Below are 230,686 nucleotides of genomic sequence, written 5' to 3'. Positions count from 1 at the left end.
TGACCACGATACCAGCGATGATCGCACGGATCGGAGTTGATGTCATCTGATTCAAGATGCTGCGTAAACTATCCCCAGCAGATTTTTGCAGGCCGTCTCCCATAAATTTCAAACCGAACAGGAATATACCTAATCCACCAGCGAACATGAATATCATTTGTTGTACGTCCACACGTAACCCTCCATTTTAATTTTCATAAGATTTTGAAATGCTGAGACAACTACCTGAATAAAGCAGTTCTTACTTAGCCAACCTCAGACACTCTGCTTCCATAATAAATGTAATAGATGAAGAATTGAATGGTTTTTTCGTTTATGAGAATATTTTAATGTCACTTACCCTTTAAAAATTCATTTTTCATATTAAAACGAAAGCGTTTCAGAAATAACTATCTTTGATAATAGTTTAATCGCGAATAAACTCATTTAAAACATGTAACAACATTCGTTTTCCGCCCCTTTTCAACCAGATTAATTCGCTTTCATTTAATGTTATCTTTTTCACCATCTTTTCCATAGCACCATCATATATTTACTTGTTGTTCACACTTCCGTAACAAATTAACCCACTCTTAATCTTTTCTTTACATTCGACCCATAGAAACAGAAAAAAGCAGAGACATGCTCTGCTTTCAGGCGTATTGGAAATCCTTCAGAAACTGGACCATGTGAAGTGTGCCTTCTTCAAAGTCTTTCAGCCGCACCGATTCATTCGGTCCGTGAGCTTTTGATTCAGCATATCCACAGCCGCTGCTGGCTACAGGTACGTTCAAGTATTCGCCGAAATAAGCCATCGGCCCAGATCCGGGATTTGTCGGTGATAGAACGACCTTAGAAGGGCCACCGTAAACTTTTTCAGCCGCTGTTTTGACCGTCTGCACAAAGGGACTTTCAAGATCAGAACGGAAAGCCTTCAGTCCTTTAAGTAAAATAAGCTCGACATCCTGAAACCCTTCTTTATCCAGATGTCTGCGTAGAACACGTTCGATATTTTTCGGATCCTGCCCCGGAACAAGACGGCAGTCTAGTTTTGCAGACGCCTTTCTGGGTAGTACAGTTTTAGTCCCTTCTTCTGTATATCCTGAAAGTAGACCACTGATCGTCATGGTAGGATAAAATGCCAGGGCTTCTTCCGTGGACCAGTCCAGATCCTTTGTAATGAAGGGATGCTTCAATCCATATATGCGGGTCATTTCTTTACTATTGACCTTGCCTTCTGCAACAACTTCCCGGGCATAATCTGACGGATGTTCTATATTATCATAAAAGCCGTCCACCAGGACATGATTGTCTTTGTCCCGAAGGCTGGCCAATGCATGCGTCAGACGCCAGGCAGCATTATCGATCACAGCTCCAAGGGATGAATGGATATCGACCTCGGCGCTTTCAACGATCAGATCGAAGTAGGCCATGCCTTTGACACCTGTCTGGATCACAAAGTTTTCTTCCTCATCTTTTCCGCCGAATTCCCAGATACAGCCGTCACTCGTGAACAAGTCAGCATATTTTTTGATATACTTATTAAGATTGGGACTTCCATTTTCCTCTTCCCCTTCGACCAGGAATTTCACATTGCATGGAAGCCCAGCCTCTGAATCCATCAGTGCCTGGATCGCATATAAACGGACGACAAAATTCGCTTTATTATCTGAAACCCCTCGACAATATAGGATCCCGTCTCTGACTGTCGGTTCAAACGGTTCACTTTTCCATTCATCTAGGGGGTCTTCCGGCTGAACGTCATAATGATTATAGAAAAGAACTGTCTTGTCAGCATTCCCTTTCTTGCCTGCAGGGAAATAGCCGTAAACAACGGGATTCCCACCGCAGTCATCTAAGACTTGCGTCTCCCCGCCTGTTTTTTCGATCATCTGTTTTACATACTCAACAGTCGGCAGAATGTTGCGGTTTTGAGTAGAGACGGAAGCCAACCGCAGATAATCAAAGAATTCCTCGTTTCTGTCTTTTATAATAGCTTTCACTGCTTCATCGGTTGTAGTCGTAGTCATTGGCATGATTTCTCCTCCTATGTAGATTAATAGACAGGGAAGAGATGATTCAGCTTTCACCTATCTTCTCATCCCTGTCTCTGATACTTCATATCTTTTGATACTCTAGGCATATTGTCTGGCCTTTTTCAGCAATTTCTCTCTTTTCTTTCGGTACAGAGGTATTTCATCTTCATGACAGTAGATAAAATGCTCCGGTGCGATCTCATGCAAAGCCACTTTGTCTAAATTATCATAATGATGATAGGCCGGATCGTATTCTGTTCGTACACGATGCCTTTCCGATTCAGGGTCGGGGGTAGGAATAGCAGATAAGAGCGATTCTGTGTACGGGTGTAGAGGTGCTTCATATAATTCCCCGGCATTTGATACCTCCAGGACCCGCCCGTTGTTCATTACACCGATGCGGTCACTGATATACTTGACCATGGACAAGTCATGGGCAATGAACAGGTATGTCAGATTGTTCTGTTCCTTGAGTTCTTTCAATAGATTGACCACCTGTGCCTGAATCGAGACGTCCAGTGCACTGATCGCTTCGTCAGCAATGATAAAATCAGGCTGAACAGCAAGTGCTCTGGCTATCCCGACACGTTGGCATTGACCACCGGAGAATTCTCTCGGATAACGGTTTGCAAACTGTTTATTCAGTCCGACAGATTCGAGTAGTTCATACACTTTTTCTGTTCGCTTGCTGCTGTCTGTTTCAAGACCATGGACTTTGAGTGCCCCGCCGATAATCTCTTTTACGGTAAGCCTTGGATTCAGTGAAGCATATGGGTCCTGAAAAATCATCTGCATAGATTTTCTGAACTTCAGCAAGTCTTTACGCCGTTTGATCTGCGATATGTCTTCGCCTTTGTAAAAGATCTGACCGCCGGTGATATCTCCCAGCTTGATCAGGGCACGTCCCGTTGTTGATTTTCCGCTGCCGGATTCTCCCACCAGACCAAAGGTTTCCCCTTCGTAGATAGAAAAGCTGACATCCTTGACGGCGCGTACTTCAGACTTTTTCCCTTCATTGAAATACTGCTTGTATGACCTGATTTCTACAATGGGTTTCTTCTCTTTCGGTTCAGCCGCCATTTATGCCACCTCCTGTGCTGTTAGCGTACATCTTTACTGAGAATAATGCCTCGTATTTTTCTTTTCGCCGGACCACTTCTAAAGGCGGTGTGACATCCGGTGCATCCGGATGGAGCAGCCACGTTTTCGCATAATGTGTATCGGTCACCTTGAATACTTCCGGCTCCTGCTGGAAATCAATGGCCAGAGCATAATCATTTCTTGCTGCAAACGCGTCACCGACCGGCGGATGCAGTAGATTAGGCGGTGAGCCAGGAATCGTATAAAGATTCTTCTGATCCACATCTAATGTCGGCATCGAGGCCAATAGTCCCCAAGTATAAGGATGCATCGGATTATAAAAGATCTCATCTGCTGTTCCGATTTCTACGATCTGACCGGCATACATAACAGCTACCCGGTCTGCCATTTGAGCTACAACACCCAAATCATGAGTGATGAAGATAATGGATGTGTCGAGTTCATCTTTCAGCTTGTTCATCAAATCAAGGATTTGTGCCTGAATGGTCACGTCCAGTGCCGTCGTGGGTTCATCGGCAATAAGGATTTTAGGTTCACAAGCCAGAGCGATCGCGATCATGACCCGCTGTCTCATCCCACCTGAAAACTGATGCGGATAATTCTTGTATGATTTTTTCGGGTGGTGTATGCCGACAAGGTCCATCAACTCCAGAGCTTTTTCCTTTGCTTCTTCTTTACTGACATTTTTATGTGCGATGATCGGTTCCGCGATCTGTTTGCCCACCGTCATCGTTGGGTTCAAGGATGTCATTGGATCCTGGAATATCATGGCGATATCATTTCCACGGATCCCCTGCATGTCTTTTTCTGACAGCTTTAATAAATCCTGACCTTCAAAAAGGACTTCCCCTCGTTCGATCAGCGTGTTCTTTTCAGGCAGCAGACGATTGATTGCTTTCGTTGAAACAGATTTGCCGCTTCCTGATTCGCCTACGATAGCCAGAGTCTCACCTTTTTTCAACATGAATTCAACACCTCTGACGGCTTTGACGACACCCTCGAATGTCTGGAAAGAAATTGCCAAGTCTTTGACTTCAAGTACTGTTGTTTCTTCCATGCCTTTCACCTCCAACTTTCTTATCTTCTTCGTCATTGAAGTCTCTGACACGGCAATGCCGCTGCTTACCGTGCCGGACTTCTATATTCCAGCTTTATTATTCAGGATCAATGGTCCATTCATTCACGTCGTACAAGGACCCTGCCCAGTACTCATTGATGCCACCATTCAATGATGTTGATTGAACACTGAACTGAGAATCGGAGTACAAAGGAACGACAAACATTTGCTCCTGCATATATTTCTGCAAGTCAGAATAGACGTCATAACGAGCATCAAATTCTGTTTCTGTCATGCCTTGTTCGATCAGTTCATCCATGGTCGGATCTGATACAGCCATGTTATTTGAAGCGGCTCCCGTTTGAAGATATGATGCTATGTTCGGATCGGCTGTATGTCCCCAGCCCATAAGACCTATATCATAATCCAGATCTTGAGCCATGGATAACCAGGTCGGGAAATCATAGTTGGACTGGTTGACTGTCAGCCCGATTTCTTCCAGCCACTGTTCGATCAGGTTTCCTGACTGTTCACGAACGGCATTACCTGTAGGCACGACCAATTCGATCGGTGTGTCAAAGTCGAATCCGGCATCTTCCAGAAGTTCTTTCGCCAGCTCCGGATCGTATTCCAGTGGCTCCAAGTCTGTATCTTTATATGGGCTGGCGGAAGAATAGGTCGAAGATAAGACTTCCCCATGTCCACCCAACAGATTTTCTACGATCGTTTCTCTATCGATCGCATGAGCAAAAGCTCGTCTGACTTGTGGATCAGTATATTTCTCGTTATTTATGATCATATACTGGGAGTTGAACGAAGGATGTTCTTCGACGACAACATCTTCCAGCTCTTCCAGCATACCGATATCCTGAACAGGAATCATACCAATCCCGCCACCGGCAGTCATATGCAGGTTCCCCGCCTGGAATTCAGTGATCAGAGATGTTCCGTTCATGATTTGTGCGTATATGGTCTTGATTTCTGGTTCACCACGGTAATAGTCAGGATTTGATTCCAGATGCACGTAGTTGTTATTATCGTATTCAACAAATTGATAAGCACCACTAAAGACAGACGGCATGGTTGCCGCTTCTGAGTTCGGCAGTTCTGAAAGTTCAATATCTTCAAAGACATGTTTAGGTGCAACAAGTACGTTCAGACCTAAGAACTCGGAAATATAATTCAAGTCGACTGGGTCTTTTGTCGTGATGGTCAGTGTTTTTTCATCTACGACTTCAAGTCCTGACAGTTCTTCCAGCCCCTCTTCTCTGACACCGGAAGCATCTGTTCCTTCGATCATCGCGACACTCGTTCCCAATGTCGTTTCAACTGCCGGATCAGCAATGGTGTTCAAGGTAAAGGCTACGTCTTCAGCCGTGACAGGGGTGCCGTCACTCCAGTTGGCATCCGCATTCACGGTAACCGTGAAGACTTGATTATCTTCAGTAGTCATTTCTGCCAGACCCGGTTCAAAACTGTCCGCTGTCGGCATGAAGAGCAAACTGTCGTAAAAGAATCGCTGAACCCATGTTGCGGCGACGCCAGGTCTGTAAAACGGATTGAAACTGTCCGGTGCATTTGTCAAACCGACCATCAATGTCGACGTATCGCCTTCTGATACGTCCGGCGTTGTTCCGGTTTCTTCTCCATCGGCTTGAGCCCCCTGTTCCATATCTGGAACATCATCACTGCCACATGCAGCAAGCAGTGCGGCTGATGCGACTAATAGTGTGGTGTATTTTGAACGTTTTTTCCAATGTGACATGTTGATCTCTCCTTATCTTATGAATCGATAGATTTAATCCCCTGAAATAGTCTTTCTCAAATGACATGTTTAATTTTTTGTTTCCCCTTCAATCGCTTCTCTCAAGCCTTCTCCAATAAAATTGATGGACAAGACTGCAATGAAAATCAATATACCAGCAGGTACCCATCTCCAGGGTTGCGCAGTCAGTACTCGCAGTGACTGAGCTTCGGACAAGATGTTACCCCAGCTGGGACGCGGTTTCTGCACTCCGACACCCAGAAAACTCAGTGATGCTTCAGTCAGTATTGCGGTTGCGATCCCGAAGGTTGCATTGACTAGAATAGGTGAAATGACATTGGGCAAAATGTGTTTAAACAAAATGCCTGGTGTCGAATAGCCAGTTGCTACAGCTGCGTGGACAAAATCCTGTTCTTTAAGGGTCAGCACCTGCCCTCTGACGAGCCTTGCAAGCGCCGGCCAGCTCAGCACCCCCAGTACGGCCGTTACCACCCATATTCCCGAGCCTAAAAGAGAAACCAGCGTCAGGATGACCATAAAGAATGGAAATGACATGACTGCTTCTGTGACTCGCATGATGAAACTGTCTACCACGCCACCGAAATATCCTGACACGAGTCCAAGTGTTGTCCCGATCACGACATAAATGGCAACTGAGCCTAAACCGACGATCATGGATACCTGGGTACCGTGTATCAGCCTCGACAGGACATCCCGGCCGATATCATCGGTACCTAAATAGAAATTATCATAAGGCGCAGCCTGAAACTGACCTGTGATAGCATCTCTTGGATGCGGCGAGAGTTGTGTGGCAAATACAGCAATTAGCAATAGGAGTATGAACACCCCTAAACTCACGACTGCCACTTTATTCTTGAAAAAACGCTTGGCGATCGTTTTGACATAGCTGTCGCTTTCATCTGTAATACCTTCTGCAGCATTATCTGGATAAGTCAGCCGTTCACGGGCATCCACTAAATGAAAAAGTACTTCTGCATTTTTATTTCCTACATTCTGAGCCATTTAACCTTCTCCTTCCTTAGTCATATTTGATTCGCGGATCAACAACAGCGTACATCACGTCAACGAATATATTGGCTAACAACACCACAAAAGCGGATAAGATCGTGATTGCCATAAGAATCGGCAGATCACGCTGCTGAATGGCTGTAATGGTCAGGCGACCGAGTCCCGGCCACTGAAAAATCTGTTCCGTTACGATCGCTCCGCCAACGAGACGCGGCAGATCTGTGCCGACAATCGTGATGACGGGAATCAACGCATTCCTGATTCCGTGTTTTGTCAGAATTACTTTCTGTGCGAGTCCTTTAGCTGTTGCGGTACGGATGTAGTTTTCTCCATAAACTTGAATCATCGTCGCCCGCATGTACCGGGTCATATTTGCAATGTAAAAGGCTGACAGCACGATCACCGGTAAGACTAAGTGACGTAGAACACTGAATATGCTTCCGTCAACCCCCAGTTCCTGCATACCTCCTGTCGGGAACCAGTTCAGCTGAACGGCAAAGATATAAATGAGCCCGAGGCCAAGAAAGAAGTTCGGTATCGAAACGCCGACAAAGGCACTGCCGGTCAAAAACGTGTCGACCCATGTTCCCTGTTTACGTGCACTGATTATCCCTAATGGAATGGCTACGATGTATGAAAATAAAAGTGTTGTCCCCATCAGAACGATCGTAGGTCCCAGTCTGGAAATAATGATCGGCAGGACAGGATAGCGTGTAGAAAATGAGATCCCCAAATCTCCCGTAACTGCTCGTCCCAGCCATCTAATGTACTGCACCGGATACGGCTGATCCAATCCCAAAGCCCTTCTTGTTGCTTCAACCTGCTGCACTGTCGCATCGGGTGTGATATAAAGATCTGTCGGTTCACCCGGAGCCAAGTTGATCATTATAAAAGCTCCAATCGTAATCATCAGCAGGACTGGAACGGCCGTCAGAAACCTCTTCCCCACATACTTTTTCATTTTCTCCCCTTCTTTCCTTTTTAAAAAACTTGTTTAGTGTGTCAAGTACTGGTCAATAATAGTTAAAAAGACCTCCCCAGATCTCAATAACGCCTGTTCATCGATTTCGAATTTTGGATGATGATGTGGATAAGCCACTTCATTTTCAGGTGGCTTAGCGCCGACACGGAGGAAGGCGCCCGGTTTATCCAGTAAAAAGTAGGCAAAGTCTTCTCCCCCCATTTGTCCTTCCACTTCTTCTACTTCATCTTTCGGAAAGACAGACAGAAATGCCTCTTTCACTTTCTCCACTTCTTCCGGCGTGTTCTGAATAGACGGATATCCTTGTGTATAGTCGATCTCGACCGTCGCATCGTATGCCGCCGCGATCTGACTGCTCATTGATTTCAGTTTGGCTTCGATCATCTGCTGCACGTCCTGATGCATGGTTCGGACGGTGCCGAAAATCTCAGCTGAATCGGCGATGATATTGTAGGCTTCTCCACCTGACTGAAAGCCGGCAAATGTGAGTACTGCCGGTTTGACTGGATCAGTGAGACGACTGACGATCTGCTGCAGTCCCGAGACGATTTGAGTGCCCACTGTTAAAGCATCATGTGTATCATGCGGGGCTGCCCCATGCCCCCCCTTTCCTTGAACTTTCAATGTAAAGGTGTCGGAATTCGCTGAACCGAAGCCGTAGTTGTAATACACCTGGTTCAGTGGCTGTTCAGCTCCTAAATGGATGCCAAAAACATAATCCACATCCTCCAGCGCGCCATCTTCCACCATCGACTTTGCTCCACCCGGAAGGACTTCTTCGGCATGCTGATGCAGCAAAACGACCGTGCCGTGCAGTTCATGCTGGTTATTCATCAGTACTTTTGCCACACTGAGCAGAGAAGCAGTATGACCGTCATGTCCACAGGCATGCATGAAACCTTCGTATTTAGATCTAAATACACTGTCCACTTCTTCCGTTACTCTCAGCGCATCAAAGTCTGCTCGCAGAGCCACTGTCGGTCCGGGATGCTTTCCTTTGATTTTTGCCACGATACCATATCCGTTACCAACATGCGTTCGAATATCTTCTATACCCATTGCTTTCAACAGGTTCACAATATATTTTGCTGTCTCCACTTCTTCAAATGACGGTTCGGGATGTTCGTGCAGATGTCTTCGCCACTTTACTGTTTCCTCAAAATTGTCAGTCAGTTCCTGTCTCCATTTGTCTAAAGTCATGTGTCACCCTTCTTTCGTTTTTAGTCTACAACTGCGGCTTTGTATGCTTCTTCTGTCTCCGATCCCTCACCATTCATTAAGTAGTGGCCGATGATATCCATGAAACATTGGCCACCGACAAGCATGGCCCGTTCATCAAAATCAAATTTTGGATGGTGATGCGGATAGATGATGCCTTTTTCTTTGTTTCCTGAATGAACGAAAAAGAACGATCCGGGTTTTTCCTGCAGGAAGTAGGCGAAATCTTCACCACCCATCCTCATTGAGGTAGAATCGATTTTCAACTCTTTCCTGTTGCTTTCGAATAATGATTTGATGAGTGCCGTTTCTTTTTCATGATTGAAAAGTGCCGGGTAACCGCGAGTATAGTTAACTTCACATGCAGCACCATGGGCATCGCAGATATGCCGGGTCATCGTGCTGATTTTTTCTTCGATCAAGTTTCTCAATTCAGGATCGAATGTTCTGACGGTTCCTTTGATCACTGCTTTGTCTGCAATAACATTGTGAGCACCATCGCCTGCTTTCAAAGTCGAGACCGTCAGTACCCCGGCTTTTTTAGGGTCCTTGTTCCGGCTGATGATAGACTGCAGCTGGTTGACCACGTATGAGGCAACCACGACAGAATCGACTGTTGCACTCGGGTAGGCGGCATGTCCTCCCTTGCCCTGAATGGTTATGTCAAAGAAGTCTGCCGCGGCCATCGCATATCCTGAACAGTAAGACACTGTTCCGAATTCAAGCGGTGATCTTAAGTGAAGGCCGTAAACTGCATCGACATCATCCAATACACCAGCTTCGACCATGGATTTCCCTCCTCCAGGCAGCACTTCTTCCGCATGCTGGAAAATAAATTTCACAGATCCCGACAGCTCATCTTCATGCGCCTTCATGACTTTAGCTACACTCAGCAAGGTGGCTGTGTGTCCATCGTGGCCACAGGCATGCATGACTCCTTCATTTTTTGATGCGAAGGGCAGCCCCGTCTCTTCCTCAATACGCAAGGCGTCAAAGTCAGCCCGGAAAGCAATGGTTGAACCAAGATTTTTTCCTCTTAAGTATGTAACGATTCCTCCACCGCCCACATTTTCTTCGATTTCCGTATATCCGAATGATCTTAATTTCTCGACGATAAATTTTCTCGTATCCCACTCCTCAAAGGAGGGTTCCGGATTCTCGTGCAAGTGTCTGCGCCACTGAACCGTATAGGGAAAACATTCTTTCAGTTCTTCTTCTATCGTATTTATTGACATGTCATCCACTCCTAAATGAGATTAAATAATAAAATGAGAGTTTTCTAATAATGCTAAGTTTTTTTAAAGTCTAAAGATTTCAAGCATTAAAGTCAACGATATAGTCACTTTTATTATCATCGTTTTCTCATCAAATTCTATTTTATAACTCATTTTGTTTGACCTGTTAAACAACGAAGCGTTTTCATTATATTGTGACATAAATGTGACAACCAGCCGCCTGTTACCTGAATCCATACTGTTTCTGTTCAATATGTTAGAATAAATGCCTCTAATCGAACAGTTAGTGACCAAGGTGTGAACGCTTCGTTGCATGTTTATGACACTTCATCCTGTCACATTTACTTTGGTCTGAAGAAGTCCTATACTTAGATACATCAAAATAACTTGCTCCCTCTTTCAATCGAGAAGATCGCAGTAAGTAGAGGTGATTCTATGACAGAAACAATCGAGAAAGATTTAAATGATTTACGACAGTACGCAAAATCCATCGGCTTGACACCTGAAGAGTATGCATTGAGTCTTCACGAGAAAAATCAGGCTATCAAATCAGTCTTTCTGGAAAATGGCTCTGACTTTAAATCTTTTGTTAGTGAATTTCATGAGGTTTTGGATGGAATGACCCGTTACAAAGAGACCGATGCGAAGAAAAGCTCTTGTGAACATAACCGGCTTATTCAACAAGTAACCGAACTTCTGTATTCAACAAGTCAGGATCCCAAGTTACTTGCCCAGCTGTTTCAGCATTATCCACAAGGAATCGAAGGAAAACTTGAAGAACTGAACAGACCAACGTCATAAATAAAATAGCCTGATCCGATAAACAGTCGGATCAGGCTATTTTATTGTATATGCCGCTGGCTAGCGATGCCGGTAAACGAAACACTTTTTCCTAGGACAAGAGTCGCAGCACCTGATAGAACAGTCCCAAACAAGCGGTTATATAGAGAAGTTTCTCGCTTACCTTCCCCGTTCTATAATAGATCATCTTAAAGCCGAACTGTATACGTCTGTTATAAACAGGCTGAAGCCAGGCCACTCCGGCTTTTGAAAAGGAATCTTCAATCAAGTGTGCCATGTATCCGACGATGAGCCAGTCAGCCCATACCAGAGGCAGTTGAAAGGACGTCAACAGAAATCGGATAGCGAACAGGAAAAAGATAACGCCCGCAAGTGAATGAGCCAGCCCTCTGTGACCGAAGATCGTCCCCACACTATCACTTAATCCTCGTGTCCGGTTACCGATAAAGGATTTAGGATGGTCGATATCCGGCAGGACCGAACCGATTCCTACGGCGATAATATTACCAAGAGATAAAGAGCCAGTCGATACCAAAAAAGGTAAAGTCACCGCATAAGTCACGGCTATATGAGTGTTGTAAAGCATGTTTTTCTCCTTAGTGATCATCTATGATTATTTATTGTTACTGCAGGTCAAACGTAAGGAGTTGCAGTAATAATTGCAGCAACTCCTTACGTTTAAGGCTTATCTTAAGAAGTTGACAAAATATACGCTGCAACTCCTTGTATTTTAGCTTTATCTTAAGAAGTGAAGATAAAATCAGCGTCGACTTCTTAAGATACGGTAAAGAGGCAGGGCGCCCTGCCTCTTTTCTTCTATATAAGATCAGTCGATCAGTTTAAAGTGTTTCATTCCTTCGATCAAACCACCGTCTGTATTAGACGAAGTCACGTAATCCGCAATTGCCTTCACGTCATCTTTACCATTAGCCATTGCTACACTGTGATCAACACGTTCCAGCATCTCCTTGTCATTGGATCCGTCGCCAAAGGCATAGAGTGGCACGTCTTCCATATCTATGGACTTGAGGAGAGCATCGATGCCTGTCGCTTTCGAGTGGCCTTTAATAATGGTGTCGATGCTGTAGGGCGTGTTCCGATAAAAGGATAACTCCGGGAAAGCGTCAAAATACGGCTGGTCCAGTGAAGGATCGTCATTGATGACCAGCATCATCAGAATGTCTTCCTTTTCATCCAGTCCTCCGTCGATCTTCGGCGGGTTTTCATGGATGAAATTATAGGCATTCTTTAAAGTCTCATTGTAGCGAGTAGCTCTGATCTTATCTGAAGTATAAAGTGAGAGCGGCATATCCTGCTCATGCGTCATTTGCTTCAGTCGGTCGACCAGTGTCTGCGGGATGACATTACGGTAGACTTCTTCCCCTTCAAATTGGATATACTGGCCATTCAGTGTGATGAAAGAGTCGATCACCGTCTCCTCCAGTACGTGCTGAATCTCTATCGGGCTGCGTCCTGTTGCAATGAACGGAACGGCTCCTTTTTCTTTGAGTTGGACCAGCGCCTCTTTCACATCTTCATCCACTAAAGATTCTTCGTTCAATAATGTCCCATCTAAATCAAAAAATACTAATGCGGTTGGTTTCAATTGTATACCCCTTTTATTCAAGATTAATTAATTTACTTATATTGCTGCTGATACGTCGATTCCCCGCTCTTTTAAGGCGTTATGAATCTTTCCTGCAAACTGGACAGCTTTTGGGTTATCGCCATGCACACAAATGGTATCGGGCTTTATGGCGATCCATTCTCCCGTCACTGCCTTTACTCGTCCTTCTTCCACCATCTGTAACACGCGGTCGACGGCCAGCTCTTCATCCAGTATGAGTGCATCCGGATGGCTTCTGGGGACCAGTGTGCCGTCTTCTTCGTAATTCCTGTCGGCAAACACTTCCTGCGCGTATGAAAGTCCGGCATCCTGGGCGGCTTTGATCAGCTGGCTGTTTGCCAGTCCATACAGAATCAGACGAGGATCGACTTCTCTGATCCCTTCACAGATACCTCTTGCTAGATTATAGTCTCCTGCAGCCATGTTGTAAAGCGCGCCATGAGGCTTCACGTGATGCAGGATACCCGTTTTACTGAAACTTTGCAGGGCACCTATCTGGTATTTGACGTAGTTTTTAGCCTCAGCTTCTGTCACAGCCATGTTGCGGCGACCGAAGCCCATCAAGTCAGGCAGTCCGGGATGTGCGCCCAGAGCAACCTGCTGCTTTTCCGCTGCCTCTACTGTCGCTGCCATCACCATGGGATCCGCTGCATGGAATCCGCAGGCGATATTGGCCGAGGTGATATACGGCAGGATGTCTTTATCCATCCCCATCGTAAATGGACCAAAACTTTCTCCGAGATCGCAATTAAGATCGATTTTTCGCATGTCTTTCACTCCTTTCGTTCTCTCTAATCACTCTTCACTTTCCAGTTCCATGATCGGCTGGCCATATTCGACCATCTGCCCGTCGTTTACTTGAAAAGAGCGAACGATTCCACTTTTATCCGCTGTAACATCATAAGATAGATTCAGTGCCTCGACCCTGCCGACTGTCTGACCAGCCGTGACCCTGTCCCCTTCTTTTACAAAAGGAGTTTCTTTATTTTCTGGACTGGTATAAAACAGGCCGACTAAGGGAGATGAGATAGTTAATGTTTCAAGCGGCACCAAAGTGGGTTCTGGTCTCGTTTTTCTCTCAGAGACATTTCGGCCGACCTCTTTCAACTGAGGGTTCTGTTTAACGAGCCTGATTTTTATCTGTTCATCTTCATATGAAAAGTAATTCAATGAAGAGGCATCGACCGTTTCGATCAGTTCACTGACCCTGTCAGCAGACCAGTCACCATCTTCCTGGTTATCTTTTCCGTCGGTGGCTGCAGAAGTATTCTCTGTTGTTTCTTTCTGTTTCTTAAAGTTCGTTTCCACTCTTTTTAAAAATCGCTCCTGTTTTTTCAGCAGGTGTTGTGCCTTCTTCAAAGTGATCGGCTCAAACTGGATGCTTTTCCCCGGATAGCATTGAACTAGTCTTGGAATATCTACCGTACAGACCGTCCCGATCACCGGATACCCGCCCGTTGTCTGCCTGTCCGCCAGCAGCACGATCGGCTGCCCATTTGGAGGGACCTGTACATCCCCCAGCACTGTTGCTTCTGAGATAACTGCTTCCTGACTTATAGTCTCTATCTTTGGCCCATCCAGACGGTAACCCATCCGATCCGACCGGGACGAAACCGTGTATTCTTTTTCAAAAAATCCGGCCGCCGCTTTTTCAGAGAACAGCTCTATCTTGGAAGCCGGAATCACACGGAGATGAATGTTATCCTCCGTATCTTGATTGACCCAGTCCGGCAAAAAATCGCGAGTGCGCTTGTTGAGCGACGGATCCGGTTTTCTAAAGGCTATAGAATCTCCTGTTTCTAAGGTACGTCCGTGAAAGCCGCCGAGACTATATCGTGTACTTGTCGATCGGCTGTTCATGACTTCCGGTATATCCAGTCCACCGGCAAAGGCAATATAGGCCAGCGTTCCCCCTTTGAGTGACCCGGTCGTCAGCTCGTCCCCCGCGTCGATCTTCAGTGTCTGGTACATCTTGACCGGCTTTCCATTGATTTTCGGACGACATTCAGCGCCAGTCAAAGCTATCGTGTTAGACTGGGTAAAAAGAAAGGAACTGCCTGTGACCATCATTTCCAGACCGGCTTCGTCCCGTTCATTACCAACCAGGATGTTGGCCAGTCTCAAAGACGTCAGGTCCATGGCTCCCGAAGCAGAAAATCCATAGCGCTGGAAGCCATTCCTACCTGAATCCTGAACCGTTGTATGCATACCGCTATTCGTTATCCTTATCCCCAAAGCTATCCTCCTCTACTATATGATATAAATCTTCAGCATTTGTGTTTTGACTGCTCATTTCTTCATACTCGTTTAAAGAGATGGGCCGGAAGCGGATATAGTCTCCAGCTTCATACAGGATCGGGGACTCCCGGTCAGCATCAAACAGTTTGACCGGTGTCGAGCCGATGATCCGCCACCCTCCAGGAGAAGCCATAGGATACATGCCGGTCTGATCTCCGGCAATCCCTACTGCTCCGGCCGGAATATTCAAGAGCGGCGATGCAAGTCGAGGCATACTAATTATCGGGTTCATCTCTCCCAAATAAGCAAAGCCCGGAAGAAAACCCAGCATATAAATCAAATAGTCAGGTTCACTGTGAAGCTGGATCACTTCCTCAACAGACAGCCCGGCGTGTTCGGCGACAGCTTGTAAATCTGGTCCAAGTGTTTCGTCATAGCAGACCGGGATCTCAATGATCCGCTTTCTAAGCCTGCTGGTCTCATCCAAGTCAGCCAGCAGTGGCTGAATATCTAAAAGGAGCGTGTGATAATCTGTCTGAAGCGTATCATAAAGCACAGTCAGAGTTCGGAAGGCAGGAATGGTTTCTGTGATCCCGGTGATTTTCTTTCGGGAGATCCGGTCACTAAGTTGTTTGACTCTTTGATTGATTTTTCTGTCGATTTTGTTTTCAAAGAGAACCTTCAGTGCCTGGTCTCCGGCCGGTACGATTTCGGGCTGTGACATCTAATCTTCCTTTCCGCCGATCTGTCTTTTTCTTGATCACTTTCATTATACCGTTTCTTTTCTTACATTTTAACTTTAAATTATCTATTCAACAGCGTCATCTGGATATTCAACGAAATTCTTTAGTGTACATATAAACTTCACTGACAACGTCGAATCTGGCATTACGTCCTTAGTTCAATCTGCTCCATTCCGCCGATCTAAATAAAGCCTTTTCATTTTGGTGGCTGCGAGCTTTCATAACTTTTAAAGAGTGGTATAATTAAACAAACACTATAGAAAGAAGGAGTTAACATGGAAGGATTCAATCTCAGCTCAATGATACAGGGTTCTCTCGGTAACCACTCAGAAAAGTCTCCTGAAGAACTGACAAAGGAATACTCAGACTATCTCTTTGATGGAGAGAAGATCATGATGGGGTATCGTCTTATCCGCGACGACCTCGTCTTTACGACGCTGCGTATCCTCTTTATCGACAAACAGGGAGCAACAGGGAAGAAAGTTTCATTCAAATCCATCTACATCGATTCCATCATCAATGTGGAAATGGAAACGGCCGGCACGGGTTTCGATGATAGTGAAATAACTGTTACTTATCTGGAGAATGCTTATCAGAAGTCCAATAATGAGCGTTTAGCTGAACAGACCTTTGAATTTCCGAAGAAAACAGACATTGCCTCGCTATATAGAACCCTTGGGAATGTCAGCGTAAAAAACCGTGAACGCATCAATAATTGATCCCCTAACGTGATGCTTTCATATCAAAAGCTGATACTTACAGTAAGCAGTCCCTTTAAACTGAACGCCCTTCATGTAACGCGGCGTTACGTTTGAGGTGGCTGCTTTGTTCTGAATTTCTGTATTGGCGGATCCCTTTAACCCGTATTCATTCTCAGAAGTCGCCAATTCATATGTTTTGACAGATACTCAGTTTTATGTGAAATTGAGGTCAGACAAAATGAAGGAGCAAGATCAATGACACCAGCAGACAACAACCGTGGTAATTATTTTGAAAAAAGAGCAGGAACTGACGATGCACGCTACCATGTGGTGACCGGCGAAGATGCTCGTTGGGAAGTCAAAAAAGAAGGCGAACGGGAAGCGATTTTTGAAACGGATGACAAAGATGAAGCGATAGAAGAGGCCAATAAAAGAGCCGAAGAAGCTGAATCCAAAGTAATCGTACACGGTCAAGACGGTCAGATCGAAGACCAGATCGAATTTGACCAGTAAAAACTGAAAAACAAAAAGAAGAGAACCGCCATTAAATTGGCGGTTCTCTTCTTTTTGTTAGTGTATGGAGTTGAGGGGAGTCGAACCCCTGTCCAGACATATCGACACTCGAGTATCTACGTTCATAGTTCTACTATTTGAAAGTTCGCTCGACATCAGCCGTAAAACAGGCATCATGCTTCGCTAGTCTGATGATCTCTTCTTAGTCTTGCAGACGGAAAGACTAAGCGTATCCCACTTATTATAGGACCCGATACCGAGCACATGGGCGATGCCGGTCGGATCACGCTAAGCTGTTATTACGCAGCTAAAGCGTAGTTGTTGTTATTGTTGTTTGCAGTTATATTTAACTGTGACGTTGGTACGCAGTCTCGTCACCTGCGGAACGCAACCCAAGCTCAATCTATGCCTGTCGAATCCGTAACAACCCCGACATATTAGATAGAGTCTGGCTTGACTCTGTAGTTATTATAGCACATTTTTCTGAAAAAGAAAAGTACGTTCGCTTATTTTTAGTAAGTATCTGTCGTTTTTGTGTTGTCCCGTGCTTATATCATTAAACTCTTTCAATCGCAAAAAAACAAGAAACAGACTATTCTTTACTGGTGCTCAATTCATAGAACAGTCTGTTCATCATTTTTTATCTGGCAACGCCTAAGAGGTCTTCCTTGGCATGGATCAGATCAGTTATCTGCTGGCAGTATGGAGCTTTCAGTCCAACTTTTCTAGATTCTTCAGCCACCAGTCCATTTAGAAAATCGATCTCTGTCGGTCGTTTATTCGACAGGTCCTGATGCATGGAAGGATAATGGGAACCCAGTTTTCTTGACACGTTATAAATGTATTCCAATGTTTCTTCCAGGTCGAAGTGAATTCCCTTTACTTTTGCCAGGGCAGCAAATTCGGAAACGATCCCTTTCAGCAGTGACTGATGCGTCGACGTTGAAAAGATCTCATTGATATTAGCATCCATTAGAGCACATAAGGCATTCATCGTGCCATTCACACATGCTTTTCTCCATGTGGTGAACTGGACATCCTTACTGTAATGCCCATTTAAATGACTCTCATTCAAAATAGCGACAACTTTTTCAGCTTTATCTTTGCTTTCTGGTGCGATATTCTGAATTTCTACCGGGCCGTCACCGTACAACGTGGTCTGGCCAGGTCCATTCAGGCTGGCAGTCCAGACTGTCGTTCCCATGATGATATTCTCTCTCGGTACATACTTCTCTATCGTATTTTCATGACCTAAGCCGTTCAGCAGACAGACGACGATCGTATCTTCAGACAGTGTATGTCCAATGTCCTCAAGCATTTGCTTTAAACCCATTGCTTTAGTGAATACAAAGACGAGGTCAAACTGATCAGTGGCTTCACTCGGCTTCATCATAGGAATGTTTACGCGTTCTGTCTGATGATTGACGGTTACCGTCAGACCATTTTTGTTGACTGCTGCTATATGCTCATCCCAGTAATCCAGGAGTGTGACCTCATATCCGTTTTTCTTCATCTGGAAACCAAAGCCGCTCCCCAAAGCACCTGATCCCGCGATTGCTATTTTCATATCTCATATCCCCTTTTATGCCGCTTCCTGCTTTTATTCGTGTGCAGCTTCATTCAATTAGGATTTATGCTGCACTTCAGTTCTACTGCATTTACTATTCATTCATTTCAGTTGTTAAATTGACTGAATAATTATATCATATATCGTTAAGCGTTTCAGAAATTTTCATGAAATTTTCAAATCCTAAGTTGAATATTAAAAAAACTCCTACATCTTCCCCTTTTCTAATAAATAGAAAAAGGAGTGATATAAGAGTTCAGTAGGTATTTAGTTGTTTTATTCGGCATCTCTAAAATGAGAGACATCATTGTATTTTTCGATATGGAACAGACCATCCTCATATTTGGCAACAGATACGCTGGCATTTAATAGACTCTGTCTGTCATCAAGATCCGGAATAAGGTTCTGCAGGATATAGCGGATCGTTCCGCCGTGTGCCACAAGCAGGATTTTTTCACCCGTATCCCGGTGACGATCGATCAGTTTCAAAAGACCTTTTTCAACACGCGACCAGAACATCATGAAGTCTTCCGCGTGCTTTTCTGGATCGATGGCTCTAAAGGCATCCATGCGTTCAGGTACGTCTGTGTTTCTGAACATTTCCTTCTGTGTCTCATAGCCTAGATAATCACTTACTTTATCGTAAGCTTCAGAACCATACATACCTTCCATCGATCCAAAGAAAACTTCTCTGAATTCCGGCATCTGGATCATATTCATCGTTTCGATCTGGCCGTTTTCTTCCAGGATAATTTGAGCTGTTTCCTGTGTTCGGGACAGATCGCTCGTATAGACAGCATTGAATTTCACTTCTTTCAATCCACGGCCGCAGCGTCTGACATCTTCTTTCCCGTGATCCGTCAGTGGTGCATTACACCATCCCTGCATTCGCCCATAATAGTTCAAATAAGTTTCTCCATGACGGACAAAATATATCGTGACACCCTTGTTAGCCATACTTTTCCTCTCCTTCACTCATCTTCTTCTTTTATTCTAACAAATTACGGAGGTTTTAGCGATAATATAGCCAGGCTAAAACGTATTCAGTTTTTTTATAGGCTATACAGAAAAACGGTATGAGCTACAGCCCATACCGTTTTTTCATTTTAATAGTTTTCTTTTACAGCCCGTCTTAACTGACGGTCCTGGTCGCGTCGCTTGATCGTTTCTCGCTTGTCATACTGTTTCTTCCCTTTGGCCAGGCCTATCAATACCTTAGCAAAGCCATTTTTGATGTAGACTTTCAATGGGATCAGCGTGACACCGCCCTGTTTCACTTCTCCGACAAGTTTGTCGATCTGCTTTTTCTTCATGAGCAGTTTTCGTGTTCGCACTGGATCATGATTGAATTGATTTCCCTTGTCGAAGGGAGCAATATGCACATTATATAACCAAATTTCGCCATCACGAATGCCCGCATAGCCATCTTTGAGGTTGATGCGACCGGCGCGGATCGACTTGATCTCGGTCCCCTGCAGAACAATTCCGGCCTCTACGGTATCAAGGATGGAATACTCATACCGTGCTTTTCTATTCTGGGCAATCAGCTTACCTTCTCCTTTTGGCATATAACTCCTCCTCTTCTATTTTATTTTTTTGGTTTTTTGGTCTTGCGGCGGCCTCGGTGACCTTTTGCTCCTTTTTTGCCATCAGGTCCTTTTTTGCCGTCGTCTTTCTTTGATTTTCCTTTTCTGAAGCGTTTCTTCTTGTCGCCTTTGCCATCTTTGCGTGACTTGCGCGCTTTTCTTTCTTTTTTGTCTTTCTCACGTTTGGCTTTCGCTTCTTCGTCTTCAACTAATTCAAAGTCGATCTCGTAGCTTTCCTTGTCTGCTTTCGTCACAAGGACTTCCACCGACTGTCCGATACGGAAGGTATTCCCGGTACGCTGACCGATGAGCAGCAGTTCTCTTTCGTTGAACTCATAGTAATCATCGTTCATGTTTGAAATATGCACAAGTCCTTCGACTGAATTCGGCAGTTGAACGAACAGACCAAAGCCTGTCACAGAAGTAATGACCCCTTCGAATTTTTCACCGATTTTAGTGGACATGTATTCTGCTTTTTTCATTTCATCTGTTTCACGTTCCGCATCCACTGCCCGGCGTTCGGTCATGGAACTGCGTTCGGCGATTTCCGGCAGTTTGGCATTCCAGCGGCTTTTCGCTTTCTGACCTTTGCCCACTTCATCATAATAGTGGATCAGGCGATGCAGGATCAAGTCCGGATAACGTCTGATCGGTGAAGTAAAGTGAGAGTAATACTCCGCAGCTAAACCATAGTGACCGATCGGTACGACATCGTATTTTGCCTGCTGCATGGATCGTAATAGGAGCATGCTGATGACGCCTTCTTCCGGTGTACCGTCTACTTTATCCAGGATATCCTGGAGTTTCTTGGGACTGATCGAATCTTTCAAGGCTTTGACATTGATGCCAAAGCCACTGACGAACTCGATGAACCGCTGCATTTTTCCTTCATCCGGTTTATCATGGACACGGTATAAAATCGGCAGGTCCTGTTTGGCATAATGTTCAGAAACCGTTTCGTTGGCTGACAGCATGAATGACTCGATCAGACGCTCGCCCACTCCACGTTCACGCAGCAGGATATCCACTGGAAAACCAGTCGGGTCGACCTGGATTTTTGCTTCGCGTGTATCAAAGTCGATGGATCCGCGTCTCACTCGTTTCTCTTCAAGGATATTGTGCAGTGTTTCCATCTCTTTGAGCATTGGAACGATTTCTTTGTATTCTTCTTTACGTTCCTGATCATCTTCTTCAAGTATGTCATTCACGGCCTGATACGTCATACGGTAATGGTTGTTGATCACACTTGGTGAGATGGTATAGTCCACGACTTCACCGGACTGATCGATTTCCATCTCACAGCTCAGTGTCAGTCGGTCGACATCCGGATGCAGCGAGCAGATACCGTTGGACAGGCGCTGCGGTAGCATTGGGATCACGCGGTCCGTCAGATACACACTTGTGCCGCGTTCGAAGGCTTCGTCGTCCATCGGGCTGTTTTCAGTCACGTAATGGCTAACATCGGCAATATGGACGCCCAGATAGTAGTTTCCGTTCTCCAGTCGTTTCACCTGGATCGCATCATCCAAGTCTTTGGCATCTGCACCATCTATCGTGATAATGACTTCTTCACGCAAGTCTTTACGTCCTTTGAGGTCATCGTCACTGATCGTATCCGGTACTTCTTCCGCTTCATCTGTGACAGCTTTTGGAAATTCACTTGGAATATCGTATTTGTGAACGACCGTCAGAATCTCGATGCCGGGCTCGTCTTTATGACCAAGCGTTTTAGTCACGATTCCTCTTAAATGATTGGTTTCACCCTCGTGGGCAAAGTCCGTGACTTCAACTTGAACAATACTGCCGTCAACAGGGCGGAGACCTTTTGTTTCGATCTCAACGATGAGATCCGGCATTTTCTGATTTTTAGGTTTCACGTAACCGTAGAGGTCTTTTTCTTTCACTTCTTCATCATTATAGGGATGAAATTCTCCAAAGACGTGTTCGGTCCCGCGTTCGACGATTTCAATGACTTCCCCGGCCGGTCCTTTGTCTTTATGCGGCAAGGCTTCCTGCGTGACTTTGACTTTTACGATGTCTCCGTTCAAGGCAGATTTCGTGGCATTTGGCGGGATAAAGATATCCTGTTCATACTCTTCGATCGTGACAAAGCCGAATCCGCGGTCAGTCCCGCTGAAACGCCCGGTCATGGCCGTTGAACCTTCTTTTAATTTAAATTTACCACTCTGTAAAAGCACGACTTTGTCTTCTCTTTCCAGCTCAGCGATCGCTTTTACCAGTTTCTTGAAGTCCTTGGCACCGGAACGGTTCAGCCCTTCGCTGATTTCATTCACTTCCAGCGCTTCTTCGTTCTGTTCTTTCATAAATGAGATGATATTCTTTTTCAGTTCTTTCCGTTCCTGTTCTTCTTTTAAATCCTTGTCTTTCTCTTTACTCATTTGTCTCCTCCATTCCAGTCAAGTGTCGATAAGAACGTCAGGACATGTGTCTGCAGCTCTTTTCCTACTTTTCCTGTTGTAATAACATGCTCGCCATCCTCATACAGCTTGATGGATACCTCAGCCTGTTCTAATGATTCTCTAAATATACGTGCGGTATCCGGTTCGATCAGTTCATCTTTTTCACCTTGTCCGATAAAGACTTTCTTATTAAGAGACGGATACTTTTCTTCCATAGTTGAGACATGTTCTTTCAAGTCTGCAAACATTGCCTTTAACTCGACTTCGGCTTTAGTCATCAGTCCGGCCAGCTCTTCACGGTCATAGCCTTCTTCCCGTTTAACATTCTTGTACCATGGAAGGAAACTGTCGGTGACGTGGTTATCGTATTTCGTTACGACCGGTGCAGAGAACGTCCCCCCACCGATAACGGCTTCTTCATTCAGCAATAAATGCGTAGCTACGACGCCTCCCAGTGACAAGCCAAAGACCGCGATTTGGTCGTACCCCTTACTTTTCAAAAAGGCGACGGCTTCTTCTCCGTCTTTCGTCCAGTCCTCGATCGAATAATCGAAAAGATCGTCCAGATCTCCCGTCCCGTGTCCAGATAAAACCGGGGCGTACACTGTATAATTGGCTCGTTCCAGCGCTCTTGCTAAACTCAGTACATCTTTGGGTGTACTCGTAAAGGCGTGAAACAACAGAACGGCCCGTTTTCCACTTTCATAAAATAATGATTGATTATTCATAAAAAAATCCTCCTTCAGACTCTCTTCCATTTTACCTTAAATTGTGACAATTTTATACCGAAACACAAGTTAAGGTATAAATCCCTTTACCAGAATCATTCAGAAAGAAAGCTGTTCTTGTCTGTGATTTCATTGGTTCGATCTTCGACTAGCTCATGAATAGTATTTATTTGAATCAACCGATACTGGACCGTTATTGGCAGACCCACTCCGATTTTCGTTTCAGCTTGCTGATGTAGCGTGGTTATCGGCAGACCCACGGCCATTTCCGTTTCAGCTTACCGATGTAGCGCCGTTATCGGCAGACCCACTCCGATTTTCATTTCAGCTTACCGATGCAGCGCCGTTATCGGCAGACCCACTCCGATTTTCATTTCAGCTTACCGATGCAGCGCCGTTATCGGCAGACCCACTCCGATTTTCATTTCAGCTTGCCGATATAGCGCCGTTATCGGCAGACTCACGGCCATTTCCGTTTCAGCTTGCTGATGTAGCTTCTTCATCGACGTACTCACCACCATTCTCGTTTGAGTGATGCCATTGTTGCCTTCATTCGACGTGCTCACCACCAGATCCGTTTGAGCAATGCCATTGTTGCCTTCATTCGACGTACTCACCGTCATACTCGTTTGAGCAATGCTATTGTGGCCTTCATTAGACGTACTCAACGTCATTCTCGTTTGAGCAATGCCAATGATGACTACATTCGACGTACCCACCGTCATATCCTTTTGAGTGATGCCAATGATGACTACATTCGACGTACCCACCGTCATACCCTTTTGAGTGATGCCAATGTTGCCCACATTCAGCCTGCTCGGATAAAATAGCTGGCCGAGCGATACCAATGGCGTCCATATTCTATCTATTCGTTGAGATGCACCGTTGAGCAGTTCTGATGTTGAGTCTATTTGATTTACTCTTATCAAAACACCGGTGAATGTGCCGAATCCCCACATGCAACGATTCCTGATAAATAAAAAAGTACTCCTGTTTTCTTCACTTCAGAAGCTTTCGCTCGTGTAAGTTAAAGATAACAAGAGTACTGTCTAATTATTTATTGACTAAAATAACTGGCTTAAAGTGAATGCTAAACCGAAAAAGAGTATGAGACTCACTACGGTCGTTTTGATCAGCACGGCTTCAAATCCGCGTGCTTTCTGTTTGCCGAAAAGCTGACTGGCACCGCCCATGAAAGCATTGGATGCACTTTGTGTTTTTGTAGGCTGCATAGCGATAACGATGATGATGAATACTGATAGAATAAGCATGATTGTAAGCAATATATCGTACATAAAAACGTAACCTCCTTCTGACAATTCTCCTACGTTATAATATAGCACAAGTAGCAATGGTTTTCCACCCATTATTCAGTTATTTCAAAGGGTATAATGATATTGAAGGCCTGGCCTTCCTGATGCTCTTCTTCTTCTTCAAGGAAAGTCACTCGTGTGGACAAGCGATAAGTGCCTTCGTCAATATTACCTGACTCCATAGACAGCCAGAATACAAACTCAGCAGTTTCCCCTGGAAATACTTGAACAGTCCGTTCTATTCGTTCGATCGCATTATTATCAAGTGATTTCCATTCATCTTCTACCCACTTTTGAACAAAATAAAATTCACTCACTTCGATCGGCTGTTCTGAGAGATTCTCCACAAGGTAAAACATTTCATCCATTTCTTCATTTGAATAAGTCTCGCGCTCAAAAGAACTCACTATCTGACTTTCAATTTCGTGATTTTGTTCCACGTGAATATCGTCTGGCAAGGTAACTGCTGTATTGATCCGGGCCGTTTGGCATCCTGATAACAGTAGTCCGATCAGAAACAGGCTGAAGAAAAGCAAGATATTATGAAACGATTTTCTATTCATACTGTTCTCCTTCCTTCAAATTTAGTTGTTCAACCAGAAAACAGCTCCTATAGTGTACTCTTCTTCCTGATCATCTCTTTCATTTAAGAGAGCATAGTCCAGAGTTATCCTATATCTTCCACTGGCTAAAGGCTGGTCAAAATGATCAGTAAAAAGAGAATATGTAAGGTTTTCTTCTCTTTGTAACGAATACGGGTAATTTTTTACGTAGTAATCGATCGTGTCTATCTCCTGCCACCCATCATCATAATATTCAACCTTCAAACTAAAATCGGTATTCAGCTCTCTAAACGTACCATTCATTAGCTGAAGTTTGGGAATGCCCAGATCAAGATCGGTTTTATTGAACCGATTAGTATCTGTAAATGAAAAAATAATGGTCTCTTCAACCACATCTTCATCGGAAATCATATTATGAGGAACAGGCTCCTCGGACATAGCGCTGCAGCCTGACAGCAGCATGACAGTCATGAAGAACAGAATCTGTCTAATCATATCAACACCCCTTTTCCAGAATGATTAACACGGATAATTTTTCTTACACTATTCGGTTATGTATACTAAAAGTTTATCATAATTGAAAGCGCATTAATATGCTTTCTTTACGATAATCCCCTTCACATACTATTGACTTGTTTATTAAATATAAAAGAACAGGCCACCTACTAGACAGTAGGATAGCCTGTTCCTATGAAAGGATCATAAAAATTACTTTTCTTTATTGTAGCGCTTCGCTTAATTTGTATTTTATTCGGCTTGCACCTGAATATAAACCGATCAGGATAATAAAGATCTCTAGACGTCCGAGTATCATTCCGAACATTTGGACAATCAATGTTCCGCCATCCGTATCTGGTCCCGTCAAGCCAATAGAAAGACCGACCGTTCCTAAGGATGAAGCAAACTCAAACATGGATTGCGTCAAGGTTGCTCCGGATGTCCAAGTAATGAGTAAACCGCCAGTCAATAAAATCATGAGATAAAAGGCGATAAAGCCGACAGTGTCTGAAATCAGATCCTGATCGATGACTCTTTTCCCCTGGGCTGAATTATAGTATGAACTATTGATCCGCCGTTGAGAGGAAACACGCTTATGAATATTGAAACCTAGAACTCGGATCATTAGATAGACCCTAGTTAATTTGATACCCCCCGCAGTGGATCCTAATCCACCACCGATAGACATGAGGATGATCATGATCCCTATACTTGCCGCCGGCCATGCTTCATAACCCATGGTTGAAAATCCAGAAGTCGACAATGCTGAAATCACATTAAATAGTGAGTGTCTAAAACTCTCCCCCATCCCCATATAAAGGTTATAAGATAAAGAAACTGTAATAACTGGTATGAAAATCAGTAAGAGTATCGAAAAGAAACGCAGTTCACTGACTTTTATGATTTGACTGAACTTCCTCTTAGTAAGCAGTAATAACACAGCGAAGTTTGTCGTTCCAATTATCATCAGTAAAATAGTGAAGGCTTCGATGCTTGCGCTTTGATACGCCCCTATACTGTCAGGCTCAGTTGAAAAGCCACCCGTCGAGAGCGCCGACATGGTGTGCAGCAGACTGTCTAAAACCGGCATACCAAGAAGTATATAGACACTCGTTCCTATGACTAAGAAGACACTGTACATATTGAAAATAACCTGAGCTGTTTTTTTGATGTTAGGCATCAAACGGTCCGGGTGTCCTTCAGCATTATAAAGACTCATGGAATCTTTTCCCTGAATGATCATGATCATCATCAGGATAAATCCGACCCCGCCGCAGAACTGCATGAAACTTCTGAAAAACAGGAATATAGATGGCGTAACGGTGACATCCATAACCGAAAGCCCGGTTGTCGTCCATCCACTTACCGATTCATATAAGCCTTGCAGGACAGCTAACTGACCAGATAACACAAAGGGAACAGCGCCGATTAAAAACCCGTAAAACCACGCAAATAAGACAGTCAGACTGCCATCTGTCGACGTATACTGGAACTTGATTTCGTCATTCGATCGGCGAAATACATATCCGATGATCCACCCTAAAACTATGGAAACACCGGCTGGAAACAGGAATGCATTTATATACTGAAAATCACTAGGGTAAAATGGGATCACGATAATCGGCACCGTTATGAGTAGTCCGATGAGTATCATCAGTTTACCTATATTGTTTAGATCTTTAAATTTAGTTTCCATATTATAAATCCCCTGTCAATTGCTGTACAGCTTTTTCCTGTTCCGCAGATGATATGAGAATGAGCTCATCCCCTGCTTCGATACGCGTGTCACCTCGCGGAACAAGTCCTACACCATTCCGGATGATCGTGCCGATGATCACTTCTCTCGGCAAATCGATTTCCCAAAGTTTCTTGCCCACTGTTCGGGCATGCTGAGGGATCGGAACTTCTGAAATGCTGATCTGTCCTTTAGCCACCGGTATCACAGTGGTGATCGCATCCAGCAGGGCCTGCTGTTCAATGATATTCGTAATCGCCTGTATCGCCGATACAACAGAATCAACGCCCATTTTATAAAAGAAATCGATCTTTTTAGGATCATCGATAAGTGAGACAACTTTTTCAACCATAAATTTTTTCTTGCATAATTCGCTGATCACTAAGTTGATCGCATCTTTCTGTGTCAGGGCAATAGCGATATCCACTGTGTCGATACGGGCCTCTTCAAGTATATAAGGCTTTGTCCCATCTCCGAATATCACATTCAACTTATTGATTTCCGATAATTTCTGGCAGTCCTGATAATTACTGTTGACTGCCGTGACCTGATACCCTTTTTTTATCAGCGAATGACTTAGAGAAAGTGTTTTATTGAACCCGCCAATTAACATGATATGCTTTTTCATAAATTTACCTCTCCTCACTGTCTTTTTCCTGAAGAATCCGGTTGATTTCATTTACCGACAATACCGCTGGATATATGAGATCGATCTCAAACCCTTCATAGACGGTCCTTCTGTCCGGGTCGTAAAGTCTTGATATGACTTTCTCTCTGTCGAACAATTCTTTTGCCATCTGAGAAATCATGATATTAATGTTGTCATCATTTGTAACCACTATGACAACTCCGGCTTTTTCAATTTGCGCTTCTTTTAATACATTGATTGACGTGGCATCGCCAGTAACCGTCAAGCCGCCAAAAGAAGGGGACAGTTTTCTGAAAGAAGACTTATCACTATCCACGACAATGACATTTTTTCCCTGATCAGAGAGTTCATTGGCCAGACTGGCTCCCAGTCGTCCTGATCCTACTATTAACGTATGTGCTTCATCTTTATTAAATATTCCCATTTCATTACCTCCCGACTTTATTTAGCAGTCTTTTTCTGAAAATGCTGGTCGCGTATCTCTGTTACTCATGTCACCGTAACGATTCAAGTTACAGCGTGCCGGCTTAAAGCTCGGCTCTAACGCGATCGCTGCTCTATAATGATTCATCGCTGCATGTTTGTCTCCATATTTTTCCAGTATTATTCCATATAGATTATGGGGATGCGGGGCATGAGGATAATCACCTATGGCTTTCACAATCATCTTTTCACACTGGGCATAGTCTTCCTCCAGATATATTCTTTCAATCTCATCATTCAGTTTCTCCAGAGTTTGTCTTTGACTCTTAGATATCAATTCACTCACTACTTCCACCACCTTGATTCATTTAATTTATATATTTATCTTAACTGCTGTGGTGTGAGGATGGTGTGAGCATATGTGTATGTCCGTTAATTTTGTGTGAGCATTTGTGAGGATGGTGTGAGCAAAAAAACACGTGAGATAAGGACAACCTTATCTCACGTGTTCTTTTCTCTTATTGACCTTCTACAAGTCTATATCCCACACCAATTTCAGTGATGATATATTCTGGCTGAGCGGGCGTTTCTTCGATTTTTCGTCTTAAGCCAGCCATGAGTGTACGTAGGGCTTGTGTGTCATTTCCATATGCGGTACCCCATACTTCTTTAATAATAAATTTTGTCGTCAGGACTTTCCCCATGTTTCTAAAAAACAGGGCCAGTAACTTGTATTCCATCGGAGTCGTATGGACCACTTTCCCTTTCAGGGATACAAGACGCTTGTCATAGTCGATTTCCAGATCTCCTACACGGGCTTTCGTCTGGATAGCACTGGAACTCGTTTTATAGTAATGCCTAAAGGCCACACGGATCCTTGCCATCAGTTCTGTGGCTGAAAAAGGTTTGGTCAGGTAGTCGTCCGCTCCTAAATCCAGTGCATTAGCCTTCTCTTTATCCTGATCTCTGGCCGACACAACAATAATAGGAACATCCGACCATTCTCTTACCTTTTTGATCACATCCAGGCCATCAAAATCCGGCAATCCCAAATCCAGTATGACCAAGTCGACCTGTTCAGAAACAATTGTATTCAAAGCGGTTTGTGCTGTCCCCACTGAAAGATAATTGAAGTTCTCATTATGCAGAGTGTAGCATAAGAAATTTCTGATTTGCGGATCATCTTCAACCACTAAAATCATCTCATTGAATGTACTCATTTTTCATCCTCCAAAGGAAGTGTAAAGATAAATTCTGCTCCTTTTCTATCTTTCCTGTTCTGTGCTTTTATTTCTCCACCGTGAGCCTTAACGATCGTTTCACAGATCGACAAACCTAAACCAATACGGTTTCTGGCATCTGCGTGTTTATTTCCGGAAGTGTAGAAAGGTTCAAAAATATTCTTTAAATCTTCATCATCGATACCCTCTCCGTTATCTTTTATTTTAACGGTCATCGTTTGACCCATTGTATCGAATTCCACACTAATATCGATCTCTTTTACATTAGGAGAATGTTTAACAGCATTTTCCAGTAGATTTATAAAGACCTGCATAATGAGTTTGGCATCCATTGGAACCAAAGTCAATTCATCCGGCATCGTTACTTGTATGCTGATATCCTCTATACGTTTTCTTATCTGGCGGATCGATTGATCGATGATTTCTTCTACTGCTTCTTTTTCTTTTTTTAAAGCTAGCTTCCCATTCTGCAGACGTGTCAGACTTAAGACATTTTCCACCAGCGAGTGTAACCAGATCGAATCTTTATTAATGGCTTTGATCATATCGATTCGGGGATCGATCGAATCCGTCATCTCAACGAGCATTTCGGACGTTGCCATGATTCCAGATAAGGGAGTCCGCAGATCGTGAGAAATACTTCGCAGTAAATTCCCCCGATATCGTTCCTGTGTTGTTTCCTCATGAGACTTCAGCCTTTGATACTGAAGATAGACACGATCCATAGCCAAGGCTGTATTTTCGATCATTGAATGCAAAATTCTCGTTTGTGTCTCATTCAATGCTTCCGCCTTTTCGACTGGAATCCTTATTATCCCTAAAATATTCTCCTGACCATAGATTGGCCAGTCATAAAACATTTCATTGACAACATAACCCATACGAATACCTTCGACCTGATGCTGCAGTTCCTCTGCGTCATCTACTTTTACCTGTACTTGTTTATCATGTTCCGACTGCTGAATGTAAAAGTCTTCCGGTTTGCCATTTTCATCAAAACATAAACAGCCCGCTTTACAGTTTAATGCATCACTTAGCATACTGCTGGAGATACTGGCGATTTGATGAATATCAAGGGCATCAGTTAACCGACTAGTCAGGTTGTATAAGGCTTTTGTCTCTGCTTCTTTTTCCTGCGCTCTGATCGTATTCTTTTTAGCACGCGTCGTGATAGCACTTGTAGTTATAGCTGTGGTCGTCATGATAATGAAAGTTATGATATAACCCGGGTTATCTACAGCGAATGTGTAATACGGTTCTGTAAACAGATAGTTGAATGACAACGTCCCCATGACACTAGCAGCGATCCCATAGCCGTATCCCGTTGTAAAACGTGAAATCAGCAGTACAGCAAGCAAGTAGACGATAACAATATTTGTTTCCGGGAATCCCACCTGGTCAAATATATAGCCAATACCAGATGCCAGCGACAGAAAGAGTACTACTACTATCAGTGAAAAAAGACTATCGTACACTTTCCAGTTTTTCAATATCTCAGTCTCCTTTTTTCTTGTTGATTTTTTAATGGCGATGATTATAGAATAGAGCTTTCAACTAATCATTCTAAAGAAAATAAAGTGAAAAAGAAAGCCGCATAAGAAATAAAGTATGACCCTTTCAGGATAAGGCATATGTAAATAAACAGCCACAATACAAGAAGTATTGTGGCTGCTCAGTTTAAACATCAATCGGTATTACTTGTTAGCTAAGTTATAGAAAGCTTGCATGCCTTCGTAAACAGCCAAGTCGCCTAATTGGTGTTCGATTCTTAGTAACTGGTTGTATTTAGCGATACGGTCTGTACGGCTCAATGAACCTGTTTTGATTTGTCCGGCATTTGTTGCAACAGCGATGTCAGAGATCGTTGAATCTTCTGTTTCACCAGAACGGTGAGATACAACGGCTGTATAGCCAGCTTTTTTAGCCATTTCGATCGCATTAAATGTTTCTGTCAATGTACCGATCTGGTTGACTTTGATCAGAATAGAGTTGCTGTTACCTTCTTTAATACCACGGTTAAGCATCTCAGTGTTTGTAACGAACAAGTCGTCTCCAACTAATTGAACTCTGTCGCCTAAACGATCTGTCAATAGTTTGAATCCGTCCCAGTCGTTTTCGTCCATACCGTCTTCGATAGATAAGATTGGGTATTTGTTTACCAATTCTTCAAGGTAATCTACTTGCTGTTCAGCGTTACGTTTCACGCCGTTTTCGCCTTCGAATTTAGCGTAGTTATAAACGCCGTCTTCGTAGAATTCAGAAGCAGCACAGTCGAATCCAAGATAAACATCTTTACCAGGTTCGAGACCAACTTTTTTGATGGCTTCAAGAATTGTTTCTACGCCGTCTTCAGTTCCTTTGAACTTAGGAGCGAATCCACCTTCGTCACCAACTGACGTTTCAAGTCCGCGGTCTTTCAAGATTGCTTTAAGTGCGTGGAAGATTTCAGCACCCCAGCGTAGAGCTTCTTTGAATGTTGGTGCGCCAACTGGCAAGATCATGAACTCTTGGAATGCGATAGGTGCATCTGAGTGTGATCCACCATTAACGATGTTCATCATTGGTGTTGGCAATACTTTCGTGTTTGTTCCGCCAAGGTAACGGTATAATGGAAGATCAAGGTAGTCTGCAGCTGCACGTGCAACAGCAATAGATACGCCTAAGATTGCGTTTGCGCCTAATTTACCTTTGTTTGGTGTACCGTCCAAGTCGATCAAGGCTTTGTCGATACCCATTTGGTCGCGAACGTCCATACCGATGATAGCGTCAGCAATCGTGTTGTTCACATTGTCAACGGCTTTAGTTACGCCTTTACCTAAATAACGGTCTTTGTCGCCGTCACGTAGTTCTACGGCTTCGTGTTCACCAGTAGAAGCGCCTGAAGGAACCATACCGCGCCCGAAAGCACCTGATTCTGTATAAACTTCAACTTCGATCGTTGGGTTACCACGTGAGTCTAAAACTTCGCGTGCAATTACGTCTGTAATAAATGGCATTGATAATTCTCTCCTTTGTTTGTCCTGCACCCGACTCAACGCCGGGCATCAGGTGGTGTAATTTTATTTTACTTGTTCTTTTTTCAAAAAACAATTTAAAATCGTTAAATTAGTCTTTCTGAATCAAGCTTTCGCCTGTCATTTCTTCAGGTTTCTCAATGCCCAGAAGATCGAGCATTGTCGGCGCTACGTCAGCAAGTTTACCATCGCCTCGCAGAGTGACACCTTTTTTCGTCACGATAACAGGAACAGGCACCGTTGTGTGGGCTGTGTGTGGATCGCCTTCAGGTGTCAGTTCAGTATCAGCATTGCCGTGGTCGGCAAAGATGATCGCAGATCCGCCTTTTTCATGAATCAGATCAACAAAGCGGCCCAAGTTTTCATCGACAGCTTCGATCGCTTTGATCGTTGGTTCAAGCATACCCGAGTGTCCGACCATATCCGGGTTAGCGTAGTTCAAGATGATCGCATCATGTTTGTCGTTTTTAACGTCTTCAAGCAAGGCATCTGTGACTTCATACGCACTCATTTCCGGTTTCAAGTCATAAGTCTCTACTTGAGGTGACGGAATAAGGATACGGTTTTCTCCAGGGAATTCGTCGTTCGTTCCACCGTTCATGAAGAACGTTACGTGTGGATATTTTTCTGTTTCAGCGATACGCAGTTGTGTCTTATCGTTATCTGCTAAAACTTGACCCAGCACGTTTTTCAGGAAGACTGGCGGGAACATGACTTCTGCATCCATCTCAGCTGTATACTGAGTGAATGTGACGAACTTGACGTTTTCAGGTCTGTCGCCTCTGTCGAATTCATCAAAGTCGTCTTCGGTCAATGCACGAGACAACTCGATCGCACGGTCCGGACGGAAGTTGAAGAATAAAACAGCATCGTTGTCACTAACAGTCGCAACGGGTTTACCGTCTTTTTCGATCACGACAGGTTCAACGAACTCATCCATTTTCTCATTGTCATAGCTGTCTTTCATAGCTTGAACAGGATCTGTCGCTTTGTTGCCTTCGCCATGGAAGATCGCATCGTAAGCTTTTTTGATACGTGGCCAGCGGTTGTCTCGGTCCATTGCATAGAAACGACCGGAAATCGTTGCGATTTCTCCAACGCCAAGGTCTTTAACGATATCCTGCAATTCTTCGATGAAACGGACACCTGAATCAGGAGCCACGTCACGGCCATCAGTAAAGGCGTGGATATAAACTTTATCTACCCCTTTATCTTTGGCAGCTTCAACTAAAGCAGTCAGATGACGCTGGTGACTGTGCACGCCGCCGTCTGATACAAGACCAAACAAATGCAGAGCAGAATCATTGTCTTTCACATGAGCGATCGCATTGTTCAATGCTTCATTGGATTCGAATTCATTGTCTTCGATCGCTTTGTCGATACGTGTGATGCTCTGATAAACCACGCGTCCGGCACCGATGTTGGTATGACCGACTTCTGAGTTACCCATTTGACCTTCAGGCAATCCGACAGCTAAGCCGGAAGCCAGCATGGTGTTATGCGGGTATTCATTCCAGTAACGGTCGAAGTTCGGCTTGTTTGCTTGAGCTACGGCATTACCGTATTCTTCTTCACGCCATCCGAATCCGTCCAGAATGATGATTGCTACGGGTGCTTTACTCATTTATTCAGCCGCCTCCAGTAATTGTAAGAACGAGTCTGCTTCAAGGCTTGCTCCGCCGACTAAAGCGCCGTCGATGTCTGGCTGTGACATCAATTCTTTGATGTTTGCCGGTTTAACTGATCCGCCATATTGCATACGGACAGCATCAGCCACATCTTGAGAATATAATTTTGCAACTGTCTGACGAACAACTGAGATCGTGTTGTTGGCATCTTCAGCTGTTGCTGTTTTACCAGTACCGATCGCCCAGATAGGTTCGTAAGCGATGACTAGAGATTTCACTTGGTCTGCTGATAACCCTTCTAAAGCAGCTTTTACTTGTCCAGCTACTAAGTCGTTGGTTTGGCCAGCTTCTTTTTGTTCAAGTGTTTCTCCCACACAGATGATCGGCAGCATACCGTTTCTAAAGATAGCATGTGCTTTTTTGTTGACCATTTCATCTGTTTCGTGGAAGATTTCACGACGTTCAGAGTGTCCAATAATCACGTATTCGACACCTATGCCTGCGAGTGCTTTGGGACTGTTCTCTCCTGTAAAGGCACCTTCGTCTTCATAGAAGCTGTTTTGTGCTGCGATTTTTAATTCTGAATCTGCAGTCAAGTCAACTAAGCTTTGAAGATAGATACTTGGTGCACCGATAACAGCGTCGACTTTATCGTTAGAAGGAATTTTCCCTTTAACATCGTCGATAAACTGAGCGGCTTCCACGGAGGTTTTATTCATTTTCCAGTTTCCTGCAATAATAGGTTTACGCATTCTTTTATCCCTCTTTCGTAGTTTGTTCCCTTATTTTGTTGATAGTCAATTGTCTGAGGATCCAGCTGTTCCGGATCCTCGAATCAATTGGATTAATTATTTAATGAAACCACAGTCGCTTTGCTCCTCTGGTACTGTGATTCTACGCATTAAAATGCTAGTATCACAGCAATTTTCCACAGGAATCAAACCGGGCTTGTTTTGCTTTTCTTAATTATTTATCTGAAATAGCTGCGATTCCTGGAAGTTCTTTACCTTCAAGGTATTCCAGTGATGCGCCGCCACCTGTTGAGATGTGGCTGAAGTCATCTTCAAAGCCTAACTGCTGGGCTGCTGTAGCTGAGTCGCCACCACCGATGATCGTTGTTGCTTCATCTAAGTTAGCTAAAGCTTCACAGACCTTGATCGTGCCTTGAGCAAAGTTCTCCATCTCGAATACGCCCATAGGACCGTTCCAGACGACAGTTTTTGCGCCTTTCAGTTCTTTCTCGAAAAGCTCAACAGTTTTCGGTCCGATATCCAGACCCATTTTACCTTCAGGGATGTTGTCACCGACTACTTCAGTTGGCACATCATTTGAAAATTCTGAAGCCACGACTGAATCAACAGGTAAAACAAGCTTGTCGCCGGCTTTTTCCATCAATTCCTTAGCCAAGTCCACTTTGTCTTCTTCTAATAAAGAGTTACCAATATCTTTACCTAAGGCTTTATAGAAGGTATAAGTCATTCCGCCACCGACAAGGACTTTGTCAGCTTTAGAGATCAGGTTTTCGATAACACCGATTTTGTCTGAAACTTTTGCTCCGCCTAAGATAGCAACGAAGGGACGTTTTGGTTCGTCGACTGCGCCACCGATGAAGTTGATTTCTTTTTCAACTAAGAATCCAGCAGCTGATTCAACGTTTGAAGCGATCCCTACGTTTGAAGCGTGTGAACGGTGAGCTGTACCGAAGGCATCATTGATGAATACATCGCCAAGGCTTGCCCAGTATTTACCTAGTTCAGGGTCGTTTTTGCTTTCTTTCTTACCGTCAACATCTTCGAAACGTGTGTTTTCAAACATCATGATTTCGCCGTCGTTCAAGTTGTTTACGGCAGTTTCAAGTTCTTCACCGCGTGTTTCAGCAACGAATGTCACATCTTTGCCTAGTAATTCGCTTAAACGTTCAGAAACAGGTTTCATTGACAAGCCCGCTTTATCTTCTTCCGTTTTTACGCGTCCCAAGTGAGAAAAGACGATTGCTTTTCCGCCTTGGTCCAGAACATATTCCAATGTTGGTAAAGCTGCCTGAATACGGTTATCGTTAGTGATCTTACCGTCTTTCATCGGTACGTTGAAGTCTGCACGGACTAATACTTTTTTGCCTTTAAGATCGAGGTCTTTTACAGTTTTCTTTGCCATTAGTCGAATCATTCCTTTCGAATGTGGAAGTAACTTAAAATAAAATTTTTAGATTTTCACAAAAAAAGGGGGAAGCGCGATCCCCTCTATTTGATTGAACATGTTCGATCGACTGCTTGCGCATTAATCTTTCTGTTCTCTTAAATAGTAGAGTAGTAGCTCCCCCGCTTTATTTATTTCTGTTTGGTTAGTTGTTTTAGAACCTTATTTTCGCTGGTTATTATTTGTTAGCGAAGAATTCTAATGTGCGAACCATGTTACCAGTAAATCCGTACTCATTGTCATACCAAGCGACAGTCTTAACTAACTGACCGTTTGCGCCTTCTTGGATCGTAGTTTGAGTAGCATCGAAGATTGATCCAGCAGGCACACCGATGATGTCTGAAGAAACGATTTCGTCTTCATTGTAAAGGTATGCGTCTGAAGATGCTTTCTTCATTGCTTCGTTGACTTCGTCAACCGTTACTTTTTTATTCAAGACAGAATATAATTCTACCATTGATCCAGTGATTGTTGGTACACGTACAGCTGTACCATCAACTTTACCGTCAACTGCAGGGATTACTTTACCTACGGCTTTGGCAGCACCAGTTGAAGCTGGGATTGCGTTTGCTGCGCCGGCACGGCTCTTACGTCCGCCTGGTGAGTCTTGTAAGCTCTGAGTTGAAGTATAAGCGTGGATCGTGCTCATTAATCCGTGATCCAGACCAAATTCATTGTTTAATACGTTGACCATAGGTGCTAAGCAGTTTGTCGTACATGAAGCAGCTGAAACGATCGTGTCGTCTGCACTGATTTCTTCATGGTTAACACCGAATACGATCGTTTTAAGGTCGCCTTTGGCTGGAGCTGAGATAAGAACACGTTTAGCTCCTGCATCCAAGTGAGCTTGAGAAGCTTCTTTAGATACGTAGAATCCTGTTGATTCAAGAACGATGTCGATACCTAAGTCGCCCCATGGAAGGTTGCGTGCATCTTTTTCAGAGTAAGCTTTGATTTCATTACCTTTGATTACTAATGAATCACCTTTAGCTTTTACATCACCTTGGAAAGTACCTTGTGCTGTATCGTATTTGAATAGATAAGCTAAGTCTTCATTACTTGTCAAGTCGTTGACTGCAACGACTTCTAAATCTGAATCACTTTCTAAAATACGGCGTAATGCTAAACGTCCAATACGTCCAAAACCATTGATTGCAACTTTTACTGACATAATATGATTTCCTCCTATGAAAATCTAAATTTTATTATTTTAAAGGGTTTCCCCCATTTAAAATCTCATTTGCGGCTGCTTCATCCGTCACTAACCATGTGTGCGGAGGAGCAGTTTTCATATGTGCTGCGATCGCTCGGGCTTTCTTCTTACCACCGGCAACGGCAACAACATGTGGAATACTCGGTAACTTTGAGGACTGCAGGCCGATACGGGACAGTTTATAAACGATCTCGCCTTCCTGATTGATGAACTCGCCAAATGCTTCCGCTACTGCTTCAGATTTTCTGAGTTCATTTAATGTTTCTTCGTTCATTCCTCTACGTTCTGCCATTTCCATGGCGTTACCTATACTGTACAAAACAACAGATGCATTTTCAACTAATTCGAGTGTCTCTTTGATTTCAGGTTCTTCAAGCAGCAGCGAATACGTTTCACTTCTGACATGTTCCGGTGCATACAACGCACGACTTTTTCCGCCAGTTCGCTTTGCCATGTTTTCGGCAATGACATTGGCTTGAATATCTACAGATTCACCGAGGCCGCCTCTAGCCGGGACAAACATCAGCTCACGGTTCAAACCGATCTGCTGGCCCATTGCTTCTGCGACACCGACCATCGTCGTACCACCCATGACAGCGATCGTACTTTCGCCTTCAGGCAGAAGGAAATCCAGCACTTCTGTTGTGGCACGGGCCATGTCACTTGCACTCGACAGATCTGCATCAGCATTTCCGATCACGATCGTGCAGTGATGAATACCCAATTTGTTCGCCAGTTTTGCTTCTTTCTCCTGCGACTGAACATGCTGTCCCATAAGTTTGTCCAATTGATGAAACACTGTAATACCGGTCGGCGTACATTCCATCCCCTGAGATGAAGATTTGATCAGGCCCTGACTTCGCAGGACTTCAACTTCTTTTCTCAAGACCCGTTCAGTAAATCCCAGCCGATTCGCTAATGCACGACGGCCAATGGGACCCACTTTCTGGATCTGATTCAAGATGTAATAGCGCTGTTTCAATATGTGCAGTGTTCCGGGTGCAACTTTTTCGATTACCGACAGCATACGTGCACGAACACCTTCCCCTGAATCACTTATTAAACTCGAACGTGATGCTCTTTCTTGTCTTGCTACATTCAAAGTATAACAGCAAGCGGGTCGGATTTCAACCCATCAAACTAAAATGACGGGACTTTTTCCGTCCTGTCCAACGTTGAAGTCTACGCCTTATAGGCTAGTTCCGTTTTGATCAGTTTATCAAGTTCCTCTTCGGAAATATTCTCATCAAAAATATGATCATTAAGGACGATCGTGGGTACTAAGGTAATATTGGCTTGTTCTGTTTCTTCTATTATACTCTCGGCATGTTCCCGGTCAGTCTGTTCCGCGGCATGTCTCTTTTCTTTTGCATACTCAGCGATAGCGTCTTCGGGCAGGCTCCCCCATTCGTCTAAATGAGCAAAGTAATAGGTGATATCTTCTTTAGCCTGTTCCGGGTTACTGTGGTCTAAAAAGCGATGAAGGACATTTCCTTTCTTCAAACCAGGTGTATCCTTATCAAAGTGTTTAACGATGCGCTGCACTTTGTTTTCTTTGACGTACTTATCTAATAGAGGAAGAGAATCTTCCCACCACTCTTTGGAATACGGACACCTTAGATTGATAAATTCGACGATTTTTACAGGTGCTTTATCATCCCCAATAAGCAGACCTCCTTTTGTCGTCACGTTTTTACTGTTTATTGCTGATGTGTCCAATCCCTTAACGACCTCCTTTCACTAATTCTTCACTTTCTTAAGTATACTCCTGATAAAAATGGATGACCAGTCAAACGATTTATAAAGACTTTCATAGGCTTACTTTTGGTGTATAAAAAAGACCTGCTCAAAATGAGCAGGTCTTATTTATACATCGATTATTTAGTTAAGTCTGCAGATGTATCCATGATCTCATCCACTAAGCCATATTCTTTCGCTTCATCGGCCGTCATGAAGAAGTCACGGTCTGTGTCGCGTTCGATAACGTCCATCGTCTGACCTGTACGTTCGACCAGGATCTTGTTCAAGCGGTCTCTAGTTCTCAGGATATGCTTGGCGGCGATTTCGATTTCCGTTGCCTGACCTTGAGCACCGCCTAATGGCTGGTGAATCATGATCTCAGAGTTCGGCAAGGCAAAACGTTTACCTTTCACACCGGCTGCAAGCAGGAAACTTCCCATAGAAGCAGCAAGTCCGATAGCGATCGTCTGAACGTCTGCTTTAATGAAGTTCATTGTATCAAAAATAGCCAGTCCTGCTGTGACACTTCCACCTGGAGAGTTGATGTAAAGGTAAATATCTTTCTCAGGATCTTGGGCATCCAGGAATAACAACTGGGCAATGACTGAGTTAGCCACTTGATCGTCGATCGGTCCGCCGAGCATGATGATGCGGTCTTTTAACAGACGTGAATAAATGTCATACGCACGTTCACCACGTGGGGATTGTTCAATAACTGTAGGTACTAAATTCATGTAACTTCCTCCTTAAAATACGTTCTAAATAAGTGTAGCATAAATGGTATTTTTAATGAATCTAAATCGATTATAACCCATTGGTCAAACAAGGTCAAACGATTGCGGCCTGGATTTCCTATTTTCCTGCTTAGGACTCACACCGCTTATAAAAATTCATCCCACCAGTTCTCCCAAAACAACTTCTACGACCTCTTTTTCTTTCCGTTCGATCAGATACTGTCTGATGTGAGGAGTGATGTTCAAGCGCTGGAGTTGGATATCATCGCCATCCGTCTTTCCCATACCGACAGTATTCAGGACACGGTGATACGCTTCTCCGAGCAGCTGTTTCGTGTCAGTCGTCCATTGAGCGACTGTCTGGTTTTCTTTTGCCTTCGTTTCAATGAACGTTGACGTTTCATTTTTACTTAGATGCCAGTCCAGTACTAGAAATTTATCCCACACCACTTCCCGCATCCATTCAAAAAGCAGCCGGTCTTTCTTCAGCAGGGCGTAAAACAGGATAGCTTTACTCGTATCCGTATCAGTCACCAAAAACTGATTGAACAAATATACATCCATTTCTTCCAGACGCTTTTGGATCTCATTAAAAAAACGCACTGTCCGGTCCTGACTATTCAGCTGAAAACGATTTTCTTCAAGCAGAATCTTCAGGATAGTCTCGTATGTTTTCCCCTCATGCAGAAGCTCAGCTACGATTCGAGTTTCTTCATATAAAAACCCTCGAGTATTTAAGATCGTCAGATAAGTATTTTCTGTCATGATTTCTCCCCTTCCTGTTACATCTTATAGTTTCAGTATAGCATTTATTGCTCGGCGGGACATACAGCCTGTTCTCTCTTTTTTGACATTGAAAAAACAGCTCCAGAAACTTAACATCCAGAGAGCTGTTTTCAAGTGATTAATAGAAGCTGTCGGATAAAGGTTTCATTTAGAAATAGTCGTAAAGTTCAGGCACCCCTTTTGGAAGAATATCCTGCAGGGCCTGCGCCGTTTCCTTTGATGCAGCAAGTGATCCTTCAAACTGTAATTCATCAGCTGTTTTGAACTGCATGAACAGCTGCGTCCATGTCTGTATACTGCCTTTGAGGTGTCGGGATTCATTTCCCGGTTGCTCTTCGATCGTGACACTTACTTCGTGTTCAGAAACAGAAAGTTTGAACACGTTGTTGTTCCACTCTGCTGTGACATCCCTGACTTCGATCCAGAACTCCTGCTGCTGAGATGCTTGGAATGGGCACTGTTTCAGGAAGTCTTCCATATCCACGATGCGAGCCATCATGTGAGACATCATTGTCTGCTTCAAGTCTGCTTCACTGAACAAGTGGGTCAGATGCTGATCCGACCGCCCAGTATAGGTGAAGCTTTCAAAACTCGACGAATGGGTACTGACAAAATCCCACAAACTCCTTTCGGCTGTGCCTGAGAGAGCCATCAGTTCATGTATCTTAAAGGTATTCTGATCCTGTCCTGTAAACTCAAACACGAGATAGCCTTTTGGACTGTCTTGATCATCACGGTATAACGCCACCTTTTTCTTGTCCGACGGCAGGAACTTTTTCTCCCATAACCAGTCCGTTCGTCTGACCGGACCGACAGATTGGGCCACTTTCTGCTGATAGATGGACTGGATCGTTTGTTTCTGGTCTTCATAGCGTACTCGTTCTACGCGGTTCTCCGGCGCTTCAAAAGGACCGAAATCTTCTGGCATGATCTGATACTGTCGTTGTTCGAATGCTACTTTATAGCCGAATTTCCGGTAAAATCGGTAGGAAAACGGAGCGAGATAAGAAAGCACGTATCCCTGGTCTCTCATTTCTTCAAGCGCCTTTTCCAGCAGCTGACGGATCGTTCCCTGGCCCCTGACTTCCGGATAGCTGCTCACGTTTCCTATCCCTCCCATTTTCAATATACGGCCATGATAATACATTTCAAATGGAAAAACGATCACTGAACTGGTCAGTTTTTCTTCAGAAAAAGCGCCATAAGCGATGCCGTTAGCAAAGCAGTCTTCGACCCACTTCTTGGTCTCCTCATTATCTTCCAAGCGAAAAGCGTAAACATTTAAATCGTGTATTTCCTGATTATGATCATTTGTCAGTTCCCTGATTTCCATCTAAGGTCCACCCTTCCACGTTGAGTCCTTACTCAATATTATACGCTTTTTTATCCTGTTTTTTCATTCAATGTGCATAAAAAAGCTGCTGACCGATCGTTTCCAGTCAGCAGCCCATGCGTTGTTATTAATCGTTACTTAGATCTTCGCCATTCGTCTCAATGACTTTTTTGTACCAGTGGAAGGATTTCTTCGGTGTACGTTCCAGCGTACCGTTTCCTTCGTTGTCGCGGTCGACATAGATATAGCCGTAACGTTTTTTCATTTCGCCCGTTCCGGCACTGACTAAATCGATACAGCCCCATGACGTATAGCCCATCAAGTCGACACCATCCAGCTCGACAGCATTTTTCATTTCTTCGATGTGCTGAGCCAGATAATCGATACGGTAGTCGTCTTCGACATAGCCGTTTTCGTCCGGCTTATCGATCGCACCTAAGCCATTCTCGACAATAAAGAGAGGTTTCTGATAACGGTCATAGATATCGTTCATCGTGATGCGCAGGCCTAAAGGATCGATCTGCCAGCCCCATTCGCTCGCTTCCAGATAAGGATTCTTGATCGAAGCAAAAATATTTCCTTCTGTCTGTTCGTTCACTTTCGGATCACCTGAAGCGACACGTGAAGAATAATAGGAGAATGAAATAAAGTCGACAGTATGTTCTTTCAGCAGTTCCTTGTCCCCATCTTCAAACGGGATCTCCACACCTTCGCGTTCCAGTTCCTTCAAGGCATAAGCCGGGTATTCCCCGCGTGACTGGACATCGATGAAGAAGTAGTTTTCACGGTCAGCCTGCTGAGCAGCCAAAACGTCTCTTGGGTGGGGCGTGTTCGGATAGTACTTGCCCGCAGCCAGCATACAGCCGACCTGATTTTCAGGATCCACTTCATGCGCGATCTTCGTGGCCAAAGCGCTGGCTAAAAGTTCGTGATGCGCTGCTTGATATTTTACCTGCTTCTGGTTTTCCCCTTCTTCAAAGGCAAGTCCTGCACCCATGAACGGTGCATGCAGGATCATGTTGATCTCGTTGAAGGTCAGCCAGTATTTGACCAGGCCTTTGTAGCGGGTAAAGAGCGTGCGCGTCAGGTTTTCATAAAAGTCCACCATCTTGCGGCTGCGCCAGCCGCCGTATTCTTTGATCAGATGCATCGGGCAGTCAAAGTGCGTGATCGTGACTAAAGGTTCGATCCCGTGTTTATGACATTCTTTGAATAAGTCTTCGTAGAATTTAAGTCCGGCTTCATTCGGTTCTTTTTCGTCGCCTTTAGGGAAAATGCGTGTCCAGGCAATCGATAGGCGGTATGTTTTGAAGCCCATTTCGCCAAATAACGCGATGTCTTCTTTATAGCGGTTGTAGTGATCGATCGCTTCTTTAGCCGGATAGAAATGCTCATCGTCAAAGTCGAAGTCTTTCTGTTGACCCGTGATGATCGGACCGCGGTCTTCCCCAATCGGCACGACATCCACGTTCGCCAGTCCGCGTCCGTCCTGATCATATCCGCCTTCAAGCTGATTGGCCGCAGTTGCGCCGCCCCATAAAAAGTCTTCTCTAAATCCCATAGTTCTTCCTCCTGATTCTTTCTTTACGATCTCTATATTTTTAAGTACCCTTTCAGTCTATAGCGTGAAATCCATTACACACAAGCTGATAAGCAGAAATATTTTTATTAAAGTCGGTCGTGTGTTCTCTATAAAAAATGCCAGCCACTATAGGCCGGCATTTTCCATTCGAGTCAGCTAGGCGTTACTCAAGTCCTCACCATTGGTCTCGATGACTTTTTTGTACCAGTCAAAGGATTTCTTTGGAGTACGATCGAGCGTGCCGTTACCATAGTTGTCCCGGTCGACATAGATGAAGCCATATCGTTTTTTCATCTCGCCTGTCCCTGCACTGACCAAGTCGATGCAGCCCCAGGTGGTATATCCCATCAGGTCCACTCCGTCAAGCTCGACGGCGTCTTTCATCGCTTCTATGTGTGACGCCAGATAGTCGATACGATAGTCATCTTCCACATAGCCGTTTTCATCCGGATGGTCCACGGCACCCAAACCGTTTTCCACGATAAAGAGCGGTTTCTGATAGCGGTCATAGATATCGTTCATGGTAATGCGCAGGCCTAGTGGATCGATCTGCCAGCCCCATTCACTTGCTTTAAGATAAGGATTTTTAACAGAACGAATGACGTTCCCTTCTGCCTGATCTTTACTTTCAGGGTCTCCCGACGCTACACGACTAGAATAATAAGAGAAGGAGATGAAGTCGACCGTATGCTCTTTCAGCAGTTCTCTGTCTCCCTCTTCAAACGGGATCTTGATCCCTTCACGTTCAAGTTCTTTCATGGCATAGGCCGGGTATTCGCCGCGGGACTGAACGTCGATAAAGAAATAATTCCGTCGGTCCGCCTGCTGGGCAGCGAGGACATCTTGTGGATTCGGCGTGTTGGGGTAGTATTTACCTGCGGCCAGCATGCAGCCGACTTGGTTTTCCGGATCCACTTCATGCGCGATCTTCGTGGCCAAGGCACTGGCTATGAGTTCATGATGCGCTGCCTGATAGATGACCTGCTTTTTGTTTTCAACTTCTTCAAACACTAAACCGGCACCCATGAACGGCGCATGCAAAATGACGTTTATTTCATTGAACGTCAGCCAGTACTTCACTAAGCCTTTATAACGAGTGAATAGCGTACGGGTCAGTTTTTCATAAAAATCAATCGTCTTGCGGTTGCGCCAGCCACCGTATTCCTTGATCAGATGGATCGGGCAGTCAAAGTGCGTGATCGTCACTAAGGGTTCGATGCCGTACTTGTGACATTCCTGGAACAAGTCTTCGTAAAATTTGAGACCGGCTTCGTTCGGTTCCTCTTCGTCACCTTTTGGAAAAATACGTGACCAGGCGATGGACAGACGGTAGGTTTTAAAGCCCATCTCACCGAACAGGGCAATGTCTTCTTTGTAACGGTGGTAATGGTCGATCCCCTCTTTGGCCGGATAAAAATGCTCATCGTCAAAGTCAAAATGCTTCCTGTCACCATTTCTTATTGGCCCGCGGTCTTCACCGATCGGGATGACATCTACATTAGCCAGTCCCCGGCCATCTTCATCATAACCGCCTTCCAGCTGGTTGGCCGCTGTCGCGCCACCCCATAAAAAGTCTTTTCTTAGTCCCATTCGTTCTCCTCCTGTATCAAGGTTTATCTTGTTTTCTATTCTACTTCTTAGTTTAGAGAGTGAAATCCATTACATACAAGCGTTTTCTAAAAAAAGTCACTTTTTGTTAACTAGTCTAATCCCTTTCAATATGGTAAAGTGACTGAGACTATGTATACAGGAAAGAGGAAATAACATGACACACTACGATGTCCTTGTGATCGGTGGCGGGACGAGCGGAATGATGGCTGCAATTTCTGCAGCAGAACATGGCGCCACTGTTGGACTCATTGAAAAGAACAAGTTTGTCGGGCGAAAACTTCTGGTCACAGGAAACGGCCGCTGTAATGTGACCAACAACCGTGACAAAGAAGAAATCATTGCACACATCCCCGGCAACGGCCGCTTTTTATACAGTGCTTTTTACCAGTACGACAACTACGACATTATGAATTTCTTCCGTTCCCGCGGCATTGCTTTGAAAGAAGAGGACCACGGGCGAATGTTCCCGACGACAGATAAATCACGGACGATCGTGAATGCCTTGAAACAGATCATTGAAGATGTGGGCATCGATCTGCACGTCAACGCCCCCGTTGATACAGTCTTGTACGATGAGGAGAAAGTAACAGGCGTACGACTGAAAGACGGCCGCGAATTTAGAGCGACGTCCGTTATTCTGTCTACCGGCGGACGTGCCATGCCAAAAACCGGCTCGACCGGCGATGGGTACAAGTGGGCCAAAAAAGCCGGCCACACCATCAAAGAACTGTATCCGACGGAAGTTCCTATTACTTCCCAGGAACCGTTCATTGAAGAACGCGTCCTGCAGGGCCTGTCTTTACGCGATATCAATTTGAGTGTGCTGAATAAGAAAAACAAATCGGTCGTGACTCACCGCATGGACATGATCTTCACTCACTTAGGCATCTCAGGACCGGCCGTTTTGCGCTGTTCGATGTTCGTCCTTCAGACCATGAAACGCGACAAGACGGATGCAGCCACAATGACGATCGACTCGCTGCCGGATATGACAGAAGGCGAACTGAAACAGAAGATGGCTCAGCTGAAAAAGAACGACGGCGACAAGAGCATCAAAAACGTACTGAAACAGTTTGGTCCGGAGCGTTACATCCTGTTTGGGCTGGAACGGCAGTCGATCGACAGCGACAAAGCTTTTAAGACCCTGACACCTAAAGAAGTGGAAGCAATCATCACGTTTTTGAAAGACTTCCGTTTCGACGTCCACGGCTCTCTGCCGATCGAAAAGGCCTTTGTGACAGGCGGCGGCGTGCATACCAAAGAAGTGAATCCGAAGACGCTGGAAAGCAAGAAGAAAAACAATCTGTATTTCACAGGAGAGATCCTTGACTATAACGGCTATACCGGCGGCTATAACATCACCGGCGCCTTCATTACCGGTCGTGTGGCCGGTATGCACGCCGCAGAATCAGCTTTGGCTTTGAAATAGGTATATTATAATTGGAAGGACTGATCGATCATGGAGCACAAGCTCAGAAAATCAGCATCAGATAAATCTATTCACGGTGTCTGCGGAGGTATTGCTGAATTCTTCGGGATATCCTCATTCGCCGTCAGACTCCTTTTTATCTTCTTACCCGCCAATATTATCATCTACGTCATTCTTGCTAATTCGATGGCTGAAAGTCCCCGGTCGCTATGATTGGATCATTAAAAGACGAAACCCCTTGCCAGCTAGTAGCCGGCAAGGGGTTTTTCATAAGAGATTCAATGAGGAGAATCTGGCTGTGCCAGATTTTTCTTTATAAATCTTTAGACTGAATAGAGTTCAGATAATAGAATCACTTTTGAACTTCACTTAATTAGGATAACGTTGAATTCAGCTCTTTTTAAAACAGATGAACTGCACTAAATGTCAAATTCGTTCAGTTCAGCTCCTCATATTACTCCTGAACTTCACTTAAAGCCATTTTACTTCAGTTCACCTCTTCTTTTGTGAACTCAACTGTATTTAACAGCTATATTGTTCAAGTTCAGTCTCAAAACCCTTCATTCACTCAGTCCACTGGAAGATCCAGGCTGTTTTTCAGCTGGTCTATCTGCTTTTTCACCGCTTCGGGTGCCGGACCGCCTTCAATATTTCGTTTGGTCACGCAATTTTTTAGATCGATCGCTTCGTAGATATCTTCTTCAAACAGCTCATGCAGGGACTGATAGGTTTCCAGAGATACTTCTTCCAGTGTCTGATCCGTTTCTATACAGGTCTGCACCAGCATTCCGATCACATTATACGCTTCACGGAACGGGACCCCTTTTTTGGTCAGGTAGTCTGCGCAGTCGGTGGCATTGATGAATCCTTTTGACGCTGCTTCACGCATGCGGCCCGTCTGAGCTTCCATTGTATCGATCATCGGGATCATGGCGGAAAGGGCCAGTTTCACTGTACTGATGCTGTCGAACAGAGCTTCTTTATCCTCCTGCATGTCTTTGTTATAGGCCAGTGGAATACCTTTCATCATCGTTAACAGCGTCTGAAGGTTGCCGTATGCACGTCCGGTCTTACCGCGTACCAGCTCGGCAACGTCAGGATTTTTCTTCTGCGGCATGATGGATGAACCGGTCGCAAAGGCGTCATCCAGCTCCACAAACTTGAATTCCTGAGAACACCAGGTGATCACTTCTTCAGACAGGCGGGACAAATGCATCATCACCATACTCAAGGCATAAGCGGCATCGATCACGAAGTCCCGGTCCGACACGCCATCCAGACTGTTTGCTGTAACGGATCCAAAGCCCAGCTGTTCGGCTACATACTGGCGGTCCAATGGATAGGTCGTCCCCGCCAACGCCCCGTTCCCCAGCGGCATGGCATCGGTATGCTCGACGACTTCTTCCAGACGCTTGATGTCTCTTTTGATCATCTGGGCATAGGCCATTAAATGATGCGCAAAAGTCACTGGCTGGGCGATCTGCATGTGTGTATAGCCTGGCATGATCGTGTAGAGATGCTGTTCGGTCTTCTTCGTCAAAACGGCTTCAAACTCAAGCAGCTGCTGGCTGATCTCTGTGATCTTTTTTTTGACATACAGTCTCAAGTCCAGCGCCACCTGGTCGTTTCGGCTTCTGCCCGTATGCAGTCTTTTTCCAGCTTCACCTATGCGTTCAGTGAGTTCAGATTCCACAAACATATGGATGTCCTCTGCCGTGGGATCGAATAAGAGAGCGCCAGTTTTCAGATCCATCAGAATGCTCTCCAGCCCCTCCACTATCAGCGAAGCATCTTCAGTAGAAATGATCGCCTGCTTACCCAGCATTCGGGCATGTGCCTGGCTGCCTTGGATGTCTTCTTCGAACAGGACATAGTCAAAGCTGATCGACGAGTTGAACACATCCACCTCTCTCGCGCTACCGCCGCTTAAACGCCCTTGCCAAACTTTATTAGATTCCGTCATGTCCCAGACCTCCCGATACGTCCCTTACTTTTTCATCAACTTTGTCTTCTTCTAATCTATTTCGCTGTTTTACCCTCACGCTTTCACTCCTGCTCGTTTGATCAGATAGGAAATCTCTGCCTGTTTACCAAACTGGACTTTCTGCTTCATTTCAGCATGGATCACACTCGACAAGCCATACAGGTTGATAAACCCGGCCGCATCATTCTGATCATAGACATCGTCTTCATCAAAGGTCGCAAACGCTTCTGAATATAAACTATAGGGAGACTCTACACTCGAAACGACCATATTGCCTTTATACAATTTCAGTTTCACTGTGCCGGTGACTGTTTTCTGCGTTTCATCCACGAATGAATCCAGAGCCTGTTTCAAAGGTGTAAAATACTGACCGTTATAAATCAGGTTCGCGTACTTCTGGGCCAGCTCCTGCTTGTACTGGAGGGTCTCTTTATCCAGCGTGATCATCTCCAGCTGTTCATGGGCAAAGTAAAGCAGCGTACCGCCCGGTGTTTCATAGACACCGCGACTCTTCATGCCGACCAGACGATTTTCGATCATATCCAGGATCCCGATGGCATTGGATCCGCCGATGGTGTTCAGTGCTTTGATCAGTGAGACGCCATCCATTTCTTTTCCATTCAGTGCGACCGGAATGCCTTCATCAAAGGTGATACTGACATAAGTCGGCTGGTCCGGTGCTTGTTCAGGCGAGACACTCATTTCCAGGATCGCATCATACTTCGGTTCATTCAGCGGATTCTCCAGATCCAGTCCTTCATGAGAAAGATGCCACAGGTTTTTGTCCTTTGAATAATTGGTTTCACGCGTGATCTTCAATGGGATCTCATGCGCTTCTGCATACGCGATCGCTTCTTCACGGGAAGTGATGTCCCAGGTTCTCCAGGGAGCAATGATATCCATCTCGGGCGCCAGTGCCTTGATGCCCATTTCAAAACGGACCTGATCGTTTCCTTTGCCCGTACAGCCGTGACAGATGGCATCGGCCCCTTCCTGCTTGGCAATGTCGACAAGGGCTTTTGCGATGATCGGACGCGCGGTGGCAGTTCCTAATAGATATTTATTCTCATAAACGGCGCCGGCTTTCAATGTCGGGAAGATGGAATCATAAACGAATGCTTCTTCGATCTCCGCCAGATAAAATTTTGATGCACCAGTTTTCAATGCTTTTTCTTCTAATCCATCGAGCTCGTCGTCCTGTCCAACATTTGCAGTCACGGCAATGACTTCACAGCCATAGTTCTCTTTCAGCCAGTGGATGATGACCGATGTGTCCAGTCCTCCGGAATAAGCCAGTACGATTTTGTTGTATGTTTTTTCAGTCATAAGTCATTCCCCTTTTTTTATATTAGTCAGCTCTATTTATTAATTTGGGTATAAAAAAAACGCCTTCTGTGTTTTACACAGAGACGATCAGATCGCGGTACCACTCTATTTGCAGACTTATTATTGTTGTTATGGAAAAATCAACGGCTGTCTGCCAGCTCATAGCCTTAACGCTGCATACGGCTTTTCTACTTAAGTCGCTGACCTGTTGAATCAGAGTGATCCGTTGATCTTTCAGGGTCAGTTTTTTAAAAAGGTGACTTACTTCGAAAAGCATCTTACAAGCTCGTTTCAATGACCGTTCATGTCAGCCTTCCACTCTGTGCTGACTCGCTGTGATGAAGAAAATCATTTACTCTCTTGTTCTTTGATGTTAGAAGTAGTCTATAACACACGTAATTCAATGTCAACACTAATATTCTATTTTTCGTATATTATTTTAAAAATTGACAAATTCGGTTTGATTAATGCATCTTTTATACATTAATTATACTTATTTTGTATATTTAAAAAAAACAAAAGTTGAAAGCGGTTATCCTCTTGTTGCTCGATCCTTACTTGTATTTGTTGAAGATGAGAATCTGGCTGTGCCAGATTTTCCTTTTAATGTTTACAAGACCTTTGTTCTAGTACCTCTACACTATCATTGACATGAGTTAACAGAAGGGCTGTTTTGTTCTATCAACTTTTTTGATCTTTAGGTCTGGGTTATCAAAAGATCACTCATTTTCTTATAACTCAAAATTTTTAACAGGCTCAGTCACTAGAAGAACAGTCTTCTTTTAGCAGCTCCTTTGTTTATTCCAACTGAGTTATTAAAACATGCCCAACCTTTTAGCAACTGCAGCTCATAATAGAAAAGAGTTTATAAAAGATGACCTGTTTTCTGTTAACTCCCGCCATATTTTGACATCGAGTTAATAAAACTTCCCGCTTCTTTTATAAACTCGAATAGTGCTGCGTTAAGCAGTTACTATAACTCAGAAAACCTTATTTAAAAATTCAGTTTGATTCTTTCGAGTTAACCCAATCAGGATAGATGTGTTCCAACATAAGAAGCAGAAAATGCTCATCACAACGCTGTGATGAGCATTCCTGACTTTTTATAAATTTTAGCCTTTATTTAACTCATTTGTCAGTTCAATAATACGGTCGACAGACTCGTCAAGATACTTGATGGTATCGGTCAGAGGCTGATCGGTCGTGATATCGACACCGGCGACTTTGGTTGCTTCAGCAGGCACTTTCTGTCCGCCTAAAGCCAGGAAGTCTAGCCAGCCGTCCACGCTTTCTTCCCCGCTCTTGATTTTCAGGAAGGCTTGGGTCGCGATCGTCAGACCAGCTGAGTAGGTATATGGGTAAAGTCCCATGTAGTAATGGATCTGACGCATCCACGTCAGTTCTGCGCCGGGTTCCAGTTCAACAGAGTCTCCCCAGAATTCTTCCAGTACATTACGTTTCAATTCGCTCAACTTGTTGGCATCGAAACTCTTGCCTGCATCGATCAGACGGTACACTTCACGCTGATAAGCAGCTTCTAAAAGATGCGTCACAAAGTTGTGGAAGTAGGTTTTTGAGATCATCTTAGATAAAACATTGCGTTCCATACGCGGATCGTCTGCCTTGTCTTTCAGATAATCAGTCAGCAGCAGCTCATTGAATGTCGACGGTCCTTCGATCAGATAGAGTGACGGACGGGCACTTGTCAGCGGGTTGTTTTCATTAGACAAGATCCCCTGACCGGCATGGCCAAATTCATGGAACAGTGTATAGGCATCTGTCAGCTGACCTGTATAAGAAACCATGACATATGGGTGCTTGCCGTAAGTCGTTGAGCAGAAGGCGCCGGAACGCTTGCCGTGGTTCTGGGCAAAGTCGACCCAGCGTTCAGGATAGGCACGCAGGATCATGTTGACGTAGTCTTCACCTAATGGCGCCATGGCTTCTTTGACCAAGTCCTTGGATTCTTCGATGCTGACCGGGGTCGTATAGTCCGGATCAAGATCCACTTTCAGGTCGGCATACGTCATTTTCTCCAGACCGTGGACGTCTTTAAGGTGTGTGATATACTTACGCATCACTGGTGCAAAGTCTTTCATGATCATGTCGATCTGACGGTGATACAAGTCCTGCGTGACTTCCTGGTCTTCTAAAAGATAGTCGAAAATCGAATCATAGCCGCGCATCGTAGCCAAAGTCTTTTCACTTTGAAGTGCTGTATAATAACCGGTAGCTACGACATTCTTATACTGGCCCAGGACTTTGCTGAATTTGTCATAGGCTGCACGACGGATTTTTGGATCATCCGAGTACATGTAAACTTCTTCATACAAAACGAAGCTGAGGGGATACTCCTTACCGTCCACTTCAAAGGTACCGTAGTCCGCATCGGCCGAGCGCGCCTGTTCGAAAATTTCTGACGGCGCATCAAAGACAGGTGACAGCTGAGCCAGAGCTTCTTCTACTTTTGGATCAAGTTTGGCTAATTTAGACTTTTTGATTTTTCTGATATAGGCTTCATAAACAGGTTCGATCTCAACGACAGCATTCAACGTTCCTTCATCCAAGTCCTCGATTTGAGACTGGAAGAAACTCAATTTTGCACTGGCACCGGCCAGTACGTTCGATGTATGACGCGCCTGCTGCTGGGCTTCACTGTCTGTGATATCCACTGATACCGGCAGACGTCCGTATTGTCCCAAATGAGAGGCTATCGCAATGATTTCTTCATACTCTTTAATAGCCTGTACGACCGTAGTGATATCGGTCAGATTCCCATCATATTTCGTTGAGAATGCGTCTACTTCTTTAGGTAATGCTTCAAGTGCTTCTTCAAAAGCTGCCTGATCTGGAAAAATGTCACTTAAGTCCCACTTCAGTTCTTCAGCGATTTCTGAACGCTTTTTCATTTCTTCTGACATACGTTTCTCCCCTTAACCTTGACATTGATTTATGACGTTGTGTCATATTTACAGCAAAAAAAATTTGCTCTTGTGGTTATTATAGCATGATTTTTCGTGTTATGTGAGAGCATTTTAATATTTATTTCGTTAAACACGTGTTATTTTATCATCGAATTATAATTATAAACAGTTATAAAAGCCTGCTGAACTTAATATCAATGTTCAGCAGGCTTTCAACAGTCATTAATCAGTACCCGGCTTCATAATCCACGACATTTTTCGAAGGGGCATCCCCTTCAACAAACGTTTTCAGGTTCTCCATGAATATCGGGAACACACTGGCAGCATAATCTTCCAGTCCACCGGCGATATGTGGTGTCAGCAGAACATCCTCCCGTTTGTAAATAGGGTGATTTTCCGGCAGCGGTTCTTCATGAATGACATCCAACGCCGCATACTGGATCCACTTTTCATCCAGAGCTTTCAGCAAGTCTTTCGTGACTACAGTCTGACCGCGCCCGACGTTTACAAAAATGGCAGAACTTTTCATGGCTCTGAATTTCCCTAAATCAAACAGATCCTCCGTCTCTTCCGTGAGCGGCAAGATATTGATCACAAAATCAGCTTCCGGCAAGACATCATCCAGCTTATCCTGCGTCACCAGTTCATCCATAAAGTCGACTGGATTCCCACTTCTGTTCACACCGATCGTTTTCATCCCGAAAGCCTGGGCTACTTTACCTGTCTGGGTACCGATGGCTCCAGAACCCACGATAAGCATGGTTTTCCCACTCAGTTCAAGCAGATTTGAGGCCGGATCCCATTTTCTCTGACGCTGTTTGATCAGTGAATGACCGATTTTTCGCGTGTGGTTTAAAATCATACCAAAAATCGATTCTGTGATGCCTTTGTCATGGATCCCGCTGGCATTAGTCAAAGTGATACCTAGTTCGCTCAGCCTTTTCAGATCAACATAGTCGACACCGGCAGACATCAGCTGAACCCATTTGAGTTCGTTTTCCGGATCCTTCAACAGCTGAACCGTTTCATCTTTATCCCAGCCGTATATCGCTTTGACTTCAGAAATATCATCAGTCTCGCTCAACGCTTCAATGATTTCATACGAAGGGGCTGCCTTTTTGACTTGACTGAGCTGTTCATCGCTCAGCTTGATATAACTTAGTAACTTGTCAGACACTCACGATCTCTCCTTTGTATTTGTTTTTATCTTATATTCAGACTATTCTTCAATGGTATTATAATCACCAGTGATAACGTCCAGTTTCTGCATCTCATCTGTCGAGACATTATATCGGTACATGCCGATCAGATTGGAAAACGTGACACCGTCCTGTTCGACTGATTCACGGGCCTCCACCTGGACCCAGTTATCTTCAGTATAATTGACAAAGTAGAAGTAGTTTTCTTCGTCGATCTCCGCGCGCTCAATGACTTGTTCAAAGGCATAGTTTTCAGCCTCTGCCCGAGTCATGTTGCTTTCTGGCATAGACTCTTCCCCAGCTGTTTCTCCTTGGGCGGGTTCATTTTTTTCTGCATCCCGTTCAGTCAGCCAGGCTTCAATTTCTTCGTCAGTGGCTTCAGACAGGTCCTTGCCGGTCGCGGCTTTATATTCTTCGCTCAAAAGTGCAGACTGGCGCTCTTCTTTAAAGGCAGAGTCCGCTTGTGACTCAGCCGTTTCACTGGCCTCTTCCGCCTGCTGCTGACTGATTTCTTCTTTCAGATCTTCAGCTTCAGCTTCGAGCAGTTCTTTATCTGATAAGTCCTTCTGAAGCAGTCTTGAAAGTGTTCCTGACGCCGCATCCAGATTACCACCGTAGTACTCCTCTTTGGCCTGTTCCAGTAAAGCATAATCCGGATCCGATGGTTCTCCTTCAGTGGGAATAGCTTCATCGTCATTGATTCCGCTTGTTGCGCTGTCAGTGGTCGAACCATTTTCATCAGAGGTTTCTTCAGTCGGTGTTTCCGTTCCTGTATCCTCCGTGGTATCCTGGCAGGCTGCCAAACCAAGGCTCAAAGCAATCATGGGCAAAATCAGTCGTTTGTTTTTCATTGTCATTTCCTCCCTGTCATTTATTTTTCCAGTTCGTGATAAGCGGCATAAACCTCACGTTTGGGCATATCCCTAAGTAGTGCTACTTCCTTGATTGCTTTTTTACTGGGCAGTGACTCATTTTCCATGACAAATGCCACATGCTCTTTCAACGTCCAGTTTTCCCACACTTTAACTTCTTCCGTTTCCGCATGTTCATTCCCTTCGACGATGATGACAAATTCACCACGGATGTTTTCCTCACTTAACCATTCGTAGACCTCATCCATCGTGCCGCGGATAAATTCTTCAAAGCGTTTCGTGACCTCCCGTGCCAGAACAAGTTTCCTTTCAGCACCAAAGACACCAGCCATGGCTTCAACAACTTGCTTGATACGATGAGGCGATTCATAAAAGACGAGGGTCTCTTTTCGTTTATTCAGTTCTTCCAGTTCAGCTGTCAGGTCTTTCTTCTTTCTTGGTAAAAAGCCTAGAAAGTAGAATGGCTGAGGGGATAAACCTGAAGCGATCAGTGCTGTCAGTGCGGCATTAGGTCCCGGCAAGGGTACAACAGAGATACCTGCGTCCACGGCGGCTTTCACCAAATCTACTCCGGGGTCACTGATGGACGGCATGCCTGCATCACTCACCTGAGCAATCGACTGCCCGTCTAGGAGTTTTTCAATCAGCTGCGGTGTACGCTCTTTTGAATTGTGTTCATGAAAACTCGTCTGTGTAGTTTCTACCTCAAAGTGATTCAGGAGCTTCTGCGTGTTCCGCGTATCTTCTGAGGCGATCAGGTCGACCTCATTTAAAATATTGACGGCCCGAAACGTCATGTCCTCCAGATTGCCTATGGGAGTCGGCACTAAGTAGAGTGTTCCTTTATCCTGTTGTTCAAAACTTTTCTGCGTCTCGATCATGTTTGCCTGTCACCTCTCTCACGACACACACCGTCTGATTTTTCAAAGGCATCTTCACACCTTGTTCTTTCAGATATCTGTTTTTCTGGGTGCGTGCCTGTTTTTTGAATGCCGCTTCTGCTTTGGTTGCTTCACTGCGTGTCTCATACGCTTCTGCGTAAATCATCTTTAGCGGTCGACGTCTTTTAGGCCGGGTATACTTGGCCCCAACACCGTCGTTGTGTTCTTTCAGTCTTCGGGAAAGGTCTGTCGTATACCCGCCGTAAAGTGTCCCGTCCTTACAATGTAAAACGTAAAAGTAACTTGTCTTTGCTTCACTCATTGCCGTAGATCATCCTTCTCACTTCCGGGTAATAATTTCCGTTCTCGTCGAATACATACAGCGGCGGCAAGATTTTCAGTCCTGATTCTTTACCCTGTTTGATGCCTTCGATCAGCAGCATATTCGCTTCCCTATCCGGTTTCGGATAGACGAAGCGTATGCGTTTTGGTGCCAGTCGGGCTGCCCGCATCTCATCCATGATTTCTAAGAACCGTTCTGGCCTGTGCACGAAATAGGCTTTTCCTTTTGTTTTCAGAAGGCCCGCAGAAACGGTCATCAGTTCTTTCAACGTCAGATGCAGTTCATGTCTCGCGATGGCCAGATGGGCGTTAGGGTTTTTTCGACTCTCTTCTGTCACCGTGAAATAAGGCGGGTTACAGGTCAGGACATCCACTGAATCTTTTTTGATGTGTTCGGTCGCATGATTCACGTCTGAGTGAATCATTTCCACTTGATCTTCTAAGTCGTTGAGCTTGATACTTCGCTCCGCCATATCGACCAGACGCTCCTGCAGCTCCATGGCCACGACTTTGCTATTCGTCTTCTGGCTCAGCATTAGAGCCACTGCCCCATTGCCTGAACATAAATCGACAACTCTGGCCCGATCATGCTTCGGTACTTTAGCAAAATCACCCAGTAATACAGCATCCAGTGAGAATGAAAACACTGAGGGGCTCTGAATGATTTCCAGATCATACTGCATCAGCTGATCGATGCGTTCGTCTTCCTTTAATTGAATCTCCATTATAATACCTTGCTTCCTTTATGATCATTTCATTAAGTATACCAAAAATCCTTGTCAGTTTTATCGTGATATGTAAATTAAAAAGACGGTAGAATTGACAAAAGCCACTCACAAGTGAGCGGCTTTCTATAATTAAAAATAAATACTTCTAAAGTGAATCTTCATTATTCCCATTCATATGAATATGACTAAGTTTCTCATTTATACAACACGATCCCTACCTCTATCGTGTTCTTACAACTCCATAGTTGCGCCAGTGTGAATAAATTTCTTTAAAACGTGTTTATATTATACTTCATATTTACTTTCAACGTAATTACAAGTATACCATTTTCTGGGAGATAAGCAAATGGGACGCTCCAGTCTGAATCCGAGCGGAACGAAGTCGTTTTGCTATACTATACAATATTTACATAATATTGCCCGATGGTGCTTGCTGAGTCTGTGCCTGTTCGGTCGTTACACTAACATTCTTCTCCCTAACTACCGAACTTGGCATTATTCGGCAGTTTGAATGAACCTTTTTATACCTAACTGTCGAACGTGCTACTTGTTCGGTAAGTACATTGGATTATCTTCATGCTACCTGTCGAACTTGGCTCTCTTCGGTAAGTACGCCCAACTCCTTTTATCCTAGTTACCGAACAGAGACTCTCTTCGACAATTAGGTGAGATTTCTCTGAGCGTACTTGTCGAACTTGGCTATATTCGACAAGTACGTGTAACCTATCTATCCCTAATTACCGAACCAACGGTCAGCAGACTGTTTTAAGGAACTTATCGGTTCTGCTAGTCGACTTTCCCTTTACAAGACAGTCATCACTAAAAAAAAGACTTCAAGAAGGCGACTGAATTGAAGTCTACCTTCTTGAAGTCTCTGGTCATTTATACTCCCCGTTTTTCCAGAGGATGACTTCCCCGGAGGCTAAAGACTTTTTCACATCAATGATCCGCTGGTTGGCACTCCCTCTAAAGGCCAGGTTTAGATCCATCTTGTCCTGTTCGAACCGTCCGTCAACAAGGACATCGATGACAGAAAGCAAGGCTTTCTTGTCGTCCGTCCCCGCCATCAGTTCTTCCCAGGTATAGCCTGTCCAGGACCAGATATCTTTGGTATCATCAAAAGAATCTCTGATTTTCTTACATAAAGGAACCGTCACGCCGGTATTCAGAAACGGTTCACCGCCCAGCAGGGTCAGGCCCTGGCAGTAGTCGGCTTTCAAGTCCTCTAAAATCTGTTCTTCCAGAGCTTTAGAATATGGCCTTCCATAAGAAAAGTTTTGAGCGGCTTTATTGTAACAGCCTTTGCAGGCAAAGGGGCAGCCGCTGACATATAAACTGCACCTGACCCCTTCGCCGTCCACAAAATTATAGGGTTTATAATCCGCAACATAGTTTTTACTGAAACGGTCTGACGTCCACGTGATCGGATCAGCTGGCATCTAAACCAGATCCCTTCATATGTTTCGTACGAGACGAGATCTCTTTATGACGTCCGTCGACCATCGGCCGTTTCTGAGGATTGCCCAGATACCCGCAGGTCCTCTTGACCACATCACAGGTTTCAGCATTGGTATTGCCGCATTGTGGACATTTGAAGCCATTTTCTGTCGGTCTGAATTCTCCTTCAAAGCCACATTCATAACAGTGATCGATCGGAGTGTTCGTACCAAGATAACCAATGCGATCATAAGCGTAATCCCAGACAGCTTCCAGAGCTTTGGGATTCGTCTGCAGTTTAGGGTATTCACAGTAGTGGATGAAGCCGCCCCCCGTATACTGAGCATAGTCTTTCTCGAAGTCGATCTTTTCAAAAGGCGTCGGGTTTTTCCGTACATCATAATGGAAGCTGTTCGTGTAGTATCCTTTGTCCGTTATATCGGAGACATCACCGAATTTTTCAAGATCCAGCTGGCAGAAACGGTCTGTCAGACTTTCGCTTGGTGTTGAGTAGACACTGACATGCAGACCGCTTTCCTGACCCCATTCATCTGCGTGGTTCTTCAATTTTTTCATGATGTCCAGCGTAAATACTTTCGCTTCTTCATTATCTTCCCACTCATGACCATAAAAAACAGTAGCTGCTTCATAGAGCCCGATATATCCCAATGAGACCGTCGCGCGTTTATTCAAAAACAGCTCTGACACCTCATCTTCTTTGGTCAACCGCTCCCCGAATGCCCCGTGCATGTATAAAATAGGGGCGTTTGCGGGTTCAGCTTCCATCACGCGGTTCGCCTTGAACAACAAGGCATCTTTCAAGACGGAAAGACGTTCTGTCAGTAAGGCATTGAACCGGTCGATGTCACCCTTGGATTCCATCGCTATACGCGGGATATTTAATGTTACGACCCCAAGATTCATGCGTCCCACAGAGACATCTTCGCCTTGCTCATTCTTCCATCCCTGCAGGAAGGAGCGACAGCCCATTGGCGTCTTGAAGCTGCCTGTGATCTCCACGATCTTATCGTAGCTCAGGATATCGGGATACATACGTTTAGTGGAACATTCTAGCGCCAGCTGCTTGATATCATAGTTTGGATCGTCCGCATTCAGATTCAGGTCTTTTTTCAAAGTGAAAATCAGTTTAGGGAAAATGGCTGTCCGTTTTTCTTTACCCAGTCCCTTGATACGAACCGTCAGTATCGCTTTTTGGATTTCTCGTTCGATCCAGCTTTTACCCAGTCCGAACCCTAAACTGGTGAACGGTGTCTGTCCCTGACTGGTATAAAGCGTATTGATTTCATATTCCAGACTCTGCATGGCATCATAGATATCTTTTTTCGTCTTTTCAACAGCGAAAGCTTGCTGCTTATCCTGACCTTCGATCCACTCCCTGGCTGTGTTTAAATGTTTTTCAAAGTTCAATTCGGCATAAGGAGCCAGCACCTCATCCACCCGGTCGAAGCTGCATCCACCGTACTGACTTGAAGCCACATTTGCAATGATTTGAGCAGTTTGAGCGGTAGCCGTCTGGATGGACCGCGGTGAATCGACTTCCGCATTACCGATTTGAAAGCCGTTCTCAAACATATTTTCAAAGTCGATCAGACAGCAGTTGCTCATGGGAGAATAAGGGGTATAATCCAGATCATGGTAATGGATATCCCCTTTTTCATGGGCATTTGCGACATGCGAAGGCAGCAGTTTCAGTCCAAGGGCTTTGCCGACGATCCCTGCCGTCAGATCACGCTGTGTGTTAAAGACTTTACTGTCCTTATTGGCATTTTCATTGACAATGGCTTTGTCCTGTTTCAGTAAACTGTCGATCATGGCATTTACATCACGCCTGTTCTCACGCTTTTTTTCTTTGTCTTCTCTTCGTTGAATATACCCTTCGACAAGGTCCAGAAAACCGTGCTGCTTGAGAACGTCCAGCACGACAAAATCGATTGCTTTCGTATCGATATCCGATTCATCATTGCTGAGAATGATCTTTTCGACTTCCAAAGAGATCCCTTTCAAGTCACTAAACGAAAAATCCAGATCCAGCTGCTGCACAGCCTGAAACAAGGCTTCTGTGATTTTCCTCCGGTCGTACGTCTGTACTCTGCCGTCTCGTTTTTTTACGACTGATATATTATATTCTTTTGTTGTTCCTTCCTTTGCCATATCTACGTTCTGCATGTGGCTTTCCTCCTCTGATTTACACTCGCTTATTCAATCATTCACAAATATATCTAAAAAAATATATGTACGTTTTCAAATCAGTTTCAAGCGTTTCCCCTTTAGAGAAACGCCTGTAAACGTCATTGATGCTGCTTAACTCATCCACTTCTCGTAGTCGCTGTCTTCCATGGATTCGACCATACCCACTAAATAACCATTCCCGACTTGGGAGAAGAAATCGTGATTGCTGGTCCCTGTCGAGATCCCATTCATGATGATCGGGTCGACGTCTTGTGCCGTATCAGGGAACAAGGGATCAAAACCGAGGTTCTGCAGCGCTTTGTTGGCATTGTATCTTAAAAAGATACCCACACTATCCGTCCAGCCGATGTCATCATACAAATGACCCGTATACTCTATTTCATTTTCGTAGAGTCTGAACAGTAAGTCATAGGCCCAGTTCTTCAGCTCTTCCTGCTCTGTTTCATCCAGCTGATTATAGCCCACTTGAAACTTGTATCCGATATAGGTACCATGGACCGATTCATCACGAAGGATCAGCTTGATGATCTCCGCGACATTCGTCAGCTTGCTGTTACCGAGATAATAAAGCGGAGCATAGAAACCTGAATAAAACAGGAACGACTCAAGCAGGACACTTGCTACTTTCTTCTGCAGATCCGTCCCTTCCTGATAGATATCGTTAATGATCTGCGCTTTTTTCTGAAGCATCGGATTGGTATGCGTCCATTCAAAAATTTCATCTATTTCAGCTTGTGTATTCAACGTACTGAAAATGGCACTGTAACTTTTGGCATGCATGGATTCCATGAATTCGATATTGTTATAGACGGCTTCTTCATGCTGAGTCCGGCTGCTTTTCTTGAGGGCCTCGATCCCGTCCTGTGACTGCAGTGTATCCAGGAGCGTCAATCCCCCAAACACTTTGGCGATCATTTCCCGTTCGTTTAACGGCAACGTGTTCCAGTCACTCAAGTCATTGGAAAGCGGGATCCGGGTATCCGTCCAGAACTGTTCCACCAGCTTTTCCCAGGTCAGTTTATCGATCATATCATCGATCCGATTCCAGTTGATGGCTTTATATGCTTCTGCTGTCATATTTGATTCTCCTTTATTCAGGAAAAGACCTGATGCGGCCTCTTCTATTTTCCTACCAGATATTTCTCCTGTTAAATCGTACAACTTTCACAGGCGTTGGCTCCGATTTCTTCTTCGTCATCGGTAAAGGTTCGCACGTAATAGATCGACTTCACACCTTTTTTATGGGCATAGTGTCTCAGAATAGTCAGATCCCGGGTCGTCTGTTTATTGGTGCGCCCTTCTTTCCATTCATACAAGCCTTCTGGAATCGCCGAACGCATAAAGAGTGTCAGGCTCATCCCCTGATCCACATGTTTTTGAGCCGCTGCATACACATCGATGACTTTACGCATATCCATATCATAGGCACTGGTGTAATAAGGCATCGTTTCATTGGATAAGTAGGGGGCCGGGTAATAGGTCTTCCCAGTCAGTTTTTCCTGACGTTCCTCCACTAAGCGCGTGATCGGATGCAGGCTGGCAGAAGTCTCATTCACATAACTGATGGATCCTGTCGGCGCTACAGCCAGACGGTTCTGATGATAGAGACCGTATTTTTGAACATCAATTTTCAGCTGTTCCCAGTCTGCTTTAGACGGAACAGCAATACCACGATCATTGAACAGGTGCTCGACTTTTTCGTGTTCGAAGGTAAAGGATTTTTCAGTATACTTGTCGAAGTACTTCCCTGAGGCATAATCCGATTTTTCAAAGTTATGGAACACTTCTTGCCGTTCTCTAGCCATTTCATTACTGGCTTTCAATGTGTAGTAATTCAGCAGCATGAAGTAGACATCCGTGAATTCGATCGATTCCGGCGAACCATAATGCATTTGATTCAACGCAAAAAACGTGTGCATCCCCATAGCGCCCAAACCGATCGTATGGTACTTGTCATTCCCGTTTTTCACAGTCGGCACCGCATCGATACTCGAATGGTCAGTCACATAGGTGAGCGCCCGGACCATCGTATTGATCGACTGTTCAAAGTCAGGCGTATTCATCAAGTTGACGACATTCGTTGAGCCTAAGTTGCAGCTGATGTCGGTCCCCATCACTTCATATTCCTGATTATCTTTAATTATGGAAGGTTCCTGGATCTGCAGGATCTCGCTGCATAAATTGCTCATCGTTATCGTGCCATGTACCGGATTTTCCCGGTTCGCTGTGTCGATATTGATGATATAAGGATAGCCGGATTCCTGCTGAAGTTTGGAGATTTCATTTTCGAGTTCACGTGCATTGATTTTCGTTTTTCTTATTTCCGGGTCAGCGACCAGCTTGTCGTATTCTTCAGAAATATCCACATATGAAAATGGCTTGCCGTAGAGGCGTTCGACATCGTAGGGGCTGAAAAGATACATTTCTTTATTTTCAGCAGCCAGTTCATAAAACTTGTCCGGTACCACAAGACCTAAAGACAGCGTTTTGACACGTACTTTTTCATCTGCATTTTCTTTTTTGGTTGATAAGAAACGCAGGATATCCGGATGGAAGACGTTCAAATAGACCGCTCCAGCCCCGTTACGCTGTCCAAGCTGATTGGAATAGCTGAAACTGTCTTCTAAAAGTTTCATGACAGGCAAGACCCCACTTGAAGCATTCTCGATGTGCTTGATCGGATCCCCCGCTGCTCTCAGATTCGTCAGGTTCACTCCGACACCTCCACCGATGCGTGACAGCTGAAGTGCCGAGTTGATCGTGCGGCCGATACTGTTCATATCATCCATCGTCTGGATCAGAAAACAGGACACAAATTCGCCCCGTCGCTTACGTCCGGCGTTCAAAAATGTCGGTGTGGCCGGCTGATAACGCTGGTTGATGATCTCCTCAGCAATATGACTGGCCAGCCCCTCATCACCATCTGCCAGATACAAGGCATTGAAGGCGATCCGGTCCTCAAAGCGTTCCAGATACTGCTTGCCGTCGTTGGTTTTCAGCGCGTACTGTGTGTAAAACTTATATGCGCCCATGAACGAGCGGAAACGGAATTGCTTGGCATACAACTCTTCAAACAACCGATCGAGAAACGCTTCTGAATACTTTTCAATAAATTCCCTCTCGATAAAGTCATGAGTCATTAAGTAAGTCAGTTTTGCTTTGACACTATCGAAAGGGACAGTGTTTGGATCGATATGTTCTTTGAAGAAAGCCTGGACTGCTTCCTGATCTTTATGCAAAGGTATCTGATTATCTACAGGCCGGTTGATTTCATTGTTGAGTCTAAAATAAGTTACTTCTTTTGACTTTTCATTTCGTGTGCTGGTCGATACCAAGGTCATTCACCACTTTCTTTAATTTCAAAACGTCTTCATCATTCCCCTGAAATTCGAATCGATGGAGTAAGGGCACGTTATAGTCCTGTGCGATATCTTTGGCCGTGAAGACGTACAGTTGACCAAAGTTTATATTTCCTCCCCCCGCGACTCCTTTTAACCATTGACTATTCTCTCCGGTCTCAAGAAAGTCGTCCCATATTTCAGTGACTTCTTTGTCATAAGTAGGCGTTACTATGATAAAAGGTTCATTCATTTTAACAAACGGATCTGCCGGATTTAATTCCAGTACATCCATTCTCAGCTTCTCTACAAACTTACGTGTCTGACCAGTCAGTGTAAAAAAGACCACTTTCATATTGCTAAGCCAATCTGTTCAGTATATCGGGTCTGAAACCATTAAAAGCTTCAATGCCTTCTGCTATGACAACTGGCAGCGAGCTGAACCCCATTTTTTTCACTTCATCAATAGCTTCACCATTCTGTTCCACATCTTTTTCTTCAAAGGGTATTCCCTTATTCTCCAGATATTTTTTTGTAAATTGACATTGCATACAATTCGGTTTTGAATAAACGATCACTGATGATTCTTGCATTATAATTACCTCCATTATCCATGTTCTGAGACAACAAGATGTCACGGTTTTTCAGTAAGTTTCCGTCTGATCCATCTCCCTGTTCGATAACCTTATTTTACATCAGTCATTTTCAAAATCAAGGGGAACACACTACATATGCCAAAATAATGTATAACACATACAACATATAGTGTTTTGGGTACAGAAAAAACCTTCCTCACACTGCAGTTATACTGCATCAAGGAAGGGTTCTAATTAAATTTTTTCGAATAGTTGATATACATTTATCTTCGTTCACCGTAGATGACTTCCAGACAAAATGCACAGGGCTCATCGCCATCTCTTCTTGAGCCATAAAATAAATTACAGACATGAAAGCCGTCTTCATATATTTTTTCAAGATTCAAGCGAGACTTTGTCATACCAGAATCAGTCATTTGTTTCTCGATCGACTGCTGTTTTATTATTTCTGCTAAGCGATCTCTGAGATGTTGGTTTTCCATTCGCAGCACATTGTTTTCTTCGGTTAAGTGAGATAATTCTTCTTTGATATTCTTGATTGTACTTAACGTGGCTTCTGCTTGGGACTCCAGCTCAGAAAACGTATCATGCAATTCTTTTTTATCCATTTTTCACCACTTCTTTACTCTTCTTAGCTTATTTGTTAGTGATGCATGGACCGAAGAAATGTCCTCTTACATCTTTACCTAGCATACCATGATTACCATAAAAAAGCCAAATGTACACAATATCTTATTAAATTTCTACAGAGATCTTTTCATAGCTGCCAGCATTTTTAGAGCAGACATTTCAAATACGCCCTGTGCGGCAACATTACTGTCCAGATATTTTTTTCCTGTCAGAATGATGTCCATCAGGTCGGCAAGTGTCACTGCACTTAATCGATCAGCTTCTTCCTGGATCCTAGTCTGATACTTCAGATAACCGACAGCATAGTCTTTTGAAAGCTGAGTATTCAGTATATCCTGTAAAATGACCAGAAAGAGATCCAGGACCCGATGATATTCTGCTTTTTCCTTAACCAGAGGCATGATATCCGTGTGAACATAAATGAAGGCCTGATCATCTTTTTTAGAAAAGGCTACATACCATTTCCACACAGCCTCTATTAAAGCAGTAAGATTTTCATTTTCCGACAGTTCAAGGGCCTGTTCTGTATCACTGGTCAACTGACTCAGTACAGACGCCCGTTCCTTAGACAAACCGGCTTCTTCCAGAGCCTGCATCCGGTGTTCTTTTGACAGCTGAGGGAAATGGATCAGCTGGACACGGGATAGTATCGTTGGCAGCAGCTGATGCTTTGCGGTCGTCATTAATATGACGACGATATCACCATCCGGCTCTTCCAGAAACTTCAACAGACTGTTGGCCGCCTGAGTCGTCATCTTTTCGACATCTTTCACCATCACCAGTTTCTTTCTGCCTTCCATCCCGCTTCTGGTAAATTCCTGCTTTAATCCTCTAACCTGGCCGATTTTGATCGACAAGCCCTCCGGCTCCAACTCGATGACATCGGGATGCTGGTGAGAAGCGATCCGCTGACACGTATGACATTCTCCGCAGGGGCCATCAGAAAAGTTCTGACAGAACAAACTCTGAGCTATCCATAACGCCGTCTCTTTTTTACCTGTGCCTGTCTTGCCGTCAAATAAATAGGCATGCTGCAGGTTATCTTTTTTAATTAACTGAAGAAACAGCCGCTGAATGCTCGGCTGTTTGATTGTTGTGGTAGACATTGCTCGTCTCCCTTGCGTTTAGAATTGTAAAAATTGATCGATCGGTAAAACAAAAATCGTGGCACCGCCAACTTCAACATTTACTGGATATGTCAGATCCGATTCCAGCGTGAAGTCGTAAGACGGTGGGCTCATCATGGTTTGACTGCGCGTTGAACAGTTTTCTTTGATCAGTTCAAGCGTCTCATCAACCTTTCTGTCCTCGACACCCATTAAGAATGTAGTGTTCCCTGCTCTCAAGAATCCGCCTGTAGAAGATAATTTCGTTGCCCGGATACCATTTTCAACAAACTCATCCGCCAGACGCTTACTATCCTGATTCTGTACGATTGCTACGACTAATTTCATCTTACTTCATCCTCTCTTATGAACCGCTCTATCATGCTTAGATTTTCAGATTCTTGCCTTAACGATTTTCCATACATCCTCAAATACTTTTTCTTCAGACTGACTCGCATCTACCGTGACAAAACGATTGGGTTCTGCCTCGATCAAAGCCAGATAACCTTTTCTCACTTCTTCATGAAAGGCCACTTCTTCCAGCTCAAGGCGGTCTTGCGTGCGGTTGGAATTTTTATCTTTTATTCGATTAAGCCCAACTTCTGCATCCACGTCTAAATAGATCGTCAGATCTGGTCTCAATCCTTCGATGGCAAATTCATTTATTGCCTTGACTTCTTTGATCCCGATCCCTCTAGCCTGACCCTGGTAGGCGATAGAACTGTCTACAAATCGGTCACATAGTACGATATCTCCTCTTTGTAGTGCAGGATTGATTTTTTCCACAACATGCTGACGTCGCCCGGCTGCCAGCAAAAGGGCTTCAGTTCGGTCATCCATGTTCGTATGTATCGGATCCAGCAAGATAGCTCTTATTCTTTCAGCTATTTCGCTGCCTCCCGGCTCTCTTGTAACGACTAAAGGTCTGGTGGTGGTCTGCTTTATTGCTTCGACTAACCGTTTTACAACACTCGATTTTCCTGCACCATCCGGTCCTTCGATCGTGATAAATAATCCACTCACAAAACTTCCTCCATCTATAACTCGATTCTACCTTCATTATACGTTAGATAGTACAGTGTTGTCTATTCTAAAAAAGAGTTCCATCCATGGATACTAAATAGTGAACGTATTAGTCACTATTTTTCTAAAAGCTTAGGTAGCCTCAAGCATTGAACTTTCATAAAAAAATCAGCTCCATTTTTCCATAATGATTGCGCGACTATATATCTATATCCTGTCCAATTCAATTCATTGTATAGAATAGATCATCACGCTGTGACAAAATAAGACTTTTGGATATCATCGCTTTTCATCTAAAGATAACCGACAAAAAACGACTGTATCAGACAGCCGTTTTTTGTCGAACGTTATACCTTTTTTTAGTCTTATCCCTCTGATTTAATAACGATTTTCCCCACGGCATGATGCGTTTCACTCAATTCATGAGCTTTGTATATTCCTTTTTCACTCAAGGGAAAGGTCGAACCGATCACGGATCTTAGATTCCCTTGCTCCATCAAATCGGCAAGTTCTTTTAGCTGCTCTCCATTCGGTGTCAGCCAAATATTATTAAATGTGACATCGGCTTTCTCAATCCACTCTTCTTCTGCTTCTGCAACTATGGAAACAATTCTGCCTGTATGAGGTTTCACAACTTTAAAACTGTCTTTCAGAACTTCACCGCCGATTGTATCAAAAACCATATCTACGCTGTTTAACAGCTCGCTGAATTCTTCCTTTCGATAATCAATGAACTGATCGACACCTAAGTCCATCAGTAACTCTTTGTTTTTACCGCTTGCTGTAGAGATAACAAAGGCGCCTTTATTTTTTGCCAGCTGGACAGCATATGTGCCGACGCCACCGGCCCCTGCGTGAATGAGGATTTTTTCTCCAGCTGCCAATTTACCATAATCAAATAGAGCCTGAAAAGCAGTCAGTCCCGCTAAAGGAACAGCAGCAGCTTCCTCAAACGAAACATTTTCAGGAATAGGAGCAAGCAAATGATCGTCCACCGCAGTATACTCAGCATATGTGCCGAATCGAGTGGTTTCAGGTCGTGCAAACACCCGATCACCAGTTTTCCAGCCAGTAACTTTACTGCCAATCTCATATACTTCGCCTGCAACATCCCAACCTAAAATAATCGGGAAGTCCCAAGGAAGCATTTGCTTGAGGTAACCTTCTCTTAACTTCCAATCAATAGGGTTGATCGAGGTGGCTTTGACTTTTACCACAACTTGATGTTCCTTCGGTGTAGGCATCGGTACTTCTGCTTCTTTCAATTTTTCTTTTCCACCATATTCTTCGATAATAATAGCTTTCATTTGCTTCTCCTCCATATTCATACTGAGAATGTCATAACTTCTTACAAATAATAAGTGTACCCAAAATCAAAAGAGAAAGCTAATTTTATGTGTTATCAGTATATAAGGATCATTTCCCTATACTCTTTCTCCTGCCCATGGTCGTTTTTCACTCTAGCTGAATATCATGTTTTCACTCTTTACTCCAGATAGAAAGCGGCGGTCATATTGTCTTTCAGAATTAACTTCTAATATTCAGGAGTGACGATCGAAACCAACCTTTTTATTTTTCCAGCCTTTAATAAAATATGATCAGGCTGTCAACAAAAAGCAGCGATTCATCGTCTGTTTTTTATGCATTACTTATTTGATGACCAATACACTAAATTGTTTACAAAAAAACAGGCCGATAGTTTTTACACTATCGGCCTGAATTCCTGTTTATTTATTAGTTAGAAAATTTCTTTTTGTACACTGTCATTGCTGCACCAACAGCAGTTGAGAATGCGCCTAACAATAAATACAGATAAGTGTTTGTAGCAGTTTCAGGTAACTCTTCCCCGTCCTGGTCTTTGTCTTGATCGTCTTCGGCATCTTCACCGTCTTGACCATCCTGACCATCTTGACCGTCTTGACCATCTTGACCGTCTTCACCGTCTTCACCGTCTTGACCATCCTGGCCGTCTTGACCGTCTTGACCATCCTGGCCGTCTTGACCGTCTTGACCATCCTGGCCGTCTTGACCGTCTTGACCGTCTTGACCGTCTTCACCGTCTTGGCCTGGTAATTCTTCGCCCATAAGATCAATGATTCTACCTTCGATTTCAGGGTTTACGATACCACCAAGGTACTGGTCTTCAACCATATAGTCGATCAACTGCTGCCAGTCTTCTTCACCGATATCTCTGACGCGGCCTTCTTCAAATGCCTGAGCAAATGTTTCATAGCCATCGCCGCCCTGACCGGTAAAGCCGTTTGTCGTTACGAGATACATTTCATCCATAGCGATTTCTGTCAGCTCACCATCTTGATCGATATACATTTCTACAATGCGGTCACCTGGTTCTCGTGTGCTGTCATAGTAGAATTTCATGCCAGATACATGCAGGAAGCCACCGTTTTCTTCAGGTGCCTGACGAACACTGTGTTCCATGATCTCTTTGATTTCCTGACCAGAAAGTTCAGCTACAACTGGGTTATTACCAAATGGTAATACTGTCAGGACTTCACCGACTGTGATCGGTCCCTGATCGATACCGGCACGGATGCCGCCACCGTTCTGGAAGGCAATCACTGTTTCAGGGAATTTCTCCTGAGCTTTAGCAAGCATGGCATCAGTGATCAGGTTACCTAAACGTGTTTCGTCTGCACGAACACTCATTTCATCGCCTTCACCAAATCTTGGATTTTCTAACGCTTCAACAGCAACTGCGCCTGTTTCTTCGTTAGCGATCTCATCGACTCGTTCTTTGTACTCTGACAAAACGTTGAGTGCTTCTTCATCAGCTTCATATTCGCCAATATCCAGTAATTGTCCCATTTGTGAAAGAACAATACCATTTTCATCGAATTCAACTGTCAGTGTACCCAGATTATTTGCATACTGGCCGCCCTGAACGATAACTGTCGGTTCTTTTTCGTTACCTTCGTCATCGTGAGTGACTACAAACGGTTCGTCGATTTCAGAATGTGAGTGACCACCGACGATAATATCAATGCCGTCAACTTCCATAGCTACTCTCATATCATTGCCGACTTCTGGAGCTGTGTCGAAGCCTAAGTGGTTGACTGCCATGATTTTATTGATCCCTGCATCTTCGAATGCCTGAACGGCTTCTTCAGCTGCTTTAATGAAATCTGTAAAGTCAACTTGCATTGGGCTCGAAATATTTTCAGTGTCTTCTGTTGTTACACCAAAGATACCGACTTTTTCCCCATTTATTTCTTGAACGATGCTGCTGTATATCAAGCCATCTTCCGGATCATCTACAACGGATTCATTAGTTTCGAGCTCATTCATAAACGGATCTTGAGAGAAGTCGATGTTTGTTCCCAAGAATGGGAAGTTTGCTTCTTTTACAAATTCCGAAAGTGACTCATGACCATTTTCTTCAGCGCCCAAGTCAAATTCGTGGTTACCGAAAGTCATCACATCGATATCCATTAAGTTGAGTAAGGCAAGATCTGCTAGTCCTTTATACTCATTAAAGTATAAGGTTCCCGAGAAGACATCTCCCGCATGTACTAGCATAGAATCTGGATTCTCACCACGGAATGCGTCGATCGCAGAAATCATGTAAGGATAGTTTTCTACACGACCGTGTGTGTCATTCATGTGCATGACTGAGAATTCAAATGTGTCATCCACGTCAGGTAATTCTGCCCCTTCATTCAGGTCATTGATTCTACCTTCTATTTCAGGATCAACGACGCCACCAAGGTATTCGTCTTCAACCATGTAGTCGATGAGCTGCTGCCAGTCTTCTTCACCGATATCTCTGACGCGGCCTTCTTCAAATGCCTGAGCAAATGTTTCAAAACCATCGCCGCCCTGACCGGTAAAACCGTTTGTCGTTACAAGATACATTACATCCATGGCGATTTCTGTCAGTTCGCCATCTTTGTCGATGTACATTTCTACGATACGGTCTCCAGCATCTCTTGCACTGTCAAAGTAGAATTCCATACCAGATACTTGCAGGAATCCACCATTTTCTTCAGGTGCCTGACGAACGCTGTATTCCATAATATCCTTGATTTCCTGTCCAGATAGCTCTGCGATCACAGGGTTATTAGCGAATGGAAGAACTGTCAGGACTTCACCAACTGTAATTGGTCCTTCATTGATACCGGCACGGATGCCGCCACCGTTTTGAACAGCAATCACTGCTTCTGGGAATTTCTCCTGAGCTTTTGCAAGCATGGCGTCGGTAATCAAGTTACCTAAACGCGTTTCGTCTGCTCGAACACTCATTTCATCGCCTTCACCATGTCTTGGATTTACTAATTCTGAAACAGCAACAGCGCCTGTTTTTTCGTTAGCAATTTCATCAACGCGGTCTTTATATTTCGCCAAAGCAACAAGTGCGTCTTCATCAGCTGGATATTCTCCTGTGTCTAACAATGCACCGGATTGAGCAATAACTTTTCCATCAGCATCAAATTCAACATTCAATGTGCCTAAGTTCCCGGCATACTGCCCACCTTGAACGATGACTGTCGGTTCTTTTTCATTACCTTCATCATCGTGAGTAACAACATACGGTTCATCGAGTTCTGAATGTGAGTGACCACCGACAATAACGTCGATACCGTCCACTTCCATGGCTACTCTCATATCGTTTCCGACTTCTGGTGCTGTGTCGAAGCCTAAGTGGTTGACTGCCATGATTTTATTAATGCCAGCATGTTCGAAAGACTGAACTGCAGCTTCAGCAGCATTTACGAAATCCGAGAATGAAACATCCCTAGGGCTTGAAATATTCTCAGTATCTTGAGTTACTAATCCAAAAATCCCAATTTTTTCGCCATTTATCTCTTTAACAATCGTTTCATAGATTTTACCATCTTCAGGATTTCCTTCTAACAGTTCATCTAGTTCAAAAGGTGCCATATATTTGTCTTCTGAGAAATCAACGTTTGTACCTAAGAATGGGAAGTTGGCTTTCTCTACAAATTCAGCTAATGACTGATGACCATTTTCTTCATCACCCAAGTCAAATTCATGGTTACCGAATGTCATGACGTCAATATCCATCATGCTTAACAGTGCTAAGTCTGCCAGGCCTTTAAATTCATTGAAGTATAAGGTTCCTGAAAACACATCACCGGCATGAACAAGCATGGAGTCAGGGTTTTCCCCACGGAATTCTTCAATAGCTGTGAGCATGTTCGGATAATTTTCTACTCGGCCGTGCGTGTCATTCATATGCATGACTGAGAAGTCAAAGGTTTCACGTAAGTCGATTTGAGCGAGGACTGGTTCATGGTCACTTGCTCGACTGTGCATGTCAGTGAAATCAGCATTGACATGGATCATATCAATTTCAGCTGTATCAGCAATATTATTTGACACCAGGATATGATCTAACACTTGTGAATTACCCTGATAAACGTAGCTGTAACGGTCACTTGCAGGTACTTTATTAGTCAGGTTAGTTAATGCATCCCCTGCGAGTATTTCCAGGGGTTCTGAGAATTCGAAGTCATTCATGTCACCGAGAACAACCACATTTTCATCTGGATTCTCTGCCAGTATTTCGTCTACAAACGAGTTGACTGACTGTGCTAACTGATTACGTTCGATTCTGCTGTCAAATTGTGGTGGCTGAACTTGACCATAATATGGATCATCACCGCGTTTAGAGTTCAAATGATTGGCAATAACAACAACACTCTCACCATTGAACTCAAATTCTGCAGCTAGAGGTTTTCTTGTCCCTTCAAAGTCTGATGGGTTGACACGACCTGGGTTGAGTGTTAATTCACCATCAACATAATCAACAGCTTCAGTTGCTCCACCTTTATCTTTTTCGATCAATGAAACGCGGTCTGGATTATATAAGAACCCTACACGTATATTCCCACCAGGAGCTCCGCCATCTGCATTGTATTCAGGATCGATGTTTGCATACGCGTATGTTGGTCCGCCTGCAGCTGAAATTTCATCAATTAAGCGCTGGTAACTTGCATCTGCTACTGAAGAGTTTGAAGCCTCTTCACCATCATCATCCTGTACTTCTACGATACCGATGATATCTGGTTCATTCATATCATTGACGAATGTGCTGGCAATTCTCTGAGCTTTTATATCTGAGGTTTCCTCAATATTTGCCGAGAAGTTCTCCACATTATAGGTAGCCACAGTTAACTTGGAGTCATTTTTAACAATGGATGTTGCTGAAGATGCCGCTTCGACTGAAACGTGAGCAGCTTTCATGTCTGCTAAATCTGAATAGATCTTGTAATTGCCAAATCCGTAGTTAACAACACCATCGATCGATTCAGTAAATTTGTCCCCAGTTTTAACGGCAAAATTTTCTGCATCATCATTTGGGTGAAGTTTGAACGGAATCAGTCTGGAATCCGGTCCGTCTTCAGACAGACGAAGCCCGCCATTGACAGTTGTATTTGAAGGTGTGTAGTCTTCTGTGGCAACAAATAAATCCCCGTATGCCTGCGGAGCAACAGCTCTTGAAGGCTGTACTTCTACACGCATACCTTCAATACTTTCCCAATAATCTAAAGAGTAGGCATCTGGATCAAAAACGTCTAGTGTTGTTCCGCCTTTGATTTCTCCAGGAATTTCACTTGAAGAAACTGTGATTGGAGTCGGAAGATCAACGTTGCTTTTTGTAACTGTGATAATTCCGCCTTTATCGTCAAGAGCATTGATTTGAGTGACCGGCAGATCAGTTTCTGATTTATCACCGTAACCATCTATCTGGTATTCAGAAACCCGACCTGTAACTTCAGCCAGATCGCCGACTTTTACTCCACTGTCATTTCGTCCTGTATAAACAACGATACCTTCAGATGTGTTGTCATTGCCATCTGTCATATCATCCGGTGTCTGCATATGGAAATAGTATGCATTGTTAAGTTCATATACATAAGTGACGACACCTTTTACGTTGTAAACATTTTCTCCATCCATTGGAGAATAATGTGCTTCGCCTTGAATCTCATGTATTTTATTTCCTTCAGTAATATCTACAACAGTGTAAGTGAATTCAGATAATTCGCTTTTTCTGTCGTCCACTACTGCAATTGCTTTAATAGTTTGATCGTTTTCTAAAGTGATCGGTTCTGTATATACAGTACTTGATTCAGTTGGTTCAGAACCGTCTGTGGTGTAATAGATTGTTACACCAGACGTGCGAGAGGACAGGGTGATCTCTGTATCCATTGGAACGTTTCCTGAATCATGGCTGGCAGTTACAGGAATAACAATGTTTGAGTCTTCTATGACATCGTTAATGTCTCGAGGTATCAGCTGAACAGCATTATAATAAGAGACAATTCCGGTGATAGACTCATAAATCGTCCCAACTGTTAAACCAAGATTGCCATTTTCATCTCTGATTGTGAATTCCGTTCCCGATTTATCCTTCGCAGTATAGTTCTTTCCATCTTCTGCTGTTATTTCGATATTTTCCATAATCGCTAATTCAGACTGATGGTCTTTAAGTTCAACGCCATCTAAAGGTACTGGTTTAGGAACTTCTGACCCTTCTACTTTATCCGCGACAGTTGGGTTTTTAATTTGTAGTAACCCATTAAACTCATCAAGGGCACCTTCAACAGTTATCTCATCGCCCAATTCGACATCTAATGAATCACCTGGGAATAATGCAATCGCACCTGTCTCGTCCTGAATTTGAACGGTACTGCTTAATTTTGCGGTCACTATACCTTTTGTTTTTACTTGCTCTTCTAGATTCTGTGCACGTGCGTCTTCAATCGTCAGAAGATCCAGCTCTACTGGTGGTGCAGGTTCAGGGATTTCATCAGGATTCAGAAGTTCTATATCTGCGACATTTTTAATTCCATTTGTCGAAAAATATTCTATTAGACTTCCAGAAACTACAACCTCCGCTTTCCCTTTCAGCTCTGGCCTGGATGCTAGTCCGAACTCATCACGAAGAGGAGAACCACTATCTAATTTCACCCTTATCCAATTTACCGGATCAATCTCGTCAGGGCTGTCCGCTAAAACAATATTAGAGTCAGACTGACTGCCATCCTCTGACAATTGATTTGCACTTGATGCATGACCGATTATATATCCTCTTACGACGGCTTCATTCTGATCACTGCCGCGTAACAAAGCATCTGCTACTGAAATCGTCGCATCAGTTTCAGCTGCCATTAGCAAAACTGATCCTGACTCAGCTGAAGATTCTTCGCCTGATTCCACTACTGGATCAGCGGCAGCCTCTTTGGATTCATCTGCTGTTCCTTCTGCAGTTTCATCCACTTTGCCTGCGTCTGGATCGACAACTTCAGTTGTTTTAGATTCTGTTTCCGTCTCAGCATACGCCGTTAACGGTGCAGCCGTTTGGGCAAACGAACTTAACAGGAGCATTGTTGCCAGGGAAAAACTATATTTCTTTCGCCAATTGTTGTGCATTCAATTCTCTCCTTATCAATATGTTTTACTCTATTTATTTAATATGTAGCTGTGTTTCAGAGAATATCCCCCCTTAGATGTGTATTGACATAATAAATGTTTAGAGTTTGTAAAAGTAATAAAAGAAACCTATGCAAGAGCCCTAAAAGATATCAGAGCACATCGGGAATCTTTGTTAGCGATTACATGAGTTGGTTTATATTTTAAATTAATATAACTTCCGGTTATAATCGCTCGTATCTAATAGTTTAATCTACAGAAATAACAATGTTAACGCTTTCATTTAAAAAATAGTGTTATCCTATCCAAAACCCTATACTTTGGGCATCTTTTACTAAAATAAATTTCTCAAACGACTATTAACTGTAAACAAAAAAAGCCGAATATAATGGTCGGCTTTTTTAAAAAACAATATTCAGTTTTAAATATTTCCATTTATCTTTCTGATTCGAGCTTCTTTGAACAGATAATAATAGGTTGCTTTCTGAAGTTTATAGTGAGCCTGCCACTCGGGCTGGTCGTCAACAGCCATCCCTTTTATTTTCTCGTAAGATTCAAACTGGTTTCTCTGTCTGCTTATCAGTTCCACTAATTTTTCATCATAGGAACGCTTTAATTTACTTGTTCTTTTAAATAATGGCATCATGCACCTACATCTCTCTTCGACCTTCTACTGCTTTTAGCAGTGTGACTTCATCTGCATATTCGATATCACTGCCGACAGATAGCCCGTGAGCCAGACGGGTAACTTTGATGCCGGCAGGTTTGATCAGACGGGATAGATACATTGCTGTCGCTTCCCCTTCGGCCGTAGCATTCGTCGCAATGATCACTTCTTTTACTTCGTCTTTCTGCAGTCGTTTGATCAGAACGGGAATATTGATATCTTCCGGACCTGTGCCTTCGACTGGAGACAGCACACCATGCAGAACATGATAAAGTCCTTTGAAATCCTGCATTTTTTCCATGGCAATGACATCTTTCGGATGCTCCACAACTAAAATGACAGACTGATCACGATTTTTATCTTCACAGATATCACACGGGTCGTTCTGCGTCATATTCCCGCAGATCGAACAATACTGCAAATCCCGCTTCACACTGATCAAGGACTTTGCGAATCGTGTGACATCTTCTTCCTGCATATTGACCGTATAAAAAGCCAGGCGAGCAGCGGTTTTTTCGCCGATCCCCGGTAGTTTCATGTAACTCTCCATTAATTGTGCAATCGGTTCTGGATAATGCATAACCGTTTCCTTTCTAAAAGAAAGCCTCAATCTCAGTTGAGGCTTTCACTCTTTTACTTATTCTTACATTCCAGGTATACCCAGACCTTTAGAATATTTCCCCATTACTTTTTCTGTTTCAGCATCGATTTTTCCTAGGGCATCATTGACAGCCAGCAAAACCAGATCTTCAATGATTTCTGCATCTTCCGGATCAACGATTTCTTCTTTGATCGATACTTTTTTACATTTCTTGTCACCGGTGAATGTGACGGTTACTAGATCGTCATTGGCAGTGCCCGTAAATTCTCTTTCATTCAAGGCTGCCTGATTCTGTTCCATTTCTTTCTGCATCTTCTGCATTTTTTTCATCATACCCTGCATATTTCCCATTCCACGCATATTTCATCATCCTTTTCATAATTTAGTCGTTTATGGTTACATTTTCTTTTCCGAAGAGATTCACTGCCTCACTTACGACAGCTTCCATTTCTTCGGACTCTTGCGTTACTTCTTCTTTCTCCTGTTCGTCGGTGTTTCCTTCCTGGCTGCCGCTCTTCATCTGATCGATGTAGGCTTGACGGACTTCCAGCCATTTGGCAGAAGGGACTGTCGCCATATCGGCACGGTGACCGATAACTTTTTCCAGATAATCTCCGACCGCATCGATCAGGAAGGTATCACTGGCAGCTCTTTCACATAGAATATCATAATCAAAGGTGACGACCAAACCGTTGGGACTTGCGGCCACTGGTTTAGACGTATTCATGATCGCTTTCTGACTGGTCGACAAAGCATTGATCAGGTCCGGCCAGACATCTTTCAGTTTCGCCAGATCCCCCCGCGTGGCATGTTCCAGGATACCAAATACTTGATGTGTGTTGACTTTGAACGCCGTCTGTCCTGATTTTTTCCGGGTCGGCTGACGTTTCGGTGCAGCTGCGCCGTTATTATCTGAGCTGGTCTTCTGCATCTGTTCGATAGCTTTCTGCATCTGGTTCAGCTTGTTTTTTAGTGAACGGATCTCCTGACTGTCACTGGTGTCTTTCTGCACAGTCGCTTGAGGTGCTGAAACGGTCGCTGCCTGAGGCGTAGCCTGTGCAAGACGCACGGTCGCGACTTCAAGATACACTTCTGCATGTGTCGATGTCCGCATTTCCAGTTGAGTCTGATTCATGATACGGATGACATCATAGATTTTTTCCGGATGTGCTCCTGCGATCAATTCTTTAAATGAATCATCCACTTTACTCATCTTGAGGAGCGTATCATCCTCGGTTTTCTGATAAATAAGAATATCCCGGGAAAACAGAATGACATCCTCAACTAGACGGTTAGCGTCTTTCCCCTCCTGCATCATCTGATGAAGAAGACCAAGACCTTTTTCGGTGTCGTGATTCAATGCCGCAGTTAAATAATCGATCATCAGCTCCTGAGTGATACTGCCGGTGATCCGAAGCGTGTCATCCAGAGTGACTCGGCCATCTGAGAACGAAATGACTTGATCTAAGATACTCAAGGCATCACGCATACCGCCTTCGGCAGCTTTGGCAATGCTCATCAAGGCATCCGGATCAAATTCAACTTGTTTTTCGTTCAGGATATAGGTCATCCGCTTGATGATATCCTGAGGTGAAATCCGTCTGAAGTCAAAACGCTGTGTCCGGGAAATGATCGTCAGCGGTATTTTATGTGGTTCAGTCGTTGCCAGAATGAAGACGACATTCATCGGCGGTTCTTCCAGTGTTTTGAGCAGCGCATTGAAGGCCCCCATCGAGAGCATATGCACTTCATCGATGATATAGACCTTATACTCAGCCTCTGTCGGTGCATAGTTCGCTTTCTCTCTGATGTCACGGATCTCATCCACACCGTTGTTACTTGCTGCATCGATTTCTATGATGTCCCCAAGTTTGCCCTGAGTGATCGACTGACACAAATCACACTCATTACACGGTTCCCCATCTACAGCATTCGGACAATTCATTGCTTTGGCAAAAATTTTAGCAGCACTTGTTTTTCCTGTTCCTCTAGGCCCGGAAAACAAGTATGCATGGCTGGTATTCCCATGACTTAATGCATTCCTTAAGGTTCTGGTTACAGCTTCCTGGCCCGCAACATCCTCAAATCGCTGGGGTCTCCAGACACGATATAACGCTTGATAGCTCATGTTTCCCCTCTTTTCTCACAAAATCGGTCTCTCTACTATTATAGGTGAATTCCTGTCTAATTCAAAAACTTTTTATGAATTTTCTAGCCAGTGAATAAACATAAACAATTTTTTAAAACCCGGTCTCTATGCTGTGCTGATACAGGATTTAAGTATTCAGTCACCAATCCTTCAGCTGATGGGAAAGACCAATTCGGCAGTATCAACTTACATAAATACACGTTCTTTTATTTTCCCGTTTAAATCTGTTAAAATAACTTTAACTTGCCAGTGATTCGATTAAACTACATAAATGTCAATTTCTTTGGACGAAGGAGAAACTATGCCATGAAAAATCATGAAGAAACAAGCCGGTTCCAGATCATTGACTGGCTGCTGCGCGTACTTAAGGGTATGCTCATCGGTTCAGGAGCGATCCTTCCGGGAGTCAGCGGTGGGGCTCTGGCAGCTGTATTTGGTCTGTACGAGCCGCTCATCTTATTCATTTCAGATATCGCGAATGAATTTATAAAATGGATCCGCTACTTTTTGCCGGTCGGTATCGGTGCACTTTTAGGCGTCTTCGTCTTATCCTATCCGCTGGACTTTGGGCTGCAGTACTACCCGGTCCATGTCCTTTGGGCCTTTATCGGCGCTATTCTTGGCACGCTGCCTACTTTGTATAGGGAAGCGGGGAAAAATGGACGAAAACCTTGTCACATCGCTTTAGCTGTTCTTACGGCTGTCATCATGTTTGTCCTTTTGTTATGGGCAAACGAGAACCTGGACTTACAAGTGGAGCAGAATATTCTGACCTGGTTATGGTCTGGGGCTATCTTTGCATCTGGTTTTATCATTCCAGGCCTCAGCCCGTCAAACTTTCTTATCTACTTGAACCTCTATCAGCCTTTGACGGAAGCTATCCGACTGCTTAATTTTTCAATCCTGATTCCAGTCGCTATCGGAGCAGTCATCTGCGTGTTTCTCTTTGCAAAAGCTATCAGATACTTGTTAAGTATTGCCTATGCAACCGTGTTTCACTTTGTATTCGGTGTCGTCGTCGCTTCTACAGCGATCATCGCTCCCTCGATCGAGATGTATGCTGATCTGACTGCTCTTGACTATGGCCTTGTCATTCTGCTTTTTCTTGCTGGACTGGCCCTTGGGTTATGGATGGGACGTCTGGAAAACACTTATAAGACAGAATAAGACCAGCAAGTTAAGTTCCGAGCCGATCCAGCACTAGCAGTATAATTGAAAATCCCTATGTCGATATATGTCGATGTGGGGATTTTCGCTTGAAAACAAGATGACTTACTTTAAGAAGTCTTTAGTTTTTATCCTACTCACTTGAAAAGGTAAACTGTTGGCTTCTAAATAAAACAGTAAAAAAAAGATGCCCTTATAATAAGGAGCATCTCTATCTATGAATAGGTTTAAAGTATTCATGGCTATGTATTCACATAACACATGGCGGAGCGATACTTAGTGCTGCTTCCTTCCGGACCTGACACGGTTCATATGCCCGCCATTGTCATGTGGCCTCTCGGCACTTATTATAATAGCACAAGTAGATATTTTTTTCCAGTATAAATTTAAAAAGGTATGTGTAAAGTTAATCTCGGAAATTTATTCTAGAAATCTGAAACACTGTTTTTATTTTTTCTCTTTCTCAATTGCTTGATCGCTCTTTGAGCTCCCAATACGATTGAGAAAGAGGGTTTTAACTAAACATTTTTTGCAATTGTCCTATAGGACTTGATGAAGAGCTGTAATTAGCTATACTCCCAATTTTTACACCGATTGATGGTTTTGTCTTGCTTTTCTTCAAAGCTGCTCGTACAGCGCCTTTGAACTCCGGTTGGAGTTCCGTTAATAGTTCGGGAATCTTTTCGGTTAGCGCTCGGAGAAACGTTCCATTCTTTCGTGCAGAAATGATCGCTGCGACATTTCCAGCACCTTGAGCTGAAAACCCTCGGCCTTGTCGTTTCATGCGATAACTATAAGGGCGATGATTACTCTCACATACACCTAGTCCTCCGTTTACAGGTAGGTTTCTCATTTTTAAGGGTTTAAGACTGTCCCAATTTCTATATAGGTAGGCTTTTAATTTTGAAAGTTCTTCTTTATATTCCGTTGCTTTTTCATCGTTGCCTTTGATACGACTCTCAGTCGTCGCTATAATCGCTTCAACCAGATCCAGATTGTATATACGCACAGCTTTCCTCATTTTTTCTTCCATTTTTTTATCAAAATACATCCGTTGTTTGATTTTTTCATTGACATGATAGGCATCTCTAAAATGCTCATGACGCTGGCATTTTCCGATAATCCGATAGAATTTATCTTTATCGTAACCACTACCTCCATCACTGTTAGAGATGACAATCGTTTCCCGTAAGTCATAGATTGATTCCAGCCATAGACTTGCGCGTTTAAATGCTTCTGAACTCGATATAGTGCTCTCGAACATTCTCGAATTAATTAAAACGGGCCTTTTCTGTTTGCCTTTATACTCAACACCTTCATGGAACTGAACACGATGAATTTCAGGACGTTTCTTTTCTTTACCTTTAGTGAGCATTAAACCATCACCTTCGATAAACAGTACTGGCGTCTTAGTCTTGTCCTTTTGAGCCGTTTCGTCTTGAAGAGGGGCCGTATCCGTCCATTCTTGGATAGTTGTACCTATTTTTTGAGTCATCTTATGTATAGTCGTATGGCTCAATGAAAACGGCGTAAGCAGATCAATCGCTTCTTCGGCTTTGCGATAAGTTCCATCAGAAGCTATTTGAGCTGCTTTCATTTCGACAAGAGGAGAATGGCGTTTACGTGGCTCTAGGCCGACAGCTTGATCAAAAGGAATGACACTTTTTTCGCCTTCTTTTCGCATACGATGTCTTGCAATCTCTACAGGACCAACGGTCATGTGAAGTGTACGTTTAGGTACACTATCAATTTCATATCCCTGCTCTTTATATTTCGGAAGCAGTTCTAAATCAATCTGTTTAAAGGCTGCGTTAAGCAATTGTTGATTCACCTGTTGTAAAAGTCTCTCCAGGGCTAATTCTCCTTCTAATAATGTGGAAGAATCCTTTATCGTTTCGATGATTTCTGTTATAATTTCATTCATAAGAAGACCTCTTTCTCTAGCGTTGTCGTTATCTCTAGATTAAGGGTCTTCTTTCTTTTTGTCTAGGTCGGATTTTCCCTCTTCCGACATTTATTTTACACATAGTTTAAAAAGAGCAGCTGACACCGTTGATGGCGCGGATGACTCGTGAGCTGCTTTTGGAAGCAAGTACTGGGATAATAAGAAAAACTGATAACAGTATGAAGGTCGTCGTTAGTCCCGATTCAGGCAGTAAATAGGTGATCCCCTGAAGGATCAGAAAATACAGAAGATAAAACCCGATACTGAAAGCCGGACACATAAATCGTTTCATCAAAGTCACTCCTTAGTCAAGATATAGTTTACCATCCCGGTTATCGCTTTGCCAGTTTAATTATGGTCCAGACTATTCTCATCAGCTTACTGGACGATGAGCCTAAAAAAAACGTATGAACAGAGTCAATAGACGACCTTATTCCTGCGGTTTTTCAGTTTAGCCTTATCCTTTGATCAGATATCAGCCAATATAATCGATATTTTCGAGGATCATACCGCTTTTGGGAACGGTAGGGATATTCACCATACTGAACCCGATATCCTGATTTGGAACAGTATATGAGACGTTGTTAATTAAATAATCCGCAACAACTTCCATGGCCCGAACGGTATTGAATTCACCCGGACAGCGGTGTCCAGTATAATAATCGCCGCCACCATGAGCTAGCAGTTTCATCTGAATCTCATCGGTCGGACTTGAATGCCAGTCACTGAAGCGTTCCGGTCTGAATTCTTCAAGTTCATTTATCTGGTAATATCATGTGAAATACTCCTCTTCATAGTTAAGTTATCATTTTTATGATATTTCATTTTCGTCAGTTTACTACTGCCGTTACCGACCGGCTTTATTGTGGTTTGTCAAACTTCTTATTGTCGTAAAAAATTCTCGTTATTTCCCATTTCCATCTTTCCGTCTTCTTTTTCCTCTTACTTTGCAGCGCTACAATAATGAACCAGGATCCATACAGGAGGAACATTGAAACTGAAAAGTTCAATCCGTTTAAAATAGTATCTGATAAATTTATATTTTTCGTCACTACAGAAAATATTAATGGTACGGCAATGTAAGTCACAACAAAACTAGACAGCATTAAGTACAAACTATCTTTTAAAAAACCATTTAATGAATAGTCATACTTTGAATCCATCAAGCCAAAAATAATCAGTTCTATTAGAATAAAAGCAACAACTATAAATGACATAAAAATATAGTTGAAGTCCGCTGATAAAAGCAGCATCAAGATTGCCAAAGACGGTATAGTGTACATAACTTTATATCTTTGCATTTTCTCCTGCTCACTTAGCTCATTTAATTTTAATATTTCTCTCACCTCATTCTCATTATACACAGAATATATTATTTTTTCTAGTATATATCTTAAATAAGGTGAGCACTTTCATAATAACCAATCACAACTGATAGAGTCAATTATATGTACTTTCTTTTTTAATCAATATCACTTTGACTGCATTAGGCGTGTTAGTCTAAATGGATATACAAAAACACCCTGAAGCATGCTATTACACACTTCAGGATGTTTCTAAAAAAATTCATGATTTTATTGTCTTGTTAGAAAATAATCAGGCAGAATGATTCAATTTTTTTGCCTTTTTATTACTCTGCATGATACTCCATGAACGTTTGATCGTTCCCAGTAAGTTGGTATCAGAATAGATCAGTACATTAGAACGATAGAACGCCAGAGCAATAAATGATATCACGATGGCAAATCCAACAGTCCCGATGATCGACATCCAGACACCAAAGGTCGATACCGTTTCCGCTGCTATCCTGAACGGCATGACAAAAGGCGTAAAGAGTGGAATATACGAAAAGACGGCAACGAACATGTTATCCGGAGCAGTAAAGGCGAATATCCCGACATAAAACCCTGTCAGCGCCAGAAAGACGATAGGCGTCACTGCCTTGTTCACATCTTCCATTTTGGTAGCCAGGGAGCCAAAGAACGCTGCCAGCACCACATACATAAGCACACCCACAATAAAGAAAATGAGTGTATACCCCATCAGTTCCTGGAATATAGCAGCCACATCTACGCCTCCGATCAGATCCTGAACGATCTGGGCATCTTTAAAGTATAACCATGCGCCGAATCCCACCACAGCATAAATGGCTATTTGAGTAAGTAGAATCAGCATGACACCAGTTAATTTACCGAAGAAGTGATTCGTCGCACTCGCGCTGGACAAAATGATCTCCATAATTCGTGTACCTTTTTCACTGGCAACCTCTTCAGCAATAATACCGGCATAAGTCATGATAAAGATCATGATGGCTATACTGACGAAATAGGCGCCACCCTGCTGGATCATACGGTCAGAAAATTCCTCTTGGGTCAAGGTTCCTTCTTCAACATTGACGAACTGTTCGTCGATCATGACAGGTTCTGATAACGCCATAACTTCTTCCGGTGCCAGTTCGAGCTGATCAGCTCTCACCATCGTCTGATAATTCGATAAAGCTTCCTGAATGATCGGTAACAGCTCAGACATGTCATCCGTATAAACAAGTTGTGCATCGATCGTTCCATTTTCAACTTCCGCTACAAGGTAGCCGCTAATCGATTCATCGAGTAATGCTTCTTCAGCCTCAGTTTCCGTCCCGATTTCTTTCTCGATCTCAAAGCCCCATTCTTCATTTGAAAAAATCTGATTAATGCTTTCGTTTTCAGTTAATACAGCAATCGATACATCCGGGGCCTGTTGCTCTTCCTGAGAAAAGTAATACGTCAGTCCCGCAATGAAGGCAAAGACAAGTAAAGGCGACAGTACCATAACCGCAAATCCGAATGATTTCACGTTCTTTTTATAAACTTCCTTTGTAATGACCCAGTATTTACTCATTCTTTTCACCCGCCAATCGTTTAAAGATCTCTTCCAGTGTCGGAGGCTGCTGACTGAATGTTGGGATATAGCCATTCTTAGTTGCTGCATCGAAGATGGCTTTACCATCTTCCGTTTCAGTCAGATAAGCCACGTCAATACCGTCATTTGTTTTTTCGACCCGTTGTACACCAGGAAACTGGCGCAGTTCTTCAGGCGTTAAGTCGGATTCTAAGAAAAGTTTTGTCCGTCCGAACTGCTGACGGATGTCTCGAACAGTTCCATTCAGGACCGGTTTGCCGTCTTTCAACATGATGAGACTGTTACACAGTTCTTCCACATTATTCATATTGTGACTTGAAAAGATAATACTTGCTCCATTAGCCTGGGCCTCTCGGATACCATCTTCCAGCAGTTCAGCATTGACTGGATCCAGCCCACTGAACGGTTCATCTAGAATGATCAGTTCCGGCTGGTGAATCAATGTCGATATCAACTGCACTTTCTGCTGATTCCCTTTAGACAGCGTCTTGACTTTATCCGTCTTTTTACCTTTGACCTCGAATTTTTCCAGCCAATGATCGATCAGCGGTTTGATTTCACTTTTTTTCTTCCCGCGCAGCTGAGCAAAGTAGAGTAGCTGGTTTTCAACTGAAACTTTCGGATATAAGCCACGTTCTTCAGGCAGATAACCTATTTTATTAAATGTCTTTGTTGTCAGATATCGTTCGTTCCAGAGCACATGCCCTCTATCCGGGGTCAATAAATTCAAGATGATACGAAACGTTGTTGTCTTACCAGCACCATTCTGACCGATCAGTCCCATGATCTCACCGGGCTTGATCGTAAAATTCAAGTCATCCACTGCAGTAAGCGATCCAAACGTTTTCGTCAGATCTTTAACTTCTAGCATGTTCTTCCTTCTTTCTATGTTTTTATGTATTGTTCTCCAGCATCCAGAATAAAACATGAGAACAGTTATATTGTATAATAATTCATGTATATTTGCATCCTACTAAAGTACTATTTATCACTTTTTAGTCACATTTTCAGTGACTAAACAAGACCAACTATCGGATGGAGCCTAAAGTTCACCTTCAGCTCATTCTCTTATAATAGATCCATCCAGAGTAAATACCAGGTATCACTATCCAGGAAAGAATACCGTATTTCACCACTTCGATCAGTTCAATATTTAGAAAGTAAGCGATGATCATAATCAGGATGATTGGAAATGTTATATAGCCGAGCCATTTGTGCGCAGCTTTCCATGTTTCCTCATCACGTACTGTCCAAGGCAGACGGAGCCCCATATACCGGTTAAACGGCAGTTTTGGTGCAGTGTTTCCAATGATTCCCATGATCGCCAGTGTTGCGATAAAGGCCAGACCATTTTCGTTTTCCATAATCAGTGAGCCGGCATCGGGGTACCAGATCAGAAATAAGAATACTCCAGTAAAAAACATTATAAATAGCCGATTCAAACGTCTCATCGTTTTCACTTTCGGATTAGATGCGGATAACTGAGCGATCTTAGGTGTGTAAATATCCATTATCCCCAGCCCCAATATGATTCCTATACCGATCGATATAAGGCGCCATTCACTTCCTTCTACAAATAGACCTAGACCTATGATCACTGTTGCAATGATAGTGAGCGGCCAGATAACTGCTGGTTTTTTCATTCTTCATTCTCCTTTTCAAAAAGATTCATAAATCCACTTAATGTTTCCTGCAGCACTGTTAGATTGATGGAATAAATACGGTACAGTCCTTTTTTCTCGGCACTCACTAATTCAGCTTCTTTTAAAATATCCAGATGTTTTGAAATAGCCGGTTTAGATATGTCGAATCGCTCAGCTATCTCTCCTGCCGTCATGTCTCTGTCCCGCAGGAGAGCAAGGATTTTTCTTCTCGTCGGATCACTCAACGCTTTGAATACGCTGCTCATTTTAAACCCTGCTCTCTTTAACTATTTAACCGTTTAGTTAAATATAATATAGTCCAAACCCTAACTTTTGTCAACACAAAAGAGAGGATGAACAGATTCATCCTCTCTTCCGGCAAGATAGTGGTGAATCCAACAAAATCCACTTAAAAAGTTGTCTCAGAAGTAATTTAGCGACCAATTCAGGCTGCGATTCTCCAGAAAGTGGTCGCAATAGTCGTTTAGTGACAAGTTTATGCTGCAAGTCTCCAGGAAGTGGTCGCAATAGCCGTTTAGTGACAAGTTTATGCTGCGATTCTCCAGGAAGTGGTCGTAATAGCCGTTTAGTGACAAGTTTATGCATGCAAGTCTCCAGAAAGGGGTCGTAATAGCCGTTTAGTGACAAGTTTATGCATGCAAGTCTCCAGAAAGTGGTCCCAATAGCCGTTTAATGACTTGTTAGCATTAAAACTTTCATGGGAATGATTGCGATATAACACAATTACTAAGTACAGTACTTCTCTTGCTGCATAAAATTTTTAAAAGGAGCGAGGTTGGAAAAAAGTCCCAGCCTTGCTCCTTTTACTATTCGCATAAAGATTTAACCTTCAATAATTTTCACATAAAAGGTCCGTTGTCTGGGACCGTCAAATTCTGAAAAGTAGACGCTCTGCCAGGTACCAAAGATAATTTCCCCCTCATGAATGATCAGGGATTCACTGGCACCGACAAGCGACGATTTCATATGACCATCGGAATTCCCTTCCATGTGGACAAAATAATCGTGATTCGGAAATGTATCATCCAGCGCACGTTTCAAGTCCTTTTTCACATCCGGATCTGCATTTTCATTGATCGTTATACCAGCCGTCGTGTGCGGACAGTAAACGAGCATCATGCCTTCTTTGACGCCGCTCTCTTCAAGGGCTTCGTTCAGATAGGAATCCAGTTCTTTGAATTCCTGTTTATCTTGAGTAGATAGAGAGAACTTCTTTAAATAAGTCATTTATCTTCCTCCTTTATCTTCTTGATTTAATCATAACGAATCCGATGATTTTATCCAAAGAGAAAGAATCGATTCATCTTCAATCTACTTTTACGATCCATCCTTCGGGCGCTTTTACATCACCGAATTGTATCCCTACTAATTCATTATATAACTTCATCGTTACGGGACCGACTTCCTCTTCCGAATAAAACACGTGGAAATCATTACCCACTTGCAGTCCGCCTATGGGAGCAATAACAGCTGCTGTGCCACAAGCGCCGGCCTCTTTAAAACGATCGAGTTCATCGATATAGACGTCTCCTTCTTTAACCGTCAGACCTAAGCGGTTTTCAGCCACCCACATTAGTGACCGTTTGGTGATGCTGTTAAGGATCGAAGGCGATTTAGGCGTAATGAATTCGTCATCGTGCGTGATTCCAAAGAAATTTGCGGCACCGACTTCTTCGATTTTTGTCTGGGTTGCAGGGTCCAGATAGACGGCATCACTGTAGTGACGTTCTTTCGCTTCTTTACCCGGCAAGAGGCTGGCCGCATAGTTCCCGCCAACTTTTGAAGCACCGGTACCTCTGGGTGCGGCACGGTCATATGAACTAACTAAAAAGTTAGAGGGTTTTAACCCGCCTTTAAAGTAGGCACCGACTGGTAAGACAAAGATCGAAAAGATGTATTCCTCTGCCGGTTTGACACCGATATTATCTCCAACACCGATCACAAACGGGCGAATGTACAAAGAACTGCCCGATCCGTATGGAGGGACCCACTCTTCATTTGCTTTGACCACTTTTTTTACAGCCTCAACGAACGCCTCTTCCGAATAACTAGGCATGAGCAGGCGCTCACAGCTCTGTCTCATTCTTCTGGCATTTTCGTAGGGTCTGAAAAGATTGATCGATCCGTCTTTTGCCCGATAAGCTTTCATGCCTTCAAAACACTGCTGTCCGTAGTGCAGCGCCGTAGACCCTTCTGAAATGTGAAGCGTATTGTCTGTCGTTAAAGAGCCTTCGTCCCATTGACCGTTTTTATAGTGTGATAAGAAGCGGTAATCTGTTTTAATATAAGAGAAACCTAAGTTCTCCCAGTCGATCTGTTTTATTCCTTTTTCGTTCTGCATAAATGAATCCCCATTCTTTCCCCAAATTTTCTTACGTTTTCCATTATACCAAAAATGAATGCAGATGTTTATCTTCAACTAAATTTAAACTATTCATCCAAGGTATGATAAACTGGAACAAATAAATCAAAAAGGATGATCACGTATGAAGATAGGATTTATCGGCTTTGGCAATATGGCCCGGGCGATTGCAAAAGGTTTGATAGACAATGAAGTACTGAAAGAAGACGATCTCTTTTTCTCCACCCGTTCAGAGGAAAGTCGTCTGGCCATTGAAAAAGAGTGGCACATAAACGGTATGGCTTCAAATCAGGCAGTCGTCGACCAGTCAGACGTTATTCTGCTGGCGGTCAAACCTCATCAGGTAGACCAGGTCCTGAGTGAACTGACTTTTCCTGCCGGCCTGCTGCTGTTATCCGTCGTTGCCGGTTATTCAAGCGATCAGTTGAATCAGTATATCCCCGCTGACCAGTGCATCCGAACGATGCCTAATCTGAATGCACAAGTTAATGCATCAATGACAGCATTGGTTGAAAACAAACAGGTCACTGAAGAAGATATGGCTAAAGCCAAAATCATCTTTAATGCGGTCGGAGAAGTTATGATGGTTCCGGAAGACCAGTTAGGTATCTTCATTGCTTTAGCCGGCAGTTCCCCTGCACTTGTTTTTCTGTTCATCGACACACTGGCGCGTGCGGCAGTCAAATACGGCATGCCAAAGGACAAAGCCACTGAGATCGCTGCTCAGGCAGTCCTGGGAAGTGGAAAAACAGTCAAGGAAGCCTCGGACTCACCGTGGAACCTGATCGATCATGTTTCTTCTCCGGGTGGCATCACTGTTGAGGCGGTATTGAGTTTACTGGAATCTGACTTCTCTTCTTCACTGATCACAGCAGTCGATAAAATGATCGAAAAAAATGAAGAGATGACAAAAAAGAACGCAGAATAGTAATAGAGACCCTGTATCAAAGGCAAGAGGCTTTGATACAGGGTCCCGTTTATTTTTCCAGTTTATTTTTCTTCTTTCTCACTCTTAAATCTTTGAAGAACGTCGTCAGAAGTGAACGGCATTCCTCTTCCATAACCCCAGCGTGTACTTCGCACTGATGATTGAGCCGTTCGTCTTCAAGAACCTGCATCAGAGTCCTGACTGCACCGCCCTTGGGATCGCTCGGGCCATAGTAGATACTTTTCAGCCGTGCCAGAACGATTGCCCCACTGCACATGACACAAGGTTCCAGTGTGACAAAGAGATGGCAGTCTTCAAGTCGCCAGTTGCCAAGTGTTTCGTTAGCCTCTTGTATAGCAATCATCTCTGCATGCGTCGTCGCATTCTGCGATGTTTCTCGCTGGTTATGTCCCCGGCCGATGATTTCACCGTCTTTGACAACGACGGCCCCGATAGGTACTTCATCGATCGCTCTGGCTTTTTCAGCCTCTTTGATTGCCTCATTCATCCATTTATGGATGTCTTTCTCAGTAAATTCAGACATGTCTTTCCGCTCCATTTTCATTCTTACTTCTACATAGGTCAGTTTCTAAATCGTATAAACAGTGGTAGAATAAGGATAGCATAATTAAGGAGGAAATACATTGGATTTTTCCAAGTTAAAAAAACTCTACCCTGAATCAACTTTAAGTAAACATCCTTTCATGGAAGAAGATACGCTCCGAATCCCCTATAAAAATCAATGGATCCATATACCAAAGAAATCGTTAGACGATAAAGAAATCAGCATACTTAATCTTTTAAAAGAGGAGATCCAGCCTGACACGTTTCCTGCATCCCAGTCTAAGTGGTTCAATTTTATGGAGGGAAACCGGGAATATCCCCCTCAGACCACTCATCCTGTCCGTCTGATTCAGCTTGTGCTAGAAAAAATGGATGATCAGTTCGATTATTCCATTTGGATCGATTCCATCACGCATCTTTTTGAACCCGTACTGGATGTCTTTTTTGTCACTCAAGATGCTTGCTACATCATTCAGGATAATACGTCTCAAACGCTTACCCAGGAAGAGATCTACGGCATGCTGAAAACACTCGAGGACGATTTTTCCATTCGTACCAATGCCTATATCGGACAGTTCTGGTCACCGGACAATTCTCTGAAAGCAATTCTCAAAGAAGAACAGCGTATATTCCAGGAAGAAGTGTCTCATCTGCACGACCGGATCTGTTCTCTCTCCGATGTTGCCTTGAGATATTTTACAAAAGGAGCTTTGTCGCGCAGTACTCTGATGCAGGAGTTAAAAAAACAGCTTGATGAGCAGCCAGACTGGAAAGAACTGATCCTAGCCTTATGGACAAGTCAGGGGAATATCAGTGTAGCCGCCAAGCAGTTGTTCATTCACAGAAACACCCTGCAGTACCGTATGGACCGCTTCTATGAAACAACCGGCTTATCGTTAAGAAATATGAATGATCTACTTTTATGTTATTTACTGGTGTTATGATCAACGCAAAAAAGAGACTCTACAGAGTCTCTTTTTTTGTTATCTTTTAAGTTTTCTCATGACTTTTTTTGACTCTCTTTTTTTGTCATGCATGAAATCTTTAAGATCATCCGTCATTTCTGAGAATTTCCCTTCCAGGTCGTTGACTTTGTCGACCGTTCCAAGAAGGTTACTGATTTCATCATCAGATAATTTATTCACGACGCTTTTTGCCTTATGATTACCATGGAATTTACTTCCAACATAATGTTTGGCTTTCTGACGGTTGACTGCTGATTTCGTCTTTGTTTTAGCCGAATCTGACGTAAACAAGAGCGTGATCAAGCCAACTAAAAATGCTACACCTACTCCGATTAAAATATTTTTCTGATTGTCGTCCAACTGATGATCCTGATGCATAGTATCTCCGTCCTTTCATCTTTTGAATATATTCATCTTATCAAACATTCCTGCAGAATACTAAAGATAACGATTATACAGAGGATAATACTAAAAAACGGATGGGCAGTGACAGTGTATGTCGACTGCTCACCCGTTCAGACTATCTAAGGTCAGCTTTTATCCATTGGCGGCGTTGTATACATGACTTTAGGCGGTATCTCGAGTTTTGGTTTCCCGCCCATAGCCGTTGCTTTATCTTCATATTTAAATGCTTCGCCATCTGCCGCTTTCTTGCCGTCAACGATTTCTTTACTATCCTGGCCTTCTGAGAAATTATACAGGACATGTCCCTGGCCTTCGACTTCATACTCTTTCGGTACCTGTCCCGGAACAACGATCCCTTCTTTTTCTTCCAGTTCTTTGATGGCTTCGATCCACTGCAGCTGATGCTGGGTGTCTCGAGCTAGCAGGAAGCCTAACAGATCACGGATGCCTTTGTCGTCTGTCATTTCATAAAGACGTGCGACCTGCAGTCGACCTTGAGATTCAGCCGTCACATTCATACGCATATCAGCCAGTAGGTTGCCGCTTGAAGCAATGTAACTGGATGTCCAGGCATTTCCATTAGAATCCTTGGGTGCAGCTCCCAGTCCGTTAACAATGGCATGCTGCGGATTCATTCCACCCATGATCGCTGCGATCGCCGGATCCGAGTTGACCGCTTCTTCCTGTGCCGATGTTGGTGCACCGTCAAGTAAATGGGCCACCATGGTCGCCAGCATCTCAACGTGCCCGATTTCCTCAGTCGCTGTGTCCAGTAAGAGATCCTTGTACTTTTCGTTGCCTCTGGCATTCCATCCCTGGAACAAGTACATGTTCATGACGGTCATTTCTCCCCACTGACCACCTATGATTTCCTGTATCCTTCTGGCCATCACTGCATCCGGTTTGTCGGGTTTTGCATGGTACTGCAGTTCTTTCTTGTGTAAAAACATAGACTAACACATTCCTTTCTGTTTATTTTAACTACAAGAATAAATTACCACCAGTAAATGCTATATACAAATCATATGATTCTGTATTCGCGTTAAGATAATAACAAAAAGAATCCTCCAACCAGAATATTGATACTGGTTGAAGGACTCCTTTACTCTCTTATTCGTTAAACTAAGCTTATTTATTGGTAGTCAGTTTCTTTTTGCTGTTATTTTTTGCATCCCGCGTTTTTAAAGTGATTTCTCCTTTAGTTGCTCCAAGAGTCACTTTGTCACCAAGACTGATTTCACCTGCAAGCAGTGCCTCACTCAAACGGTCTTCGAATTTATTCTGAATGGCTCGTTTAAGCGGTCTGGCTCCGTACTCCGGATCAAAACCTTCATCGGCAATAACATCCATGGCAGCCCTGGTGATTTTCAACTCGATACCAAGTTCTTGCATACGTGTAACGATGTTTTTCGTCAGTAACTGAACGATTTCTCTCAATTCCTCTTTCTTCAGAGACTGGAAGACGATCGTATCATCGACACGGTTCAGGAATTCCGGACGGAAAGTATTTTTCAATTCTTCACGAATACGTTTCTCCATAGCATCGTGGTCGAAGCGTTTGTCTATCGCACCAAAGCCGACAGATTTTTCATCTCTCAAGGCTGTCGCGCCCAGATTTGAAGTCATGATGAGGATCGTATTTTTGAAGTCGACTTTTCGACCTTTCCCATCTGTCAGCAAACCATCATCCAATACTTGAAGCAGGATATTGAAGACATCCGGATGGGCTTTTTCCACTTCATCAAGCAGGATGACCGAGTAAGGTTTTTGGCGGATCTTTTCCGTTAACTGACCACCTTCATCATAACCCACATACCCTGGTGGTGAACCGACCAGACGACTGGTACTGTATTTTTCCATGTACTCAGACATATCGACTCGGATAAGCGCTTCTTCGCTTCCGAACATCGCTTCTGCCAGAGCTTTAGCCAGTTCCGTTTTACCTACACCTGTAGGTCCGAGGAACATGAATGAACCAATAGGCCGATTAGGATCTTTTAAGCCGCTGCGCGCCCTTCTGATCGCTTTAGACACGGCAACGACCGCTTCCTCCTGTCCTACTACACGCTGGTGAAGAACTTTTTCAAGTTTCAGCAAACGTTCGCTTTCTTTCTGTTCCATTTGATTGACAGGGATACCGGTCCACTGGGATACGACTTCCGCAATATCAGAAGCAGTAACTTCCAGTCGGTCTCCATCGTTCTTTTCACCTTGTTTGATGATTTTTTCCAGTTTTTTACGCTGACGCATTTCTTTTTCTCTGATCAAAGCAGCGCGTTCAAAATTCTGCGACTGAATAGCCTCTTCTTTGCGCTTGATCAAATCTTCAAGCATTTCAGTTGCTTTAGATAAAGGAGTCGGAGAATCGCTCTTGTCCATCCTTACTTTTGAGGCAGACTCATCCATTAAATCGATAGCTTTATCCGGTAATTGTCTTGAAGTAATATAACGTACGGAATAATGAACGGCTGCACGAATGGCATCGTCCGTGATCGATACCCCGTGATGATCTTCGTAACGGTCTCTCAACCCGAAAAGGATCTCTTCTGCTTCCATCTCAGTTGGTGGATCGACGTGAATAGAGGCAAAGCGTCTTTCCAGTGCCGCATCTTTTTCAATGTGTTTCTGATATTCATCTAAGGTCGTAGCACCAATCGTCTGAAGTTCGCCTCTTGCGAGCGCCGGTTTCAGAATATTGGAAGCATCGATCGCTCCTTCTGCACCACCTGCTCCAATCAAAGTATGCAGCTCATCGATAAACAGGATGACATTACCATCATGATAGATCTCATCGATGATCTTTTTCATCCGTTCTTCAAATTCACCCCGGTATTTAGTCCCGGCAACTAAAGACCCCATATCTAATGTCATCAGTCGTTTATCCGTCAGCACCGGTGGTACTTCTCCTGAAATGATTTTCTGAGCTAACCCTTCTGCAATAGCTGTTTTACCTACCCCCGGTTCACCTACGAGTACAGGATTATTTTTTGTACGACGACTCAAGATCTGAATGATACGTCGCACTTCTTTATTTCTCCCCACGATCGGATCCAGACGATCTTCACGAGCCTGCTGTGTCAAATCACGTGCCAGTGAATCCAGTGTGGGTGTTCCGCTCTGTTCATCTTGATTCGCCTTCACATTCCGTCTACTGTTCATTTTGCTTCGTGAACTTTTCTGCTGTGCCCCTAACTTTTTCAGTACAAGCTGTCTGGCTTTTGCAAGATTGACATCAAGATTATTCAAAATTTTTGCAGATAGAATATCTTCATCTCTCAATAACCCCAGCAGTAAGTGCTCAGTTCCAACAAGCGGACGCTTCATTCGTCTAGCTTCATCTGTCGCATATTTGATGATTTGTCTTGCTCTTGGGGAATAAGGAAGGATCGCATGTTTAGGGACTTGTTCCGTCGTTCCATAGCTTGCAAAATGTTCAATTTCTTCTTTGACATCCTGTTCAGTTATATCCAATTCTCTCAGAGTCATACCTGCTATGCCTTCATTTTCTATGACTAAACCTAAGAGAAGATGTTCTGTCCCAACTGTACGGTGGCGGAAGGATTTGGCTTCCTCTTGGGCTATAAGCAGGGCTTTTTTTGCTTTATCTGTAAATAGTTCATTCATATTTCTTAGTCCGCCTTTCTTTTATTCGGCTCTTCGTAACATAGATTGGCTAACATCGAACGAAGCAAATTTGCCCGAACCCGATTATCTGTTACGCGATCACCCGTATAAAGTGACTTATCCATTGCCACTATCATTAGTTTTGCTTCACGCTTGCTAATTATTTTTTCATCATAAAGTTTTTGAACGACCGACTTCGCGTCTCTTTCAGATATGTTGTTCCCTATGATTTCGATCATGGTATTCAACATATCTAATTCGTCCAGTACTTGAACTTTAATAATACGAATATAGCCACCTCCGCCACGTTTACTTTCAACAAGGTAACCTTTTTGAATAGTAAAACGGGTGTTAATGACATAATTGATCTGGGACGGGACACAATCGAAAAGTTCAGCGATCTCACTTCGTCGGATCTCAACTTGCTCTTTCTGCTTCAATACCTTTTTCAGATAAGCTTCAATGATATCTGTCATATTTTTATTTTCCATTATGATCAATAAAGAGATTTACTCACGACACAAACATACTGCTGAACAGTTTGTTGCATCTACTCTTCGGGTTCCCTCCTTTTCACATGTTTCTGATTAGGAACGTTATTTGTTTGACTATTTTTGACTAATAATAATTATACCAATAAACAGATAGAATTAAAAGTGAGAAGCTGAGGAAGTAACCGTATCTTTATACAGAAAAAAGTGATCTTAGAAGTTACCTAAGATCACTTTTCATATATTATTTGAACGCGCCCTAAAGGACTTGAACCCTCAACCGCCTGATCCGAAGTCAGGTGCTCTATCCAATTGAGCTAAGGACGCATTGTGACAGAATAGATTGACTGCAAAAAAATGAGCCGTGCTGGGCTCGAACCAGCGACCCTCTGATTAAAAGTCAGATGCTCTACCAACTGAGCTAACGGCTCTAAAAACAAAATGGAGGTTAACGGGCTCGAACCGCTGACCCTCTGCTTGTAAGGCAGATGCTCTCCCAACTGAGCTAAACCTCCGATGATTTTTTAAAATAAAAAAAGAGCTGCACGGCAACGTCCTGCTTTCACAAAGGGAAACCCTTCACTATCCTCGGCGCTGGGAAGCTTAACGGCTGTGTTCGGAATGGGAACAGGTGGGTCCTTCCCGCCATCGTCACCGCACAGTGACTCTTCTTTTTATTTTTTTGAGAACTCTGTTCTCTCAAAACTAGACAGTTGATTTTACGTACACATAACGTTTTTCTACAACACCGCATCTTACCCTTAAGCCACCTTTGGTGGTTAAGTCCTCGACCGATTAGTACTGGTCCGCTCCACATATCACTATGCTTCCACTTCCAGCCTATCTACCTGATCATCTTTCAGGGGTCTTACTTCCTTAAAGGAATGGGAGATCTCATCTTGAAGGGGGCTTCACGCTTAGATGCTTTCAGCGTTTATCCCGTCCACACATAGCTACCCAGCGATGCCAATGGCTTGACAACTGGTACACCAGCGGTGTGTCCATCCCGGTCCTCTCGTACTAAGGATAGCTCTTCTCAAATCTCCAACGCCCGCGACGGATAGGGACCGAACTGTCTCACGACGTTCTGAACCCAGCTCGCGTACCGCTTTAATGGGCGAACAGCCCAACCCTTGGGACCGACTACAGCCCCAGGATGCGATGAGCCGACATCGAGGTGCCAAACCTCCCCGTCGATGTGAACTCTTGGGGGAGATAAGCCTGTTATCCCCAGGGTAGCTTTTATCCGTTGAGCGATGGCCCTTCCATATGGTACCACCGGATCACTAAGCCCGACTTTCGTCCCTGCTCGACTTGTAGGTCTCGCAGTCAAGCTCCCTTCTGCCTTTACACTCTACGAATGATTTCCAACCATTCTGAGGGAACCTTTGGGCGCCTCCGTTACATTTTGGGAGGCGACCGCCCCAGTCAAACTGCCCATCTGACACTGTCTCCCGACCGGTTAACGGTCGTGGGTTAGAGTGGCCATACAGCGAGGGTAGTATCCCACCAACGCCTCCACCAAGACTGGCGTCCTGGCTTCATAGGCTCCTACCTATCCTGTACAAGCTGTACAGACACTCAATATCAAACTACAGTAAAGCTCCATGGGGTCTTTCCGTCCTGTCGCGGGTAACCTGCATTTTCACAGGTACTATAATTTCACCGAGTCTCTCGTTGAGACAGTGCCCAAATCGTTACACCTTTCGTGCGGGTCGGAACTTACCCGACAAGGAATTTCGCTACCTTAGGACCGTTATAGTTACGGCCGCCGTTTACTGGGGCTTCAATTCAGAGCTTCGCCGAAGCTAACCCTTCCTCTTAACCTTCCAGCACCGGGCAGGTGTCAGCCCCTATACATCTTCTTACGAATTAGCAGAGACCTGTGTTTTTGGTAAACAGTCGCTTGGGCCTATTCACTGCGGCTGACCAATTGGTCAGCACCCCTTCTCCCGAAGTTACGGGGTCATTTTGCCGAGTTCCTTAACGAGAGTTCTCTCGATCACCTTAGGATTCTCTCCTCGACTACCTGTGTCGGTTTGCGGTACGGGCAGCCTACTTCTCACTAGAAGCTTTTCTCGGCAGTGTGACATCGGATACTTCGGTACTTAATTTCCCTCCCCATCACAACTTGTCCTTAAGAGAAAAAGCATTTGACTCTTTCTCAGACTTGTTGCTTGGACACGCTATTCCAGCAGCGTGCACATCTTAGCCTCCTGCGTCCCTCCATTGCTCAAACAAAGCAGACTGGTACAGGAATATCAACCTGTTGTCCATCGCCTACGCCTTTCGGCCTCAGCTTAGGTCCCGACTAACCCTGGGCGGACGAGCCTTCCCCAGGAAACCTTAGTCATTCGGTGGACGGGATTCTCACCCGTCTTTCGCTACTCATACCGGCATTCTCACTTCTAAGCGCTCCACAAGTCCTCACGATCTTGCTTCAACGCCCTTAGAACGCTCTCCTACCATAGAACCATTGGTTCTATCCGTGGCTTCGGTATCTTGTTTAGCCCCGGTACATTTTCGGCGCAGGGCCACTCGACTAGTGAGCTATTACGCACTCTTTAAATGATGGCTGCTTCTAAGCCAACATCCTAGTTGTCTAAGCAGCCCCACATCCTTTTCCACTTAACAAGAATTTGGGGACCTTAGCCGACGGTCTGGGCTGTTTCCCTTTCCACTACGGATCTTATCACTCGCAGTGTGACTCCCGGATCTACATCTGTGGCATTCGGAGTTTATCAGGATTCGGTAACCCGATAAGGGCCCCTAGTCCAAACAGTCGCTCTACCTCCACGATGCATATTATCCGAGGCTAGCCCTAAAGCTATTTCGGAGAGAACCAGCTATCTCCAAGTTCGATTGGAATTTCTCCGCTACCCACACCTCATCCCAGCATTTTTCAACATACTTGGGTTCGGGCCTCCAGTGCATTTCACTGCACCTTCACCCTGGACATGGGTAGGTCACTTGGTTTCGGGTCGACGACGGCATACTCTACGCCCTATTCAGACTCGCTTTCGCTGCGGCTCCACCTCTTCGGTTTAACCTTGCATGACATCGTCACTCGCCGGTCCATTCTACAAAAGGTACGCCATCACCCATTAACGGGCTCTGACTACTTGTAAGCACACGGTTTCAGGTGCTGTTTCACTCCCCTTCCGGGGTTCTTTTCACCTTTCCCTCACGGTACTGGTTCACTATCGGTCACTAGGGAGTATTTAGGCTTGGGAGATGGTCCTCCCGGATTCCGACGGAATTTCTCGTGTTCCGCCGTACTCAGGATCCCGGCTAGGCAAGGTTGAATGTCGCATACGGGGCTTTCACCCTGTCTCGCATAACTTTCCAGTTATTTCTGCTATTCTCGCTTGTCCATGTCGCCAGTCCTACAACCCCAGAAGGCAAGCCTTCTGGTTTGGCCTCTTCCCGTTTCGCTCGCCGCTACTCAGGGAATCGCATTTTGCTTTCTCTTCCTGCAGGTACTGAGATGTTTCAGTTCCCCACGTCTACCTTATCCATAGCTATGTATTCACTATGGATATATCACTTGATGAAAAGTGATGGGTTCCCCCATTCGGAAATCTCCGGATCAAAGCTTACTTACAGCTCCCCGAAGCATATCGGTGTTCGTCCCGTCCTTCATCGGCTCCTAGTGCCAAGGCATCCACCGTGCGCCCTTATTCACTTAACCTGACGGTTAAGGGTAATTATAGCGATGAGAGTTTCGTCTTAAAACAAAACTGTTCTCAATTTCTATTTCTCGGTGTTGTTTCTTAACATTTGTGTTTGTTATAAAATCAACTATCTAGTTTTCAAAGAACAAAGCGCAACTCTAAAAAAGAATTGCAAATGGAGCCTAGCGGGATCGAACCGCTGACCTCCTGCGTGCAAAGCAGGCGCTCTCCCAGCTGAGCTAAGGCCCCATCATATTAAAATGAGAGAACAAAAAAATCTCTCAAAACTAAACAAAGTAAAAGCAACCTGTGCAAGGTTCCGTTTGCCCTAATGGCAATATCCTTAGAAAGGAGGTGATCCAGCCGCACCTTCCGATACGGCTACCTTGTTACGACTTCACCCCAATCATCCATCCCACCTTCGGCGGCTGGCTCCCAATAAAGGGTTACCCTACCGACTTCGGGTGTTACAAACTCTCGTGGTGTGACGGGCGGTGTGTACAAGACCCGGGAACGTATTCACCGCGACGTTCTGATTCGCGATTACTAGCGATTCCAGCTTCATGCAGGCGAGTTGCAGCCTGCAATCCGAACTGAGAATGGCTTTAGGAGATTAGCTAAACCTCGCGGTCTCGCAACTCGTTGTACCATCCATTGTAGCACGTGTGTAGCCCAGATCATAAGGGGCATGATGATTTGACGTCATCCCCGCCTTCCTCCGGTTTATCACCGGCAGTCTCGCTAGAGTGCCCAACTGAATGCTGGCAACTAACAATAAGGGTTGCGCTCGTTACGGGACTTAACCCAACATCTCACGACACGAGCTGACGACAACCATGCACCACCTGTCACTCTGTCCCCGAAGGGAAAGCCCAGTTTCCTGGGTGGTCAGAGGATGTCAAGATCTGGTAAGGTTCTTCGCGTTGCTTCGAATTAAACCACATGCTCCACCGCTTGTGCGGGTCCCCGTCAATTCCTTTGAGTTTCAGCCTTGCGGCCGTACTCCCCAGGCGGAGTGCTTAATGCGTTAGCTCCAGCACTGAAGGGCGGAAACCCTCCAACACTTAGCACTCATCGTTTACGGCGTGGACTACCAGGGTATCTAATCCTGTTCGCTCCCCACGCTTTCGAGCCTCAGCGTCAATTACAGACCAGAAAGTCGCCTTCGCCACTGGTGTTCCTCCATATATCTACGCATTTCACCGCTACACATGGAATTCCACTTTCCTCTTCTGCATTCAAGTCTTCCAGTTTCCAATGACCATCCACGGTTGAGCCGTGGGCTTTCACATCAGACTTAAAAGACCGCCTGCGCTCGCTTTACGCCCAATAAATCCGGACAACGCTTGTCACCTACGTATTACCGCGGCTGCTGGCACGTAGTTAGCCGTGACTTTCTGGTTAGATACCGTCAAGGAGGTGCCAGTTACTACACCTCTTGTTCTTCTCTAACAACAGAGCTTTACGATCCGAAGACCTTCTTCACTCACGCGGCATTGCTCCATCAGGCTTTCGCCCATTGTGGAAGATTCCCTACTGCTGCCTCCCGTAGGAGTCTGGGCCGTGTCTCAGTCCCAGTGTGGCCGATCACCCTCTCAGGTCGGCTACGTATCACTGCCTTGGTAAGCCATTACCTTACCAACTAGCTAATACGCCGCGGGGCCATCCATAAGCGATAGCCGAAGCCATCTTTAATGATCTAAGCATGCGCTATGATCACCTATGCGGTATTAGCACCCGTTTCCGGATGTTATCCCCCTCTTATGGGCAGGTTCCCCACGTGTTACTCACCCGTTCGCCACTCTTCCGCACTCTGCAAGCAGAGTGCTTCATCGTTCGACTTGCATGTATTAGGCATGCCGCCAGCGTTCGTCCTGAGCCAGGATCAAACTCTCATTTTGGTAGTTTGAAATAGCTCAATTTAAATAGTGTGAGTTAAACATGTTAACTCGTTTGTGTTGTCCTGATCCGATAAATCGGATCGAAGACCCCTGCACATTTGGTTGTTTTACTTTGTTCAGTTTTCAAAGATCTCATTCGTTCAGACGTTGACGACGTTTCGTGTCAACTCATATAATATTACAGGCTTTTGTTTTCGTTGTCAAGAACTTTTTAAAATTATTTTAGAAAACATTTCAAAGTTGTAAGCGTTCCCTTTACCTCTACGACAACTACTTAAGTATATCTGGTCGAGAGCAAAATGTCAACAATAAATTTATAAAACCTCGCTGCTGAAATTCAATCGTTGTTTTGCAGCAACGAGATTAATAATAACAGGTATTCTGATTTTCGTCAAGGATTTCCAGAAACTTTTCTCACTTTTTTTCTTTTCTGATAATAATAAGGATCATCCGCCTTTTTCAGGCGTAAAATAAAGATGACGCTTTGAATACTAGGAATAGATCCCTGATTCAAAGCGTCCCTGTATTTTTTAATGTTATCTACATAAAGGTTACTTATTATCCTCTTTATCTGGGGCTTTTTCAGAAGTGCTCTCATGGTTTTCTTCGAATCGATCCTTTTCTTTATGCCTTTTCAGTTTAGCTATTTCAATGGTCCGTTTTAGCTGAGTGCTTCTGACTTTTTCACCACTTACGGCTACTTCGATCGGTTTGACTTCATACTCCCCTGCCACATCACCATAGTATTTATTGTATCGCTTCTTAAACTGCTGGAAGACGTAGACGACAAGCACCTTCAAGATAGCATATATCGGCACACCGAATATCAGTCCGAATAAACCTAACAAGTCACCTGCTACCAGCAAGACAATGATGATCGTTAACGGGTGGACGTTGAGCTGTTTTCCCATGACGTTCGGTTCGATAAAGTTACCGTCTATAAACTGTACCGCCATCCAGACGAGTACGAGCTGGGCAACCATCCACCATGAATCGATCAAGGCAATAACGAGCGCAGGTATAAACGCCAGTGTCGGACCAACGTATGGAATAATAGATGTGAATCCGGCTATTATCGCCAGGACACCATTATATTCCAGACCTATTATAGAGAAACCTATGAACATCATTATCCCGATCGATGTTGCAATGATCAGCTGACCTTTTACATACGCACCAACTTGTGTGTTTACTTCAGAGGATACGCGAATAAGGTCTTCTCTCCATTTGGGAGGTGTAACAGATAAAAAGGCACGGAAAAAGCGCTGTTCATCTTTAAGCAGGAAAAACAGAATAATTGGAAAGGTAACCAGTGTCACGACGACGTTAGTCAACCCAGATACAAAACTCGACAAACCACTGAAGCCGTTCGAAAGATACTGGTTGATGTTATCAGGTATTCCGGTAACAAAGCTTTCCCCTTCTTGAATAAATGATTCGATTTCACCTCCAAAGGGAAGATCATCTACCCAACTCGTCACTGAGGCGGTCAGCGAATCTATGAAACTCGGAAATTCTTCAATGAACATGGTCAGCTGATCCCGAAGCAAGGGATACAGCAGGATGATGCCCAGCGTCAATAGCCCGATGATCAGCAGGAATAGAATAGTCACACCCACTATTCTCTTCACACCCCGTTTCTCCAGAAAGTCTATAAATGGATTGAACAGATAATACATTAACAGGGCGATGACAAAGGGCATCAGGATATTCGAAACAAGCACGAGTATTGGCGTGAATATATAACTGACTTGATTGAATAAAAAGAAAGCAATACCTATAAGTATGATAACGACCAAACTGAAAATCAGGTCACTTGCTCCCAGAAAATTTATCCACCTGGTTTTTTTCATTTTTTCTCCTTCTTTCTGCATCTTACTTTTCTTACTCTCTATATTATAGGACATTCACGCTAAATACGAGAAAAAACAATCACAGAGACACGTCCTAAAAAAAGAGAGATGCTCATCGCATCTCTCTTGGTCACTTTTAAAATTTTATTTAATTGTTGTCGGTATTTTTCATTGTCGGGAACAGCAGAACGTCTCTGATCGTGTGAGCATCTGTCAGAAGCATCACTAAACGGTCGATACCGATACCCAGCCCTCCAGTCGGCGGCATACCATATTCGAGAGCTTCAATGAAATCTTCGTCGATTTCCTGAGCTTCCTCATTACCCTGAGCTTTTTCTTTCATTTGCGCTTCAAATCGTTCGCGCTGATCGATCGGATCATTCAACTCGCTGAATGCATTCGCATATTCGTGCTTGGCAATGAACAGCTCAAAACGATCTGTAAAGCGTCCATCTTCTTCGTTCTTCTTGGCCAGCGGAGAAATCTCCAGAGGATGGCCATAGACAAATGTCGGCTGGACTAACTTGTCTTCCACAAACGTTTCAAAGAATTCGTTGACTACGTGTCCAAAGGTTGCATAATCATCGATCTCGACGTTATGGTCCTGGGCCAGCTGACGGGCTTCCTCATCCGTATAGTGTTTATAAAAGTCGATACCTGTTTCTTCTTTGATCAGATCGACCATATGGCGACGTGCCCATTTTCCACCAAGCTGAATGGTTTCTTCACCATAAGAGATCTCGGTTTCTCCCAACACTTTCTCTGCTACAGTCTGGATCAATACTTCTGTCAAATCCATAACATCTTCCATATCGTGGAAAGCTGTATAGAGTTCCATCATCGTGAATTCAGGATTGTGTGTGGTGTCGATCCCTTCATTACGGAAAACCCGACCGATTTCATAGACCTTTTCCATACCACCGACGATCAGTCGTTTCAAATGAAGCTCGATTGCGATACGCAGATAAAGCTCCATGTCCAGGGCATTATGATGGGTAACGAATGGTCTGGCTGCTGCTCCCCCTGCAATATTGTGCAGAAGTGGTGTCTCCACTTCGAGATAACCTAAGCCGTTCAAGTGATTTCTGATCTCCTGAATGATTTGACTGCGTTTGGTGAAACGCTCGAAACTATCCTCATTGGCTATCAAATCAAGGTAACGCTGACGATATTTCTGTTCAACGTTCGTCAATCCGTGATATTTATCTGGCAAGGGACGCAGAGCTTTAGATAGATAAGTCAGCTTTTCAGCCCTTACAGTCACTTCGCCCGTATTGGTTTTCATGACTGTTCCTTCGATACCGAAAAAGTCACCAAGGTCTGCCTGCTTGAAGCTTTCATATTGCTCGTCGCCGACAGCATCTTTTCGTACGTAAATCTGTATCAAACCATTTTTATCTTTCAGATGCGCGAAACCGGCTTTCCCTTTGCCGCGCTTGGTCATCAGACGACCCGCAACAGAAACGTTTATCTCTTCATCGTGCAGTTCATCCTTGGATTTCTCTTCATACCTTTCATGTAATTCAGAAGAATAATGCGTGCGTACATAGCGGGAACCAAAAGGATCGATCCCCCGCTCTTTCAAGTCATTCATTTTTTCACGACGTACAACTAACTGGTCTGTTAAGTTTTCATGTGTACCATTTTCTTGAGACACTACAGTCACTCCATTCCTCACTCTTTTATTCACTCTTATATTTAGATCCTCAGTAAAGTCGACACTTCACTATTAATGCGCTGAATTTAAATCCATTCATACTGGATTATCGTACCATAACTCTTGATTCTCATAAAGAAAAATGTGCAAAAAGGCTACGGCTGTTCCGTTTCTTCCTTCAAGGCATTCAGTTCTTCTTCGTCAAAATGGTAAGTGGTCCGGCAGAAATGACATACCGCATCCGCACCATGATCTTCGTCGATCATTTCCTGTATCTCTTTTTCCCCCAAGGAAACGATCGCATCTTTGAACCGTTCTTTTGAACAGTTGCATTTAAAGGATACCGGCATCGTTTCCAGGATGCGAGCTGAGCCATCTTTCACTAATCGGTCCAGGATCTGTTCCGGCGTTTCTCCTTCATCCATCAATTTGGAAATCAAAGGCAGCTCCGCAATTGCTTCTTCTACTTTTCCGATCGTTTCCTCTGAAGCATTGGGGAGGACTTGGATCATGAATCCACCAGCTGCTTTAACCGTCTCATCCGGGTTGACGAGTACGGATAAGCCGATAGCCGAAGGGACCTGTTCACTGTTCGCCATGTAATAGGTGAAATCTTCCCCCAGTTCTCCGCTGACTAATGGGACCTGTCCCACGAAAGGTCGTTTCATATTCAAATCTTTACTGACTGTAAGCATGCCTTCTGTTCCCACAGCCCCTCTGACATCGATTTTTCCGTGTTCGTTGAGAGGCAGACTGACCTCAGGATGTTTGATATATCCTTTAGTCTCCCCTTTACCGTTACTGTCTACGAGTATATAACCGACTGGACCATTTCCTTCAATACGTACAGTCAATGTTTCTTCTCCTTTAAGCGTGGCACCGAGCAGCGTCGTTCCTACCATGGCACGACCGAGAGCCGCTGTCGCAGCACTCCAGGTCTGATGATTTTCCTGGGCTGTCTTGACCATATCCGTTGTATCCACGACATACACACGGATCTGATCATTGTAGCCTAATGCTTTTAATAATTTATCTGACATAAGTCACATTCCTTTATATATATTAGTTTTCATCCGTTTACATGGAAAGAAGAGGATGCGATAAAATCGCCATCCTCTTCTTTGCTTGTTACGCTTTTGGTTCGTCGTCTGATTTATCTTTTTTCTGACTGTCTGAACTTTCAGCATCTGACTCTTCGGATGACTGATCGTCCTGATTCTCTTCAAAACGCTTCTCACGTTCACGTTCTTTTTTCTCACGTGCCGCTTTGATTTCTTCAAACGTTTTCCCGATTTCTTCGTCTTCAGGATCTCTTTCCGCCTCTTCTTTTTCAGAAGGGAATTCTGACGGAGCAGAAACGTCTTTCGAAGGCATTTCACCTTGTTCAAATAATGATTTGATTTGTTTTTCATCCAGCGTTTCTACTTCAAGCAGTTTCTGAGCGATCAGATCATGTGCATCTTTATGTTCTTCAAGAATGCGTCGCGCTTCAGTATGTGCTTCATTCAGAATACGCAGAACTTCCTGGTCGATCTGATAAGCAAACTGTTCAGAGTAAGCCTTAGACTGAGAATAATCTCTGCCAAGGAATACCTGGCCGCCGCCTTCATACTGGACCGGTCCGAGCAAGTCACTCATGCCGTATTCAGTAACCATGCTTCTGGCGATCTGAGTTGCCTGCTGGAAGTCATTCGATGCACCGCTTGACTGAGAATCGAAAATGATTTCTTCAGCCACACGTCCACCCAAGAGTCCAACGATCTGTTCGAACAATTCTTTCTTGGTCATTAAGAAGCGATCTTCTTTAGGGAGCATGATGGCATATCCGCCGGCTCTGCCTCGAGGAACGATCGTTACTTTATGAACGATTCGTGCATCACTTAATACAAGACCAACGATCGTATGCCCCGCTTCATGATAGGCAACCATTGAACGTTCAACTTTAGAGATGACACGGTCTTTCTTCGCAGGACCTGCAATGACACGGTCATGTGCTTCATCGATATCGAGCGCTTCGATCTGCTTGCTGTCACGTCTGGCTGCAACTAATGCAGCTTCGTTCAGCAGATTTTCCAGGTCAGCCCCGGAAAAGCCTGGCGTCTGTCTGGCGATGATTTTCAAATCGACATCTGGAGCAATAGGTTTATTCTTGGCATGTACTTTAAGGATCGCTTCACGTCCTTTGACATCCGGTCTGCCGACCATGATACGTCTGTCAAAACGTCCTGGACGTAAGAGAGCTGGGTCAAGAACGTCCTGACGGTTTGTTGCCGCAATGACGATGACACCTTCGTTACCTGTAAATCCATCCATCTCAACAAGGAGCTGGTTCAGGGTCTGTTCACGTTCATCGTGTCCGCCACCCATACCGGCACCACGCTGACGTCCAACAGCATCGATCTCATCGATAAAGATGATAGCCGGAGCTGTTTTCTTCGCATTTTCAAATAAGTCTCTGACACGGCTTGCCCCGACACCTACGAACATCTCGACGAACTCAGAACCTGAGATCGAGAAGAACGGTACACCGGCTTCACCGGCAACAGCTTTGGCAAGTAATGTTTTACCTGTTCCTGGAGGTCCCTCTAAAAGTACGCCTGCAGGGATACGTGCACCCAGGTTGGCAAAACGTCTAGGGTCTTTCAGGAACTCAACGATTTCTACTAATTCTTCTTTTTCTTCATCTGCACCAGCAACATCAGAAAAACGTACCTTACTCGTTTTGGCGTCAGTTTCTTTTGCTTTGGACTTGCCGAAGTTCATCACACCACGGCCTCCGCCGCCGCCTCCGCCACCTTGTCCTGCTTGACCCATCATGAAATAAATGAATCCGACAAACAGTAAGAGCGGAAGGAATGAAAAGAGTAAGCTAGTCCAGATACCAGTCGTCGGTTCTTCAACAGATACGATTTCGACATCATTGTCTCTAGCAAGCTGATACATTTCGTCAACGATCGTATCGTTTCTCAAGATATACGTGGTAAATGTCGAAGCATCTTCCTGCTCCAGACTACCAAAAAAGTTGACATCCTGGTCCTGCTCTATTTCTATTTCTTGTCCTTCGCGTAATTGACCTGTGATTTCATAGACACCCGCTGTGGGCTGCACTTGAAATTCTTCTATACGATCTTCTTCTAAAAATTCTATAAATTCAGTCGAACTTACACTCTCTGAAGCTTGATCTTGTCCGCCACTCGTCGCCCAACTTGCAATACCGATAACCGCAAGAAACACGATGACGTAGAAGAGGCCACTTTTGAAAAATCCTTTCTTCATGTCATCCTCCATCTATCACTTGTATTTTTATTATTTAAGCATAAGCTTAATTAATAGTCTTATATATGTTAACACACTTGACCATTTTTGACTATGAATTTTGTTTGACGATTGTACATTATTGCAGTGAAAACAGCCAGATGGCATCATCGCTCTTTAGGCCTACTGATATATTTCAGGTTTGAGGACACCGATATACGGCAGGTTACGATAATTCTCTATATAATCCAGACCATAGCCCACAACAAATTCATGCGGCACTTCAAAGCCGACCCAATCTGCCTGTATATCGATTTTTCGACCACTCGGTTTATCCAGGATCGTCACGATTTTGACTGAAGCCGCTTTGCGGTACTTGAACATGTCTTTAAGATACGCCAGTGTCCCACCGGTATCGATGATATCTTCGACGAACAGCACGTGGCGGCCTTCTACGTTCGTATCCAGATCCTTAAGTATTTTGACTTCTCCGGATGATACCGTTTCATTGCCGTAGCTGGAAACGTCCATAAAATCGATTTCCAGATAAATATCCATCTCTTTGATAAGGTCAGCCATGAATGGCAAGCCGCCTTTCAGTACACCGACGAGCAGCGGGTTCTTTCCTTCATATTCCTTTGAAAGTATGGCACCTAGTTCTTTGACTTTTGCCTGTATTTCCTCTTCAGTGATCAGAATTTTCTCCATATCCTTTTTCATGTTTACCGTCTCCTTTGACTATTCGATTCCTGCTGCAGTATTTTTCTGGTATATAAGTACGTAGATTATTGTATCAGTTAATGGGTTGAGTGACAACGGCGATTCTTTATAACCAGCGAGCCAGACGATTTGCCCACGGCTGTCAGTGATCAGCCAGGCTTCGTCGCGTTTTTTTCGGGGGACTTTCTGGTCAATAAAAACATCTTTTATTTTTTTGGACCCATCGAGTCCTTTCACTTTCATCTTGTCTCCGGGCTCTCGGTGGCGGACCACCAGTGGCCATTCGATTCCTTTTTCAGCCAGATAAATGATCTGACCTTTCATTCCAACCATCTTCCGGAACGTTTCATAGGTAAACCAGCCTATTTTTTCCGTTTCATTCAGCACTTTCCACTGACCGAGCTCCAGCACTTCTGAGACAGCATCACTAGCGTTTGTTTCCTCACTATTTACTGCTTCTTCGATTATACACTTATCGTATTCTTTCTGTGCTGTCAGACGCCCCGGGAGCTCCAGATACGTATTGGGCCCGCCTGCCTCGAACCAGTCAAGCAGCAGGTCTACATGCTGCTGACTGATGGCATATATTTGCTCAGTCCGCCATTTCTTAAAAGCTCTGCGTAAAACGATTTTCTGGAATCCATGTTCCTGAGTGAGAAAGGAGGAGAGGTTCAGTTGCATGCGCGTGGGCGAGAGACTGAATGAACGAGCGAGCTCTGCTTCGATCAGCGGCTCCACGACTTTAAGCAGGTCATTCATATCGCTTGAAAAATCGTAGATATGCTTTTCCAGTGCGGGATTCTCCAGTTTCAATTCGGGAATGATGTGATGCCTGAAACGGTTTCGTGTATAGAGACTCGACTGATTGCTCTCGTCTTCTCTCCAGGAAACAGCATTTTCTCTCGCATAATTTAAGATCCTGTCTTTTGAATAGGGCAACAGTAGTCGCAGAACCATACGACCATCTGCCGGTCTTTCGTTAGAAATGCCGGTCAGTTCATCCAGCGAACTCCCGCGAACGAGCCGCATCAGGACTGTTTCGACCTGGTCGTCACGATGATGTGCCGTCAGGATGAACCGACTGTCCACTTTTTCCGCCACTTCACTGAAAAATCGGTAACGGATATTTCTCGCTGCCTGTTCGATCCCCGCTGCAGGATGGTCCATTTCATTCCAGGTATATGTATGCACCGGAACAGCATATGCCTTCATCCACTTCTTTATGAACTGTTCTTCCGCATCCGATTCTGGTCTCAGCTGATGATTGACATGGGCGACATGGATGTCCGGCCTGCAGTCATCCGGCAGCTGGTTCAGCAGAGCAAACAGGACCATGGAATCGACGCCACCGGAAACACCTACAACAATACTTTCACCGGCGCGCCAGTAACTTTTTGACTGTATCTGATTCAAGAAATCTTCAGCTAGATCCACTGCCTCACATCCCCTCTTTTAATAAAGCGTGTTATCTCATGATAAGTAAAAAGGATTCAGGGATGCCCCTAAACCCTTTATTCTATCTGATATTAATGTCCAATTAACCTTTTCGACCACCGCGGCCGCCACGTTTATTTTCAGTATGGCGTTTTAAAGATGTCAAACGATCTTCACTGTCTTTCAAAAATGAATTCATCAGTGAATCGAAATCATCTTTTTTCGCTGCCGGACGTTTGTTTGAAGAACTTGGACGTCCTCTGTTTGATGATGGTCTTGGCTTGGAAGCCTCAGCTGCAGGTTTCTCTTGAGCCTTACGGATAGATAACCCGATTTTTCCATCGTCGGCGATAGATAAGACTTTGACTGTAACGGTTTGACCGACTTCTAATTCTTCGTTGATGTTCTCAACGTAACTATCTGAGACTTCACTAATGTGCACTAAACCTGTTTTGTTGTTGCCCAGATCGATAAATGCACCAAAATTAGCAATACCCGTAACTTTTCCTTCTACTTTGCTTCCAACTTCAATTGACATGTTTTCTATGTTGCCTCCTAAATAATTTGAGTTAATTATAGCATGTTAAAAATAAAGAATAAAGGATTAATGAAATCTTTGTGAATTTTTTTCGATTAATGTTCGTGATCCAGCCACTTATTCTTCATTCCCTGTTTCTTCTTCTTCAAAACCGGCTGCTTCTTCTTCCGTCACCTCGGTATGATCCGGGTTTCTGTCATCAGGAAAACTGAACACTATTTCATTATCTTTGGTCAAGTAATACTCACTGCGGGCCAGCTTGGCAACATATTCTTCATCTTCCAGGAGACCGATATAATACTCCAGTTCTTCCTGACGCAGATCCAGGGACTCCAGTTCTTCCTGAGCCTGTACCTTCTGATCCTCCAGCTTCTGCAGCGTGTAATAATTCCTGACCAGTCCGCTCCCGACCAGCAGAATAAGCATGATGCCTGCAGCCACGATCAGCTGCATCCGTCTTTTTAATTTTCTTTTGTATTTGAATTCTCTGATACTTTCGAGCGTTTTATGTTGTATGTATGGATTCTCCATGCGTGTAACACTCTGTTTCTTTTTATCCATATCATATCCCCCTCGGTTCCATTCTCTTACTCAAATCTGATTGACTAAAGTATAGCAATAAACCCAACCAATGAAAAGAACCAGCCGTAAATAAAAAACAGAATAATGGACATCCGACTCATTTTGTTCGCAGGTCGTCAGATATCCATTATTCTGATTGTCAGCCACTCTTTTTTGATCAAGCAGCTCTGTTTCCTTTAATCCTTTTACTTTTTACTCATACGACTGCTTAAAGGTCTCTTCTATGACGGTGTATAAGTTCTTTGCCTCATCTTTTTTCGTCGTATCCCTGATATCATCCACAGATACTATCATTGTTTTATTGCCGAAATGGATCGTCAGCTCATCGCCGACAGCCACCTGACTGGATGATTTGGCTGTTTTCCCGTTGATTTGGATACGGTCTTTGTCTGCGATCTCTTTAGCTACTGAACGTCTCTTGATGATGCGTGATACTTTAAGAAATTTATCGAGTCTCATCGTTTTCCCTCTTTTCTTCCGCTTTTATTTTCTGCCATAAGGCATCCACCTCTTCAGGTGTTTCAGCCTTTACGCCATCGAACACATGCGGATGACGGCGTCTGATTTTTCTGTTCACTGTTTCAAGTACATCTTCAAAGGTAAAACGGCCTTCTTTTTCAGCGATACTGGACTGATATAACAGCTGGACTAAAACATCTCCAAGTTCTTCCATCCAGTTCTCGCTGTCATCTTTTTCGATAGCCTCGACCAGTTCCTGCGTTTCTTCTTTCAGGTAACGGATCAGCGACCGAGCCGACTGTTCTTTGATCCACACATCACCCTGGTCGGTATCAGTGACTCTATCGATATAATACTGAAGCGTCGAAAGAGATGTGACCTGTTCATCCAACTCAAGCGGCGGGATATACAAAGACCTCAAGTTGTAGACCCCTTCAAAGCGATCGATTTCGTATAAAGGCATCCAACTGATGTTTTCCTGGCTGCTTCCGGCTGCATCAATGACCGCAACCTTATGATCATCCGGATACTTTTCCATCAGCGTCAGTTTCACGTCCCCGGCCATCAAGGCGTTGAACACCTGCATGACGATGACGTGCTGACCCGTATTCAGCGTGTCCTGATTCAGATCAAAGGAATCCAGCAGCTGAAAGCCTTCGACCGGGTCGACCTGAACAGACTGGAAGAGGTCGTCGATAAAACTTTTTCCTCCGACGATGTTGACCTCCGAGTACTTGTCCAATAGATCTTTTACTGTTTTTTCAGCGACCATCGGATGACCGGGCACCGCATAAAGGATCTCTTCCTCCTCTGCCAGCGAGATGAGTTCATCTACGATGGCTGCGTATACTTTCTCGAAATCCTTGCCCATCTCTTCATAAAGATAATCAAAGGACTTGAACGTTATGCCTTCTGCTTTTAATTCCTTTACTGCCGGATGGTCTTCTGTTCTCAAATAGACACGTGGTGCTTTTCTGATTTTTTTCTCTATTTTAATCGGCATCTGGTCCTTGTCTCCCGGACCGAGCCCTACGACATGTATGGTATGCATCATTTCCTCCTGTCCCACCGAACGTTCACTCATTTATTCTTCTGATACGTTCGACTCATCTGCCGAAGCCTGATCCTCGTTCTGCTTTTCCTTTTCCATGCGGTATTCTGCACAGTTTTTTGAAAATAGAACCAGAGCATCCAGCCATTCATTGTCATTCATGCGTCTCGTAAGTTTAAAGTCGATGGCTAGTTTCTCTTCTGACTGCATGTCTGTTTTCATCGGGATATCTTTTAGCGCCTTGAACACTTCAGGGAGCGGGTATTTTCGTGTCCCTTCAGCCGAAAAGGTCACAGAGACTGTGGCATTCTCTCGTTTGATCGTTTCGATCAGAGCTGTTTCACTGTACATTTTGAGCAGTCCGACTGAAAGCAGATCTGCTACCGACTGAGGATACTCGCCGAAGCGGTCGATCAGTTCATCCTGCAGTTCGACATAGTCTTCTTCAGAGGAGAACTGACGGATCCGCTTGTAAAGCTCGATTTTCTGCCGTTCATCTTCCACATATGAGCCTGGAAGATACGCATCAAGAGACAGATCCATTTCGACATGGGTCTTGGCTTGCGTCTTATCTCCGCGTTTTCTGGCTACTGCTTCAGACAGCATCTGTGAGTACAGATCGAAACCGACACTATCGATGAAGCCATGCTGCTGCTGGCCTAACAGATTCCCTGCACCGCGGATCGCCAGATCACGCATGGCGATCTTGAAGCCGGATCCCAGTTCGGTGAAATCTTTGATCGCCTGCAGACGCTTTTCACTTACTTCCGTCAGCACTTTGTTCGGCTGATGCATGAAGTAGGCATAGGCGATGCGGCTGCTTCGTCCGACCCGTCCGCGTAACTGATACAACTGTGACAGACCCATCCGGTCCGCGTCTTCAACGATCAGTGTATTGACATTCGGTATATCTACGCCGGTTTCAATGATCGTCGTGGTCACCAGCAGGTCGAATTCCCCCTGGATGAACTGATAAAGAACGTTCTCCAGCTGGTTCTCGCTCATCTGACCATGCGCATAAGCGATACGCGCTTCAGGCACGAGCTGCTGCAGTTCATCTGCCCGCTGTTCGATCGTGCTGACGCGGTTGTGCAGATAAAACACCTGACCGCCTCGGGCCAGTTCCCGCTGAATCGATTCCTGAACGACCGGACCGTTCATCTCCATGACATAAGTCTGTACCGGATAACGGTTGGCCGGCGGCGTTTCGATGACAGACAGATCCCTGACTCCAAGCATCGACATATGCAGCGTACGCGGTATAGGTGTCGCGGTAAGCGTCAGGACATCCACTTCGTTTTTCAGCTGTTTCAGCCGTTCTTTGTGTTTCACACCAAAGCGCTGTTCCTCATCAACGATTAGAAGACCCAGATCCTGAAATTCGATATCCTTGGATAAAACCCTGTGGGTCCCAACGACGATATCGACTTGTCCTTTTCTTAATCTGTTCACCGTTTCTTTGATTTGCTTCCCTGTTCTGAAACGGCTCAAAAGTCCGATCTCGACAGGGAAATCCACGAACCGTTCGATCATGGTCTCATAATGCTGCTGAGCAAGGACGGTCGTGGGGACCAGAAAGGCGACCTGTTTGCCGTCTTGTACGGCTTTGAATGCTGCACGCATCGCTACCTCTGTTTTTCCGTATCCCACATCGCCAACAAGCAGACGGTCCATCGGTTTCTTTTTCTCCATATCAATTTTCACTTCATGGATAGAGCGCAGCTGATCATCCGTTTCCGTATAAGGAAACGCATCATCAAATTCCTGCTGGTAGGCATCGTCTTGTGAAAAGCCGTAGCCCACCTTACTTTCTCTGGCGGCATAGAGCTCGATCAGATCATCGGCAATATCCTCAACTTGAGCGGCTACGCGGTTTTTCGTCTTCGCCCAGGCCGTTCCCCCAAGTTTGTTCAGTTTCGGTGTCTTCCCTTCAGAAGATACATATTTCTGAAGCAGATTGAGCTGGGTCACCGGAATAAACAGTTTAGAGGTATCACTGTATACAACAGACAAGTAATCCTGATGTATGCCGTTTATCTCCATCGTTTCCATACCCATGAACTGACCTATCCCGTGATTGACATGAACCACGTAGTCGCCTTTTTCAAGTTCCGAATAACTTTTCAGCCGTTCAGCATTGCTGATATTCTGGCGTCTGGGCTTTTTCTTGGGGATCCGGTTGAACAGTTCTTTTTCAGTCAAAACAGCCAGTCTCTGCTGAGGCAGTTCAAAGCCGGTCTGGACACTTGACGTGATGACCTGTACCCTCTCAGCTTCGATCGTCCCGTCTTTGGACAGCACACTTTTGATCTCGAAGTTCAGCAGTGTCTGATGGACTTTTTCGGCCCGTTCTTCACTGTCCGTCATGACCACAACAGTATAGTTCTGTTTCTTCCAGCGTTCCATCTCTGTTTTTACGAGCGGCATCTGTCCAAAGAACTTCTGCATCGTGCGGTACTGGAATGCATGGATCGCGTTCAGCTTCAGTCCTTTCATGCCTTTTTGAAACAGTGCGAAATGTATCTGCGGCTGGTAAGCGTGTTTCAGTGATTCTCTAAAAGGAACAGAAAACGCCTGATCATACAGGATCGTACCGCTGGACAACTGACTGGTCACCCACTCGGCTTCTTCTTCATCCAGACGTGCTTCGTTTTCGAGGATCCGCGGATATTCATCCATGACTAAAACCGCATCGCCAGAAGCATAGTCGATGACCGTTGCCTTATCCGTGTACAAGAGGTCCGTATATTTTGCCAGTTCTTCAATATAAGACTCTTCTCTGATCGCATCCATGACCGGCGTCACACTCTGTGTCAGCTGTTCTTTCCGGTCCTCTTCTTTCATCTTCTTCATTGACTGTGTGAAGGCTTTGTCAAAACGCTTGAGTATCTCTTCTTTCTCATCGACGGGAAGCAGCGCATCTGAAGCCGGGATGACCGTTACCTGATCGACATTGTGGCTCGACCGCTGTGTATCTGCATCAAAATAACGCAGGGAATCCACTTCGACATCGAATAATTCCATGCGTACGGGCTGTTCTTCAGTCAGCGGGTAGACATCGACGATGCCCCCGCGAATACTGTATTCGCCAGGGGCCGCCACCTTCTGTTCTCTCCGGTAGCCCATTTCAGTCAGCTTCAATGTGATGTCATCCAGTTCCACTTCATCGCCTAATGAAAAAGTCAGTTCGGCGTCTTTGAACACTTTAGGGTCCGGCAGAATCTTGCGTGCTCCGGCAAGCGGGACCACAACGATTCCCGGTTCTCCTTTTAAAAGAAAATCCAGCGCCTTGACACGGTCAGCCCGTGCTTCCGGTGAGGCGATCGCCATTTCAGCGTGGATCATATCATCGACCGAGAATAGAAAAAGCTGTTCGTCAGGAACCAGCCCAGTCAGATCAGCAATCATCTGATTAGCATGATAGAGATTCTGAGTGACGACAACGATCGGTTTCTTTTTTTCTTCCAGCATCGCCTGAAGCAGCAGCGTTCGGGCAGAGCCCGCAAGCCCCGTGACCAGCTGGTGACTCTGATCCGTCAGTGTACTGAATACCTCCTGCACCGAAGGCTTGTTACTTAAAAATGTGTGTAAGTGTGACACGCTGTTCAACTCCTTTTTCTACTCAATTGAACTGAGTCATAGTATCCATATAGGTATGGCCTTCAGCCCAGTAAATGGCTGCATCGGCTGCTTTCTTGACCGAGAACAGCATATCCTCGTGATCCGATTTATGGAAAGGACTCAAGACATGAGAAACGACCGACTGATTTTCAAAGGGACGTCCGACTCCGATACGCAGGCGATTGAATTTTTTTGTCCCCGTATGATCGATCATACTCTTGATGCCATTGTGACCGCCGGCTCCGCCTTTTTGTCTCAATCTTATTTTTCCTGTCGGCAGATCCATATCATCATAGATGACGACCATGTCTTCTTCCGTTAAATCATAATAATCAAGCCACTGTCTCACTGCACGTCCCGAATCATTCATATAGGTTTGTGGTTTGATCAAGGTGACTTTTTCCGAACCGATCATACCTTCTGCATAGACCGATTCAAAATTTGACCGGTTGAACGCCCAGCCTTTCTGATAAGCAATCTCATCCAGTGTGATAAACCCTATATTGTGTTTCGTTTTTGCATATTTTCCCCCGGGATTGCCTAAGCCAATAATTAATTTCATTGTGTTCTCCTTATCGTTTCACTCATCTATAAGGTAAACGGATCCGTTTGCCTTATGATTTTCTTGTCTTTTAAATTAATCCTGAACATACAAAAAAGCTGAACGGTTACGTCCAGTCTTTATTGTTATTCTACTATTATATCATATCTTTGATCTCGAACCCACTTGGTAGAGACTAGGTTTTTTTGATAAATTTATTCTGACACGACGGACAGGTGACACGTACTTTTTTTCTGCCGCGCGGAATCCTTATCTTCTGTTTGCAGCTGGGACATTTAGTGATTTTGAAAGCCTTCCTCTGGATCCAGCGGTTTCTGTATTTTCTGTAACGGGATAAAACAGACTGTTTCCACTTCATATACTGTTGAAGTTCTTTACGCCGGTTGCCTTTTTCTTTGGACAGCACACGCAGTCCTCCAAAAGCGATCGAGGCTAAGGCCAGCATGTTCAGCAGGAACCCTCCAGTGAAATTACTGAATATACTCAGTACCAGTCCGACAAGAATCAGCATTTTTGATAGTTCATCATATCCATATCGGCCTTTCATGTAAAACATCAATTTACTTATCCATTGCATCTCATTCATTCCTTCAATAAAATTCTTTGATTTCACGGTTCACACAACAGTATACAGGATAAATCTTAAGAAACAATGAATATAAAGAACAAAGGGCATTGAAAAACATATAACCGGCATAATGTGCCCCTGTTAAATCCATCTCCTGCTGCAGAATCATCAGCTTCTATATAAGACACAAAAGAGGCCGAAAAAAACTCGGCCTCTTTTCACTACATTTTTACTCTGCTTGGGCAGCAGGAATAATGACGTCTTCGTATCTGACTAATTCTTCTGCGTCAGCTTCGTCCCCGACTTCCCATAAATCCTCTCCCGAAACACCTATCTGAAACGTTTGTTCAGCATCTTCAGCACTGACAGTAAAGGTGAATTCTCCTTCTGTCACTTCCGGTTTTTCAAAGACTACACCGTCTTCTATAACAAAAGCGAAAACTTCTTCCACCTCTTCACTAGCTGTGGCTGTCCCGTTAATTGTCGCTTCGCCGTCTGTCGGTGTAAAGATATATCCATCTTCAGACCATGAACCGCCGGTCAGTTCCATCTCGACAGGTGATGTATAATCAAGATCGCTTCCGATATCATCGATAATGTCATGGGCACTTTCTTCTGTTTCTTCCGCTCCTTCTTCGACGACATCTTCCGTTTCTTCTGCTACATCTTCAACAGATTGCTCGACATCTTCCGCTTCATCTGTCTCGCACCCAGCTAAAGCAAAAGCAGAAACCGCTAATAAACTCACTATTTTTTTGTAATCCATTTTGAAACATTCCTCCTATGTTCTTTCGCCCAAATTATTAAACGATTATAATAAATTGAACATTTTTTCATTCGTGGATATCATACCATATAAAAAAGTAGTGCACAATAATTTGAACGCGGTGTGACAACATTTGGAAACCTGTACGTATATCTGCGATTCAGTGATTCAAAAGCTTGACTATCTCTTCATACACTTATATCATTATTACATTGCGCTCATTTTCAATAAGGAACTTTGAGGAATGGATCAAGATCATCCGACTATACCACTACGATAATAACCGAATGTTTAATTCTGTTGACTTTACATTTAAATACCGTTATTATAGTATTGCTAATCAAAAAGACCCATCAGACAATCATTGTTCCAGGTCTATACCAATAAAAATTTAACCGACTCTCTGAAAGGTGGAAAAATCAATGTGTGGAATTGTAGGATATATTGGAAGAAAAGATGCTAAAGACATATTATTACATGGTTTAGAAAAGCTGGAATACCGAGGTTACGATTCAGCTGGTATTTATGTACAGAATAAAGCGCACGAAGGATATTTATTTAAAGAAAAAGGCAGAATTGCTGCACTTCGTGAAAAAGTAGATGCTTCAGTGGAGGCAACGGCTGGTATCGGTCATACACGCTGGGCTACTCACGGCGCCCCAAGTGTACGTAATGCTCATCCGCACCAGTCTTTCAGTGAACGCTTCACTATTGTGCATAATGGCGTTATTGAAAACTATCAGGAAGTTAAAGATGCGTACTTAGGAGATATCGACCTGAAGAGTGATACGGATACAGAAATCATTGTTCAGCTTATTGCCTGGTTCGTGGAAGAAGAAGATCTTGCACCCATCGATGCATTTAAAAAAGCTATCGTTGCTTTAGAAGGATCTTACGCGATCGCCTTGATGGACAGCGAAAATCCTGATGTTATATTTGCAGCTAAAAACAAAAGTCCGCTATTGCTCGGTAAAGGTGACGGCTTCAATGTTATCTGCAGCGACGCTATGGCGATGATCAAAGAAACCGATCAGTTTGTTGAACTGATGGATAAAGAAGTCGCAACAGTCACCCGCGAGTCTCTCGTCATCGAAAACTATTCCGGTGATATCATCGACCGCAATGCCTACACAGCTGAAATCGATTCAGATGATCTGGAAAAAGGGACTTACCCTTATTACATGCTGAAAGAAATCGATGAACAGCCAGCTGTCATGCGTAAATTATTACTGAAATATCAGGATGAAAACGGCAAACTGACCGTGGATCAGGAGATCGTTGATACTATGCTGGAGTCTGACCGCATCTACATCATTGCGGCGGGTACAAGTTACCATGCCGGTCTGGTCGGTAAACAGCTTATCGAGTCCATGACTCACATTCCGACTGAAGTTCATGTATCCAGTGAATTCGGTTATCACACACCACTCCTTTCGGAAAAACCGTTCTTTATCTTTATTTCTCAAAGTGGTGAAACAGCAGACAGCCGTCAGGTACTTGTTAAGACAAACGCTTTGGGGCATCCATCACTGACTGTAACTAATGTTTCCGGCTCGACCCTGTCTCGCGAATCCAATTTCACGCTGCTCTTGAATGCCGGACCTGAAATAGCTGTCGCTTCCACTAAAGCCTACACAGCCCAGATTGCTGTATTAGCTATCCTCAGCGAAGTGGTCGGCATAAGTAAAGGCCTTATAAAAAAAGGGACCATGCTGCATGATATCGGTATCGTCGCCAATGCCATGCAGGCTATCGTCGATGATAAAGAGAAAATCGAAGAACTTGCCGCTGATTACTTGAGCATTTCCCGAAACGCCTTCTATATCGGACGTGGTATGGATTATCATGTCGCATTGGAAGCGGCCCTGAAGCTGAAAGAAATTTCCTACATTCAGACAGAAGGTTTTGCTGCCGGCGAACTGAAGCATGGTACGATCGCTTTGATCGAAGAAGGTACGCCAGTTATCGCGCTGGTGACGGAAAAAGGTGTGGCTGGTCACACCAGAGGAAACTTGCAGGAAACACAGGCACGCGGAGCCCATACGATGGTCATTTCAATGGACGGCTTGAACCGCCCAGGTGATCAGATCGTGATCCCGCATGTCAATCCGTTACTCTCTGCTCTAGTCAGCGTTATCCCGACTCAACTGCTTTCTTATTACTGCAGTCTGCACCGCGGAAATGACGTGGATAAACCACGTAATCTGGCTAAATCAGTTACTGTAGAATAAAGAATAGAACACGCATAAACGCTGCCTTCACTTCTGTGGGAGGCAGCGTTTTTAATTTAAGCTGAACGCAGGGCTGACTGACTCATGGAAAGATCATCGTCAGTCCTGCTCCCTTCCTCATATCCTGATTTTTCTGACAAAAAAACATGCGCCGATTTGCGCATGTTTTTCTTTTTTTATATTCAGCTGTTTTTCCAGTCACTGTGCATACGGTCCATCATATCTGAGACACGTGTACCAATTTCTTTATAGGCTTCTGTTTCCAGATTGGCCAGCGAGACACGCACGGTCCACTTACTCGATCCGAACGCCTCGGCTTTCAAGAGCATCAGCTGTTCTTCCTCAGCCAGTTTAGCGACGATATCGGTCATCGTCCATGTCTCCTGAACGAAAGATCTAAAGGCACGTCCGTAACGTTTCTCCAGCCACCAGTCAAAGTCGATCTCACAATAATAAGCTGTATTCAGACTTTTATAAGGGATAGACATCTCGAGCGACTCATATAAAAGCTCGCCTCTTGTCTGACAGATGTCCATGACTTCCTGCTTGTATTCATCTTCTTCATCCAGCAGGGCATAAAGACTGAACAGGGTCATCATGACCTGCTGCGGTGCAGATAAGCCGGCTGCATGATTCAGAGCGACTGAGCGGCTGTCGGCGACTAGACGGTCGATGAACGATATTTCCCGTGGCTCTGAAGTCAGCGTACCGTAACGCTCATCCAAAGCTTCTTTTTTAGACTCAGGGAGTTCGCGCAGACGTTCATCAAAGATGTTGTCCTTAGCCAGCGCGATCGTCCCTACGCGCCATCCGGTAGCACCGAAGTATTTGGAATACGAGTAAATACAAGCTGTATTATATGGGATAGCTGTGAATAAGGATGTGAAATCCTTTAAAAACGTCCCATAAACATCATCGGAAAGGATCATCAAGTTCGGGTTGTCTTTTTTCACGATGTCCTGCAGCTGCTCGATCGAATCATTGTAAATGGCATTCGCTGTCGGGTTACTTGGGTTGACGACGAAAACCGCTTTGATCTCATCGTTTCTCAAACGATCCAGTTCCGATTCTGAGAACTGATAACTTCTCTGTCCATTGATCTCCATTAGTTCTGAACGGATATATTCAACATCAAAGCCGTATTCCGGAAGCTCCGGGATCTCCATATATGGGGCAAAAGTCGGTATCATCAACGCTATTTTATCATGGCGTTCAAGCAAGTGGTTATTTACCAGTGACTTGAAGGTATAGACGATTCCGGCTGTCCCGCCTTCGACCGCAAAAATGTCAAACGGTACAGTGGCTGAATTAAAGAGTTCATGGTGCAGATACTGTTTGATCGGCTGTTCGCATGCGGTCAGTACACGTTCCGGATAAGGATAATTGTCTCCTATGGTATAATCCAGCATGTGTGTCAGCCATTGTTCTCTTGGCATGCCTAATAAGTGTGACCCATTTTCCCAAATATCCTGTAAAAGCTCTGCTCCCGGAGAATCCTTCTGATCGATAAAGGCTTCAAACCGTTCAGCCTGTCCAGTTTTCCCCTTGATCATTGTTCCAATGGACTGCTTTTCTTTACGCATTGTTTCTCTGGTCGCAAATTCCCCTAACAGGAAGTAAGCTTCGCGGGGAATCGGTGCTGTCCAGTTCGGATTACCTCTTCCGGCATTCAGCCATTCTTTATTAGTTTCCTGATGTGTCATTCGGCTTTCAAGATATAGATTTAATTCAAAGGGGCTCAGACTTTCTAGGTTTTGCTTCAAGGTTCCACTCCTATAAGATTTTGTGTTTGTCAGGTATTGGTTTACTATCATGATCTATGATCGTAAGTGAGTATAACAAACACTTTTCAGAAAACATAGTTCAGCGCCTCGTCCTTATCAGAGTTTTAGAGTATTCTCATTTGTTTGTAAAAAAGAGACGTTAATATCTAAAGACTTCTTTCACGAGCATCCGTCTCATCCTATGCATTATCTGCAGCTCTTACTTCTTTCCATTCTCCATGCATCCGGTCCATCATGTTTACGATACGCCGGCCAACTTCTGCGTAGGCCTCTGTATCCAGATTAGCCAGCGACACTCTGACAGACCACGTACTTGATCCGAACGCATCAGCTTTCAAGAGCATCAGCCGCTCTTCCTGAACGAGTTTGGCGATCAGGTCGGTCATGGTGTGATGTTCAACAATATAGGTCTTAAAGGAAGTGCTGTACCTATCTTTGAGCCATAAAGCAAAATCGATTTCACTGTAATAGGCCGTGTCAAGCTCTTTGAGGGGGAGTGTCAGATCCAGAGCATCATAGAGAAGTTTCTGTCTTTCATAACACATCTCCATCACCTTCTTTTTATACTCGTCTTCCTTATCGACAAGCGAATACAAGCTGAAAAGGGTCATCATCACTTGCTGCGGTGCAGAGAGTCCGGCCACATGATTCAAAGCCACAGACCGGCTGTCTGCAACCAGACGGTCGATGAACAAGAGATCCCGCGGGCTGGATGAAATGGGCCCATAACGTTTGTCAAGCTCTTCTTTCTTGGCTTGAGGCAGCTCGCTCAGACGCTTGTCAAAAATATTTTCTTCAGATAAAGCCAGGGTTCCGACGCGCCATCCCGTTGCCCCGAAGTATTTGGAATAGGAGTAGATACAGGCCGTGTTAAAGGGCAGCGACGTAAACAATGAAGTAAAATCATCCAGAAACGTGCCGTAAACATCATCCGTCAGGATCATGAGATTTGGATTATCCCTCTGTACGATATCTTTCAGCTGTTCGATCGTTTTATCATAAATCGCATTGGCGGTCGGATTACTCGGATTGACAACAAAGACGGCTTTGATGTCATCATTTCTCAGACGATCCAGTTCTGCCTCTGAAAACTGATAGCTTGCTTTCCCGTCGATTTCCATCAGTTCGGATTTGATGTATTCCGTTTCGAATCCATATTCCGGCAGTTCAGGAATCTCAAGATACGGTGCAAAGGTCGGGATCATCAGAGCGATCGTGTCCTTGGGTTCAAGCAAATGATTATTCACTAGAGACTCGAAGAGATAGACAATACCTGCCGTTCCGCCTTCTACAGCAAACACATCAAAAGGAACAGGTCTGGCTCCAAACAGTTCATGATGCATGTAGTGCTTGACCGGCTGCTCACATGCTGTGAGTATGCGGACTGGATAGGGATAATTGTCACCGATCATGTAATCAAGGATATAGGTCAGCCACTTTTCTTTTTTCATTCCCAGCAGGTGTTCGCCGTTATCCCACACGTCTTTCAAAAAGGAGGATCCTTTAGATGTTTTCTGGTCCAGAAAATCCTGGAACCGGTCGACTCTGCCCTTTTTGTCCTTTATTTTACTGCCGATAATATCGTCTTCCTGATCCAGTGTTTCATTTGTAGCAAATTCTCCCAGCAAGTAATAAGCCGCTCTCGGTACGGAAGCAGTCCAGTTGGGATTCCCTCTACCGGCATTCAACCATTCTTTTGATTCATCCTCATCATTTACACTCTTTTTAAGATAAACATTCAACTCAAACGGATTCAGGCTCTCAATATCAGCTCTCACTCTTTTCACTCCCATATCGAATCGGTCATATTTTTCCAGTTTATAAAAGTATATCAAAGCCAGTTGTCATTGTCCTGACAGAAGCATTTTTATCAGGATCCAGTAAAAAAGAGACCGGGATAAATCCCAGCCTCAGTCCTATCTATTAGTTATATTTTTTGAACCAGGATTTGATTTCTTCCATCCGGTCGAGACGAAGATGCGGCAGTCCGGCACGTGACAAGCCATGGCTGGATTTTGGATAAAGCACCATTTTTGTATCCACCCCTTGTTTCTTCATTGCCGTATACATTTGCTCACCCTGTTCCTGCGGGCAGCGCAGATCTTCTTCCCCGTGGATGACCAGCAGCGGGGTCTTGATGTTGGTTGCATAAGCCAGCGGAGACATCTTCCACAGATCCTGGGCCTGCTTCACCTCTTTTTTAAGCTGGAATTCAACAAAGAAGGCACCCACATCACTGGTTCCATAGAAACTGAGCCAGTTGGAGATACAGCGCTGTGTCACGCCTGCTTTGAACCGGTCAGTATGGCCGACGATCCAGTTAGTCATAAATCCGCCGTAACTTCCCCCAGCCACAAAGACCCGTTCCTGATCTATTTCTGGATGATCATTCAGGATATGATCTGTCCCAAGCATCAAGTCTTCATAGTCCTTGTTTCCGTAGTCACCCAAAATGGAAGCGACAAATTCCTGACCGTACCCATTCCCGCCTCGGGGATTCAGCATGATCACCCCATAGCCTTCACTAGCAAGCTGCTGCATTTCATGGAAAAATGTTTCTCCGTAGCATACTTGTGGTCCGCCATGAATATAGAGGATCGCCGGATGGTCCTTCTTGTTGTCAGTGGGCGACACGTACCATCCTTGGATGTCCCAGTCGTCGGCTCCTTTATACCAGAACTCCTCGATTTCAGCATAGGCATGTTTTTGTGAGAAAGTCTTGTTCGGATCATAGACGATTTCGAGCCGACCACTGTTTATGTCCAATACAGCAAGAACACTCGGTGTATTAAGATCAGAATAGGTGACGACAAATTTATTATTTTCAATAAGCGCCCCATCAGTCAGATGGATCTTTTTACCGAAGACCCGTTCGTTGTTTCCTTCCGTATCTCCTTTGTAAAGCTGCAGTTTACCTTCTTCCGTAACCGGGTAAACAAACGTATCATCCGTCAGCCACACCAGTGGAAAACCGTTCGTTTTCTGCTGGAAGTCACCGATAACGACATCGCCGACATATTTGTCTTCTGCTGACAGTTCCTTGAAGGTACGCTCCTTCCGGTTCCAGCCAAATACCTTGTTCAAGGTAACGAAAGCATGAGAAAAATCATTTCCTGTAAACAAGAAAACATTTTCGGTTTCATTGACAGCTTCAAATGAGAAACTTCCTTTTGGGATATCTTTGGTGATCAGTTGTGATTCTTCCTTAGCTATGTCATATTCATAGACACTAGCTCCGTAGACCCATTCGTTATCCGGATCAAGCTTATCGACAAAGAGCAGAAAACTTTCGTCTTTTGAGACATACTGAAGTCTGAATGGACGGTCCTTCTCCAAGATGACTGAATCCTTTTTAGATGCGACATCCAGTTTTTTCACCTGATAGGTTTTTTCGATATCAGTGATACCCTGGCCATCCATTTTATACTGAAGTTTAGTAATGGGTTTAGGTTTGAATTTTTTGGATTCTGCCTCATCTGTCTTATCTTCTTCCTCTTCTTCTTTAAAAGAAGTCTGATAATAGACCGAAGCGCCATTGCTCGTCCATTCATACGTGCTGACTCCCTCTTTTTCATCTGTTATCGGCGTCGCTCCTCCGCCTTCCAGAGGCATAATGAACACTTGAGGTTTTTTTCCTTCTCCAGCAGATAGGAAACTCAGCCATTTTTCATTCGGACTGATTTCCAGTTGAGAAGGGTTCAGCTCTTCACTTACCCACTGCACTCGCTCGCGGGTCTTTTGTTGAAGACTCCAAGCCGAAGTCAGATAGCTGTTCTTTTCTTTATCTGTCCGCGTTTCCAGATAAAATAACCGGTCCCCGTGTACGAGAGGCTGCGAGACATTTTTAAGATCAAATAAACTTTCACTTGTTATCGGTTTCAATTGCACATCTCCATTCATTGATTAATAAAACGTTAGAAACACGTTATCATTTTCTCATTTATCAGCGTTTCCGTCAATAAACAATCCCTTAAAATATGTTCATTTCCAAGGGATTTCACCCCGGAAATGACATCAGTTATGTTATACTTAACTAAGAACGAGTAGAAAGGATGAATGTTATGGAACAAAAAGAAAAACGTCAGAAAATCATACTGATCGGAGACGGAGCTGTCGGCTCCAGCTATGCTTTTGCCCTGATAAACCAGAATATCGGACAGGAACTGGGTATCATCGACGTGAATAGAGAAAAAGCCGAAGGGGATGTCATGGACTTAAACAGTGCTTTGGCTTTCACTGCGCCCAAGAAAATCTATGTCGCTGATTATGAAGACTGCCATGATGCAGACCTGGTTGTCTTTACAGCAGGCGCTTCGCAGAAACCCGGCGAAACACGACTCGATTTAACTGAAAAAAACCTGCGCATCACTAAATCAGTGGTAGAGAACGTGATGAAAAGCGGTTTTGACGGTGTCTTTTTAGTTGCGACAAATCCCGTAGACATATTGACCTATGCCGTTTATAAGTTATCTGGTTTGCCTTCGAACAAGGTTATCGGTTCGGGTACATCCCTGGACAGCGCCCGCTTCCGTCATGCCGTTGCTAACTTGCTTGATGTGGATGTTCGAAACGTTCACGGTTACATTATTGGTGAACACGGCGATACCGAATTCCCCGTCTGGTCCCATGCCAACGTTGCCGGATTACAGATCAACGAATGGGTGTCCAACAACCCGATGACCGACGAGAAGGCGCTGGTCGACATTTTCTTCTCCGTTCGTGATGCGGCTTACGACATCATCCAGAAGAAAGGTGCCACGTTCTATGGTATCGGCGCTTCACTTGCACGTATCACCCGCGCCATCTTGAATAACGAACAGGCTGTTCTGCCTCTGTCTGTTTATCTGGAAGGTGAGTATGGCCAGAACGATATCTATATCGGTTCTCCAGCGATCATCAACAGCAATGGACTTAAAAAAATAGTAGAGATCCCATTAAATGATTCTGAAAAAGAGAAAATGAGACATTCTGTCAACACCATCCGAACACACTTGAAAGAAGTCCTGGACAAAAACCCGGATCTGGGATTCACTATTGATTAAACTTATGCACCTTTACGAAAAAAGCAGCAAGTCCCCAGGGACTTGCTGCTTTTTCATTATATTGTTCTACATTGGAATAATGATGTCACTATCTTCTTGATGGATCTCTTCTCCATCAGGCGACTCTGCATGGATTTCAATGATCAGCTGATGTGGAAGGACGACTGCTGTTTCTCCCGGCTTGCTTATCCAGCCTCTTCTTACTCCCAGCTGGTCCGGACTGTTATCTTCTTTGTTCCGGATACGCGTCCCATCCACTTCAATGATATTATATTGTCCTTCAGCGGGTTCCAGTGTAAATTCTTCATGCGGAGTATCTTCACTTAACTCCACTCTGTATACTTCTTCGCCGGATATTTTTACCGTGGCGATGATCTGTGCATCTTCGTCAACCTGACTCAGCTGTATACCGTATACTACATGAGGTATAAATGATCCCAATAGAAGGATGACGATAATCACGACATCCAGCGGTTTCATATTTCTTAAATGATATTTAAGTTTATCGATCATCCTTCTACCTTCCTCCTCGAAGAAAAGATTCCCGAAGACAAAACACATAAGAATAAAGGGGGACACGACGTACGTGTCTAAACAGGGACATCTTTATACTTTATTCGTCGTCTTTGAGATAGCCTTTGAATTGTTTTTCAAATAATGGAGACACAGAACGGTTTTCATGGATGCGTTTGATCGCATGACCCATCAATTCGCCTACACTGACCTGTACGACTTTATCGATCTTTTTCTCTTCCGGCAGCATGATTGAATCCGTCACGATCATTTTCTTGATCGGAGAAGCTTCTATACGTTCGATCGCAGGTCCTGAGAATACAGGATGTGTTCCGCAGGCATAGACATCTTTAGCGCCTTTTTCGATCAGGGCATCCGCAGCCAAAGTGATCGTACCGGCTGTGTCGATCAGGTCATCGATCAGAACGGCTGTTTTTCCTTCTACATTACCGACAATATTCATGACTTGAGCAACGTTCGCTTTTGGACGTCGTTTATCAATGATCGCGATCGGAGACTTAAGGAATTCAGCCATTTTACGGGCACGTGTCACCCCTCCATGATCGGGTGATACTACGACAGTGTTTTCCCCGCCTAAGCCCTTATCCAGGAACCAGTTGGCGAGTAATGAAGCACCTAGCAGATGATCCACTGGAATATCAAAGAACCCCTGGATCTGTGACGCATGCAGGTCAAGCGTGAGCATCCGGTCGGCACCAGCCATCGTGATCATGTTAGCAACCAGTTTAGCAGTGATCGGCTCTCTTGAACGGGCTTTTCTATCCTGTCTGGCATAGCCGTAATACGGCATAACGATGTTGATCGTTTTGGCGCTCGCACGTTTCAGCGCGTCGATCATAATCAGGACTTCCATTAGATTATCATTCGTCGGTGCTGACGTTGACTGGACTACATATACGTGGTCTCCTCGAATACTTTCATCAATGTTGATGCGAATTTCTCCATCACTAAATTTCGTTACAGAAACTTCTCCCAGCTCCACACCGATATCTTGTGCGATTTTCTCAGCAAGGGGCTTATTCGAACTCAATGCAAAGATTTTTAACTTTGGATCAGAATATTGTTCAGACATGTCGGCCTCCATCATTTTTATTCTTTTATTTACCTACTATCAGTTTATGCCTAAGTGCAGAATAAATCAACCACAGAACTCGTTTTAAGCCCTCTCTTAGAGAGAATTTTAATCTTTATGCGGTATTTTTTTGAAGTAGTCTGCCTTGTTGATTTGACGGGCGCGTGCAATCGCTAAAGACTCAGCCGGTACGTTATCCGTAATCGTTGATCCGGCAGCAATATACGTATTCGCTTCAACATCTACGGGCGCGATCAGATTCGTATTGCATCCGATGAAGGAATTATCTCCGACGTTGATATGATGTTTCTCTTTGCCGTCATAGTTGACAAAGACCGTTCCGCATCCCAGGTTGATGTTCTGACCTAAAGTGGCATCGCCGACGTAAGTCAGATGACCCACTTTGGACTGCTTGCCGATGGTCGACTTTTTGATTTCAACATAGTTCCCGATATGCGCGCCTTCTTTAATAAGTGATTGAGGTCTCAAGTGACTGTTCGGACCGATATCACTATTGTTTTCCATAACTGAGTCTTCGATATGTGAACTTGTTATTTTCACATTTGAATGAATGGTACTATTTTCTATGATGGAATGGGCTCCGATCATGCAGTCTTCCCCGATTACTGTCTCACCTTTCAAGTATACGCCAGGTTCGATCACTGTATCCTGACCGATTTTTACGTCACTTTCGATATACGTTTGAGCAGGATCGACCATGGTCACGCCGTTTCTCATATGTTTTTCGTTGAGGCGCTGTTTCATCAGACGATTAGCTTCAGCCAGTGCCACGCGGTCATTGACACCCAGTGCTTCTTCCTTGACCGGCAGTTGGTAACCAGAAATAAGTTCTTGCTGGTTTTTCAATATTTCCATAACGTCCGGCAGGTAAAATTCTCCCTGAGCATTATCGTTGTCTACTTTCTTCAACGCTTGAAATAAAGCCTGGTTGTCGAAGCAATAAGTGCCTGTATTGATTTCTTTTACAGCCTGTTCTTCTTCTGAGGCATCTTTCTGTTCGATGATCTTGGAAACAGACCCGTCTTCCATACGGATCACTCGGCCGTACCCGAACGGATCATCGGCATGGGCAGTCAGAACTGTTGCTTTTGCTCCGGCTTTTTCATGATGGCTCATGAGCCCTTCCAGCGTTTCTTTCGTCAGTAATGGGGTGTCTCCGCAGATGACGACCGTTGTTCCTTCTTCATTCCCGAGGATCGGCTCTGCCTGCTGAACCGCATGGGCTGTACCCAGCTGTTCCTCCTGAAGGACATACTTGCTTTTATCACCTAAGTAATCCTGTACGGTTTCTGCTCCGACACCGGTCACTGTAACAATATTATCGATATCAGCTTCTAATGCCTGGTCGACGACATGGCCCACCATCGGCTTACCCATAACAGGATGCATCACTTTGTATAACTTTGATTTCATTCGTGTCCCTTGTCCGGCAGCAAGGACAACTGCAAATCGTTTTGTCATTATTTTTTTCTCCTAACTGAATGTCTTGCGGTCAGCATTAGACCACTTACCTTTTTCAATACCCATTAGTTAAATATATTTAAAATTCTTCTTTCATCATACTGTATGACCCCACCGTTTTCAAGATATATAAGGTCTATTGTTTGAGCTGAACGCTCGCCTTTCCTATAATGAATATAATAAAGGCTTACATTTTGCTTATAGAGAACTAGACCATTTAAAAAAATTCAAGGAGGCCAAACATGAATAATTTGGATCAGCGTGTTATCGGCAGTTATGAAGATGAAAAGGAAACGAAACGAGTGATTCGTCATTTAATGGATCAGGGGTACAGAAAAGACCAGCTGACGATCTACACCAACGAAGAGAAGCATCATCTTTTCTCAGAGGTTGAAAATGTACAAGTAGCTCAACCTGAGCCTGATGCACATGAAAATATCGATACACCTGAAGAAGATAAAAACTTCTGGGAATCGATCCGTGATGCCTTTCATGTCAGAGAAGACCATGAATTTGAAGATGCAAGCTATAAATCAGAGAATGATCTGCTCCACCCCTATCGAGATGACTTGAAAAATGGCCGCTATATCGTAGCTGTTGATGATTCCACTAGACGTCCCGGGGATAGTGAAACAGCTTCGGATAAAGAAGTCACCTCTGCTCCGAATCCTCAAATGGAAACGTTAGGTACAACAGCCGGTTTCCCCAATGAGGGTTCTGTTCAGGGTATGGGCGACGGCGGACAGCCACCTGTCGAACCACATTCTGAAGACGGCACGCCACCGGAGCTGGAAGATACCGCTGCTGCTGCCGATGAAAGAGAAGCAACAGAAGATCGACTCAGACAGGAGAGACGTGAAAATCGTCCGAAAAAATAAAAATTAAAATCAGTGATGTGGAAAGACTCGATTTACCCGGTTCTTTCCACATTTTTTCTTTGGTGGTGCTGAGTTTGTGACAGATCGGGATGCGCATAAGGGGGTATGGTGATACGTCAGCTAACTCACAGCTCTTTCCCTCTCAGTTTGCCGATGTTGACTACATATCAGCATACTCGCTGCTTTTTCCTCTGGAGTTTGCCGATATACGTGCTATGTCAGCTAACTCACAGCTCTTTTCCTCTAAGTTTGCCGATGTTGCCTACATATCGGCGTACTCCACGCATTTTTCTGGGGAGCTTGCCGAAGTGGCCGAGTAGAATACGTTCTGCCTGCTTCTTGTATAGACTCCCAGAAGGCTCCCTCTTGACTATCGTTTTCAGCGAAAAAATGACCTTAGTTGTCTTTAATAGCCACGACAGTCGAAAAAGGTTGAGACAGCTGTCTCAACCTTTCCTTATTAATGCAGCACTTTATTCTATTGAAGACAAAAAGTTTCCGGCAGAAACTTCAATCGTACGATCTTCTGTATTGACGTTATCCACTTTCAGGAGTGCCGTATAATCTTTGACGGACCTTTCGCCTCTAAAAATGTTTTCCGCGATGACAGTCGCTCCGACTACTTCTGAATTAAACTCTTCGATCAGACTTATCATACCGTTGATCGTCCCGCCACCTTTAAGAAAGTCGTCTACGATGACAACTTTTGATCCCATATCCAGGCTGCGTCTGGACAGCTCCATTTTTTCTACGCGGTCAAATGAAGACCCCGAAACATAATTGATACTTACGGTAGACCCTTCCGTTACTTTCGAATCCCGTCTCACGATCACAAACGGCACATTAAGATAAAATGCAACGGACTGGGCGATAGGTACGCCTTTGGTCGCTACAGTCATCACACTGTTGACTTCCGTATCCATATACTGAGAGGCAATCGCTCGACCGATTCGTCGCAGCCATTTCGGGTCACCCATCATATCTGACAGATAGACATAACCACCAGGCAAAAGGCGTTTGGAATGATTCAGTTCTTCGATCAGATCATTTACGAAGGCTTCGATATCTTTCTTGTTCATTTTCGGGATATACTTCACACCACCGGCAGCCCCGGGAACAGTTTCCAGGAATCCTATGCCTCTTTCAGCAAAAGTATGTTTGACGATCGTCAAGTCTTCACTGATACTGGATTTTGCAGATTCATACTTCTTTGAAAATAATGTCAAAGGAATCAGGGTATGCGGATGCTCCAGCAGATAATGAGTCATGTCGATCAGTCGCTCACTTCGTTTCGTTTTCAATTATAAACACCTCTTTTTTTGTGTAGCTCTTATCACTGTGTTACTTATTCTACCGTTTTTATTCGTTAATTAATAGTCATTCTTCTTATTTCATCTGATATTGTTCGTATTTAGCTGTAAATCTTACTGGATATTCCGAATCCATCTCACTGGTGGTCACACCGCTCGGGCAGGCAATAAATTTTATTGGCATAGCAATAAGCTGATATTCAGTTCATTCACGGAAACGCTTGACTGAGTAATCCTAATGCTGCCTTCATTCGACGCACTCACGGACAAAACTGCTTGAGTAATGCTAATGTTTCCTTCATTCGGCGTACCCACGGACAAAATGGTCTTCAGTACTGCCAATGAGGCGTGCATTCGGCGTACCCACGGACAATACTCCTTGAGCACTGCTAATGTTGCCTTCATTCGGCGTACCCACGGACAATACTCCTTGAGTACTGCTAATGTTGCCTTCATTCGACGCACTCACGGACAAAACTCCTTCAGTACTGCCAATGAGGCGTGCATTCGACGTACTGACGGACACAACTGCTTGAGTACTGCCTTTGTCGCTCTCATTCGACGTACCCACGGACAAAACTGCTTGAGCACTGCTAATGTAGCAATCATTCGACGTACCCACGGTAAAAGTCACTTCAGTAATGCTAATGTTGCCCTCATTCGACGTACCCACAGACAAAAATGCTTGAGTAATGCTAATGACGTTCTCATTCGACGCACTCACGTACAAAACCGCTTGAGTACTGTTAATAGTTGAACTAAAGTAAAAACAGGATAACTAGATCAAATAAGGTCTGGATCAGGCTGCAGCCTGATCCCACCTATCTGAAAGACCTTAGAATGAACAGATGACTGATTTCAGTAATTCATATCAGATAAAAAGTCTGCGCTTTATTCGCGCAGACTTTTCCTTATTTTGTTTCGATTTCAACAAGCAGATCATTGGTTTGTATCGTGTCGCCTTCTTTGACAAAGAGACGCTCGACTTTCCCGGCGATACCGGAACGGATCGTCGTTTCCATTTTCATGGCTTCTGTTATGACGATCGGATCACCTTTATCAACCTTATCACCACGATTGACCAGTACTTGAAGTACAGAACCGGGCATGGTAGCGCCGACGTGACCTTTGTTTGTCGGCTCAGCTTTTTTACGGACCGCTTTCGTATTCGTCACGTTTTTATCTTTGACTTCGATCTGCCTTCCCTGTCCGTTAAGCTCGAAATACAGGACACGGTTTCCTTCCAGATCGGGATCGCCGATTTGATTCAGTTTAATGATCAGTGTTTTCCCTTTTTCCAGGGTCACTACCACCTGTTCACCCATTCGCATGCCGTAGAAGAATGTCGGCGTATCGAATTTGGTGACTTCACCGTACATATTGTAGAAGAATGTATAGTCCAGGAAGACCTGCGGATACATGATATAGCCCATAACTTCTTCTTCCGTCGGTTCACGGTCCAGGTGTTCGCTTAATTCTTTTCTCACTTCATTAAAATCAAGCGGTTCTTTATATTCGCCAGGTCTTTTTTCTAAAGGTTTATCCCCATTCAGAACCAGTTTCTGAAGTTTCTCAGGGAAGCCGCCTTCGGGCTGACCCAGTTCACCTTTGAAGAAACGCACGACTGATGTCGGGAAGTCCAGGTCCTCACCTTTTTCATAGACCTCTTCTTCCGTCAGTTCATTCTGGATCATATAAAGAGCCATATCACCAACGACTTTAGAAGAGGGCGTGACTTTTACGATATCTCCAAACATGCGGTTGACCACAGCATACATTTCTTTGATATCATCCCACTGATCTTCAAGACCAACCCCCTTGGCCTGCTGTTTCAGGTTTGTGTACTGGCCGCCAGGCATCTGGTGCGTGTAGACTTCCGTTGAAGCCGCCGGCATACCTTCTTCAAAATCAGCATAGTACTTACGTATATCTTCCCAGTAGTGATTCAACTGTTCCACATTCTTGATGTTGTATTTGGGCGCATGCGTGGTGCCTTCCAGCGCATAGTATAGACTTCCCATACTTGGCTGACTGGTTTTTCCACTCAAGGCACTTTGAGCCACATCTACGATATCCACACCAGCCCGGATCGCTGCACCGTAAGTGTAAATACCATTCCCACTGGTGTCATGCATATGGAGGTGAATAGGGATAGAAACAGTTTCTTTCAATTCCCCGATCAGGCGGTAAGCGGCATGCGGTTTAAGCAAGCCGGCCATATCTTTGATCGCCAGGATGTGTGCGCCTGTTGCTTCAAGCTCTTTCGCCATGCGTTTGTAGTAGTTCATCGTGTATTTTGTCTGAGACGGGTCAAGAAGATCCCCCGTATAGCAGATCGTTGCTTCGGCTATCTTGTTGTTGTCTCTGACATACTGGATGCTTTTCTCCATTTGCGGGATCCAGTTCAAGCTATCGAAGATACGGAACACATCGATCCCATTTTCTGCAGCCAGTCGGATGAATTCTTCCAGCACGTTGTCCGGATAATTGTCATAACCGACGGCATTGGATCCGCGGAACAGCATCTGAAAGAGTGTATTCGGCATTTTCTCCCGCAGCTTTCTCAAACGTATCCATGGGTCTTCAGTCAGGAAGCGGTAGGCCACATCGAAAGTGGCACCTCCCCACATCTCTACAGAGAATAGTTCAGGGATGGCTTTCTCCGTTTCTTCCGCGATCGCCAGCATGTCATGTGTACGCATACGGGTGGCCAGAAGACTCTGATGTGCATCACGCAGAGTCGTATCTGTCAGAAGGACTGAATCCTGTGCTTTGACCCATTCCGATACTTTTTCCGGTCCTTCTTTATCCAGGATATGTTTGGGATAAACCAGCTCTTTTGAAGGCTGGATGATTTTTTTAGGCATCCTCGGTTCTTTAAATGCGCGTTTCTCTATTTTACCTATGCCTGGGAATCCGTTGACCGTCACGTTGCCGATATATTTCAGGGTCTTGTTGCCACGGTCTCTGATTTTAGGGTATTCAAACAGTTCCGGTGTCTCATCGATGAAACGGGTCGTCACTTTCCCACTTCGGAAAGTCGGATGTTTCAGAACATTGATAAGAAACGGAATATTCGTTACAACACCACGGATGCGGAATTCGATCAGGGCACGGGTCATTTTCTGTACCGCTTGTTTATAATCCAGGCCTTCTGTCGACAGTTTGACAAGGAGCGAGTCAAAGAACGGCGTGACTACAGAACCCTGAAAACCGTTTCCGGCGTCCAGACGTATACCGAATCCCCCCGGCGAGCGGTAGGTATTGATTTTTCCTGTATCCGGCAGGAAACCGTTGGCCGGATCTTCAGTGGTGATGCGGCACTGGATAGCTGCGCCTTTCAGTTTAATGTCTTCCTGTTTAGGTATCCCGATATCTTTATGCAGATCCTGGCCTTGTGCGATCAGGATCTGAGTCTGAACGATATCTATGCCTGTCACCATTTCAGTGATGGTATGCTCGACCTGCACACGGGGATTGACTTCAATAAAGTAGAATGCGTCATTTTCCAGCAGGAATTCTACCGTTCCGGCATTCACATAACCGACATGTTCCATCAGCTTAACAGCTGTCTGACACAGTTCTTCTCTTAATGCGGGATCCAAGTCCACACATGGGGCAACTTCAACGACTTTCTGATGGCGTCTCTGGACCGAACAGTCTCTTTCAAACAAGTGGATAATGTTGCCGTGACTGTCACCAAAGATCTGCACTTCGATGTGTTTCGGATTAGCGATATATTTTTCGATATAGATATCATCCTGACCAAAGGCCGCTTTTGCTTCACTTTTGGCTCTTTCAAATCCTTCAGCTGCTTCGACTTCATTGTTTGCAACACGCATGCCGCGTCCGCCGCCGCCCATTGCCGCTTTCATCATGATCGGGTAACCATATGTTTCTCCAAATGAAAGGACAGCTTTCACGTCATCGACAGGTCCGTCAGTTCCTGGAACAGTCGGGATACCGGCTTCCTTTGCTACAGTTTTCGCTTTGATTTTGTCTCCGAATATGTCTAAATGATGTGTGTCCGGACCGATAAAGGTCAGACCTTCTGCTTCGCATCGCTCAGCAAATTCCAGATTCTCAGAAAGAAAGCCGTAACCCGGATGAATCGCATCCGCTCCTGCCTCCTTGGCCACTTGAATGATGCTTTCACTGTCCAGATATGCTTCGATCGGTTTTTTACCTTTGCCTACGAGATAAGCTTCATCAGCTTTGAAACGGTGTACGCTTGCTTCATCTTCCAGTGCATAGATGCCCACTGTATCGATATTCAGTTCAGCCAGTGCTCTGAAGATGCGGATAGCTATTTCACCTCTATTGGCGACTAATACTTTTTTCATCCAATTTTCACCTCGTCCTTATTTATATGAATATTCTATCATCATTTTCTAAGCTTACACCTTATTTTACCAGAGTTTCAGCCTAAATAAAAAAGAATTTAAAAAGAATGCTTATCCGCACTCTTTTTTCACCCTTTATTTTCTTTCAATTTATACACTGACTCTGTTTCTCCCGTCATTCTTGGACTTGTAGAGAAGCACATCAGCCATTTCGATCATATCTGACAGATGGTTGATCGTTTCCGGATAAACCGTCACGCCTAGTGATACGGTTACTGGGATACTGACTAAATTATGGGTAATGAAATGATGCTGTTCCACTTTCATTCTTATAGACTCAGCTAGTCTAACAGCCTCCGCTTTATCACTCTTTGGTAGAACGACAGCAAATTCTTCTCCACCTTTTCTAAAGGCTATTCCTCTTTTTCCAATGACCTCTTCCAGAATGTGTCCAAGCTCTACCAGTACATAATCGCCAGCAGAATGACCATAGGCATCGTTGGTCTGTTTAAAATGATCGATATCAAGGAGAATGAGGGCACAGGATTCCTGATTTACTTGCGCATCCTGCGAGACTTTTCCCCAGAAATCTTCAAAGCGTCTGACATTGCTCAAACCCGTTAGAAAATCCGTCGAAGATTCGATCTGATACTTATTAAAAAGGTATTCTGAATTCCTGATGTAATTGACAAGATAAACAGCGGACATCCCGGCTAATGTTGAGATCCCCCAGAACAGCAGTATAAGATGCGCCAGATTTATTCCATCAGTCAGGTAAATAAGAAAAACTGTCACAACACTATTGGAATACAGGGTGAAGAACAGCCCTTTTTTCAACATGCTTTCTTCATTTTTTAAAATTTGGTCCAAAACGATATAACCTGCTAAGAGCACCATTGCCATATGGATTGCATAAACAGCCGATCGCCCTGTACCGATCTGAAACCGGCTTAAAGCAATAATGAGACTGCTGATCAGAGCTGGCCGTTTCCCCACAAAGAGTACCAGCAGCATGATCGGCACATACCTGAAATCTAAAATCGTATTTGAAGTGACACGAATAGAAAAAGACATCAGGAGGTAGCCCATCAGCCCACCGCATAGTCCATCAATCGTTAGCGACAGCCCTGGTATGGAAGATTTTTTGTGACTTTTCCACCTGACCTGCATGTAGATAAAAATCAGCGAAATAACGATTGAAAAATTGATAAATAAATCCCGACCCATCTGATACCCCTTCTCATTCATAAAATCCTATTTAAGTGTGTTGTTTGATTGTGTGGAATTTTTTTTTACATTATTAAACATAATAAGAGTGTATCATGTTAGTGGCCTGGAGACAAAATGGCCTTTACTCTGCTTATGTCATTCTGTTCCTTTTTACACGATGTTTTTTCCCTTCTTCCCTATTATGGCCAGTAAAGGTGATCACTCATCAGCTTTCACGCTCATTCGTGTTTTTAGAACAAAAAAGGCCGGGAACCATCCCCAGCCTTTCATCTCAATTATCTGATTCAACAACCCTTTATTTAAATACAGCAAGTAATGAAAAAATACTGATATAAATCAGCGTGATGGTGGCACCCGGCGGGGTTCCCAGATAATAAGACCCTACCAGTCCCATTATCATACCGATCAATGCTACTCCGATACCGATGAAGATGACACCGTTGAAGCTCTTGCTCAACCTTATGGAAATAGCTGCCGGCAGAATAAGTATCGCGGAGACAAGCAGCGCCCCTACGATCGGCATGATCAAAGCGATCGTTACACCCGTAAGGATATTGAACATCACCGACATGAACTGGATCGGAAGGCCGGATGTATAAGCCGTTTCTTCGTCAAAAGTCAGCGTGTACATCGGCTTTCTAAACACACTGTATAATACGATGATAATAAGGGTGAGAATAAGCAGCATCCAGACCTGCTGGACGGATATGGTCACAATGGAACCAAAGAGAAACTGCTGGATACTGACGGTTGCTCCGCTGTCGTTCAGACCCATGAGTACCAGTGCGACAGCCATCCCTCCAGACATCAGGATCGCGATCGATATTTCGGAATACGTCCGGTAAACTTTTCTTAAATATTCCAGGATCCCGGCGACGATCACGACGACCAGGATATTCATCCAGGTAGGGTCATAACCCAGGAGCAGCCCTAAGGCGACCCCTGCCAGCGATACATGGGAAAGAGTATCCGCCATCAGCGACTGACGCCTGAGGATGAGGAACAACCCCAGCATAGGTGCGATCAGTGAAATGAGGATGGATGCTTGGAACGCTCTTTGCATGAATCCATAGAGAAACATCTCCACGGCGATCCCTCCTTCCTGATCAGCTCGATATGTTTGTTGGCATAATGCCGGATCTCTTCATGATCGTGGGTCACCATCAGAATGCCCTTGTCATGATATTCGCTGGCGTGCTGAAGAAGTTTGTAGAATTCTTCTCTGGAGTTGACATCCATACCGGTCGTCGGCTCGTCCAGAATAAACAGATCAGGATCCATGGCAAAGACACGCGCAATGGATATGCGCTGTTTCTGTCCGCCGGAGAGTTCACCGATTTTTTTGTTCCGCATCTCCCACATGCCTACGGATTCCAGTGACTTCCGCACATGTTCTTTATCTTCTTTATCTAGCTTTTTAAACCATTTCCCTCTAGGATAACGGCCGGAATTGACAAGTTCCAATACTGTACTTGGAAAACCGGCATTAAAAGAAGCCACTTGCTGGGGTATATAGCCGACGACCAGCTTTTTACCTTCTGTATTCTTTTGAGATACAGTCACTGATCCTTTTGTCGGCTTCAACAAACCGAGAATGTTGCGCAGCAATGTTGATTTCGCTGCCCCATTCTCACCCGTCAGCATGGCAAAGTCACCGGCATTGACTTCAAAGCAAATATTTTCAAGTACTGGTTCATCTTCATAGTGAAAGGCCAAGTCTTCCACTTTTATATACTGCATACGATTCCCTGCTTTCATTTTTAACTCCCGCTTAAACGATCGGGAATTACTGGATACTCATTTCCAGCGCTTCCAGATTCCTTCTCATCGCTTCGATATAACCCTGACCATCATCTTCTACAGCTGCCGGTAAAAATTCCAGACTATATAATTCAGCGACTTCGGCTCCCGTTTCATTGGCAACTGTTTCTGCGATCGCTGAGTTGGCACCTTCCTGAAAGTAGATCACAGGAATGTCGTACTCTTCAACGAGCTGATTGATTTCAGCGATCCTTGAAGGACTGACCTCGACCTCGGTCGACAATCCCCCAACGGCCATTTGCTCTAAATCATAACGGCGTGCTAAATAACCAAATGCCTCATGCTGGGTGACGAAACGTCGTTGTCCAGCATCACTGAATGCTGCTTCAAATTCGTCATGTAGTTCCTGCAGTTCGCTCTGATAGGCTTCTGCATTGGCTGTATAGTCCTCTGAATGTTCTGAGTCTATTTCAGCAAAGGTATCCTTGACTGTTTCGACCTGTTCCTGAACTAAGACAGGGTCCAGCCAGACATGCGGATCGACCCCATGACTTTGTGCTTCTTCCTCTTCATGCTCATCCTCTTCAGAAGCATCGTCAAGAGTTTCCTGCACGACTTCACCAGCCTGCTCTACTACTATCAGCTCGTCATTATCCAGCGACTCCAGCATGGTCGGCACCCATGTTTCCATTTCGTCACTGCTATAGATGAACACGTCGGCATCATTGATCATCGCCATGTCTCTGGCACTCGGTTCATAGTGATGCACATCGGTTCCGCCGGTGATCATCATTTCGATATCGGCATGATCTCCAGCAACCTGGTCTGTGAATTCATAGACCGGATAAAACGTAGTGACAACAGACAACTTTTCCTCTTCTGGTGAAACGGTATCTGTTTCCTCATTCGTCTCCTGCGACTCAGGTGCGCAAGCGGCAAGTGCCGATAGAGAAATAAGTGAGATAAGTATTTTATTTAAATTTTTCATTCGTAATATCCTCCATAAACACAAATCGTAATCATTACGATTTAAAGAATATCATTTTTCTCTGTCTATTGTCAAGCAAATTTTTTTCCTTATAATGTTCGAACCAGATAAACCTCTTTACAGAAGCCTTTCAATCCATTGACGATTCGCTGAGCCTTTTTCATATTCTGAGTCAGGCCATAAACCGTCGGACCAGTCCCGCTCATCAGTGCTGTGTCTGCACCAAATTTCAGCATCTTATCTTTGACTTCGATGATCAATGGGTTCTGTTTCACGGCCTGAACTTCCAGGGCATTCCCGGCATAACGAACAGCATCCTTAAAGGAATGGTTTTCTATTGCTTCACGCATCGCCTGGATCTCATATGATAAAAGCTGACTGATATCCAGATCTTTAAAAACTGTCCAGCTGGAGATCCCTTTTGGTGGTTTGACAAGGATCACCCATGCTTTAGGAAACGGTTGGATAGGTTCGACGATTTCCCCTCTACCGGACACGAAAGCTGTCTGATTATAGACACAGAACGGCACATCCGAACCGATCTGTTCTCCCAGCCGAGCGAGTTCATCAAGAGAAAGTTCCAGATTCCATAAACGGTTCAGTCCTCTCAGCGTCGCCGCCGCATCGCTGCTTCCCCCACCCAGTCCAGCTGCGATGGGTATGTTTTTTTCTATATAGATATCCGCTCCCTGAGTTACTTGATACGTATCTTTAAGCAGCTGTGCTGTTTTGTAAACGATGTTCCGTTCATCTAAAGGCATGAACGAGCTGTTCGAGTCCAAGGAAATCTCCCTGTCAAGCAAACTGAACGTCAGCCGGTCCGCCAGATCGATAGGTGTCATCAGCATTTCCATTTCATGAAAGCCGTCCTCTCTTTTTCTGAGTACATTCAGGCAGAGATTGATTTTAGCCGGTGCTTTTTCGTATAGAGACAAGAACGTTCCTCCTCTCATTTTTTGATTATCTATTTCCTATTGTAAATGAGTTTATCCTTTAATGAAAAAGAAAGGACCGTTCCACAGGATGAAAATATTTTCGAGCATAAAAAAAGTAGCATAATTTAAAATAAATTACACTACCGGATCTGTAAATTCTGTTTAGTTCAGTACAAGTTCGACTTCTTCAGAGAACTCGACCTCCACAGCATGTGTCAATACATCTGTATAGTTATAAGAAACTCGTTCCACTGCATTTTCTTCCTGATCAAGTTCTACGACGAAAACTGAAGGATACGTTTCTGTTAAAATACCTTTGCGTTCTGTCGTCTTTTTTCTTCCAGCCTGGGCAATCAATTTGATTTCTCTTCCTATTTGACTGTCCAAGGTTTTCTTAATGCTCGCTAAAGTAGTTGGCATATTTCGACTCACCTCACAAAGTAGTATATTCATTATACCACTAAAAACCGAAAATTAAAAGCTTTCAGGCGGATAAAGATAGGATTTTCTGTGAAGATTAAAATATAATGAGGCGGTTATCCCTTTTAAATCAAATATAAACCCAGCTATCATGAAGCCTTTTTAATAAACGACATTATCAACAGCGTTTAACGTTCGTGTTTTACGCATCTGATTTGTTATCAGCCTCACACCGGATCTAAACAGCCGTATCTTCTCTGGACAAGCCGGCTTTACTGAATGCATTGGACATGCGTCCGAATTCTTCGATAGACAGAGTTTCTCCCCGTCTTTTCGGATCGATACCGGCAGAAGCCAATGCCTCAGACATTGTTTCTTTAACCGTCTGGTCTTTGCCGAAAGCTACCTGCAGGTTGTTCCATAAAGTCTTTCTGCGCTGGACGAAAGCCGCGCGGGTAAGGGTGAAAAACAGTTCCTCGTCTTTGACGTCTATGCCTTCCGTTTCTTTTCTGCTCAGTCTGATGATAGCTGAATCCACATTCGGCTGCGGCATAAAGACCGTCTTGGGCACCGTAAAGGCTACTTCTGCATCCATATAATACTGTACGGCGATGGATAAAGACCCGTAGGCTTTTGTGCTTGGCTGAGCGGACAAACGACTGGCGACTTCTTTCTGCATCATCAGCACCATGCGGTCGATAGGCAGCTGTGATTCCAGGAACCTCAAGATGATGGGGGTGGTGATGTAGTAAGGCAGATTGGCCACCACCACGATCTCTTCTGCATCCTTTAGATGTGACGCATAAAAAGCCTCCAGGTCCACATTCAAGATGTCTTCGTGAATGATCTCGATGTTGTCATAAGGAGATAAGGTATCCGCAAGAACGGGCAGCAGACGGTCGTCGATCTCAAAGGCGATCACTTTTCCCGCCTGTTTGGCCAGCTGCTCCGTCAAGGCGCCGATCCCGGGACCGACTTCGATCACAGTTGTGCGTTCGGAAACTTCTCCCGCCTCCACGATATTTCTCAAAATATTGGTGTCGATGATAAAATTCTGTCCCAGACTTTTCTTTGCGGAAAGTCCGTATGTCTGCAGTATTTCTTTGGTGCGATTGGGTGTTGCGATATCTTTATGCGTCATTGTCTGCTTGTTCCTTTCGTATCTTCGCTAATGCCTCTTTTACATCGTCCTCTGAAAAGCCGAACATGGTCAGACGTTTCTTCAGCTGTTTTCCGTTTGTATAGCCGATGCGCAGTTCTTCACCGAGCGCTTCCCGCAATGCCCGCGCTTTATCCGAGCCGATCAGTCCCTCTCTGATCAGGAAAGACTGACTCACAGTCTCTTTTGCATCGATACGTTCTTCAACGACCTGATCCAAGGCTTCGCGGATGTCCTCCACCGATGCATGTTCGATGCCAAGACTTGCTTTCACCGACTTCCTGTGACGGCCCTGGTCCTTTGTAATAAAGGCATGCTTCACGCCGGGGACGTGCATCGAAATGATTTTACGGATCTTCTCGCCCGGCCCGTCCGGATCAGTGAAGACGATGACACCCCGGGTTTCCTGGGCTAAAGCGATCTGTTCAATGATTTCCTGACTGATCGCAGATCCCCGTGTTTCGATCGTGTCAGCGTCGACCGCTAGAGCCAGACGCTTCGTGTCGTCTTTCCCTTCCACCACGATAATTTCTTTGATCTTTTCCATTACTATCTCACCTTATTCTTCCAGTCTGAATAGACGCATAGCATTTTGGGTCGTCTGCTGAGCTACTGCCTCAAATTTCAGCCCGCGCTGTCTGGCGATCTCTTCGGCTACGTACTTGACATAGGCCGGCTCATTCCGCTTGCCCCGATTAGGCATCGGAGCCAGATAAGGGGCATCGGTTTCCACGAGCAGCTTTTCAAAGGGAACAGCCTTCGCCACTTCTTTCACTTCGGGCGCATTTTTAAACGTAACGACCCCGCTGAGTGAAATGTGCATGCCGATATCCAGGAATTTTTCCATCCAGTAGGTATCCAGATTGAAGCTGTGCATGATTCCGCCAGTATCTCCGGCATGTTCTTCTTTGAGTATTTTATAGGTATCTTCTGTCGCATCCCGGTTATGGATAGAAACCGGCAGGCTCAATTCTTTCGCCACTCGGATCTGACGTCTGAAGGCATCATGCTGGACAGGCTTTGGGGCTGTGTCCCAGTAATAATCCAGACCCATTTCACCCATGGCAACGATTTTATCCCCTGTCAGCTGTTCCATCAGCTGATTCTCGACCGCGTCTGTATAGGTCGCCGCTTCAGTCGGGTGCCAGCCGATGATGGAATAGACGCCCTCGTAAGTTCGGCTCAATTCCAGGGATTTTCTGATCGTTTCTGTATCAAAGCCGACCACCGCCATGCGGGTCACCTGATTCTCCCTGGCCCGTTCGATGGCTTCTTTTTCTTCACCTTTAAACCGGTCGACATTTATATGTGTGTGTGTATCAAAAAGCATGATTTCTCTCCTTTGTTTGTCTCACTCGTCTCCTTCAGAATACACTATAAACAGAAAAATTCCAACAAAGTCAAAAGACGCATCTTCTCTCTTTGCTGGAATTCCTGATTACGTTATAGTTGCGTTAAGCCACGATGGACCCATTCGGCATATGAGCCGGCGCTTCGATCACAGTTAAATTACCCTCTGTATCTTCAGCAGACAGGATCATGCCCTGGCTGATCTCGCCGCGCATTTTTCTCGGTTTCAAGTTGGCTACGATGACGACTTTCTTCCCGACCAGTTCCTGTGGATCAGGATAAAAGGCTGCGATCCCTGACAAGATCTGGCGGTGGCCGCCTTCATCTCCGGCATCCAGTCTGAATTTCAGCAGTTTATCTGCCTTTTCAACTTTATCAGCCGCAACGATTTCCGCTACTTTCAGCTCCATGCGGTCAAAGACGTCGTACTTGATTTCTTTGTCTTTCACCGATGTCAATGTCGTTTCTTCGGGATCGAATGCTTCCATATCTTCTGACTCTCCTTCATCTGTAGAGGTCGGGCTCATCCAGCTTTGGATGACTCCCGCTTCTTCTTCCACATCTAAACGCGGGAAGATCGGTGTGCCTTTTTTAACGACCGTATTTGCTTCTTCATGTTTCATAAATGACACATTATCAAAAGCGACATCCGCTTCTGAGAACCCGAGCTGTTCGGCCACGGCTTTCGACGTATGCAGCAGGATAGGCTGAAGCAGCACGGCCGTGATACGCAGGCTTTCAGACAGGTGGGCCATGACACTGGCTAATTCCTCCCGCTTCGTTTCATCTTTGGCCAGTACCCATGGCTCTGTTTCATCAATGTACTTATTGGAACGTGAAATGAGCTTCCAGACCGACTGCAAAGCAGAACTGAACTGCATCTCTGACATGTTGACTTCGTATTCATCAACTGTTTCCAGAGCCTGCAGACGTAGAGCCTCATCAAAAGACGTGACATCTCCTTCATAAGCCGGGATCACGCCGTCAAAGTATTTATTGATCATGGCAACTGTACGATTGACCAGATTCCCCAGATCATTGGCTAAATCATAGTTGATCCGTGAGATGAAATCTTCCGGAGTGAACACGCCGTCACTGCCGAAGGTCACTTCGCGCATCAGGTAATAGCGGACCGCATCCACGCCGTAGCGTTCCACAAGTTTTTCAGGATAGACGACATTGCCTTTGGACTTGGACATTTTACCGTCTTTCATCAAGAGCCACCCGTGTCCGAAGACTTGTTTAGGCAAAGGCAGATCGAGTGCCATCAAGAGGATCGGCCAGTAGATCGTATGGAAACGGACGATCTCTTTACCGACCATGTGCACGTCAGCCGGCCAGTATTTTCTGAACGTTTCCGGCTGCTCGTCAAAGCCGCCCAGATCCGGATCATAACCTAGTGCTGTGATATAGTTCGTCAGGGCATCGATCCAGACATAAACGACGTGTCTTGGATTGGAAGGCACTTCAACGCCCCAGTCAAAGGTCGTACGTGACACAGCCAGATCTTCAAGACCCGGTTTAATGAAGTTATTGATCATTTCCTTTTTGCGAGATTCAGGCTGGATGAACTGAGGATGCGCGTCATAATATTCCAGCAGACGGTCGGCATACTTGCTCATTTTGAAGAAGTAAGACTCTTCTTTCACCCATTCGACTTTGTGCCCGCTTGGAGCTACTCCGCCGGTCACATTGCCGTCTTTGTCTTTAAAGACTTCAGCCAGCTGTGTTTCCGTGAAAAACTCTTCATCTGAGACTGAATACCAGCCGGCATAATCGCCTAGATAGATATCGCCCTGGGCCAGGAGTTTTTCAAAGATCTTAGCGACCACTTCTTTATGCTTGGGACGAGTGGTACGGATGAAATCATCATTCGAAATTTCCAGAGTCTGCCATAGAGACTGGATGCTTTCTGCCATCGCATCGACATATTCCTGAGGCGTCTGGTTCAGTTCTTTTGCCTTTGTTTCGATTTTCTGACCGTGCTCATCTGTCCCTGTGAGATAAAAGGTATCGAAGCCTTTCAAACGTTTGTAGCGAGCCAAAACATCGCAGGCAATGGTAGTATAGGCATTACCGATGTGCAGCTGGCCGCTCGGGTAGTAGATGGGAGTTGTAATATAAAATGACTTTCTTTCAGACAACTTAATGTCCTCCTTTGATTTACTTTAGTTTGAACTTTTATTCGCTGTGCATTAAACATTTCTTAACTAGTATAGCACAGGAAACACTGCTGAAAAAGAACGGAATAAAGGGGTCTCAGATCAGCCCGAAATGCTTCAGCGCTTTTTCGATCCCGTCTTTATCCACATCGTCCGTCACATAATCGGCGATCTCTTTGACGTTGTCCCAGCTGTTCCCCATGGCGATACTGGTTTCTACATATCCCAGCATTTCCAGATCATTGGGGCTGTCTCCGATGGCGTAAGTATCTTTCAGGTCCACGCCGACATGATTCAGATAATGTTCGATCCCCGTCGCTTTGGAGATCCCTTTACTGATGACATCCACGGTATAATGATTGGACCTGGCAAAATTCAGCATACCGAAGGCTTCTCTGTACTGTTCTTCTTCCTCCTGCGAGGTTTCAATAATGACCTGATAGATGGGTTTTCCTTCATAATCTTCCGGTTTGGGCGGCTTTTTGATCAGACGGCTGAAGAACGACAGCTGAATGGAGCCGGGGACCAGTTTCACAAGCCCCTTGAGCAGCGTCAGGACTGAACTCCTTTTAGCCAGCGAGACGATGGAATTACTGAAAATATCTTTAGCTCCGCACAAAATGATGCCGTCATTCTTATCCACTGCCCGGTCGATGAGCTGATCGACCGTTTCTTGTTCGATCGGGTTATGATAGACGACTTCGCCTTCGTGGACCACGAGTTGACCATTCATGGCGATATAGCTGTCGATACCGAGTTCACGGCGGACTTCTTCGATGAGAAGGGGGGCACGACCTGTCGAAATGACAGGCATTACGTTATTTTCTTTTAATTTCTGGATGGCACGTTTGGTCGACTGTGGTATATTGTTATACTTGGTCACCAGCGTTCCATCTATATCAAGAAAAACTATTTTTGTCATATGCTAGGCTCACTTCCTTTAAAACTTCAATTCCATTGTATCATGTCTAATCATGCGGACCTATAAGAATACAGAAAAAGAAGGCAGATACTGAGAAGTCCTTCGACTGTCGTTCTGCCTTCTTCTCTATTCTATTGTTTAGTTGTGATGCTAATCGACTTCGTCGGGATTGGCCCAGACGATTTCACTGATGGCATCGATGATGTCCTCACCCAAGTCCAAGGCAAGCAGTGCACTGATGACTCGCGCGCTTGATTTGCCTCTAATGATCGTATTGTAGATTTTTTCTTTCTGACTCGCCGGAAGCTGTGCGCGATCAAGGAATCGGAACAGCTCACCATGCATATCATTCTGTTTCAGCTTCACTTCTTTTAAATGAACGGTATAAGTGGAATCTATCGGCTGTTTAGGTATGACGACGTTCGTCACTTTACCTTTGCGGAACACTTCAACATCGACCTGTTCATCATTCACATAGACTTCCGGCATCTTCTGACACGCAAAACCGATCAATGATAAAGTGAACTGACGCTCAGCCGGCAGGATATCCTGATTGCCTTCAGGCGCATTGATCTGGAATATCGACCATTCGCCCTCTTCCTCTTTCCAGATCAGAGACATTTTCGTGGTCACTTCCTCCAGACCTTTCCCTAATCCGTCATCTTCATATAAAGAGAAGCTGCCATTGTCCCCGGCATACACTTTCACTTCCATATGTTCGGGGTTATTTGTGTGATTACTGTAGCTCTGGTCAAGTGGAACGATCCCTCCGGCTTTCACAAAGACCGGATAAGCAGACAGTGAACGGTACATGTCTATCATACGATCGCCTTCATACGCCCGGTTGATGAAGAAATCATACCAACGTCCTTCTGGAAGCCACACTTTCACTTTACCTAAGCGCAAGTCGTCCCTTAAAGGCTGCGTTACAGGCGCAACGATCATCTGGGTCCCGAAATAATACTGATTCGGCACTTCATACGCTTCTTCCTTCCATGGGTAATGGTAATACATCGGTCGTATCAACGGAAAATCATCGAAGTGATTGATCACATTCATCGTATACAGATAAGGGACCAGGCGATGTCTCAGCTGCAGGAATTCCGTCACGATTTTTTCTGCATTGTTACCGTAGCGCCAAGGTTCTTTTCCGCTGAACTCGCCGTCTTGACTGTGCAGCCGGTTGATCGGAGAAAAGACGCCGAACTGGACCCAGCGGACAAAGAGCTCATTGTCTTTCTTTCCACCGTAATGTCCGCCGATATCATGACTCCACCAGCCATAGCCGACATTGGATGCCGTCGCTGTGAAATAAGGCTGGAAATTAAGTGAATCCCATGTCGCAGCCGTATCTCCGGAAAAGCCGATCGGATAGCGGTGTGAACCTAAGCCGGCATATCTTGAGAACACGAGCGGACGGCTCTCGCCTCTGCCGTTATCAAGGAAGTGGTAGTGATTGAGCATCCATAGTGGATCCAGTCCTTCCACTTTTGTGACACTCCCCTGCTGCCAGTCGATCCACCAAAAGTCGACCCCGATCTCTTCATGCGGGTGATGCAGATATTTAAAATAGGCATCTAAAAATTCATGATTGGCGATATCAAAATTGATGGGTTTTTTCTCTTCGATATCAACGCCCAATTCCTTAGCCATCGGTTCATACATCTCTTCATAAGGCTGTACCCCGTTCGCCGGGTGAAGGTTCAGCGTCGTACGCAGCCCATGGTCGTCAAGCCAATCAAGGAATGCCCTGGGATCAGGGAACAGATCCGTGTCCCAGGTGTACCCTGTCCAGCCGGAGCCGTATTCAGGCGGAACGTCTGTGAGATGCCAGTCCATATCGATAACGGCGACTGAAAAAGGAATATCCCTTGTTTCAAATTCTTTGATCAGACGCTTGTATCCTTCTTGAGAATACGGATAATAACGGCTCCACCAGTTCCCTAAAGCGTATCTAGGCAACATAGGCGTTTTGCCTGTCAGATGATGGTAGTCTTTCAGGGTTCCCAGATAATCCCGGCCATAACCGAAGAAGTACATATCGGTGATCCCTTTGGGTCTTTTTTCCACCCAGCCGTCATCTGTCAGCCGCATGGATTTACTGTCGTCAAAGACCGAGTACCCGTTCTTGTTCATAAGCCCTTCTTCAAGTTCAATAGCTCCATCCGCAAAGTCGAGCGTCCGAGCCGTGCCTTTCAGTGTGTCCGGACGGTCACCGAAATACCAAGTACTGTGGTAAAGACTATAGTTCCCGATGGCTTCTATTCTAAGATTGTTTTTAGTAAAGCCGCCTTCTTCCTTATGAAAGATGAGGTGAGCTTTGGCGGTGATGATCTCGATATATTCATCATTTTCTTTTTTATTAAATTCTGGTGTATGGAAATTACGATTTAAAACCGTTTGAGTCGCACGGTCTTCAAATTCACCATGCTTATCATACTCTATACGAAAAAGCGCAGAGGTTAAGACTGTAAACCGGTAATTCTTCCAGATAACCTGAGATTCAACTGGAGCTTCTGGCTCCCTATCTAAATTAAACACTTCTTTTCTTCTCTTAACCAAGTGTCTTCATCCTTTCTCATTCACTCTTACTTATATTTTAGCATACACCAAATATATCTCCACTTAAAAACAATTCAAAAGGTTAATAAACTAACGGAAACGTTTTGGGCTCCTCGTCCACTTGCCAGGTGGTTATAGACGGTTGACTTATACCCTCTAATCCCTTATACTAACTGAGATAAATACTTTCAGCGATGAACAGGCGCAGTAGTTTTTCTGGTTTTTGTAAGAGAGCGGATGGCTGGTGAAAATCCGTATGATCAGATAAAACGAAGTACACCTCGGAGCTTTTCTCTTTTGAGCGCGACCCGGCGTTATGGGGATGAGTGAAGTCATTTTTTTATTGACTTTGATCTGGGTGGTACCACGGCATTGTTCGTCCCGGCAAAAAGCACACACTTTTTGCGGGGCTTTTTTTATTGCATACAATCATGAAAAGGGAGAATACGTGAATATGAATATACTAGACGAACTGGAATGGCGCGGAGCCATCAACCAGCAGACAGACGAAGAAGGTCTGCGCGAACTGACCAACGAGAAAGATATCGCCTTATACTGCGGGATCGACCCATCAGGTGACAGCATGCATGTGGGACACTTGATACCCTTCATGATCCTGAAACGATTCCAACTGGCGGGACATAGACCCGTTATCCTGATCGGCGGCGGAACAGGATCGATCGGAGACCCCAGCGGACGTAATTCCGAACGTGTCCTCCAGACCATGGACCAGATCGAGATGAACGCTAACAAACTGAGCAGTCAGATGCGCCAGCTGTTTGAGGCTGGTTCAGAACACTCCGGGATCAAACTCGTCAATAACTATGACTGGCTGAAAGAACTCTCTTTCCTGGATTTCCTCCGTGACTTCGGCAAGGAATTCAATATCAATACGATGCTGGCGAAAGACGTGGTGTCAAGCCGTTTAGATACTGGCATCTCCTTTACTGAATTCAGCTATCAGATCATCCAGTCTGTCGACTTCCTGCATTTATTCCAGAACGAAGACGTGCAGCTGCAGATCGGCGGTTCCGATCAGTGGGGCAATATCACGGCCGGACTGGACTTGATCCGTAAAAAAGAAGGCGCAGAGTCCAAAGCCTTTGGACTGACCATTCCCCTGCTTCTGAAAGCAGATGGCACAAAATTCGGTAAATCAGCAGACGGCGCGATCTGGCTGGATCCTGAAAAGACGACCCCTTACGAATTCTACCAGTTCTGGTTCAACCAGGATGATCGTGATGTCGTCAAGTACTTGAAGTACTTCACTTTCCTTTCAAAAGAGGAAATCGAAACTCTGGCTGAACAAGTAGAAACCGAGCCGCACAAGCGTGCCGCTCAAAAAGCTTTAGCTGAAGAAATGACACGTTTTGTCCACGGTCAAAACACATTGGATGAAGCCATCAAGATCAGTCAGGCACTCTTTTCCGGCGAGATCCAGGAACTGACAGCGGACCAGATCGCCGCCACCTTTAAAGATGTGCCGTCATCAGAAGCACCTGCCGGCGAACATGGTTTGGTCGAGTTTCTTGTGGATATCACTAAAATCGAACCGTCACGACGTCAAGCACGCGAAGACATCAAAAACGGTGCGATCCGCCTCAAGGGGATTCAAGTCAAAGACATCGATTACATCGTGACGGAGGACGACAGCTTCGACGGCCGTTTTGTTATCGTGCGTAAAGGTAAAAAGAAATACTTCCTGGTTCATTTAGTTTAATAGATACACAGACGAAAAAAACGATCCCGCCTTCAGAGAAAGAAGGCGGGATCGTTTTTTTCTATTAACTAAAGCATTTTTTAATGTAGAGTTCATAAAAGCCGGTTTCACTTTTATGAACTCCTCTGTATTTATCTTTCAGGTTGAGAGAAGAACTGGCTTCTTTTAGCAGCTGCTACCGAAATGTTCACAGGAGTTCATAGAAGATTGGCCATCTTTTGGCAACACTTTAGTCTTTTACCATCGAGTTATAAGAAGACACCCCTTCTTTTCATAACTCCGGGCCTGTTTTGATTTGGGATACTAGAAAAAGACCCTTCTTCTATTAACTCGCTCTTATTTTCTATACTCAGTTCATAGAAGTTACCTCTTCTTCTAGTAACTCGACAGCTTTGGCTGCTTCTGTTCCTATAACATTTATACCCTTCTGCCAGCTTCCTGTGGATGACTACGCGAATTAACAAAAGACGACCTTCAGAAATCAAAAAAAAGACCGAATCACATTCACATGTGATTCGACCCTTATTATTTTAGTTGAAGAAGTTTCTGATCGCTTCCCATAACTGACTGAAGAAGTTGCCGATCTGGTCGATCAGACCGCTGTCTTCAGCGTCCTGCCAGACATCTCCGAAACGGTCTCTGATGTTCGTGGACAGATTCTCCAGTTGTTCTCTTACTTGAGCAGAATCGATGGCCCCGGTCTGCTGATAGCGTTCAAAGAAAGCCAGCAGGCGGTCGATCTGTTCCTGACTGATCACGTTCTGCAGATCATTGTTTTCCAGCGCTTCATTGATGATGCGCTCAATATCTTCACGTGTAGCCAGTTCATTCTGCTGTTCGCGGAGTTCGGCCAGCTGCTGTTTGATCTCAACGATCGCCTGATCAAAGCGGGAGGTATCGAATCCTTCTTCCCCGGTGTTCGCCTGAGCGATATCGTTGGTCGTTTCCAGTTCTTCCTGGGCCACTTCCATACGGTCCTGGTCCAGATCTTCACCGTTCACGTCAAAGGCTTTATAAATACCGGTCAAAGCACTTTCGCCGGTAACAGGACGGATACTGGCGACCATGATGGTCACATCTTCTACACCTGCTGTGATGGCTGCATTGGCATACTGTTCTTCGGTTATTTCCGTGATATCATCCGGTGTTTCGATCAGGACACTGACGCCGTCGCCTTCATCCTCACGTTGAACCAGAACGGAGGAAATCATGCTGGCCGTGTTGCCAGATCCGGTCCCCAGATAATTCTGCAGATCTTCACCTGTCACATCCACGCCTGCAACGTTTTCTCTGCTATCGATCCCCAATAGATCCGCTGTTTCAGCGATCTGAGCCTCATCCAGCCCGCCGCCATAAACAAAGGTTGGCAGTCCCCAGGCTTCATCCACCACACTTGTATCGATGCCTTCAGAAGCATTGACAGTCGACATCGGAACCACTGACAAGACACTCAATGCGGTAATATAACCAAGTTTTCTTTTTAATTCTTTAATCATCGTTTTCTCTCCTTTAAGATAAATGCATTAGATCAAATGCACATATAGTATACCACCCTCCTTCACTTTTGACTATTCACACTATAAATGATCAACCTATATAATGACTTTTAAACTGAAGAAAATAAGAATCGATCAATAAGCTGATAGGACGATTCAAACTATTACCATTAAGGGAAAGAAGCATCGACTTTATAGCCGATGCTTCTTCATCAAATATTTTCAGTTTATTATAAGCCGTTCAGTGCATCTTCAACAGACTTATCTCCTGTGACCAGATCAAATGACTTGTGGTAGGTGTTTTCATTTTCAAGAGATGCAGCCAGGACTTTAGCCACATCGACCCGAGGGATACTGAATACATCTGAATCGGTAATGACATCTTTGGCAAGGACTTTGCCGATCGATTCTTTGTTTTCAAGCATTCCCGGACGCACAATGGTATAATTCAGACTTGAATCCATCAGCCACATGTCTGCAAAGTGCTTCGCAACATAATACGGCTTGAGTTCTTCATTCCATCTGTCCCGATCATCGGCCCCAAAGGCACTGACCATCACAAAACGGTCGATTCCGCTGGCTTTGGTCGCTTCAATGACTTTCACTGCTCCGTCCAAGTCGATCAGCAGAGTCTTATCAGACCCCGTACTGCCGCCTGAACCGGCTGTAAAGACCACAGCATCGATATCAGCCATACGCTCTTTGATTTCACCTACAGAGTCTTCCAGATTGCCTAGTCTTGCTTCGACGTCCTGTTCTTTGAATTTTTCTACCTGTTCTTCTTTTCTGACAAAAGCGACGGGCTTATGTTTCCCTTCATCCTTCAACTCATCCACTAAGTGTTGTCCGATCTGACCATTCGCTCCAACAATCAATACATTCATACTATCGCTCCTTCGTTTTTAAACTCTATTATAACCATAACAAAAAGAAGACAGGATAACCAAAAGGACGCTTAGTTCCGGTCACTGTCTTCTTTTTGTCACTGAGTCTTTTTCTACCAGCTGATAAGTCAGACAGGCAAGTTTCTTAGTAGCGGGATCTTCCACGATATGTGCATCGATATCGAATACCGAACGCAGGACTTTATTGGTCATTACATCTCGCGGGGATCCGGCTTTGATGACTTCGCCATCCCGCATCGAGACGATGAAATCCGAAAAGCGGGATGCATGATTCAAATCATGCATCACCATGACGATGGTTTTCCCCTGCTTTTTGTTCAGTCGTTCCAAAACCTGCAGGACATCGAGCTGATGGGCGAGATCCAGATAAGTGGTCGGTTCATCAAGGAGCAGGATGTCTGTATCCTGAGCCAGAGCCATGGCGATCCACACACGCTGACGCTGACCGCCCGATAATGAATGCACAAACCGGTCAGCATACTCGAGCAGATTGGTCTCTCCCAATGCCCAGTGGATCATTTCCCAGTCTTTCGCTGTCAGCTGGCCGAAACCTTTCTGATAAGGTGACCGTCCATATGACACCAGGTCTTTTACCGTGATTTCCTCCGGAGTATGGGGAGACTGTGCAAGAATGGCGATTTTCTTAGCGATGTCTCTGGTCGACTGCTTGTGGATCGCTTTACCGTCAAGGAGGACTGAGCCGTGTGAAGGTTTCAGTATCCGTGCGACAGTTTTCAGCAGCGTCGACTTGCCACAGCCATTTGGACCGATGATACTGGTGATCTGAGATTCAGGGATGATCAAATCCATCTCTTCTATAACTGGTCGTTTCCCATAGCCAACTGATAATTCCGTTGCTTCAATCCGGGACAAAACATCCCCTCCTCCTGTTAGTCGTTTGCGATACTGTCTTCAATATGACCGAGGACCTGTTCATTTGCTGTCGGTCCATAATATAACCATGCTGAATCAGAAGCAAAGACATGGACCTGATCATTTTCTACTGCAGGAATATTCTGCCATAAACGGTCCTCAGTCAAAGCTTCTTCACCATTATCAGATATGAAGAATAAACGGTCAACGTCCATCTGGGCCAGTTCTTCTAATGAAACGGCAGCCCAGTCAGCGTCTCCTGATAAATCGGAAACGACTTCAGGGACTTCAAACCCGGCATCACCGTAGAGAACAGCGCCGCTTGAACGTTCAGGATGAACGACGAACAAGCTGGTATCCACCATCCAGACCGCTGCAGCCGATTCACCTTCAGCATTTTCTGAAACGAGATCTCTCGCTTCTGACGCTTTCTGATCATAAGCGTCAATGACCTCTTCTGCTTTCGTTTCTCCGCCTAAAACTTCGCCGATTTCCGTCAAGGTCCCACGCCAGTCTGTCGGCTGGGATTCAAGGACGTAAGTCGGAGCGATTTGTGCATACTGGCTGACCATATCTTCTTCCGGCTGATCGCGAAGGATCAATAGGTCCGGACTGAATTCAAGCACTGATTCATAAGGAAGATCGTAAGGGATCGTCGGAACATCTCCCAGTTCTTCCTGCAGATAGTTCTGGACCCCTGCACCGTCACTGATCGACCACTGGGCAGCTGGAGTGACATCCAAAGCGACTAAGTAATCTTCCAGATATGACGCAATAATGTTTTCGGGATCTTCAGGGATCTCAACTTCTCTACCCATTCCGTCCGTCAGCGTTACAGGCCCTGTTTCTATTTCCTCTTGAACTGGCTCTTCAGCTGTTTCTTCCGTCTCATCAACAGTATTTTCTTCACCGCAGGCAGTCAATAATAAAGCAAGGGTCAAACCCGTCATTCCTAATTTTTTCATCCTATTTCCTCCGTTAATCTTTAATCGTCATTAATAAGTAAATAAAGTAAGGGGCACCGAGGACCGATACGATCAGTCCTACGGGTATTTCAGCAGGCGCAAGCAGTGTGCGTGCCAGTGTATCAGACACCACCATCAAGATAGCGCCCACAACTGCTGTGATTGGAATAAGTCTCTGAAACTTGCCTCCGACAAGACGCCGACTTAAATGCGGAGCCACCAGTCCTAAAAAGGCAATGCCTCCTGCGACAGCTACACTGGACGCGGCCATCGCCACGCCGATAATGAGTAATAAAAATTTCTCTTTTTCCACTCGTGTCCCTAAGCCTAGAGCCATTTCTTCTCCCAGCTGCATCACCGTCAATACTCGTGCCTTATAAAGAGTCAGGGGCAAGAAGATGAGGATCCAGGGTAAAAGACTCCAGACAGACTGCCAGCTTGCATTCCAGATCGATCCCGACAGCCATACGAGAGCCCGGTTGAAGTCACTATCGCTCATTTTGAGCTGGACTAGCAGCAGCAGGGCCGAGAACCCGGCATTCAACCCGATCCCCACCAGGATAAGCCGGACGGGAGTCACGCCGCTTTTCCAGGCCAGGATATAAATCAGCAGGGCCGCAGTAATGCCGCCTATAAAAGCGACGAAGGGCAGACTGAGTGGCATCCACCAGGGGTGAGAGCCTTCATACAAAGATGTGAGATACAAAAACACTACAACGAACAGGCCGGATCCTGAATGAATACCGATGATCCCCGGATCTGCCAGCTCGTTTTGAGTGATACCCTGAAACACCGCTCCGGCGACCCCCATACCGATCCCGACGAGAATGGCTACAAGCAGTCTGGGGATCCGAAACTGAAACAGGAGCAGGGCATGACTGTCTGTCCCTGAACCGATCAGGGTTTTAAAGATGTCAATGGGTGATAAGGTCAGATGACCGGCACCCATACTGACGAAAAACATCACTAGCAGTACCCCGACTAAAAACAGGAACAGTTTTATCGTCCGCTTTGATTGTCTGGTGTACCGACCTGCAGACTTCTGATTCCTCATTTCCATCCTCTCCCTCCTTTACGTGCCAGAAAGAGAAAGAACGGGACGCCGATCAGCGCTGTCAGTGTTCCAACAGGCGTTTCATAGGGAGGGTTGATCACACGAGCACCAATGTCGGCCAGCACAAGCAGGCTGGCTCCGAATAAAGCAGATATCGGAAGGACCCATCGATAATCCAGGCCTACGATTTTTTTCGTCATGTGCGGGATGACCAGACCTATAAAACCGACCGTTCCCGCTATGGAAACAGCTGCCCCCGTCAAGACCAGCACAATGAGTAAAGAAATCAGTTTTATCCATCCGATTCTCAGTCCCAGTCCCCTGGCCATCTCTTCACCCAGCGAGAGGATCGTAAGAGAACGTGAGAGCGTTAACGAAGCAAATAAACCGATGATCCCAATGAGAGCAATCACTGTAACGCTTTCGATTCTGACCCCCGCAACTCCACCGGCATACCAGAAACTCATATCTCTTGCTACATCAAAATGGATCGCGATCATCGTTGACAATGATTGAAGCAGCGCACTGACTGCGGCTCCAGCTAAGGCAAGTTTTACAGGCGTCAATCCTCTTTGAGTAAAGAAGCCTATAGAAAAAACCATGCCTGCTCCTAATGCGGCACCCGTAAAGGACCAGAAAATCAGCTGATAATGTGACAGTTGGGGGAACAAGGCAAAGCCAAGCGCGATCATGAAGGCCGAACCTGACGTCACGCCCATGATAGAAGGTGACGCCAGTGGATTGAGCGTCAATGCCTGCATGATCACTCCCGAAACGGCTAACGACGCTCCGACAACCGCTGCAGCAAGGACTCGAGGAATACGCAGATCAACCAGGATCACATGCGCAGTATCCGTTGCATCAAAGTTCCATATCGCCTCGCCGATCATTTCCCACGTGAGTTCAGCCGCACCGAAGCGCAGAGAAAGAAGCATCAGCAGGAACAGGATCACACCACTCGTTAAGAAGATCCAAGCCGTCGGATGCGAATGGCTCAACCGTCTCATTAAACGTTTCTGTATATCTTTATCTGTTAGTTGTTTACGTCTGATTTCATCCATCATTACTCTCTTTCCTCTGTATCAGGATCTGTCCGTCTATACTTCTCTCTCCTCTAGGCCTATATTAAGAGAAGACACGATGCTTTTTCTCCTTTTGGATCACAGACAGGCTGTGCTGCGATCAAGACTATCTCGATCGGTTCGGCTTCTTCTGTAACGTCCCTTCCTTCATCCTACGGTATACAATCGGAAGCCGTTAAAGATTAAGGTCCGCCACAAGTCGCCTTAACTACTGTGATAATTTTCTCGTTTAATAGAATGCCAGAATCGAAAGGTTTAGCCTGGATAATCGTATACTTCATCCCTTTCATAGCAGTAATAGTCGCCTCACTGTCAACGTCCATCTGCATCTTTCTAGCTCTCCTAAATTAATTGAGAATGATTATCACCTTCATATAAGTTATACCATTCACAAAGTCGCTTGTAAAGGCTAGATAAGGAAATGGCAGCGTTATAAAAAAGACAATGCACTGAGAATAAACTCAGCACATTGTCTTCAGATTTATTTAAAATCATTTTTTATTATTAATTTCTCTTCTGTTTTCAAGCTCGACCTGGATCTCCTGCATTCTTGTTTTATCAAGTTCATAAAACTTCATTGCAATTAGAGAAGCGATCCATGCGAACATGAGCATGCCGATATATAAAAACAATGTTACCCATTTAATGTTTGCAGAATATGGTGTGTTTACATCCGGGAAAATTTCATTGAATCCGATAAAGGCTAAAGTAAATCCAATAACTGTTTGAGCGAATGAGGAAATCATCTTATCTACGAATGAGAATATGGTTCCCATCACGCCAGGTGCATAGCGACCAGTTTTATATGTTTCATAGTCTGTAACATCTGGGATCATAGGAATAACAAGTCCTCCAGAGAGTGTACGTAGACCGTTACCAAAGATATATAATAGAATAAATGAGATAGTCATGAATCCCCAGTTATCCATTCTGATCTGTGTCGGGTCACCTAGTGTAAGTAACAAGAAGATACCTGAAAAAGAGCCTATAGCAAGCCAGGTTGATACTACATAACCTTTTCTCGTACCGAATTTTGAAGCAAATCGTGTGCCAAAGAGTGCAATAATTATATTAGGAATCAATACAATTCCTGATATGACCCCATACATTCCAAAATCTCCTATGATGATACCAAATAGCATAACCATAACGATTGAGTTAGTAGCTATAGAACCGCCTAATTTATCTGTAGATGCAGCTATAATAAGCATTTGTAGTGGCCGGTTTCCTTTGAGAATCGTCCACATATCCTTAAAAGTGATTTTTTCTGCTTTGCCCGTTCCAAAGTTTTCAGTACGGTCACTTGACCAGATACCTATAATGGCCAATACTGTCAATACACCTGATATAGCAAGAGCAGTTAATGCAAACTCCTGAAAAAGCCCAGCACTGTTAAACGTGCCCCCGTATTTGGGTACCAAGTAATTTGATAAATACATGGCTCCACCTGTAAACAATAAACCTGAAAGAGTAATGTCAAATGTTGAAAACAATGGACGCTGAGAAGGATCACTCGTCATCACTGACTGTCCAGCTTTTGTGACCGCTGTCTGGAAAGTATACCCTATGATATAAACGACATAGAGTAAAATAAAATAAGGGAGTTTAAAATTTTCAGGTACAAGATGGTTTGTAAAGAACAACAGTCCGATTACAACTGCCATCGTTAAGTATCCACCTAACATGAATGGTCTGAATTTACCATATTTCCCATCCGTCTTGTCGATCCATAATCCAATGATCGGGTCGGTGATCCCATCAAACATACGACTCCCTGTTATTATCGTTGAAACAAGTACAGTACCTAAGCCAACAACTCCTGTGGCAAAATAGGCTACGTTCATCATTAAGAAGAACATAACATTCGTTGCTGTATTATTGGCAGCAAAAAATCCCATCTGCCAGATTTTGGCTCTTCTTAACTTCTTCGGCCCCCCTGTACTTGATAAAACTTCAGCTGACACTTTTGCGTGAGCAGTTGGATTTGCTGTTTGCATGATTTAACACTCCTTTTTTTGTTTTAAAGCCAATAAACACAAAAAATGATTCCGACAACTCATTCGTTATACAAATTTAAAAGCGCTTTCTTTATATCGTATACTAGTATATTAGCATACGCTTAAAAGATGCGCTAGTGTTTTATTAAGCCTTTTCATTTTAATTTTTATTTCATTATTATCATTTATTATTGATATATTGATAATTTAGTTTTTTATATAAAAACGCTTACTTTTAATCCGGTTATTTTGTGACAATTTTGTGACTAATTAGTATATCAGTCATCATAACCCTTGTCATATAAGGGTTATGATGCTATAAACTATCTTGAAATCGGCCGTTCCATCTTAAAAAAATAACTGAACAAGAAATCTGATATATCAGTAAAAAAAGCCAGCACTGCGATACAAGCAGTACTGGCTTTTTACTCTTTAACTATAATTAGCAATGTAACTTTCAAGTCGACTTCTAGTCGGCAATCCTTCATTGTCTCCTGAATGCTGGACTTGGAGCGATCCGATAGCATTAGCATAGACTGCCGCGTCTGTCCATGACCGGCCATTTAAGTAGGCGTGAATGACGCCTACAGCGAAGCCGTCTCCGGCTCCGACTGTATCGACGACTTTATCTACTTTGAATCCTTTGACATTCACCGTTTCTTTCCCTTTTTCCGTCACAAAGGCACCATGTGCACCACTTTTTGTAATGACGACTTGGGCTCCATGGTCCAGGTAAAACTGAGCGATCTCCTCGACATCGTCCGACCCCATGAGGATCTTTCCTTCTGCGACACCGGGGAGAACGACATCAGCATAACTGGCCAGTTCGTTGAGAACTGAAATCATCGTCTTTTCTGATTCCCATATCGAAGGACGGATGTTGGGGTCAAACGTAATAAAGGTCCCGGCTTCTCTAGCTTTTTTCATTAAATAGAAAATTGCTTCCCTTACAGAAAAACTCACTGCAGGCGGAATGCCGGTAATGTGCAGGAGTTCGATCGATTCGACATCCAGATTCTTGATTTCTTCAATAGATAATGTCGTGAAAGCACTGTAGCGACGGTAGTATGCAGTGACTGGATCCCCGTCGCTCACTTTGTTTTTCAGCATAAGCCCTGTTTCGTGGTTATCCGAAAACAGCACACTGCTTGTATCCATACCTTCATTACTCAAATAATCCACTATATGTTCTCCGATAGGATCTACACCTAGCTTGGTCACATACTTCACCTTGTGATCGAGACGCGACAGCCCTATCCCTACATTAAGTTCAGCACCTGCAACAGATCGGGTAAAGCGTAAAACATCCTTAACTGCTCCATACTCCTGAGCTCTAAACAATCCCATTGGTTCTCCAATCAATACAACGCTAGCCATTTCGCACATCCTATTTTAAGTTATTGTATTTATTTACAAATGCCTTGGCATTTTCAGTTGCTTTGCTGTAATCGTCGCCTTCCAGTCCTTTTGTCAGTGCACTGCCGATACCTACTGCCCAAGCACCATTGGCCATCCACTGATCCATGTTATCCAGACTAACGCCGCCTGAAGGCATCATTTCAACATGAGGAATAGGACCATGAACATTCTTGATGAATGCAGGGCCTAAAATCCCGCCCGGGAATACTTTCGCCACTTCGACACCCGTTGCCATAGCGTTGGCAACTTCTGTTACAGTGCCGCATCCTGGAAGATAGGGAACAGCATAGGTATTGCAGACAGTGGATATCTCCGGAACAAAGTTGGGGCTGACGATGAATTCTGCTCCGGCAATGATAGCCAGACGTGCTGTGATGGCATCCATGACTGTCCCTGCACCGACGACCATGTCTGTATCGGCGTATTTTTTAGCCAGTGTTTTGATCGATTCATCCGCCTGAGGTGTGGTAAACGTCACCTCGATGTTCTTGATGCCGCCTTCGTAGACAGCCTCTGATATTTTCGTTGCATCATCAGCAGACTTTCCACGGATGACCGCAAATAAGTAGTTTTCTTTTAATTGAGATAAAATCCCGTGTTTTTTAGTCATAATATTCCTCCAATTTTCCATGCACTTGTATACTAGTATAACGCTTTCTCTATATCAGCTCAACAGCTACTTTACATGTCAAAGCTGAACTTATCTTCATTCAAGATTTCCTGCGACTGGATATACTCCACGACTTCAAGTAAGATGTCGATCTGTTTCTGAATAGCTGTCCCGATCGTTGTATCTTTGATCAATGTTCTTTCCAGTTTCCCATCGATCACATGTTTCAGACTTGTTTCATCTTTTCCACGTTCAAAAAAACCGGAGACAGACTCAAAGGGTTGATGAGTCACGATCTGGAAACCGTAGGAATTGTTCAAGAGCGAATAACCCGCGATCCCCGTAGCCGCCCTGTAGGCTTCATTCATGCCACCATCGATGACGATCAGACGTCCGCCGGCTTTGATCGGGCTTTCCCCTTTTTTAACTTTTATGGGGGTATGTCCATTGATTATTCTGGCACTTTTATTTTCCAGTCCAAAGGTACGCAATATTTTTTTCACTGTGTCCTCATTTTCTCTCAGGTCAAAGTAAGCATTCCGCTTTTCCTTATGTGTTTCTTTATCTTTGATATAGTACCGTTCAAACGTTGTCATTTTGTTTCTTCCAAATAACGGAGACTTGTCACCGGCCCAGGCATACCAAAGAACATCGGTAGCATAGTCTTCACTGGAATCCGGAGACTGACTGGCTTTTCTGACGTACATATCGAAGGCATCGAGCATCCCTTTTCCTTGAACCTTCCGGCCTTCTAACTCAACTGACTGGAAATCACCGTTCTCATCCATCGGCAGACAGCCATGAAAAAGTAAATGGCCATTATAAACCAGGTACATGCGGCCTTTTTCAAGCAGAAAGGTCATATACTTACGGATTTTTTCCGACCGCTGAAAACTTTCAATCAGCGTGTCGACAATGTGTTCCTCTTCATAAGATAAGCGGGCCGGATCGTTTTCATCGATTCGATCATAGGGAAAGTCCGTCAGCTCGCAGTCTTTACCATCGATCTCGACCTTTTTATTCACCTTATCCACTTTCCCAAGAAACTGCCGGTTGGCCATCTGAAACTCGGGACGTCTTTCAATGATCTGCTCCTCCAGTTTGAACTGGATCACTGCCAGCGCATGATGGGCTTTTGCCAGCAGCTCTTCACTCTCTTCCTGCAGCAGAGATGAGCTTTTTGATCCTTTAGGTCTGAAGGCTTCTGTTACTTCATAGTTTTCCTCCGCATAGAGAAAAAGTGGCCGCAGATTCAACCCATACGTTCTCTCGAGTTCAAATAAATAGCCGTATCTGGCGGCGATGCGCAGGAGGGTGATCAGGTTCACTTTCGAACCGAAGTGAGCTCCCATCCAAAGCAGGTCATGATTCCCCCACTGCAAATCAACGGAATGGTGCTGTATCAGCCTTTCCATCACCTGCTCTTCCCCACTTGAACGGTCAAAAACATCCCCCACCAGATGCAGATGATCGATCACCAGCCGCTGGATGACTTCACTCAGCGCAATGATAAAAGGCTCTGCCTGTTTCAGACTGATCAGACGGTTCAGGATATTCCTGTAATATAAATTCTTTTTTCTTTGAGTTAAGTCTGTATAAAGGAGCTCTTCGATAATGTAGGTATATTTTTGCGGCAGAGCTTTTCTTACTTTCGACCGGGTATACTTGACTGCACAGAAGCCCATGAACTTCACCAGATGAATGATCGTATCTGCATACCAGTCATCGTCTTTTACAGATTCGAAAGGCTCGTGTTTCAAGGCATATTCCGGGTAACTGATAAGCAGACCGAACCAGTCTTTCTGTTCAGCTGTCCACTCGTCTCCGTAATAGTTCTCCAGTTTTTCCCGTACATTCCCCGCTCCGGTACGCAGGATATGTTCGAATGCTGCAGAAGAACCGTGGACATCCGAAAGATACAACTCTGTCCCTTTTGGCAGGTTCTGTATCGCTTCTAAATTGATAAGCTCTGTATAGACCGCTTCCGGTGTCGAATATTTTTCTCTGAGCAAGTTCAAATAGTACTGATCCATCATTATCCTCCCAATTGATACAAGATGTTTTAAAAAAAAGACAGCTTCCGGTTTCAGAAAGCTGCCTCATTAAATCCATCTTCATTTTACTCCTAAATCCATACTAAAAGAAGGATTTTCAATGCATTTTTTGCAGCATGAAGATGTAACGTACCTATTAGACGCCTGAATAAGCGTTGAATCCACCATCGATCGGTAAAACGACACCGTTGACAAAGCTGGCTGCATGTTCGTCAGTCAGGAACAACAGACCGCCGATCAGTTCTTCAGCTTCACCAAAGCGTCCCATTGGTGTGTTGTTCAAGATCTTGTTCGCACGAGCCGTTGGTGTGCCGTCTTCGTTGAACAACAAGGCACGGTTCTGGTTGCTGACTAAGAAACCAGGTGCGATCGCGTTGACACGGATACCGACGTGTGAAAAGTGTACAGCCAGCCATTCAGTAAAGTTGGAGATCGCTGCTTTTGCACCTGAATAAGCCGGGATCTTCGTCAGTGGCGTAAAGCCGTTCATACTTGAAATGTTCAGGATGTTAGCTCCTTTTCTTCCGACCATGTCTTTAGCAAACACTTGTGTCGGTAAAAGAGTGCCCAGGAAGTTCAAGTTGAATACGAATGAAATGCCGTCCTGATCCAGATCAAAGAATGTCTTCATGTCTTCCAGACCTTCTGTTTCGTGGAATTCGTTGTCTGTCGTTGCTCGAGCATTGTTCCCTCCGGCACCGTTGACAAGGATATCGACTTCACCTAAGTCTTTGACTACAGCTTCTTTGGCCGCTTCGATACTTGGTTTTTCTAAAACATTACATTTGTATGCACGGGCTGTTCCACCGGCATTGTTGATTTCGTCAGCGTATCCTTGTGCTGCTTCTTCATTCAAGTCAAGAAGCGCTACTTTCGCGCCTGCCTGAGCATACTGCTTGGCGAATTCCGAAACTAAAACGCCGCCTGCCCCTGTCAAAACGACAACTTTACTTTTAAAATCATGTGCGTGTTGCTTTGTCATAATATTTTCCTCCTATAGGTTGGTGTTTTTATTTACCTGCTTTTTGTACTGCTTCGTATAAACCGTTCAGATAGGTTGCTCCTAAGGCACGGTCATATAAGCCGTAGCCTGGTTTGCCTGTTTCTCCCCAAATCATGCGGCCGTGGTCCGGACGGATAGATCCTTCAAATCCGTGATCAGACAAAGCTTTAACCACTTCGTACATATCGATGGATCCCATTTTAGACAAGTGTGCGGATTCTTCGAAAGATTTACCTTCTCCTGTCAGCTTGACGTTACGTGCGTGCACAAAGTTCACGCGGTCTTTTTCAAGCATGTCTTTCAGCATAGCAACGGCATCGTTCTTCGGATCAGATGCATACGAACCGACACAAGCTGTCACACCGTTGTATTTTGAGTCATATAAGTTGATGAAACGGTTCAGAGCTTCTTTATTGGTAATAACACGTGGCAAGCCGAAAATACTGTAAGGAGGATCATCCGGATGGATCGCCATCTTGACGTCAGCTTCTTCTGCAGTCGGCATGATCGCTTTGATGAAGTACTCCAGGTTTTCCCAAAGTTTTTCTGTATCGACTTCTTTATATTCATCCATCAGCTGGTTCATTTCTTCAGCTGTATAACTCTCGTCCCAGCCTGGAAGTGACAACGTGCGCGGATCCATTTTGTTGACTTCTTCTTCGTCAAAGATCAGTGCGTGCGAACCGTCTTCCAGTTCATAGTTCAAGTCAGAACGGGTCCAGTCAAAGACAGGCATGAAGTTGTAACAGACCACAGGGATCCCTGCCTCACCTAAATTACGTAGAGTCTGTTTGTAGTTTTCGATGTATTTATCACGAGATGGTTTGCCTAGTTTGATATCTTCATGAACAGGTACGCTTTCGATGACTGAAAGCTCGAGACCTTTGTCTTCGACCTGCTGTTTGAGTTCCTGGATTTTTTCCAGCGGCCAAACTTCACCGACCGGGATATCGTAAATAGCTGATACGATCCCTTTCATGTTTGGTATTTGACGAATATAGTCTAACGATACGGGGTCAGAAGTCCCGTACCAGCGGAATGACATTTGCATAATTCTTTTCCTCCTAATTTAGTTACCTTCTATTTTATTAATATCTGAATCTTATTTTTTAAAGTACTCAATGGCATTGTTATAAGAGACATTTTCGATCAGTTTCTTGAGCAGGTTCTCGTCGTTAGGGAACTTACCCCGTTCGACTTGTTCGCCGACGAAGTTACATAGAATACGACGGAAGTAGTCGTGTCTTGGATATGAGACGAAACTGCGTGAGTCTGTCAGCATACCGACGAAATGCATCAGGAGACCGTGGTCAGCCAGTGTTTCCATTTGACGGAGCATGCCTTGTTCTGTGTCGTTGAACCACCAGCCGGCACCAAACTGGACTTTACCTTTGATACCTTCATCGTTGCCCTGGAAGTTTGCGACGGTACTTGCCACGATATGGTTGTACATAGGGTTCAGGTTATAAACGATCGTTTTAGGCAGCGTGCCGTTTTTATGCATGCTGTTCAGCAGGTTATTCAGTGCATAGGCGACATCTGTCTGATCATTGATGGAGTCGAAACCCGCATCCGGACCGATCGCTTCAAATGATCTGGCGTTGTTGTTGCGAATCGCGCCAAAGTGGATCTGCATGATCCAGCCGCGTTTTTCATACATCGCTGAAAGATCTGTCAGCAAACGTGTCAGATACTTGGATTTTTCTTCTTTTGTGACTTCTTTTTCTGCCAGAGCTTTAACATAGATGGCATCGATCTCTTCATCTGTTGCTTCTGCATAGAGAAGTTCTGTCAGACCGTGGTCTGAAGCCAGTGTGCCGCGCTGATCAAAGTACTCGACGCGCTCTTCAAGCAGGGCTACAAGTTCCGCGTAACTTTCAGCTGTTTTTCCTGTCACGTCTTTCAATTTATTCAAAAAGTTCGTGAATTTCTCTTCACCGATCGCGAAGGCTTCATCTGGACGGAATGAAGGAGCCACAGTCACGTCAAATGATTCGTCGGCTTTGATCTGGTCGTGATATTTAAGAGAATCAGTTGGATTGTCTGTCGTGCCGATAAAAGCAACATTTGAATTTTCGACCAGTTTGCGTGCAGTCAATCCCTCATCACGAAGTTTCGTGTTGGCACGGTCATAAACGTCTTTCCAGTTTTCACTGGTCAGGAGGTCTTCGATACCGAAATATTTTTTCAGCTCAAGCTGAGTCCAGTGGAACAGAGGATTTCCGATAGCCACTTCAGCTGTCCCGGCCCATGCTTCAAATTTCTCTTCAGGCGAAGCATTGCCTGTCACTTTGTCTTCTGATACACCGTTCGCACGCATGGCACGCCATTTGTAATGATCACCGGCCAGCCAGAGCTCCGTCAGGTTCTCAAACTGATGGTCTTCCGCGATCTGCTTTGGGTCGAGGTGACAGTGGTAGTCGAAGATCGGCAGATCTTTGGCATAGTCATGGTACAAGTGTTTGGCTACATCATTCTGCAGCATGAAATCGTCATGTATAAAAGTCATGAATTCGTCTCCTTTATTTTTTACTGATTTTAGTCAATTGTCTGTTCAATCGATTGAGCAGTTTAGGATTCAATGTTTCTTCATCCATAGAGGCCAGCATATCCAGACTCATACCTGACATCATCTCATACATCGGAGAAGCTTCCATATCACCGAAGAATTTGGATAAGACAGCTTTCGTTTCTTCATTTTCCATGAGATCCGCGATCTTGTCTTTTGAAGAATACACATCGTCAGTAATGACGACCTCTTTACCACTGTCTTCTGTCTCCTCTTCATCCTCAGGCATAGAGAACCAGTTGGATACCAGTCCGCCTTCGTCACTGTCAGGTGCCTTATAGTATTCCGGCAGTTCGGAAACTTTTTCAAACACACCCTGGTCTGTATAGCCGTCGTCTCCAACGACTTTGACAAAGGTCTCGTCATCATTCAGTGCAACATTTTCAAAGACGACTTTGTGGTCGACCGCTTCTTTTGTTTCGATTTCTTTACCGTCAATGACCAGCGTAACGGAATCACAGTTCGTATACACTTTGAACGTTGTTTCGTCGCCCACACGTTCGAGGTAACGCTTGCCGGTCAGGTGAACGAATTTCTCTGTCGTCCAGTTGGCTTTATACATATAGAACGCATCTTTTTTAAGTTTACGGTCGTATGTGATCAGCCCTTTGTTGTTTCGGCCTTTCACACCACCTTCGTCACGGATGTTTGCGCCGAAGTCAAACATGTTCCAGACATAAGTGGCCCACAGGTACGGACGCTCTGAATACATTTTCCATACTTTTTCGTGATACAGAGCATGGTATTCTTCAGTGTAATCCTTCACTTTCGGCTCATCGGTGTGATACTCGATGATGCCTTCTGCCCCGTATTCTGAGATACACAGCGGCGTTTCCGGATTCTTCTCGTGGAAGGTATCCATCCACGGTCCGAAGTCTTCTGTTTCCCCCATATACCAGCCGTAATACTTGTTATAACCGACAACATCAGTCATGTAATTATACTCGTCTTCATCATCCACGAACATGACATTCGCCAGTGTCGTCAGACGGCTCGGGCCTTCTTTCTTGGTCAGTTCAGTCAGTTTTTTAACAACGTCTCTAACTTCCTGAGACTCGCCGCCGATCTGGATCTCATTCTGTACGCCCCAGAAAATAATGGACGGATGATTGTAATTCTGACGGATCAGCTCTGTCATCTGACTGATCGCATTCGTTCCTTCAAGATCGGTTTTTGACATGCGAGAAATGAATGGGATCTCTGCCCAGACGACCATGCCTTCCTGGTCACAGAGATCGTAGAAGGTCTGGTCATGCTGATAGTGAGCCAGGCGAATGGATGTCGCCCCGACTTCTTTGATCAGTTCCATATCCTCTTTATGCTCTTTTTCTGTGATGGCCCAGCCCATGTCTTTTCTGTCCTGGTGACGCGAAACACCGTTAAGCTGCACGCGTTTGCCATTGAGGAAGAAGCCTTTTTGCGGGTCGACATGGAAATAACGCAGACCAAAAGGAATCGTCAGTTCATCGATCGTATCATTGAACTTCTGAACGCTTACCTTAGCTGTATAATGGTACGGATTTTCGATACCGTTCCAGAGTACCGGATCATTCAGTTTGAATGGTACAGTGACTGTCTTCTTGCTGTTCGCGTTCATCTGTATATCTTTAGCTCGACTGTTGACGACCCGGCCTTCCTGATCGAGTATGTCGATCCACAAGCGTACTTTTCTGTCTTCTGTCAAGTCATTCGTCAGTCCGGTCTCCACTTCAAAGCTTGCTTCATTATCTGAGACGTCCTGCTGCTTAATGTAGACACCCTGAGAACCATGATCCAGAACATCCACATGCACTGGGTTGGTGAGCACTAAATTCACATCACGGTACAGGCCGCCGTAAAAAGTGAAGTCTGCCATCAGAGGATAAACGTCTTCAAACGCTGAGTTATCCACTTCAACGAGCAGCGTGTTGTCTTCACCGAAAGTAAAGTGTTCAGTCAGATCGAAACGGAAGGTTGAATAGCCACCGCGGTGTTCACCCAAGTGATGGCCATTGATGTAAACATTCGTTACGCTGTTCGATCCTTCGAATTCGATAAACACACGCTGGTCTTTCTTTTCTATAGGAAGAGACATGGTTTTTTCGTACCAGCAGGCGCCGCGATAAAAATCAAAACCGTTTGCGCCGTCTACAGCGTTCCATGTATGCGGCACAGAAATTGCTGCCCAGCCAGATGCGTTCTCCGGTTTATTCGTGTCCACTGATTCTTTTGTAAATTTCCAGTCTTTATTTAATGATAAAATTTGTCGCATTATTTTAGTCCTCCATGTAAGTGTCAGTGACGGATCTATTTGCTTAATGCATCCTTGAATTCCTTGATAAGCTGTTCCTGGTAATCTTCGTCAAAGTCGTCATTGACCAGTTTGTCTTTTGCTTCTGTCTTCAGTCTTTCCCATGATTCTGCTTCTTTACCTACAACGATCGGGTAATAATGTACGCCGTTCTGCTGCGCAGCAACCAGGTCGCCGGGCGCATCACCGACCATGACGATCTGGTTTTCTGAATCATAGTGCTTTTTCAGCTGAGAGATACAGTAAGCTTTCGATCCAGCTTCCTGTCCAAGCATCACTTCGACATAAGGAGCCAGATCATGTTTCGTCCATTCGTTATAGACAGCCTCACCATTAGCGGAGGAAACGATTGCTATATCCGCCACTTTGCTCAGTTCTGCCAGGCCTTCCTTGACACCGTCAAATGGGTGATCCTCTCCTGAAAGGCCTTCGATGCACTGATTCACACGGTCACTCCACTCCAGCGCCAGTTTGAGTTCTTCTTCTCCAGTTTTTTCGATTTCTCTCTGTAAAGAAGGTTTAGATAGTTCATCCGATTCTTCGGTCCATTTTTTAACATGAGCAAGTTCAGGAACATCCAGTCCTTTTTCATGAGCAATGTCAAACGATAAAGCCAGACCTTTAAAGCGGTTGATGCCTCGTGTCATAGAAAATAAATTGATTTCATTCCAGATTTTCAAAAATTCGTCATTTACTGATTCGATCCCGAATACGTCAACAGCTCTTGGTCCAAAACAATGAAAATGTTTGATATCCATTGTATCCATGGCACAACCATCAGAGTCCACACAGACTAGATATTCATGCCTTTTTTCGAACTCTTCTACGCGTTGTTTCATTTTTTCACCTCATAATTGATTTGTAAAACTAATATACTAGTATATTAGCATGAAACCCCTTCATTTACAACACTAATTTAAAGAAAATCCTGTTAATTCCCTTTTAATTATATCACAGGAAGAAAACCTCCAATAAATTAGACCCATTCTAATTATCGGAGGTTTACCTGATCATATTTAAAGTTTAGCCTGCCATTTGTTTGCCCAGACATTTTCATTAGGAACACCTTTAAACTCAGATTTACCTTCAAGTTTATCTATCAGCTGTCTGATCGTTTCTTCATTATCATGATATGCATTGACAAATGTTTTCACCATCGTTGCATCATGCAGATGCGTCGTGTAGTTCAATGAGACGAACACAGTCGGTACTTCATGAACGAACCATGGCACCTCATTAGACATGGCCACTGTCCACTGGATCCGGTAGTTGTTCTGTGCACCGTATCCCACAACATTGGCAACTTCCAGAGCGAGGTCTACATTTTCCCGATATTCCAGCGTTCTTCCTTTGACGCGGGAGTTACCGTCATTCAATGTCACGTCGTATCCGCGACGCTCGAGTTCTTCTTTAATGAAGTTCACTGTTTCGTCACTTGTTGCCATCATGCCGCCTTTTTCCCCTTCAAGGTAATATAGACGGATGCGTCGATGCGTTTCTGGGCTGATCGGGAGGTTTCCCTGTGTATCTTTGACCAGCGTGATCCCTTTATCTGCCGCTTCTTTTCGCATCTCAAGGTGTTCATCACTGCCGATCACTTTAAGATCTTCTTCTGATTTCAGTAATGTACCGGCTTCTTTTTTCTGAGGCAGGTTCAATTTGGCTTTCAATCCCAGGATCCGACGCAAAGCATCAGTCATTCTCTCTTCAGTGATAACACCATTCTGATAGCCCTTAAGCATAAAGTTAAAATCTTCTTCAATATTATTGAAGAACAGGAACATATCACATCCGGCCGCGATCGACTGAGGCACGTAGTCTTCACGGCGCATGGCTGCAGTCATGCCGAGCATGTGAGACGCATCAGTGATGACCATACCGTTGAAATCCAGTTTCGTTTTCAAAAGATCCTGGATCAGTTCAGGTGCCAGAGTTGCCGGCAGGATATCTTTGTCTTCGAGTTCAGGGTCGAGTGCTTTCTGATATTCCGGCAAAGCGATATGCCCCGCCATGATCATTTCGACACCATTGTCGATATGATGACTGTACACGCGTCCAAAGGAGTCTTCCCATTCATCTATAGACATTTCGTTAACGCCTAATACCAGATGCTGGTCGCGTTCTTCCGTGCCGTCACCCGGGAAGTGCTTGATGCACTGGATGACTTCGCTCTGTGTCAGTCCTTCAAGATACGCTGTCGTGTACTTGATGACATCGTCCGCATTCGTTCCATAGGCACGCGTATTGACGATCGTATTGCGCCAGTTCTTCAGGATATCTACACAGGGATCGAAGTTGACGTTGACACCGAGTGCCGTTTCTTCCCGTCCCGATACATAACCGGCATCATAGGCCACTTTTGTATCTCTGGAAGCTTCAGCCTGAGCACCTGAAGCGATATACGTGCCGTCACTTGTGGCACCGTTCCCGCCTGCATCGCAGTTCGCAGCGACGAGCAGCGGGATGTCAGATTTTCCCTGCAGCGAGTTGATGAGTTCCTGAATCTCTTTTGAATTGCTTCCGTGATAGCGGGCACCCCCGATATGGAACCGTTCGATGATCTCGTCATTGGTGAAATCATTCCCGCTGAACTTATCTTCTCCAAAGAAAAAGAGGTTGGTGAAGAGCTGACCTGCTTTTTCTTCATCAGACATGTTTCTGATCGTATCTTCGACCCAGCTGATCTGACTTTCGTCAAGCTGATAAGGTTTCTTTGTTAAATCGACTAATTTAGGCATTCATATCCGCTCTTTTCTTATTGGTTTTCTTTCGCTTTTTCTTTTTTAGCTAATACTTCATCTTTTCTGTCCTGCAGTTCATTCTGGATCATCAGCATTTTTTCTTTATCCAGGTCATAAAATTTCATAGCGATCAGTGAAGCGATCCAGGCAAACAACAAGATACCTATAAACAGGAACATCGTGACCCATAAAATCTCGCTGGTGTATGGTGTATCGACATCTGGGAAAATCTGTTCAAATCCGATGTAAGCTAACGTGAATCCGATAACAGTCTGAGCTAAAGATGAGATCATTTTGTCAACGAATGAGAAGATAGTCCCCATGACACCCGGGGCATAACGTCCGGATTTATACGTTTCATAATCTGTAACGTCCGGGATCATCGGAATGACAAGACCACCGGAAAGTGTTCGTACTCCATTACCGACAACGTATAATGTAACGAATGAAATCGTCATGAATCCCCAGTTATCCATGGCTATAGCACCAGGATCACCTAAAACGATAAGCAGGAACATCCCGACGAAAGCGGCGATGGATGCCCATGTTGCTAAAATATAGCCTTGTTTCGTACCAAATTTCGCCGCGATCCTTGTACCGAATATCGCGATGATCACGTTCGGAATAAGCATGATTCCCGAAAGGACACCGAACAAGCCATAATCCCCAATAACGATACCGAACAGCATGACCATAACGATCGAGTTAGTTGCGACCTGCTGGCCCAGTTTATCTGTAGAAGCGGCAACGACCAGCATCTGAAGCGGACGATTCCCCTTAAGGATCTGCCACATGTCTTTGAAGGTGATTTTAACCACTTCACCTGTACCGAAGAACTCGGGACGGTCTTTTGACCAGATACCTATGACGGCCAGTGTAGTCAATATTCCTGAGAAAACAATGAAGGTTAAAGCAAATTCATAGAACAGCGCTTCACTGTTCCAGCCGCCATATTTCGGTACCAGATAATTAGCAAGATAAATACCAATTCCTGCGAAGAATATTGACGTCATTGAAATATCAAAAGTAGAGAAAATCGGACGCTGTTCCGGATCACTTGTGATGACCGACTGTCCAGATTTAGTTACAGCAGTCTGGAAGGTATAACCAATAATATAAAGGGCATACAATCCGATGAAGTACGGTAACTTCATCGCATCAGGGACCAGCTGGTTCGTAAAGAAGAGAAGCAGCATAACGACCGTCATCAAAAGATAACCGCCGACCATAAAGGGTCTGAATTTACCGAATTTACCGTTTGTCTTGTCGATCCACATCCCGATGACCGGATCTGTAAAGCCATCAAAAATACGACTCCCGGTAATAACTGTAGATACGATCACTGTACCTAAGCCCACGACACCGGTTGCAAAATAAGCCACGTTCATCATCAGGAACATGTAGGCATTCGTTGCCGTATTATTTGCTGCAAAGAACCCTATCTGCCATATTTTAGCTCTATTGAAATTCCGTTTCTTTCCTGCTACCGCTTTCACATCTGATTCGGCTTTAGCTTCATTTGTTCTGTGTCCTACATCCATGATGAAAAACTCCTTCTGTATTTGAATTTGTATATGCTTACAAAAACGCCTAAAAAATAATTGCTCTTCTAAATAAAACGCTTCCAACAACATGTATACTAGTATATTAGCATATGCGTTTTGATAAATCTACACCGTTTTCATAATTTCTTTTAAAAATATCAAATCTCTACCTTTTCTCATTTATATAGCAGCTCTGTGTAAGCCTTAGTTAAGGGACGTGTTAACGGTCAGAGAATGTGTGACGGTAATTCGAACTGCCCTATCTACTGGGATCATATCACAACGAAACACCTTTCTAACCTAGTATAGACCGTTTTGCTTCTTCCAGAAAATAGTCGGGATACTTGTCAATAATGCATGTCTTGGAACTGACCATAAAGAGGATATGCTTGTCGACAAGCTTTTTCACTTCTACCTTATTGCCAGCTTTAATCGCTGCCAGGATGTTTTCATGTTCCTCTAAAACCAGATTATAGTCAAAGGTGATATTTTTTAAGTTCAGCCATCTCAAGCGATCCAAATGCACACTGGTCTTTCTGATCCACTTCCAGATCTGACCTTTACCCACGATTTCATAACAGGTACGATGAAATGCATCATCAAGGTCGTGATAGTTAGATATATTGCCATTTTCATACTCCAGCTTCTGCTGATCGAGTATGATTTGCAGGCTTTTCTCAGAGTTATGGTCGAGAACATCACAAAGTTCAGCCATCACTTCTCTCTCCGTATATAACCTGAAAAATCTGGAATGGTCCGCTTGATCTATGTCTATTTTTGACACATAGGTCCCCGACTGCGGAAAAGTATACAGTAGATTTTGCTTCTTTAGTTGTTTAAGGGATTCCCGGATCGGCGTACGCCCCACTTCCAGGAGATTCATCAATCGTGATTCCGATAATTTCTGTCCTGGATACAGCTCAGTTTTTATGATCATTTCATTCAACTGTTCATATGTCTGATCCTGAATCGTTATATTTTTCAGCACGCTCATACCTTCCTTTCTAGTTAAGATATTAGGACTTCTTACAGTTCTCTTGCAAAATGACACTTGTTTTTATGACAAGGCTTACATTATCTTTTGAAAAAAAGAGATAGTTTTGAAGCTATCTCTTTTTATATACATCTTAACTTTTCATAAAAAATCAGACACTGATTACTGATCCTTTTTTGCGAGTATTTCATCTTTTTTATCCTGCAGTTCATTTTGGATGATCAGCATTTTATCTTTATCTAAGTCATAGAAATGCATGGCGATCAGAGAGGCGACCCAGGCAAATACCAGCGTACCTACAAAAAGGAACATCGTGACCCATAAAATATTATCTGAGTATGGCGTGTCGACATCAGGGAAGAGCTGTTCATAACCGATCAGGGCTAGTGAAAATCCGATGATCGTCTGAGCAAAAGACGAAATCATTTTATCAACGAATGAGAAGATGGTTCCCATGACGCCTGGTGCATAGCGTCCAGTTTTATGGGTCTCATAGTCTGTGACGTCCGGGATCATTGGAATGACCAGTCCACCTGACAGCGTGCGCACACCATTACCGATCACATAAAGAGTAACGAAGGCGATCGTCATGAAACCCCAGTTGTCCATCGCAATAGCTCTTGGATCGCCAATAACTAACAGCAGGAACATACCGACGAAGGTTGCAATGGCAGCCCAGGTTGACAGGATGTAGCCTTGTTTCGTTCCATATTTCCCGGCAATTCGTGTGCCAAAGAACGCAATAACAACGTTGGGAATGAGCATGATAGCCGATAGGATACCAAACATGCCATAATCACCAATGATAATACCGAAAAGCATAACCATAACGATCGAGTTTGTCGCGACCTGCTGGCCTAATTTAGTTGTGGAAGCTGTGATGACCAGCATCTGCAGTGGTCGGTTCCCTTTAAGGATCTGCCACATATCTTTAAAGGTGATTTTTTTGACTTCTCCCGTACCGAAAAATTCCGGACGGTCTTTTGCCCAGATTCCGATAACTGCTAAAGTAGTCAGTACACCTGAGAAGATGATAAAGGTCAAAGCAAATTCGTGGAACAATCCTTCACTGTTCCATCCACCGTATTTGGGTACCAGATAGTTTGACAAGTAAATGCCTGCGCCGGCAAAAAAGATGGACGTCATTGAAATATCAAATGTTGAAAACAGCGGGCGCTGTTCCGGATCACTTGTGATAACCGACTGACCAGATTTCGTTACAGCTGTCTGGAAAGTATAACCGATAATGTATAAGGCGTACAATACAATAAAGTATGGCATTTTCAATGAATCAGGTACAAGCTGGTTCGTAAAGAAGAGAAGCAGCATGACTGCTGTCATTAACAGATAGCCCCCCACCATAAAGGGCCTGAATTTACCGAACTTGCCATTTGTCTTGTCGATCCACATGCCAATGATCGGATCCGTGATACCGTCAAAAATACGGCTGCCCGTAATAATCGTTGATACAAGTACTGTTCCTAAGCCAACGACACCGGTTGCAAAATAAGCAACGTTCATCATTAAGAACATGTAGGCATTCGTAGCCGTATTGTTAGCTGCAAAAAAGCCTATCTGCCAGACTTTTGCTCTATTGAAATCTCGCTTCTTTCCTGACACCGATTTCACTTTAGCTTCGCCTTGAGCTCTATTGTTTTCTTGTGCTATATCCATTACTAAAACTCCTTCTCTTTTCTTTATTTGTATATGCTTACATAAACGTTTAAAAAATAAGTGCTTTTTTCAATTAAATCGTTTTCGCTAACATGTATACTAGTATACTAGCATATGTGTTAAAATAAATCCACACCCTTTTTAAAGAAAAAAGCCTACAACAACTACCCCTTGAAGATATTGGTCTCAAGGCTGTTGTTATAGGCTTTTTTAATCATTCAACTTTGACGATAATTTGAATAAAATGCTTATCTGTTCTTTTTATCACAATATAGCGTCATCTGCTTCATTTAACGGTTGTACCGTTTCTTCCAGAAAAAACTCCGGATACTTGTCAATAATGTTTGTCTGAGATTTGACCATGAAGTGGATATGGTTAACGACAAGATATTTTACTTCTTCCGTTTTTCTGGCTTTTATTGCTGCAAGAATATCTTTATGTTCTTCCAGGATCTGGTTGTAATCAAATGTGATATTTTTCAGGTGGAGCCATCTGAAACGATCCAAGTGTACACTGAACTCTTTGATCCAACTCCAGATCTGACCTTTCCCTACGATTTCATAACAGGTCCGGTGAAATTCATTATCCAGATCATGATAGCCTGAAATATTCCCTTTCTCAAATTCCACTTTCTGTTCATCCAGAATAGCCTGCAAGCGAGTCTCGGCCTTTTTATTCATATTAGCACTCAATTCGACCATCACTTCTTTTTCTACACATTCTCTGACAAAGCGTGAGTGAATCGCCTGCTCCATATCGATTTTTGAAACATAAGTCCCCGACTGCGGGAAAGTATAAACTAGTCCTTGTTTCTTCAACTGTTTTAATGACTCTCTGATAGGAGTACGTCCGACCTCCAGCAGTTCCATCAGACTGGATTCTGATATTTTCTGTCCCGGGTAAAGTTCAGTTTTTATAATCAAATCACGTAATTTTTCATATGTCTGATCTTGCAAGGTAATGTTCTGCATCATTTTTTATCTTCCTTCTTTTTTATGTAATCGCTATCTTATATACTAATATCTAAAAATATAACACAAAAATGCAAAAAATGTTAGTTTTTAGCGGAAATTTACGTGAAAAATGTCTGAAATCGTTCTTTTTCTGATAGATTAACGAAAATAACACTGACCGACTTATGTTCTGACTCCTTTTGGTTCAACTCTTCTCTTACCGTCCTTCTATAAGCTGAGGTTGACGTAGTGCGCTTATTCAAGCACCTTATCAGAAACAAATGTGCCAAACCTGACAAAAAAAGTATGAAGCCTATTTTTTATCGTTTGTATAGATTTGAATTTATTTTATGCTGGATTTTATAATGAAGTTAGCCACCTAGGCTAACATAAAAAAACGCCATGTGAATTTCATGTTATATTGAAGTTACCACTAACTCTCAATAGACAGGATGAATTCACATGACGCACTCTAACGATACCACATTAGCACGTAAAGGAAAACACTTATCATATGCAGAGAGGGTTCAAATAGCTGTATTGAAGCAGGAAGACTACTCCAATCGTCGCATTGCTGATATCATCGGTCGGGTACCTCAGACCATCAATAACGAAATTCAGCGCGGAACCGTTACTCAACTAAGACGTCAAAAGCAAAACGGTAAAATCTATGATTATTATGACGATGTATATGATGCCGATGCTGCTCAAGCCAACTATGATAAACAACGACTGAACTGTGGCCGGCGGCCAAAATGGGCAGATACAGATGCTTTCATAGAATGGGCTGATGAGAAAATGCTGGATGATAAATGGTCCCCTGATACAGTGGTCGGTTTTGCTAAAAGACATGAATTGTTCGATGCTTCAATTATCCCTTGTACAACCACGCTTTATGGCTGGATAGATAGAGGGATTATGAGAACGAAAAACATTGATTTGCTAGAAAAGTTATCTCGGAAACCAAAGGTTTCTGCTCAAAAGAAACGGCCAAATAAGCGCGTTCTCGGCCCATCGATTGATCGTCGACCAAAAGACATTGATACCCGTGAATCGTTTGGTCACTGGGAAATTGATACAGTAGTAGGTAATAAAGAAAAGACCGATGCTGTACTGCTCACTTTGGCTGAACGACAGACCCGATTTGAAATCATCTTAAAAGTAAATGGAAAAGATCAGGAATCGGTTAATCAGGCGATTCGTGACCTTCAAAAACGATCAGGTCATACATTCTCTACACTATTTAAAACGATAACTTCTGATAATGGTTCAGAGTTTGCGGGACTTTATGAGGCCTTAAAGGATACTTTAGACATCTATTTTAGTCATCCCTATGCATCGTTTGAACGGGGAACAAGTGAGAACCAGCATAAATTCATTCGTCGTTTCATTCCCAAAGGGAAGCCGATTGGTCGAGTCTCAGAAGCACAATGCTTGCGTATACAACAATGGATGAATGATTATCCTAGAAAAATATTGGATTACAGAACGCCACATGAAAGCTTCGTCAATGCACTACGATCAGAGCGTCAGGCTGCTTAACCCGTGAGGGCTTGACAACGAGCCTCCTTCGGCATGACCTGAAAGCTGTGAAGCTGGCCTAGGCCAGCTTGTCAGAAAACTATCATGCCTCAGCTCATTATCAAGCCCTCACTATATGAGTTGATAGTCGTAAAAAATCACATGAAATATATTTTTAACAAGTGGCTAACTTAAACTTGAAATTTACAGAATTTATTTTATTATTATATAGTAAAAACGAGATAACGGTGATGTTATCTCGTTTCCGATTTGTTTTTTCAATTTTTGACTCGAATGGCTTTTTCCTGAGCCAGGATGCAGAGTTCCTGTGCTTTGAAGATATGCTCCTGCGTCATCGCATTTTCTGTACGGTCGATACAGTCCTTGATCATTTCCCCGAAGAACGGGAAACCGACTTCTCCGCTGACATGATAATGCTTTTCGCCTTCTTCATTGACGAGATAAACATGGTCGCCGCTCTCTTCTTTAGCCACATCCACATATTTTCTCACTTCGATCGTTCCTTTGGTCCCAGTGATGAACATACGTCCGTCGCCCCAGGTGCTCAAACCGTCCGGCGTGAACCAGTCCACTTTAAAGATAAAGGTCGCGCCGTTTTCACCGACAAGTGTCGCATCGCCGTAGTCTTCCAGTTCAGGTTTGTCAGGGTTCGCATAGTTCCCTACCTTACTGTGAAGGATCTTTGCGTCTTTATTGCCTGTGAAAGTCAGGAACTGCTCGATCTGGTGGCTGCCGATATCACAGAGGATACCGCCGTACTGTTCTTTATTGAAGAACCAGTCTGGACGGCTTTCCTTGTTCAAGCGGTGCGGACCGAAGCCTGTGATCTGAATGACGTCACCGATCACGCCGTCTTCGATAAGCTGTCCGGCAAAGATCGCGCCTTCCACGTGCAGACGTTCACTGAAATACACCCAGTACTTCTGACCAGTTTCTTTCACGACCTTTTTGGTTTCTTCAAGCTGTTCCATCGTTGTGAAAGCTGTCTTGTCTGAGAAATAATCTTTCCCGGCTTTCATCACGCGGTTTCCTAACGCACTGCGCTCGTTAGGGATCGCTGCAGCAGCGACCAGTTTGACTTTTGGATCTTCTAGGATCTGGTCGATCGATTCAGCGACTTTTGCCTGAGGGAACTGTTCTCTGTATTCTTTTACCTTTTCAGGATCAGGATCATAGACCCATTTCAACGTCGCGCCCGCTTCAATCAGACCATTTGTCATTCCGTTGATATGTCCGTGGTCCAAAGCTGCCACGCCGAAAGTAAATTCGCCTTCATCGACGACACGGTTCACTTTCCCTTTCGGTGCATAATTCATTCCATCTTGTTTACTCAAATCGATTCACCTTCTCAAATTATTTCAGCTGTTTTAAAATAGATGCTTATAGCCGTTTTCGTACAAGTAGTCGCGTGAAGTTGCCAGGCAGTCAAACGGATCTCTGCCGTACTGGTCGTCCTGTTCGACTAATAGGTAACGGGCCCCGCTCTTGAGGCTCTGCTCGATGATCCCTGGAAGGTCCAGAGTCCCTTCACCTAATTCAGCGAACTGGATGATATTCGTGAAGGCCTGCATGAAGGCTTCCATATCGCCATTATTAAGGGCTTCAAAGGCTTCGTCTGGAATCTGAGACACACGGTAATCTTTCAAGTGGACCAGATCGACTTTGCCTTCATATTCTTTCAGGACTTCGATCGGATTGCGGCCGCCGCGCTGGAGCCAGTGAACATCCAGTTCGAAACCTAATAGCGGTGCTTCTTCACGGATGATATCCAGCAGGAACTTGCCGTCATATTTAGTGAATTCGATGTGGTGGTTGTGATAATACAGCTTGATGCCGTGTTCGGCCAATTTTTCAGCATCGCTGTTTGCTTCGCGGGCAAATGCGATGACTTTATCCAATGAAGCCATCGCGTCAAACGGCAGCATACCGATACGCAGTATTTCTGCACCGACGGCTTTACAGTCCGCAACGATTTTATCAAAGTGCGTGCTCAATGACTCCTGTCCTTCTGTCATCGGCTTCAGACCGGCTGACATGGACGCGACCTCCATACCGAAGTCCGTCGAGGCTTTTTTGATGGCTTCCACATTTTCAGGTGTCATAGGGATCTGGGAAACTTCGATCGAATTGTAACCCAATTCGCTGACTTTCTTTAATGTCTCATAGGCACCCAGTTCTTCGAATTTTTCTTTCAACATCATGGCTTGAACGCCAATTTTAGCTTGTGACATAGTTTATCTCCTCCAGTTCGGTTCGTTCAGGTCGTTTCGTGTTATTGGAAGACAGATCCATCAGCTTGATCATCTGCATAGAAGGTATCGAGTCTTCGATCGTTACATAATCATCTGTATCGTTCAAGATACTTTCATAGAAGCGGTTGATCAGATACATGTGACCGGCACCGTAATAAAACTTGGAGCCTGGCAGTTTGTCATCTTCAACGATTACTTCTTTTCTGCCTTCATCATTCGTGATATATAAGCGGCTGTCTTTGATCGTGAATTTTTCTTTTTCAGTAATGACCTGGATCTCCACTGACGAATTCTCCGTATAGGCATTCGTCGCATGGAAAAAGGCTTTGACTCCGGATGTAAAGGTAAAGGTCGCGCTGGCCGTATCTTCTACTTCGATATCATAGTCAGTCAGGTTAGACAGGACGGCTTTACAGCTCTTCAGATCGCCGCCGATGAGCTGAATGAGATCCAGTGTGTGGATCGACTGATTGATGATCGAACCATAGCCGGCTCTGTCTTTCTGACCGCGCCAGGGTTTAGATGTGTAATAGGATTCAGGCCGGAACCAGGTGACCAATCCTTTGATGGAGGTCACCTCTCCGACATCCTCATTTCTAAGGATCTCCATAAGACGGATAAAGCTGGCATTATAGCGGTTCTGAAAACTCACACATATCTTTTTGTCTGTCCTATTCTTTACCTCTAATTGTTCAAGCGCCTCTTCGTAAGTCATTGCCACAGGTTTTTCCAGATAAACATGGACATCGTGTTCCACACATTTCTGTGTGATAGGATAATGCAAGTCATGAGGCAGACAGATATGCACAACATCCAGATTCATTTTCTCAAGCATTCGGTCGACATTGGAGAAAAAAGGGATCTCAGGAAAATTTGAACTGAGTTCCGTATTCGTATCACAGACTGCCACTAGTTCACCATGGTCACTTGCATGAATCGCATGCACATGTATCGGCGACACATCGCCCAGACCGATCAATCCTACTCTTAACATAAAACACTCACTTCCCGTTTCGTTTAGCTTTTGACTTGCAGATTATTTCGTTTCGAATTTGCCTTCTTCTTTGATGTGCTTGTTCAATTCTTCCAGATAGAAATCTTCGTCCAGATCTTTCAGGCTGACTTCTTTTTTAGTCCAGCTTGACAAGTGGATAGCATTGGCCAGTCGCACGCCGTTGATCCCATCAGAACCGGGTGCGAGAAGCGGTGTGCCGTCCAGAACATTGGCTGCAAAGTTTTCAAGAACGCCAGCATGCTGTTCGCCCCAGGCACTTTCGAACTCGATCGTTTCCTGTGTGTACAAGTCATCCATATTCATTTGACCCATGAAGAGTTTTTTAACATCTTCCATGCCCATTTCGCTGCTTAATTCCTGTTCAGGTTTTTTCAGTCGTGTCACAGTAGCTACCTGGCTGCCGTCTACGACGATTTTACCTTTATCTCCAAGGATCTCAAAGCGGTCTGTACCAACGATGTCATGTGTGGCTGTGACAAACGTTCCTGTCGCGCCGTCACCGTAATCAACGACTGCAGTCACTTCATCTTCGACAGCGATATTGCGACGGAAACCATAAGAAACTTTAGAATAAACAGATTCCGGCACGCCGCAGATCCACTGCCATAAGTCCAGCTGATGCGGTGCCTGGTTGACCAGGACGCCTCCGCCTTCGCCGCCCCATGTTGCACGCCATTCACTTTGATCATAATAAGGCTGTGGTCTCCACCAGGTCGTAATGATCCAGTTGGTACGACGGATCTTACCTATGTCACCATTATCCACGATCTCTTTGATTTTTTTGTATAAAGGGTTGTTACGCTGATTGAACATGATACCAAAGGTCAATTCAGGTTTGGTATCAGCAAATTCGTTCAGTTCCTTGACCTGTTTGGTGTAAACACCTGCAGGTTTTTCAACTAATGCATGAATATCGCGTTTTAAAGCGGCAATACCCATCTCCGGATGCAGGTAGTGAGGCACTGTTGTAATGATCGCATCCACTTTACCGCTGTCCAGCATTTCGATGTAGTCTTCATAAAAAGGAACGCCTTGATATTCTGCGTCTACTGTTTCTTTTTTAGAAACATCGATATCACAGATCGCCGCGATCTCCATGTTCGGCACCATGCCGTCTTTAATAAATTTCGCATACATGCCGCCTTGTGTACCTAATCCGATAATGCCTAATCTTACTTTTTTACTCATTCTATTCACCTATTCCCTTTCAGTTATGATCATTTTTTTATACTGTTTTGGAGTCATCCCCGTTCGCTTCTTGAAAAAGCGATTAAAATGGGCATCGCTTTCAAAACCGCATTCCAACGCACATTCTTTGATCGTCGTTTCATGAGGAGAGAGACTCATGTACGCCTTAGCCTGGATCAGCCGATAATTCATCAGATATTCCATCACCGTGTAGCCCGTGACTTCTTTAAAGAGATGCGACACATAGGATTCGCTCAGATTCAGCGCTTTGGCGATCCCCTTGATAGTCATCTTCTGGTTGAAGTGCTGCTGGACATATGAAGCGATCTCTTCCGCCATCCTGGCTTTGTCTGTCTTGGCAAAACTGTCCTTCATCACATCAGACTTTTCTGATCGATAGACTTTCATCAGGAGATAAAGCAGGGTGATCCTGGCATCGGCTTCGTTCACACCCGACTGTTCTCTATGAGTGATGTGACTCAGTTTCTCGATGAGCCGGATGACTTCATCCAAATCTTCCGGCTCATCGAATGTAAATATCCGGTGGTGAAAGGCTTTAAAATAATCAAGAAGAAACGACGCATCACTCCCGGCTATTAAATCCTCCAGCCACTTCGGATCAAAGTGGGTATGGCTCCTGACATACTCTTTCTCGTTCCCGGTCACTTGGACTTTATGAAGTTCCGTACCGTCGAGCAGGATAACCGTTCCCGGATGCAGCTCGAATATCTGATTATTGATCAGATACTGGGCTTTTCCTTCCTGAAGAACGTAGATCTCAAACTGTTGATGGGAATGGAACTCATACGGAATCGCTAAACCCTTTACACTTGCCTGTGCGATAAGGTTCGGCGCGAAACTGAAATGATCCTCCTTTTTTGGATACCCTTTCATTATAGAGGTTTTCTTCATGATTATCATTGCCTCTTTCTGTAAACATTTGTATGTAAAATTGACTGAAACTGCTTTTATCTTACGGGAAGCACTGAGCGAGTGCAAGTAAAAAGAGTAGAAAAGATCGAACGTCAGCCGTTCGATCCTTTCTACTCTTTTATTCATGCCTGGCGATGATCCCGCCGGAGTCAGCGTACACCGCCACCGCCTCCACCGATCGCGCCGCCACCGCCGCCGATCGACGTCGGGCCACCCGTGCCCCCTGTGTGCGTATAGCCGCCATTGGACAAACCGGTATGCACGCTGGTCGACATCATATGAAGCCCATAATAGCCTGTGTAAAAATAAGGGAGCCCCTCGATCTGCTGTGTCTGCCATTCAGGTACAACCTCTTCCAGCTGGCTGATGACATCTTCTTCCTTGCCATAAAGACTTGCCCAGATCAGAAAATCTTTTTCTTCAATAAGCTGTCGGTAAGACAGTGACGGGTCTTTTTTCAAGGCATTGATATGATTTTCAAACTGGGTCAACCGGTCATACAGCTTCTGACCTTTTTTGGTGATCCCCATAAAAGGCAGCTTCATTGTCATGAATTTCAGCGTTTTCTCTTTCAGGTAACCTTCCTTGATCAGTACAGCCTGTGATTCATCCATCAGACTTTGCTGCAGTGCCTGAAGCCCTTTACCGTTCTTCTCTGCCCACCTGGTCATCTCTTCATTTGTCAGTTGATTCTTGTCATCCGATGCTGCCACGAAGAGTTCCCACAGTTCCAGTTCAAAATGGGAGGTATTCAGACTGTTCTCTCTTTTCTTCCGGAAAGTGTGTGGAGCAAAAGTCAGAACTGTTGTTTCTGCATCACCTGACTCATCTGCTTCTGTTTTGATAGAAACCAGTTTCTCTTTTGACCATTTAAGCAAATAGGCAAAGATATACTGCTCATATGTCCCTTTGTGAAGCTGTTGAAGGAAAAAGGCAATATCCGTCAGTTCCCCATCTTTGTAAGGGATCGCTGTAAACATCAAGCCCTTATTGCGTTTGCGTTGAATGGATGCCGACGGGACTTTGCCTTGTTCTTTTTTCCTGGCATCGATATTAAATAAAGCAAAGATAAAGGCCAGAAAGCCCGCGACAAGAAAAGCGAGAGCCGTCGCAAGAATGGAACTGTCAATGGATCCCTCTCCACCTCGACTGGTTTCCGCCTCAGCACGTTCGACCTGTTCTTCCAGCGTTTCATCAACATAATAAGACGGGATGAATGGATCATTCATAAACTGCATCAGTATCGCTACAGGCCGGTCGGCTTCGACTCCACCTTCTGAAGTTGAGCGCAGGACGCCGTCAACCAGATCCACTTGCCCTTCATATCCGAAACCATAAAGACGCGTATCTTCTTCAGAAAAAGGCTGTGGCCCGCTTATTTCAATAACCAGATTTTCCGGTTCCAGTTCTCCGAAAGTATTGAAATCCCAGAACAGAGCCTGTCCGTCATTCAACTGTCTGACCACATTGGCTACAGCATAAGAAAGTGTGTACGACTGTTCTCCGTATTCGCTTATGCCCCAGACCAGTTCTATGCTGTCCCCGTCTTGAATCATTCCATAAGTCCCGGCTTTTTCTTCTCGAGACAGATCAGAATCCCAGTCGTCTACTTCCCTCAAACCATCCACTTGAAAATCAAGGAGTTCCAACCCATCTTCTTCATTGATGACGATATAAAGTTCCGTGCCGCTGTCCAGGATCATGTCTCTCTCTTCCGTAATAATGCCTGTCCCGTTCTCAAGCAGCTCGACCGATACGCGCATCTCAGTCATTTCATTTTCCTGAGCATGAACGGTGCCGCTGACCATCATTGAGCTGAACACCAACACAAGCATCCAACCTATCCAACTATTTTTCATTAGTACGTCCTCCATTTTTTCCTCTTGTTACTAGTATATAAAAGACAGGTCTGAATGATAACGGTCTTAGGACTGATTTTTCATTTTTTCAGATATATACGCTTAAATATTCCAATTTCCCGGACTCCAGAGTGTTCCGTCCAGTTCCCCCTGCAGCTGTTCTCTCCGTTTTTCCTGTTCTTCAAGCAAAGCGATCGTTGCCTGAAGCAGTGCTTTCTGTTTGTAGTCCCGGCTGTCACTTTCCAGCTGTTCCAGCTGTTTTACCAGCCACTGATGCTCTTCCATACTATCCCTCTACTTCCTTTATATATCATAGTTATCGATATGCAGACGCAGCTCGTCCAGTTCCATGCGATTGTCTTCAATAGCCTCCGCAGCGGCTTCAAGAACGAATGCGGCACCTTTAGTCGGCAAGGTTTCTTTCGATGTCTTTGCCAGCTGATCGAGTACCCAGTTTTCCTTTCTCTTCAATGAAATAGGCTGAGGCAGACTGAGATACTGCTGGTAATCGACAAGCAGCGCTTTTTTCTCAGGTTCCGCCAGATAAGGGAACTGAAAAACCGTTAAAGGTTTCAGATAATGCATCCCAGTCTTTTTGGCCATGGCCTGAAAGGGTTTAGTCAACTCGCTGATACTGAACCCTTCCTGTCCACCTGTCTGGTACTCCTTTTCCGGCAGGCCAATGATCAGGACCAGTCCGAACTCTTTATCATGCAGTTTGGTCCCGCGATAGCCGAAAGCAAAATGGTCCGTCAAGACTTCATCCTGCCACTTCTTTAAAAGCGGCGGCGAGGAATACCAGTAAAACGGAAACTGGAAAAGGATCCGATCATGTTCGCGAAGAAGTGCCTGTTCTTTGTCAACATCGATTTCCCCATCAGGATAAGTTTGTTCAAGTACGTGTAAAGTGATCTCATCATCATCCGGTAATGACTGAATCAGGAATTGCTGACTGCCAGATTCTTCGACCGTCGGGTGAGAGACAATAATTAAAGTTTTCACAGTGATTCTCCTTGTATATCTGATTAGTTTTCTCTTAAGCAACTTAAGTATACCAAATCTTCATTATTAAAGTGAATCATTAGAAGCCGCCGGACAAAAGAGATTTATAAACAGTTCAAACCGGAAGGCTCCGTAATTGAACGGGACGCTTCCGGTTTGTTCCTTTTTGACAAGTCTTTTTGATTTTTCACTCGTTTACCGCATTAGAATCGATTTATTTATGAAGAAATGTCGACTCAATAAGGTCAGTCTGTGTCGGTACGACAGTTTCGTCCCAGAAGTGCTCACTCAAAGGTATCAGGGCGCGTGAGTACGACATTCGACTGTGGAAAGTGTTCATTCATTTGTGTCTGTTGATGCGAGTGCGACATTCGACTGTGGAAAATGTTCGCTCATGAGTGACTTTCGATCTGGGTGCGACATTTCATGTTGAAAAGTGTCCAGTCGTAACGTCTTGATACACTGAGTACGACATTTCGGTGACGAAAGTGTTCGCTCATGAGTGACTTTCGATCTGGGTGCGACATTTCATGTTGAAAAGTGTCCAGTCGTAACGTCTTGACACACTGAGTACGACATTTCGGTGACGAAAGTGTTCGCTCATGAGTGACTTTCGATCCGGGTGCGACATTTCATGTTGAAAAGTGTCCAGTCGTGAGCTGCTTCCCGTCCGAGAACGACATTTTGATCCCACAATGTCGTACTCAGGTATTCTTCCATACTTGAGTCGGACATCTTTGCTCTGATATGACAGTCCCAGTCACTTTCCTTCTGTGACTTTGTCATTTTCACAACCAAATGACAAAGTCGCGGAATACAAAGGAGCAAGTTTGTCATCTTCTCTTTAATCGAGCAGAAAAATAGAGGAATACATTTCTTTTCCTGCTGGCAGGATGGTCTGTCCCCGTTATCGCAGCATCTCTAAATACTCAGTAGCCAACACTTTTCATCCACTCATAAATCTCTTTTGCGGCATTAGAAGCTTTCAGCGAGGTGTTATTTATTCTTAAGTAGTTGACGAACGGGAGTCGCTTTTCAACTTCCCTCTCATAGGAATTCAAGCGGTGACTCCTGGAACTTTCCAGGAGTTCGTTTCTTGAGAAGGGAATATCCCGTTTGGATGGTTTGGCAGACAACCGGTCTTCATGAATGTTCCGTTTCATTCGTTCTTCCAGGTCAGCCTCTAACTCTATGAAATAAACACGACCCTGGGCGTGTTTGAACAGCTCTATCCAGTTTTCCATCACTTTCCAGTCATTGTCCAGATCAAAACCTGCCACGACCGTAAAGATGATCCCTTTGGTTGTGTTCGTCTTTTCATTAGAAGTGAATGCCTTGAACAAATCCAGACGGACCTTTTCGGATAACTGAAAGGTTTCTGATGTGTAGCCTAAATACCGGGCAAACAAATCAATGGTCTGGTGATTGAATAAAAGTTCTGCATCGATCAGCTTTTCCAGCTCCAGTCCGACTGTCATTTTCCCTACCGCCTGCGGTCCGACTACTAAAATAAGATCCACGACCTGTCCCCCTTTGCCTTTATTCTCTGATCATCCCATTAAACAAGTTATAAAGTTCCTTATGTTTGCGTTTCAGTGACAGCGGACGATAGGTTTCTTTGTCCAGAAAAGCATGCTTCGTTTCTCCCACCGCGCGTATTTCCTGAGTCTCCCGGTCTCGACACACATAACTGACGATAAGCTTGACTCCACTGAATTGTTTGACTGCGGCTTCGATTTCAACCGTTTCACCGTAGCGCGACATGGTCTTGTATTCTGCATTCACGGCTAATACCGGAATGACGATACCTTCATCTTCCATCCGCTTATAGCTGAAGCCGATCTCGTCCATCAGATGCGTACGGGCTTCTTCAAACCATCTTATGTAATTGGAATGATGCACGATCTGCATCTGATCCGTTTCGTAATAATGTACTTTATGACTGTAAATGTCCATTACGGTATCCCCTATCTATTATATATTATTGCATTTCAGTGTATCATAAATCCGCATCACAGAGGATTTATTTTTAGTTCATCAGCAAACAGGCAAAGGCATGTGACTGATCCTGCTTTTATTTTCATAGGCATGTAAAAAAGCTGCTGGATACTTTTTCCTACAGATGATTTCAGTCGACCTTCACTTCCCATTACTTTTAAACTGAGTCAGTTTCTTCCGGACTACCTGTTCACCCAAATGACTTGACCAGTCCACTCTTTCCTGACGACTCCAGCCCAGTTCAGTTTCCAGGACAGTTAGTACGGGTTCAGTTAGACTTTCAAGTTTATCGATATTGAAAAGCAGGGAATCCGTCCGTCTGCCAAAAAAGTCTTCCGGCGTCATGACCATCTCATACGCCAGTCCATAAGCTAACTGAAGGGCATCCGGGAGTGGCATATCCATGGTTTCTGCTTTATCCACCAAGTCGTAAACCTTATCGATATTCGATCCATACCAGTCAGCGAGGTAATCCGCTTCTGTCTCATCCAGACCCAGTGACATCCCACGAGACCGCTTGGCAGAAAGAAAGTCAGCCATCGTTCCTCCGATGTCTCCACCTGAAAGCGGGATCTCTTTTGTATCTTTATCCGGGAAGCTTATCCCCGCTGTTTTCCACTCCTGGTCGATCAATGTAAAGGTATCTTCCGCCATTCCGCGGTAATCAGTCAGCTTACCTCCTGCGATAGTGATCAGGCCATCTTCTGACAAAAAGACTTCATGGCCTCTGGATATACCGGAAGGGTCACTGTTATCTTCATCCTTGATCAGCGGACGCAGCCCTGCCCAGCTCGATACAATGTCAGAAAGTGACAGATCAGCCACGTCAAACCGGTGATTGACAGCGTTGAGCAGATATTCGATATCTTCTTGTGTGATCTCAGGATCCTCATAAGGACCGTTAAAAGGGGTATCCGTCGTCCCGAAATACGTTTTATTGCCTCTGGGGACCACGAAGATCATACGATCATCATTTAGCCCCGTGTCCGTGTAGATCGCCCGTGTCACTGGCAGTTTTTCATGGTCCACGACAAAGTGCACCCCTTTTGTCGGGTACATTTTCTTTTCAGTCACATCTCTCTGTTTTTTACGGAGTTCATCTGACCAGGGCCCCGTTGCATTGACAACCACCGTAGCTTTAATGTCAAAATACTCATCACTCAAGGTGTCCCTGGCTTTGATCCCTTTGATCTGGCCTTTATCATCATAAATAAACCCCACCGCTTTGACATAATTAGCCAGCCAGGCACCTAACTCATGGGCTTTCTTGACCGTCTCTATCGTCAGGCGGCAATCATCATTGATGTAATCCAGATAATATCCGCCGGCTAAGAGATTTTCTTCTTTCAGTGACGGTTCATCTTCCAGCACTTCTGTTTTCTCAGCCAGATAATGCTGCCACGTCTCATCCACTTCAGCCAAATAATCATATAAGTGCAAAACGACTTCTGCAGAAAAAGCATTGAACGAGGCCCCGGGCTCATCATACACAGGCATCAGCATAAAATCAGGCTGAACGATATGCGGCGCATTCCTGGCGATGACTGCTCGTTCCTTGGCGACATCCGCCACAAGTTCCACTTCAAACTGCTTCAGATAACGCAGACCGCCGTGGACCAGTTTTGTTGATCGGCTGCTCGTTCCTCCGCCAAAGTCCTGCATTTCCACTAGGCCGACCCGGCTTCCCCGTACCGCACCCTGTAAAGCCAGGCCCGCTCCTGTGATTCCGCCTCCGATGATCAGCAAGTCCAGCGTCTGTTTTTTTAATTGTTCAATGGTCGATTTTCTTGTCTGAGCTGAAAAAGTCATAAGGCTGTCAGCCCTTTCTCTAGAATTTTAATGCACGTCAGCTTTCTTCTTCACTTTTTTTCGGCTTGAACTTGAATGCACGGGTCGCTTTTACGGCCGCCTGCCAACCTTCGTAAAGGTCCTCCCGATCCACTTCTGACATATGCGGCTCATAAGTTCCGCCCTTTTCCCATTTTTCTTTGATTTCATCAAGGTCTTTAAAGAAACCGGTAGCCAGCCCGGCTAAATATATCGCACCCAGTGCTGTTGTTTCCATGATTTTCGACCGTTCGATAGTGACATCAAGAATATCTGCCTGAAACTGCATAAGAAATTCGTTCATACTTGCTCCGCCATCCACACGCATAGTCTTCGTTTTCAGCCCGGCATCTTCATTCATCGCATCAACGACATCCCGTGTCTGATAAGCCAGCGATTCCAGTGTCGCCCTGACAAAGTGTTCCTTTGCTGTGCCTCGCGTCAGTCCGAAGACAGCGCCACGTGCATCCTGGTCCCAGTGGGGCGCACCAAGTCCGGTGAATGCCGGGACCACATAGACATTATCTGTACTGGCAACACGCCTGGCATACTTTTCTGATTTAGGTGCCTCTCTAAACATGCGCAAGCCGTCCCGAAGCCACTGGATCGCAGAGCCTGCCACAAAGATGGCCCCTTCCAAAGCATAGGTGACCTCCCCATCAAGCCCATACGCCAAAGTCGTCAAAAGCCCATTCTCCGACTGGATCGGTTCCTTACCGGTATTCATGATGATAAACGCACCGGTGCCATACGTATTTTTGACCATCCCTTTTTCAAACGCTGTCTGTCCGAACAAAGCAGCCTGCTGGTCTCCAGCCATCCCAGCGATAGTCACCCGGTGGCCTTTAAAGACGGCTTCCATCGTTTCGCCGAATATCCCGGAAGACTCTCTTACCTCAGGCAGCATTTTCTCGGGGATGTCTAAAAGCTTCAAAATATCTCTGTCCCACTGCATCTCATAGATGTTATACAGCATGGTCCGGCTGGCATTCGAGTAATCAGTCGCATGCACTTCGCCACCGGTCAGTTTCCATAGCAGCCAGGTATCGACTGTTCCAAATAACAGTTCACCTTTTTCAGCCCGTTCTCTTGATCCCTCTACTTTATCCAGTATCCATTTGATTTTCGTTGCCGAAAAATAGGAATCGACGATCAGACCTGTTTTTTTATGGATCATCTCTTTATGACCCTCTTCGATCAGCCGTTGAGCTATCGCTGAAGTCTGTTTGGATTGCCAGACTACCGCATGATAGATCGGCTCTCCCGTCTCCTTGTCCCAGATGATGGTCGTCTCCCGCTGGTTCGTGATCCCGATACTGTCCAGTTCTTCAGGTTCCAGCTCTGCTTCGATCATAACGCTGGCGATGACCTGAAGCGTTTTTAGCCAGATCTCATTCGCATCGTGTTCCACCCAGCCGGGCTCAGGAAAGTGCTGTGTGATCTCTTTCTGAGAGGTCCATCTTGGATCCCCTTCTTTATCAAAAATAATGGCGCGTGTACTGGTCGTTCCCTGATCTATTGCCATAATATAATCGGCCACTGTGATATCGACTCCTTTTTTAACAGAAACGTTAGTTTAAACCCAGTATAACACTATCAAAAATCGACAATCTATTTATTTAGCCTAGAGGCAAGGATTTTTTCCATTTGAAGGGATCATTCAGAATTAAAAACACTCTCTAAGATATTCATCGTTCTCTGTTTACTTTATAAGTATATAAAAAAAGAAGAGACGCAGTTGATTCTGCATCTCCTCTCTCAGTCTTCCATTTAGCATAAAGAAGATATCATGCCCTTTACTGTTTATAGTGTATCAATCATCGCAATCCATCTCATACATAATGCCTTGATTCCATTTACCACTATATTAGTTATAAGTAACATCAAAAAAGTCCCCGCTGTCTTTTTTGACAGCGGGGATGTTTTTTGTTCTATTTATTACAGTTCTTTCTAAAGAAACAGCTTAGTCCTGGATCGCCTGGTTAGCAGTGATGATGGCTGTTTTGTAGACATCTTCTTCGACAGAACCACGGGACAAGTCGGAGATCGGCTTGTTCAGACCTTGTAAAATAGGTCCGACGGCTTCAAAGTTACCGAAACGCTGAGCGATTTTGTAGCCAATGTTTCCTGACTGCAATTCAGGGAAAACAAAAACAGTGGCCTGGCCGGCTACGTTTGAATCAGGGGCTTTCTGTTTAGCCACTGAAGAGACGAAAGCTGCATCAAACTGAAGTTCACCGTCGATCTCGAATTCAGGAGCCATTTCTTTAGCGATACGTGTGGCTTCCTGTACTTTTTCAACTTCGGGAGCTTGAGCAGAACCTTTAGAAGAGAAGCTCAATAGAGCAACTTTTGGATCGATGTCGAACATCTTGGCTGTACGCGCACTTTCCACAGCAATTTCTGCCAGGACTTGTGCATCCGGGTTTGGATTGATAGCACAGTCAGAGAACACATATTTTTCCTGACCCCGGCCACGCAGCATGATGAATGCACCTGACGTACGGCTGACGCCTGGACGTGTCTTGATGATCTGCAGGGCAGGTCTGACTGTATCACCAGTTGAATGGATGGCTCCACTGACTAGACCGTCTGCTTTGTCCATATAAACAAGCATCGTGCCAAAATAGTTGACATCGCGAAGCTGTTCTCTTGCCTGTTCTTCCGTCGCCTTACCTTTACGGCGCTCGACAAAGGCATTGACCATTTCATCATATTCATCGTAAGCATGCGGGTTCACGATATCGATGCCTGTCAAGTCGAAGCCGTGTTCTTTAGCTACGCCTAGTACTTCATCCTTGTCTCCGATAAGAATAGGTGTGAGTAATTCGTCGTGGTATAAACGAACGACTGCTCCTAAAATTCGTTCATCGGTTGCTTCTGGAAAGACGATCTTCAAGTCTTTTCCTTTGATTTTGCTTTTTAAACTGTCAAATAATTCCACAGATTTTCCCTCCATAATTGTTTTTCTACATATTCAATCTTACCACTTTCTGCCTGAAAATTACAGTAGACTCCTTTAAGTTTTACTTATACATTCACTTTTTCAGGGAGTCTCCAGTCTATCGGTTCTTCTCCCATGTCTTTCAAGGCCTCATTCGTTTTAGAAAAAGGCTGTGAACTAAAGAAACCTCTATAGGCAGATAACGGACTTGGGTGTGCTGAAGTGATGACTATGTGCTTCTCTTCATCGATCATCTTGCGTTTTGCTTTAGCCGCATTCCCCCATAAAAGGAAAACGACTGGTTTTTCACGCGCATTCAGTGCCCGGATCACTTCATCCGTCAAGTCTTCCCAGCCTTTTTTCTGATGGGAATGCGCTTCTCCCTTTCGGACAGTCAAGACTGTATTCAAAAGCAATACCCCTTCTTCTGCCCACTTCCTGAGATACCCATGCGACGCCGGCGGGATACCCAGGTCACTTTCCAGCTCTTTATACATGTTGCGCAGGGAAGGAGGAATCGAGATGTCAGGGTTGACAGAAAAGCTGAGACCGTGAGCCTGGTTTTCACCGTGATACGGATCCTGTCCCAGCAGGACGACTTTCACTTTATGATAAGGTGTCCACTGAAAGGCCTGCCAGATATTTTCTTTTTTCGGATAAACCGCCCCCGTTTTGAACTCTTCTTTCAAGAATTCTCTAAGCGCTCGATACGATTCCTTTTCAGCTGCTCTTTCCAGAATAGGTTTCCAGTCATTCTCTACAGGGATAGTCATTATCATTCTCCTTTCGGTTTTCTCTTCAACAAAAAATATTTTTCTTATGTCCTGTCACTCTTTTTTTGGTATGCTACTCTTAGATCATTATGAAGAAAAAAGGAGTAGACACACATGATAAAATTAATCGTCTCAGATATGGACGGCACACTGCTCGATGAAGATATGGAAATAAGTCAGGCAAACATTTCCGCTATCAAACGGGTGCAGAGCCAGGGCATCCACTTTGCCATTGCGACCGGACGCGATTTCCCGCTGGCATACCCTTTACTGGAAGAGAACGGGATAAAATGTCCACTGATCGCCCAGAACGGTGCCCAGTACTTTGATGAGAATGGCACGAATAAATACAACCGCGGTCTGGAAAAAAGTACGGTCAGAAAGATGCTGTCGCTTTTCTCCGGCTACGAGGACCTTCACGAAGAACTCATGACGAACAAAGGCATCTACTCTGATAATAAAGATAAACGTCTGGAAATGCTTGCCATGATGATTTATGATATGAACCCGGATACCTCTTATGAAGAAGCTCTCGAAAAGGCTGCTGAATTTGCAGACAAACTGCAGATCAATTTTGTCGACGATTATCAGGAAATCATCGATGACGACAGTGCCATCATCCTTAAAGTCTCTGTACATTCCAGCAAGGGACGTGAGGTGCTGGACCCGCTGAAAGAAGAGCTGCACCGCGAGATCCCGATCCTGGCTATTACAGCTTCCAGCAAACGTAATCTGGAAATCAACCATGAAGCGGCTCAAAAAGGCATCGCCGTCTCCCAGCTAGCTAAACAGCTTGGGATCAAATCCGATGAAGTCATGACGATCGGCGACAATCTCAATGACATCTCCATGCTTGAATGGGCAGAATATTCAGTGGCTGTTGCGAATGCTGAACCTGAAGCAAAACAGGCTGCACGATTCGAGACCTCCAGCAACCGGCAGAACGGTGTGGCTGAGGCGATCTCACGTGTATTGAGTGGGAAATTATACACGGACTAATGTTTTTTCCAGCAGCCTGTCTTTCCAAAAGACCACTTTCTTAGTGGTCTTTTTTTGTCTTCAGTTAAGGTTCAAGCTTGATCTTTGATCCATGGGGGTAATATAGAAATGGCTTCAACCAGTTTTTCATTGGCCTGGCGGTCTGCCAGACGTCTTTGCCGGCGGTCCTGATATTTGCCGCAAATCATCTGCTCTTCATTGTCTTCTGACTGGATGAGCGGCAATGCTTCATTTGAACTCAGGCCAACAACGACAAACGTGATGAAGCTGGTCGCCGCTATGTAGCGTTCACCCGTCACTAGATCTTCTCCAAGTACCTTGGCGAAAACTTCGACTGATGTGCGTCCGGCACCTGTGACATAGGATTCCACGCAGACAGAATGTCCCGGTTCGACGGGGTGGATAAAATGCAGCTCATCCATGGATGCCGTTACGATATCGTTTGTGCGTGCGAAGCGCGAAACTGATATTGAGGCCGTATCATCGATCAGGCTCATCAGCTTCCCTCCAAAAAGGGTCTGATGATCATTCAGATCCGGTGGAAGGATGCGATGGGTCTGAACGACTCTGGTCTCGTTGCATGTCAGTACTTTACGGTTGTCATTTGTCATTGTTATCATCCTTAGATTTAATTTAGTCTGCTTTGTTTGCTTCGTTTTTTATGAGTTCACTGAACCGGTGTGTCAGGTGGGCTGTATAGCCCCAGAGATAATGGTCGGACAGATGATAAAAAGGGATCTGCTGAGTGACGTTTCGCCATTTATATTTTTGACCGCCGGAGATCAGTTCGACCGGAAAGTCAGCATCCCGTTCCATTTTCAGCCGGGTCTCATAATACTTTGGTTCTGTGGTCAAAAAATAGGCCAGAGGTATCGTGAAAACCGCTTCTACTTCTTCGTTGGGCTCCAATCTATCTGCATCCACTTCTGGAAGCCAGCCGACGAAGCACTTGATGATATGGTTCTGCTTTACTATATAGTCCATTTCGCCAAGTACCGTTATTTTTCCCCTGTCCAGTACGAGCTCCTCTTCCGTTTCTCTAAGAGCCGCTTCCTCAAAGGTTTCCCCCGTCTCTAGTGCACCGCCGGGGAAAGAGGTTTCTCCAGGCTGAGACACCCGGTGGCTCCTGACTTCATATAATATATGGATCGCCCCACTTACCCGTACCAGTGGCAATAAAACGGCGTACTTGCCCTGTTTTGTAATGGCATCCGGTTGGTGATCTGCCATCATGTTTCTGATTTTTTCTATCATATCCTCACCTGCCTAATCTGTTTCCATTAAAATCTATTATACTCATTCAGTTATTTCTATCCATCCTATCATACTCACTAAAGTGACCATTCTGCTATTCAGCAATCAAGTAGCGCTGCAGCTCTTCGATCCACTCGCCGATGGGCCTGTGGAACACATATGAAAAGGCAGTATTTAAGGGCGTTCCTTCTCTATTGATCAGGGCACTTTTGTCTCCTTTATAATCGTATATCAGTCCAGCCGCCGGGTAAACATTTAAACTGGTCCCCATGACCAGCAGGATATCCGCCTCACTCACGGCCTGAACACTTTTTTGAAGCACTTCTCTGTCTAACGCTTCCCCGTAAAGAGTAATGGCCGGACGTGCCCATTCGCCCTTCACCCTCAACTCGTTTTCATGCCTGACTGCTTCATCCAGCGAGGTCATGCTTCCGGATTCCGTTATCACAGTACTGGCATTGCCGTGAAGTTCCAGGATCCGTGTGTTTCCTGCTTTCTGATGAAGGCCATCGATATTCTGCGTAATGACTGTTACTTCATGCCCCTTGTCTTCCAGCTGTTTCAGAAAAAGGTGACCGGTATTTGGACAGGCATCCGGAAAAAGCAGTTTTTCATTGTAAATACGGTAAAAATCTTTCGGGTGGTCATTAAAGAACGAAGCACTCAGGACTTCTTCCATAGGAACGCCCTGTTCAGTATCTTCACTATACAAGCCTTCAGCCGATCTGAAGTCCGGTATCCCACTCTCTGTGGATACACCGGCACCGGTGATCACAACAACTTTCTGTCCTGTTTCAAACCACTTTGCTACACGTTCAATTGCATCCATTCTATCCTCTCCTGTTCTTCACCATAATCTCTCTGAATATTTTGCGGATTCTGTCTATAAGCATTATACTTAGGTTGTAAAGAAAGTATACTATTTCTTACTAGTATTTAGTATCTTAACACTTATCACTAAACTATGGAGGTTACATCATGACAAAACCTAATTTAACATTGACGATCGCCGGGAACGATGCAAGCGGGGGGGCAGGAATAGCCGCTGACCTGAAGACCTTTGCCGAATACGGAACGTATGGTATCGCTGCTTTGACAACGATAGCAACAATGGATCCTGAAAATAACTGGAGCCACGGCGTCACAGCAATCAATGCACACGTCGTCAAAGATCAGCTGGTCACTGCTTTTGCCGGACCAAAAATCGGTGCGGCAAAGACTGGTATGCTGCCAGATGCAGATGTCGTCAACGTTATTGCAGATAAGATGGAACAGCACAGGGACACACCCCTGGTCGTCGACCCTGTGATGGTATGTAAAGGAGAAGATGAAGTCCTCAACCCGCAGAATGTTGAGGCGATCAAGAACCGTCTGATCCCTCTGGCAACTGTGACGACTCCTAATTTGTTTGAAGCCGGCCAGCTGGCAGAACTGGGACTTCTCTTCAATCTCGAAGATATGAAAAAAGCAGCCAAGATCATACACGAAAAAGGAGCAAAAATCGTCGTTGTCAAAGGCGGCAAGGCCCTTGCTGGTAATGAAGCGATCGACTTGGTTTATGACGGAAATGAGTATATCACACTGACTTCCCCGAAAGTCGAAAACGCCAATAACCACGGTGCCGGCTGTACCTTTGCTGCAGCGATCACAGCAGGTATTGCTCAGGGGCTTGATCCCATAGAGGCTATCAGAAAAGCGAAAACCTTTGTGACCGAAGCCATCGAAGCCGGCTTTGAGTACAACCAGTTTGTGGGACCCGTCTTCCACAGCGGCTACCGTTTGAACAGACAGGATTCTATCTAAAGCGTATCGATCGTTTTAAATCTGAGGTGACACTTCTTTCTCTTCGTCCGTTATTGTAGATAGAGAGGAGGAAGACGATGGATACTCAATTGACTCTTTTCACGACGGCTCTGGACATGATAGCGAATGTCGGCTTTCCTATCTTCATTTCGCTGTTTCTGCTCCACCGGATGGAAAATAAGATCGATGCGATCGTTGTTGCCTTGAAAGAGCTCACGACCGTCATGTCTCACAACAGTAAATAACACCGGAAAAAGAGTGCGGCGTATCATAACCGCTGCACTCTTTTTATGTGCTCACTCCTCTTTCAAAATTTTAGAAACTAGTGTTATAATAAAGAAAAAGTTGAACGTATGACACGCAAAGAGGTGATCAGAAATGGTTCGTTTATATATAAAACAGGAATTCATGTCGAAACAGGACCGGCTTATCGTCTCGGACCCTAAAGGGCAGGAAGTTTACCTGATTGTCGGCAAATGGGGACGTTTAGCCGATAAACTTTCCGTCTTCGCCATAGATGGCTCGCGCTTACTCGATGTCAGACAGGTGACCCTATCCGTTTTTCCAAAATTTCAATTTTATGTCGATGCCAAGAAAATCGGAAGCCTGAAAAAACGTCCCGGAATCAGAGGGATCAAGAACCCTTTTTTCACACTCACGGGGCTGAACTGGGTGATCACCGGGGATTTTGAGAAGAAACGCTTTACCATTCGGCATTTGGGCAAAAAGATAGGAACGATAGATAAAAACATTTCATATTTGGGCGAATTCTACACTGTCAACTTAGTTAATGAAGAGGATGCACCCGTTGCTTGTGCCGTGACTGTTCTCTTGGATCATTATGCCGAAAACAAAGAGCTTGTGTGGAAACGCAGACAGCAGCAGAAGTACAGTCTGGGATTCATGCACCCGATTTGGATGCGATTAAAACAGAGACTGCTTCAAAAAGAGAAACTGGATTAAATAACAGGACCCTCATGACTTACGTCAGAGCGCTTAAGGCGCCTCTATAGTCATGAGGGTCTTTTTTATAGCTGTTTCTGCATATGGTCATAGTCATGATTCGCGAGGACGACCTCACCCGTTTTTTTGAATCCCAGGCGTGCGTAAAGGGCTTTGGCCCGAGGGTTTTGGTGATCGACATTCAGGCCGATAACCGGCAGGCCGCTTTCCTTTGCCCGGACGAACGCCGCTTCCAGCAGTTCTTTACCGATCCCTTGACCTCTATAGGCCTGATGTGTGACCAGCGAATCCAGGTACCACTCTCCATCGATGCTTTCTTCTTCATCATAGGTTTCAAAGACCGGCAGACCGTACTCTTTCAGTATCGTTTCAATCGGTTCATATGAATCAGAAACAGAACCGCCTTTGTATCCGAAGAAAAAGCCGGCCACATGTCCCTCCACTTCTTTGACTACTGCATTTCTGTAATTATGACGGAATCTTTCCTGTTTAGCTGCTTCGACCAGTGCCGGTTTCAGCTCATCCCAGCGGCTTTCCTGCATAACAGGAAGTTCCATATCCGTCAGTATGACTTTAAACAAGTCGGTGATAGCTTCTGCATCCTCTTTTCGTGCCTCTCTGATCATTCTATACCCTTCCCTTATTCGTTCTAGCTGTTCTGCTTCACAGTATCTTTAATGCGCTCCGCCACTTTTACCGGGATCCCCAGAGCTGTGATCTCCTCAAGGTCTGCTTCCTGAAGTCGTTTCATTGACTTGAAGTGCCGCAGTACCTTCGTCCGTGTTTTTGGACCGACCCCTTCGACATCGTCAAGCTGGCTCGTGAAACTATTTTTTCCGCGCACATTCCTGTGAAAGGTGATCGCGAACCGGTGGACTTCCTCCTGTATCCGCTGAACTAGATGGAAAGCCTGACTTCTTGGATTCAAAACGACAGGTTCCAGCTCATTACCGAAAATGAGACCGGCCGTACGGTGTTTCTTGTCCTTGACCATGCCGGCGACGGGAATATCCAGTCCGAATTCATTTTCCAGCACATCGCGTGCCGCATTCACCTGCACTTTACCGCCATCCATGAGGATCAGGTCAGGCATGTCTTTTCTTTCTTTCAAAAGACGTGAATACCGCCTCCGGATCACTTCCTGAGTGGTCGCGAACTCGTTGCTGCCTATGACTGTGCGGATTTTATACTTCCGGTAGTTGTTTTTATCCGGGACCCCGTCTTTAAAGGAGACCATCGCTGAAACGGGATTAGTCCCCTGAATGTTGGAATGGTCGAAAGCCTCGATGCGTTCGATATAAGGCAGCCCCAGCACGTCGGAAAGTTCTTCGATTGCTCCCGTCGTTTTCTGTTCTTTCATCTCGATCAGACGGAACTTCTGTTTCAGTGATATTTCACTATTTTTTCCGGTCAAGTCAAGCAGTTCTTTTTTTCGTCCACGCTGAGGGACAAGAACTTTCGTTTCCAGGGCTTCTTCTAAAAGATCTGTATCGACCGTTTCTGGTACATAGACCTCTTTGGGCTTCCGATTATTTTTATCTTCATAATACTGAAGGATGAAACTCATCAGTTCTTCTTCCGGCGTATCGATGATCGGGAACATCGTGGCTTCACGCTTGATCAGTGTGGCCTGACGCACGAAAAAGACCTGGATCGAGATCCAGCCCTTATCCATATAGTAGTTGAAGAAGTCTCTCGCCGTGTAGTTGTTGGATATGATCGACTGTTTCTCCACCGTCCGTTCGATGTAAGAAATCTGATCCCGGAATTCAGCAGCCCGCTCGTAGTTCATCTCTTCAGCCGCTTCCTGCATTTTCTGCTTCAGATCCCGCTTGATGTCCGAGACATTACCATTCAAGAAAGACTTGATGCGTCTGATCTGTTCCTCATATTCCTCCACCGGCACCTCGTGGTCGCAGGGACCGATGCACTGTCCGATGTGATAATACAGACATGCCCGTTTCTGATGTCCGTTGCACTTGCGCAGCGGATAGATTTTCTGAATCAGCTGCTTAGTTTCAGACGCCGCCCAGACATCTGGATAGGGACCGAAGTAATGTGCGCCGTCCTTTTCCACTTCTGACGTAATGACCAGCTGAGGATCCCGTTCATTCGTGATCTTCAGATAAGGGTAACTCGTTCCGCGTTTCAAACGGATATTGTATTTTGGCTGGTGTTTTTGAATCAGGGTCACTTCTAAAAGGAGGGCTTCTTTGTCTGAACCGGTCACGATCGTTTCATAATCCACGATATCCTCGACCAGCCGTTTGGTCTTCCCTTCATGTTCGCCTCGGAAATAAGAGCGCACCCGATTCTTAAGGTTTTTAGCTTTACCGATATAAATGATCTCGTCGTCCTTATTTTTCATGATATAGCATCCCGGAAGATCCGGAAGCAGTTTCAGTTTGTTCTCGATCAGTTCGTTCGACAAAAAAACACCTCCTCCTGCTTAGTTTTCTGTCGCTTCAAATAAATACAGGGAATAAAAAGCATTGAAGTCGGACTGACCGACCTCTACCCCTTCATACGTAAACGTGTCTCCCAGTTCGTGTTCGCCTTTTTTTACTGCTTCATCGACAGCATCAGCAATAGCCGCATACAGTTCATCGATCTGATCATCACTCTGCGACCCGTGCTCAGCCTGCCATCTGTCTAAAAAGGCCTGCTCGTCCTTGCCTTTGTAGAATTCTATCATGACCTCTTCCATGTTCCCCTCCTCCATTCCTTTAATCCTTATTAGTCTTAGTCATTTTACCAAAAATGGGAACATTTGTCAGCCTTTCAGATATTCCTGCACCGATGAAAAAGTTTCAAGAATGAAAAATCATTAAAACGCTTACTTTTTGTGTGGTATACTTATCCCTAGAACGATTAAAAGGAGTAGATAGAATGAAATACAACAAATTAGGCGATTCAGGTCTTGAAATAAGTGAACTGGGCTTCGGCACCTGGGCGATCGGCGGCAGCTGGGGCCAGCACGATGATGAAGAAGCATTAAAAGGGCTGCAGAGCGCCATGGATGCTGGTGTCAACTTCTTTGACACGGCTGATGTTTACGGTGACGGACACAGCGAGGAACTTCTAGCCAAGGCCACAAAAGGAAAAGAAGAGTCGATCCATATCGCGACCAAGTTCACACGTAAAGGCGACATCAATGACCCGGCTAACTATTCGGAAAAGCAGATCCGGACTTATCTTGAAGACAGTCTAAGACGTTTAGACCGCGACCAGATCGATCTGTATCAGATCCACTGTGCACCGCTTCAGATGCTGAAAGAAACGGACGTCTTCCCTATTCTTGATAAACTGAAGAAAGAAGGAAAAATCAGAAGCTACGGCGTGAGTGTCGAAACGGATGAAGAAGGTCTGTATGTCTTGGATAATACCAATGCCAGTGCGCTTCAGGTCATCTTCAATGTGCTGAGACAGAAACCGCTTAAAGAACTGTTTCCAAAAGCTCAGGAGAAAAATGTCGGGATCCTGGCCCGTGTACCGTTAGCCAGCGGCCTTCTAACAGGTAAGTTCTCGAAAGATCATACCTTTGAAGAAGACGATCACCGCAACTTCAACAAAGACGGTCAGGCATTCAACGTCGGGGAAACATTCGGCGGTCTGCCATTTGAAAAAGGCGTTGATCTGAGCGAACAGCTGGCCTGGATGGCTGACGAGCGCGGGAGTCGCGTACGTGCCGCACTCAAATGGGTCATGCAGCAGGAAGCCGTGACCAGTGTGATCCCCGGATTCAAGAATGAAAAACAGGTCATCGACAATCTGAAGTCACTTGAAGTCAAGGATTTCAGTCAGGATGAGCTGAAACGACTGAATGACTTTTACTGGGAAAATGTTCATGATCATATCCGCGGTCCTTACTAAAATCTAATTTTTTGGCTGAAAGTCCTTAGTCAACTTTTCTGATTAAGGGCTTTTTTCTTTGCCGTTGAGCCATGTCAATAGAGAACATTCATTGTAACAGAAATTTAATAAATACATATATGTTGTGTACCCGTTTCTTATCTGATACCATATATAGTGTAAATACAATATTTGAGAGGAAGTTATACACATGGAATTTTTACCTACTTCCTACGTAGAAGAATACGTAGCAACGCGTCCCAACCCGCTCAACGAACTCGGAGAATTCGTCTACAGTCGTACCTATTCCCGCTGGCTCGAAGACAAAGGCCGCAGAGAATACTGGCATGAAACAGTGAAGCGTGCAATCGAGTACAACATGGCACTTGAATACAAGCACTTGAAAAAAATCGGCTATTCTATCCATTTAAAGCAAATGCGCGAAGAAGCCAAGGAACTCTTTGAAAATATCTACAACACAAAGCAGTTCACTTCCGGAAGGACCCTCTGGCTGGGCAATGCCAATGAGAAAGTCAATAAGGATTTTGCATTAGGAAACTTCAACTGTTCCTTCCTGTCGATCGAGACATGGGAAGATCTAGGCGAACTCTTCTATCTGCTAATGGTCGGTAAGGTAAAATAGCCCAGTGCCGACGTAAAACCTTGTGAACCTGTACTAACAGGGTGTGCACGAAAGTGTGCTAACGATGAAGGCTTTAAAGCTAATATCGTGCCAAGCTGTGTCCTGTCTCTTAAATGGAAGCCGAAAGACTTCAGACAGGATAGAGAAGGTGTAGAGACTATCGAAAAGATCATGCGCTGTCGCGAGGACACCGGATGATAACTGAGTAGAGTAGCGGTCACGTGAAACTCGTGCCGCCAAGCGCAAGGACTTATGAAGTAACGCTCATAAGTAAGATATAGTCCAAGTATACGCTTGACTGGCGTAGGATTTAAAGCAACGAAGAAAACGATCAAACACCTGACTAAGATCAGAACGAATACGACTTTGCTTCATTCTGAATACAAGCCCGTTCCTGTAGAAAAACGACTGGAAAATACGAAAGTCGTCAAAATGGAAAACGGCTATGCAAAGATCTACGTTGGTGATTCCAAAGAAGGATGGGTAGAATCCCTCAACGAATATTTAAACTTGCTCACTAAAAAGGAAAACGAAGATATCCACACGATCAAAATCAGTTACAACAGTGTCCGTCCGGAAGGCGAACGCCTGAAAACATTCGGCGGGACAGCTTCAGGCCCTTCACCCCTGCGTGAAATGTTCGAAGGCATCAACAAGGTGCTGAAAAACGAGATCGATCCGTATCTGGATCCGATCGAAACTGACGACAAGGGCTACGGTAACGTCCGTCCGGTACATATACTGGATATCGGAAACCTTATCGGCGCGAATGTCGTTGTTGGTGGTAAACGAATCTTCTAATGCCTCCAACATAAAAAAACACTCCTCTTTATCGGGGGAACTCCTAAATGGACAATCCCGAGGGAAGCCTTGCTGACACAAGGAACCTGTAACGACTATCGAAAGCATAGCTCTTGCCTGTGGGGCATGAGTGAAGAAGCGAGTAGAGTACACCTCTATGGTGGAAACGGGGAGCTTTAAAGGGTAACGCCTTTATTGAAGAGATAGTCTAATCTTTATGGCAACATAAAGCTAATATAACTATGGTTAGAAGAACCGCTGAAATATTCCTGTTCGACGCCGATGATCACGAGTCCATGTTCGCTAAATACGGCATGAACGGTATCTGGACCGAAGAACAGCTTGCCCATCACAAAAAAATCGGTAAACTCTTAGAAAAATCCGGCTTGAAACCGCGCTGGTTCGACAATCTGAAAGCTGTCGGTGACCGCCGTGAAGGTCTGGACCACCGCCGCATGAGTAACAACTCGATCGCTTTCGAGAAAAAACCGGAACGCGACTTCCTGCATCTGGTCTTTGAAATGATGCAGCTTGAAGGTGAACCTGGTTTCTTCAATATGGAAGAAGCCCGTCGTCGCCGTCCAAATGCTGAAGGTGTGAATCCGTGTGGTGAGATCATCCTGGATTCCAAAGGCGTCTGTAACTTGACGACGATAAACGTTAAGGCTTTCGTTCAGGAAAACGAAGACGGCACACACAGCCTCGACCTGGATGGACTGAAACGTGCACAAGAGCTTTCTGCCCGTATCGGTCTGCGTATGACCCTGACACCTCTGGAAATCGATTCATGGAACGAGATCCAGCAGCGCGACCGTCTGATCGGTACGTCTGTCACCGGCTGGAAAGATGCCCTGGCACTTGTTAATGCTTCGGAGGAAGACGAGATCAAATGGATGAACGAACTGCGCGATGCTTCACGTAATGCTGCAGATGACTACGCGAAAGCCCTGCGTGTCAACGCACCACTCTTAGCTACGACGGTCAAACCTGAAGGGACACTTTCACAAGTGGCCGGCGGCGTTTCACCTGGCGTGCACATGAGCCACAGCCCGTACTACATCCGACGCGTCCGCATCAATGCAACGGATCCGCTTGTCAAAGTCGCGAAAGAACTTGGCTGGAAAATACACGCTGAGATCGGAACGGCTAATATTTACGATCAGAACGAACTGGCTAAAGACGAAGTGATCGAGCAAGCTCGTACGGTCGTTATCGACTTCCCTGTCGCCAGCGGAGCCAAGCGTACAAAAGAAGATACGTCAGTCGATGAACAGTTCGACACCTACTTCCGCTTCCAGAGAAACTATGTGGAACACAATGCATCCAATACGATCGATGTGAAGCCGGGCGAATGGGCTCAGGCCGAACAGCGCGTATGGGACGGCTGGAACGATTTCGTCGGGGTCTCATTCCTGAGCCATGACGGCGGAACGTATACACTGGCGCCTTATGAAGCCTGCACGAAAGAAGCGTACGAAGAGCTCAAAGCGTCCATGCGTCCGTTTGATGCCGGACTGCTGCATCAGTTCGAGAAAAGTGAAACAGAAGCAGATCTTGAAACAATGGAAGCCTGCTCGTCAGGTGTCTGCCCGATCAGATAAACAAGCAATTAAAATGACAGAAAGGAGAATGAAAAGTGAAATCTGCACCATTAAGTAAACAATCCACGTTCTCGAGAGGCCGTACGTATACACTCACGCGTATCGCTCTGCTGACCACACTTGTTTCAGTGGGAAGATTAAGCTTTTCCTTTCTTCCCAACGTCCAGCCGATGACCGTGCTGCTCGTCTGCATCACCTTATATTACGGATGGAAAAGCGGCCTGGCCGTTTCCCTTTTGTCCGTGCTGCTCACCAACTTTTATCTTGGTATGGGCCCCTGGACGATTGCTCAGTTCGCAGCTTATTCCGTGCTGATCGGCTTGACCTATCTGCTCGAGGACTCCTACGAATCGATCCCGCTGCCGGTCATGCAGTTTTTCGTTGCCTTTCTGGGGATCGTATACGGACTGATCATCTCGCTCGTTCAGGCACCGTTTTTCGGATGGAATATATTCGTCCCCTACTACTTGTCGGGATTGCCTTATGACATCATGCACGCCGGCGGGAATATCGTATTCTTTGCACTGCTCTACCCCATCGCTATGCGGGTCTTTCAACGAGCAGATCAGAATACATCGAATGTGCACCAACAACGTTAAGTAAAGAGGAGAAACTGATCATGAAAAAGAAACAGAAAACACTGGTAGCTATTGCAGTCGGTGTGATCCTGGTAGTGTTAGCACTCGTATTCAGCGGTATGCTTTCAGATGATGCGGCTGATCCGGCAACTTCAGATGAAATGAATGACGTAAATATCGTTATTTATGCCGATGAAGAAGAAGTTGCCAACGAATCATTCGAAGTCGAAGATGATACAACACTGATGGAAATTATGGAAGATAACTTTGAAATGATTGTATCGGATGAAGGATTTGTTGAAGCAATCGAAGGCTATGAACAGGCTCCTGAAGCCAGTCCGAGTCTTTTCTGGGTCTTTGAAGCCAATGACGAAATGGTTGAAGAAGCTGCAGATGAATTCGTTCCAGAAGATGGCGATATCGTCATATGGAATTTAATGGCTTTTTAACTTAATGATATAAACAGGTGAGGCTCTTTTATGGGGACCTCGCCTGTTTTTTACATGACGTTTCATGTTTTTTTTCAACTCCCCGGGTGAGTCTCACCGGGTTAAAAGAACTGGCAGAAACTTTTGTTAACTACCCCTCTATTATAAGTGGAGTTAACAAAAGATCACGTAACTTCTATTAACTCACTGTCTTTAAACACTGACAGTTAACATAAAATGCCCCATCTTTTAATAACTCAATTAGTTATTTCCCTACACTTTATAAAAGAAGGGCCTTCTTCTATAAACTCATCAGTTATTCGATTTAGGGTTCATAAAAGATGGGCTTTCTTTTATGAACTCATCCACTTTTTCTTTGAGGACTTGCTAGAAGTCTGACCATTTTCTATTAACTCTCTTATCTGAGACATATGAGTTAATAGAACTGAAATCATCTTTTCTCAACCCTAAACAATACATGTCTTGTGTTACAAGAAGAACAGCTTAGAACTGCTTGTTAAGATAAAAACCATTCCACGAGTATCCGTGGAATGGTTTTTTCTCATCTTCATGACCTTATTTATTCGTTCACCTTAATCATTTCTTTAAGGAAAAAAGCAGTGATTTCCTTCATCGTCGGTACTTTAACAAGATGTTCTTCGTCTTCTTCGATAAACGTCAGGTTCCTGTCAGGATTCTCTTTGACGAATTCCTCGACATGGTCATAAGGGACGATCACATCGTGAATGCCATGCCAGAACAATACGGGCCTGTCTCCCAGCGTTTCAGGATGATAGGACAAATCGTAATCCGGTACCCAGCCGAGCAAGGATTCATAGTCATGCGGGAAAAAGCGGTCGAGCTTTGAAGCGTGACCCATGATCCGCTCACGGTATTTTACTGGCTGAGGCGAACCCATGATGCAGGCTGCCGCTTTTATTTCGGGATGATGCGTAAGCAGCGCGCATGTCGTGATCCCACCCATCGACACGCCTCCCACTGCTATCCGGTCATCCACTACACCCAGTTTTTTAAAATGGTTCACGATGAATCCAAATTCGAACAGATTGGTGTGGATACTCTGCCAGAAAGTCAGTGAAGGGATCTTGGTGATCGGCTGTTTCCGCTCTCCGTGATTGGCCGCATCCGGCAGCAGGACACGAAATCCCGCCTCAGCTAAATAGCGGCCCTGTGTCAGCACCAGTTCCTTTGATGACTGCCAGCCGTGATAATAAACGATCAGCGGCAAGGTATCGTTCCGCCTGGCTTCTTCGACGACTTCCAGCAAAGGAATCGTTCCTAATGTACGTTTGCGTATCGTTAACTTCATTTTTTCACCTCTTGAGTCAGCTTTCACTGTGTTTATTCTGAAAGTAATAGCGCCACTCATCAGCAAGCGGTTCGTTATCTGAAAACAGATCAGGCTTTTTCAGCAGCAGTTCAGTCAGTAGGTCTGCCGTTTTTCTGGCATCAATGATGCGCACATCTGCATCGCCAAATGTACCTTTTCTCATGGCCCCTTCTTCCATCAGTATCCCATCAACTTTCCAGTAATGCTCGGACGCATGTGAACCGGAATGGCGACGGGACGGGACATGGACTTTTTCTCCTGTGTGAAGGACACTATACAAGTCTTCATGCGACTCGGTCATCCGTCCGGGAGTGTCCACCCACTCCTCGATGCCATGAATAAAGGTGTTTCTCGTCAAGTCGACTCCGATCAGCAGAATCTGAGCGTCTCTATCCACAAGTTTTCCCCAGACAGATTCTCTGGCACAAGGCGTGTCGTGTCTGTATTCTCCTTCAGTGAAAAGTTCAGCGTCTTTGCCTAGTGCAGCGACCGAATGCGTCGGGTGTTCAGATCGGAAGACATTAGCCCTGTGCCTGAATTTCTCAGTCAGCATCCCGACATTCGAGGGCGACGCTTTGACGTCAAAGACGGGATCGTCTTTAGTGATATAGTCCCAAGTATGTGTCGGCAGGACCAGCAGTCCGTCTTTCATATAGGCACCCAGACTGTCTAACACCGTCTCCGGTCCGCCTTTGACTTCCCCAATACTTTTATATGAAGAATGAACGAGCAGTGTGCCTTTACTGTTGATACCCAGCTGCTTCAGATCCTGAACCAGTGATTCTTTTGTATGCATGGTTTCCCCTCATTTACTATTCGTTATACTAATGATTAAACAGGATAGCTCCAGAAAATGCAACTGAACCGCGAACCTCACTATCCTATGACTGATCTTCAGTGTATCCCAAGACCGTCTTTTTATGAATAAACCGAAGTTGTCCAGCATTCGGCTCATTCACTAAAGCGGATCCCTATAGAAGAGGCCGAAAAACTCCTGATTCAGCGTATTCGAGGCATGCAAAGAAATGGATAAGCTGACCTTCGGACCCATTTGGTTTATCTGACCGTTCAGTCATCACGAAAGCCCCGAAGTTTCAATCCTTCAGCTCTTTCAAAGCAGTTCGTAGTTGAATAAGCCGATCCCTACCCTTCTGTCACCAAAATCTGAGACATGAGACACAAAAACCAGCGGGAGATCCGTTAAGATCTCACTCGCTGGTTCTAATTAGAATCATACTGATTTATTTGTTTAAAATACGGACTGTCACATTGCGACGGCCCCACTGCAAGGCTTCAGCTACTGTCTTGAAGTGAATATCAATGATATTCCCGTGGATCGCACCGCCAGTATCACCGGCAATGTATACGCCCATGCCTTCGACTTCGACCATGGATCCAAGCGGAATAACAGAAGGATCGACTGCAATGACACGCGGATTGACACGCAAGTCAATGCCCATGTAAGTATGCGAACTTAACCCCGGCTGCTGAGTAGAGTAACCTGTAGCCTGAACTCTCACTGTTCGCCCAGAAGTTTGTGCCGGTTTTGACTCTTTTTTAGAGGCAGGTTTGGATTCAGCTTTTTTAGGTGCTGAAGTCTTAACTGTCTGCTCTGCTTTCGCTTGTTTATCGGATGAAGAAGTAGATACTTCCTGTTCGCCTGCTTCTCTCTCAGCGGCTGCTAAAACCGCTTCTTCTCTAGCCGCACGTCGCGCTTCTTCGATACGTGAAACTTCTTCAGCTTCTCGCTGGACAAGTGATGATAATTCAGACTGGTTTTCCATTATCATCGTCTGCAGGGAAGCCACTTTATCATCCAGCTCATCTTTCTGAGCCACAGCTTCTTCCTGCTGACCTTGTAATTCCACACGTGAATCAACCAGTTGCTCTTTCAATGCGACAAGTTTCTGTGCTTCTTCTTCAGCCAGTTCGATCTGTTCGTTGCCTGCATCTGTCAAACGCATGAGCACCAGAGCTCGGTTGAACATGTCTGAGATGCTTTCAGATTCCAGCAGGGTCAGCACGATATTCTGTGACATTTCATTGACCTGCAGAGAATGCAGACGCTCGCTGGCCTGTTCTAATCTCGCTGCAACGATTTTTTCCTGATTCAAAATTTCTTTTTCAGTGTTTTCAATATCTGTCTCTTTTTCAGTTATGGTCTCTTCCAGCGTGACCAGTGTCTCGTTCAAGGTATTGACCTCTTCGATAACTGTATTGACATTCTCCTGAAGGGACTGGATCTCCTTTTCCGTCTGTTCCTGCTGGTCTTTGATCGTATCTAAAGATTCAGCTGAAGCAAGTTGTGCATTATTTAACTGCAAGAATGTTAAACCAATAACAGCCAAGCTCACTAGTCGTTTTTTCATGATTTATCGGACGATCCTTTCTGAATTAAGGGTTTATATACGCGTTCAGTATTCAATGCCCAGTTATTATACCGATAAAACCTTTATTGTACATTTCGGTTCTCTTACAATTTGTTACAAAACATTGAAGAATACGCTCAACTATTGATAATATCAGCGGTTTTATGTAAAAGAACCGGTTATGATAGCGTTTTCTGTTATTTTGTAATATGATTGTAATGAAGTGTGCATTTTTAGACTTTATATAGAAAAAAATAGTATGATTAAAGAGAAGAGTATCACCTTAACGAGAAAGAAGCAGAACTAAATTAGGAGTGACGACTATGTCAAGAGAACGTTTTGGATTACTAGATGTCGGTTCGAACACCATCCGCTTGGTCATTTTTGAAAAAGATGATTATCAGGGTATAACGGAACTTCAGAACATAAAAACCCCCGCCCGTCTGGTTCAGTACCTGGACAGTGAAAATAAAATGTCGGAAGAAGGCATAAAGGTACTGATCAAAGTATTGAAAAGCTTCACGGATATCGCTGACCGTTATAATATTGAAGATCTTATTTCTATTGCCACAGCTGCGATCAGACAGTCAACGAACAGAGACGCGATCATCCGCCGTGTGAAAGAAGAAGTGGATCTGGATCTTGGCATACTGCCTGAAGAAAAGGAAGCCTACTACGGGAATTATGCCGTGAGACATACCATGGACGTCATTGACGGCGTCAGTGTGGATATTGGTGGCGGGAGTACAGAGGTCACTTACTTTAAAAACAAAGAAGTCAAAGAGATGCACAGTTTTCCGTTTGGGACAGTTTCTCTGCAGAAAGATTTTTTTGACGGAAAAGACCACAATGATAAAAAGGCGATAAAAAAAGCACGCAACTGGGTAAATGAACAGTTAAAGACCCTTGACTGGCTGGAAGGCCTCGAAGTCGTTTTAGTCGGGATCGGCGGTTCAGCACGCAACTATGCAGAAGTTTTCCAGCGTCAGAATGACTATCCGATCGCCGGCATCCATCAGTATTATATGTCCAGAAAAGATCTGTATGAGACCTTCGAGTTATTTGAAGACAGTTCCATGGAAGAAATGGCTGATATGGATGGCCTGAGCGAGGATCGCCGCGACATTATCATTCCCGCCGGGATCGTCTTCTCTGAACTGCTTGAAGTGATGCAGTCAGAAACATTTGCCATCAGTAACCGCGGGCTGCGGGAAGGCATCATTCTTGAGCGTCTGAATGAACAGTATGAAGATGCCTATGACTTGTTCGGGATCAAGCGCCAAACGGTTCAGCGCATGTTCAAGCAATACGATATCCGTCCGATCAGTGCCCATCAGCGGATCATCCTGGCTGACCGGCTGATCGAACTGATAAAAGAGAAAGGGATACTGGATGTCGAAGATGAACATCTCTATCTTCTGCATTATGGGGCCACACTCTATTATCTGGGCAGTTATATCGAAGATGATTCAAAATCTCAGCATACTTTTTATATCATCTCGAACACGAACCTGCATGGATTCAATCACCGCGATCGTGTGCGCCTTGCCTTACTAGCCAGTTACAAGAACCGCTCGCTGTTCAAACAGTATACAAGCGATGTTGAAGACTGGTACGATGAGAAAGAGCTTGACCTGCTGCTTTATATGGGCAGCATCATCAAGTTTGCAGAAGCCCTGAGTGATTCGCACGTCAATTTTGTCCAGGAAATGGATCTGGTCGAAACTGATGATGACGGCTATGTGCTTCAAGTCACTTACAGCGGCGATGCGATCGCTGAAGAGTATCGTGCCAACCGGCATAAAAATCACATCGAACGGGTCCTGGGGAAACCACTCGAGATCACGTTCAATAAAGAAACAGATGACTCAACCCAGACGGAGGTATGACTATGCAGGGGCAAGATAATTTACTGGAAAATCCGGATTATTATCAGAATAGAGAACTGTCGTGGCTGGATTTTAATGCCCGTGTGGTAGAAGAAGCAGACGACCCGACCAATCCGCTGCTGGAACAGCTGAAGTTCCTGGCGATCGGCAGTTCAAATTTAGATGAGTTCTATAAAGTTCGTGTGGCGGGTCTGCAGGATCAGCTGAAAATGGGGGTAAGTGAACCCGATACAAAGAAACAGTGGACACCAAAAAAACAGCTGCAGGAAATAACCATCAAGAATCAGGAGCAGGTCAGACGTCAGTATGCCCTTTTTGAAAAGAAGAAAAAGGAGCTTGAAAACTATTCCATTTCCTTCACGACGGTCGATGAATTGTCCGACGATGACAGGGAGCGGGCAAAAGGCCTCTTTAAATATGAGATCGCCCCGGCTATCACACCCTACGGCATCGATGCCTATCGTCCCTTTCCGCATTTAACAGACGGGGTGCTGCATCTATTCGTTCGCCTAGAAAAATCCGGCAAGCCTTTCATTGCCATCGTTCCTGTCCCCCAGCGGCTGAACCGCCTCTTTTCTCTCAAGAAAGACGGGGAGATCCTGCTGCTGTTTTCTGAAGACATGATCTATTCCTTTCTTTCAGATTTATTCAAGGGATATAAAGTGACGTATTCCTTTACGTTCCGTATCACACGGAATGCCGATCTGGAGATACAGGAAGAAGGGGCGGAGGATCTGCTGTCCGTTATCGAAGACTATCTCGAAAAACGGAAAAACGGTATGGCGGTCAGACTGGAAGTCGATAACCGCAGGACCAGCCAGTCTGTTGAAAAGGACATCACGTATTTAAAGAAGGAATTATCCATCAAACAGCGGGATATCTATTACCTGGACGGCCCGATCGATTTGACCTGTCTGCATGAAGCGGTGGATATACTGAAAGATACCGGACTGAACTTATCTTTTGAGACGTTCGATCCTTCTTATCCAAAAATCTTTGAAAAGCAGTCGATCTACGATTTGACGGCCGATCAGGATCTGTTCTTCCATCATCCGTTTGATTCCTTTCAGCCGATCATTCAGTTTATTGAGCAGGCCGTTGCGGATGACCGCACCGTTGCCATCAAGCAGACCTTGTATCGCGTCAGCCAGGATTCTCCTTTAGTACAGGCATTAGAACGCGCAGCGAAAAAAGGCATTCAGGTCACGGTACTGGTCGAACTGAAAGCCCGGTTCGATGAGGCGAATAATGTCCACTGGGCGAGAAAGCTTGAAGAAGCGGGTGCCCATATCCTTTATGGGGTCAAAGGACTTAAAACGCACAGTAAAGCGACTCTGGTCATAAAAAAAGAAACGCGTGGTTTCAGACGATATGCTCATCTGGGCACGGGCAATTACAATGAACAGACAGCCAGACTGTATACAGACATGGGGCTCATCACAGCAGATAAAGAAATCACTCAGGATGTGTTTGACTTTTTCAATTATCTGAGTGGCTATAATGAACAGCCGCCTTATCACTATCTGCATGTCTCGCCTTTTGATATCCGTGATGCATTCATCGAAAATATAGAAAAAGAGATCACTCTCCACAGACGCTATGGTAATGGTCACATTATTGCTAAAATGAATTCTCTGACAGATAAGATGATGCTGCTGAAACTGTATGAAGCCAGTCAGGCCGGCGTGAAGATCGAGCTGATCGTGCGCGGCATCTGCTGTCTGATCCCAGGCATCCAAGGCGTCAGCGAAAACATTACTGTCCGCAGCGTGATCGGTCGATTCCTGGAACACAGCCGTGTGTATTATTTCTATCATAATGGAGAAGAAAATCTCTATCTTTCTTCTGCCGATATGATGACCAGGAATATGATCAAACGGGTAGAAATCGCCTTCCCCGTATTGGATGAAAAATGGAAACGACACATTATTTCTATTCTTAAAATGTATTTATATGACAATGTCAAAGCTTGGAATCTGAACGCTGACGGGCTTTATGAAAAAACAAAACCCGGCAACAGAACACCTATCCATGCACAAAAAGAATTGATGCATCTGGAAAACACATTGAATACATCAAAGAAACGCAATGTATTGCATCGGATCCGCTCATTCATCACTCAAAGAAGCTGATAAAAAGGCAGACATCCTGCTCATTTTTCATGACAGTCCGTTAAACATTCACGGCTTGAAAAATGAGGGTCTCTGCCTTTTTTTGATCTAAATCATTGGAAATCTGCTATACTGAACAAAAAGGAGGTGCTCAAATGGCTACGACTATTCAGGATATCGCTAAGCATGCAGGTGTTTCATCCGCGACCGTTTCCCGCGTCATCAATACGAGCGGCTATGTGGGCAGTGAAACACGCAGGAAGGTGGAAAATGCCATAAGGGAGCTTAATTATGCGCCCAACAAGCATGCTCAGCTGCTGCGGACCGGCGAGACAAAAAACTTTGGCATCGTCAGTACCCAGTTCAATGAAACGGCTGTGCCCCGCATCAATTCCTTTATCGCTGCGGCTCACTCCGCCGGCTACACCACAACTTTGTTTATTACGAACGGTGACCAGAGGCGCGAGCGTGAGGCCTTTGATTTACTCCGGGCAAAAGAACTGGACGGTATTTTCCTGATCTACCGGGCCAACGATTGGGAAGTGCTGGAAAAATATCTGGAGGACGGTCCCATCGTCACCTTACATAATGTGGATACCCCTGGCATCCCCAGTGTGTTCATCGACCATTACGAAGGGAACCAGCTGGCTCTGTCCTATGCCTGGGATACCGGCTGTCGACGAATACTGAATGTGTACGGCACACCGACCGGTCTGAATACGACCCGTCGGATCGAAGCGTACCTTGACTTTTGTGCATCCAAGGACGTTGAATCCTATCCTTCCGACCCCTTTCTCCGCATCTTTTCGGCAGACGACGTCGAACATGTCGTGGACTGGATCGAAGGACAGTCACCCAGGCCCGATGCTGTCATTGCCCATTCTGATAACATCGCCGCGCTCCTTGTCTCACGACTTCAAAAAAGAGGATTCAATATCCCCGAAGATCTCTCGATTATCGGTTTTGACAATCTGTTTGTCAGCGAAGTCATGGATATGACCACTGTAGACTACGGCATCGAGGAACAAGGCAGAAACGCCTGCCGCTCCCTTTTAAAACAGCTCGGTAAAGCATCCGAGGGATTAACGCCCCTCACCTTCCGCCTGATCAAGCGCGGCACGACGAAAGACAGCTGAGACAACAAGGACGACCATTCTGATTTTACTAGAATGGTCGTCCTTTTTTGTCACGTTAACGTTTTTATCCGTTTATCCAGGAGCTTGCGGGCCCGCTTCTGATTCAGCTGCTGTTTGTACAAGCCTTTTCGAGGAGAAAAGACAAGGACCAGCAAGGTGGTGAAGCCAGTCACTACAGCGATCATACCTGCGATCGTCGTATCAAAAAAGAAGGCCAGCTGGACACCGCTGACGCTGTTGACGACAGCTATCAAAACAGTGATACTGATCATTTTCTTTAAAGAATGGGTGAGCAGGTAGCCGGATAATGCCGGTCCTACCATGAAGCCGACAATAAGGATGGACCCTACTGAATCATAGGCCCCAACGGCTGTGAGCGACACCAGCGTCATGAGTGCATAGTGGATGATCATGGGGGTGAAGCCAAGAGCCGCAGCAAAAGCCGGATCGAACGTCGTGATCTTCAATTCCTTGTAGAAAAAGAAGATGAACAGAGCATTCATGACGAGTATCACCGACATCACCCACAGAGACTGGGGGCCCATATCAAGGCCGAATACATCCACGCGTCTAAAAGGAGCAAAGGCCAGATCGCCCATCAAAACAGCATCTTCATCGAGATGAACATCTCCTGCATAGAGCGTGATCAGAATGATCGCGATGCTGAAGAAAAGCGGAAAGACGATACCGATCGCCGCATCTGTGGACACAAGGGCTGAGCGCTGTATCGTTTCGATCAGCCAGACGGTCGCGACCCCCACTAACGTCGCCCCGATCATCAAGAGGGGCGAATTCAGATCCTGAGTAATGAAGAAGGCTAAGACGATACCCAAAAGCACGGTATGAGTGATGGCGTCAGACACCATCGTCACACCTCTGAGCACCAGGAATACGCCGGGCAGTGCACAGGCTACGGCAACGACCACAGCGATCAAGGTGATTTCTGTAATCATGCTCATGACTGTCCCTCCTTCAACTCATTCAATCGGGTTAAAAAGTGTTTCTGTTTTTCCCGTTTTCTTATCCGTCTGGCGATCAAGCCCTGTTTAGGTGCGAATAAAAGACTGGCGAAAACAAAAAGACTGACGACGACAACAATGACTGGACCGGTCGGGATGTTATCACCCATTGAACTGACGAGTGTACCGATCACGCCGGAAAAGAAACCCGTCAGTCCTGCCAGGATCACCACTCTACTCAAACGGTGGCTCCATTGCCGGGCAGCGATGGACGGCCCGATCAGCAGCGCACTGATCAGGATAACACCCACAGATTCCAGTCCGATGATGATCGTCAAAACGATCATCATCGATAAAATAAATTCAATGACTTTGCTTGAAAAACCCAGCGTCCGACTGAACATCGGATCAAAGGTATAACATTTGAATTCCTTCCAGAACAAGACCACCAGCGTTAATAGGATCACACCGACACCAGCGATCAGCTGCACATCTCTTTGAAGCATTGCGCTGGCCTGACCAAAGATGAAACTTTGCAGACCAGCCTGCTGCGCGTTCGGATTATTCTGAATGGCCGTCAGGACCACAAGTCCCAGTCCGAAAAAACTGGACAGGACAAGAGACAACGCACTGTCCAGCTTGACCAGTGTTTTCCTGGTAATGAGCTGAATAAGTGCCGTCGCGATCAGTCCCGAAACGATGGCGCCTATCATCAGAAACAGCAGCTCTTTCCGCTGGATCATGACAAAAGCCAGACCGATCCCGGGCAAAGCAGCATGACTCAAGGCATCGCCCAGCAGGCTCTCTTTGCGTAAGGTCGCGTAAGTCCCGATCACCCCGCTGAGAAGGCCGATGATTCCTGTACCCAAAGCCACGAGCTGAAAGGTGTAGTCAGATAAAATCGTAAACAATTCAATCAGCATCCTATTCACCTTCTCCTAAGTTACGGTCACGGTGATAGGTCTTTTTGACCGTCTGTTTATCGAAGGTTTCATCTACCGGTCCGGCAGCGATCACTTCCTGATTGATAAAGACGATGTCATCGAAATATTCCTCGACAGTCTGGAGGTCATGGTGGACCACCAGGACGGTTTTTCCTTCCGCAACTAACTGCTTGAGCAGTTTCATTATGATATGTTCCGTTTTCATGTCGACACCGGCCAGAGGCTCGTCCATGATATAGACATCTGCCTCCTGTGCAAGAGCACGTGCCAGAAAGACCCGCTGGCGCTGCCCGCCGGATAGCTGACTGATCTGTCGGGAGGCAAACGAAGGCAGACCTACTTTCAACAGCATCTGTCTGGCTATTTCTCTGTCTTTATTTTTAGGCCTTTTGAACCAGCCCAAGTGTCCGTACCGTCCCATCAAGACGACGTCACGGACGGTCGTAGGAAAATTCCAGTCGACCGAAGTGTTTTGCGGGACATAAGCGATCCGGTTTTTCAGCTCTTTATAAGAAACAGCTTTCTGATCAACGTCCTGATACACGACTTCTCCCGTCACAGGTTCGACTAGTCCGAGCATCGCTTTGATCATGGTTGATTTACCGGCACCGTTTGGACCCACGATCGCTGTCATCTTCCCTTTTTTAAAGGCCAGTGAAATATTCCATAATACCGGCTGTGCTTCATAAGCTACGGTCAGTTTATCGATTTGTATTGCACTCTCTTTTTTCATGGTCACTCTTCTTTCACCATCATATTATGGCTATTCTGCTTTAGTCAATCCATCGACTATCGTATCGATATTTGCTTTGAACATCGCAGTATAGCTATCCGTATTATCTTCTGGACTGCCTAAGGCATCCGAATATAATGCTCCCGCATTTTGAAGCTCATGTTCACGACTGGCTGTCGCTTCGATCAATGCCTCGATACTTCTTGGCGAAACAGAACTCTCCACAAAGACAGCTCGAATGTCTCTGTCAACAATAAAATCAGCCATCTGACTGATATCCCCGGTTCCCGCTTCTGTTTTCGTATTCAACCCCTGCAGTCCGACAACTTTAAAATTGAATTCTTCCCCAAAATACTGAAAAGCGTCGTGAGCAGTGACCAGATATCTTGATGATTCAGGCACTTCGGCCACTCGTTCTTCAATATAGGCACTCAGTTCTTCCAGTTCCTTTATATATGCTTCTGCATTTTCCTGATAATGCTCTGCATGTTCCGGATCATGACTGCTCAGTTCCTCTGCGACATACTGAGCGACCTGTTTCCATCTTGATACACTGAACCAGATATGAGGATCCACTGCCCGCGCGTCCCCTTCTTCCGTCTCATGGAGAACACTGCTGTCTGTTATACCGTCAGCTGCCTTCAGCGTGAGCACATCCCGTTCGCCGAGATGTTCAAATATCTCAGTGAACCGTGCTTCCAAAGACAGGCCATTATAGATAACGACCTCAGCTTCGCCCATAGCGATGATATCTGATGTTGACGGCTGATAGTAATGCGGATCCACTCCAGGCCCCATCAGCCCAGTTACAGCAACGTGTTCTCCGCCGATCGTTTCAGCCAGATCAGTCAGAAACGACGTTGTGGTCACGATCTCAGTTTTACCATTACTGTCCTCTGCGGGCTGGTCTGATCTGCTGCATCCCGCCAAGGAAAACAACCCAGCCACTAGTATAAAAAGCAATCTTTTTTTCATTTGTACCCCTCTTTATCTGAGTCTTTGATGCTTCAAATCAATGCTGTAAGATTGTGGTTTTCAGGTTACTTACTGAACGTTTTTAGGATATCCTAAAAATATATTTAAGTCAACCAAATTTATTCTTTTTTATCTTTTTGACAATGACTCGACAACTATGGTAAAACTTAATAAGATAGATAATAAAAGGATGGACTGACATGACACCAAATAAAGAAAATTTTATAAAAGCCATTTACGAGCTGGGCGGAGATCACTCTGTCATCTCAAACAAAAAACTTGTAAACAACTTATCCATCTCTGCCGCTTCTGTTACGGAGATGAATGCCCGCCTGCTGAAAGAAAAACTGATCAGTCATGTGCCTTATCGCGGTGTTAAACTGACTTCTTCAGGCATACGCATTGCTCATCAGCTTAAACGCAAGCACCGTATTTGGGAAGTCTTTCTATTCGAAAAACTGGGATATGACTGGAATGAAGTACACGCGGATGCCGATCTGCTGGAACATGTTTCGTCCGACCTCCTGATCGAACGGTTGAATGACTTCCTGGACGAGCCTAAATTTGATCCCCACGGGGGCGTCATTCCCAATAAGGATGGGTCACTTCCTGAGACTTCAACATTTCCCCTGACAGATGTCGGCACAGGTAAACCTTTTAAAATCAAAGAAGTCGACGATGATAAAGAATTCCTTAACTATCTGCTCGAGAAAGATATCCAGTTAGGTGACCGTTATACGCTGACTGATGTTGAGCCTTTCGACGGACCTATCACTCTTGAAACACCTGAAGGCAGACAAATCACCATTGGTCATAAAGCCGCATTCAAGATCCTGGTGGACTATGTCACTGAATAGATACACTGCGTTCCGTAGAATAGCTCGCTGCGTTCCAGTAAAAATAGATACGAAAGCAGGAAACAGCAATGTCGCGTAACTTTTTCAAATTGAAATGGATCGACATATTGAGTCTCATCGGCCTTTGTTTGTCTCTGACTCTCATACTATTTGCCTGGCAGGGCGGCGTGTTCGAATCTCGCCAGCAGTTCGTTGACTATATCCATCAGTTTGGTAACTACTCCATCTTCATATTCATCCTGCTTCAGATCCTGCAGCTCTTCCTGCCATTTCTGCCGTCGGCTATAACGGTCACTGCCGGAGTGATTCTATACGGCCCTGTCGTCGGCAACATCTACAACTATGTCGGCATCAGTACCGGCTCCATCCTTGCTTTTCTCGTTGTCAGACGTTATGGCGAACCCGCTTTACATAAGCTCGTAAGCGAAAAGCGCATCAGGAAGTATCAGGATAAACTGAAGAACAGAAAAGCTTTCGAACGTTTCTTTACGACTGTTGTGTTTACACCGCTTGCACCGGATAATGTGGTCTGTTATCTGGCCGGCTTGTCGGATATGTCTGTAAAAAAAGTAGTCACTGTGATTTTATTGGGCAAACCACTGTCCATTGTAATCTATAGTCTGGGATGGACGACCTTTCTGGACCTGATTGGCATACTTTAAACATAAACACATAAGCTGCACGTTAACCTGGATGTCCCCATATATAAAGGGATGCTTCAGGCTGACGGGCAGCTTCTATTTTTTTCTTCTGATGAGCGAAGCATGGTATACTGGATTCACAGACTCACAGAAAGGATAATGATCATGACACCTGAACATCCCATTGAAGAACGCATCCCGTACCTTGAAGATCATGAATATACCGGAGATGATCTGGGCATCACCTATTCTCCGGATCGTACACTCTTTAAAGTCTGGTCGCCTCTAGCTCAGCATGTCTATGTCAATGTATACGAAACAGCCGATTCGTCAGCGTCTCTATATAAGCGTGAAATGACACTACAAAACAATTGCTGGACCCTGTCAATCAACGAAGATCTTAAGGGGTTCTATTATACCTACAGCTTCATTCATAATGAGGCCGAAGTAGAAGCCGCCGATATTTACTCAAAAGCAGTTGGTTTGAACGGTGACCGCTCGGCCGTCATCGATTTCAGTGAAACGGATCCCAATAACTGGTCAGCGGATGCCTATCACGGTGTCTCTAGAATCACCGATGCCATAATCTGGGAAGTGCATATTGAAGACTTCTCCAGTGATCAAGAGGCAGCCTTCTCTCCTCAAAACAGAGGGAAATATTCAGCCTTTACAGAAGAAGGTGTGACAGTAAACGGCGACCCGGATCAGCCGGCAGGTTTATCCTACCTGAAAGAACTGGGCGTCAACTATATCCATCTACTCCCTGCCTTTGACTTTGAAAATGACGAGACCTCCCCGGCCTACAACTGGGGATACGACCCAAAAAACTACATGGTTCCGGAAGGTAAGTATTCGTCAGATCCAAGTGATCCTAAATCACGCATCAAAGAGTTCAAGGATATGGTCAGTCACTTGCACAAACAGGATATCGGCGTGATTCTGGATGTCGTCTTTAATCACACCTATACAACAGACGATGCCTGGTTCCAGTTGACGGTCCCGGATTATTACTATCGTCAGGACCATGACGGCAACTTCACTAACGGCTCCGGCTGCGGCAACGAAACAGCCAGTGAACGCAGAATGATGCGCAAATATATTATCGACACCGTCCTCTACTGGGCAGATGAATACCATATCGACGGCTTCCGTTTTGACCTGATGGGCCTGCATGACGTGGATACGATGAACTTGCTCCGTCAGACTCTCGATGAAAATGGACATGCTGATGTCCTTCTGTACGGTGAACCGTGGAATGCCGGAAGTGTGGCTATCTACGAACCCAATAAACCGGCTGACAAGTTTCATGTCAATGATCTAGCTGACGGTATCGCCCTTTTCAATGATGAATACAGAGATGCGATCAAAGGTCCTGTCTTCGATGAGCGGACCGGTGGCTTCCTGCAGGGCGCAAACGGTTTCGAACACAGCGCTTATGCTACCGGTGATCTGGTAGCCAGCATCCTCGCCAATACACAAACAGATGTCGGTCGGTTCAGACTGCCTGAAGAGAAACAGTGGGCACGAACCCCGGCTCAGGTCATTACTTATGCTTCTGCTCACGACAACCTGACCCTGTTCGATAAACTGATGAAATCCCTTCAAGATGAACCGGACTATACCCGGGATGAAACAGTCATCCAGCTAAACAAAATCAATGCAGCGCTATTGTTCACCTCTTTAGGCGGCATCTTCATGCAGGCAGGCGAAGAGTTTGGCCGGACGAAGCTTGGTGATGAGAACAGTTTCCGCTCGTCCATTTCGATCAACCAGCTTCATTGGGCTCATGCTAATGAAAACAAAGATCTCCTGGAGTACTATAAAGGTATGATCGATATAAGAAAAGCGTATGCGCCACTCCGCGATCCTTCAAATAAAACGGGAGAAGCCGTCACTTTTTCACAACTGAATGAAAACATGCTAGCTTATACCATCCCAAATACATTGAACGAAGGGGATTGGACAATGATGGCTGTCGTCGTCAACACAACTCTCCACCCTGAAGAAGTCGAACTCAAAAGCAGTTATCCGCTTCCGAGTGAATGGACCATAGTGGCAAACCGGCACTCGGCTGGTCTGTCTTCTCTTGGTATCATCAAAGGACACCGAGTGATCATCAATCCGAGAGAGGTTTTGATACTGAAAGCCTGATCCAATGATAAAGAAATCGGCTGTTTGACTGGTCAGCTGAATAGCCGCAGAAAGGATGCTTCATGGATATCAAACAAATGCATTACTTTATTTCTATTGTCGAAACCGACTTTAACATGTCGCAGGCTTCAAAAATCCTGCATGTGTCTCAACCGGCTTTGAGCCAGACCATTGCTGGGCTTGAAAAAAATGAGAACCTTACCTTATTTGAACGGGCACATGGCAGGCTGCAGACACTGACGCCTGCCGGTGAAGTCCTGTACCAGTACGCCAAAGAGATCGTTGAAAAATATGATGCCATGATCGAGGATCTGCAGCAAGAATCGGCACATTTAAGAGGGAGTATCAAGATCGGCATTCCGCCTGTGGTTATTTCAGTGGTTTTCCCGGAAATCTTACCTAAACTGATATCCTCTAATCCCGAGATACGATTTGAGATCAAAGAGGCTGGGGCCGTTGAATTGAAAAAAGATCTTCTCCTCCAGGAACTCCCAATCGTGGTGTTACTTCGCCCCACCGGACTGGATTTGGGGACGGTCGAAGAAGTTGTGATCAGAAAGGATACGCTGTCAGCTTTCATGTGCAAGGAAAATCCCTTAGCCGGGAAAGAAAAACTGGAGTGGAAGGATCTGCATAATCAGCCTATGGCTATATTTGATTCCACCTATATGATCCATCATCAGCTGATGAACAAGTTTTCCAGTCTACAAGTGAAGCCGCAATTGTATCTGCAGTCCGCTTCCTGGGATCTGCTGCTGAATGTGACACGTAATTCCAATCTGATTACTGTACTGCCTACTCCAGTCGATTATTATTATTTTTCCCCGGATGTGATCCGGAAAGAATTTGAAAGCCCAATTTACTGGGAAGTGGTGCTGTGCCGCAGAAAGCAGAAACGGTATTCCCGAGTCGAAGATTATGTATTCAATTATATGAGAGATTACTATAAAGCGTAGCAGTGCAGAACTGAAGTGATCATTAAAGATGGATAGGACAGCCGTCCTATCCTTACCTTTTGCTTTTATTTATAGAGAAGATAAGTTGCGTGACCTTCCCTGCTTCTTTTGATGGCTGAAGGGCACGCGTGAAACAGTTGCGTGACCTTCGCTGCTTCTATTGATGGCTGAAGGGCACGCGCGAGGCATTTGCGTGACTTTTGCTGCTTCTTCTGATGGCTGGAGGGCACGCAACAGCCATAATATAGAAAAAACGAGCGGACTGTGGGAAATCACAGTTCGCTCGTTTTGCTATATTTATTTTATAAGACTAATTCTTAATATAAGCCTAATGAAGCTAAGATGATTGCAACGATAACAGAAGCAACCGGGATGATGATGGCTACAACAGCAATATCCATGTAACTGTCTTTGTGTGTTAAACCAGTGATCGTAAGCAGCGTCAATACCGCACCATTATGTGGCAGAACATCCAGACCACCGGATGAGATCGAAGCGACTCTATGGAATGCTTCAGGAGAAATCCCTGACGTTTGTGACAAGTCATAATATTGTTCACCAAGAGCGGCTAAAGCGATACCCATACCACCGGAAGCTGAACCTGTTGCACCGGCTAGTAAGTTAATTGCGACTGACAGTGAAACAAGCGGATTTCCTGGGATAGACATCAAAGCTGATGTCAATACAGCGAATCCTGGAACAGCTTGTACTGTTGTACCGAAACCGACCGCAGCCGATGTATTTAAGATAGCAGTAACAGAGCCTTTGGCCCCGCCATTGATAGAACTCGTTACGCCGATGTGTCTGATTCTTGGAAGGCTCAAAAGTAAAATAAGAATGATACCAGCCATCAGTGAGACGATAATGTTCCATTCCAGCAAGTTCAGTGTGATCAATACAGAAAGAAGCGGAATTAATGATAAGAACACGTTTGGTGCTTCATCTGTTACTTCGACGACTGTGTTATCTTTTGGTTCATCAAACAGTTCCCCTTTATTTACTAACTGGTTCTGTCTCCATACCAGGTATAAGTAGCCGCCGATAGCCATAACTAACGCTGCAGCAATACCCATGATAGGTGCGGCAGTTGGTGAAGTGAAGAAGTATGGAATCGGGATCAAGTTCTGAATCTGAGGCGTTCCAGGTAGTGCTGTCATCGTAAAGGTAAAAGCACCCAAAGCAATCGTTGCAGGAATGAGACGTCTTGGCAGATTTGCTTCTCTAAATAAAGATAATGCCAATGGATAAACTGCAAATACTACTACGAACAAGCTGATCCCGCCATAAGTCAGGACAGCCGCAGACAAGAACACACCTAAAATCGCACGTTTTTCACCTAAAACTTTTGAGAGAGTCAACGCGACTGATCGCGCCATTCCTGTGTCTTCCATCAATTTACCGAAGATGGAACTAAGCATGAACACGGGGAACCATGTCTGCAGGAACCCGACGAGCCCGGTCATATAAACCCCAGTATATGCTTCCAGTAAATTCAGACCGCCTGTCCATGCAACGAACCCGGCAGCAAGTGGTGCGACCCAGATGATGGAATAGCCGAGGTAAGCCAGCCCCATCAATATAATTAACCCGATTATAATACCTAATACTTCCACTTTTTGTCACTCCTTTTATCTGATGAACTTCCTTTTGTTACTATAGGCATTCCCTTACCTATTAAACCTTTTATGCTAACAAGGAAACGGCGGTAGAAATATTCTTTTTATTTCTACCGTTTCCTTATCTTATTCAAGAATTACTGTACGGTGTAGCCGCCGTCAAGAACAGACGCCTGTCCTGTGATCCCTTTTGCTTCATCACTTGCGAGGAAGATGGCCAGGTTAGCGATTTCTGATACGTCAAGCAGACGCTTCTGAGGTACCAGCGGATAAATGACGTCTTCCAGAACACTTTCCAAAGGAACATTACGTGTTTCAGCTAAGTCGCTCAGCTGTCCGCGAACAAGCGGTGTATCCACGTAGCCTGGGCAGATCGCATTAGCGGTGATGCCGTGTTCTGCTGCTTCAAGCGCTGTTACTTTGGTCAAGCCGATGACACCGTGTTTGGCACTGTTGTAAGCTGATTTGCCGGCGAAACCGATCAGGCCGTTGATCGAAGCCATGTTCAGGATACGCCCGAATTTCTGTTTCTTCATGATCGGCATAACGTGCTTGGTCGCCATGAATGGTGCAGTCAGCATGACTTTGATCATAAACTCGAATTTTGCTGTAGGGAAGTCTTCAAGCGGTGAAACATGCTGCAGTCCAGCGTTGTTAAGCAGGACATCTAGACGACCGTACTTTTCAACTGTCTTGTCAAAGGCATTCTTGATATCGTCTTCATTTGTCACATCCACTTTGATGCCCATACAGTCTTTGCCCTCGTCCTGAAGGCCCTTGACTACTTCGTTCAGTTTTTCTTCGTTTACGTCAGTGAAAACGACTTTTGCGCCTTTTTCAAGGAATTCTAGTCCGATCGCATGTCCGATCCCGCTTGCTGCACCTGTAATGAAAACAACTTTTCCTTCTACCATGATTAATTCCTCCATTTATAGTTTTTATCTTTTATTAAATTTCCATTTTTCTTAAATCTTTATCCACGTAAAGTTTGGCTCCGGTTGCTTCCTGAACTTCTTCGACTGTAAATTCAGGATTGATCTCTGTAAGTATTAAGCCTTCAGTCGTTACCTTGATCACGCCCATTTCAGTGATGATCCGGTCGACAGCACCTTTTGCAGTAAGTGGAAGATCGCATTCCTCCAGTATTTTGTGATTGCCTTTAGCCGTATGCGCCATGGCAACGATGACCTTTTTCGCTCCGTTCAAGAGGTCCATTGCCCCGCCCATACCAGGAACCAGTTTTCCAGGGATCATATAGTTGGCGATATTTCCTTTTTCATCCACCTGCAAGGCACCCAGAACTGTCAAGTCCACGTGTCCCCCGCGGATGATGCCGAAAGACGTTGATGAGTCAAAGAATGCCCCGCCCGGTTTGATCGAAACAGGTATGCCGCCTGCATTGACGATATTGGGATCCAGATTTTCTTCCGTCGGTGTGGGCCCAAGTCCGACAAAGCCGTTTTCAGACTGGAACATGATTTCGATATCATCCGGTACATAGTTCGCTACCTTTGTCGGGAGACCGATACCTAAGTTGACGACTTGGCCATGCTCCAGTTCTTTCGCGACACGTTTGGCAATAAATTCCTGCATTTCAAGTTTATCCATTGATAGCACCTCCATCTACAACATGATTGACAAAGACCCCTGGGGTGTGAACAAAGTTCGGATCGATCTCGCCATTTTCTACCACTTCGTCCGCTTCAACGATCGTAACTTCAGCAGCAGCCGTCATCACATGGTTGAAGTTGTTTGTGGATCCTTTGTAGACCAGATTCCCGTTGCGGTCTGCTTTAGCAGCATGGATGAGTGCGAAATCTGCTTTCAATGGTTTTTCTAGCAGGTATTCTTCACCATCGACCTTAATCCTTGGCTTGCCGTCTTCAACGAGCGTACCTAAGCCGGTCTTTGTCAGGATCCCCCCTAAACCATAGCCGCCTGCACGAATGCGTTCGACCAGAGTCCCTTGAGGAACGAGTTCGACCTCTGTCTCACCTTCATTCATTTGACGTCCTGTTTCTTTATTCGTTCCGATGTGTGACGCATAGAGTTTCTTGACCAGCTTTTTGGCGATCAGCTTTCCTGAGCCGGTAGTGATCAGCCCTGTGTCTGTGCTGATCAGTATGATATCTTTGACGCCTTTTTCGATAAGGGCATCGATCAGTTTTTCCGGTGCCCCGTTGGCCATGAAGCCGCCGATCATCAGTGTGTCGCCGTCTCTGATGTCTTTGATCGCTTCTTTGATTCCTATAACTTTATCCATTCTTATCCTCCTATCGTTCTACTGTAACAGCAATACCCATACCGCCGCCGATACACAATGTTGCCAGACCTTTTTTAGAATCCCGTTTAAGCATTTCGTGGATCAGCGTGACGAGGATGCGTGCACCGCTTGCGCCGATCGGATGACCTAAAGCAATCGCTCCGCCGTTGACGTTGACGATGTCAGTGTTCAGTTCCAGATCTTTTACGACACTTAATGACTGGGCTGCAAAGGCTTCATTGGCTTCGATCAGGTCCAGGTCTTCGAC

At 44.7% G+C, this 230,686-nt stretch carries 198 protein-coding genes, 4 tRNA genes, 3 rRNA genes, 2 other RNA genes and 1 other annotated feature (2 of these 208 only partly in view); of the genes, 30 read left to right on the top strand and 177 right to left on the bottom strand.

Annotated features, from left to right (window positions below; all coding sequences use genetic code 11):
- From AB4027_RS03200 to AB4027_RS03160, 9 genes are all read right to left on the bottom strand, one after another.
- On the bottom strand, positions 1 to 172 hold the 5' portion of the coding sequence (locus AB4027_RS03200) for a Na/Pi cotransporter family protein (RefSeq protein WP_368645941.1). It extends 1,547 nt beyond the left edge of the window; the window shows 172 of its 1,719 coding nt (coding positions 1-172); it begins with the start codon at positions 170 to 172; its stop codon lies off the left edge, out of view.
- A gap of 460 nt (positions 173 to 632) precedes the next feature.
- A complete protein-coding gene (locus AB4027_RS03195; RefSeq protein WP_368645940.1) occupies positions 633 to 2,009 on the bottom strand; it encodes a M20/M25/M40 family metallo-hydrolase in 1,377 nt (458 codons plus the stop codon).
- Between the two features lie 105 nt (positions 2,010 to 2,114).
- Positions 2,115 to 3,095, bottom strand: a complete 981-nt coding sequence (locus tag AB4027_RS03190) for an ABC transporter ATP-binding protein (protein ID WP_368645939.1) — start codon at positions 3,093 to 3,095, stop codon at positions 2,115 to 2,117.
- Positions 3,085 to 4,173, bottom strand: coding sequence for an ABC transporter ATP-binding protein (locus tag AB4027_RS03185; protein WP_368645938.1), 1,089 nt, complete (start codon positions 4,171 to 4,173; stop codon positions 3,085 to 3,087). Before AB4027_RS03185 ends, AB4027_RS03190 begins: the two co-directional genes overlap by 11 nt.
- A gap of 97 nt (positions 4,174 to 4,270) precedes the next feature.
- A complete protein-coding gene (locus AB4027_RS03180) occupies positions 4,271 to 5,938 on the bottom strand; it encodes an ABC transporter substrate-binding protein (protein WP_091486516.1) in 1,668 nt (555 codons plus the stop codon).
- A gap of 69 nt (positions 5,939 to 6,007) precedes the next feature.
- A complete protein-coding gene (gene opp4C, locus AB4027_RS03175; RefSeq protein ID WP_368645937.1) occupies positions 6,008 to 6,961 on the bottom strand; it encodes an oligopeptide ABC transporter permease in 954 nt (317 codons plus the stop codon).
- 16 nt (positions 6,962 to 6,977) lie between these two features.
- Positions 6,978 to 7,928 (bottom strand): ABC transporter permease, encoded by a 951-nt coding sequence (locus AB4027_RS03170; protein ID WP_091486522.1) that lies wholly within the window; start codon positions 7,926 to 7,928, stop codon positions 6,978 to 6,980.
- Between the two features lie 33 nt (positions 7,929 to 7,961).
- The gene (locus tag AB4027_RS03165) at positions 7,962 to 9,149 is read right to left on the bottom strand and encodes a M20 family metallopeptidase (protein ID WP_368645936.1); all 1,188 of its coding nucleotides are present in this window, start codon (positions 9,147 to 9,149) and stop codon (positions 7,962 to 7,964) included.
- A gap of 20 nt (positions 9,150 to 9,169) precedes the next feature.
- Positions 9,170 to 10,402 (bottom strand): amidohydrolase, encoded by a 1,233-nt coding sequence (locus tag AB4027_RS03160; protein ID WP_368645935.1) that lies wholly within the window; start codon positions 10,400 to 10,402, stop codon positions 9,170 to 9,172.
- Positions 10,403 to 10,837: 435 nt separating this feature from the next.
- Here AB4027_RS03160 and AB4027_RS03155 point away from each other — a divergent pair, with 435 nt between their 5' ends.
- Positions 10,838 to 11,203: a hypothetical protein gene (locus AB4027_RS03155; protein WP_091486530.1), complete on the top strand. Its 366-nt coding sequence runs from the start codon at positions 10,838 to 10,840 to the stop codon at positions 11,201 to 11,203.
- A 91-nt stretch (positions 11,204 to 11,294) separates the two neighbouring features.
- On the opposite strand, the gene AB4027_RS03150 is transcribed toward AB4027_RS03155, so the two are convergent.
- The 5 genes from AB4027_RS03150 to pxpB form a co-directional block, all read right to left on the bottom strand.
- Positions 11,295 to 11,789: a metal-dependent hydrolase gene (locus AB4027_RS03150; RefSeq protein ID WP_368645934.1), complete on the bottom strand. Its 495-nt coding sequence runs from the start codon at positions 11,787 to 11,789 to the stop codon at positions 11,295 to 11,297.
- A gap of 240 nt (positions 11,790 to 12,029) precedes the next feature.
- Positions 12,030 to 12,809: a Cof-type HAD-IIB family hydrolase gene (locus AB4027_RS03145; protein ID WP_368645933.1), complete on the bottom strand. Its 780-nt coding sequence runs from the start codon at positions 12,807 to 12,809 to the stop codon at positions 12,030 to 12,032.
- 36 nt (positions 12,810 to 12,845) lie between these two features.
- On the bottom strand, positions 12,846 to 13,598 hold the full coding sequence (locus tag AB4027_RS03140; protein ID WP_368645932.1) for a LamB/YcsF family protein: 753 nt from the start codon (positions 13,596 to 13,598) through the stop codon (positions 12,846 to 12,848).
- 27 nt (positions 13,599 to 13,625) lie between these two features.
- Positions 13,626 to 15,065: a 5-oxoprolinase/urea amidolyase family protein gene (locus AB4027_RS03135; RefSeq protein ID WP_368645931.1), complete on the bottom strand. Its 1,440-nt coding sequence runs from the start codon at positions 15,063 to 15,065 to the stop codon at positions 13,626 to 13,628.
- Entirely contained in the window at positions 15,043 to 15,792 is a 750-nt protein-coding gene (gene pxpB, locus AB4027_RS03130) for a 5-oxoprolinase subunit PxpB (RefSeq protein ID WP_368645930.1), read from the bottom strand. Before pxpB ends, AB4027_RS03135 begins: the two co-directional genes overlap by 23 nt.
- A 294-nt stretch (positions 15,793 to 16,086) precedes the next feature.
- Between pxpB and AB4027_RS03125 the strand changes: the two genes are divergently transcribed.
- Positions 16,087 to 16,530, top strand: coding sequence for a PH domain-containing protein (locus AB4027_RS03125; protein WP_091486548.1), 444 nt, complete (start codon positions 16,087 to 16,089; stop codon positions 16,528 to 16,530).
- Between the two features lie 237 nt (positions 16,531 to 16,767).
- Positions 16,768 to 17,025, top strand: coding sequence for a DUF2188 domain-containing protein (locus tag AB4027_RS03120; protein WP_368645929.1), 258 nt, complete (start codon positions 16,768 to 16,770; stop codon positions 17,023 to 17,025).
- Positions 17,026 to 17,087: 62 nt separating this feature from the next.
- On the opposite strand, the gene ssrA is transcribed toward AB4027_RS03120, so the two are convergent.
- From ssrA to AB4027_RS02980, 28 genes are all read right to left on the bottom strand, one after another.
- Positions 17,088 to 17,456, bottom strand: a transfer-messenger RNA (tmRNA) gene (gene ssrA, locus AB4027_RS03115).
- Between the two features lie 209 nt (positions 17,457 to 17,665).
- On the bottom strand, positions 17,666 to 18,592 hold the full coding sequence (locus AB4027_RS03110; protein ID WP_368645928.1) for a 2-dehydropantoate 2-reductase: 927 nt from the start codon (positions 18,590 to 18,592) through the stop codon (positions 17,666 to 17,668).
- Positions 18,593 to 18,868: 276 nt separating this feature from the next.
- Positions 18,869 to 19,549: a histidine phosphatase family protein gene (locus tag AB4027_RS03105; RefSeq protein WP_368645927.1), complete on the bottom strand. Its 681-nt coding sequence runs from the start codon at positions 19,547 to 19,549 to the stop codon at positions 18,869 to 18,871.
- A 149-nt stretch (positions 19,550 to 19,698) separates the two neighbouring features.
- Positions 19,699 to 20,160, bottom strand: a complete 462-nt coding sequence (smpB, locus tag AB4027_RS03100) for an SsrA-binding protein SmpB (protein WP_091486563.1) — start codon at positions 20,158 to 20,160, stop codon at positions 19,699 to 19,701.
- A gap of 20 nt (positions 20,161 to 20,180) precedes the next feature.
- A complete protein-coding gene (gene rnr, locus AB4027_RS03095) occupies positions 20,181 to 22,577 on the bottom strand; it encodes a ribonuclease R (RefSeq protein WP_368645926.1) in 2,397 nt (798 codons plus the stop codon).
- Entirely contained in the window at positions 22,574 to 23,326 is a 753-nt protein-coding gene (locus tag AB4027_RS03090; RefSeq protein WP_368645925.1) for an alpha/beta hydrolase, read from the bottom strand. The genes rnr and AB4027_RS03090 overlap by 4 nt, the downstream gene beginning before the upstream one ends.
- A gap of 380 nt (positions 23,327 to 23,706) precedes the next feature.
- Complete coding sequence (locus tag AB4027_RS03085) at positions 23,707 to 24,285, bottom strand: hypothetical protein (protein WP_368645924.1); 579 nt, start codon at positions 24,283 to 24,285, stop codon at positions 23,707 to 23,709.
- Between the two features lie 105 nt (positions 24,286 to 24,390).
- Positions 24,391 to 24,621 (bottom strand): preprotein translocase subunit SecG, encoded by a 231-nt coding sequence (gene secG / locus AB4027_RS03080; protein WP_091486574.1) that lies wholly within the window; start codon positions 24,619 to 24,621, stop codon positions 24,391 to 24,393.
- A 71-nt stretch (positions 24,622 to 24,692) separates the two neighbouring features.
- Positions 24,693 to 25,202, bottom strand: a complete 510-nt coding sequence (locus AB4027_RS03075) for an immunoglobulin-like domain-containing protein (RefSeq protein ID WP_368645923.1) — start codon at positions 25,200 to 25,202, stop codon at positions 24,693 to 24,695.
- Between the two features lie 21 nt (positions 25,203 to 25,223).
- Positions 25,224 to 25,697: an immunoglobulin-like domain-containing protein gene (locus AB4027_RS03070; RefSeq protein ID WP_368645922.1), complete on the bottom strand. Its 474-nt coding sequence runs from the start codon at positions 25,695 to 25,697 to the stop codon at positions 25,224 to 25,226.
- Between the two features lie 223 nt (positions 25,698 to 25,920).
- On the bottom strand, positions 25,921 to 27,396 hold the full coding sequence (locus tag AB4027_RS03065) for a TrkH family potassium uptake protein (RefSeq protein ID WP_368645921.1): 1,476 nt from the start codon (positions 27,394 to 27,396) through the stop codon (positions 25,921 to 25,923).
- 1 nt (position 27,397) lies between these two features.
- A complete protein-coding gene (locus AB4027_RS03060; protein ID WP_368645920.1) occupies positions 27,398 to 28,063 on the bottom strand; it encodes a TrkA family potassium uptake protein in 666 nt (221 codons plus the stop codon).
- Positions 28,064 to 28,067: 4 nt separating this feature from the next.
- A complete protein-coding gene (locus AB4027_RS03055; RefSeq protein ID WP_368645919.1) occupies positions 28,068 to 28,508 on the bottom strand; it encodes a TrkA family potassium uptake protein in 441 nt (146 codons plus the stop codon).
- A gap of 21 nt (positions 28,509 to 28,529) precedes the next feature.
- Positions 28,530 to 28,853, bottom strand: a complete 324-nt coding sequence (locus AB4027_RS03050) for a hypothetical protein (RefSeq protein ID WP_368645918.1) — start codon at positions 28,851 to 28,853, stop codon at positions 28,530 to 28,532.
- 172 nt (positions 28,854 to 29,025) lie between these two features.
- On the bottom strand, positions 29,026 to 29,727 hold the full coding sequence (locus tag AB4027_RS03045; protein WP_368645917.1) for a response regulator: 702 nt from the start codon (positions 29,725 to 29,727) through the stop codon (positions 29,026 to 29,028).
- The gene (locus tag AB4027_RS03040) at positions 29,724 to 31,238 is read right to left on the bottom strand and encodes a DUF4118 domain-containing protein (RefSeq protein ID WP_368645916.1); all 1,515 of its coding nucleotides are present in this window, start codon (positions 31,236 to 31,238) and stop codon (positions 29,724 to 29,726) included. The genes AB4027_RS03045 and AB4027_RS03040 overlap by 4 nt, the downstream gene beginning before the upstream one ends.
- 204 nt (positions 31,239 to 31,442) lie before the next feature.
- Positions 31,443 to 32,744 (bottom strand): phosphopyruvate hydratase, encoded by a 1,302-nt coding sequence (gene eno, locus AB4027_RS03035; RefSeq protein ID WP_091486583.1) that lies wholly within the window; start codon positions 32,742 to 32,744, stop codon positions 31,443 to 31,445.
- 109 nt (positions 32,745 to 32,853) lie between these two features.
- The gene (gene gpmI, locus AB4027_RS03030; protein ID WP_368645915.1) at positions 32,854 to 34,386 is read right to left on the bottom strand and encodes a 2,3-bisphosphoglycerate-independent phosphoglycerate mutase; all 1,533 of its coding nucleotides are present in this window, start codon (positions 34,384 to 34,386) and stop codon (positions 32,854 to 32,856) included.
- Entirely contained in the window at positions 34,387 to 35,142 is a 756-nt protein-coding gene (gene tpiA / locus AB4027_RS03025) for a triose-phosphate isomerase (protein WP_091486588.1), read from the bottom strand.
- 214 nt (positions 35,143 to 35,356) lie between these two features.
- On the bottom strand, positions 35,357 to 36,544 hold the full coding sequence (pgk, locus tag AB4027_RS03020; protein ID WP_368645914.1) for a phosphoglycerate kinase: 1,188 nt from the start codon (positions 36,542 to 36,544) through the stop codon (positions 35,357 to 35,359).
- A 220-nt stretch (positions 36,545 to 36,764) separates the two neighbouring features.
- The gene (gap, locus tag AB4027_RS03015; RefSeq protein WP_368645913.1) at positions 36,765 to 37,757 is read right to left on the bottom strand and encodes a type I glyceraldehyde-3-phosphate dehydrogenase; all 993 of its coding nucleotides are present in this window, start codon (positions 37,755 to 37,757) and stop codon (positions 36,765 to 36,767) included.
- A gap of 34 nt (positions 37,758 to 37,791) precedes the next feature.
- Positions 37,792 to 38,826 (bottom strand): sugar-binding transcriptional regulator, encoded by a 1,035-nt coding sequence (locus tag AB4027_RS03010; RefSeq protein WP_368645912.1) that lies wholly within the window; start codon positions 38,824 to 38,826, stop codon positions 37,792 to 37,794.
- A 155-nt stretch (positions 38,827 to 38,981) separates the two neighbouring features.
- The gene (locus AB4027_RS03005; protein ID WP_368645911.1) at positions 38,982 to 39,518 is read right to left on the bottom strand and encodes a thioredoxin domain-containing protein; all 537 of its coding nucleotides are present in this window, start codon (positions 39,516 to 39,518) and stop codon (positions 38,982 to 38,984) included.
- Positions 39,519 to 39,676: 158 nt separating this feature from the next.
- Positions 39,677 to 40,273 (bottom strand): ATP-dependent Clp endopeptidase proteolytic subunit ClpP, encoded by a 597-nt coding sequence (clpP, locus tag AB4027_RS03000; RefSeq protein WP_146924603.1) that lies wholly within the window; start codon positions 40,271 to 40,273, stop codon positions 39,677 to 39,679.
- 156 nt (positions 40,274 to 40,429) lie between these two features.
- A complete protein-coding gene (locus AB4027_RS02995; protein WP_368645910.1) occupies positions 40,430 to 41,038 on the bottom strand; it encodes a DUF1819 family protein in 609 nt (202 codons plus the stop codon).
- A 169-nt stretch (positions 41,039 to 41,207) separates the two neighbouring features.
- Entirely contained in the window at positions 41,208 to 42,392 is a 1,185-nt protein-coding gene (eis, locus tag AB4027_RS02990) for an enhanced intracellular survival protein Eis (protein ID WP_368645909.1), read from the bottom strand.
- Positions 42,393 to 42,519: 127 nt separating this feature from the next.
- Positions 42,520 to 43,953, bottom strand: coding sequence for a 6-phospho-beta-glucosidase (locus AB4027_RS02985; protein ID WP_368645908.1), 1,434 nt, complete (start codon positions 43,951 to 43,953; stop codon positions 42,520 to 42,522).
- A gap of 177 nt (positions 43,954 to 44,130) precedes the next feature.
- Positions 44,131 to 45,564: a 6-phospho-beta-glucosidase gene (locus tag AB4027_RS02980; RefSeq protein WP_368645907.1), complete on the bottom strand. Its 1,434-nt coding sequence runs from the start codon at positions 45,562 to 45,564 to the stop codon at positions 44,131 to 44,133.
- A gap of 175 nt (positions 45,565 to 45,739) precedes the next feature.
- Here AB4027_RS02980 and AB4027_RS02975 point away from each other — a divergent pair, with 175 nt between their 5' ends.
- A complete protein-coding gene (locus AB4027_RS02975) occupies positions 45,740 to 47,014 on the top strand; it encodes an NAD(P)/FAD-dependent oxidoreductase (RefSeq protein WP_368645906.1) in 1,275 nt (424 codons plus the stop codon).
- A gap of 30 nt (positions 47,015 to 47,044) precedes the next feature.
- On the top strand, positions 47,045 to 47,227 hold the full coding sequence (locus tag AB4027_RS02970) for a PspC domain-containing protein (protein WP_368645905.1): 183 nt from the start codon (positions 47,045 to 47,047) through the stop codon (positions 47,225 to 47,227).
- Between the two features lie 355 nt (positions 47,228 to 47,582).
- Here the strand turns inward: AB4027_RS02970 and argH are convergent, their stop codons facing one another.
- The 24 genes from argH to dnaX all read right to left on the bottom strand — a co-directional run bounded on the left by argH (position 47,583) and on the right by dnaX (position 79,425).
- A complete protein-coding gene (gene argH / locus AB4027_RS02965) occupies positions 47,583 to 48,977 on the bottom strand; it encodes an argininosuccinate lyase (protein WP_368645904.1) in 1,395 nt (464 codons plus the stop codon).
- A 75-nt stretch (positions 48,978 to 49,052) separates the two neighbouring features.
- Complete coding sequence (locus AB4027_RS02960) at positions 49,053 to 50,324, bottom strand: argininosuccinate synthase (RefSeq protein WP_368645903.1); 1,272 nt, start codon at positions 50,322 to 50,324, stop codon at positions 49,053 to 49,055.
- 1,112 nt (positions 50,325 to 51,436) lie between these two features.
- Positions 51,437 to 53,245, bottom strand: a complete 1,809-nt coding sequence (pepF, locus tag AB4027_RS02955) for an oligoendopeptidase F (RefSeq protein WP_368645902.1) — start codon at positions 53,243 to 53,245, stop codon at positions 51,437 to 51,439.
- A gap of 229 nt (positions 53,246 to 53,474) precedes the next feature.
- Positions 53,475 to 54,425, bottom strand: coding sequence for an NAD(P)-dependent oxidoreductase (locus AB4027_RS02950; protein ID WP_368645901.1), 951 nt, complete (start codon positions 54,423 to 54,425; stop codon positions 53,475 to 53,477).
- Between the two features lie 42 nt (positions 54,426 to 54,467).
- On the bottom strand, positions 54,468 to 55,298 hold the full coding sequence (locus AB4027_RS02945; RefSeq protein ID WP_091486636.1) for a hypothetical protein: 831 nt from the start codon (positions 55,296 to 55,298) through the stop codon (positions 54,468 to 54,470).
- A gap of 20 nt (positions 55,299 to 55,318) precedes the next feature.
- On the bottom strand, positions 55,319 to 56,197 hold the full coding sequence (gene rsmI / locus AB4027_RS02940) for a 16S rRNA (cytidine(1402)-2'-O)-methyltransferase (RefSeq protein ID WP_368646396.1): 879 nt from the start codon (positions 56,195 to 56,197) through the stop codon (positions 55,319 to 55,321).
- Positions 56,175 to 56,522 (bottom strand): GIY-YIG nuclease family protein, encoded by a 348-nt coding sequence (locus AB4027_RS02935; RefSeq protein ID WP_091486639.1) that lies wholly within the window; start codon positions 56,520 to 56,522, stop codon positions 56,175 to 56,177. The genes rsmI and AB4027_RS02935 overlap by 23 nt, the downstream gene beginning before the upstream one ends.
- Positions 56,515 to 57,267, bottom strand: coding sequence for a tRNA1(Val) (adenine(37)-N6)-methyltransferase (locus tag AB4027_RS02930; protein ID WP_368645900.1), 753 nt, complete (start codon positions 57,265 to 57,267; stop codon positions 56,515 to 56,517). The genes AB4027_RS02935 and AB4027_RS02930 overlap by 8 nt, the downstream gene beginning before the upstream one ends.
- Before the next feature lie 881 nt (positions 57,268 to 58,148).
- Positions 58,149 to 58,709 carry an anaerobic ribonucleoside-triphosphate reductase activating protein gene (gene nrdG, locus AB4027_RS02925; protein WP_368645899.1) on the bottom strand — a complete coding sequence of 187 codons (561 nt, stop codon included), beginning with the start codon at positions 58,707 to 58,709 and terminating at the stop codon, positions 58,149 to 58,151.
- Positions 58,699 to 60,894, bottom strand: a complete 2,196-nt coding sequence (gene nrdD, locus AB4027_RS02920; RefSeq protein ID WP_368645898.1) for an anaerobic ribonucleoside-triphosphate reductase — start codon at positions 60,892 to 60,894, stop codon at positions 58,699 to 58,701. The genes nrdG and nrdD overlap by 11 nt, the downstream gene beginning before the upstream one ends.
- Before the next feature lie 135 nt (positions 60,895 to 61,029).
- Positions 61,030 to 61,995, bottom strand: coding sequence for a class 1b ribonucleoside-diphosphate reductase subunit beta (gene nrdF / locus AB4027_RS02915; RefSeq protein WP_368645897.1), 966 nt, complete (start codon positions 61,993 to 61,995; stop codon positions 61,030 to 61,032).
- A 71-nt stretch (positions 61,996 to 62,066) separates the two neighbouring features.
- On the bottom strand, positions 62,067 to 64,259 hold the full coding sequence (nrdE, locus tag AB4027_RS02910) for a class 1b ribonucleoside-diphosphate reductase subunit alpha (protein WP_368645896.1): 2,193 nt from the start codon (positions 64,257 to 64,259) through the stop codon (positions 62,067 to 62,069).
- Positions 64,228 to 64,611 carry a class Ib ribonucleoside-diphosphate reductase assembly flavoprotein NrdI gene (locus tag AB4027_RS02905; protein WP_091486652.1) on the bottom strand — a complete coding sequence of 128 codons (384 nt, stop codon included), beginning with the start codon at positions 64,609 to 64,611 and terminating at the stop codon, positions 64,228 to 64,230. The genes nrdE and AB4027_RS02905 overlap by 32 nt, the downstream gene beginning before the upstream one ends.
- Before the next feature lie 4 nt (positions 64,612 to 64,615).
- Complete coding sequence (gene nrdH / locus AB4027_RS02900) at positions 64,616 to 64,849, bottom strand: glutaredoxin-like protein NrdH (RefSeq protein ID WP_091486654.1); 234 nt, start codon at positions 64,847 to 64,849, stop codon at positions 64,616 to 64,618.
- Between the two features lie 266 nt (positions 64,850 to 65,115).
- Positions 65,116 to 65,460, bottom strand: coding sequence for a DNA replication initiation control protein YabA (locus tag AB4027_RS02895; protein ID WP_091486657.1), 345 nt, complete (start codon positions 65,458 to 65,460; stop codon positions 65,116 to 65,118).
- A 135-nt stretch (positions 65,461 to 65,595) separates the two neighbouring features.
- On the bottom strand, positions 65,596 to 66,588 hold the full coding sequence (gene holB, locus AB4027_RS02890; RefSeq protein ID WP_368645895.1) for a DNA polymerase III subunit delta': 993 nt from the start codon (positions 66,586 to 66,588) through the stop codon (positions 65,596 to 65,598).
- Between the two features lie 18 nt (positions 66,589 to 66,606).
- Entirely contained in the window at positions 66,607 to 66,936 is a 330-nt protein-coding gene (locus AB4027_RS02885) for a cyclic-di-AMP receptor (RefSeq protein ID WP_091486664.1), read from the bottom strand.
- Positions 66,937 to 66,981: 45 nt separating this feature from the next.
- Entirely contained in the window at positions 66,982 to 67,611 is a 630-nt protein-coding gene (gene tmk / locus AB4027_RS02880; RefSeq protein ID WP_091486666.1) for a dTMP kinase, read from the bottom strand.
- Between the two features lie 365 nt (positions 67,612 to 67,976).
- The gene (locus AB4027_RS02875) at positions 67,977 to 68,918 is read right to left on the bottom strand and encodes an NADP-dependent oxidoreductase (protein WP_091486668.1); all 942 of its coding nucleotides are present in this window, start codon (positions 68,916 to 68,918) and stop codon (positions 67,977 to 67,979) included.
- 427 nt (positions 68,919 to 69,345) lie between these two features.
- On the bottom strand, positions 69,346 to 76,029 hold the full coding sequence (locus AB4027_RS02870; RefSeq protein WP_368645894.1) for a 5'-nucleotidase C-terminal domain-containing protein: 6,684 nt from the start codon (positions 76,027 to 76,029) through the stop codon (positions 69,346 to 69,348).
- 421 nt (positions 76,030 to 76,450) lie between these two features.
- The gene (locus AB4027_RS02865; protein WP_368645893.1) at positions 76,451 to 76,675 is read right to left on the bottom strand and encodes a YaaL family protein; all 225 of its coding nucleotides are present in this window, start codon (positions 76,673 to 76,675) and stop codon (positions 76,451 to 76,453) included.
- 4 nt (positions 76,676 to 76,679) lie between these two features.
- A complete protein-coding gene (gene recR, locus AB4027_RS02860) occupies positions 76,680 to 77,276 on the bottom strand; it encodes a recombination mediator RecR (RefSeq protein WP_091486677.1) in 597 nt (198 codons plus the stop codon).
- 63 nt (positions 77,277 to 77,339) lie between these two features.
- On the bottom strand, positions 77,340 to 77,657 hold the full coding sequence (locus AB4027_RS02855) for a YbaB/EbfC family nucleoid-associated protein (RefSeq protein WP_091486680.1): 318 nt from the start codon (positions 77,655 to 77,657) through the stop codon (positions 77,340 to 77,342).
- A 22-nt stretch (positions 77,658 to 77,679) separates the two neighbouring features.
- Positions 77,680 to 79,425 carry a DNA polymerase III subunit gamma/tau gene (gene dnaX / locus AB4027_RS02850; protein WP_091486683.1) on the bottom strand — a complete coding sequence of 582 codons (1,746 nt, stop codon included), beginning with the start codon at positions 79,423 to 79,425 and terminating at the stop codon, positions 77,680 to 77,682.
- A gap of 327 nt (positions 79,426 to 79,752) precedes the next feature.
- Between dnaX and AB4027_RS02845 the strand changes: the two genes are divergently transcribed.
- Positions 79,753 to 80,613: a DUF368 domain-containing protein gene (locus AB4027_RS02845; protein WP_368645892.1), complete on the top strand. Its 861-nt coding sequence runs from the start codon at positions 79,753 to 79,755 to the stop codon at positions 80,611 to 80,613.
- Between the two features lie 245 nt (positions 80,614 to 80,858).
- Here the strand turns inward: AB4027_RS02845 and ffs are convergent.
- The 11 genes from ffs to AB4027_RS02790 form a co-directional block, all read right to left on the bottom strand.
- An RNA gene (gene ffs, locus AB4027_RS02840) (signal recognition particle sRNA small type) lies at positions 80,859 to 80,948 on the bottom strand.
- A gap of 179 nt (positions 80,949 to 81,127) precedes the next feature.
- The gene (locus AB4027_RS02835) at positions 81,128 to 82,537 is read right to left on the bottom strand and encodes an ISLre2 family transposase (protein WP_368645792.1); all 1,410 of its coding nucleotides are present in this window, start codon (positions 82,535 to 82,537) and stop codon (positions 81,128 to 81,130) included.
- Between the two features lie 106 nt (positions 82,538 to 82,643).
- Complete coding sequence (locus AB4027_RS02830) at positions 82,644 to 82,850, bottom strand: hypothetical protein (protein WP_091486688.1); 207 nt, start codon at positions 82,848 to 82,850, stop codon at positions 82,644 to 82,646.
- A 183-nt stretch (positions 82,851 to 83,033) separates the two neighbouring features.
- The gene (locus AB4027_RS02825) at positions 83,034 to 83,249 is read right to left on the bottom strand and encodes a hypothetical protein (RefSeq protein WP_368645891.1); all 216 of its coding nucleotides are present in this window, start codon (positions 83,247 to 83,249) and stop codon (positions 83,034 to 83,036) included.
- 169 nt (positions 83,250 to 83,418) lie between these two features.
- On the bottom strand, positions 83,419 to 83,904 hold the full coding sequence (locus tag AB4027_RS02820; RefSeq protein WP_368645890.1) for a hypothetical protein: 486 nt from the start codon (positions 83,902 to 83,904) through the stop codon (positions 83,419 to 83,421).
- A gap of 250 nt (positions 83,905 to 84,154) precedes the next feature.
- Entirely contained in the window at positions 84,155 to 85,438 is a 1,284-nt protein-coding gene (locus AB4027_RS02815) for an ABC transporter permease (protein ID WP_368645889.1), read from the bottom strand.
- Positions 85,431 to 86,330: an ABC transporter ATP-binding protein gene (locus AB4027_RS02810; RefSeq protein ID WP_368645888.1), complete on the bottom strand. Its 900-nt coding sequence runs from the start codon at positions 86,328 to 86,330 to the stop codon at positions 85,431 to 85,433. The genes AB4027_RS02815 and AB4027_RS02810 overlap by 8 nt, the downstream gene beginning before the upstream one ends.
- A gap of 184 nt (positions 86,331 to 86,514) precedes the next feature.
- Positions 86,515 to 87,102: an SdpI family protein gene (locus AB4027_RS02805; RefSeq protein WP_368645887.1), complete on the bottom strand. Its 588-nt coding sequence runs from the start codon at positions 87,100 to 87,102 to the stop codon at positions 86,515 to 86,517.
- On the bottom strand, positions 87,099 to 87,368 hold the full coding sequence (locus AB4027_RS02800) for an autorepressor SdpR family transcription factor (RefSeq protein WP_368645886.1): 270 nt from the start codon (positions 87,366 to 87,368) through the stop codon (positions 87,099 to 87,101). Before AB4027_RS02800 ends, AB4027_RS02805 begins: the two co-directional genes overlap by 4 nt.
- Before the next feature lie 577 nt (positions 87,369 to 87,945).
- A complete protein-coding gene (locus AB4027_RS02795; RefSeq protein WP_091486708.1) occupies positions 87,946 to 88,350 on the bottom strand; it encodes a secondary thiamine-phosphate synthase enzyme YjbQ in 405 nt (134 codons plus the stop codon).
- Positions 88,351 to 88,429: 79 nt separating this feature from the next.
- Positions 88,430 to 89,464 carry a branched-chain amino acid aminotransferase gene (locus AB4027_RS02790; RefSeq protein WP_368645885.1) on the bottom strand — a complete coding sequence of 345 codons (1,035 nt, stop codon included), beginning with the start codon at positions 89,462 to 89,464 and terminating at the stop codon, positions 88,430 to 88,432.
- Positions 89,465 to 89,609: 145 nt separating this feature from the next.
- Here AB4027_RS02790 and proC point away from each other — a divergent pair, with 145 nt between their 5' ends.
- Positions 89,610 to 90,413 (top strand): pyrroline-5-carboxylate reductase, encoded by an 804-nt coding sequence (gene proC, locus AB4027_RS02785; RefSeq protein WP_368645884.1) that lies wholly within the window; start codon positions 89,610 to 89,612, stop codon positions 90,411 to 90,413.
- 49 nt (positions 90,414 to 90,462) lie between these two features.
- Here the strand turns inward: proC and tadA are convergent, their stop codons facing one another.
- The gene (gene tadA / locus AB4027_RS02780) at positions 90,463 to 90,957 is read right to left on the bottom strand and encodes a tRNA adenosine(34) deaminase TadA (protein ID WP_368645883.1); all 495 of its coding nucleotides are present in this window, start codon (positions 90,955 to 90,957) and stop codon (positions 90,463 to 90,465) included.
- Positions 90,958 to 91,057: 100 nt separating this feature from the next.
- Here tadA and AB4027_RS02775 point away from each other — a divergent pair, with 100 nt between their 5' ends.
- On the top strand, positions 91,058 to 91,921 hold the full coding sequence (locus tag AB4027_RS02775) for a helix-turn-helix domain-containing protein (protein ID WP_091486718.1): 864 nt from the start codon (positions 91,058 to 91,060) through the stop codon (positions 91,919 to 91,921).
- A gap of 39 nt (positions 91,922 to 91,960) precedes the next feature.
- Here the strand turns inward: AB4027_RS02775 and AB4027_RS02770 are convergent, their stop codons facing one another.
- The 25 genes from AB4027_RS02770 to AB4027_RS02650 form a co-directional block, all read right to left on the bottom strand.
- Positions 91,961 to 92,320 (bottom strand): hypothetical protein, encoded by a 360-nt coding sequence (locus AB4027_RS02770; protein ID WP_091486721.1) that lies wholly within the window; start codon positions 92,318 to 92,320, stop codon positions 91,961 to 91,963.
- Positions 92,321 to 92,472: 152 nt separating this feature from the next.
- Positions 92,473 to 93,297 carry a manganese catalase family protein gene (locus AB4027_RS02765; protein WP_368645882.1) on the bottom strand — a complete coding sequence of 275 codons (825 nt, stop codon included), beginning with the start codon at positions 93,295 to 93,297 and terminating at the stop codon, positions 92,473 to 92,475.
- 178 nt (positions 93,298 to 93,475) lie between these two features.
- Positions 93,476 to 95,971: an ATP-dependent Clp protease ATP-binding subunit gene (locus AB4027_RS02760; protein ID WP_368645881.1), complete on the bottom strand. Its 2,496-nt coding sequence runs from the start codon at positions 95,969 to 95,971 to the stop codon at positions 93,476 to 93,478.
- 5 nt (positions 95,972 to 95,976) lie between these two features.
- Complete coding sequence (locus AB4027_RS02755) at positions 95,977 to 96,462, bottom strand: CtsR family transcriptional regulator (protein WP_368646395.1); 486 nt, start codon at positions 96,460 to 96,462, stop codon at positions 95,977 to 95,979.
- Between the two features lie 253 nt (positions 96,463 to 96,715).
- Positions 96,716 to 96,789, bottom strand: a tRNA-Arg gene (locus tag AB4027_RS02750).
- Positions 96,790 to 96,820: 31 nt separating this feature from the next.
- Positions 96,821 to 96,893 (bottom strand) — tRNA-Lys (locus AB4027_RS02745).
- Between the two features lie 11 nt (positions 96,894 to 96,904).
- Positions 96,905 to 96,977, bottom strand: a tRNA-Val gene (locus tag AB4027_RS02740).
- 28 nt (positions 96,978 to 97,005) lie between these two features.
- Positions 97,006 to 97,121, bottom strand: a 5S ribosomal RNA gene (gene rrf, locus AB4027_RS02735).
- A gap of 116 nt (positions 97,122 to 97,237) precedes the next feature.
- Positions 97,238 to 100,153, bottom strand: a 23S ribosomal RNA gene (locus AB4027_RS02730).
- 159 nt (positions 100,154 to 100,312) lie between these two features.
- Positions 100,313 to 100,385: transfer RNA gene (locus AB4027_RS02725), tRNA-Ala, on the bottom strand.
- Between the two features lie 98 nt (positions 100,386 to 100,483).
- A 16S ribosomal RNA gene (locus tag AB4027_RS02720) occupies positions 100,484 to 102,037 on the bottom strand.
- The 16S, 23S and 5S rRNA genes sit together here with 4 tRNA genes alongside, the layout of an rRNA operon.
- Positions 102,038 to 102,588: 551 nt before the next feature.
- On the bottom strand, positions 102,589 to 103,890 hold the full coding sequence (locus tag AB4027_RS02715; protein ID WP_368645880.1) for an AI-2E family transporter: 1,302 nt from the start codon (positions 103,888 to 103,890) through the stop codon (positions 102,589 to 102,591).
- Between the two features lie 148 nt (positions 103,891 to 104,038).
- Positions 104,039 to 105,547: a lysine--tRNA ligase gene (gene lysS / locus AB4027_RS02710; RefSeq protein WP_368645879.1), complete on the bottom strand. Its 1,509-nt coding sequence runs from the start codon at positions 105,545 to 105,547 to the stop codon at positions 104,039 to 104,041.
- Between the two features lie 155 nt (positions 105,548 to 105,702).
- Positions 105,703 to 106,587, bottom strand: coding sequence for an Hsp33 family molecular chaperone HslO (gene hslO / locus AB4027_RS02705; protein ID WP_091489263.1), 885 nt, complete (start codon positions 106,585 to 106,587; stop codon positions 105,703 to 105,705).
- A gap of 88 nt (positions 106,588 to 106,675) precedes the next feature.
- A complete protein-coding gene (ftsH, locus tag AB4027_RS02700; protein WP_368645878.1) occupies positions 106,676 to 108,823 on the bottom strand; it encodes an ATP-dependent zinc metalloprotease FtsH in 2,148 nt (715 codons plus the stop codon).
- Between the two features lie 162 nt (positions 108,824 to 108,985).
- Positions 108,986 to 109,522 carry a hypoxanthine phosphoribosyltransferase gene (gene hpt / locus AB4027_RS02695; protein ID WP_091489260.1) on the bottom strand — a complete coding sequence of 179 codons (537 nt, stop codon included), beginning with the start codon at positions 109,520 to 109,522 and terminating at the stop codon, positions 108,986 to 108,988.
- Between the two features lie 18 nt (positions 109,523 to 109,540).
- The gene (gene tilS, locus AB4027_RS02690) at positions 109,541 to 110,956 is read right to left on the bottom strand and encodes a tRNA lysidine(34) synthetase TilS (protein WP_368645877.1); all 1,416 of its coding nucleotides are present in this window, start codon (positions 110,954 to 110,956) and stop codon (positions 109,541 to 109,543) included.
- A 103-nt stretch (positions 110,957 to 111,059) separates the two neighbouring features.
- Complete coding sequence (locus AB4027_RS02685) at positions 111,060 to 111,494, bottom strand: S1 domain-containing RNA-binding protein (RefSeq protein WP_091489257.1); 435 nt, start codon at positions 111,492 to 111,494, stop codon at positions 111,060 to 111,062.
- Between the two features lie 117 nt (positions 111,495 to 111,611).
- Positions 111,612 to 112,055 (bottom strand): septum formation initiator family protein, encoded by a 444-nt coding sequence (locus AB4027_RS02680; protein ID WP_091489255.1) that lies wholly within the window; start codon positions 112,053 to 112,055, stop codon positions 111,612 to 111,614.
- Positions 112,056 to 112,268: 213 nt separating this feature from the next.
- Positions 112,269 to 112,535: an RNA-binding S4 domain-containing protein gene (locus AB4027_RS02675; protein WP_091489253.1), complete on the bottom strand. Its 267-nt coding sequence runs from the start codon at positions 112,533 to 112,535 to the stop codon at positions 112,269 to 112,271.
- A complete protein-coding gene (locus AB4027_RS02670) occupies positions 112,522 to 113,586 on the bottom strand; it encodes a MazG nucleotide pyrophosphohydrolase domain-containing protein (RefSeq protein ID WP_368645876.1) in 1,065 nt (354 codons plus the stop codon). Before AB4027_RS02670 ends, AB4027_RS02675 begins: the two co-directional genes overlap by 14 nt.
- Before the next feature lie 33 nt (positions 113,587 to 113,619).
- Positions 113,620 to 117,186, bottom strand: a complete 3,567-nt coding sequence (gene mfd / locus AB4027_RS02665; protein ID WP_368645875.1) for a transcription-repair coupling factor — start codon at positions 117,184 to 117,186, stop codon at positions 113,620 to 113,622.
- A gap of 22 nt (positions 117,187 to 117,208) precedes the next feature.
- On the bottom strand, positions 117,209 to 117,769 hold the full coding sequence (gene pth / locus AB4027_RS02660) for an aminoacyl-tRNA hydrolase (RefSeq protein ID WP_368645874.1): 561 nt from the start codon (positions 117,767 to 117,769) through the stop codon (positions 117,209 to 117,211).
- Positions 117,770 to 117,944: 175 nt separating this feature from the next.
- Positions 117,945 to 118,346, bottom strand: a complete 402-nt coding sequence (locus AB4027_RS02655) for a hypothetical protein (RefSeq protein WP_091489248.1) — start codon at positions 118,344 to 118,346, stop codon at positions 117,945 to 117,947.
- 220 nt (positions 118,347 to 118,566) lie between these two features.
- Complete coding sequence (locus tag AB4027_RS02650) at positions 118,567 to 119,103, bottom strand: hypothetical protein (RefSeq protein WP_368645873.1); 537 nt, start codon at positions 119,101 to 119,103, stop codon at positions 118,567 to 118,569.
- A 422-nt stretch (positions 119,104 to 119,525) separates the two neighbouring features.
- On the opposite strand from AB4027_RS02650, the gene glmS reads away from it, so the two are divergent.
- The gene (gene glmS, locus AB4027_RS02645; RefSeq protein WP_368645872.1) at positions 119,526 to 121,334 is read left to right on the top strand and encodes a glutamine--fructose-6-phosphate transaminase (isomerizing); all 1,809 of its coding nucleotides are present in this window, start codon (positions 119,526 to 119,528) and stop codon (positions 121,332 to 121,334) included.
- Between the two features lie 182 nt (positions 121,335 to 121,516).
- Here glmS and aspD (AB4027_RS02640) read toward each other — a convergent pair whose 3' ends face one another.
- The 3 genes from aspD (AB4027_RS02640) to AB4027_RS02630 form a co-directional block, all read right to left on the bottom strand.
- Complete coding sequence (gene aspD, locus AB4027_RS02640; protein WP_368645871.1) at positions 121,517 to 123,097, bottom strand: aspartate 4-decarboxylase; 1,581 nt, start codon at positions 123,095 to 123,097, stop codon at positions 121,517 to 121,519.
- A gap of 200 nt (positions 123,098 to 123,297) precedes the next feature.
- Positions 123,298 to 124,896, bottom strand: coding sequence for an aspartate 4-decarboxylase (gene aspD, locus AB4027_RS02635; RefSeq protein ID WP_368645870.1), 1,599 nt, complete (start codon positions 124,894 to 124,896; stop codon positions 123,298 to 123,300).
- 145 nt (positions 124,897 to 125,041) lie between these two features.
- Complete coding sequence (locus AB4027_RS02630; RefSeq protein ID WP_368645869.1) at positions 125,042 to 127,000, bottom strand: prolyl oligopeptidase family serine peptidase; 1,959 nt, start codon at positions 126,998 to 127,000, stop codon at positions 125,042 to 125,044.
- Between the two features lie 170 nt (positions 127,001 to 127,170).
- Between AB4027_RS02630 and AB4027_RS02625 the strand changes: the two genes are divergently transcribed.
- Positions 127,171 to 128,160, top strand: a complete 990-nt coding sequence (locus tag AB4027_RS02625; RefSeq protein ID WP_091489240.1) for an L-lactate dehydrogenase — start codon at positions 127,171 to 127,173, stop codon at positions 128,158 to 128,160.
- Between the two features lie 66 nt (positions 128,161 to 128,226).
- Here the strand turns inward: AB4027_RS02625 and AB4027_RS02620 are convergent, their stop codons facing one another.
- The 3 genes from AB4027_RS02620 to glmU form a co-directional block, all read right to left on the bottom strand.
- Entirely contained in the window at positions 128,227 to 128,673 is a 447-nt protein-coding gene (locus AB4027_RS02620) for a NusG domain II-containing protein (RefSeq protein ID WP_368645868.1), read from the bottom strand.
- Positions 128,674 to 128,773: 100 nt separating this feature from the next.
- Positions 128,774 to 129,766: a ribose-phosphate diphosphokinase gene (locus AB4027_RS02615; protein WP_091489237.1), complete on the bottom strand. Its 993-nt coding sequence runs from the start codon at positions 129,764 to 129,766 to the stop codon at positions 128,774 to 128,776.
- A 108-nt stretch (positions 129,767 to 129,874) separates the two neighbouring features.
- On the bottom strand, positions 129,875 to 131,248 hold the full coding sequence (gene glmU / locus AB4027_RS02610; protein WP_368645867.1) for a bifunctional UDP-N-acetylglucosamine diphosphorylase/glucosamine-1-phosphate N-acetyltransferase GlmU: 1,374 nt from the start codon (positions 131,246 to 131,248) through the stop codon (positions 129,875 to 129,877).
- A gap of 242 nt (positions 131,249 to 131,490) precedes the next feature.
- On the opposite strand from glmU, the gene AB4027_RS02605 reads away from it, so the two are divergent.
- Positions 131,491 to 132,126, top strand: a complete 636-nt coding sequence (locus AB4027_RS02605; RefSeq protein WP_368645866.1) for a general stress protein — start codon at positions 131,491 to 131,493, stop codon at positions 132,124 to 132,126.
- Between the two features lie 473 nt (positions 132,127 to 132,599).
- Here AB4027_RS02605 and purR read toward each other — a convergent pair whose 3' ends face one another.
- From purR to AB4027_RS02530, 15 genes are all read right to left on the bottom strand, one after another.
- Positions 132,600 to 133,427 carry a pur operon repressor gene (purR, locus tag AB4027_RS02600; protein ID WP_368645865.1) on the bottom strand — a complete coding sequence of 276 codons (828 nt, stop codon included), beginning with the start codon at positions 133,425 to 133,427 and terminating at the stop codon, positions 132,600 to 132,602.
- Positions 133,428 to 133,734: 307 nt separating this feature from the next.
- Complete coding sequence (locus AB4027_RS02595) at positions 133,735 to 134,160, bottom strand: hypothetical protein (protein ID WP_368645864.1); 426 nt, start codon at positions 134,158 to 134,160, stop codon at positions 133,735 to 133,737.
- Between the two features lie 187 nt (positions 134,161 to 134,347).
- Positions 134,348 to 137,779 (bottom strand): pyruvate carboxylase, encoded by a 3,432-nt coding sequence (locus AB4027_RS02590; protein WP_368645863.1) that lies wholly within the window; start codon positions 137,777 to 137,779, stop codon positions 134,348 to 134,350.
- A 150-nt stretch (positions 137,780 to 137,929) separates the two neighbouring features.
- Positions 137,930 to 139,006 (bottom strand): diguanylate cyclase, encoded by a 1,077-nt coding sequence (locus AB4027_RS02585; RefSeq protein WP_368645862.1) that lies wholly within the window; start codon positions 139,004 to 139,006, stop codon positions 137,930 to 137,932.
- A 298-nt stretch (positions 139,007 to 139,304) separates the two neighbouring features.
- Entirely contained in the window at positions 139,305 to 140,096 is a 792-nt protein-coding gene (locus tag AB4027_RS02580; RefSeq protein WP_368645861.1) for a metal ABC transporter permease, read from the bottom strand.
- Complete coding sequence (locus AB4027_RS02575) at positions 140,033 to 140,749, bottom strand: metal ABC transporter ATP-binding protein (protein WP_368646394.1); 717 nt, start codon at positions 140,747 to 140,749, stop codon at positions 140,033 to 140,035. The genes AB4027_RS02580 and AB4027_RS02575 overlap by 64 nt, the downstream gene beginning before the upstream one ends.
- Positions 140,750 to 140,795: 46 nt before the next feature.
- Positions 140,796 to 141,758, bottom strand: a complete 963-nt coding sequence (locus tag AB4027_RS02570) for a metal ABC transporter solute-binding protein, Zn/Mn family (protein ID WP_368645860.1) — start codon at positions 141,756 to 141,758, stop codon at positions 140,796 to 140,798.
- Positions 141,759 to 141,847: 89 nt separating this feature from the next.
- Positions 141,848 to 142,693, bottom strand: a complete 846-nt coding sequence (ispE, locus tag AB4027_RS02565) for a 4-(cytidine 5'-diphospho)-2-C-methyl-D-erythritol kinase (protein WP_368645859.1) — start codon at positions 142,691 to 142,693, stop codon at positions 141,848 to 141,850.
- Positions 142,694 to 142,855: 162 nt separating this feature from the next.
- On the bottom strand, positions 142,856 to 143,113 hold the full coding sequence (locus AB4027_RS02560) for a Veg family protein (protein WP_091488185.1): 258 nt from the start codon (positions 143,111 to 143,113) through the stop codon (positions 142,856 to 142,858).
- A 238-nt stretch (positions 143,114 to 143,351) separates the two neighbouring features.
- Positions 143,352 to 144,254 carry a 16S rRNA (adenine(1518)-N(6)/adenine(1519)-N(6))-dimethyltransferase RsmA gene (gene rsmA, locus AB4027_RS02555; RefSeq protein WP_368645858.1) on the bottom strand — a complete coding sequence of 301 codons (903 nt, stop codon included), beginning with the start codon at positions 144,252 to 144,254 and terminating at the stop codon, positions 143,352 to 143,354.
- The gene (rnmV, locus tag AB4027_RS02550) at positions 144,244 to 144,819 is read right to left on the bottom strand and encodes a ribonuclease M5 (RefSeq protein ID WP_368645857.1); all 576 of its coding nucleotides are present in this window, start codon (positions 144,817 to 144,819) and stop codon (positions 144,244 to 144,246) included. The genes rsmA and rnmV overlap by 11 nt, the downstream gene beginning before the upstream one ends.
- Before the next feature lie 12 nt (positions 144,820 to 144,831).
- A complete protein-coding gene (locus AB4027_RS02545) occupies positions 144,832 to 145,602 on the bottom strand; it encodes a TatD family hydrolase (protein WP_368645856.1) in 771 nt (256 codons plus the stop codon).
- A gap of 124 nt (positions 145,603 to 145,726) precedes the next feature.
- Entirely contained in the window at positions 145,727 to 147,766 is a 2,040-nt protein-coding gene (metG, locus tag AB4027_RS02540) for a methionine--tRNA ligase (protein WP_368645855.1), read from the bottom strand.
- A 115-nt stretch (positions 147,767 to 147,881) separates the two neighbouring features.
- Positions 147,882 to 148,706 carry a Cof-type HAD-IIB family hydrolase gene (locus AB4027_RS02535; protein WP_368645854.1) on the bottom strand — a complete coding sequence of 275 codons (825 nt, stop codon included), beginning with the start codon at positions 148,704 to 148,706 and terminating at the stop codon, positions 147,882 to 147,884.
- Between the two features lie 150 nt (positions 148,707 to 148,856).
- Positions 148,857 to 151,268, bottom strand: a complete 2,412-nt coding sequence (locus AB4027_RS02530; RefSeq protein WP_368645853.1) for a TIM-barrel domain-containing protein — start codon at positions 151,266 to 151,268, stop codon at positions 148,857 to 148,859.
- Positions 151,269 to 151,453: 185 nt separating this feature from the next.
- Positions 151,454 to 151,655: a binding site (T-box leader), on the top strand.
- A 67-nt stretch (positions 151,656 to 151,722) separates the two neighbouring features.
- On the opposite strand from AB4027_RS02530, the gene tyrS reads away from it, so the two are divergent.
- Positions 151,723 to 152,988: a tyrosine--tRNA ligase gene (gene tyrS, locus AB4027_RS02525; protein WP_368645852.1), complete on the top strand. Its 1,266-nt coding sequence runs from the start codon at positions 151,723 to 151,725 to the stop codon at positions 152,986 to 152,988.
- Between the two features lie 530 nt (positions 152,989 to 153,518).
- Here the strand turns inward: tyrS and AB4027_RS02520 are convergent.
- The 21 genes from AB4027_RS02520 to AB4027_RS02420 all read right to left on the bottom strand — a co-directional run bounded on the left by AB4027_RS02520 (position 153,519) and on the right by AB4027_RS02420 (position 179,233).
- Positions 153,519 to 154,484 (bottom strand): DUF1002 domain-containing protein, encoded by a 966-nt coding sequence (locus tag AB4027_RS02520; RefSeq protein ID WP_368645851.1) that lies wholly within the window; start codon positions 154,482 to 154,484, stop codon positions 153,519 to 153,521.
- Between the two features lie 230 nt (positions 154,485 to 154,714).
- The gene (locus tag AB4027_RS02515) at positions 154,715 to 155,368 is read right to left on the bottom strand and encodes an SDR family oxidoreductase (RefSeq protein WP_368645850.1); all 654 of its coding nucleotides are present in this window, start codon (positions 155,366 to 155,368) and stop codon (positions 154,715 to 154,717) included.
- Positions 155,369 to 155,449: 81 nt separating this feature from the next.
- Positions 155,450 to 156,262, bottom strand: a complete 813-nt coding sequence (locus AB4027_RS02510) for an ABC transporter ATP-binding protein (protein WP_368645849.1) — start codon at positions 156,260 to 156,262, stop codon at positions 155,450 to 155,452.
- Positions 156,263 to 156,279: 17 nt separating this feature from the next.
- Complete coding sequence (locus tag AB4027_RS02505) at positions 156,280 to 157,227, bottom strand: ABC transporter substrate-binding protein (protein ID WP_368645848.1); 948 nt, start codon at positions 157,225 to 157,227, stop codon at positions 156,280 to 156,282.
- Between the two features lie 13 nt (positions 157,228 to 157,240).
- Entirely contained in the window at positions 157,241 to 158,287 is a 1,047-nt protein-coding gene (locus AB4027_RS02500) for a FecCD family ABC transporter permease (protein ID WP_368645847.1), read from the bottom strand.
- Positions 158,278 to 159,345: a FecCD family ABC transporter permease gene (locus AB4027_RS02495; protein ID WP_368645846.1), complete on the bottom strand. Its 1,068-nt coding sequence runs from the start codon at positions 159,343 to 159,345 to the stop codon at positions 158,278 to 158,280. Before AB4027_RS02495 ends, AB4027_RS02500 begins: the two co-directional genes overlap by 10 nt.
- Before the next feature lie 200 nt (positions 159,346 to 159,545).
- Positions 159,546 to 159,692, bottom strand: a complete 147-nt coding sequence (locus AB4027_RS02490) for a hypothetical protein (protein WP_368645845.1) — start codon at positions 159,690 to 159,692, stop codon at positions 159,546 to 159,548.
- Between the two features lie 162 nt (positions 159,693 to 159,854).
- Entirely contained in the window at positions 159,855 to 161,360 is a 1,506-nt protein-coding gene (locus AB4027_RS02485) for an MFS transporter (protein WP_368645844.1), read from the bottom strand.
- A gap of 432 nt (positions 161,361 to 161,792) precedes the next feature.
- Positions 161,793 to 162,737 (bottom strand): sugar kinase, encoded by a 945-nt coding sequence (locus tag AB4027_RS02480; RefSeq protein ID WP_368645843.1) that lies wholly within the window; start codon positions 162,735 to 162,737, stop codon positions 161,793 to 161,795.
- 10 nt (positions 162,738 to 162,747) lie between these two features.
- Positions 162,748 to 163,389 (bottom strand): bifunctional 2-keto-4-hydroxyglutarate aldolase/2-keto-3-deoxy-6-phosphogluconate aldolase, encoded by a 642-nt coding sequence (locus AB4027_RS02475; protein WP_368645842.1) that lies wholly within the window; start codon positions 163,387 to 163,389, stop codon positions 162,748 to 162,750.
- 71 nt (positions 163,390 to 163,460) lie between these two features.
- The gene (locus AB4027_RS02470) at positions 163,461 to 165,422 is read right to left on the bottom strand and encodes a fructose-1,6-bisphosphatase (RefSeq protein WP_368645841.1); all 1,962 of its coding nucleotides are present in this window, start codon (positions 165,420 to 165,422) and stop codon (positions 163,461 to 163,463) included.
- Between the two features lie 157 nt (positions 165,423 to 165,579).
- Complete coding sequence (locus AB4027_RS02465; protein WP_368645840.1) at positions 165,580 to 166,425, bottom strand: SDR family oxidoreductase; 846 nt, start codon at positions 166,423 to 166,425, stop codon at positions 165,580 to 165,582.
- Between the two features lie 28 nt (positions 166,426 to 166,453).
- Positions 166,454 to 167,497 (bottom strand): mannonate dehydratase, encoded by a 1,044-nt coding sequence (gene uxuA, locus AB4027_RS02460; protein WP_091488214.1) that lies wholly within the window; start codon positions 167,495 to 167,497, stop codon positions 166,454 to 166,456.
- A gap of 51 nt (positions 167,498 to 167,548) precedes the next feature.
- Entirely contained in the window at positions 167,549 to 168,955 is a 1,407-nt protein-coding gene (uxaC, locus tag AB4027_RS02455; protein WP_368645839.1) for a glucuronate isomerase, read from the bottom strand.
- A gap of 13 nt (positions 168,956 to 168,968) precedes the next feature.
- Positions 168,969 to 171,266, bottom strand: coding sequence for a glycoside hydrolase family 2 protein (locus AB4027_RS02450; RefSeq protein WP_368645838.1), 2,298 nt, complete (start codon positions 171,264 to 171,266; stop codon positions 168,969 to 168,971).
- A gap of 35 nt (positions 171,267 to 171,301) precedes the next feature.
- On the bottom strand, positions 171,302 to 172,144 hold the full coding sequence (locus tag AB4027_RS02445) for an HAD family hydrolase (protein ID WP_368645837.1): 843 nt from the start codon (positions 172,142 to 172,144) through the stop codon (positions 171,302 to 171,304).
- A 177-nt stretch (positions 172,145 to 172,321) separates the two neighbouring features.
- Positions 172,322 to 174,043, bottom strand: a complete 1,722-nt coding sequence (locus AB4027_RS02440; protein WP_368645836.1) for a glycoside hydrolase family 3 protein — start codon at positions 174,041 to 174,043, stop codon at positions 172,322 to 172,324.
- A 17-nt stretch (positions 174,044 to 174,060) separates the two neighbouring features.
- The gene (locus AB4027_RS02435; protein WP_368645835.1) at positions 174,061 to 175,587 is read right to left on the bottom strand and encodes an MFS transporter; all 1,527 of its coding nucleotides are present in this window, start codon (positions 175,585 to 175,587) and stop codon (positions 174,061 to 174,063) included.
- 298 nt (positions 175,588 to 175,885) lie between these two features.
- Entirely contained in the window at positions 175,886 to 176,578 is a 693-nt protein-coding gene (locus AB4027_RS02430; RefSeq protein WP_177165487.1) for a GntR family transcriptional regulator, read from the bottom strand.
- A 168-nt stretch (positions 176,579 to 176,746) separates the two neighbouring features.
- Complete coding sequence (locus tag AB4027_RS02425; protein WP_368645834.1) at positions 176,747 to 178,258, bottom strand: MFS transporter; 1,512 nt, start codon at positions 178,256 to 178,258, stop codon at positions 176,747 to 176,749.
- A 264-nt stretch (positions 178,259 to 178,522) separates the two neighbouring features.
- On the bottom strand, positions 178,523 to 179,233 hold the full coding sequence (locus AB4027_RS02420; RefSeq protein WP_368645833.1) for a GntR family transcriptional regulator: 711 nt from the start codon (positions 179,231 to 179,233) through the stop codon (positions 178,523 to 178,525).
- 441 nt (positions 179,234 to 179,674) lie between these two features.
- Between AB4027_RS02420 and AB4027_RS02415 the strand changes: the two genes are divergently transcribed.
- Entirely contained in the window at positions 179,675 to 180,754 is a 1,080-nt protein-coding gene (locus tag AB4027_RS02415; RefSeq protein ID WP_368645832.1) for an IS30 family transposase, read from the top strand.
- Between the two features lie 257 nt (positions 180,755 to 181,011).
- On the opposite strand, the gene AB4027_RS02410 is transcribed toward AB4027_RS02415, so the two are convergent.
- The 14 genes from AB4027_RS02410 to AB4027_RS02345 form a co-directional block, all read right to left on the bottom strand.
- Positions 181,012 to 182,088, bottom strand: coding sequence for a Gfo/Idh/MocA family protein (locus AB4027_RS02410; protein ID WP_368645831.1), 1,077 nt, complete (start codon positions 182,086 to 182,088; stop codon positions 181,012 to 181,014).
- A gap of 33 nt (positions 182,089 to 182,121) precedes the next feature.
- Positions 182,122 to 182,985, bottom strand: a complete 864-nt coding sequence (locus AB4027_RS02405) for a sugar phosphate isomerase/epimerase family protein (protein WP_368645830.1) — start codon at positions 182,983 to 182,985, stop codon at positions 182,122 to 182,124.
- On the bottom strand, positions 182,972 to 184,000 hold the full coding sequence (locus AB4027_RS02400; protein WP_368645829.1) for a Gfo/Idh/MocA family protein: 1,029 nt from the start codon (positions 183,998 to 184,000) through the stop codon (positions 182,972 to 182,974). The genes AB4027_RS02405 and AB4027_RS02400 overlap by 14 nt, the downstream gene beginning before the upstream one ends.
- A 42-nt stretch (positions 184,001 to 184,042) precedes the next feature.
- The gene (locus tag AB4027_RS02395; protein WP_368645828.1) at positions 184,043 to 185,209 is read right to left on the bottom strand and encodes a Gfo/Idh/MocA family protein; all 1,167 of its coding nucleotides are present in this window, start codon (positions 185,207 to 185,209) and stop codon (positions 184,043 to 184,045) included.
- A gap of 9 nt (positions 185,210 to 185,218) precedes the next feature.
- Positions 185,219 to 186,121, bottom strand: a complete 903-nt coding sequence (locus tag AB4027_RS02390) for an AraC family transcriptional regulator (RefSeq protein ID WP_368645827.1) — start codon at positions 186,119 to 186,121, stop codon at positions 185,219 to 185,221.
- Between the two features lie 170 nt (positions 186,122 to 186,291).
- The gene (locus tag AB4027_RS02385) at positions 186,292 to 188,001 is read right to left on the bottom strand and encodes a DUF2207 domain-containing protein (RefSeq protein ID WP_368645826.1); all 1,710 of its coding nucleotides are present in this window, start codon (positions 187,999 to 188,001) and stop codon (positions 186,292 to 186,294) included.
- Positions 188,002 to 188,103: 102 nt separating this feature from the next.
- Positions 188,104 to 188,286: a hypothetical protein gene (locus AB4027_RS02380; protein WP_091488237.1), complete on the bottom strand. Its 183-nt coding sequence runs from the start codon at positions 188,284 to 188,286 to the stop codon at positions 188,104 to 188,106.
- A gap of 18 nt (positions 188,287 to 188,304) precedes the next feature.
- Positions 188,305 to 189,003: an NAD(P)H-dependent oxidoreductase gene (locus AB4027_RS02375; protein WP_368645825.1), complete on the bottom strand. Its 699-nt coding sequence runs from the start codon at positions 189,001 to 189,003 to the stop codon at positions 188,305 to 188,307.
- A gap of 929 nt (positions 189,004 to 189,932) precedes the next feature.
- Positions 189,933 to 190,523, bottom strand: a complete 591-nt coding sequence (locus AB4027_RS02370; RefSeq protein ID WP_368645824.1) for an AAA family ATPase — start codon at positions 190,521 to 190,523, stop codon at positions 189,933 to 189,935.
- A gap of 19 nt (positions 190,524 to 190,542) precedes the next feature.
- Complete coding sequence (locus AB4027_RS02365) at positions 190,543 to 190,959, bottom strand: thioesterase family protein (RefSeq protein WP_091488242.1); 417 nt, start codon at positions 190,957 to 190,959, stop codon at positions 190,543 to 190,545.
- A gap of 183 nt (positions 190,960 to 191,142) precedes the next feature.
- Positions 191,143 to 192,810: an FAD-dependent oxidoreductase gene (locus AB4027_RS02360; protein ID WP_368645823.1), complete on the bottom strand. Its 1,668-nt coding sequence runs from the start codon at positions 192,808 to 192,810 to the stop codon at positions 191,143 to 191,145.
- Between the two features lie 37 nt (positions 192,811 to 192,847).
- Complete coding sequence (glpK, locus tag AB4027_RS02355; RefSeq protein ID WP_368645822.1) at positions 192,848 to 194,368, bottom strand: glycerol kinase GlpK; 1,521 nt, start codon at positions 194,366 to 194,368, stop codon at positions 192,848 to 192,850.
- 423 nt (positions 194,369 to 194,791) lie between these two features.
- A complete protein-coding gene (pta, locus tag AB4027_RS02350) occupies positions 194,792 to 195,772 on the bottom strand; it encodes a phosphate acetyltransferase (RefSeq protein WP_091488553.1) in 981 nt (326 codons plus the stop codon).
- A gap of 86 nt (positions 195,773 to 195,858) precedes the next feature.
- Positions 195,859 to 196,545 carry a uracil-DNA glycosylase gene (locus tag AB4027_RS02345; RefSeq protein ID WP_368645821.1) on the bottom strand — a complete coding sequence of 229 codons (687 nt, stop codon included), beginning with the start codon at positions 196,543 to 196,545 and terminating at the stop codon, positions 195,859 to 195,861.
- 114 nt (positions 196,546 to 196,659) lie between these two features.
- On the opposite strand from AB4027_RS02345, the gene AB4027_RS02340 reads away from it, so the two are divergent.
- A complete protein-coding gene (locus tag AB4027_RS02340; protein ID WP_368645820.1) occupies positions 196,660 to 197,544 on the top strand; it encodes a Cof-type HAD-IIB family hydrolase in 885 nt (294 codons plus the stop codon).
- A 71-nt stretch (positions 197,545 to 197,615) separates the two neighbouring features.
- Here AB4027_RS02340 and AB4027_RS02335 read toward each other — a convergent pair whose 3' ends face one another.
- From AB4027_RS02335 to AB4027_RS02325, 3 genes are all read right to left on the bottom strand, one after another.
- Positions 197,616 to 198,155: an acyl-CoA thioesterase gene (locus tag AB4027_RS02335; RefSeq protein ID WP_091488548.1), complete on the bottom strand. Its 540-nt coding sequence runs from the start codon at positions 198,153 to 198,155 to the stop codon at positions 197,616 to 197,618.
- Between the two features lie 22 nt (positions 198,156 to 198,177).
- Entirely contained in the window at positions 198,178 to 198,798 is a 621-nt protein-coding gene (locus tag AB4027_RS02330; RefSeq protein WP_368645819.1) for a CoA pyrophosphatase, read from the bottom strand.
- A gap of 94 nt (positions 198,799 to 198,892) precedes the next feature.
- Positions 198,893 to 199,627: an NAD-dependent protein deacylase gene (locus tag AB4027_RS02325; RefSeq protein WP_368645818.1), complete on the bottom strand. Its 735-nt coding sequence runs from the start codon at positions 199,625 to 199,627 to the stop codon at positions 198,893 to 198,895.
- A 149-nt stretch (positions 199,628 to 199,776) separates the two neighbouring features.
- On the opposite strand from AB4027_RS02325, the gene thiD reads away from it, so the two are divergent.
- The 3 genes from thiD (at position 199,777) to AB4027_RS02310 (ending at position 201,564) form a co-directional block, all read left to right on the top strand.
- Positions 199,777 to 200,601, top strand: a complete 825-nt coding sequence (gene thiD, locus AB4027_RS02320) for a bifunctional hydroxymethylpyrimidine kinase/phosphomethylpyrimidine kinase (protein WP_368645817.1) — start codon at positions 199,777 to 199,779, stop codon at positions 200,599 to 200,601.
- A 77-nt stretch (positions 200,602 to 200,678) separates the two neighbouring features.
- On the top strand, positions 200,679 to 200,846 hold the full coding sequence (locus AB4027_RS02315; RefSeq protein ID WP_368645816.1) for a YvrJ family protein: 168 nt from the start codon (positions 200,679 to 200,681) through the stop codon (positions 200,844 to 200,846).
- A 133-nt stretch (positions 200,847 to 200,979) separates the two neighbouring features.
- Entirely contained in the window at positions 200,980 to 201,564 is a 585-nt protein-coding gene (locus AB4027_RS02310) for an LURP-one-related/scramblase family protein (RefSeq protein WP_368645815.1), read from the top strand.
- A gap of 65 nt (positions 201,565 to 201,629) precedes the next feature.
- Here the strand turns inward: AB4027_RS02310 and AB4027_RS02305 are convergent, their stop codons facing one another.
- Genes AB4027_RS02305 through AB4027_RS02295 form a run of 3 tightly spaced genes read right to left on the bottom strand, consistent with a single transcriptional unit; the run spans position 201,630 to position 204,271 of the window.
- Positions 201,630 to 202,190: a GNAT family N-acetyltransferase gene (locus AB4027_RS02305; RefSeq protein ID WP_368645814.1), complete on the bottom strand. Its 561-nt coding sequence runs from the start codon at positions 202,188 to 202,190 to the stop codon at positions 201,630 to 201,632.
- Between the two features lie 23 nt (positions 202,191 to 202,213).
- Positions 202,214 to 203,995, bottom strand: a complete 1,782-nt coding sequence (uvrC, locus tag AB4027_RS02300) for an excinuclease ABC subunit UvrC (RefSeq protein WP_368645813.1) — start codon at positions 203,993 to 203,995, stop codon at positions 202,214 to 202,216.
- An 18-nt stretch (positions 203,996 to 204,013) separates the two neighbouring features.
- Positions 204,014 to 204,271 (bottom strand): hypothetical protein, encoded by a 258-nt coding sequence (locus AB4027_RS02295; protein ID WP_368645812.1) that lies wholly within the window; start codon positions 204,269 to 204,271, stop codon positions 204,014 to 204,016.
- Positions 204,272 to 204,453: 182 nt separating this feature from the next.
- Here AB4027_RS02295 and AB4027_RS02290 point away from each other — a divergent pair, with 182 nt between their 5' ends.
- The 6 genes from AB4027_RS02290 to AB4027_RS02265 all read left to right on the top strand — a co-directional run bounded on the left by AB4027_RS02290 (position 204,454) and on the right by AB4027_RS02265 (position 209,488).
- On the top strand, positions 204,454 to 205,437 hold the full coding sequence (locus AB4027_RS02290; RefSeq protein WP_368645811.1) for an aldo/keto reductase: 984 nt from the start codon (positions 204,454 to 204,456) through the stop codon (positions 205,435 to 205,437).
- Positions 205,438 to 205,627: 190 nt separating this feature from the next.
- The gene (locus AB4027_RS02285; protein WP_091488532.1) at positions 205,628 to 206,059 is read left to right on the top strand and encodes a hypothetical protein; all 432 of its coding nucleotides are present in this window, start codon (positions 205,628 to 205,630) and stop codon (positions 206,057 to 206,059) included.
- Between the two features lie 294 nt (positions 206,060 to 206,353).
- Positions 206,354 to 206,860, top strand: coding sequence for a hypothetical protein (locus AB4027_RS02280; RefSeq protein WP_368645810.1), 507 nt, complete (start codon positions 206,354 to 206,356; stop codon positions 206,858 to 206,860).
- 242 nt (positions 206,861 to 207,102) lie between these two features.
- On the top strand, positions 207,103 to 208,461 hold the full coding sequence (locus AB4027_RS02275) for a hypothetical protein (protein WP_368645809.1): 1,359 nt from the start codon (positions 207,103 to 207,105) through the stop codon (positions 208,459 to 208,461).
- Positions 208,462 to 208,496: 35 nt separating this feature from the next.
- Positions 208,497 to 209,060 (top strand): ECF transporter S component, encoded by a 564-nt coding sequence (locus AB4027_RS02270; RefSeq protein WP_246119086.1) that lies wholly within the window; start codon positions 208,497 to 208,499, stop codon positions 209,058 to 209,060.
- Positions 209,061 to 209,080: 20 nt separating this feature from the next.
- Positions 209,081 to 209,488: a DUF4430 domain-containing protein gene (locus AB4027_RS02265; protein ID WP_368645808.1), complete on the top strand. Its 408-nt coding sequence runs from the start codon at positions 209,081 to 209,083 to the stop codon at positions 209,486 to 209,488.
- A 559-nt stretch (positions 209,489 to 210,047) separates the two neighbouring features.
- Here the strand turns inward: AB4027_RS02265 and AB4027_RS02260 are convergent.
- From AB4027_RS02260 to AB4027_RS02250, 3 genes are all read right to left on the bottom strand, one after another.
- Positions 210,048 to 210,797, bottom strand: coding sequence for an alpha/beta fold hydrolase (locus tag AB4027_RS02260; protein ID WP_368645807.1), 750 nt, complete (start codon positions 210,795 to 210,797; stop codon positions 210,048 to 210,050).
- 16 nt (positions 210,798 to 210,813) lie between these two features.
- Positions 210,814 to 211,614 (bottom strand): AAC(3) family N-acetyltransferase, encoded by an 801-nt coding sequence (locus tag AB4027_RS02255; protein WP_368645806.1) that lies wholly within the window; start codon positions 211,612 to 211,614, stop codon positions 210,814 to 210,816.
- Positions 211,615 to 212,059: 445 nt separating this feature from the next.
- Positions 212,060 to 213,187, bottom strand: coding sequence for a 3D domain-containing protein (locus AB4027_RS02250; RefSeq protein WP_368645805.1), 1,128 nt, complete (start codon positions 213,185 to 213,187; stop codon positions 212,060 to 212,062).
- Positions 213,188 to 213,510: 323 nt separating this feature from the next.
- Here AB4027_RS02250 and AB4027_RS02245 point away from each other — a divergent pair, with 323 nt between their 5' ends.
- The 3 genes from AB4027_RS02245 to AB4027_RS02235 all read left to right on the top strand — a co-directional run bounded on the left by AB4027_RS02245 (position 213,511) and on the right by AB4027_RS02235 (position 218,323).
- The gene (locus AB4027_RS02245) at positions 213,511 to 215,076 is read left to right on the top strand and encodes a Ppx/GppA family phosphatase (protein ID WP_091488523.1); all 1,566 of its coding nucleotides are present in this window, start codon (positions 213,511 to 213,513) and stop codon (positions 215,074 to 215,076) included.
- 2 nt (positions 215,077 to 215,078) lie between these two features.
- A complete protein-coding gene (locus AB4027_RS02240) occupies positions 215,079 to 217,208 on the top strand; it encodes an RNA degradosome polyphosphate kinase (protein ID WP_368645804.1) in 2,130 nt (709 codons plus the stop codon).
- A 134-nt stretch (positions 217,209 to 217,342) separates the two neighbouring features.
- On the top strand, positions 217,343 to 218,323 hold the full coding sequence (locus tag AB4027_RS02235; protein ID WP_091488520.1) for a LacI family DNA-binding transcriptional regulator: 981 nt from the start codon (positions 217,343 to 217,345) through the stop codon (positions 218,321 to 218,323).
- Between the two features lie 50 nt (positions 218,324 to 218,373).
- Here the strand turns inward: AB4027_RS02235 and AB4027_RS02230 are convergent, their stop codons facing one another.
- From AB4027_RS02230 to AB4027_RS02215, 4 genes are read right to left on the bottom strand one after another with little or no spacing between them, the layout of a single operon-like run.
- A complete protein-coding gene (locus tag AB4027_RS02230; protein WP_091488518.1) occupies positions 218,374 to 219,282 on the bottom strand; it encodes a metal ABC transporter permease in 909 nt (302 codons plus the stop codon).
- The gene (locus AB4027_RS02225) at positions 219,279 to 220,205 is read right to left on the bottom strand and encodes a metal ABC transporter permease (RefSeq protein ID WP_368645803.1); all 927 of its coding nucleotides are present in this window, start codon (positions 220,203 to 220,205) and stop codon (positions 219,279 to 219,281) included. The genes AB4027_RS02230 and AB4027_RS02225 overlap by 4 nt, the downstream gene beginning before the upstream one ends.
- 1 nt (position 220,206) lies before the next feature.
- A complete protein-coding gene (locus tag AB4027_RS02220) occupies positions 220,207 to 220,959 on the bottom strand; it encodes a metal ABC transporter ATP-binding protein (protein WP_368645802.1) in 753 nt (250 codons plus the stop codon).
- A gap of 30 nt (positions 220,960 to 220,989) precedes the next feature.
- Positions 220,990 to 221,934 carry a metal ABC transporter solute-binding protein, Zn/Mn family gene (locus AB4027_RS02215; RefSeq protein WP_368645801.1) on the bottom strand — a complete coding sequence of 315 codons (945 nt, stop codon included), beginning with the start codon at positions 221,932 to 221,934 and terminating at the stop codon, positions 220,990 to 220,992.
- Positions 221,935 to 222,134: 200 nt separating this feature from the next.
- Between AB4027_RS02215 and AB4027_RS02210 the strand changes: the two genes are divergently transcribed.
- The 4 genes from AB4027_RS02210 to AB4027_RS02195 all read left to right on the top strand — a co-directional run bounded on the left by AB4027_RS02210 (position 222,135) and on the right by AB4027_RS02195 (position 226,539).
- Complete coding sequence (locus tag AB4027_RS02210; protein WP_091488511.1) at positions 222,135 to 222,791, top strand: metal-dependent transcriptional regulator; 657 nt, start codon at positions 222,135 to 222,137, stop codon at positions 222,789 to 222,791.
- Between the two features lie 68 nt (positions 222,792 to 222,859).
- Positions 222,860 to 223,453 carry a TVP38/TMEM64 family protein gene (locus AB4027_RS02205; protein ID WP_368645800.1) on the top strand — a complete coding sequence of 198 codons (594 nt, stop codon included), beginning with the start codon at positions 222,860 to 222,862 and terminating at the stop codon, positions 223,451 to 223,453.
- Between the two features lie 144 nt (positions 223,454 to 223,597).
- Positions 223,598 to 225,583, top strand: a complete 1,986-nt coding sequence (gene pulA, locus AB4027_RS02200) for a type I pullulanase (RefSeq protein WP_368645799.1) — start codon at positions 223,598 to 223,600, stop codon at positions 225,581 to 225,583.
- A 62-nt stretch (positions 225,584 to 225,645) separates the two neighbouring features.
- Complete coding sequence (locus AB4027_RS02195; protein WP_091488508.1) at positions 225,646 to 226,539, top strand: LysR family transcriptional regulator; 894 nt, start codon at positions 225,646 to 225,648, stop codon at positions 226,537 to 226,539.
- Positions 226,540 to 226,856: 317 nt separating this feature from the next.
- On the opposite strand, the gene AB4027_RS02190 is transcribed toward AB4027_RS02195, so the two are convergent.
- The 5 genes from AB4027_RS02190 to AB4027_RS02170 all read right to left on the bottom strand — a co-directional run.
- On the bottom strand, positions 226,857 to 228,152 hold the full coding sequence (locus tag AB4027_RS02190) for a GntP family permease (RefSeq protein WP_368645798.1): 1,296 nt from the start codon (positions 228,150 to 228,152) through the stop codon (positions 226,857 to 226,859).
- A gap of 140 nt (positions 228,153 to 228,292) precedes the next feature.
- Positions 228,293 to 229,069 carry a 3-hydroxybutyrate dehydrogenase gene (locus AB4027_RS02185; RefSeq protein ID WP_368645797.1) on the bottom strand — a complete coding sequence of 259 codons (777 nt, stop codon included), beginning with the start codon at positions 229,067 to 229,069 and terminating at the stop codon, positions 228,293 to 228,295.
- A 34-nt stretch (positions 229,070 to 229,103) separates the two neighbouring features.
- Positions 229,104 to 229,763 (bottom strand): 3-oxoacid CoA-transferase subunit B, encoded by a 660-nt coding sequence (locus AB4027_RS02180; RefSeq protein WP_368645796.1) that lies wholly within the window; start codon positions 229,761 to 229,763, stop codon positions 229,104 to 229,106.
- The gene (locus AB4027_RS02175) at positions 229,756 to 230,418 is read right to left on the bottom strand and encodes a CoA transferase subunit A (RefSeq protein ID WP_368645795.1); all 663 of its coding nucleotides are present in this window, start codon (positions 230,416 to 230,418) and stop codon (positions 229,756 to 229,758) included. The genes AB4027_RS02180 and AB4027_RS02175 overlap by 8 nt, the downstream gene beginning before the upstream one ends.
- A gap of 10 nt (positions 230,419 to 230,428) precedes the next feature.
- On the bottom strand, positions 230,429 to 230,686 hold the 3' end of the coding sequence (locus AB4027_RS02170; protein WP_368645794.1) for an acetyl-CoA C-acetyltransferase. It continues 921 nt past the right edge of the window; 258 of the gene's 1,179 nt are visible here — the last part of the coding sequence; its start codon lies beyond the right edge, outside the window; its stop codon occupies positions 230,429 to 230,431.

The organism is Alkalibacterium putridalgicola (assembly GCF_040959045.1).
Lineage (GTDB): Bacteria > Bacillota > Bacilli > Lactobacillales > Carnobacteriaceae_A > Alkalibacterium > Alkalibacterium putridalgicola.
This window is presented reverse-complemented; position numbering and strand designations above follow the sequence as displayed.

Bases quoted from the DNA above. Each gene is read 5' to 3' on its own strand.
- smpB (WP_091486563.1), bottom strand. From the start codon at position 20,160: ATGCCAAAAGGAGAAGGTAAGCTGATTGCCCAGAATAGAAAAGCACGG.
- AB4027_RS02675 (WP_091489253.1), bottom strand. From the start codon at position 112,535: ATGAGACTCGATAAATTTCTTAAAGTATCACGCATCATCAAGAGACGT.
- pgk (WP_368645914.1), bottom strand. From the start codon at position 36,544: ATGGCAAAGAAAACTGTAAAAGACCTCGATCTTAAAGGCAAAAAAGTA.
- gpmI (WP_368645915.1), bottom strand. From the start codon at position 34,386: ATGAGTAAAGCACCCGTAGCAATCATCATTCTGGACGGATTCGGATGG.
- AB4027_RS02180 (WP_368645796.1), bottom strand. From the start codon at position 229,763: ATGGATAAACTTGAAATGCAGGAATTTATTGCCAAACGTGTCGCGAAA.
- AB4027_RS02490 (WP_368645845.1), bottom strand. From the start codon at position 159,692: ATGCAGATGGACGTTGACAGTGAGGCGACTATTACTGCTATGAAAGGG.
- eno (WP_091486583.1), bottom strand. From the start codon at position 32,744: ATGCCATTTATTACAGACGTAATTGCACGCGAAGTTTTAGACTCACGT.
- AB4027_RS03045 (WP_368645917.1), bottom strand. From the start codon at position 29,727: ATGAGTACATTCAATGAGATGATTTTAGTGGTTGAAGATGATCCGCAA.
- AB4027_RS02470 (WP_368645841.1), bottom strand. From the start codon at position 165,422: ATGGATCAGTACTATTTGAACTTGCTCAGAGAAAAATATTCGACACCG.
- AB4027_RS02980 (WP_368645907.1), bottom strand. From the start codon at position 45,564: ATGGGACTAAGAAAAGACTTTTTATGGGGTGGCGCGACAGCGGCCAAC.
- nrdE (WP_368645896.1), bottom strand. From the start codon at position 64,259: ATGACCTTGGTATCGACCAGCACACGAAATGAAAAGTCAAAAGAAGTA.
- AB4027_RS02495 (WP_368645846.1), bottom strand. From the start codon at position 159,345: ATGATGGATGAAATCAGACGTAAACAACTAACAGATAAAGATATACAG.
- AB4027_RS03090 (WP_368645925.1), bottom strand. From the start codon at position 23,326: ATGAATAATCAATCATTATTTTATGAAAGTGGAAAACGGGCCGTTCTG.
- AB4027_RS02255 (WP_368645806.1), bottom strand. From the start codon at position 211,614: ATGCATACAAAAGAATCACTGGTTCAGGATCTGAAGCAGCTGGGTATC.
- AB4027_RS02225 (WP_368645803.1), bottom strand. From the start codon at position 220,205: ATGCTGATTGAATTGTTTACGATTTTATCTGACTACACCTTTCAGCTC.
- AB4027_RS02825 (WP_368645891.1), bottom strand. From the start codon at position 83,249: ATGAAACTGCTAGCTCATGGTGGCGGCGATTATTATACTGGACACCGC.
- AB4027_RS02505 (WP_368645848.1), bottom strand. From the start codon at position 157,227: ATGAAAAAATTAGGAATGACGGGTTTGACCCTTGCTTTATTATTGACT.
- pulA (WP_368645799.1), top strand. From the start codon at position 223,598: ATGACACCTGAACATCCCATTGAAGAACGCATCCCGTACCTTGAAGAT.
- recR (WP_091486677.1), bottom strand. From the start codon at position 77,276: ATGCATTATCCAGAACCGATTGCACAATTAATGGAGAGTTACATGAAA.
- AB4027_RS02230 (WP_091488518.1), bottom strand. From the start codon at position 219,282: ATGAGCATGATTACAGAAATCACCTTGATCGCTGTGGTCGTTGCCGTA.
- AB4027_RS02335 (WP_091488548.1), bottom strand. From the start codon at position 198,155: ATGACAAATGACAACCGTAAAGTACTGACATGCAACGAGACCAGAGTC.
- holB (WP_368645895.1), bottom strand. From the start codon at position 66,588: ATGTCTACCACAACAATCAAACAGCCGAGCATTCAGCGGCTGTTTCTT.
- AB4027_RS02760 (WP_368645881.1), bottom strand. From the start codon at position 95,971: ATGAATGAACTATTTACAGATAAAGCAAAAAAAGCCCTGCTTATAGCC.
- AB4027_RS02500 (WP_368645847.1), bottom strand. From the start codon at position 158,287: ATGGAAATGAGGAATCAGAAGTCTGCAGGTCGGTACACCAGACAATCA.
- AB4027_RS03150 (WP_368645934.1), bottom strand. From the start codon at position 11,789: ATGCTTTACAACACTCATATAGCCGTGACTTATGCGGTGACTTTACCT.
- AB4027_RS02325 (WP_368645818.1), bottom strand. From the start codon at position 199,627: ATGGATGCAATTGAACGTGTAGCAAAGTGGTTTGAAACAGGACAGAAA.
- AB4027_RS02685 (WP_091489257.1), bottom strand. From the start codon at position 111,494: ATGTCAATTGAAGTTGGAAGCAAAGTAGAAGGAAAAGTTACGGGTATT.
- AB4027_RS02855 (WP_091486680.1), bottom strand. From the start codon at position 77,657: ATGCGTGGAATGGGAAATATGCAGGGTATGATGAAAAAAATGCAGAAG.
- nrdD (WP_368645898.1), bottom strand. From the start codon at position 60,894: ATGCAGAACGTAGATATGGCAAAGGAAGGAACAACAAAAGAATATAAT.
- dnaX (WP_091486683.1), bottom strand. From the start codon at position 79,425: ATGAGCTATCAAGCGTTATATCGTGTCTGGAGACCCCAGCGATTTGAG.
- rnr (WP_368645926.1), bottom strand. From the start codon at position 22,577: ATGAGTAAAGAGAAAGACAAGGATTTAAAAGAAGAACAGGAACGGAAA.
- rnmV (WP_368645857.1), bottom strand. From the start codon at position 144,819: ATGGAAAAGATCAAAGAAATTATCGTGGTGGAAGGGAAAGACGACACG.
- AB4027_RS02210 (WP_091488511.1), top strand. From the start codon at position 222,135: ATGACACCAAATAAAGAAAATTTTATAAAAGCCATTTACGAGCTGGGC.
- AB4027_RS02340 (WP_368645820.1), top strand. From the start codon at position 196,660: ATGATAAAATTAATCGTCTCAGATATGGACGGCACACTGCTCGATGAA.
- AB4027_RS03195 (WP_368645940.1), bottom strand. From the start codon at position 2,009: ATGACTACGACTACAACCGATGAAGCAGTGAAAGCTATTATAAAAGAC.
- AB4027_RS02545 (WP_368645856.1), bottom strand. From the start codon at position 145,602: ATGCTTTTTGATACACACACACATATAAATGTCGACCGGTTTAAAGGT.
- AB4027_RS02670 (WP_368645876.1), bottom strand. From the start codon at position 113,586: ATGCATACCATACATGTCGTAGGGCTCGGTCCGGGAGACAAGGACCAG.
- AB4027_RS02215 (WP_368645801.1), bottom strand. From the start codon at position 221,934: ATGAAAAAAAGATTGCTTTTTATACTAGTGGCTGGGTTGTTTTCCTTG.
- AB4027_RS02185 (WP_368645797.1), bottom strand. From the start codon at position 229,069: ATGGTAGAAGGAAAAGTTGTTTTCATTACAGGTGCAGCAAGCGGGATC.
- AB4027_RS02485 (WP_368645844.1), bottom strand. From the start codon at position 161,360: ATGCAAACAGCAAATCCAACTGCTCACGCAAAAGTGTCAGCTGAAGTT.
- AB4027_RS02315 (WP_368645816.1), top strand. From the start codon at position 200,679: ATGGATACTCAATTGACTCTTTTCACGACGGCTCTGGACATGATAGCG.
- AB4027_RS02930 (WP_368645900.1), bottom strand. From the start codon at position 57,267: ATGGAGATTCAATTAAAGGAAGACGAACGCATCGATCAGCTGATGCAG.
- AB4027_RS02390 (WP_368645827.1), bottom strand. From the start codon at position 186,121: ATGAAGAAAACCTCTATAATGAAAGGGTATCCAAAAAAGGAGGATCAT.
- AB4027_RS02275 (WP_368645809.1), top strand. From the start codon at position 207,103: ATGGTTAGAAGAACCGCTGAAATATTCCTGTTCGACGCCGATGATCAC.
- AB4027_RS02885 (WP_091486664.1), bottom strand. From the start codon at position 66,936: ATGAAATTAGTCGTAGCAATCGTACAGAATCAGGATAGTAAGCGTCTG.
- pepF (WP_368645902.1), bottom strand. From the start codon at position 53,245: ATGTCAGAAGAAATGAAAAAGCGTTCAGAAATCGCTGAAGAACTGAAG.
- AB4027_RS02220 (WP_368645802.1), bottom strand. From the start codon at position 220,959: ATGAAAAAAGAGAGTGCAATACAAATCGATAAACTGACCGTAGCTTAT.
- AB4027_RS03085 (WP_368645924.1), bottom strand. From the start codon at position 24,285: ATGTGGGGATTCGGCACATTCACCGGTGTTTTGATAAGAGTAAATCAA.
- AB4027_RS02960 (WP_368645903.1), bottom strand. From the start codon at position 50,324: ATGACTGAAAAAACATACAACAAAATCGTACTGGCTTATTCCGGAGGA.
- glmU (WP_368645867.1), bottom strand. From the start codon at position 131,248: ATGACAAAACGATTTGCAGTTGTCCTTGCTGCCGGACAAGGGACACGA.
- nrdF (WP_368645897.1), bottom strand. From the start codon at position 61,995: ATGACAGCAGAAGCATATAAAGCCATCAACTGGAATCGGATCGATGAT.
- AB4027_RS02235 (WP_091488520.1), top strand. From the start codon at position 217,343: ATGGCTACGACTATTCAGGATATCGCTAAGCATGCAGGTGTTTCATCC.
- AB4027_RS03155 (WP_091486530.1), top strand. From the start codon at position 10,838: ATGACAGAAACAATCGAGAAAGATTTAAATGATTTACGACAGTACGCA.
- tadA (WP_368645883.1), bottom strand. From the start codon at position 90,957: ATGTCTGAATTTACTGAGAAAGACATCCATAAATGGATGAATGAGGCA.
- AB4027_RS02520 (WP_368645851.1), bottom strand. From the start codon at position 154,484: ATGATTAAAGAATTAAAAAGAAAACTTGGTTATATTACCGCATTGAGT.
- AB4027_RS02385 (WP_368645826.1), bottom strand. From the start codon at position 188,001: ATGAAAAATAGTTGGATAGGTTGGATGCTTGTGTTGGTGTTCAGCTCA.
- AB4027_RS02830 (WP_091486688.1), bottom strand. From the start codon at position 82,850: ATGAAACGATTTATGTGTCCGGCTTTCAGTATCGGGTTTTATCTTCTG.
- AB4027_RS02365 (WP_091488242.1), bottom strand. From the start codon at position 190,959: ATGGACATTTACAGTCATAAAGTACATTATTACGAAACGGATCAGATG.
- AB4027_RS02975 (WP_368645906.1), top strand. From the start codon at position 45,740: ATGACACACTACGATGTCCTTGTGATCGGTGGCGGGACGAGCGGAATG.
- AB4027_RS02765 (WP_368645882.1), bottom strand. From the start codon at position 93,297: ATGTTTTTACACAAGAAAGAACTGCAGTACCATGCAAAACCCGACAAA.
- AB4027_RS02905 (WP_091486652.1), bottom strand. From the start codon at position 64,611: ATGAAAGTGGTCTTTTTTACACTGACTGGTCAGACACGTAAGTTTGTA.
- AB4027_RS03125 (WP_091486548.1), top strand. From the start codon at position 16,087: ATGGAAGGATTCAATCTCAGCTCAATGATACAGGGTTCTCTCGGTAAC.
- gap (WP_368645913.1), bottom strand. From the start codon at position 37,757: ATGTCAGTAAAAGTTGCAATCAATGGTTTTGGACGTATTGGACGTTTA.
- AB4027_RS03010 (WP_368645912.1), bottom strand. From the start codon at position 38,826: ATGCTGTCGGTAATCGAAAAAGTTGCACCCGGAACACTGCACATATTG.
- thiD (WP_368645817.1), top strand. From the start codon at position 199,777: ATGACAAAACCTAATTTAACATTGACGATCGCCGGGAACGATGCAAGC.
- argH (WP_368645904.1), bottom strand. From the start codon at position 48,977: ATGACGGAATCTAATAAAGTTTGGCAAGGGCGTTTAAGCGGCGGTAGC.
- AB4027_RS03185 (WP_368645938.1), bottom strand. From the start codon at position 4,173: ATGGAAGAAACAACAGTACTTGAAGTCAAAGACTTGGCAATTTCTTTC.
- AB4027_RS02380 (WP_091488237.1), bottom strand. From the start codon at position 188,286: ATGGAAGAGCATCAGTGGCTGGTAAAACAGCTGGAACAGCTGGAAAGT.
- AB4027_RS03110 (WP_368645928.1), bottom strand. From the start codon at position 18,592: ATGAAAATAGCAATCGCGGGATCAGGTGCTTTGGGGAGCGGCTTTGGT.
- AB4027_RS02265 (WP_368645808.1), top strand. From the start codon at position 209,081: ATGAAAAAGAAACAGAAAACACTGGTAGCTATTGCAGTCGGTGTGATC.
- AB4027_RS02195 (WP_091488508.1), top strand. From the start codon at position 225,646: ATGGATATCAAACAAATGCATTACTTTATTTCTATTGTCGAAACCGAC.
- AB4027_RS02435 (WP_368645835.1), bottom strand. From the start codon at position 175,587: ATGGATGTAGGACACAGAACAAATGAAGCTAAAGCCGAATCAGATGTG.
- AB4027_RS02305 (WP_368645814.1), bottom strand. From the start codon at position 202,190: ATGATCAGAGAGGCACGAAAAGAGGATGCAGAAGCTATCACCGACTTG.
- eis (WP_368645909.1), bottom strand. From the start codon at position 42,392: ATGGAAATCAGGGAACTGACAAATGATCATAATCAGGAAATACACGAT.
- AB4027_RS02475 (WP_368645842.1), bottom strand. From the start codon at position 163,389: ATGACTAAAAAACACGGGATTTTATCTCAATTAAAAGAAAACTACTTA.
- AB4027_RS02755 (WP_368646395.1), bottom strand. From the start codon at position 96,462: ATGGAAAATAAAAATATGACAGATATCATTGAAGCTTATCTGAAAAAG.
- AB4027_RS02420 (WP_368645833.1), bottom strand. From the start codon at position 179,233: ATGATGCAGAACATTACCTTGCAAGATCAGACATATGAAAAATTACGT.
- AB4027_RS02870 (WP_368645894.1), bottom strand. From the start codon at position 76,029: ATGCACAACAATTGGCGAAAGAAATATAGTTTTTCCCTGGCAACAATG.
- AB4027_RS02650 (WP_368645873.1), bottom strand. From the start codon at position 119,103: ATGGATTACAAAAAAATAGTGAGTTTATTAGCGGTTTCTGCTTTTGCT.
- AB4027_RS02570 (WP_368645860.1), bottom strand. From the start codon at position 141,758: ATGAAAAATTTAAATAAAATACTTATCTCACTTATTTCTCTATCGGCA.
- AB4027_RS02400 (WP_368645829.1), bottom strand. From the start codon at position 184,000: ATGTTAAGAGTAGGATTGATCGGTCTGGGCGATGTGTCGCCGATACAT.
- AB4027_RS02330 (WP_368645819.1), bottom strand. From the start codon at position 198,798: ATGATAGAAAAAATCAGAAACATGATGGCAGATCACCAACCGGATGCC.
- AB4027_RS02835 (WP_368645792.1), bottom strand. From the start codon at position 82,537: ATGAATGAAATTATAACAGAAATCATCGAAACGATAAAGGATTCTTCC.
- AB4027_RS02585 (WP_368645862.1), bottom strand. From the start codon at position 139,006: ATGGGTCGGGATTTATTTATCAATTTTTCAATCGTTATTTCGCTGATT.
- hpt (WP_091489260.1), bottom strand. From the start codon at position 109,522: ATGAAAAAGGATATGGAGAAAATTCTGATCACTGAAGAGGAAATACAG.
- AB4027_RS02250 (WP_368645805.1), bottom strand. From the start codon at position 213,187: ATGAAAAAACGACTAGTGAGCTTGGCTGTTATTGGTTTAACATTCTTG.
- AB4027_RS03075 (WP_368645923.1), bottom strand. From the start codon at position 25,202: ATGAATAGAAAATCGTTTCATAATATCTTGCTTTTCTTCAGCCTGTTT.
- AB4027_RS02865 (WP_368645893.1), bottom strand. From the start codon at position 76,675: ATGATGCCATTATTTAAAAGAACAAGTAAATTAAAGCGTTCCTATGAT.
- AB4027_RS02895 (WP_091486657.1), bottom strand. From the start codon at position 65,460: ATGGATAAAAAAGAATTGCATGATACGTTTTCTGAGCTGGAGTCCCAA.
- tpiA (WP_091486588.1), bottom strand. From the start codon at position 35,142: ATGCGTAAACCTATTATTGCAGGAAACTGGAAAATGAATAAAACCTCC.
- hslO (WP_091489263.1), bottom strand. From the start codon at position 106,587: ATGTCAGATAAATTATTAAAAGCATTAGGCTACAATGATCAGATCCGT.
- AB4027_RS02395 (WP_368645828.1), bottom strand. From the start codon at position 185,209: ATGAGTAAAAAAGTAAGATTAGGCATTATCGGATTAGGTACACAAGGC.
- AB4027_RS02535 (WP_368645854.1), bottom strand. From the start codon at position 148,706: ATGACAAAAATAGTTTTTCTTGATATAGATGGAACGCTGGTGACCAAG.
- AB4027_RS02450 (WP_368645838.1), bottom strand. From the start codon at position 171,266: ATGCGACAAATTTTATCATTAAATAAAGACTGGAAATTTACAAAAGAA.
- AB4027_RS02845 (WP_368645892.1), top strand. From the start codon at position 79,753: ATGAAAAATCATGAAGAAACAAGCCGGTTCCAGATCATTGACTGGCTG.
- nrdG (WP_368645899.1), bottom strand. From the start codon at position 58,709: ATGCCAGCTGATCCGATCACGTGGACGTCAGACCGTTTCAGTAAAAAC.
- AB4027_RS02445 (WP_368645837.1), bottom strand. From the start codon at position 172,144: ATGAAACAACGCGTAGAAGAGTTCGAAAAAAGGCATGAATATCTAGTC.
- AB4027_RS02480 (WP_368645843.1), bottom strand. From the start codon at position 162,737: ATGGCTAGCGTTGTATTGATTGGAGAACCAATGGGATTGTTTAGAGCT.
- AB4027_RS02360 (WP_368645823.1), bottom strand. From the start codon at position 192,810: ATGACTTTTTCAGCTCAGACAAGAAAATCGACCATTGAACAATTAAAA.
- clpP (WP_146924603.1), bottom strand. From the start codon at position 40,273: ATGAATTTAGTACCTACAGTTATTGAACAATCCCCACGTGGTGAACGT.
- AB4027_RS02680 (WP_091489255.1), bottom strand. From the start codon at position 112,055: ATGGATAAAAAGAAACAGAGTGTTACACGCATGGAGAATCCATACATA.
- AB4027_RS02790 (WP_368645885.1), bottom strand. From the start codon at position 89,464: ATGCAGAACGAAAAAGGAATAAAACAGATCGACTGGGAGAACTTAGGT.
- proC (WP_368645884.1), top strand. From the start codon at position 89,610: ATGAAGATAGGATTTATCGGCTTTGGCAATATGGCCCGGGCGATTGCA.
- AB4027_RS02440 (WP_368645836.1), bottom strand. From the start codon at position 174,043: ATGCCTAAATTAGTCGATTTAACAAAGAAACCTTATCAGCTTGACGAA.
- AB4027_RS03170 (WP_091486522.1), bottom strand. From the start codon at position 7,928: ATGAAAAAGTATGTGGGGAAGAGGTTTCTGACGGCCGTTCCAGTCCTG.
- AB4027_RS02935 (WP_091486639.1), bottom strand. From the start codon at position 56,522: ATGAGTGAAGCAAAGACAAGTTACTTTTACGTTTTACATTGTAAGGAC.
- AB4027_RS03060 (WP_368645920.1), bottom strand. From the start codon at position 28,063: ATGAAAAAGCATATCATGTTAATTGGCGGGTTCAATAAAACACTTTCT.
- AB4027_RS02345 (WP_368645821.1), bottom strand. From the start codon at position 196,545: ATGACTATCCCTGTAGAGAATGACTGGAAACCTATTCTGGAAAGAGCA.
- AB4027_RS02605 (WP_368645866.1), top strand. From the start codon at position 131,491: ATGAATAATTTGGATCAGCGTGTTATCGGCAGTTATGAAGATGAAAAG.
- AB4027_RS03120 (WP_368645929.1), top strand. From the start codon at position 16,768: ATGACACCAGCAGACAACAACCGTGGTAATTATTTTGAAAAAAGAGCA.
- AB4027_RS02245 (WP_091488523.1), top strand. From the start codon at position 213,511: ATGTCAAGAGAACGTTTTGGATTACTAGATGTCGGTTCGAACACCATC.
- AB4027_RS02415 (WP_368645832.1), top strand. From the start codon at position 179,675: ATGACGCACTCTAACGATACCACATTAGCACGTAAAGGAAAACACTTA.
- AB4027_RS03160 (WP_368645935.1), bottom strand. From the start codon at position 10,402: ATGTCAATAAATACGATAGAAGAAGAACTGAAAGAATGTTTTCCCTAT.
- AB4027_RS02810 (WP_368645888.1), bottom strand. From the start codon at position 86,330: ATGCTAGAAGTTAAAGATCTGACGAAAACGTTTGGATCGCTTACTGCA.
- AB4027_RS02310 (WP_368645815.1), top strand. From the start codon at position 200,980: ATGGTTCGTTTATATATAAAACAGGAATTCATGTCGAAACAGGACCGG.
- AB4027_RS02240 (WP_368645804.1), top strand. From the start codon at position 215,079: ATGCAGGGGCAAGATAATTTACTGGAAAATCCGGATTATTATCAGAAT.
- AB4027_RS02175 (WP_368645795.1), bottom strand. From the start codon at position 230,418: ATGGATAAAGTTATAGGAATCAAAGAAGCGATCAAAGACATCAGAGAC.
- pth (WP_368645874.1), bottom strand. From the start codon at position 117,769: ATGAAATTAATTATTGGCTTAGGCAATCCCGGGGGAAAATATGCAAAA.
- AB4027_RS02560 (WP_091488185.1), bottom strand. From the start codon at position 143,113: ATGCCAACTACTTTAGCGAGCATTAAGAAAACCTTGGACAGTCAAATA.
- AB4027_RS02260 (WP_368645807.1), bottom strand. From the start codon at position 210,797: ATGAAGTTAACGATACGCAAACGTACATTAGGAACGATTCCTTTGCTG.
- AB4027_RS02290 (WP_368645811.1), top strand. From the start codon at position 204,454: ATGAAATACAACAAATTAGGCGATTCAGGTCTTGAAATAAGTGAACTG.
- AB4027_RS02405 (WP_368645830.1), bottom strand. From the start codon at position 182,985: ATGTCACAAGCTAAAATTGGCGTTCAAGCCATGATGTTGAAAGAAAAA.
- AB4027_RS02620 (WP_368645868.1), bottom strand. From the start codon at position 128,673: ATGATCGATAAACTTAAATATCATTTAAGAAATATGAAACCGCTGGAT.
- AB4027_RS03140 (WP_368645932.1), bottom strand. From the start codon at position 13,598: ATGCGAAAAATCGATCTTAATTGCGATCTCGGAGAAAGTTTTGGTCCA.
- AB4027_RS02285 (WP_091488532.1), top strand. From the start codon at position 205,628: ATGGAATTTTTACCTACTTCCTACGTAGAAGAATACGTAGCAACGCGT.
- AB4027_RS02295 (WP_368645812.1), bottom strand. From the start codon at position 204,271: ATGGAAGAGGTCATGATAGAATTCTACAAAGGCAAGGACGAGCAGGCC.
- rsmA (WP_368645858.1), bottom strand. From the start codon at position 144,254: ATGACGCATAAAGATATCGCAACACCCAATCGCACCAAAGAAATACTG.
- AB4027_RS02515 (WP_368645850.1), bottom strand. From the start codon at position 155,368: ATGAATGTATTGATTGTTGGAGCGAATGGTCAGATCGGACAACACTTA.
- AB4027_RS03065 (WP_368645921.1), bottom strand. From the start codon at position 27,396: ATGGAAACTAAATTTAAAGATCTAAACAATATAGGTAAACTGATGATA.
- AB4027_RS02655 (WP_091489248.1), bottom strand. From the start codon at position 118,346: ATGCAATGGATAAGTAAATTGATGTTTTACATGAAAGGCCGATATGGA.
- ftsH (WP_368645878.1), bottom strand. From the start codon at position 108,823: ATGAAGAAAGGATTTTTCAAAAGTGGCCTCTTCTACGTCATCGTGTTT.
- AB4027_RS03105 (WP_368645927.1), bottom strand. From the start codon at position 19,549: ATGGCTAACAAGGGTGTCACGATATATTTTGTCCGTCATGGAGAAACT.
- AB4027_RS02590 (WP_368645863.1), bottom strand. From the start codon at position 137,779: ATGAAAAAAGTATTAGTCGCCAATAGAGGTGAAATAGCTATCCGCATC.
- AB4027_RS02615 (WP_091489237.1), bottom strand. From the start codon at position 129,766: ATGTCTGAACAATATTCTGATCCAAAGTTAAAAATCTTTGCATTGAGT.
- AB4027_RS02970 (WP_368645905.1), top strand. From the start codon at position 47,045: ATGGAGCACAAGCTCAGAAAATCAGCATCAGATAAATCTATTCACGGT.
- AB4027_RS02770 (WP_091486721.1), bottom strand. From the start codon at position 92,320: ATGCATCAGGATCATCAGTTGGACGACAATCAGAAAAATATTTTAATC.
- glmS (WP_368645872.1), top strand. From the start codon at position 119,526: ATGTGTGGAATTGTAGGATATATTGGAAGAAAAGATGCTAAAGACATA.
- nrdH (WP_091486654.1), bottom strand. From the start codon at position 64,849: ATGCAAGAATCATCAGTGATCGTTTATTCAAAACCGAATTGTATGCAA.
- AB4027_RS03180 (WP_091486516.1), bottom strand. From the start codon at position 5,938: ATGTCACATTGGAAAAAACGTTCAAAATACACCACACTATTAGTCGCA.
- secG (WP_091486574.1), bottom strand. From the start codon at position 24,621: ATGTACGATATATTGCTTACAATCATGCTTATTCTATCAGTATTCATC.
- AB4027_RS02945 (WP_091486636.1), bottom strand. From the start codon at position 55,298: ATGAAAAACAAACGACTGATTTTGCCCATGATTGCTTTGAGCCTTGGT.
- AB4027_RS02715 (WP_368645880.1), bottom strand. From the start codon at position 103,890: ATGAAAAAAACCAGGTGGATAAATTTTCTGGGAGCAAGTGACCTGATT.
- pxpB (WP_368645930.1), bottom strand. From the start codon at position 15,792: ATGTCACAGCCCGAAATCGTACCGGCCGGAGACCAGGCACTGAAGGTT.
- AB4027_RS02995 (WP_368645910.1), bottom strand. From the start codon at position 41,038: ATGACAGAAAATACTTATCTGACGATCTTAAATACTCGAGGGTTTTTA.
- AB4027_RS02425 (WP_368645834.1), bottom strand. From the start codon at position 178,258: ATGGATATAGCACAAGAAAACAATAGAGCTCAAGGCGAAGCTAAAGTG.
- AB4027_RS03190 (WP_368645939.1), bottom strand. From the start codon at position 3,095: ATGGCGGCTGAACCGAAAGAGAAGAAACCCATTGTAGAAATCAGGTCA.
- uxaC (WP_368645839.1), bottom strand. From the start codon at position 168,955: ATGACTTTTATACATGACGATTTCATGCTGCAGAATGATGTAGCCAAA.
- tyrS (WP_368645852.1), top strand. From the start codon at position 151,723: ATGAATATACTAGACGAACTGGAATGGCGCGGAGCCATCAACCAGCAG.
- AB4027_RS03070 (WP_368645922.1), bottom strand. From the start codon at position 25,697: ATGATTAGACAGATTCTGTTCTTCATGACTGTCATGCTGCTGTCAGGC.
- AB4027_RS02985 (WP_368645908.1), bottom strand. From the start codon at position 43,953: ATGGGATTTAGAGAAGACTTTTTATGGGGCGGCGCAACTGCGGCCAAT.
- uxuA (WP_091488214.1), bottom strand. From the start codon at position 167,497: ATGCAAATGTCATTCCGCTGGTACGGGACTTCTGACCCCGTATCGTTA.
- AB4027_RS02815 (WP_368645889.1), bottom strand. From the start codon at position 85,438: ATGAGTAAATACTGGGTCATTACAAAGGAAGTTTATAAAAAGAACGTG.
- AB4027_RS02205 (WP_368645800.1), top strand. From the start codon at position 222,860: ATGTCGCGTAACTTTTTCAAATTGAAATGGATCGACATATTGAGTCTC.
- opp4C (WP_368645937.1), bottom strand. From the start codon at position 6,961: ATGGCTCAGAATGTAGGAAATAAAAATGCAGAAGTACTTTTTCATTTA.
- AB4027_RS02805 (WP_368645887.1), bottom strand. From the start codon at position 87,102: ATGAAAAAACCAGCAGTTATCTGGCCGCTCACTATCATTGCAACAGTG.
- AB4027_RS02625 (WP_091489240.1), top strand. From the start codon at position 127,171: ATGAATGTTATGGAACAAAAAGAAAAACGTCAGAAAATCATACTGATC.
- AB4027_RS02795 (WP_091486708.1), bottom strand. From the start codon at position 88,350: ATGACTTATTTAAAGAAGTTCTCTCTATCTACTCAAGATAAACAGGAA.
- AB4027_RS02465 (WP_368645840.1), bottom strand. From the start codon at position 166,425: ATGACAAAGCAACACGCACATGATTTTAAAAGTAAAGTTGTCGTTTTG.
- AB4027_RS02875 (WP_091486668.1), bottom strand. From the start codon at position 68,918: ATGAAAGCTATTATTATCGAAGAATATGGTGGAAAAGAAAAATTGAAA.
- AB4027_RS02800 (WP_368645886.1), bottom strand. From the start codon at position 87,368: ATGAGCAGCGTATTCAAAGCGTTGAGTGATCCGACGAGAAGAAAAATC.
- AB4027_RS02575 (WP_368646394.1), bottom strand. From the start codon at position 140,749: ATGCAGTATATAAAAGTGGAAGACTTGGCCTTTCACTATGAAGATGAA.
- AB4027_RS03165 (WP_368645936.1), bottom strand. From the start codon at position 9,149: ATGACTTTAGACAAATGGAGACAGGAACTGACTGACAATTTTGAGGAA.
- AB4027_RS03055 (WP_368645919.1), bottom strand. From the start codon at position 28,508: ATGGGAATATTTAATAAAGATGAAGCACATACGTTAATAGTAGGATCA.